General features: G+C 60.7%; 171 protein-coding genes and 1 tRNA gene (2 of these 172 only partly in view). 104 read left to right on the forward strand and 68 right to left on the reverse strand.

Annotated elements, in window-relative coordinates; genetic code table 11:
- Window positions 1-1,981 carry the end of a putative Ig domain-containing protein gene (locus VJ464_11685; GenBank protein ID HKQ05786.1) on the forward strand. 2,648 nt of this gene lie to the left of the window's left edge, so the window shows 1,981 of its 4,629 coding nt (coding positions 2,649-4,629); its start codon lies beyond the left edge, outside the window; its stop codon occupies window positions 1,979-1,981.
- A gap of 158 nt (window positions 1,982-2,139) precedes the next feature.
- On the opposite strand, the gene dacB is transcribed toward VJ464_11685, so the two are convergent.
- Window positions 2,140-3,897: a D-alanyl-D-alanine carboxypeptidase/D-alanyl-D-alanine-endopeptidase gene (gene dacB / locus VJ464_11690; GenBank protein HKQ05787.1), complete on the reverse strand. Its 1,758-nt coding sequence runs from the start codon at window positions 3,895-3,897 to the stop codon at window positions 2,140-2,142.
- Window positions 3,898-3,964: 67 nt separating this feature from the next.
- The gene (locus tag VJ464_11695) at window positions 3,965-5,764 is read right to left on the reverse strand and encodes an ABC transporter ATP-binding protein (protein HKQ05788.1); all 1,800 of its coding nucleotides are present in this window, start codon (window positions 5,762-5,764) and stop codon (window positions 3,965-3,967) included.
- 179 nt (window positions 5,765-5,943) lie between these two features.
- On the opposite strand from VJ464_11695, the gene VJ464_11700 reads away from it, so the two are divergent.
- Window positions 5,944-8,964, forward strand: coding sequence for a pitrilysin family protein (locus VJ464_11700; protein ID HKQ05789.1), 3,021 nt, complete (start codon window positions 5,944-5,946; stop codon window positions 8,962-8,964).
- Between the two features lie 112 nt (window positions 8,965-9,076).
- On the forward strand, window positions 9,077-10,180 hold the full coding sequence (locus VJ464_11705; protein HKQ05790.1) for a serine hydrolase domain-containing protein: 1,104 nt from the start codon (window positions 9,077-9,079) through the stop codon (window positions 10,178-10,180).
- A gap of 87 nt (window positions 10,181-10,267) precedes the next feature.
- On the opposite strand, the gene VJ464_11710 is transcribed toward VJ464_11705, so the two are convergent.
- The 3 genes from VJ464_11710 to VJ464_11720 form a co-directional block, all read right to left on the reverse strand.
- Window positions 10,268-13,249, reverse strand: a complete 2,982-nt coding sequence (locus VJ464_11710) for an AMIN domain-containing protein (protein HKQ05791.1) — start codon at window positions 13,247-13,249, stop codon at window positions 10,268-10,270.
- Between the two features lie 492 nt (window positions 13,250-13,741).
- Complete coding sequence (locus VJ464_11715; GenBank protein HKQ05792.1) at window positions 13,742-16,237, reverse strand: OmpA family protein; 2,496 nt, start codon at window positions 16,235-16,237, stop codon at window positions 13,742-13,744.
- Window positions 16,238-16,652: 415 nt separating this feature from the next.
- Window positions 16,653-17,933, reverse strand: a complete 1,281-nt coding sequence (locus VJ464_11720) for a Glu/Leu/Phe/Val dehydrogenase (protein ID HKQ05793.1) — start codon at window positions 17,931-17,933, stop codon at window positions 16,653-16,655.
- A 359-nt stretch (window positions 17,934-18,292) separates the two neighbouring features.
- Here VJ464_11720 and VJ464_11725 point away from each other — a divergent pair, with 359 nt between their 5' ends.
- The 3 genes from VJ464_11725 to VJ464_11735 all read left to right on the forward strand — a co-directional run bounded on the left by VJ464_11725 (window position 18,293) and on the right by VJ464_11735 (window position 21,264).
- Window positions 18,293-18,835 carry a hypothetical protein gene (locus VJ464_11725; GenBank protein HKQ05794.1) on the forward strand — a complete coding sequence of 181 codons (543 nt, stop codon included), beginning with the start codon at window positions 18,293-18,295 and terminating at the stop codon, window positions 18,833-18,835.
- A 262-nt stretch (window positions 18,836-19,097) separates the two neighbouring features.
- Window positions 19,098-19,541 (forward strand): hypothetical protein, encoded by a 444-nt coding sequence (locus tag VJ464_11730; GenBank protein ID HKQ05795.1) that lies wholly within the window; start codon window positions 19,098-19,100, stop codon window positions 19,539-19,541.
- A 259-nt stretch (window positions 19,542-19,800) separates the two neighbouring features.
- The gene (locus VJ464_11735; GenBank protein HKQ05796.1) at window positions 19,801-21,264 is read left to right on the forward strand and encodes a cation:dicarboxylase symporter family transporter; all 1,464 of its coding nucleotides are present in this window, start codon (window positions 19,801-19,803) and stop codon (window positions 21,262-21,264) included.
- A 104-nt stretch (window positions 21,265-21,368) separates the two neighbouring features.
- Here the strand turns inward: VJ464_11735 and VJ464_11740 are convergent, their stop codons facing one another.
- A complete protein-coding gene (locus VJ464_11740; protein HKQ05797.1) occupies window positions 21,369-21,725 on the reverse strand; it encodes a hypothetical protein in 357 nt (118 codons plus the stop codon).
- A 275-nt stretch (window positions 21,726-22,000) separates the two neighbouring features.
- On the opposite strand from VJ464_11740, the gene VJ464_11745 reads away from it, so the two are divergent.
- Together VJ464_11745 and VJ464_11750 are read left to right on the forward strand one after the other, a co-directional pair.
- Window positions 22,001-22,816 (forward strand): molybdopterin-binding protein, encoded by an 816-nt coding sequence (locus tag VJ464_11745; protein ID HKQ05798.1) that lies wholly within the window; start codon window positions 22,001-22,003, stop codon window positions 22,814-22,816.
- Between the two features lie 39 nt (window positions 22,817-22,855).
- Entirely contained in the window at window positions 22,856-23,107 is a 252-nt protein-coding gene (locus VJ464_11750; GenBank protein HKQ05799.1) for a hypothetical protein, read from the forward strand.
- 1 nt (window position 23,108) lies between these two features.
- Here the strand turns inward: VJ464_11750 and VJ464_11755 are convergent, their stop codons facing one another.
- The 3 genes from VJ464_11755 to VJ464_11765 are packed head-to-tail and all read right to left on the reverse strand — an operon-like array spanning window position 23,109 to window position 25,051.
- On the reverse strand, window positions 23,109-24,194 hold the full coding sequence (locus VJ464_11755; protein ID HKQ05800.1) for a DUF3810 family protein: 1,086 nt from the start codon (window positions 24,192-24,194) through the stop codon (window positions 23,109-23,111).
- Window positions 24,195-24,214: 20 nt separating this feature from the next.
- Window positions 24,215-24,823 (reverse strand): TlpA disulfide reductase family protein, encoded by a 609-nt coding sequence (locus VJ464_11760; GenBank protein HKQ05801.1) that lies wholly within the window; start codon window positions 24,821-24,823, stop codon window positions 24,215-24,217.
- A gap of 48 nt (window positions 24,824-24,871) precedes the next feature.
- Window positions 24,872-25,051, reverse strand: coding sequence for a DNA gyrase inhibitor YacG (locus VJ464_11765; protein ID HKQ05802.1), 180 nt, complete (start codon window positions 25,049-25,051; stop codon window positions 24,872-24,874).
- Window positions 25,052-25,185: 134 nt separating this feature from the next.
- Between VJ464_11765 and VJ464_11770 the strand changes: the two genes are divergently transcribed.
- From VJ464_11770 to VJ464_11780, 3 genes are all read left to right on the forward strand, one after another.
- Window positions 25,186-26,604, forward strand: a complete 1,419-nt coding sequence (locus VJ464_11770) for a DEAD/DEAH box helicase family protein (protein ID HKQ05803.1) — start codon at window positions 25,186-25,188, stop codon at window positions 26,602-26,604.
- Between the two features lie 3 nt (window positions 26,605-26,607).
- Window positions 26,608-27,804 carry a DUF790 family protein gene (locus tag VJ464_11775; protein ID HKQ05804.1) on the forward strand — a complete coding sequence of 399 codons (1,197 nt, stop codon included), beginning with the start codon at window positions 26,608-26,610 and terminating at the stop codon, window positions 27,802-27,804.
- 192 nt (window positions 27,805-27,996) lie between these two features.
- Window positions 27,997-29,034 carry a hypothetical protein gene (locus VJ464_11780; protein HKQ05805.1) on the forward strand — a complete coding sequence of 346 codons (1,038 nt, stop codon included), beginning with the start codon at window positions 27,997-27,999 and terminating at the stop codon, window positions 29,032-29,034.
- Between the two features lie 75 nt (window positions 29,035-29,109).
- Here VJ464_11780 and VJ464_11785 read toward each other — a convergent pair whose 3' ends face one another.
- The 3 genes from VJ464_11785 to VJ464_11795 all read right to left on the reverse strand — a co-directional run bounded on the left by VJ464_11785 (window position 29,110) and on the right by VJ464_11795 (window position 34,937).
- The gene (locus tag VJ464_11785) at window positions 29,110-31,755 is read right to left on the reverse strand and encodes a prolyl oligopeptidase family serine peptidase (GenBank protein ID HKQ05806.1); all 2,646 of its coding nucleotides are present in this window, start codon (window positions 31,753-31,755) and stop codon (window positions 29,110-29,112) included.
- Window positions 31,756-31,806: 51 nt separating this feature from the next.
- Complete coding sequence (locus VJ464_11790) at window positions 31,807-33,456, reverse strand: peptide MFS transporter (protein ID HKQ05807.1); 1,650 nt, start codon at window positions 33,454-33,456, stop codon at window positions 31,807-31,809.
- A 104-nt stretch (window positions 33,457-33,560) separates the two neighbouring features.
- Entirely contained in the window at window positions 33,561-34,937 is a 1,377-nt protein-coding gene (locus tag VJ464_11795; GenBank protein HKQ05808.1) for a peptide MFS transporter, read from the reverse strand.
- A 389-nt stretch (window positions 34,938-35,326) separates the two neighbouring features.
- Here VJ464_11795 and VJ464_11800 point away from each other — a divergent pair, with 389 nt between their 5' ends.
- Complete coding sequence (locus VJ464_11800) at window positions 35,327-36,190, forward strand: GNAT family N-acetyltransferase (GenBank protein ID HKQ05809.1); 864 nt, start codon at window positions 35,327-35,329, stop codon at window positions 36,188-36,190.
- A 12-nt stretch (window positions 36,191-36,202) separates the two neighbouring features.
- Here the strand turns inward: VJ464_11800 and VJ464_11805 are convergent, their stop codons facing one another.
- Window positions 36,203-36,775 carry a tyrosine-protein phosphatase gene (locus tag VJ464_11805; protein HKQ05810.1) on the reverse strand — a complete coding sequence of 191 codons (573 nt, stop codon included), beginning with the start codon at window positions 36,773-36,775 and terminating at the stop codon, window positions 36,203-36,205.
- 28 nt (window positions 36,776-36,803) lie between these two features.
- Complete coding sequence (locus tag VJ464_11810; protein HKQ05811.1) at window positions 36,804-37,394, reverse strand: tyrosine-protein phosphatase; 591 nt, start codon at window positions 37,392-37,394, stop codon at window positions 36,804-36,806.
- Between the two features lie 61 nt (window positions 37,395-37,455).
- Between VJ464_11810 and VJ464_11815 the strand changes: the two genes are divergently transcribed.
- The 6 genes from VJ464_11815 to VJ464_11840 all read left to right on the forward strand — a co-directional run bounded on the left by VJ464_11815 (window position 37,456) and on the right by VJ464_11840 (window position 45,631).
- Window positions 37,456-37,671: a hypothetical protein gene (locus tag VJ464_11815; protein HKQ05812.1), complete on the forward strand. Its 216-nt coding sequence runs from the start codon at window positions 37,456-37,458 to the stop codon at window positions 37,669-37,671.
- A 38-nt stretch (window positions 37,672-37,709) separates the two neighbouring features.
- Complete coding sequence (locus VJ464_11820; protein ID HKQ05813.1) at window positions 37,710-37,958, forward strand: hypothetical protein; 249 nt, start codon at window positions 37,710-37,712, stop codon at window positions 37,956-37,958.
- A gap of 156 nt (window positions 37,959-38,114) precedes the next feature.
- Window positions 38,115-39,173: a YncE family protein gene (locus VJ464_11825; GenBank protein ID HKQ05814.1), complete on the forward strand. Its 1,059-nt coding sequence runs from the start codon at window positions 38,115-38,117 to the stop codon at window positions 39,171-39,173.
- A gap of 139 nt (window positions 39,174-39,312) precedes the next feature.
- The gene (locus VJ464_11830) at window positions 39,313-40,830 is read left to right on the forward strand and encodes a TolC family protein (GenBank protein HKQ05815.1); all 1,518 of its coding nucleotides are present in this window, start codon (window positions 39,313-39,315) and stop codon (window positions 40,828-40,830) included.
- On the forward strand, window positions 40,830-42,452 hold the full coding sequence (locus VJ464_11835) for an efflux RND transporter periplasmic adaptor subunit (GenBank protein HKQ05816.1): 1,623 nt from the start codon (window positions 40,830-40,832) through the stop codon (window positions 42,450-42,452). Before VJ464_11830 ends, VJ464_11835 begins: the two co-directional genes overlap by 1 nt.
- Window positions 42,449-45,631: an efflux RND transporter permease subunit gene (locus tag VJ464_11840; protein HKQ05817.1), complete on the forward strand. Its 3,183-nt coding sequence runs from the start codon at window positions 42,449-42,451 to the stop codon at window positions 45,629-45,631. Before VJ464_11835 ends, VJ464_11840 begins: the two co-directional genes overlap by 4 nt.
- Window positions 45,632-45,756: 125 nt before the next feature.
- On the opposite strand, the gene VJ464_11845 is transcribed toward VJ464_11840, so the two are convergent.
- Complete coding sequence (locus tag VJ464_11845) at window positions 45,757-47,886, reverse strand: family 20 glycosylhydrolase (GenBank protein HKQ05818.1); 2,130 nt, start codon at window positions 47,884-47,886, stop codon at window positions 45,757-45,759.
- 181 nt (window positions 47,887-48,067) lie between these two features.
- Between VJ464_11845 and VJ464_11850 the strand changes: the two genes are divergently transcribed.
- A complete protein-coding gene (locus tag VJ464_11850; GenBank protein ID HKQ05819.1) occupies window positions 48,068-49,462 on the forward strand; it encodes a tetratricopeptide repeat protein in 1,395 nt (464 codons plus the stop codon).
- A 25-nt stretch (window positions 49,463-49,487) separates the two neighbouring features.
- Here the strand turns inward: VJ464_11850 and VJ464_11855 are convergent, their stop codons facing one another.
- Window positions 49,488-50,585, reverse strand: coding sequence for a transposase (locus VJ464_11855; GenBank protein ID HKQ05820.1), 1,098 nt, complete (start codon window positions 50,583-50,585; stop codon window positions 49,488-49,490).
- A 134-nt stretch (window positions 50,586-50,719) separates the two neighbouring features.
- On the opposite strand from VJ464_11855, the gene VJ464_11860 reads away from it, so the two are divergent.
- Together VJ464_11860 and VJ464_11865 are read left to right on the forward strand one after the other, a co-directional pair.
- On the forward strand, window positions 50,720-52,444 hold the full coding sequence (locus VJ464_11860) for a CRTAC1 family protein (GenBank protein HKQ05821.1): 1,725 nt from the start codon (window positions 50,720-50,722) through the stop codon (window positions 52,442-52,444).
- A gap of 36 nt (window positions 52,445-52,480) precedes the next feature.
- Window positions 52,481-54,694 carry a VWA domain-containing protein gene (locus tag VJ464_11865; protein HKQ05822.1) on the forward strand — a complete coding sequence of 738 codons (2,214 nt, stop codon included), beginning with the start codon at window positions 52,481-52,483 and terminating at the stop codon, window positions 54,692-54,694.
- A gap of 20 nt (window positions 54,695-54,714) precedes the next feature.
- On the opposite strand, the gene VJ464_11870 is transcribed toward VJ464_11865, so the two are convergent.
- The 3 genes from VJ464_11870 to VJ464_11880 form a co-directional block, all read right to left on the reverse strand.
- Window positions 54,715-56,439 (reverse strand): tetratricopeptide repeat protein, encoded by a 1,725-nt coding sequence (locus VJ464_11870; protein HKQ05823.1) that lies wholly within the window; start codon window positions 56,437-56,439, stop codon window positions 54,715-54,717.
- 97 nt (window positions 56,440-56,536) lie between these two features.
- Window positions 56,537-58,786: a tetratricopeptide repeat protein gene (locus tag VJ464_11875; GenBank protein HKQ05824.1), complete on the reverse strand. Its 2,250-nt coding sequence runs from the start codon at window positions 58,784-58,786 to the stop codon at window positions 56,537-56,539.
- Between the two features lie 123 nt (window positions 58,787-58,909).
- Window positions 58,910-62,419 carry a carboxypeptidase regulatory-like domain-containing protein gene (locus tag VJ464_11880; protein ID HKQ05825.1) on the reverse strand — a complete coding sequence of 1,170 codons (3,510 nt, stop codon included), beginning with the start codon at window positions 62,417-62,419 and terminating at the stop codon, window positions 58,910-58,912.
- 703 nt (window positions 62,420-63,122) lie between these two features.
- Between VJ464_11880 and VJ464_11885 the strand changes: the two genes are divergently transcribed.
- Window positions 63,123-64,541 carry a hypothetical protein gene (locus VJ464_11885; GenBank protein ID HKQ05826.1) on the forward strand — a complete coding sequence of 473 codons (1,419 nt, stop codon included), beginning with the start codon at window positions 63,123-63,125 and terminating at the stop codon, window positions 64,539-64,541.
- 13 nt (window positions 64,542-64,554) lie between these two features.
- Here VJ464_11885 and VJ464_11890 read toward each other — a convergent pair whose 3' ends face one another.
- A complete protein-coding gene (locus VJ464_11890) occupies window positions 64,555-66,387 on the reverse strand; it encodes a sodium:solute symporter family protein (protein HKQ05827.1) in 1,833 nt (610 codons plus the stop codon).
- Between the two features lie 184 nt (window positions 66,388-66,571).
- Here VJ464_11890 and dut point away from each other — a divergent pair, with 184 nt between their 5' ends.
- A complete protein-coding gene (dut, locus tag VJ464_11895; protein HKQ05828.1) occupies window positions 66,572-67,009 on the forward strand; it encodes a dUTP diphosphatase in 438 nt (145 codons plus the stop codon).
- 29 nt (window positions 67,010-67,038) lie between these two features.
- Here dut and VJ464_11900 read toward each other — a convergent pair whose 3' ends face one another.
- Window positions 67,039-68,169, reverse strand: coding sequence for a Vms1/Ankzf1 family peptidyl-tRNA hydrolase (locus VJ464_11900; protein ID HKQ05829.1), 1,131 nt, complete (start codon window positions 68,167-68,169; stop codon window positions 67,039-67,041).
- Between the two features lie 206 nt (window positions 68,170-68,375).
- Here VJ464_11900 and ettA point away from each other — a divergent pair, with 206 nt between their 5' ends.
- A complete protein-coding gene (ettA, locus tag VJ464_11905) occupies window positions 68,376-70,064 on the forward strand; it encodes an energy-dependent translational throttle protein EttA (GenBank protein HKQ05830.1) in 1,689 nt (562 codons plus the stop codon).
- A gap of 70 nt (window positions 70,065-70,134) precedes the next feature.
- Entirely contained in the window at window positions 70,135-72,096 is a 1,962-nt protein-coding gene (locus VJ464_11910) for a DUF885 domain-containing protein (protein ID HKQ05831.1), read from the forward strand.
- Between the two features lie 17 nt (window positions 72,097-72,113).
- Here VJ464_11910 and VJ464_11915 read toward each other — a convergent pair whose 3' ends face one another.
- The 10 genes from VJ464_11915 to VJ464_11960 all read right to left on the reverse strand — a co-directional run bounded on the left by VJ464_11915 (window position 72,114) and on the right by VJ464_11960 (window position 83,328).
- A complete protein-coding gene (locus tag VJ464_11915; protein ID HKQ05832.1) occupies window positions 72,114-72,911 on the reverse strand; it encodes an N-acetylmuramoyl-L-alanine amidase in 798 nt (265 codons plus the stop codon).
- A 1-nt stretch (window position 72,912) separates the two neighbouring features.
- Entirely contained in the window at window positions 72,913-74,325 is a 1,413-nt protein-coding gene (locus VJ464_11920; GenBank protein ID HKQ05833.1) for a hypothetical protein, read from the reverse strand.
- 221 nt (window positions 74,326-74,546) lie between these two features.
- A complete protein-coding gene (locus tag VJ464_11925; protein ID HKQ05834.1) occupies window positions 74,547-75,182 on the reverse strand; it encodes a protein-methionine-sulfoxide reductase heme-binding subunit MsrQ in 636 nt (211 codons plus the stop codon).
- A 7-nt stretch (window positions 75,183-75,189) separates the two neighbouring features.
- Window positions 75,190-76,167: a protein-methionine-sulfoxide reductase catalytic subunit MsrP gene (gene msrP, locus VJ464_11930; GenBank protein HKQ05835.1), complete on the reverse strand. Its 978-nt coding sequence runs from the start codon at window positions 76,165-76,167 to the stop codon at window positions 75,190-75,192.
- Between the two features lie 66 nt (window positions 76,168-76,233).
- Entirely contained in the window at window positions 76,234-77,085 is an 852-nt protein-coding gene (locus tag VJ464_11935) for a DUF1223 domain-containing protein (protein ID HKQ05836.1), read from the reverse strand.
- A 162-nt stretch (window positions 77,086-77,247) separates the two neighbouring features.
- Complete coding sequence (locus VJ464_11940) at window positions 77,248-77,967, reverse strand: M15 family metallopeptidase (protein HKQ05837.1); 720 nt, start codon at window positions 77,965-77,967, stop codon at window positions 77,248-77,250.
- A gap of 47 nt (window positions 77,968-78,014) precedes the next feature.
- Entirely contained in the window at window positions 78,015-78,467 is a 453-nt protein-coding gene (gene trxC, locus VJ464_11945) for a thioredoxin TrxC (protein HKQ05838.1), read from the reverse strand.
- Window positions 78,468-78,526: 59 nt separating this feature from the next.
- Window positions 78,527-79,087 carry a low affinity iron permease family protein gene (locus tag VJ464_11950; protein HKQ05839.1) on the reverse strand — a complete coding sequence of 187 codons (561 nt, stop codon included), beginning with the start codon at window positions 79,085-79,087 and terminating at the stop codon, window positions 78,527-78,529.
- A 206-nt stretch (window positions 79,088-79,293) separates the two neighbouring features.
- Window positions 79,294-82,389: a glycosyl hydrolase gene (locus VJ464_11955; protein ID HKQ05840.1), complete on the reverse strand. Its 3,096-nt coding sequence runs from the start codon at window positions 82,387-82,389 to the stop codon at window positions 79,294-79,296.
- Between the two features lie 132 nt (window positions 82,390-82,521).
- Window positions 82,522-83,328, reverse strand: a complete 807-nt coding sequence (locus VJ464_11960) for a hypothetical protein (GenBank protein ID HKQ05841.1) — start codon at window positions 83,326-83,328, stop codon at window positions 82,522-82,524.
- A gap of 208 nt (window positions 83,329-83,536) precedes the next feature.
- On the opposite strand from VJ464_11960, the gene VJ464_11965 reads away from it, so the two are divergent.
- Window positions 83,537-83,611 (forward strand) — tRNA-Asn (locus VJ464_11965).
- Here the strand turns inward: VJ464_11965 and VJ464_11970 are convergent.
- Window positions 83,597-83,812, reverse strand: a complete 216-nt coding sequence (locus tag VJ464_11970; GenBank protein HKQ05842.1) for a hypothetical protein — start codon at window positions 83,810-83,812, stop codon at window positions 83,597-83,599. The two genes, VJ464_11965 and VJ464_11970, sit on opposite strands and share 15 nt — an antisense overlap.
- Before the next feature lie 382 nt (window positions 83,813-84,194).
- On the opposite strand from VJ464_11970, the gene VJ464_11975 reads away from it, so the two are divergent.
- The 27 genes from VJ464_11975 (at window position 84,195) to VJ464_12105 (ending at window position 117,527) form a co-directional block, all read left to right on the forward strand.
- Window positions 84,195-85,607, forward strand: a complete 1,413-nt coding sequence (locus tag VJ464_11975; protein HKQ05843.1) for a sigma 54-interacting transcriptional regulator — start codon at window positions 84,195-84,197, stop codon at window positions 85,605-85,607.
- 321 nt (window positions 85,608-85,928) lie between these two features.
- Window positions 85,929-86,159 (forward strand): hypothetical protein, encoded by a 231-nt coding sequence (locus VJ464_11980; GenBank protein HKQ05844.1) that lies wholly within the window; start codon window positions 85,929-85,931, stop codon window positions 86,157-86,159.
- Between the two features lie 110 nt (window positions 86,160-86,269).
- On the forward strand, window positions 86,270-86,521 hold the full coding sequence (locus tag VJ464_11985; GenBank protein ID HKQ05845.1) for a hypothetical protein: 252 nt from the start codon (window positions 86,270-86,272) through the stop codon (window positions 86,519-86,521).
- 84 nt (window positions 86,522-86,605) lie between these two features.
- Window positions 86,606-88,966, forward strand: a complete 2,361-nt coding sequence (locus VJ464_11990) for a phage tail sheath subtilisin-like domain-containing protein (protein ID HKQ05846.1) — start codon at window positions 86,606-86,608, stop codon at window positions 88,964-88,966.
- Between the two features lie 35 nt (window positions 88,967-89,001).
- A complete protein-coding gene (locus VJ464_11995; GenBank protein ID HKQ05847.1) occupies window positions 89,002-89,484 on the forward strand; it encodes a phage tail protein in 483 nt (160 codons plus the stop codon).
- A gap of 2 nt (window positions 89,485-89,486) precedes the next feature.
- Entirely contained in the window at window positions 89,487-90,482 is a 996-nt protein-coding gene (locus VJ464_12000; GenBank protein ID HKQ05848.1) for a hypothetical protein, read from the forward strand.
- A gap of 377 nt (window positions 90,483-90,859) precedes the next feature.
- On the forward strand, window positions 90,860-91,690 hold the full coding sequence (locus VJ464_12005; protein ID HKQ05849.1) for a hypothetical protein: 831 nt from the start codon (window positions 90,860-90,862) through the stop codon (window positions 91,688-91,690).
- A gap of 7 nt (window positions 91,691-91,697) precedes the next feature.
- The gene (locus VJ464_12010) at window positions 91,698-93,347 is read left to right on the forward strand and encodes a Pvc16 family protein (protein ID HKQ05850.1); all 1,650 of its coding nucleotides are present in this window, start codon (window positions 91,698-91,700) and stop codon (window positions 93,345-93,347) included.
- Window positions 93,344-95,551: an ATP-binding protein gene (locus VJ464_12015; GenBank protein HKQ05851.1), complete on the forward strand. Its 2,208-nt coding sequence runs from the start codon at window positions 93,344-93,346 to the stop codon at window positions 95,549-95,551. The genes VJ464_12010 and VJ464_12015 overlap by 4 nt, the downstream gene beginning before the upstream one ends.
- Window positions 95,552-95,572: 21 nt before the next feature.
- A complete protein-coding gene (locus VJ464_12020) occupies window positions 95,573-95,842 on the forward strand; it encodes a hypothetical protein (protein HKQ05852.1) in 270 nt (89 codons plus the stop codon).
- A 30-nt stretch (window positions 95,843-95,872) separates the two neighbouring features.
- The gene (locus VJ464_12025) at window positions 95,873-96,583 is read left to right on the forward strand and encodes a hypothetical protein (GenBank protein ID HKQ05853.1); all 711 of its coding nucleotides are present in this window, start codon (window positions 95,873-95,875) and stop codon (window positions 96,581-96,583) included.
- Between the two features lie 2 nt (window positions 96,584-96,585).
- Window positions 96,586-97,371, forward strand: a complete 786-nt coding sequence (locus VJ464_12030) for a hypothetical protein (GenBank protein ID HKQ05854.1) — start codon at window positions 96,586-96,588, stop codon at window positions 97,369-97,371.
- Between the two features lie 11 nt (window positions 97,372-97,382).
- Window positions 97,383-98,513 carry a contractile injection system protein, VgrG/Pvc8 family gene (locus VJ464_12035; protein HKQ05855.1) on the forward strand — a complete coding sequence of 377 codons (1,131 nt, stop codon included), beginning with the start codon at window positions 97,383-97,385 and terminating at the stop codon, window positions 98,511-98,513.
- On the forward strand, window positions 98,510-99,295 hold the full coding sequence (locus tag VJ464_12040) for a phage baseplate assembly protein V (protein ID HKQ05856.1): 786 nt from the start codon (window positions 98,510-98,512) through the stop codon (window positions 99,293-99,295). Before VJ464_12035 ends, VJ464_12040 begins: the two co-directional genes overlap by 4 nt.
- A 2-nt stretch (window positions 99,296-99,297) precedes the next feature.
- The gene (locus VJ464_12045) at window positions 99,298-99,603 is read left to right on the forward strand and encodes a hypothetical protein (protein ID HKQ05857.1); all 306 of its coding nucleotides are present in this window, start codon (window positions 99,298-99,300) and stop codon (window positions 99,601-99,603) included.
- 22 nt (window positions 99,604-99,625) lie between these two features.
- Window positions 99,626-100,006, forward strand: a complete 381-nt coding sequence (locus VJ464_12050; protein HKQ05858.1) for a GPW/gp25 family protein — start codon at window positions 99,626-99,628, stop codon at window positions 100,004-100,006.
- Between the two features lie 23 nt (window positions 100,007-100,029).
- On the forward strand, window positions 100,030-101,640 hold the full coding sequence (locus VJ464_12055; protein ID HKQ05859.1) for a baseplate J/gp47 family protein: 1,611 nt from the start codon (window positions 100,030-100,032) through the stop codon (window positions 101,638-101,640).
- Window positions 101,640-104,606, forward strand: coding sequence for a hypothetical protein (locus VJ464_12060; GenBank protein ID HKQ05860.1), 2,967 nt, complete (start codon window positions 101,640-101,642; stop codon window positions 104,604-104,606). Before VJ464_12055 ends, VJ464_12060 begins: the two co-directional genes overlap by 1 nt.
- A gap of 3 nt (window positions 104,607-104,609) precedes the next feature.
- On the forward strand, window positions 104,610-105,137 hold the full coding sequence (locus VJ464_12065) for a hypothetical protein (GenBank protein HKQ05861.1): 528 nt from the start codon (window positions 104,610-104,612) through the stop codon (window positions 105,135-105,137).
- Between the two features lie 12 nt (window positions 105,138-105,149).
- A complete protein-coding gene (locus tag VJ464_12070; GenBank protein HKQ05862.1) occupies window positions 105,150-106,193 on the forward strand; it encodes a hypothetical protein in 1,044 nt (347 codons plus the stop codon).
- Window positions 106,194-106,203: 10 nt separating this feature from the next.
- Complete coding sequence (locus VJ464_12075; GenBank protein HKQ05863.1) at window positions 106,204-106,437, forward strand: hypothetical protein; 234 nt, start codon at window positions 106,204-106,206, stop codon at window positions 106,435-106,437.
- 82 nt (window positions 106,438-106,519) lie between these two features.
- A complete protein-coding gene (locus VJ464_12080; protein ID HKQ05864.1) occupies window positions 106,520-108,757 on the forward strand; it encodes a hypothetical protein in 2,238 nt (745 codons plus the stop codon).
- A 61-nt stretch (window positions 108,758-108,818) separates the two neighbouring features.
- Complete coding sequence (locus tag VJ464_12085) at window positions 108,819-111,284, forward strand: hypothetical protein (protein ID HKQ05865.1); 2,466 nt, start codon at window positions 108,819-108,821, stop codon at window positions 111,282-111,284.
- A gap of 59 nt (window positions 111,285-111,343) precedes the next feature.
- Window positions 111,344-113,164, forward strand: coding sequence for a DUF4157 domain-containing protein (locus tag VJ464_12090; GenBank protein ID HKQ05866.1), 1,821 nt, complete (start codon window positions 111,344-111,346; stop codon window positions 113,162-113,164).
- 243 nt (window positions 113,165-113,407) lie between these two features.
- On the forward strand, window positions 113,408-114,664 hold the full coding sequence (locus VJ464_12095; GenBank protein ID HKQ05867.1) for a DUF4157 domain-containing protein: 1,257 nt from the start codon (window positions 113,408-113,410) through the stop codon (window positions 114,662-114,664).
- A 28-nt stretch (window positions 114,665-114,692) separates the two neighbouring features.
- On the forward strand, window positions 114,693-115,175 hold the full coding sequence (locus VJ464_12100) for a hypothetical protein (protein HKQ05868.1): 483 nt from the start codon (window positions 114,693-114,695) through the stop codon (window positions 115,173-115,175).
- 18 nt (window positions 115,176-115,193) lie between these two features.
- Window positions 115,194-117,527, forward strand: a complete 2,334-nt coding sequence (locus VJ464_12105; GenBank protein HKQ05869.1) for a peptidoglycan-binding protein — start codon at window positions 115,194-115,196, stop codon at window positions 117,525-117,527.
- 111 nt (window positions 117,528-117,638) lie between these two features.
- On the opposite strand, the gene VJ464_12110 is transcribed toward VJ464_12105, so the two are convergent.
- Window positions 117,639-118,556, reverse strand: a complete 918-nt coding sequence (locus VJ464_12110; protein ID HKQ05870.1) for a diacylglycerol kinase family protein — start codon at window positions 118,554-118,556, stop codon at window positions 117,639-117,641.
- 137 nt (window positions 118,557-118,693) lie between these two features.
- On the opposite strand from VJ464_12110, the gene surE reads away from it, so the two are divergent.
- The gene (gene surE / locus VJ464_12115; protein ID HKQ05871.1) at window positions 118,694-119,425 is read left to right on the forward strand and encodes a 5'/3'-nucleotidase SurE; all 732 of its coding nucleotides are present in this window, start codon (window positions 118,694-118,696) and stop codon (window positions 119,423-119,425) included.
- Window positions 119,426-119,655: 230 nt separating this feature from the next.
- Window positions 119,656-121,854, forward strand: coding sequence for a glycoside hydrolase family 3 C-terminal domain-containing protein (locus VJ464_12120; GenBank protein HKQ05872.1), 2,199 nt, complete (start codon window positions 119,656-119,658; stop codon window positions 121,852-121,854).
- 16 nt (window positions 121,855-121,870) lie between these two features.
- On the opposite strand, the gene VJ464_12125 is transcribed toward VJ464_12120, so the two are convergent.
- Window positions 121,871-124,417, reverse strand: a complete 2,547-nt coding sequence (locus tag VJ464_12125) for an alpha-glucuronidase family glycosyl hydrolase (GenBank protein ID HKQ05873.1) — start codon at window positions 124,415-124,417, stop codon at window positions 121,871-121,873.
- Between the two features lie 131 nt (window positions 124,418-124,548).
- Between VJ464_12125 and VJ464_12130 the strand changes: the two genes are divergently transcribed.
- On the forward strand, window positions 124,549-127,014 hold the full coding sequence (locus tag VJ464_12130) for a glycoside hydrolase family 127 protein (protein HKQ05874.1): 2,466 nt from the start codon (window positions 124,549-124,551) through the stop codon (window positions 127,012-127,014).
- Between the two features lie 54 nt (window positions 127,015-127,068).
- On the opposite strand, the gene VJ464_12135 is transcribed toward VJ464_12130, so the two are convergent.
- Entirely contained in the window at window positions 127,069-128,319 is a 1,251-nt protein-coding gene (locus VJ464_12135; GenBank protein ID HKQ05875.1) for a hypothetical protein, read from the reverse strand.
- Between the two features lie 32 nt (window positions 128,320-128,351).
- Complete coding sequence (locus tag VJ464_12140; protein ID HKQ05876.1) at window positions 128,352-129,125, reverse strand: hypothetical protein; 774 nt, start codon at window positions 129,123-129,125, stop codon at window positions 128,352-128,354.
- 255 nt (window positions 129,126-129,380) lie between these two features.
- Here VJ464_12140 and VJ464_12145 point away from each other — a divergent pair, with 255 nt between their 5' ends.
- The 5 genes from VJ464_12145 to VJ464_12165 all read left to right on the forward strand — a co-directional run bounded on the left by VJ464_12145 (window position 129,381) and on the right by VJ464_12165 (window position 138,165).
- Entirely contained in the window at window positions 129,381-130,385 is a 1,005-nt protein-coding gene (locus VJ464_12145; protein HKQ05877.1) for a sugar phosphate isomerase/epimerase family protein, read from the forward strand.
- Between the two features lie 109 nt (window positions 130,386-130,494).
- The gene (locus VJ464_12150) at window positions 130,495-132,915 is read left to right on the forward strand and encodes a TIM-barrel domain-containing protein (GenBank protein HKQ05878.1); all 2,421 of its coding nucleotides are present in this window, start codon (window positions 130,495-130,497) and stop codon (window positions 132,913-132,915) included.
- Between the two features lie 27 nt (window positions 132,916-132,942).
- The gene (locus tag VJ464_12155; GenBank protein HKQ05879.1) at window positions 132,943-134,940 is read left to right on the forward strand and encodes a glycoside hydrolase family 97 protein; all 1,998 of its coding nucleotides are present in this window, start codon (window positions 132,943-132,945) and stop codon (window positions 134,938-134,940) included.
- Window positions 134,941-134,967: 27 nt separating this feature from the next.
- Complete coding sequence (locus VJ464_12160; protein ID HKQ05880.1) at window positions 134,968-137,073, forward strand: beta-galactosidase; 2,106 nt, start codon at window positions 134,968-134,970, stop codon at window positions 137,071-137,073.
- Between the two features lie 54 nt (window positions 137,074-137,127).
- Entirely contained in the window at window positions 137,128-138,165 is a 1,038-nt protein-coding gene (locus VJ464_12165) for a radical SAM protein (protein ID HKQ05881.1), read from the forward strand.
- 40 nt (window positions 138,166-138,205) lie between these two features.
- On the opposite strand, the gene VJ464_12170 is transcribed toward VJ464_12165, so the two are convergent.
- The 3 genes from VJ464_12170 to VJ464_12180 form a co-directional block, all read right to left on the reverse strand.
- Complete coding sequence (locus VJ464_12170; protein ID HKQ05882.1) at window positions 138,206-138,964, reverse strand: hypothetical protein; 759 nt, start codon at window positions 138,962-138,964, stop codon at window positions 138,206-138,208.
- A gap of 99 nt (window positions 138,965-139,063) precedes the next feature.
- Complete coding sequence (locus VJ464_12175) at window positions 139,064-140,293, reverse strand: di-heme oxidoredictase family protein (protein HKQ05883.1); 1,230 nt, start codon at window positions 140,291-140,293, stop codon at window positions 139,064-139,066.
- A gap of 870 nt (window positions 140,294-141,163) precedes the next feature.
- Window positions 141,164-141,376, reverse strand: a complete 213-nt coding sequence (locus VJ464_12180; protein HKQ05884.1) for a hypothetical protein — start codon at window positions 141,374-141,376, stop codon at window positions 141,164-141,166.
- A gap of 431 nt (window positions 141,377-141,807) precedes the next feature.
- Here VJ464_12180 and VJ464_12185 point away from each other — a divergent pair, with 431 nt between their 5' ends.
- Window positions 141,808-143,226 carry a hypothetical protein gene (locus VJ464_12185; GenBank protein ID HKQ05885.1) on the forward strand — a complete coding sequence of 473 codons (1,419 nt, stop codon included), beginning with the start codon at window positions 141,808-141,810 and terminating at the stop codon, window positions 143,224-143,226.
- Window positions 143,227-143,349: 123 nt separating this feature from the next.
- Here the strand turns inward: VJ464_12185 and VJ464_12190 are convergent, their stop codons facing one another.
- Window positions 143,350-143,718 (reverse strand): DUF4032 domain-containing protein, encoded by a 369-nt coding sequence (locus VJ464_12190; protein HKQ05886.1) that lies wholly within the window; start codon window positions 143,716-143,718, stop codon window positions 143,350-143,352.
- A gap of 180 nt (window positions 143,719-143,898) precedes the next feature.
- Here VJ464_12190 and VJ464_12195 point away from each other — a divergent pair, with 180 nt between their 5' ends.
- Complete coding sequence (locus VJ464_12195) at window positions 143,899-144,816, forward strand: LysR family transcriptional regulator (protein HKQ05887.1); 918 nt, start codon at window positions 143,899-143,901, stop codon at window positions 144,814-144,816.
- Window positions 144,817-145,015: 199 nt separating this feature from the next.
- Here the strand turns inward: VJ464_12195 and VJ464_12200 are convergent, their stop codons facing one another.
- On the reverse strand, window positions 145,016-146,623 hold the full coding sequence (locus VJ464_12200; protein ID HKQ05888.1) for a long-chain-fatty-acid--CoA ligase: 1,608 nt from the start codon (window positions 146,621-146,623) through the stop codon (window positions 145,016-145,018).
- A gap of 138 nt (window positions 146,624-146,761) precedes the next feature.
- Between VJ464_12200 and VJ464_12205 the strand changes: the two genes are divergently transcribed.
- The 19 genes from VJ464_12205 to VJ464_12295 all read left to right on the forward strand — a co-directional run bounded on the left by VJ464_12205 (window position 146,762) and on the right by VJ464_12295 (window position 170,076).
- Window positions 146,762-147,196, forward strand: coding sequence for a thioesterase family protein (locus VJ464_12205; protein HKQ05889.1), 435 nt, complete (start codon window positions 146,762-146,764; stop codon window positions 147,194-147,196).
- A gap of 74 nt (window positions 147,197-147,270) precedes the next feature.
- Window positions 147,271-149,052, forward strand: coding sequence for an acyl-CoA dehydrogenase family protein (locus VJ464_12210; GenBank protein ID HKQ05890.1), 1,782 nt, complete (start codon window positions 147,271-147,273; stop codon window positions 149,050-149,052).
- 19 nt (window positions 149,053-149,071) lie between these two features.
- Window positions 149,072-150,754, forward strand: a complete 1,683-nt coding sequence (locus tag VJ464_12215) for an amidohydrolase (GenBank protein HKQ05891.1) — start codon at window positions 149,072-149,074, stop codon at window positions 150,752-150,754.
- 178 nt (window positions 150,755-150,932) lie between these two features.
- Window positions 150,933-152,210 (forward strand): hypothetical protein, encoded by a 1,278-nt coding sequence (locus tag VJ464_12220; protein HKQ05892.1) that lies wholly within the window; start codon window positions 150,933-150,935, stop codon window positions 152,208-152,210.
- Window positions 152,211-152,346: 136 nt separating this feature from the next.
- Complete coding sequence (locus VJ464_12225) at window positions 152,347-153,282, forward strand: hypothetical protein (GenBank protein ID HKQ05893.1); 936 nt, start codon at window positions 152,347-152,349, stop codon at window positions 153,280-153,282.
- Between the two features lie 324 nt (window positions 153,283-153,606).
- On the forward strand, window positions 153,607-154,803 hold the full coding sequence (locus tag VJ464_12230) for an ABC transporter substrate-binding protein (protein HKQ05894.1): 1,197 nt from the start codon (window positions 153,607-153,609) through the stop codon (window positions 154,801-154,803).
- Between the two features lie 20 nt (window positions 154,804-154,823).
- The gene (locus VJ464_12235; protein ID HKQ05895.1) at window positions 154,824-155,735 is read left to right on the forward strand and encodes a sugar ABC transporter permease; all 912 of its coding nucleotides are present in this window, start codon (window positions 154,824-154,826) and stop codon (window positions 155,733-155,735) included.
- Entirely contained in the window at window positions 155,732-156,568 is an 837-nt protein-coding gene (locus VJ464_12240; protein ID HKQ05896.1) for a carbohydrate ABC transporter permease, read from the forward strand. Before VJ464_12235 ends, VJ464_12240 begins: the two co-directional genes overlap by 4 nt.
- Window positions 156,565-157,638: an ABC transporter ATP-binding protein gene (locus tag VJ464_12245; protein HKQ05897.1), complete on the forward strand. Its 1,074-nt coding sequence runs from the start codon at window positions 156,565-156,567 to the stop codon at window positions 157,636-157,638. Before VJ464_12240 ends, VJ464_12245 begins: the two co-directional genes overlap by 4 nt.
- 380 nt (window positions 157,639-158,018) lie before the next feature.
- Window positions 158,019-159,323 carry a glycosyltransferase family 1 protein gene (locus VJ464_12250; GenBank protein ID HKQ05898.1) on the forward strand — a complete coding sequence of 435 codons (1,305 nt, stop codon included), beginning with the start codon at window positions 158,019-158,021 and terminating at the stop codon, window positions 159,321-159,323.
- Window positions 159,324-159,364: 41 nt separating this feature from the next.
- The gene (gene glf, locus VJ464_12255; GenBank protein HKQ05899.1) at window positions 159,365-160,537 is read left to right on the forward strand and encodes a UDP-galactopyranose mutase; all 1,173 of its coding nucleotides are present in this window, start codon (window positions 159,365-159,367) and stop codon (window positions 160,535-160,537) included.
- A gap of 53 nt (window positions 160,538-160,590) precedes the next feature.
- Window positions 160,591-161,829, forward strand: coding sequence for a family 1 glycosylhydrolase (locus VJ464_12260; GenBank protein HKQ05900.1), 1,239 nt, complete (start codon window positions 160,591-160,593; stop codon window positions 161,827-161,829).
- A gap of 27 nt (window positions 161,830-161,856) precedes the next feature.
- Entirely contained in the window at window positions 161,857-164,118 is a 2,262-nt protein-coding gene (locus tag VJ464_12265; GenBank protein ID HKQ05901.1) for a family 1 glycosylhydrolase, read from the forward strand.
- Window positions 164,054-165,154 carry a Gfo/Idh/MocA family oxidoreductase gene (locus VJ464_12270; GenBank protein ID HKQ05902.1) on the forward strand — a complete coding sequence of 367 codons (1,101 nt, stop codon included), beginning with the start codon at window positions 164,054-164,056 and terminating at the stop codon, window positions 165,152-165,154. The genes VJ464_12265 and VJ464_12270 overlap by 65 nt, the downstream gene beginning before the upstream one ends.
- Window positions 165,155-165,235: 81 nt before the next feature.
- Window positions 165,236-165,820 (forward strand): hypothetical protein, encoded by a 585-nt coding sequence (locus VJ464_12275; protein ID HKQ05903.1) that lies wholly within the window; start codon window positions 165,236-165,238, stop codon window positions 165,818-165,820.
- A 156-nt stretch (window positions 165,821-165,976) separates the two neighbouring features.
- Window positions 165,977-166,585 (forward strand): type II secretion system protein GspG, encoded by a 609-nt coding sequence (locus VJ464_12280; GenBank protein ID HKQ05904.1) that lies wholly within the window; start codon window positions 165,977-165,979, stop codon window positions 166,583-166,585.
- Window positions 166,582-167,094 carry a hypothetical protein gene (locus VJ464_12285; GenBank protein ID HKQ05905.1) on the forward strand — a complete coding sequence of 171 codons (513 nt, stop codon included), beginning with the start codon at window positions 166,582-166,584 and terminating at the stop codon, window positions 167,092-167,094. Before VJ464_12280 ends, VJ464_12285 begins: the two co-directional genes overlap by 4 nt.
- A 78-nt stretch (window positions 167,095-167,172) precedes the next feature.
- Entirely contained in the window at window positions 167,173-169,287 is a 2,115-nt protein-coding gene (locus VJ464_12290; protein ID HKQ05906.1) for a tetratricopeptide repeat protein, read from the forward strand.
- Between the two features lie 156 nt (window positions 169,288-169,443).
- The gene (locus tag VJ464_12295; GenBank protein ID HKQ05907.1) at window positions 169,444-170,076 is read left to right on the forward strand and encodes a CAP domain-containing protein; all 633 of its coding nucleotides are present in this window, start codon (window positions 169,444-169,446) and stop codon (window positions 170,074-170,076) included.
- Here the strand turns inward: VJ464_12295 and VJ464_12300 are convergent.
- Complete coding sequence (locus tag VJ464_12300) at window positions 170,073-175,070, reverse strand: SBBP repeat-containing protein (protein ID HKQ05908.1); 4,998 nt, start codon at window positions 175,068-175,070, stop codon at window positions 170,073-170,075. The genes VJ464_12295 and VJ464_12300 overlap by 4 nt on opposite strands.
- 706 nt (window positions 175,071-175,776) lie before the next feature.
- Here VJ464_12300 and VJ464_12305 point away from each other — a divergent pair.
- Both VJ464_12305 and VJ464_12310 read left to right on the forward strand, forming a co-directional pair.
- Complete coding sequence (locus tag VJ464_12305; GenBank protein ID HKQ05909.1) at window positions 175,777-177,474, forward strand: hypothetical protein; 1,698 nt, start codon at window positions 175,777-175,779, stop codon at window positions 177,472-177,474.
- Window positions 177,475-177,554: 80 nt separating this feature from the next.
- On the forward strand, window positions 177,555-181,139 hold the full coding sequence (locus tag VJ464_12310; GenBank protein HKQ05910.1) for a hypothetical protein: 3,585 nt from the start codon (window positions 177,555-177,557) through the stop codon (window positions 181,137-181,139).
- 73 nt (window positions 181,140-181,212) lie between these two features.
- Here the strand turns inward: VJ464_12310 and mnmE are convergent, their stop codons facing one another.
- The 6 genes from mnmE to rpmH all read right to left on the reverse strand — a co-directional run bounded on the left by mnmE (window position 181,213) and on the right by rpmH (window position 185,840).
- Complete coding sequence (gene mnmE / locus VJ464_12315; protein HKQ05911.1) at window positions 181,213-182,580, reverse strand: tRNA uridine-5-carboxymethylaminomethyl(34) synthesis GTPase MnmE; 1,368 nt, start codon at window positions 182,578-182,580, stop codon at window positions 181,213-181,215.
- 80 nt (window positions 182,581-182,660) lie between these two features.
- On the reverse strand, window positions 182,661-183,113 hold the full coding sequence (locus VJ464_12320; GenBank protein ID HKQ05912.1) for a R3H domain-containing nucleic acid-binding protein: 453 nt from the start codon (window positions 183,111-183,113) through the stop codon (window positions 182,661-182,663).
- Window positions 183,114-183,133: 20 nt separating this feature from the next.
- Window positions 183,134-185,002: a membrane protein insertase YidC gene (yidC, locus tag VJ464_12325; protein HKQ05913.1), complete on the reverse strand. Its 1,869-nt coding sequence runs from the start codon at window positions 185,000-185,002 to the stop codon at window positions 183,134-183,136.
- Between the two features lie 68 nt (window positions 185,003-185,070).
- Window positions 185,071-185,280, reverse strand: coding sequence for a membrane protein insertion efficiency factor YidD (gene yidD, locus VJ464_12330; protein HKQ05914.1), 210 nt, complete (start codon window positions 185,278-185,280; stop codon window positions 185,071-185,073).
- Entirely contained in the window at window positions 185,277-185,615 is a 339-nt protein-coding gene (rnpA, locus tag VJ464_12335; protein HKQ05915.1) for a ribonuclease P protein component, read from the reverse strand. Before rnpA ends, yidD begins: the two co-directional genes overlap by 4 nt.
- A gap of 78 nt (window positions 185,616-185,693) precedes the next feature.
- Window positions 185,694-185,840 (reverse strand): 50S ribosomal protein L34, encoded by a 147-nt coding sequence (gene rpmH / locus VJ464_12340; protein HKQ05916.1) that lies wholly within the window; start codon window positions 185,838-185,840, stop codon window positions 185,694-185,696.
- 213 nt (window positions 185,841-186,053) lie between these two features.
- Between rpmH and VJ464_12345 the strand changes: the two genes are divergently transcribed.
- Window positions 186,054-186,398: an STAS domain-containing protein gene (locus VJ464_12345; protein HKQ05917.1), complete on the forward strand. Its 345-nt coding sequence runs from the start codon at window positions 186,054-186,056 to the stop codon at window positions 186,396-186,398.
- Between the two features lie 113 nt (window positions 186,399-186,511).
- Here the strand turns inward: VJ464_12345 and VJ464_12350 are convergent, their stop codons facing one another.
- A complete protein-coding gene (locus VJ464_12350; protein HKQ05918.1) occupies window positions 186,512-187,612 on the reverse strand; it encodes a tetratricopeptide repeat protein in 1,101 nt (366 codons plus the stop codon).
- A gap of 221 nt (window positions 187,613-187,833) precedes the next feature.
- Entirely contained in the window at window positions 187,834-188,472 is a 639-nt protein-coding gene (locus VJ464_12355; protein ID HKQ05919.1) for a DUF1287 domain-containing protein, read from the reverse strand.
- Between VJ464_12355 and VJ464_12360 the strand changes: the two genes are divergently transcribed.
- Both VJ464_12360 and VJ464_12365 read left to right on the forward strand, forming a co-directional pair.
- Window positions 188,464-188,688 carry a hypothetical protein gene (locus VJ464_12360; protein ID HKQ05920.1) on the forward strand — a complete coding sequence of 75 codons (225 nt, stop codon included), beginning with the start codon at window positions 188,464-188,466 and terminating at the stop codon, window positions 188,686-188,688. The two genes, VJ464_12355 and VJ464_12360, sit on opposite strands and share 9 nt — an antisense overlap.
- Window positions 188,689-188,867: 179 nt before the next feature.
- Window positions 188,868-189,191, forward strand: a complete 324-nt coding sequence (locus tag VJ464_12365; protein HKQ05921.1) for a hypothetical protein — start codon at window positions 188,868-188,870, stop codon at window positions 189,189-189,191.
- 118 nt (window positions 189,192-189,309) lie between these two features.
- Here the strand turns inward: VJ464_12365 and VJ464_12370 are convergent, their stop codons facing one another.
- On the reverse strand, window positions 189,310-189,588 hold the full coding sequence (locus VJ464_12370; protein ID HKQ05922.1) for a hypothetical protein: 279 nt from the start codon (window positions 189,586-189,588) through the stop codon (window positions 189,310-189,312).
- Between the two features lie 419 nt (window positions 189,589-190,007).
- Here VJ464_12370 and VJ464_12375 point away from each other — a divergent pair, with 419 nt between their 5' ends.
- From VJ464_12375 to VJ464_12385, 3 genes are all read left to right on the forward strand, one after another.
- Entirely contained in the window at window positions 190,008-190,721 is a 714-nt protein-coding gene (locus tag VJ464_12375) for an OmpA family protein (protein ID HKQ05923.1), read from the forward strand.
- Between the two features lie 225 nt (window positions 190,722-190,946).
- Window positions 190,947-191,471: an NUDIX hydrolase gene (locus VJ464_12380; protein HKQ05924.1), complete on the forward strand. Its 525-nt coding sequence runs from the start codon at window positions 190,947-190,949 to the stop codon at window positions 191,469-191,471.
- 1 nt (window position 191,472) lies between these two features.
- Window positions 191,473-191,961 (forward strand): tRNA (cytidine(34)-2'-O)-methyltransferase, encoded by a 489-nt coding sequence (locus VJ464_12385; protein ID HKQ05925.1) that lies wholly within the window; start codon window positions 191,473-191,475, stop codon window positions 191,959-191,961.
- Between the two features lie 92 nt (window positions 191,962-192,053).
- On the opposite strand, the gene VJ464_12390 is transcribed toward VJ464_12385, so the two are convergent.
- Window positions 192,054-193,190, reverse strand: coding sequence for a M48 family metallopeptidase (locus tag VJ464_12390; protein HKQ05926.1), 1,137 nt, complete (start codon window positions 193,188-193,190; stop codon window positions 192,054-192,056).
- A 209-nt stretch (window positions 193,191-193,399) separates the two neighbouring features.
- Here VJ464_12390 and VJ464_12395 point away from each other — a divergent pair, with 209 nt between their 5' ends.
- On the forward strand, window positions 193,400-194,281 hold the full coding sequence (locus VJ464_12395) for a DUF2520 domain-containing protein (GenBank protein ID HKQ05927.1): 882 nt from the start codon (window positions 193,400-193,402) through the stop codon (window positions 194,279-194,281).
- Window positions 194,282-194,329: 48 nt separating this feature from the next.
- Here VJ464_12395 and VJ464_12400 read toward each other — a convergent pair whose 3' ends face one another.
- The 4 genes from VJ464_12400 to VJ464_12415 form a co-directional block, all read right to left on the reverse strand.
- Window positions 194,330-195,685 (reverse strand): pentapeptide repeat-containing protein, encoded by a 1,356-nt coding sequence (locus VJ464_12400; protein ID HKQ05928.1) that lies wholly within the window; start codon window positions 195,683-195,685, stop codon window positions 194,330-194,332.
- Window positions 195,686-196,022: 337 nt separating this feature from the next.
- Window positions 196,023-196,763 carry a hypothetical protein gene (locus tag VJ464_12405; protein ID HKQ05929.1) on the reverse strand — a complete coding sequence of 247 codons (741 nt, stop codon included), beginning with the start codon at window positions 196,761-196,763 and terminating at the stop codon, window positions 196,023-196,025.
- A gap of 306 nt (window positions 196,764-197,069) precedes the next feature.
- On the reverse strand, window positions 197,070-197,927 hold the full coding sequence (locus VJ464_12410) for a ParB/RepB/Spo0J family partition protein (GenBank protein ID HKQ05930.1): 858 nt from the start codon (window positions 197,925-197,927) through the stop codon (window positions 197,070-197,072).
- Window positions 197,896-198,678: a ParA family protein gene (locus VJ464_12415; GenBank protein HKQ05931.1), complete on the reverse strand. Its 783-nt coding sequence runs from the start codon at window positions 198,676-198,678 to the stop codon at window positions 197,896-197,898. The genes VJ464_12410 and VJ464_12415 overlap by 32 nt, the downstream gene beginning before the upstream one ends.
- A gap of 363 nt (window positions 198,679-199,041) precedes the next feature.
- Here VJ464_12415 and atpD point away from each other — a divergent pair, with 363 nt between their 5' ends.
- The 7 genes from atpD (at window position 199,042) to VJ464_12450 (ending at window position 207,780) form a co-directional block, all read left to right on the forward strand.
- A complete protein-coding gene (gene atpD, locus VJ464_12420) occupies window positions 199,042-200,532 on the forward strand; it encodes a F0F1 ATP synthase subunit beta (GenBank protein ID HKQ05932.1) in 1,491 nt (496 codons plus the stop codon).
- 94 nt (window positions 200,533-200,626) lie between these two features.
- Entirely contained in the window at window positions 200,627-201,043 is a 417-nt protein-coding gene (gene atpC, locus VJ464_12425) for an ATP synthase F1 subunit epsilon (GenBank protein ID HKQ05933.1), read from the forward strand.
- Window positions 201,044-201,297: 254 nt separating this feature from the next.
- On the forward strand, window positions 201,298-202,671 hold the full coding sequence (gene dnaA, locus VJ464_12430) for a chromosomal replication initiator protein DnaA (GenBank protein ID HKQ05934.1): 1,374 nt from the start codon (window positions 201,298-201,300) through the stop codon (window positions 202,669-202,671).
- A gap of 281 nt (window positions 202,672-202,952) precedes the next feature.
- Window positions 202,953-204,050, forward strand: coding sequence for a DNA polymerase III subunit beta (gene dnaN, locus VJ464_12435; protein HKQ05935.1), 1,098 nt, complete (start codon window positions 202,953-202,955; stop codon window positions 204,048-204,050).
- 47 nt (window positions 204,051-204,097) lie between these two features.
- The gene (locus VJ464_12440; protein HKQ05936.1) at window positions 204,098-204,808 is read left to right on the forward strand and encodes a response regulator transcription factor; all 711 of its coding nucleotides are present in this window, start codon (window positions 204,098-204,100) and stop codon (window positions 204,806-204,808) included.
- A gap of 156 nt (window positions 204,809-204,964) precedes the next feature.
- On the forward strand, window positions 204,965-205,948 hold the full coding sequence (locus VJ464_12445) for an NAD(P)-binding domain-containing protein (protein ID HKQ05937.1): 984 nt from the start codon (window positions 204,965-204,967) through the stop codon (window positions 205,946-205,948).
- A 44-nt stretch (window positions 205,949-205,992) separates the two neighbouring features.
- Window positions 205,993-207,780 (forward strand): PEGA domain-containing protein, encoded by a 1,788-nt coding sequence (locus tag VJ464_12450; protein HKQ05938.1) that lies wholly within the window; start codon window positions 205,993-205,995, stop codon window positions 207,778-207,780.
- A gap of 142 nt (window positions 207,781-207,922) precedes the next feature.
- Here the strand turns inward: VJ464_12450 and VJ464_12455 are convergent, their stop codons facing one another.
- From VJ464_12455 to VJ464_12475, 5 genes are all read right to left on the reverse strand, one after another.
- On the reverse strand, window positions 207,923-209,227 hold the full coding sequence (locus tag VJ464_12455) for an HD domain-containing protein (protein ID HKQ05939.1): 1,305 nt from the start codon (window positions 209,225-209,227) through the stop codon (window positions 207,923-207,925).
- 186 nt (window positions 209,228-209,413) lie between these two features.
- Window positions 209,414-210,961, reverse strand: coding sequence for an amino acid permease (locus tag VJ464_12460; protein ID HKQ05940.1), 1,548 nt, complete (start codon window positions 210,959-210,961; stop codon window positions 209,414-209,416).
- Between the two features lie 117 nt (window positions 210,962-211,078).
- Entirely contained in the window at window positions 211,079-211,975 is an 897-nt protein-coding gene (locus tag VJ464_12465) for an MBL fold metallo-hydrolase (GenBank protein HKQ05941.1), read from the reverse strand.
- Window positions 211,976-212,213: 238 nt separating this feature from the next.
- A complete protein-coding gene (locus tag VJ464_12470) occupies window positions 212,214-212,990 on the reverse strand; it encodes a LytTR family DNA-binding domain-containing protein (GenBank protein ID HKQ05942.1) in 777 nt (258 codons plus the stop codon).
- The gene (locus VJ464_12475) at window positions 212,987-214,510 is read right to left on the reverse strand and encodes a histidine kinase (protein ID HKQ05943.1); all 1,524 of its coding nucleotides are present in this window, start codon (window positions 214,508-214,510) and stop codon (window positions 212,987-212,989) included. The genes VJ464_12470 and VJ464_12475 overlap by 4 nt, the downstream gene beginning before the upstream one ends.
- A 578-nt stretch (window positions 214,511-215,088) precedes the next feature.
- Here VJ464_12475 and VJ464_12480 point away from each other — a divergent pair.
- The 6 genes from VJ464_12480 to ygiD all read left to right on the forward strand — a co-directional run bounded on the left by VJ464_12480 (window position 215,089) and on the right by ygiD (window position 222,159).
- Window positions 215,089-217,209 carry an alpha-galactosidase gene (locus VJ464_12480; GenBank protein ID HKQ05944.1) on the forward strand — a complete coding sequence of 707 codons (2,121 nt, stop codon included), beginning with the start codon at window positions 215,089-215,091 and terminating at the stop codon, window positions 217,207-217,209.
- A gap of 272 nt (window positions 217,210-217,481) precedes the next feature.
- Entirely contained in the window at window positions 217,482-217,859 is a 378-nt protein-coding gene (locus tag VJ464_12485) for an RNA-binding protein (GenBank protein ID HKQ05945.1), read from the forward strand.
- Between the two features lie 193 nt (window positions 217,860-218,052).
- Entirely contained in the window at window positions 218,053-219,273 is a 1,221-nt protein-coding gene (locus tag VJ464_12490; protein HKQ05946.1) for a DEAD/DEAH box helicase, read from the forward strand.
- A 116-nt stretch (window positions 219,274-219,389) separates the two neighbouring features.
- Window positions 219,390-219,611, forward strand: coding sequence for a translation initiation factor IF-1 (infA, locus tag VJ464_12495; GenBank protein ID HKQ05947.1), 222 nt, complete (start codon window positions 219,390-219,392; stop codon window positions 219,609-219,611).
- A gap of 294 nt (window positions 219,612-219,905) precedes the next feature.
- Window positions 219,906-221,345 carry an amino acid permease gene (locus VJ464_12500; GenBank protein ID HKQ05948.1) on the forward strand — a complete coding sequence of 480 codons (1,440 nt, stop codon included), beginning with the start codon at window positions 219,906-219,908 and terminating at the stop codon, window positions 221,343-221,345.
- Between the two features lie 46 nt (window positions 221,346-221,391).
- A complete protein-coding gene (gene ygiD, locus VJ464_12505; GenBank protein HKQ05949.1) occupies window positions 221,392-222,159 on the forward strand; it encodes a 4,5-DOPA dioxygenase extradiol in 768 nt (255 codons plus the stop codon).
- 44 nt (window positions 222,160-222,203) lie between these two features.
- Here the strand turns inward: ygiD and VJ464_12510 are convergent, their stop codons facing one another.
- The 7 genes from VJ464_12510 to VJ464_12540 all read right to left on the reverse strand — a co-directional run.
- Window positions 222,204-222,902 carry a pirin family protein gene (locus tag VJ464_12510; GenBank protein ID HKQ05950.1) on the reverse strand — a complete coding sequence of 233 codons (699 nt, stop codon included), beginning with the start codon at window positions 222,900-222,902 and terminating at the stop codon, window positions 222,204-222,206.
- Window positions 222,903-222,997: 95 nt separating this feature from the next.
- A complete protein-coding gene (locus VJ464_12515; protein ID HKQ05951.1) occupies window positions 222,998-223,513 on the reverse strand; it encodes a DoxX family protein in 516 nt (171 codons plus the stop codon).
- A gap of 21 nt (window positions 223,514-223,534) precedes the next feature.
- Window positions 223,535-224,005, reverse strand: a complete 471-nt coding sequence (locus VJ464_12520) for a MarR family transcriptional regulator (GenBank protein HKQ05952.1) — start codon at window positions 224,003-224,005, stop codon at window positions 223,535-223,537.
- A 209-nt stretch (window positions 224,006-224,214) separates the two neighbouring features.
- Window positions 224,215-226,560: an NACHT domain-containing protein gene (locus tag VJ464_12525; protein ID HKQ05953.1), complete on the reverse strand. Its 2,346-nt coding sequence runs from the start codon at window positions 226,558-226,560 to the stop codon at window positions 224,215-224,217.
- A gap of 28 nt (window positions 226,561-226,588) precedes the next feature.
- The gene (locus VJ464_12530) at window positions 226,589-228,151 is read right to left on the reverse strand and encodes a hypothetical protein (GenBank protein HKQ05954.1); all 1,563 of its coding nucleotides are present in this window, start codon (window positions 228,149-228,151) and stop codon (window positions 226,589-226,591) included.
- Window positions 228,152-228,315: 164 nt separating this feature from the next.
- On the reverse strand, window positions 228,316-229,932 hold the full coding sequence (locus VJ464_12535) for a CHAT domain-containing protein (GenBank protein ID HKQ05955.1): 1,617 nt from the start codon (window positions 229,930-229,932) through the stop codon (window positions 228,316-228,318).
- 23 nt (window positions 229,933-229,955) lie between these two features.
- On the reverse strand, window positions 229,956-230,686 hold the 3' portion of the coding sequence (locus tag VJ464_12540) for a GAF domain-containing protein (protein HKQ05956.1). It continues 457 nt past the right edge of the window; 731 of the gene's 1,188 nt are visible here — the last part of the coding sequence; the start codon falls outside the window, past its right edge — the gene reads right to left on this strand; the stop codon is at window positions 229,956-229,958.

Here is a 230,686-nt window from a genome sequence, read left to right on the forward strand (position 1 = left end):
GCCTTTGACGATCACTGTCGGCCCGCCGCCGCCGCCGCTGACGATCCGCACAGAGACGCTGCCGAACGCCACGCAAGGCTTGAGCTACACGGCGCACCTCGACGCCGCCGGCGGTGTCGCGCCCTACACCTGGACGCTCGACATCGGAACCTTGCCGGACGGCATCACGATGCAAAGCGACGGCACGATCAGCGGACGCGGAACCGCTGTCGGCACCTACGCCTTCACGGTGCGCGTTAAGGACGCGGTCGGCACTTCTAGCACCCACACGCTCTTCATTCTGGTTGTGCCGCCGCCGCCGCCGCTGGTCATTCAGACAGTGCAATTGCCTGAGACCAGCGCCGAACGGCCCTACTCGCAGACGCTGCAAGCGACCGGCGGCACGCCGCCTTACACCTGGAGCATCAGCAGCGGCAGCCTCGGCCAGGGCTTGAACCTGTCGGCCAATGGGGTGATCTCAGGGACACCGGCTTCGCCCGGCACCGTGGTCTTTGTCGTCCGCGTCGCCGATTCGGCGGAGCAGTCGGTGACCCGCACGCTGGCCATCACCATCAAGCCGGCGGATCACGTCGCGCCCTTCGGCAACCTGGAAGTGCCAGACTTCCGCGCCACGCTCAGCACGGTGGCGACCGGTTCGGGCTGGGCGCTGGACAACGTCGGCATTGCCGCCGTCGAAGTGCTGGTGGACGGCGTGAAAGTCGGCGACGCCATCTACGGGCTGAACCGCCCGGACATCGGCGCCGTCTGGAGCAGCTTCCCGAACGCCTCGAAGGCCGGCTACAGCTTCACGCTCGACACCACAAAGTTCAGTAATGGCGATCACACGCTCGCCATGCGCCTGCTCGACGCGGCGGGCAATGCGACGGTCGTCGGCACGCGCCCGATCACCTTGCAAAACAGCGTCTTCATGATCACCACGACCAACCTGCCGCGCGGCAAGAAGGGCGAAGCCTATAGCCAGCAGTTGCAAACGGCCAACGGCCGCGCGCCATACACCTTCACGCTGACCAGCGGGGCGCTGCCGGCGGGGCTGTCGTTGAGCGCCTCGGGCCTGGTTGCCGGCACGCCAACGGTCTTTGGCAGCAACTTCAGCTTTACCGTGCGCGCTACCGACGCCAACAGCGCGGCGGCGGTGGCCAGCTATACCATCACGGTGGTCCCGGACATTGACCCGCTGCGCGTCGTCTCCAGCGGTGACCTGCTACCGGGGCTGACCGGCAAAGATTACGCGACGCAGTTGCTCTTTACCGGCGGACGCCCGCCAGCGACCTGGGGGCTCAGCAACGGCACGCTGCCACCGGGCCTGACGCTCAATGCCGCCACGGGTATTCTGTCGGGCCGCCCGACGACCGTCGGCAATTACATCTTCACGGTGCGGGTGACGGATGCCGACAACACCACGGCGGTGTCGTCGCCCTTAAACCTGGTCATTGCGCTCGGCCCGCTCGGCGTCATCGATACGGGGACGTTGCCTTCAGGCGTCACCGGCGTGAGCTATGCGTATGGGCTGCGCAGCACCGGCGGCACAGGGCCGTACACCTGGACATTGGCGAGCGGCACGTTGCCGTGGGGCTTAACGGTCAACCCGACAACGGGCGTCATCGGTGGCAAGCCGATTGTCGCCGGCAACTACGATTTTGTAATCAGGATAGCCGACTCGACTCTGGCCTCAGCGCTCTCGGACTCGCTGCACATCGTCGTGACGGCGGGGCCGCTCACGGTGGTGACGACGGGCGATTTCCCGACGGCGCAGGTCAACGTTGATTACTCCTTTGTGATGGTCGCCAATGGCGGCTCGCAGCCCTATACCTGGAGCATCATCAGCGGCGCGCTGCCGGCGGGCTTAACGCTCAATCCGGCGACCGGCACTTTCGGCGGCAAGGCGATTGTGGCGGGAACCTTTACGCTCGTCTTCCAGGTGCGCGACCCCTTCGGCACCACTGCCACTTCGACGCCGCTGCGCCTCGTCGTTTCACCGTGAAATCAGGAGGCAGGAGGCAGGAGGCAGGAAGCAGTAGAGAGTCATGAAACAGTGAAGGCAGCGGGCCAGTGAACTTGAATCATTGCCCGCTGCCTTCAGTTTTTGTACTGATGTGTTGGCTGCCTCCTGCCTCCTGCCTCCTGCCTCCTGCCTCCTGTCTACTGGCTCCTGCCGCTGAAGCCTGCGAGCATCACGACAATGGCGTCGACGTCTTCGCGCGGAGCGGGAATGCGCGGCGCTGAAGCGGCGGCCGCTGTGGCCGGAACGGCCGCGCGCTCGGCGTTGTAATAGTTATTGAGCATGATTGAAAACGCCAGATGCTCGCCGGCTGCCGTCGTCACGTACCCGGAGAGCGCATAGACGTAACGCAGCGTCCCGGTCTTGGCCCTGGCGTTGCCCGCCGCCGCTGTTCCCTTCATGCGATTTTGTAAGGTTCCATCCACCCCGGCTATCGGCAGGCCGTTGCGATAATCTTCGGCGAAGCGATGACGGCTCATAAAGCTGAGCAGCGCGACCGTGGCATTCGGCGTGATGATGTCACGGCGCGACAGCCCTGAGCCTTCTTCGAGCAGCACGTCACCCTGCTTGACGCCCGCCGCCGTCAGGAAGTTCTGCAACGCTTCGGCGCCCATCTCTTCGGTGGTGCGCCGGGGAACGGACGACGCGGTGACGGGGAGACGCGGCGACGCGGCGACAGGGACGGAGCTTTGCGCCTCTTCTCGCCTTGTCCCATTCTCCGCCCCGCTCCCTCGCCCTTGTCCTGTCCCCGCCTCGCCGTGTCCCCGCGTCTCCGCGTCGCGCAACGCGCCGACCTGCAAGAGCAGCAACTGTGCGTAGAGGTTCTGTGAGGGCTTCAAGGTGGCGCGCACGATCTCTCTGAGCGGCGGCGATTCGACGAAGCCGAGCTCGATCCATTTCGCCCAATCAACCGGCGTGACTTCGCGGTACTTCCAATCAATCGTCCGCGTCCGGCCCGCCACCGTGATGCCGCGCCGCAAGAGCGCCTCTTTAAGCTGCGCGACAAACAGCCCCGCCGGATTATGGACCGCCACCGAGCCTCTGTAATCTTTGCCACCAATTGGCAGCCGCCCCGAAACATAGACGATGTTCTCGCCGACCGGGCGGTAAACCATGATGCGGCCTTCCGAGTCTTTCGCCGCGGTCTCTGTGCGGTTGATGATCGTCAGCCAGCTCGACGGCGGGCCGGTCGTTATGCGGCATGGCTGGCCGGGGCGCTCGCCGGGCTTAACGAAGAGATCAAGCGCGTTGTCGTTGATGTTGAGCGCCGACGCTTCAGCGCCATAGTATTCCTGTAGATCGTCCCACTCCCAGCCGGAGCCAATCGCCGGGCTGTGGAAGTAGCTTTCATCACCGATCAGGTCGCCTTCGACGCGCCGCACGCCGGCGACGGCCAGCCGGTCAACCAGCGGCTCAAGCGGCTTGAAGTAATCGCCGCCGTTGAGGCTCGCGGCCATGGTCGGATCGCCGCGCCCATAAACGATCAGGTCGCCCTTGAGCGTCCCCGACGCATCGGGCCGCGCCGTCGAATAAAGCGACGTGCGAATGCGATAATCCGCGCCCAGGCGGTCGAGCGCCAGCGCCGTCGTGTAGAGCTTGGCGTTCGATGCCGGGTTGAAGTACTTCTGCGGGTTGTGCTCGAACAAGGTCTTGCCGGTATCGAGCGAAACGATCTTGACGCCCCAGGCGGCGGGCGCAAATCGCGGCTGCGCCAGATGCGCGCCCAGGCGCGCAACCAGCGCGTCGAGCGTATCGGTCTGCGGCTGTGGTGTGGCGGCTTGCGAAGTCTGCGGCGCGGCGCTCTGTGCGATGGCCGCCGCCGCAAAGCCTGGAAACAGCGCCAGCCACAGAGCCAGCGCCCGCGCCAGCCGGCGCTTGAGCATTGTGTCTTTAATCATAGTCGTCAGATTCATCCCGAGCATCGATCTACGAGACCATACAGCGCGCGCCGCGGAAAACGCAATGTCAGCCGGGCAGCACTTCGACCGGGGCTTCGTCTTTGAATTGAATCTCGTATAACTGCGCGTAGAGGCCGCCGCGCGCCATCAGTTCGTCATGCTTGCCGCGCTCGACGACGCGCCCGCCGTCTATGACAAAGATGACGTCGGCCCGCCGGATGGTCGCCAGGCGGTGGGCGATGACGATGCAGGTCTTGTTCTCCATCAGCCGGTTGAGCGCCTCAAAGACCAACTCTTCCGATGCCGCGTCGAGTCCCGAAGTCGGCTCATCCAAAATCAAGATCGGCGAATGGCGAATGATGGCTCGCGCAATGGCCAGCCGCTGCCGCTGTCCGCCGGATAGGGTCACGCCGCGCTCACCGACCATCGTGTTATAGCCTTCGGGCAGCCGGTTGATGAACTCGTCGGCGTTCGCCAGATGGGCGGCGCGCACGATCTCCTCACGTTTCGCCTGCGGTTTGCCGTAAGCGATGTTCTGCCAGATCGGCGCGCGGAAAAGTAAGTTCTCCTGCAAAACGAAACTGATCTGCTGGCGCAGCGATTTCAGTTTATAGCCGCGCACGTCGCGCCCATCAATGCGCACCTGCCCGGCCAGCGGGTCATAAAAGCGCGCCACCAGGCTGACCACCGTGCTCTTGCCCGCTCCCGTCGGCCCGACCAGCGCCGCGACTTGCCCCGGCTCGATCTGCAAGCTCAGGTCGCGCAGGATCAACTGCTCCTCCGAATAGCCGAAGAAAACGTGGTTGAATTCAATCCGTCCTTTGAACGGCGGCGCGCGGCGCGCCCCGGCCAGGTTTTTCACGTCGCGCTCGGTTTCCAAAACTTCTTTGATGCGCTCGAAGCCGACGGCGGTCTTCGACAAGGTGTCAGTCATCTTCGACAGGTCGCGCATCGGCTTGTACATCTTGCCGAGGTAGAGGAAGAAGACGAGCAGCGAGCCGGCGGACATCTCGCCCGCAAGCACCAACCGCGCGCCGTACCACAGCACCAGGCAGGTGCCTGCGGCGGTGATGACTTCGACGATGGGCGTCAGCCGGGCTTTCATCGCGCGGGCGCGCAGTGCCGTTTCGACGCTTTCCAGGCTCTCCTGCTCGAAGCGTTTGACCTCGAAATCTTCGCGGGCAAAGGCTTGAATGACGCGGATCGAGGCGAGCGATTCCTGCACCACCGAGACCACCTCGCCTTCTTTCTTGCGCACCTCGCGCGCCGCCCGTTTGATGCGGCGCGTGAAGCTGTAGACGACCAGGAAGAGCAAAGGGGCGACCGACAGCGCGATCAGCGTGAAATGCCAGTTGACATAAAACATCACGCCGAGCATGCCGACCAGCGTCAGCACGTTGACGATCATGCCGAGCAACGCCGAGGAGATGAAATCCTGCACCGCGCCGATGTCGCTGGTGACGCGGCTGATTAAATCACCCGTCTTCTTCTGATCGTGATAGGCGAGCGACAATCGCTGGATGTGGTGGTAGAGCGTGGTGCGCAAATCATGCATCACCCACTGGCCGACGCTGGTCGTCAGGTATTTCTCGGCATACGAGCTGACCGCGCCGACCAGCGCGATGGTGATGACCGCGGCGATGGCAAAATGCAGAACGGCGGTCTTGTCTGTGCCGAGCCACGAGACGACGTAGCCCTGCATCCAGTGCGGCAGCGCTTTGTTGCCGATGACGTTATCGAGGACGACTTTCAGCGGCCAGGGCTCCAGCAGGTCTGTGAGCGTTTCGCCGAGAACAGCGATGAAAGCAAGCACAAGCGCCGGCCAGTGCGGGCGCAGCAATTGGGTGATGCGAACCTTTTTCTCCATCCAACCTCGCGGTCAGCAGATGAAGCGTCCTTATCAGATTCAAGCACACACGCCATGGCTTCGGCAATCAAGCAAGCTGAATGGCGCGCGGCGTCAAAGGCTCGGCGGCACATCTGCGTTGACGTTGCGCGAATCGCGCCCCTATCATTTTCAGTAGCCATCAAAGAAGGAGTAACCCGGTGCGTCGTTTGAAATCATTTCTCGTCTGTGTGTCCAGCATCACGTTAATTCTGACTTCGCTCGCCGGCCTCGCCGCCGCGCAGAGCGGGCGGACGCGGCCCCGCGTGCCGACGACGCCGGGCACCAGCACGACGCCGGCTGAGCCTGTAAAGATTCCCGCTGCCGCGGTCGTCGTCAAACAGGAGCAAGTCGGCAGCGCTTCACGCTTCGTTCTACAAAACGGCGTCACCGTCATCATTAAGGAATTGCACTCGACCCCGCTTGTGGCTCTGGAAGCCAGTTTCGCGGCGGGCGCGGGTCAGGAGCCGGAGGCTGAAACCGGCATTGCGCGCCTTCTGCAACGCTGCGTGCTGAAGGGCACGACGCTGCGGCCCAAAGCCCTTGAAGAATTGCGCGCCGTCGGCGGCATCCTCGACACCAGCCTGTCTTATGCGACTGCGGATTATTCCGTCACTGCCCCGGCCAGCAAAATGGCCGAGGCGCTCAGCATTCAAAGCGACTTGCTGATCAATCCGGCGCTCGACGGCGATGCCATGCGGCGCGAGATTCCGCTGGTCATCGCCGAAGAGAAGTGGCGCGCAGGCTTGCTGCTCGACGACGGACGATCAAGCGCCGTTTCGACTTTCAGTAATCAACCTTACTCTTTAATCAGTGACGATGCGTCGGCCACGGCGCTGGCCCGCTTGATCAATCTGGCCTACGCCGGCACGCCCGCCGGTCTTGATCGCGCCGCAAACGTCGAAGCCTTGCGCGCGCTCACCCGCGACCAGCTGCTTGAGTTTTACCGGACGCATTACCGCCCCGAACGATTGACGCTCACGGTGGTCGGCGACGTCATCACCTTCAACGCGCTGATCGAGATTCAAAAACTCTACGGGCTGTTTGCGCCGCCTTCGGCGCAGCCGGCCAAAGCAGCGACCCCGACAACGCAAACAAAGAATTTGTCGCCGAACCCGAACAGTCGTCTGGCACCGCAGCCCCTCGCGCCTGACACTCGGGCCACGATTGCGGACGAACCGGGGAAGCTGCGTTATAGAGAAGAGCGCGGCGACATTAATCAAACCATCGTCACGGTCGGCTTTCGCGTGCCGGGCGCGAGCGCCCCTGAGCGCGCGGCGCTCGAACTGTTGGCGGCGATGCTCGGCCAGGGCCGCGCCGCGCGACTGCGGCGCTCGCTGCTCGATAGCCAGATGCTGGTGACGCGGGTGGTGGCCAATTATTTGCCGGTCGCAGACGACGGCTTGCTCGCCATTCAAATGCAAGTGGCGAGCGACGCCAAAGGCGCAACGCTGCTCGACCGCGCCGAGGCGCTGCTGCTGCAAGAGCTCGATCAGGCGCGGCGCGAAGTTCCCGGCGAAGGCGAGATGGCGCGCGCCCGCGCCGTCGCCGAAAAGCAACTGCTGAATCGTAGCGAAAGCTACAGCTCGCGCGCCGCCCTGTTTGCCGAGCTTGAAGCGGCAAAGCTCAGCCTGCGCGACGCCAATGATTACCGGGCGCGGCTGCGCGCCGTGCGCGCCGAAGAGGTGCAGCGTCTGGCGGCCCGCTACCTGACGGCGGCCAACATGGCGCTGCATGAGTATGAGCCGATATCGGCTGCGCCGCGCACCTTTGACGCGACGAGCTTTGCGACAACCGTGGCGACGTGGGTTTCGGGCCTGGCGCAAGCGGCTGAAGCGATCAAACCGCGCGCCGCCGACGCCGCCTCTGGGCTCGCTGTCATCACGCAAGGTGCGGAAGCCACCGCCGAACAGCAGGCGATGTCGGAGTCGCTATTGCCGGTCGCAGTCAAAGACTACTCGACGCTCAACGGCCCGCGCGCCTTCGTGCGCGAAGATCATTCGTTGCCGCTGGTCACCATCGCCCTGTTGTTTCAAGGCGGGCGCGTGATTGAAGACGAAGCGACCAGTGGCACGACCGAGCTGATGCTGCGCGGCATGCTGATGGGCACGCCGCGACGGTTGGCCCCACAGCTCGCCAACGAGTGGGACCAGTTGGGAGCCGAGATCGAGGTCGTCAACCAGCCGGACTTTTTCGGCTACCTGTTGAGCGTGCCGTCGCGCAATGCCGACCGCGCTTTAAAGCTGCTGCGCGACGTGATCGAAGAACCGGCCTTCAGAGACAAAGACATTCAACCGGCGCGGCTCCTACAGATGGGCGCGCAACGCAGCCTTCGCGACACTGCCGAGGCGCAGGCGCGCGAGCTGTTGCGGCAGGCGATGTGGGCCGGCCACGCTTACGGGCTGCCGTCGCACGGGCTCGAGGCGGTTGTAGCCAAAGCTACAAGCGAAGAATTGCGCGCCCTGCACGAGCGCGCCGTCAAGCGACAACTGCCGCAGGCGTTCATCATCGGCGACACCAATGGCTCGGCGCTGGTCGCCTCGCAACTGGCCGAAGGCTTCCGCCGGCGCGAGATCGAGAAAGCCTTGCAGGTCAAGGTGCCGCAGCCGCAGCCGGCAGAGCGCGCGGAATCACGCCGGCGCGAACAGGCGAGCACGGCCACAGGCTTCAGCGGCCCGAAAGCCGATAGCAAAGACTTGCCGGCCATCGAGTTGTTGAAGGCCGCGATGAATGGCGAAGGCGGGCGATTGCTTCAGGAGTTGCGTGACCGGCAAGGACTGGCGCTCGCCGCGGCGTTTGATTATGACGCCCAGTTTGTCGCCGGCAGTCTCTACGCGCAACTGGTGAGCGATGCCGCAAGCGAAGCCAAAGCGCGCGCCGCGTTGCTTGCCGAGCTGACACGGCTGGCGCGCGAAGGGTTGACTACGGAAGAAGCGATCAGCGCCCGCCTTGTCGCCGAAACGATCAGCCTTGCGCGCTTGCAGCAACCGTCGGCGCGGGCGCTGGAATATGCGCGGGCCGCCGTCTATTTGCGGCAGCCTGCCGACGTTGACGCGCTAGCGGGCCAGCTCGAAAAGGTAACGAGTGATGACGCACGGCACGCGGCTTCGGCTTATCTCAAGCCGCCGGCGGCTTTCGGTATCCTGCATGGCATGGCCGCGCCCGCCGCGAAACAGCCATAAGTTTTTGCACCTGGAAACCCCCACCCTGCGTGATATATGATGGCCGCTCTCGCGGTGCCGTCGCGTGCCCGTACATCCATAAACCGACTCACTCACAATCAGGAGGCTTCTGATGATCCGACCATTCGCCCTGCGTGTCGTGCTATGCATCCTGCTTCTGGCCTGCGTTCCGGCGGCGGCACAGACGCTGCCCGCGGATAAGCTCGAAAAGATCGACAAAGAGATCACCGCCGTCATGTCGCAGCAGAGCATCCCCGGTCTATCGCTCGCCGTGGTCACCGATCACAAGCTGCGCGGCTCGCAGGGCTATGGGCTGGCCGACATTGAAAACTATGTGCCGGCGAAAACCGGAACGGTTTACCGCCTCGGCTCGATCTCGAAGACGATCACCGCCATCGCCGTCATGCAACTGGCCGAGCAGGGCAAATTAAATCTCGACGCGCCGATTCAGACTTACTGCCCGGCCTTCCCGCAGAAGCAGTGGCCGGTCACGGCGCGGCTATTGTTGGGGCATCTGGCCGGCGTGCGGCATTACAAGAGCGACGCCGAATTTGCCAGCACGCGCCACTTCAACAGCGTCGCCGAAGGATTGGAGATGTTCAAAGATGAGCCGCTGCTGTTCGAGCCGGGCACCAAGTACGCCTACACGACGCACGGCTACACGGTGCTGGGCTGCGCCGTTGAAGGCGCTTCCGGCATGAAGTTCGCTGATTATGTGCGCGCTAAAATTTTCACGCCCGCCGGCATGAATCGCATGCGGGTTGATGAAGTGGCCGAGATCATCCCGAACCGCGCTCAGGGTTATGTCAAAGCGGCGGACGGCACTTTGCGCAACTCCGGGCTTGCCGACACGAGTTATAAGATACCCGGCGGCGGTTTCTGCTCGACCGTAGAAGACCTGGCGCGATTCGCCATTGCGGTGCAGACAGGGGTGCTGGTGAAGCCGGAAACGCTGGCACAGATGTGGACGAGGCAAAAGACCCGCAACGGCAATGAGACCACTTACGGGCTGGGCTGGCAGATCGGCGCGCATAATGGCTTGAAGGACGTGTCGCACGGCGGCGCGCAGCAGCGCGTCAGCACCTACCTCTACATGATTCCCGAAAAGGGCCTCGCCGTCGTCGTGATGGCCAACATGGAAGATGTCGGCGGCAGCCTCAACAAACTCTCCCGCCAGATCGCCGACATCCTGCTAGCGCCGCAAGCGCAGCAGTAAAGCCCAACCTGCCAATCTCTCAATCGAAAAAATTGGGGCGGCCCGCGGGCCGCCCCTTCCAGGAGGCTTGCAGTGATGGTTGCCGGTTTACTCGCTGGCGGCAGTCGCGGCGATGGCCCGCTCGCCAATGGTGATGACGATGACAGAGCCATTGCGGCTGATGCGATAGCCGACCTGCGATTTCATGTCGAGGACGATGCGCACGGTGCCGGCTTGCGGCTCGCCAACGCGGATGCGCTCGACCAGGCCCGCCGCCGGCTTCGTCATCAAGCTGCCGCCGGCCCATCGCACGCCCGTAAGGTCAATCACAATGCGCGCCGGGTTGGCCAGCGTGAAGTCCTGATATTGCGCCGCGCCATCGGTGCTGATGGTGATGCGCAGGCCGCCATCAACAACCTGTGCGTTGACGGCGCGCACGACAGTGGCTCGGTTCAACGCGGCGTCCGTAGGTGAAGGCGCGCTGGCAGGCGGCCTGACTTGAGCGGGCGCTTGCGCCTGCACGTAAGTCTGCGCGGGCGGCGCGCTGGCGGGCTCGGCCTCCTCTTCATCATCGGCGCCGGCCAGCGGTTCGGGTCTGCCGCGCCGTCGCGGGGTGCGCCGCTGCGGTGTTGAGGGGGCCGGCTGCTCGCCGGTGATGACGCGTGGCGACGAACCGTTGGCGCACTTCTTCACCGCGTTTATGTCTTCAATGGTCGCGCCTTCGGGAAGAACCCAGAATTCAACGCGACCGTTCAGCTTAGGATCGCGGTTCGGGAAGGGACAGGTGTCGCCGAAGTTGCGTACCGTGATGCGCGCCGCGTCAATGCCCTTCTCGGTCACCAGGTAATCGCGGGCGTTGTTGGCGCGCGTCAGCGAGATGCCGACGCGCTCTGCCGCATCGCGGTGGCCGTCAATGACGACGCTGCTGCGCGGGTCTTGCTGCAACTGGATGGCGACTTCGTCGAGACACGCCTTGTGCTCGTTGTTGATGCGCGCCGAGTTGAAGAGGAAGAAGATCGGCCCGCAGGGGACGAGCGGTCTGGGCCGTTCGCGCGGCGGCGGCACTTCGCGCGTCGTGATCGTCAGCGAGCAACTGCCGCCCGGACACCGCTCGCCGCAGCGTGTGCGGTCGGGCACCAGGCGCACGGTGACGGTCAGCGGGCCGATGACGCCCGTAGTATTGAGCGTCACTTCGCGGCCCGTGGTCGCGGACAGCCTGCCGCCGGTCGTCGTCCAGTTGTAGCTGAAGTTACTGTCGCCCGTCCCCGTAGCCCGCAGCGTAATGCGGTCGCCTTCGGTGACGTTAGTGTTTGAAGCGATGATGTTGCAGGTGATGTTCGGGCAGGGCGCTTCGGTGATCTCAAAAGCCACAGAGCAATTCGACTGGGCGGTGCGGTCGGGGCAGTCGGGATGCTCGACGCCGCGGGCGGTCGCAATCACCGTCGCCATCGCCGTGTAGCTGCCGCAATCGAGCCCGCCGGTCGGGACTTCGACCACAGGCCCGGTGCCGTTGACTGATACGGAGTTGCCGCGACCGTCGTGAATCTCCCAGCGGTAATCGTAAGCGATCTGCGAATCGGGATAGCCGGGCGTTGACGGCTTGACCGTCAGCGTCAGCCGGTCGCCGCGCGTCACCGTGCGTCCAGAGGTATCGATCACACAGACCGGCACCGGCGGCGGCGGACAGCCTTTGCGCGTGCCGACCGAGAAGAAGCCGACAAAGCCGTTCTGGCTGCCGCGATTGAAGCGCACCTGCTTCTGCTTGCATTCGACCTTCTTCGTCGGCGGCGGGGGCGGCGGGCAGCCGCAATCGCCGCACGTCGCATGCACGCCGCTATCTTTATGATGGCAATCGTCGGGCGGCGGCTCTACCACCACCTCCGCGCATTCGAGCGCGTCGAACAGGCGATTGCTGTCGACGCCGTTCAGTTGCCGCCGATACGCGCCGCCGAAAGCAATCGTGCCATCGCGCAGGAAGAAGCGCGCGCCAATGTTCAAATCTAACGGGTCGCTCTGTTGCAGGCTCGGCGTGCCGCTGCCGACATAGACCGTGCCGGCCAGCTCGCCGACCAGCTCGATGTACTTGTTGATGGCCAGCGCGCCGCCGACGTTGAGTTGCAGCTTGTCGCGCAAGTCTAAGACTTTGACGCCGCGCTGATGAATGTCATTGGTGTGAATGTAGCCGACGTTTTCATAGAAGCGCAGGCGGTGGTTGAGAAACTCCTGGCCGAGGATGAGCATCGGGCCGTATTCAAATTCGCCGCTGGTGCGGCCGCGCGCCCGCGCGTCGTCGCTACGCGAGATCGGAAACTTCACATAACCGCCGAGCGCCAGGCTGAACCAGTGGCGGTTCGGATCGATCAGGTTGAACTTGCTGCCGGCGTACACGTCGCCCGTGCCATTGGTTGATTCGCGTGGCCCCAGCACCGGGCGGCCTAAGGAATCAAAGCCGAGAAAGTCAACGACGCCGAACATCGGCAGGTCATTGAAATAATTCGGCTGGCTGGCGACAAAGGCGGGGCCGAGGCCGACGGCAGGCGGGCCACCCGGGCCCGCAGGCGAGGGTAAGCCGCTCGGAGTCGCCGTGCCTGACGGAAGACCGAAGCGCCCGAGCGCCGGCAGTATGCCGCCTACGAGCGAGCCGGTGCCGGGGAAGAAGGCCGCGCCGCCGTTGCGACCGCCGACCGCCGGGCCGAGCAAGTCGAACGGGCTGCCGAACTGGCGCACGGCATTGTATTGATAGCCGCTCAGCAGAAAGGGCTGGCGCGAAGTTGTTTGCTGCCAGGTCACCCAGTCTACCCACAGCTCCCATCGATCTGTGAGACCGACAGTGATGTTGAACGGCACTTGATTGATGTCTATAGCGCCGGGGCCGCGGTCGAAATTATTCCAGAAGAGCGCGAAGTTGAATTCGCCTTTGTAGAGCGTGCGCGTCGAAAAGGTATTGAAGAGACCAGTGCCGCCAAGCACGGTCGAGGTGCGCTGGCGCTCGGCGATGTTGCCGAACTGGTTAGTGCTTTGTGACCAGGCGACGCTAGCCATCAAGAGCAGCGCGAGGGCAAGGGCGCTGATTTTCAATACGATTCTCATAGGTGGTCTCCTGCAAGCTGTTGCCGCCCGCATTCATCGTCACGCCCCGCAAGCTCTCTGCTGCGGGCAGACACGGGCAACCGTGTGAGGGCCGCTGTCGTGCGGCGGTCTTCACGAATCGTGCATATTCGGAGCGAGCTTCGAGTCGTGCGAGCGAACGCCTGAGCCTGAAATGAATGCCTCACTTCGGCAGCCGCCGTTTGTGCGGCTTTGCAGCCTGAGCGCGTGGCTACAGGACGCCTTTATCGGTGAGCGGCAATGGTCAATGGCGGCGGTGGCGCGACGGTTATGGCAATGCGCCACACATCGCCTCGCTGAATATACCGGAAAAAAACGGCGAGTCAATTACCCGCACGGGGAAGGCCGCTTCCCATGAGAGCGATATTCTGAACGCCGGCAGATTTCCAGCCGGCGCTCCCGGGCACATAAAAAGCGAAACGGGGCGATCCGAAGACCGCCCCGTTGTCGGGCTGAGTGCGTGAAGCATTCAGGTTAGTTGTTGGTGGTCGGCGCTTCCGGTTGCGCCATCATCTCGATGGGCTCGCCGGGACGACGCGGACGGCGACGACGCGGCGTGCGCCGGGTCGGTCGCTTCTTGTCGTCTGAGACCGCCGGCGTCTCGTCGGTGATGACGCGCGGCGAGGCGCCCGCACCACACTTCTTCAAAGCATCAACCTGCGCCGCACTGCTGCCTTCAGGAATGATCCAGAACTCAACCCTGCGGTTGAGGTTCGGGTCACCCGATTCGTGCGGACAGGTATCGCCGAAGTTGCGCACGGTGATGCGTGCCGTGTCAACACCCTTCTCGTTGACCAGATAGTCGCGGGCGTTGTTGGCGCGCGTGAGCGAGATGCCGACGCGCTCTGACGTGTCGCGGTGACCGTCAATCAACAGCGCGGCGCGCGGGTCTTGCTGTAAGCGCAGGGCGATCTCGTCAAGACACGCCTTGTGCTCGTTGTTGATGCGAGCCGAGTTGAACGGGAAGAAGATCGGCCCGCACGGCGAGATCGGCGGAATGATCTTATTGACGCCGCCGGTCACGGTCACGGTCGTCGAGCAACTGCCACCCGGACACGGCTGGTCGCAGCGCGTGCGCGAGGTGCCGACGTTGACCGACACGGTGATGGAGACGCTATTGGGCGTTCCTCCAGAACCCGCCATCGGGATATTGAGGCCGGTCGTGTCGAGCGTGACTTCGCTACCGGTCGTTGACGACAGCGTGCCGCCGCCGCTCACCGACCAGGTGAAGGTCGCGCCCTCAGCGCCCGTGGCGTTGGCGCGCAGCGTGATGCGGTCGCCTTCGTTAACGCTTGTCGGGGACGCCGTGATGTCGCAGGTGACTGTCGGACACGGCGGCTCGGTGATCTCGAAGCCGACCGTGCAGGTGGTCTGTCCGGTGGTGACACAATTGCTCGGGCAGTCAACCGCCGGAACGGTCGCCGTCACCGTCGTCGTCGCCGTGTAGCGACCGCACGGAATCCCGGTCGTCGCCACGTCAACCGACGCGCCCGTGCCGCTGACGGTCACAGGGCGGCCCGTCGCGTCTTTGACTTCCCAGCGATACTCGTAGGTCACCTTGTCGTTGGTGTAGCCCGGCGTCGTCGGCGTCGTCGTCAAGGTCAGCCGCTCGCCGCGATTCACCGTCGTCGCCGAAGGCGCCAGCACGCAGGTCGGCGCCGGCGGCGGCGGGCAAGGACGGCGTGAGCCGATGTTGAAGTAGGCGACAAAGCCGTTTTCGCCTTCCGAACCGAACGTCCGATCCACGGTGCTGAAGAGCGGGTTGATGATGAAGAACGGCGGCTGCACGAAGATCGTCTTCGACTGGAAGACCGGGATCGTCCGCTCGTCTTCGTTGTTCAGCAAACGGCGATAGCCGCCGCCGAACGAAATCCGCCCATCCTTGAAGAAGAAGCGCAGGCCGATGTTCATCTCCCACGGGTTGTTCTCGATCAGCCGCGGCGTGCTGCTGCCGACAAACATGGTATGCAGGAGTTCGCCGACCAGCTCGACGTGTGAGCCCAGCCCGATGCCCGTGCCGACGTTGAACAACAACTTGTCGGGCAGGTCGAGGTACTTCACATCGTGGTCGCGCGGGTCTGTGGTGTGAATGTAGCCGATGTTTTCGTAGAGCCGGAAGCGCTTGGCGCCCGACTCCTGACCGAAGGCCAGGAACGGCCCGAATTCGTATTCGCCGCTCGTGCGGCCACGCGCCCGCGCGCTGTCGCTGCTGGAGATGGGAATCTTCAGGTAGCCGCCCAGCGCCATGCTGAACCAGTGCTTGTTGGCATCGATCAAGCTGACTTTGGTGCCGGCGAAAATATCACCGCTGCCGTTTGACGACTCACGCGGCCCGAAGACCGGGCGCCCGAGCGAATCAAAACCCTGGAAGTCGACTTCGCCGAAGAATGGGAACTCAGGGCTGTAGCTCGGGTAGATGGTCGAAAACAGCGGGCCGAGGCCGCGCACCGCTTTGTTATTGGCGCCGCCCGGCGAGAAGACGCTCTGCGGGAAGTCAATCGGCGTACCGAAGCGCCCAAGCGCCGGAAGGATTCCGCCAACCAGCGAGCCGGTGCCGGGGAAGAAGGCCGCCGGGCCTTCCTTGCCGCCGACCGGCGGGCCGAATATGGTAAACGGATCGCCGAAGAAGTGCGCCGCGTTGTACTGGTAGCCGCTCAACAGGAACGGCTGGCGCGACGTGGTGTTCTGCCAGGTCACCCAATCGACCCAGACTTCCCAGCGGTTGGTTAAGCCAATCGTGAAGTTGAAAGGCACCTGATTGACGTCGATATCGCCGGGATCGCGATCAAAGTTATTCCAGAAAAGAGCGAAGTTGAACTCGCCTTTGCACAGCGTGCGTGTCGAAAAGGTGTTGAACAACCCCGTGCCGCCGAGCACTGTAGGCGCTTTCTGCCGCTCGGCCAGATTGCCGTCATGATGATCCTGGGCCAGCGTCAGCGACGCCAGCGCGAGAAAAAGAACTGTGATCATGACAAGCATGCTAATCTGTCTAGCCGCTTTCATTGTTTGCCTCCTGAAGTATTCATCCACGGAATGCGGTTCGAAATTTGGATCGCCTCCAAAACTACGGGAGATGATGTTGCCCCCCTAATTGAAGCCTCGGGGATTAGGATGAAGATACGAAATGTGAGCGTCCATTTGCGGCCTTTCCTGCGAGGCCGTCAAACTCGTGAGCGTACAATTTAGCAAATACCAGCTTGGGTACTTATCTATTGCACCTATATCTATACTCGCAAACTGCCTGCCGGTCAACACAAAATTATGTTTTTCCTGGCCGTCTTGCGGGCTACAAGCCGCTGCGGGTTGGGTGTCGGGTGTCGGGTGTTAGGGCTGGAGAAATCAGCATTGCAACCCCCGACACCTGACACCCGGCACCCAATACCCATCAGGCGTAAATGCCGCGCAGCCGGGTGTCGTAGGCGACCCGGTCAATGGCCAGCATATAAGCCGCCAGCCGTGTATTCACTTGATACTTTTCGGCGATCCGCACGACGTCGTTGAAGCTCGCCACCATAATTTCGAGCAAGCGGTCATTGACCGTCTGCTCGTTCCAGAAGTAGCCCATGCGATCCTGCACCCACTCGAAATAGCTCACCGTGACGCCGCCGGCGTTGGCCAAAATATCGGGGATGACGAAGATGTTCTGGGCGGCGACGATCTCATCGGCGGCGGCCGTCGTCGGGCCGTTGGCGCCTTCGGCCAGGATGCGGCATTTGATGCGGTCGGCGTTCTGCGCCGTGATGACGTTTTCGGTCGCCGCCGGCATCAAAATCTCGCACTCGCGTTCGAGCAGCTCGGCGTTGCCGAGGTGTTCGGCCTCGCGGTAATCCTCGACCGTCTTGTTCTCCTTGAGATATTTGAGGACGCCCGGCACGTCGAGCCCCTGCGGGTTGTAGAGCGCCCCGGTGATGTCGCCAATGCCGATGACTTTATAGCCTTCCTGGTGCATCAGCAGCGCCGCGGTGCCGCCGACGTTGCCCGCTCCCTGAATGATGACCCGCGTATCGGCATAGGCGAGGCTGAATTTCTTGCAGGCTTCGTTACAGACGAAGAGCAAGCCGCGACCCGTCGCCTCGCGCCGCCCGCGCGAGCCCCCCAGCTCGACCGGTTTGCCGGTGACCACCGCCGTCACCGTGTGCCGCACGTGCATGGAATAGGTGTCCATGATCCATGCCATGGTCTGTTCGTTGGTGTTCATGTCGGGCGCCGGCACGTCGCGCTCCGGCCCGATGAAGTCCATGAGGTCCGAGGCGTAGCGGCGCGTCATGCGCTCAAGCTCGCCGGGGCTCATCTCGCGCGGGTCGCAGATGATGCCGCCTTTGGCGCCGCCGAAGGGGATGTTGACGACCGCGCACTTCCAGGTCATCCATGCCGCCAGCGCCCGCACTTCGTCAAGCGACACGTCGGGCGAGTAGCGGATGCCGCCTTTGGCCGGGCCGCGCGCGAAGTTGTGCTGCACGCGGTAGCCGGTGAAGACCTGATAGTTGCCATCGTCCATCAGCACCGGAATGTGCAGGGTGATCTCGCGCGACGGCCAGCGCAGGATCGTGTAGATGTTGGGATCGAGGTCGAGGCGATGGGCGGCTTCGTCAAAGCGCTCCATCATGGATTCGAAGGGATTATCTTCTTTGAACTCTCTGGCGTCGTCTACGAAAGGGCTTGGCATCGACATCCTCCGGTGTGGCGTTTCAATTTGGCGTGCAGACGGAATGCACTTGGCTGCCGACTCAACAAGGCGAACCATTCACTGATAGGCGATTATAGCCAACCGCGGCGGCGGTGGCAACGAAGCGGGGTCTATTCACAGGGTCTATTCATTCTCGGAAATCAAATGAGAGCCCTAACGGCGGCTTAATAAGTTACAAGCTAGCAGCGATTCCGCTTTGGGCCGTTTCGCCGAAAATGAATAGACCTTAAGCTTTTCATCTGTCTATTTACTTTTATTACATCTCAGTAGTACTCTTTTACGCCTCAACAGTATCTCTTACTGTAATCGACTCAGAAAACAACTTCATTGGAGGAAATATGAGAATCAAATCCTTTGCGAGAATCCGACCCTTCGTCGCGGCCACAATCGTGTGCGCTGCGCTACTGGCCTTGTCCGCTATCCCGCTCCGCAGCAACCCCGTTGTACCGACTGCCGAGGCGGGATGCCGCCGGTTGGTTTATAACGGCTCGCCGGGCAACCGCGCGATCTGGTGGCTGCCGGCGTACAACATGGTCGAGATCACGGTTCAGAACAACTCGTCCGGGCAGATCGTCTTCAACTCGTCGGGCACATGCGGCGCCGACGGCTCGTACTTTCTGAGCCTGTCAGGCGGTTCCGTTGGGGGCGTCGGCCTCAGCGGCCAGGACCCGTACGCCTACTTCACCTCGTCGCCGGGCGCGAGCGTCAGCGTCGGCATCATGTACCTGTACTCGTTCTACAACTTCGACTACACGTGCAGTTGCTTCGTGTACAACAGCCAGGATAAGAGCCCGGAGTGCCTGACATTCACGGTCCCCAATGTCTCGAGCGGTGACCCGATCCTAATCGAAGACTACTCCGAGGACTTTTGCGGCTACTGACGCTGCCGGGCCGCGGTAGCCGCGGCGGCCTGATTCCTCCCCATCCTTTTCCCTTTTGGTGCTCAGGGCGTTCCGCCTTAGAATTTGGTGTAGCAACCTCATTCTATAAGGGAACGCCTCTTCCTTTCAGAGAATGAATAGACCCTGAGCAACGAAACGGTGGGCGGTTGCGCAAAGCGCCGCCACGCCATACAATTTTCATTTACATTGCGGTTCGGGACGGGCCGGGTGTTCGACAGAGATTAGTGAGGAGGATCTTTCCATGAAATTCAGCAAGCCTATCAACCGCGAGGTTGACATTGACGGCCAGAACTTCATCGTCTCTTTCGACGACAACGGCATCGAGTTCCGCTTGAAAGGCAAACGCAAGACGGCGCGCGTCGCCTGGCCGCAGGTCTTAGACAGCGCCCGCGGCGAAGACGGCTCTGACGCCCGCTCAGTGCTCGGACTCGGCGCATCAAGCTCTGCTTCACACTCCCAGCAAAAGCCGGCGCAGACCGCCCAGAACGAAGACGCGCTCGCCAGCACCCTCAATCCGCCGACGCCACAATCACAACCCGACGGCAGCGCCCAGGCCCCCCCTTCGACGGCGGCCTCTTCGTCAGGCTCGTCCTCTCCAGACTCGTCGTCGAGTGGCGACACGGACGAGGGCAACGGCGAGCAAGGCCGCGCCGTCACTGCCAACAACATCGGACAAGAGTCATAGTCTGCGACACGGCGACGCGGAGAGGGAAGAAAACGACGCGGCGACGCGGCGACACGGCGAGGGAACGACATCACTCCCTATCGCCGGGTTTCTCTTCCCCGCGTCGCCGCGTCGCCGTGTCACCGTGTCGCCATTCCGCGTCGCTCTTCCCTCGCTCCTGACGTTGTGATATAAGCCTTGCGCTGTTGGGGGAGTCGCCGCAAACCCATTCAATCACCATCAGCCGCGCGACGCGGACAACTGGCGGAGCTATGACTGCATGAAACTGCCGAAAATTTCGCTCACCTGGAAGATCTTCATTGGCCTGATCCTCGGCATCGCCCTCGGCTATTTCAGCAAAGAGTGGGGCGCTGCCGTGCGACCGCTGTCGCTGCTGTTCTTAAACCTGATCAAATCGATCATCGCGCCGCTGATCTTCTCGACGCTGGTGATCGGCATCGCCGGCACCGGCGACATCAAACAGGTCGGGCGCATCGGCGTCAAATCGCTGCTCTATTTTGAGATCGTCACGACCTTCGCGCTCTTCATCGGCCTGGGCGCTGTCAACCTGACGCGCCCCGGCGAAGGCGTCTCGCTGGCCGGCGTCCACCGCGAGGAGAATAAAGCGGTGCTGGCCGAGCGCGCTCGCAGCTTTGCCCAGGAAGCCAGCGACGCGGCGCAGCGCGCCGGTATCGCCGCCGCCTCGGCACAAGCCAATCCGCAAGCCGCCACGCAAGCGGCGGCCGAAGCGGCGACCGCCGCCCAGCGCGCCGGCGACGCGGCGCAGGCCGCCGCCAGCGGCTTGACTGCGCCCGACCCGCCCGCCAAGCCGCAGAGCTTCGGCGACATCATCTCGCACCTCGCGCCGGCTTCGATCATTCGAGCAATGGCCGACGGTGACGTGCTGCAAATCGTTATCTTCTCGGTGCTGTTCGCGCTGGCGGTGACCAGCATCGGCGAAAAGGCCCAGGCGGTCGTCCACTGGTGCGAATCGCTCGCTGACATCATGTTTCGCTTTACCGAATACGTCATGAAGTTCGCGCCCATCGGCGTCGGCGCGGCCATGGCCAACACCGTCAGTCACAGCGGCATCGAGGTGCTGAAGAATCTCGGTATGCTGGTTGGCACGCTCTATGGCGCACTGGTTGTCTTCCTGCTGCTGGTGCTGCTGCCTGTAGGCTTGATCTTCAAGGTGCCGCTCAGAGACTTCTTCCGCGCCGTCCGCGAGCCGGCGACGATTGCCTTCGCGACCACCTCATCGGAATCGGCCTTGCCGCGCGCGATGGAGAACATGCAGCGGCTCGGCGTGCCGCGCCGCATCGTCGGATTCGTGCTGCCGACCGGTTACAGCTTCAACCTCGACGGCACGACCCTCTACCTGTCGCTGGCTTCGATCTTTGTGGCGCAGGCGGCAGGCGTGCATTTGAGCTGGTGGCAACAGCTCACGATGCTATTGACCCTGATGCTGACTTCGAAAGGCGTGGCCGGGGTGCCGCGCGCGTCGCTGGTCATCCTGCTCGGCACCTTGAACTCGTTCAACCTGCCGGCCGAAGGCGTTATCATCATCCTCGGCGTGGATGAATTGATGGACATGGCGCGCACCGCGGTCAACGTCGTTGGCAACTGCATGGCAACCGTGGTGATTGCGCGTTGGGAAGGCGCGTTCCGCAATCAGGAATGGAAAGCTGAAGAGCGCGAGCTTGAGGCCGTCACCGGCCAGCAGGCTCTGGTTTCGGAGGCTTGATCCGCAGAGACGTTTTCAAAGCATATCAGGCTACAAACACCGCAAGCGCACAAAGGCCGCCACCAGTCCGCCTCTGTGCGCTTCGTGTTTGATCGCCCGTCGGACTACCGGGTTTCGCGCGTGCGGCGGCGGGTCTCGTGCATCCCATTGCCATAGTTGCGCCCGCTCCAGGTGACGCCGGGCATCACCCGTCCCGTGACGCCAACGTAAGTGTCTTTGCTCGGCACCCCATACTTCTCAGTCGCCACCCAAAGCGTGCCTGTGCCATCGTCGATCTCGTAGACGCCCTGCCCGAGTGCCCCATACGAACGCACGACCTTTCCGGCGACGGTCACTTCTTTGTTGTAGTAGCGACCGGGATCGTTTTGAATATCGCCGATGCGTATACGCTCGGGACAGCCGGTCAGTGCCAGCGACAGCAGCGCAATGGAGACGCCCAGCAGCATGCTCGTTTTTCTCATTTGCGTTGTCCTCCGAACCGATGCGAAATGGATTTTGGTAGGGCGAACTGGACGCGAGCCGCACGAACCATAACAGCCGAACGTCCGGCCCTACCATCGGTTTGACTCCCCAAGCGCCGGAAAAGATGCCTGCGAATTGGGTGATAGGCGTCAGGGGTTGGGTGTTGGGGCTTGGACCAACGTTTAAGACGCTGCCACATCTGCGCTCTGCCGCCCGACACCCAGCCCCTGACACTTATCACCTATCCCCCCATCACCCATTGTATAATCGCCGCGTGCTCAACGTCGAAATCGTCGTCATCGGCAACGAATTGCTGCTTGGCATGGTGCAGGACACGAACTCGAATTACCTGTGCCGCATGCTGCGCGGCATGGGCGGGCGCGTGCGCCACGTGGCCATCGTGCGCGACGAAGCGGACGCCATCGCCGACGAAATCCGCGCCGCGCTCGCAAGACGCGCCGACCTGCTCTTCACCTGCGGCGGCCTCGGCCCGACCGACGACGATTTGACGCTTGCGGCCATCGCCCAGGCGCTCGGTCGCCAGGTCGAGATCAACCCCGAGGCGCGCGCCTTTGTCGAGCGGCGTTACGCAGAGCTTGCGGCGCAAGGGGAGGTCAGCAGCGCGGCGATGACCGAGGCGCGGCTGAAGATGGCACGGCTGCCCGCGGGCGCGCGCATCATTAACAATCCCCTCGGCGCGGCGCCGGCGGTCGTCGTCATGGCGGGCGCGGCGCGCACAGTCGCGCTGCCGGGCGTGCCTGCCGAGCTGAAGGCCATCGTCGAAGGCCCGCTGCAACCTTTGCTCAAAGAACTGTTCGGACGCGGCAGCTACCGCGAGCGCGAAGTTCTGGTCGAATGCGGCGACGAATCGCGGCTCGCGCCGGCCTTGCGCGAGGTGGTCGCCGCGCACCCAGAGGTTTATATCAAATCGCGCGCCTCGCACTTCGGGCGCGAAGTCATCTTCCGCATCACGCTCTCGGCCTCTGCCGAAAGCGGCGAAGCTGCCGACCGCATGATCGTCGCCGCCAGCGAAGACCTGTCCCGCGCCTTCGCCGAGGCCGGCATCCGACAGACTGACCGCCAGCCTTAGCCGCTGTTCGGCGCACGGGCGCAAGCGTAACATGGAGCGATGCAGCGGATTGCGATTCAGGTTGAATGTTATGCCGGCAGCCGCGCCGACGAACGCCCGCGCCGCGTGCTGATCGAAGGCCGCCCGCACACCGTGGCGCGCTTGCTGTCATCGTCCATCGAGCAATCGCTTGCCGACACCGCGCCGACGCGCCGCTTTCGCGTCATCACCGAAGACGGTCAGCAGCTCGACCTCATCTGCACCGCCGACGGCGACTGGTTTCTGGAGCGTCAGCGGCGAATCCATTCTTGATTCATTGCCGCCGTGCCGGCACCCATCCCGGCTCGAAGCGCGTGCCCAGCACCAGGCGCACCATCATGCCGTAACTCGCCACGCCGGCTTCGACGCCGCTCGCTTTCAAGAATTGATCGTAAACTTTCCACTGTACCTGGCTGATGGTGGCGTTGCGGTGGCGCGCTTCGCGTTCGGCGATGGCTTTCAAGTCGGCAACGACTTCGGGAGCGAGCGGTGCGGCTTCGCCTTTCGAGTCGTCGGGCAAATAGAGGTAGAGCGCCAGCCACCCGGCATATCGAATCGCGCTTGAGTCTGAATGTAGACAAGCCAACAAGCCGACGAAACTGGCTTCCGACTCGTCGGCAAAGCCTGCCAGGTGGCCCCACTCGTGCGCCAACAGAAACGGCTTCTCAAACGGCAGCACGGAAGATTCCAGCACGACTTCGAGGCCGAAGGGATTGACGAAGCCTTCGATGCCCGCCGCCGCCAGATAGAAATTCATCAGCGTGCGCTTCGGGCGGCCCGCGGCGATGCCGCGCCGGTTGCCAAGCTCGCCGACCGTCTGGTTGAACGCCGCAAGCAAAGGCTCGCGCCATGCGCCCTCGTCCGGCCAGTCTGATCGGCGCGCGCCGGCTTCGGCGTTGAGCTGCTCGATGACCTGGCGGCGCAGCTCTGTGAGCGCCTGCGGCGAAACCCGCGCGCGGTCGAAGTCGAGCTTTGCCGCAAGCGGCGCGCGCTCGTAGTTGAAGCCCCAGAGGATTTGAAAAGTGATGAAAGCCACAGAGGCGAGCGCCAGGGTGTCGAGGGCCAGCCGTCCCGCGGCGCGTCGCCTGCGGCCGCGGCCGGCCCGCCTTAAGCGCACGATCCACCATGCGGGCAAGCCCAGGATGGCGCTGACCAGCAGCAGATCGACAATCGCAAAGGGCACGAGGTTGGCGACTGGCGTAAGCAGAGGTTGTAAGAAGGAATAAAAGCCGTTGCTATAAAATCGCTCGACGAAGCGCGCCGGCAGCGACACCAGCAACAAGGCGAGCGCAAGGGTGATTAAAATGACCTTGATTGCGACAGCGGGCTTGAGGGCGGCGATAATCCTGGGGCGACGCATGACGGAACTGCCGGGCGCTTTCAAGAGCCGGCCAGGGCGCGGTTGACGGCTTCGTCGAGCTTGCGCGCGTGTGACGAGTCATAGCCGATGAGATGCTCGACCAGACGGCCCCGGCGGTCGAAGACCAGGGTTTGCGGGATGGTGTCGTCTTCTTTGCCCAGGTAATCGGTAAACATGTCGTTGGTCGCCATGCCGATGGTGTAGTTGATGCCGAAGTCGCTGACGAAGCGGCGAATGGCTTCCGGCGTCGAGCGCCCGCGATCATCGATGTGCAGGCCGACGACTTCAAGGCCGCGCCCTTGATTCTCTTTTTGCAGGCGAGTGAGCTGCGGCACCTCCTGGCGGCAGGGCGGGCACCAGGTCGCCCAGAAATCCATTACCACCACCTTGCCTTGATAACCCGACAGCTTGATCGCCGTGCCGTCGAGCGTGCGCACATCGTAATCAGGCGGCGCAGGCGGCGACGATACAGGCGTGCCCGGCAAGACAATGCGCGCATCGGTCTTGACCTCCGGGTGGCCGGAAAACAGCACGTAGCCGAATGTCGCGATCATGATTGCGACGACGCCGGTGGCGATGATACGGCCCGCCGTCCAGAAGCTTCCCTGTGATGTCGCCTGCCCTGCCATTGATTCAACTCCAACCTGAGAAGTCTACAAACCTCAGCCGACGGATGGCTATTCTCTGTCTCGCGGCGCGTCGCCGGCTTTGTCGTCTACGTCTTTCAGCGGCAACTCGACGCGATAGTCTTCCGACGCCCAGTTGCCGAGGTCAATGACGCGGCAACGTTCAGAGCAGAACGGGCGGTCGGGATTACCTTTCCAGGTCGTCGGCTCGCCGCAAATCGGACACTTCATCGCTCACGCCTCCCTTCACCATGTTCATCATACAACGAAACGCGCCGCGGGCGCAGCCTGCGCAGAGTGCAAGAAACATGCTCGCCGGATGATATTCCCGCCCCACGAAGAGTTGTTATAATGCTTTTCTTGCGATGAACTCCGGCGAACTCATCATCCAATTCGACGCGGGCACGATTGTGCTTGAGGGCGCAGACGAGAGCGCGTCGCTACCGGCGGTCTTCAAATGGGACGAGCGCGTGCGGCGATGGCGCGCGCCGGCGCTCTGCTACCGCCAGGTGATCACCGAGATGACGCGCCGCCGCTTGCCGCACCGCGACGAGGCGCGCGATTACCTGGAATTCGATTTTCGCTCACGGCTCGACATCGAGCCGCGCCCTTATCAGCGCGAAGCCCTCGACGCATGGCAGCAGGCCGGGCGGCGCGGCGTGGTGGTGCTGCCGACGGGCGCGGGCAAGACCTTTCTGGCGCAGATGGCGATTGAGCTGACCGGGAGGTCGACGCTGGTCATCGTGCCGACGATTGACTTGATGAACCAGTGGTACAACCTGCTGATGTCGAGCTTTCAGGCAGAGATCGGCTTGATCGGCGGCGGCTACTTTGAGAAAGGCGCGATTGTCGTCACCACCTACGCCTCGGCATTTCGTTTCATGGAGCGCATGGGCAATCAGTTCGGCCTGATCATCTTTGATGAATGCCACCACCTGCCGGGCAGCGTCTACCGCTACGCGGCGGAGCTGGCCATCGCGCCGTTTCGCCTGGGGTTGACGGCGACGCCTGAGCGCGAAGACGGCGCAGACCAGCTTCTCGAAGCGTTGATCGGCCCGATTGTCTTCAAGAAGCAGGCGCAGGATTTGGCGGGCGAGTATCTTGCCGATTACGAGATTCTCCGCATCAACGTGCACCTGACCAGTGACGAGCGCGCGGCTTACGAAGGCGAGCGCGCCGTTTTTCGCCAGTTCTTGCAGGACAAACGCATTGACCTGGGCGGCATGCGCGGCTGGCAGTTATTTATTGCCGCGAGCGCCCGCTCCGAAGAAGGCCGCCGCGCCATGAAGGCTTACCGCGAATCGAAGCGCATTGCGCTCGGCACCGACGCCAAGATGCGTGTGCTTGGCGAGCTGCTTGAGCGCCACCGCGCCGAGCGCGTCTTGATCTTCACCGCTGAAAACGAGATGGTCTATCGCATCTCTGAGCGCTTCTTGATCCCGGCCATCACCCACGAAACGCCGATCAAGGAGCGGCGCGAATGGCTCGCGGCATTCAACGCCGGCGACGTGCTGGCGCTCGCCACCTCGAAGGTCCTGAACGAAGGCGTAGACATTCCCGCCGCCGGCATCGCCATTGTGCTGTCGGGCTCCGGCTCGTCGCGCGAGCACATTCAACGGCTGGGCCGCATCCTGCGCAAGCAGCCCGACAAAGAGGCGATCCTTTACGAAGTCGTCGCCCTCGGCACCACCGAAGAGCATATCAGCCGAAGGCGCGGCGCGGCTGAACAATTCCAGGAGCGCAACCGCCGCGCTTCGTCGCCCGACCGCGGTTTGTACGATTGAGTTATGCTGACCTCTGATCTTGCAATGAGCCGCGTCCGCGGCGGGCGTGTCGAACCTTTCGCGATCAACCCCGCGGATAAGAGTTATCTGGAGATGGCCAGCGACCTGATCGCCATCTTCGCCGAGCATGCGGGCGAGCGCCGCGCCGAGCTTGACCGCGAGCTCGATGAATATGTCGGCAACGGCACGGATTACCGCATCCTGCGCGGCTTGATTAAGCTGCTGCTCGACGCCTGCGAGTTCGAAACCGCGAGCCCTGTACTGCCTTCAGAGATTCGCCGCGCGCTATTTTCCAAGGCGCGGCTGCATCACCCGGTCACGGCGAACGAAGCGTTGCGCACACGGCTGATTCAGGAAACCGCCGCCGAGCTGCGTTGCGCGGTCGAAGCGGTCGAGGCGAATCTCTTCGCCGACCTGTTCGAGAATCAGCGGCTCGTGAGCTTCAACGAGATGCGCGCCCGCGAGCTGCTCGACCTCTATAATCTGGCGCAGGCGCAGGCGCTCTTTTATCGCGCCACCGAGATGCGATTGCGCATCGAGCCGCAGATGGCCGCAGGCTTCCGCCGCATCTTCGACGCCATCAAAGCCTATCGCCTGATTCACACCATCACCGGCAGCCCGTCACGCGGTTACGAGGTGCGGCTCGACGGCCCCGTTTCGCTGTTTCATCAGTCGCAGAAGTACGGCATTCAGATGGCCGTCTTCCTGCCGGCGCTGCTCTTGTGCCAGGGCTGGCGCATGCGTGCGGAGATCGTCTTGAAGCAGGGCAAGCGCGTCACCTTCGAGCTAGACAGCCGCACGACCAATCTGCGCTCGCACTATCTCGACGACATCTCTTACAAGCCGGCGATTGAAGAGAAGCTGTTGGCCGGTTGGGCCAAATCTGAAAGCCAGTGGGCGATCCGTCCGGGCAAAGAGGTGATTGACCTGGGAGCCTGCGCCTTCATTCCCGATTTCATCATCACCCATGAGGATGGCCGCGTCTTCTATCTTGAGCTGCTCGGATTTTGGACGCCGCGCCATCTCGACGAGCGCGTCGCGGAATTCGCGCGCGCCGGCTTTTCGCGTTACCTGCTGGCGGTGTCGGAAGAGTTGCGCGGCAGCCGCGACAAGCCTCTAAGCCTGCCGGCGAACGTCATCACTTACAAGAGCGCGCTCGCGCCCGCAGCCATCCGCGCGGCGCTTGAGGCGCTCGGCTAATCCACCGCCGCGCGCGTGCCTGCCAACCATCCCATAAGGTCTACCGGTGTACGAAACAGTGCCGGTCAGTCAATCCGTGCTTTGGCGTAAATGGACAAATAATTAGCTTTTCCGAGTGGTACGGGGCTTGCAAAAACAAATGACGGGTGAGCTTTGATATCTGGTAGAGATCGAACGGGAGGAGTGGAGGTTATGATGAATTTAGTGAAGCGATTTGTGATGACGCCGATGCTTGGCGCGACATTGTTGCTGGGAGCCAGCACCTTTGCCGCCGCGCAGAATCCTGCTAAGGAGCAGCGCAAGCAGGAGCGCCACGAGCGTCAACAACAGGAGCAGCAGGCGCAGCAACAGCGCCAAGCCGATAAGCAACAGCGCCACGCCGACAACCAGGCGCAGCAGCAGCAACAACAGCAGCAGCGCATGGCTGACCGGCAACAGCGCCAGCAGCAACAGGCCGTTCAAGAACAGCAGGCGCAGCAACAGCGCCAAGCCAATAAGCAACAGCGCCACGCAGAGCAACAACAGCAGGTGCAACAACAGCAGCAACAGCAGCGCACCTGGCAACGTGACCAGCAAACGCGCACGGATCAGCGCACGGATCAGCGCACCTGGCAGCGCGATCAGCAGCGCCAGTCGGACGTTTCGCGGCAGCAGCGCCAGTGGTCGCAGGAACAGCAGCGCCAGCAGCAAGCCCGCTTTGACCAGTACCGTCAGAACTGGCAGCAACGCCAACGCATCGCCGAGCAGCGCGAGCGCTATTACCAGCAACAGCGCCGCATGGCGCAGTGGCGCTTCCAGCAGTCGTATGTGGAACGCCTGCGCCGTGACCAGATCCGCTTAGCGAATTCGCGCCCCTACTACTACTATGGCGGACCGAGCTATCGTTACTATCGCGGCGGCACCTACTACACGACGAACGAGTATGGCGTGAACATGCTCCGCCAGGCAGTCAACAACGGCTATGCCGAAGGCGTGCGTGCCGGTCAGGCCGACCGACAGGACGGCTTCCGCTACAGCCCGCAGGATTCGTTCGCGTACGAAGATGCAATGTTTGGCTTTGACGCCTATAACGTTGATCCGGGCGAGTACCAGTACTACTTCCGCCAGGGCTATCAGCGCGGATATGAGGACGGCTACAACGGTCGTTATCAGTATGGTAGCTACTCGAACGGCGTGTTCAGCATCCTGGGCAACATCTTGCAGAACATCTTCAACGCCGAATCCTACTAACTGGACTCGGCATCCGTCCGCATCAGCGCCCCAGCGTTTGACCTTAAAGGATCAAACGCTGGGGCGCTTTTCTTTTCACTTCTTTCGGGCGGCGGCTCCGGCCTGTTTCGCGGTCGCGGGCCTGATGTCGCCCTGCAACTGCGTGGTGAACAGTTTGAAGATGCGCTTGTACTCGTCGGCCCAGCTCGTCGGCTCGACGAAGCCATGATCTTCGACCGGAAAGACCGCCAGCTCCCAGTTCTCTTTGCGCAGCTCGATCAAACGCTGCACCAGGCGCACGGTGTCCTGGAAATGCACGTTGGTGTCGACCATGCCGTGACAGATCAGCAGCGCCCCTCTCAAGCCCTCGGCAAAGTAGATAGGCGATGACTGTCTGTAGGCTTCGGCGTCCGCCTGCGGCGTGTTCAAAATATTCGCCGTGTAAGGGTGGTTGTAGTGCGCCCAGTCGGTGACGGGCCGCAGCGCCGCGCCCGCCGCAAAAACATCGGGCTGCGTGAACATCGCCATCAGCGTGATGAATCCGCCATAGCTGCCGCCGTAGATGCCGATGCGCCGGCTGTCAACGCCTTGCTCGCTTACCAACCAGCGCGCCGCATCAACATGATCGTCCAGGTCCGCGCCGCCCATGTGACGATAGATTCCCGTGCGCCAGTCGCGCCCATAACCGGCAGAGCCGCGATAGTCGACGTCAAGCACCGTGAAGCCATGCTCCATCAACAGGTGATGGAACATGTATTCGCGATAATAGCTCGACCACCAGCGATGCACGTTCTGCAAGTAGCCTGCGCCATGCACGAAGATAACCGCCGCGCCGCCGCGCTTAAAGGTCGGCGGCTTGTAGAGTCTTGCATACAGCGTCGCGCCGTCGCGCGCCTTGAAGGTGACAATCGGCGGGTCAGCCCAGTTGTATGACCAGAATTCCGGCGCCGGCGAACTGGTGACTTTCATCGCCTTTGCGCCGGCGCGGTTTTCTTGCAGGTAAACCTCAGGCGGCTTGTTGCTGTACGAGTAAACGAGCGCCAGCGTTTTCTCGTCGGGCGAGATGAATGATTGATTGCTGCCGGGCATCGAGGTGAGCTTGACGCGCTCGCCGCCGTCCACGTTCATGGCGTAGAGGTGACGCTCGCCGGGGTGGACTTCGCTGGTCGTTAGGTAGAACTTCGACTTGTCTTCGGAGAGCTGTACGCCTGTGACTTCCCATTTGCCCGAGGTCATCTGCCGGGCGTCGCCGCCATCGTAGGCGACTGTATAAAGGTGCGCGTAGCCGTCGCGCTCGGATTGAAAATAGAGGTGCTGGTTGTCGCCGAGCCAGCCGAGCGTGAAGGCGCCCGGCCCATCAATCCATGCCGCATCATGCTCGCTGGCGATCACGCGGGTGCGGCCCGTCGCCGGATCGAGCGCCAGCACCCAGCGGTCTTTGTTGTCAGCGGCGCGCGCCATCAAAACGGCGCGGTTGCCGTCTTCGGACCAGATCGGCTGTTGCAACTGCACATCGCGGTCGCTGGCTTGCCGTGCTGCGTCGCCCGCCGTTCGCCGCGCCGGCTCGGCCGCCTGCCCCGTCTGAGCGTCGCGCTGAGCAGCTTGCCCTTCTGTAGCCTGCTTTACACTCTGCTCACCCTCGCGGCGCTCGGCCTGCGCCCCCTGTTGCTCGGTGCGCGTTTCGGTGCGCGGCGCGAGCCGCTGCCCGTGGTCCACCCATTTGACTTCGCCGCTTTCGAGATTGAGCACCGCCAGCCGCAGCCGCGATTGCGCGTCGCCGACTTTCGTGCGCGAGGGGATGTCTTCGGTGTAGGCCGACTCCGTGACATAGTTCGGCACGACGGTGTTCTTGGCGCCATCGGCGGCTTCGACAATCGAAGCGATGACGTACTTTTCGTCGGGCGAAAGCTGAAGGCCGGCGACCGATTGGCGCGGCGCGAGATTGAATGGCTTGAGGCGCTCTTCTTTCTTGCGCCGGGCTTCGTCGGCCTCGCGTTTCTCGGCGCGGCGCTTGACGACGTCGAGCAACTCGCGCTCGTCTTTCTTCAAGACCTCCTGGCTTTCGGTGCCGCGTTGCGCCGCTGCCGCCTGCTGCTGGCGGCCACCGCCCTGACCGCCGAACTGGCTCCCGGAGCCGATTTGCGGGCCAGGCGCGCCCTGGCCGGCGGGCCGTATGTCGGTCATCTGTGCGAGCAAGCCGGCGTCGAGCGCCATCACGAAGAGGTTGCCGCCGCGCGCGAAGGTGACGCGCTTGCCATCGCGCGTGAAGTGCGGGCTGGTTTCCGCTTCGGTCGTCGCCGTAAGCTGGCGGCGCTGCCCCGTGCTGTTGTCGTAGAGGAAAAGGTCGCCGCTTTCGGCAAACACGGTCAGCTTTTTGTCGCGCGAGCGCTCGCCGCCCGCTGGCGGCGCGTTTTTGGCCTCTTCCTGGGTGAGCTTGCGCAGCGCCGCGCCATCGCGGTTGACCACGTAGGTATCCAGGTCTTTCTCGCGCGGCTCGCCGTATTGCTTCCACTGAAAGTAGAGCCGCTGGCCATCCGCCGACCAGCGCAGGTTCGCCGGCTCGTAGCCGACCAGCGCCGGCCCGCTCATGATGTTGTCAATCGTCAGGTCAAATTGCTTAGCGCCCGCCGCACCGGCCTGGGCGTTTTGCCGGGCGAAAGCCGGCGTGATCTGACTTACAATCAACAGCGCGCTCACCACGAGCGCAGCCTTCCGATGGCACAGCTTGGCCAGGCTGTTCATAGACGCTCCCTCATTCCACTGAGTTGACTATTAGTTGGTTTGCTAACGAGTTCAACGAACCCGCCCCATTAGCTTCTTGATGTATGGCGTCAGCACCGCCAGCACCGCCGCCGCGCCAATTGTTGTCATCGCAACGATGCCGAATAACCGCACCAGCGCGTCGGCCTTCGTCTCAAAATGACCGGCGACCCAGCCGCCGACCAGATTGCCGATTGAGATAGACAGGAACCATAAGCCCATCATCAACCCCACCAGGCGCGGCGGCGCGATTTTAGTGACCGTGCTCATGCCGACAGGGCTCAGGCTGAGCTCGCCAATCGTGTGCAGCAGGTAAACGAAGATCAGCCACATGGGGCTGACCGGGCCGCTGCCTGTGAGCGAAGACGCATAAGCCAGGACAAGGAAGCCCAAACCGACGAACAGCAACCCATTTGCGAACTTGGCCGGGCTTGATGGATTGCGGTCTTTCAAGCGCAACCATATCCAGGAAAAGACCGGCGCCAGCAAGATCAGAAAAATCGAGTTGACCGATTGCATCCAGCTTGAAGGATACGTGAATCCGAAGATCGTCTTTCGGGTCAATTCGTCGGCGAAGAGATTCAAGCTCGAGCCGGCCTGCTCGAAGGCCATCCAGAAGACTGTCGAAAAGATGAACAGCACCCAGATCACCAACAGCCGCTTGGCCTCATCTATGGCGCGCGCTTTTTCGCCGCTCGCCATGACGCCGTGAAGGTAGCGCGTTTCGATGCTTATCAACACCAGCACGGCGGGGATCACAAACTGCACGTAGACGCCGGTGATGTCATCCGCGTCACTCGACAGAAAACGGCTCAGCGAAATGATGGCCAAAACCAACATGACCAGCGCGCCTGCCCACAACAGCCAGGTCATCCCTTTTAACACTGCCGCCGCGCTGCTCCCCGCGCCAGCCGTCGCACCGCCGCTGTGCACGGCGGCCTCCGTCTGAGGCTCCGCCGTGAGGGCGACTTGCCCCTTGCGGGGCCGGTTGCCGACTTGAGCCAGGCGCTTGCGCGCGGCAAGATATTGAATCAGCCCAAACGTCATGCCGATGCCAGCCATAGCAAATCCCCAGTGCCAGCTCCCTTCGGGATGAAATCCCATTCGCCCAAGGAATCCTTTGAACCAGTCGCTCTGCGCCAGAAAGCCGCAAACAATCGGCGCGAGGAATGCGCCCAGGTTGATGCCCATGTAGAAGATCGAAAACCCGGCATCGCGGCGCGGGTCGTCTTTGCTGTAGAGGCTGCCGACCATCGTGCTGATGTTCGGCTTCAACAGGCCGGTGCCGAAAACGATCAGGATCAGGCCGGCATAAAATGTCGATAGCGACGAAAAGACCATCGAGAAATGGCCGCAGGCGATCAGGATGCCGCCGATCAGCACGGACAATCGCGCGCCGAGCAGATTATCGGCGACCCAGCCGCCGGGCAGCGACATCAGGTAGACCGATGCCGTGTAGGCGCCATAGATGGCTGCCGCCTTGGGTATGGCAAAGCCCAGGCCCCCCTCGGCTACCGGAGTTTTCATGAACAGCAGCAGCAGACCGCGCATGCCATAATAGCTAAAACGCTCCCACATCTCTGTGAAGAAGAGCGTCGAGAGTCCCGCCGGCTGGCCGCCGAGCCCGGATGTATCTAACGCCGAATCGGCGGCCTCGTCGGGCGTGAAGGTGTTAGTTGCCATATTAGATTGTCCTTATGTTGATTGCGATCAAGGCGCGAACGGCGCGCCGTTCGCCCGCGGCATTCCCCTTCTGCCGCTGAATCGTTTGTCCTATCCGCCACGGATCAGACGCCGGGCATCGCCTTCTTGAGCGGGCGCAGCAAGACAAGCAGGACGACGGCCATCACCAGCGCCAACCCGCTCAAGACGATCCAGAAGGTTGAGTGCGGCCACTTCGTCCAGAAGACGGCGATCTGCGTCAGCTTGTTGCCCATCGCCGTCGCAAAGAACCAGCCGCCCATCATAAAGCCGCGCAACCGCGTCGGCGCGACTTTTGACACCAGCGACAAGCCCATCGGCGAGAGCATCAACTCACCAAGCGTCAGCACGCCATAAGCGCCGACCAGCCAGGCGGGCGAGACTTTGTAAGCGTAGATATTGCTGCCGGTCACCGTCGCCTCGCCCGACTTTGCCGCCAGGAAGAAGATGAAGAACGCCAGCGCCGTCATCGCCATGCCGAAGGCCATCTTGGTCGGCGTTGATGGCTCCTTGCCTTTCTTGTCGAGCCAGCGCCAGAAGGTGATCAGCGGCACCGTTAGCAAGATGACCCAGCCGGGGTTGATGGCGTTCGAGATGATGCCGCGCACATTCCAGGCGGTGTTCTCGTCCGCCCAGAAGGTGATCGTCGTGCCATTCTGATGAAAGACCATCCAGAAGACGATAACGACCAGGAAGACGACAACGAGTGCGCCGATACGCTTCCATTCGGGCACCGCATCCATCGCGCTCTGGCGGCTGATGCCCGCGGGCGGCGCGTCGGCGGTGGTCGCCGCCGCGTCGGCCATCTCGCGCGGGCCGGTTAACGCCTTCTTCTTCTCCTCGACGTAATGCTTAAAGCGCCAGAGGATCGCCAGCGACAAGACCATGCCGAGGGCGGCGACGGTGAAGCCCGGGCGGAAGCCGAATTTGGCCTGCACGATGGTGGCCGAGATGGGCGCGAGAAAAGCGCCGATATTGATCCCCATGTAGAAGAGGTTGTAGGCGCGGTCTTTCAGGCGGCTGCCGTCGGGGTAGAGGTTGCCGACCATCGTCGACACGTTCGGCTTGAACAGGCCATTGCCGATGACCAGGAAGGTGAGCGCCGTGTAGAGCACCGGCAGCGAATGGACATAAAGCATCAAGTAGCCGGCCATAAAAAAGACCGCGCCGATCATCACGGCGCGGCGGTAGCCGAGATACTTGTCCGCCAGCCAGCCGCCGAGGAGCGGGCTGGCGTAGACAAACATCTGATAGTTGGCGTACAGCGTTGACGCCTCTGCCGCCGACCAGCCGAAGCCTTCTTTCTCGTCGCGCAGGTAAAGGGTGAACATCGCCACCATGGTGTAGAAGCCGAAGCGCTCCCACATCTCTGTGGCGAACAATACATAAAGCCCGGGCGGATGTTTATCCAGGTCGCCAGTCACCGGGTTGATGACATCCGGCGTGTGCGTGCGTGTCGCCATAGGTCTCGGCTCCTTGACTTGAAGTGGGTCAGCGGGATTGCGCGCCTACCGCCTCCGCTTGATCGTGGTAGATCAATCCCGCAACACCCGGGGCGAGAGAGGCTGATGGGCAATTCGGAAACTTGATTCTAACCGAGCCGCAAACCGAGCGGCAAACGCATTCAGATGGTGACCAGGGACGAGAAAGAGGAAGTCATGAGTCAGGAGTCAGGAGTCAGAATAAAAGCGGCGGCGCGCGAAGTGTACTCACGGCCGCCGACTTCCTTATTCATTCTGACTCCTGACTCCTGACTTCTCTCGGCATCACTTGTCGCTTGTTACGCTCTGCGTTGCCGGCTACACTGGGCGCGAGCGTGGGCCAATCGAATTCAGTGAAGATGGATGAGCCAATGTTTGAGTGGGATTCAGGCGGTAAGCGGTACGTCATTCGCGAAGTCAGGAGCGAAGCCGAGTATCACGCCATCGAAGAGTTGCAGCGCGAGGCATGGCAGTTCAGCGATCTCGACATCATGCCGGCGGCAACCATGATGGCCACAGCGCATGCGGGCGGCTGCGTTCTCGGAGCTTTTGACGGCGACCGGATGATCGGCTTTGCGTATGGCTTCCCGGCGCTCGAAGGCGGCCGCGCCTCGATCCATTCGCATATGCTGGCGGTCAAGCCCGAATGCCGCAACGCCCAGGCGGGCTTTTACCTCAAGCTGGCGCAACGCGACTTCGCGATGGGCCACAACCTCGACGAAATCACCTGGACGTATGACCCGCTACAAAGCCTGAACGCCCACCTGAATTTCGGCAAGCTCGGCGTCATCTCGGAACGGTATCTGGTCAATTTTTATGGCGAAGCGACTTCGAGCCCGCTGCATCAGGGGTTCGGCACAGACCGGCTGTGGGTGCGCTGGCTGCTTGCCAGCCATCACGTCAAGACGCGCATCCGCCGCGACCAGGCGAGCGCCCGCCCCGCTAAGCTTATCGCTGATCTTGAAGAGGCGGCGCGCATGGCGCTCGTCATCAACACGGCGGGGGAGCCGCAGCTAGAAGATTTTGCGGCGCGGCTGGCCGGCGATTCGTGCATGATCGAGATTCCGCACGATATCACGGCGCTGAAAGAACGCCAGCCGCAGGCCGCTACTCGCTGGCGCGAGGCGACCCGCGCGGCGTTTCTTGCGGCCCTTGAAGCCGGGTTTGTGGTTGAAGATTTTTTGCGCGCGGACGGCGAAGGCGATCCGCGCTGGTTCTATCTGCTGGGACGCTAAGGCGGGGCGCGCTTACTGCGTCACCCCGACCTTGACCTGCTTGGCCTGCTCAAGATTCTGGCGGGCGTAATCCGAGATGTAATTCCGCATACCGAATTCCGTCCAGCTCATGCCGTACTGCCGGGCCTCGGCAATGGCGCGCTCGTCCGTCCAGCCCTCTTTCGCGATGCGATAACAGGCAATGATCGTTCCGGTTCGATCAGAGCCGCGTTTGCAGTGAATAAAGACCGGCCAGTTCTGTTGATCGTCTATGAGCGCCATCACCTTCTTGACCTGCGCGTCAGTCGGGCGGCTCAACCCCGGCATCGACACGGCGTAGTAGCGCAGGCCGAGCGCCTTGGCTTCGGCCTCTTCGGCGTGTGAGAGCTCGTCTTCGCCGCGCAGGTTGATGATGGTTTTGACGCCGATCTCAGCGAGCTTCTTCACGCCGCCGGTCGCGGGCTGGCCGCCGCGATAAAGGTGGTCTTGCACCTTGCGGAAGTTCGGCAGCTCTTTGTAACGCACCTCACTCTGAGCGGCGCTGACCGAGACCAGGAGCGCCAGCACAAGCAGACTGGAGCTCAGGCGATTGAATCGTTGCTTCATAACTGATGACCCTCTTCAGAGTGGCTGGTTACTTGTTGGTGCCGGCATCAACGACGATGCTCTTCTGCGACTTCTGCGCGTAATCGTAGACGTAATCCTTGAGCGTGCCGTGACCGAAGCCGCTTTCGAAATCGTACTGCTTCATCTCGGCATAGGCGCGGTCGGCCGTCCACTTGTCGTGGGTGAGACGATAGATCGCCGTCATTGCGCCGGTGCGGTGGCGGCCGCCGTGGCAATGGAAAAAGACCGGCTGGTTGGCGGGATCATTGACCAGCTTCAAGAACAGCTCGGCCTTTTCCGCCGACGGCCATGATTTGTCGCTCATCGGGATGCGGTAGAACTTCATCCCCGCGTCCTCGACCTCTTGCTCTTCGCCGCCTTCGCCATCCTGCTGAAGATCGATGACGGTCTTGACGCCGAGCGCCGCCAGATCGGCGTAATCACGACGACTTGGCTGCGCGCCGCGATAGAGGTGCTTATCCACCTGGCCGAAATTCTTGATGCGAACGTTTGCCGAGCGGCTGTCCGAGCCGGTTTGCGCAACCGCGAGGACGGCCAGAGCAATAACCAGCGCCGGGACCACAGACACGGCGCGAGAGAGTTTTCGATTGACACGCATACGACAGTCTCCTTAGAAAAACCTGACCCAATAGTTCGTGTTTTGTTGGGGTGCGTTAATTATGATGCGCCAAGTGCTGAATCGTTGTAAAGCGTATTCTTACGATTTTCTTGCGCCGCCATCTTGTGATTTTATTGCGCCGGCGGAGGGCTCAACTCTCACCCTGCTCGAAGATGCGCCCCCCTGTATGGTTGTCTCCGCTGTTGACACGTATCAGAACACCGCCGCCCGCTTCGGCGCTTTACAGGGCTGGCGCAGCGCATCTTTATGGCACTGATGTTGCCTGAATAAGAGCAGAGATTGAGGGAGGAATATATGAACCGGAAAGGCGTATTGTCTATTATTCTCGCGGCGGGCCTGATGTTGATGAGCCTCGCGCCGGACGCTCTGGCCGGGTCGCACCGCCATCATCACAAGCGGCATCATCACCATTCGGCGGCAAAAAAGATCGCTTCGATTGGCGCTCCCATAGCCATCGGCATGGCATTCGGGCCAGCCGGCAGCGTCGGCTATCAGGTGGTCAAACACCGCCGAGCCATCAAGCATCACCTGATCCATCATTGAGCGCACAGCCGTGGGAAAAGCGCGCCGGCACGATCAAAGCTGGCGGCGGCTTGTTGACAACCGCGGGGCGAAGCTTTAGAAACATCCATGCTATTGGTTGAATCCATCTCCCCGGATGATAGCTCTAAAAGCACCTCGTGGAAGGAGCCCGATGTAATGCGCGCCTCAAGAATCAAATTGCTCCCTTTGCTGACCGCCGTCTTCTTACTCACTGCCTATATTGCCACGCAAGCCCAGCCGTTGACTGACAAGAAACCGCCGGCGGGCTATCACCTGCTGAAGCGCATAGAGGTCGGCGGCGAGGGCGGATGGGATTACCTGACGGTGGATAGCGACGCGCGCCGCCTTTATGTCTCGCACGCCACGCGCGTCGTCGTGATTGATCTGGACAAGGGCTCGGTCGTCGGCGAGATTCCCAACACCAATGGCGTCCACGGCATCGCCATTGTGCCGGAGGTCGGCCACGGCTTTACGAGCAATGGCCGCGACAACAACGTGACGATCTTTGACCTGAAGACGCTGAGCGTCACCGGACAGGTTAAGACCGGCAAGAATCCCGACGCCATTATTTATGACCCGGCGTCGCGGCGCGTCTTCACTTTCAACGGCGCGAGCGCCGACACGACCGCCATTGATGCGGCCACCGGCACGGTCGCCGGCACCATCGCGCTTGGCGGCAAGCCGGAGTTCGCCGCCGCCGATGGTCACGGCATGGTCTACGTCAACATCGAAGACAAGAGCGAAGTCGTGGCGTTTGATTCAAAGAGTCTGAGCGTCAAGGCGCGCTGGCCGCTTGCGCCCGGCGAAGAGCCGAGCGGCATGGCGATGGACCGCCACACGCGCCGTCTCTTCGTTGTCTGCTCCAACAAAAAGATGATCGTGATGAATGCCGACAACGGGCGCGTCGTCGCCGACCTCGCAATCGGCCAGGGCGTGGACGGCGCCGCATTCGACCCGGACACGAAGCTTGCCTTCAGCTCGAACGGCGAAGGCACGCTGACCGTCGTGCATGAAGACGCCGCCGACAAGTACACGGTCGTCGAAACCGTGCCGACGCAGAGAGGCGCGCGCACAATCGCCCTCGACCCCAAGACGCACAACGTCTACGTGGCGACGGCGCAATTCGGCCCGCCGCCCGCCGCCACGCCGGAACGCCCGCGCCCGCGGCCTTCTATCGTTCCCGGCTCGTTTGTCGTTCTGGTCTACGGCAAGTGAAGCGGCAGAGGTAAGGCGTGGCAGTCAACGAAGTGCGCGCACAGCAATGCCGATGTTATGATTCAGGTGTGGATGAGCTTTCCCCATTCGTTTAAGCTGCCGGCTGATCCTTAGTCGCGCGGCTTGAACGGCGACAGAGATGATCACACTGAAGAATCGCACCGCCCGCATCATCCGACAGGCTCTCCGTTCGCGCATCCGGCTCGGCCTTGCCGCCGCGCTGCTCTCTGTTATATGGATCACCAACACGCACGGGCAGCAGCAGCCGACGCCGCAGCAGAACCCGAATCCACCGGCAACAAAGCCTTCGCAAAATCAGAACCCGCCGACCCCCGCGCCCAACCCCGCGCCGCCAACCACACCTGCGCAACCTCCCGCACCCGCCGTGCCCTTTGCGCAACCGGCGACGCAAGCGCCCACGCAGCCGGGCACTCCGATTGCGCTCGGTGATGCCGTGCAGCAGGCCATCAATCAGGCTTCGACTTTTCAGCAGGCGCGCGTCGAAGAGTTGATCGCCGCCGAAGACGTGCGCCAAGCGCGGCTGGCTTTCCTGCCGCGCCTGACCAGCTCGCTATCGTTCACCTACAACTCGCCGTCGCACGGCCCGATGCCGGCGGATGCTTTCAGCTTCATCAGCGCCAATGCCGTGCGCGAGTACGAGCCGCTGGTCGGCGTCACCGGCGACATAGACCTGTCGGGCCGCCTGCGCGCCTCGCTACGCCGCAGCGCCGCGCTGCTTGAAGCCGCGCACGCCGGCACCGAAGTCGCTCGCCGCGCGCTCGTCCAGGCGGTCAACGAAGCCTATTACGGGCTGGCGCTGGCCGCCGCCCGCCGGCGCTCGGCAGAACTGAGCCTGAAGGCCGCCGAAGAGTTCGAGCAGATCACCAACCTGCTCTTTCAAGGCGGTGAAGTCGCCGAGGTCGATTACGCGCGGGCGCGCTTGCAGACCGCATCCCGCCGTGACGAGATGGAGCAGGCGCGCGCCGCCGAGTTGATCGCCGCGGACACCTTGCGCGTCTTTGTCGGTTACGATTTCACTCGCCCGATTGCGGCGACCGACCTGACCATCGCGCCGCCCGACACCAATGAGCTGAACGGCTTTGCTGTGGCGGATATTACAAAGCGACCGGAGCTTCAACAGTTCGACGCGCAGCGCCGCGCCGCCGAGCAGGAAGTCTCTGCCGCCCGCGCCGAGCGCCGCCCGCAACTCTCTTATAGCCTCAACGGCGGCTTCGACACCGACTCGTTGAAGCCGACGCCGCTCAAGCAGCACACCGGCGTCCTCGCAACCATTAGCGTGACGATCCCCCTATTCGATTGGGGCATCAGTCGCAGCCGCGAGCGTCAGGCGCAATTGCGCGCCCAGTCCCTCGACGCGCAACGCGCGCTGGCCTTGCGCACCTTCAACCAGCAGTTTTACTCGGCGCGCGAGCAGGCGCTGTCGGCGGCGCGGCGCGTGCAGATTTTGCAGAGCGCCGTCACCGTCGCCGAGCGCAACGTGCAGACTTCCATCGCCCGCTACCGCGCCGGCGAAGCGCCGATCCTTGAAGTCACCGACGCGCAGACGACGCTCGCCGCCCAGCGCGCCGCCTTGTTCCAGGCGCTCTTCGATTATCAGATCGCGCGGACGCGATTGGCGCAAGCCGCAGGACAGTGATGGGACGCGAAGAAGATAAACTTTTAAAGCTCGACAGGCCGCCCGGCGAAGAACCCCGCACGGCGCGAAGCCGGCTCTGGGTGCGGGTTTCAAGTGTGAGCAGCCGCACCTGGCTGATCGTCACGGCTTCGCTCATTGCCTTCGTGATTCTGGTCTACTGGCTGTGGCCGGCGAAGAAAACCGCTGCCGAAGAAGAGGCCGCGGACATCACCGTCAGCGTGCGCGTCGCCCAGGCCGAGCGCGGCACGATTGCCTCGGAGATTACGGCGCTCGGCACCATCTTCCCGCGCGAACAGGCGACCGTCAGCCCGAAAATCAGCGCCCAGATTAAGTCTATGCCGCTGGTCAGAAACCGCCACGTCAAGGCCGGCGAGGTGATCGCTACGCTCGAAGCCCGCGACGTGCAGGCGCAGCGCGCCGAGGCGGCAGCGGCGCTCGACGAAGCGCAGGCCAACCTGCGATTGCTGAGCGGCGGCACGATTCCCGAAGCCACCTCGCAGGACGAGAAAGCGGTGCGCGACGCGCGCGCCAACGTCAACAATGCGCGGGCGACTTACGAGCGGCGGCTCCAGCTTTTCGAGCGCGGCGGCATCTCGAAAAAAGACCTCGAAGCTTCGCAACTGGCGCTGACGACCGCCGAGAATGATTTGCGCGCCGCCGAAGCCGCCGCCCGTCTGCACCAGACGGCCAGCAATCCGAACAACCGCGCCGCCGCCGCCTCGCGAGTCAAACAGGCGCAGGATCGTCTGGTGGCGCTCGACACGCAACTGAGCTACGCGGTGATTCGCGCGCCGTTCGCCGGCGTCATCACCGAGCAGTTCCAGTATCAGGGCGAGTACGCCGCCGCCGGGGCGAAGTTGTTCACCGTCGCTGATGACAGCGAGGTGATTATTAAAGCGCCGGTCTCTGACACGGTCGCGGTCCATCTCAAGGCCGGCGACCCGGCGACCGTGCTGCCGCAGGAGTTGCCGGATGAAAAGATCGAGGCGTCGGTTTCGCTCATCAGCCCGGCCACCGATCCGCAAAGTCGCACGGTCGAGGTCTGGATCAATCTCAAGAACCCCGGCGGGCGGATGAACGTCAACAGCGCCGCGAAAGTAATCGTCACTACAGAGACCGTGACCGACGCCGTCATCGTCCCGGCAGCCGCCGTCACTTTGAAAGCGACCAACGCCGACGAAGGCACGGTGATGGTCGTCGCGGAAGACCCGGCTTCGCATGAAAAGGTCGCCCACGAAACCAAAGTCTCCATCGGCATCCGCACCTCCGAGCAGATGGAGATTACCTCGGGGCTGCAAGGCGGCGAGGCCGTGATTATCGAAGGCAACTACGCGCTGCCCGACGGCACGAAGGTCGAGATCAATAGCGGCGAAGAGGAAGAGGGCGGCGACAAGGACGAAGGCGGCAAGGGCGAAGGCGGCAGCGACAAGCCTGGCCCCGGCGGCGGCATGCCACAGCAGACCAAGCCCGCGGGCGATAACGCCCCGCCGAATCCCGGCGGCGCAAACCCGAATCCGGGCGGCGCAAAGCCGAAAACGCCTGATGTAACGCCGACCACAAAAGGCGAGCCGCCAGCAAAGCCGCCGACAAAGCCGCCGGCGCAACCGGGGGGCAAGCCTTGAGCTGGGCGCGGGTCATCTCGAATCAATCGCGCGCGGTCGTCGTCTTCGTGGCGCTGCTTTGCGCCGCCGGGGTCTACGCCGCTTTTCGATTGCCCATCGCCATCTTTCCGCAAACCGACTTCCCGCGCATCGTCATCGTCGTCGACAACGGCGTGGTGCCGGCGGCGCAGATGCTGGTTTCGGTGACGCGGCCCATCGAAGAAGCGATGAACGGCATCCCCGGCATCCAGCGCATTCGCTCGACGACGCAGCGCGGGGCCGCCGACATCAACCTCTTCTTCGACTGGAACGTTGACATCATTCAATCCCTGCAACTCGTCCAGACGCGGCTGTCGCAGCTCACCTCTAGCCTGCCGCCGACGGCCGCCATTCGCCGAGTTGACCGCTTGACCTTCGCGGTCTTTCCCGTGGCCGGCTACAGCATCACTTCGGATGAGCGCGACCCGCAATCGTTGCGCGAGCTGGCGGCTTACACGATTCGCCCGCGACTGGCGCGGCTGCCGGGCATTGCCCAGGTGGCGGTCGCCGGCGGCCAGACGCGCGAGTACCACATCGCGGTTGACCCTGAGCGATTGCATGCGCGCGGCGTGTCGTTGCAGCAAGTCGTAGACGCGGTGCGCAATGCCAACGTCATCGATTCGCCAGGCTTGCTCGAAGAAAACCACCAGCTTGAGCTGACGCTGGTAAGCGGCCAGGCGCGCAAGCCGGCTGAGCTGGGCGCTATCGTCGTCACCGTTATCAACAATGCGCCGGTAACGGTCGCCGATGTCGCCACGGTGGGCGAAGGCGTCGCGCCCAACTACACCATCGTTACTGCCGACGGTCACCCGGCAGTGCTGCTCAACATCACGCGGCAGCCGAACGCCAACACGGTTGCCGTCGTTGATGCGGCGCAGGCCGAGCTGAACAGCATGCGCGCCTTGCTTCCCAAGGATGTGAAGGTCGCGCCGTTTTACGATCAATCGTTGCTGGTGCGCGAGTCGATCAAGTCTGTGCGCGATTCGATCCTCATCGGCTTGCTGCTGTCGGTGGCGATTCTTTACGGCTTCCTGCGCAACTGGGGGACGACGCTCGTCGCGATCTTAGTCATTCCGGTGACGGTGCTGGCGACGTTTCTGGCGATGTGGCTGGCGGGGTTGAGTTTTGATCTGATGACGCTGGGCGGCGTAGCGGCGGCCATCGGTCTGGTGATTGATGATGCCATTGTCGTCGTCGAAAACATCTTCACGCATCTGGCGCGCGGCGGCGCGCGGCGCGCGGCGATGCAGGCGGCGGTTTCTGAAATCACCATCCCGATCATCGGCTCGACCGTGACGCCGGTCGTCGTCTTTTTGCCGCTGGCGCTGCTGACCGGCGTGACCGGCGTCTTCTTTCGCTCGCTGGCGCTGACTATGGCGGTGGCCTTGTTGACTTCGCTGGTGCTGGCCTTGACGTTTACGCCTGTGCTTGCCGAGCTGTTCGTCAAAGTGCCGCCGCGCGAGCCGCTGCCAGAGACCCAGTCAGAGCCGCCCCCGCCGCCACACGACGATGCCGAGATGAGCGAGCGCCAACGCGAGATGCGCGCCAACGAGCGCGAAGAAGAAGCCCAGCACGGGCGCTTCCTGCGCGCCATCGTCACGCGCTACGAATGGCTATTGGGCAGCGCGCTCGACAATCGCCCGCTGGTGCTGTTGCTCTGCCTCGGCGTGCTGGTCGTTTCGTACATGGTTTATCGCGGCCTCGGGTCAGAGTTCCTGCCGGAGTTCGACGAAGGCGCGTTCGTGCTTGATTACTTCACGCCGCCGGGCACGTCGCTCGCGGAGACTGACCGCATTCTCAAGCACGTCGAAAAGATGTTGCAGGAGAACGAAGACGTCGAGAGCTATTCGCGGCGAACCGGGCTACAGCTCGGATTGTCGATCACCGAGCCGAACACCGGCGACTTTCTCGTCAAGCTCAAGCGCAAGCGCAAGCACAAGACTGAAGATGTAAAAGACGATCTGCGCAAAGAGATTGCAAGCACCGAGCCGAGCATGAGCCGCGTCGAACTGCCCGGCATTCTCGGCGACCTGATCGGCGATCTGACCGGCTCGCCGCAACCCATCGAGATCATGCTGTTCAGCGAAGACACCGCGGCGCTGCGACAAAAGGCGAAAGAGATTGCCGAGATGCTTGAGAAGATGGGCAAGTCGGAGATGCCCGGCATCGTCGACATTGATGACGGTATCACGGTGACCGTTAGCGGCCCGGCCATCATCTTTCGCGTTGACCCGCAGCGCGCCGCGCAGCTCGGCGTAACGGCGACGGACATCGCCAACACCGTGACGACGGCGATGACCGGCGACCCCAGCTCGGCGATCCTGCAACAGGGCCGCTTGATCACCGTGCGCGTCCTCTTGCCGCCCGAGGCGAAAGCCTCGCTCGACACATTGAAGGGGTTGCAGATTCGCTCGCCGGCAAAGGGCACGCTCTTTCGCCTCGATCAAGTCGCCGATGTCGAATATGACCCCGGGCAGGCAGAGATTGCGCGCGACGGCTTGCGCACGACAGTCGCGGTGACAGCGCGGCTCGAAGGGCTTGACCTCGGCAGCGCCATCAAGGCCATCAAGGCGCGGCTCGCCCGCGAAGTGAAGCTGCCGCCGGGCATGACGGTTGAATACGGCGGATTGTATCGCGAGCAGCAATCGAGCTTCCGCGAGCTGATGCTGGCGCTCGGGCTGGCGGTGGCGCTGGTCTTCGTCACGCTGCTCATCGAGTTCCGCTCGTTCTCGCACCCGCTGGCCATCCTCACCGGCGCGGTGCTGGCCTTGAGCGGCGTGCTGGTGGCGCTCTTCGTGACGCGGACGACGCTCAATGTCGTGTCGCTGATGGGCATGATCATGGTGATCGGCATCGTCGCCAAAAACGGCATCCTGATGCTGGACGCCGTCGAAGATCATCTGGCGGCGGGCGACACGCTCAGAGAAGCGTTGCTGCGGTCGGGGCGGCGGCGCTTTCGCCCTGTGCTGATGACTTCGCTTGCGGCGATGTTCGGCATGCTGCCGCTGGCGCTGGCGCTCGGCTCGGGCGCAGAGATGTTACAGCCGCTGGCGATTGCGGTGATCGGCGGCTTGATGATCGCGCTGCTGCTGTCGCTGATCGTGACGCCGACGGTTTACGCGATGCTCTATCGCCGCCGCATCATGCCGGCAGGGCTGTAACAAAGTCACTAGCGGAGTGACGTAGATACCGTCTTGAAAATCAAGACGGTATCTACGTCATGGCGCAATCGCAGCAGCAAGCTCATCATACTCAATGCGGCAAAGCGATGATTGGCTGACGACTGCTAACGGCTCTTTGGCGCGGTCACGGTCAGCACGCGGTCCTTCCACTGCGATGGCGGAAGGCTCTTCAGCGTGGCCATCTCTGCCGCCAGCATGATCAGCCTTCTCACCGGCTCGATGATGGCGAATTCGACTTCGGCCTTCGGCTTGGCGGCCTGTTCGAGCATGGCCATCTTCGCCTCGCGCCAGCCCTCTGGAGGCGTGATGTCCGAGGCGAGATAAGCCAACGCTTCCAGGCCGGCGCTGCCGATGTCTGCCAGATCGCGCGGCAGTTGTTCGGCTTCGCGCAGCACCGGCGACTTATCGATCATCGCGTCGAGCGCCGTGCGCGCGTCGCGCCACTCGCTGAACATCATCTGAAGGCGCTCGCGGTTGCGGCTGAAGCGCGGCACGTCGCGGAGCAGATCATCCACCAGCATCGCCAGCTCGCGGCCCGCGCGGCTGTCAGCACGAGCCGCATCAATCAAGCGCGTCAGCGGCGAAAGCATCGTCGCCCCACGTCCCTGATTGCGGTGGTATTCTTTGACCGGCTCGACCGTTAACACCAGCGTGCGCAGCGGGCCGATCTCACGGCCACCGGCCAGGCGGCGCAGCATCATCGGCAAGTTCCGTTCGTGCGTCAGCCCCAGTTCTTCAAGCTCGATGCTGACCGCGTCGAGCCGCCGGTACATATCGTCTACGTCTGTGACTTCGCGCGGCGACCACAAACGTTCGGCGATGGCGGCGGTGCGCGGCCAGATGCGCGAATCAATGGTATCAGGGCTGACCCACTCGCCCCACATCGTCGCTTCGCCGCCGAGGATGTGCGTCAGCTCTTTCTCGCTGAGTGTGGTGTCAGCGGCGACCGGGTCATTCTTGTAGTGCTGCCACGCAGGGTACATCAGGTCTATGTAATAGCCTGCCGATAGAATGCCGTCATAGCCTTTGCGCGCCGCCTCGGCCAGCGACTTCGGCCCGCGCCATGATTGGATGACGATGTCTTGCGGCAGGTCGGGGTGAAGAATCTCCTCCCAACCGATCATCTTCTTGCCGAGCTTCTCAAGTATCCGCGACAACCGCTGGTTGAAATAGGCTTGCAGCGCGTGGTTGTCCTTGATGTTCTTGGCCTTCATGAAGGCTTGAATCTGCGGGTTGGCGGTCCACTGGCGGCCATTGTTTTCGTCGCCGCCGATGTGGATGTAATCATCAGCAAACAGCCCGGCCATCTCTGTGAAGAAGCCTTCGAGGAATTTATAAACCTCTTCGCGCGTCGGGTCGAACGTCGGATCAAAGATGCCCGCCTTGCGCTCAATCGTATATGGCCCCGGCGCGCTCGCAAACTCAGGGTAAGCGACCAGCCAGCTCGTCGCATGGCCCGGCATATCGAATTCCGGCATCACGCGGATGCCGCGGTCGCGCGCGTAAGCGATCACGTCGCGAATCTGCTCCTGGGTGTAATAGAGCCCGTCCGAGCCCATCTGATGCAGGCGCGGGTAACGCTTCGACTCGACGCGGAAGCCCTGGTCTTCCGAGAGGTGCCAGTGCAGGACGTTGAGCTTAACGGCAGCCATGCCGTCGAGGTTGCGCTTGATGACTTCGACCGGCTCGAAGTGGCGGCCCGAATCAATCAGTAATCCGCGCCACGGGAAGCGCGGGCGGTCTTGAATGTTGACCGCCGGAATGTAATATCCGCCACGGTCGCCTTCGAGCAGTTGCAGGAAGGTTTCGAGGCCGCGCAGCGCGCCCACCGCCGTCGCCGCTTTCAAGAGCGCCTGCTTGTCCGACACCTCAAGCGTGTAGGATTCGTCCTCGTTGACCGAAGGCACCGGCAGCCCTGGCCCGCGACACTCGATGCGCAGCGTCGCCACCTGCGGGTCGCTCGCCAGGGCGCGCGACAGCGTCATGCCGGTGCGCCCTTCAAGCCGGCGCATGGCGCGCTGCGTTCCGGCTTCGAGCCGGGCGTCGGCGTGGCCAGCGATGGCGACCGCGAACGACGCATCGATCTTCAGCCGCCCGCCCTGAAACTGCATGGCGGCGGGCACCGGCATCAGGCGATGTTGCCGTCGCATGGGCTGACTGGAGTCCTGGGGCTGCGCGCTCGCCTGCAACACGCACAGCAGAATGAGGCCGATAGTGAACTTGGCGTTTTTCATTCCTACCCTCAATCGGTTTTGAATTCTTGCAGCTTGTTGGGCCACCATTATAGCAAACCTTTCGTCAATCTCTTAACGCGGCGACGCGTTCGGCGAGCCGGCGCGGCGCGGCAAAATTGGAAAAGCACAGCGGTCTTTGATAGACTTTCCGCGACACTCAATCGCCGGACTCAGGAACAGCATGAAGCAGGTGACTTATCGAGGGCGCGGCCTGTTGGCTTTCGCGCTGCTGATCGCGGCGCTGCTCTCCCTGCGTGTGACCGCGGCACCGGCCCAGCGCGCCACGGAAGCCGCCCAGCTCAAGCAAGCCATAAGCAATTTGAAAGCGCATGATCTCGGCAAGGCCGAGGCGGTGCTGCAAGCCATCTTGAAGCGGCGGCCCGCTCAGCCCGATGCGCTCAACTTTATGGGCGTCATACGCGCCGAGCAAAAGCGATTCGCCGAAGCCGAAGCCTTCTTTCAACGCGCCATCCAGAGCGCGCCACGCCTTGTAAGCGCGCACCTGAACCTCGCTTACCTCTACAAACAGACGGGCCAGCCGGCGCGCGCTTTGGCGATCTTTGAAAACGCCGCGAAGGTTTTTCCCGCCCACCCTGACATCCTCTTTAACCTGGCGCTGCTCTACGCTGACCGCGGCGACTTTCCGACAGCCATCAAGACATTGACCGCGATCCCGACGACCGCTCGCCCGGCGGATTACTGGGAAGTGCTGGCGCGCTTGCAGGTCACCGCCGGCGATTTTGCGAAAGCCGAAGAGAGTCTGCGCCAGGTGCTACTGCAAAAGCCCGACTCGATCACCGCGCTGCGTCAGCTTGCCGGGGTGCGGCTCAAGCTGGGCGATACGCCGCACGCCTGGGAAGCCATCGCGCAAGCCCTCAGACTAGCGCCGAACTCTACCGACCTGCTTTATGAGTTCGCCCAGTTGAGCCTGCAAAATCAGCTCGCCGGCGAAGCGGTCATCGCCATGCGCAAAGCGCTGCTCCTGGAAGCCGACCGGCCCGAATACCTGTTTCTGTTAGGCGAAGCGCTGCTCAACACAGAAGACTATCACCCGGCGCTGACGCCCTTCGAGCGCTATGCGCAACTGCGACCCGCCGACCCGCGCGGCCATCTTTATCTCGGCTGGACTTACTATCTCGAAAAAGATTTCGACAAAGCGCGCCTGCATCTCGACCAGTGTTTGAAGCTCAATCCCGAAGAGACGGATGCCTACTATCATCTCGGCGTCATCGCCTATGAAGTCGGCGAGCTGGGCCGCGCTCAAGAGCTGTTCGCGCAAGTCATCCGTCGGCAATCGGCGCACGCCCGCGCCCACCTCGGACTCGGCATGGTTTATGCGGCGCAAGGCCAGTACGAGCGGGCGCGCGACGCGCTCGAAGCCTCGGCCCGCGGCGACGGCGACGAGCCGAAAGTTCATTATCAGCTCAGCCAGGTTTATGCGCGGCTCGGCGACCTGGGGCGCGCCCGCCAGGAGCAACAGCTTTACACGGAGGCCCAGAAGCGCGCCAAAGACAAGCTCCGCTCAAGCCGGCAGCAGCCCTTTACCGCCGCGCCGCGCCCCGACACCCGGCAATAAGGTCAAGGTAGTCAGCTGCCGCTTCCTAAAGGGAGGCGGCTTGTGCCTGCGGATGCGACACCATGCGCTTGTTGACAGTAGCGCGAGAACGGATGTTTAACGCGGCGTTGTAATCAGCATTGGAACTATGCGAACAGGACTTACAGGCAAACTCAGACTGCGATTTGCGATTCGCTTTCTCACAGTGACCGCAGCGCGAGCATGTACGACTTGTGTTGCGCGGGTCTACCGCAATCACGCTGACACCTTCGCGCCTTGCTTTGTAGGTCACAAAAGCTCTGAGTTGAGAGAAAGTCCAGTTGGAATGCTTGGCCCTGTCTTTGTGCCTAACCGTTGTCCGTTGGCGAATGTGCGTCAATTCCTCCACCACTATCGCCCGCTTTGTGTCTTTGGCTTTAGAGACAAGTTCCTTGCTGATTCTATGATTCACGTCACGTTGATAGCGGCTCTGTTTGCCGCTCAACTGTTTAAGTCTGCGCTTGGCCGAGCGAGTGCCGACGCTTTGAAGTATGTTGCGGCGGCTCTGATACCAGTGGCGATTCTTCTCTATAGATTCGCCACTGTAGGTCTGCCCATCCGAGTCAGTAGCAATGTTGACGATGCCGAAATCAACACCGATAGCGTCATCAATTTCTTGCGGCGTCGGCTCTGGAATCTCACAGACAGCAAGCAGAAAGAAATTGCCCTTGCGATGCACAAGGTCAGACTCGCCTTGTCTGGATTCAAGCATTTTTTTCTGACGCTCACCACACAGGTAAGGGATTGGCTGGCGACCGCCAACCGTCCAGATGTTGACGAATCGCTTGTCAGTACGCCACGTCAGAATGCGATCATCGTAAGCAATCGCGCCATATGGCTTGAATCGCCTTTGCGTCTGTTTGTCCAGCTTGTAGGCGTCTGCAACCTTAGCGATACATCTGACTACAATCTGAGCCGAAAGGCCGAATTGCTCTCTCACTTTCGAGTAATAGGCTTTATGGATTGCATACTGCCCAAATGTCTGAGAGTCCCACGCAAGTTCACTGATAGCGTTACAAGCGGCGTTCGCTTGCTCAAGCGTTTGCTTGAGCAGTTTAGCTTGTTCTCTACTCGGATTCAGCTTTACTTGCGCTATCAATTTCACAACCGAAGTATGGCAGACGTTCAAGTATTGAAGCAAGTGGAGATATATGGCGGATGGTTTGGGCGCTGCGGACTATTACTCCTCCCGGCACTAAAGTACAGGGTTTCCGCTCTCACTGACGAAAGGCACTACGGATGAAACTTACGTTGTGGCTCATCTTGATATCCGCCTTGCTCACCCTGCTGCCGCGCCCGCTGGCGCTCGCGAGCGCCAGCGCCAATGGCAATGTCAAGTTCGTGGACGTGACTGAAGCCGCGGGCATACGCTTCCGTCATGTCTCGGCTCCCGAAAAGAAATACATCGTCGAATCGATGAGCGGGGGCGTCGCCTTGTTCGACTTTGACAACGATGGCTGGCTTGATGTTTACCTGACCAACTCGCTGACGGTCGAAACCGCGACGGACCCGAAAAGCTCGCGCAGCGCGCTCTATCGCAACAATGGCAATGGCACGTTCACAGACGTGACTGACAAAGCCGGGCTGGCTTACCCGGGCTGGGCGATGGGCGTGGTGGCCGCCGACTACGATGGCGACGGCTGGACTGATCTCTACGTCACCTGCCTGGGGCCGAACCACCTCTACCGCAACAAAGGCGATGGCACGTTCGAAGAGGTGACGAAGAAAGCCGGCGTAGACGACCCGCGCTGGTCCGCGGGCGCGGCCTTTGGCGATTACGACAATGATGGCAACCTCGACCTCTTTGTTGCGAACTATGTGGACTTCCGGCTGAATGGCTTGCCGGAATTCGGCAAGGGCAAGTTCTGCCAGTATCGCGGCCTCCCCGTGCAATGCGGGCCGCGCGGCCTGCCGGGCGCAGGCGACTCGCTCTTTCACAACAACGGCGACGGCACCTTCACCGATGTGTCCAAGAAAGCCGGCGTCGATGACCCCGATGGGCGCTACGGCATGACGCCGCTGTGGAGCGACCTGGACGGCGATGGCTGGCTCGACCTTTATCTGACCAACGACTCCGGCCCGAATTTTCTCTATAAGAACAACCACGATGGGACATTCGCGGAGATCGGCCTGCTGTCGGGCTCGGGCGTCGGCGAAGACGGTAACGAGCAAGGCTCGATGGGGCTGGCCATCGGCGACTATGACCACGATGGCTTGCCGGATATTTTCGTCACCAACTTCGCAGACGAATACAACACGCTCTATCGTCAGGAAAAGGGCGGCTTCTTCAAAGATGTGTCGTTCGCCTCGAAGCTCGCGCAGATCAGCATTCCTTTAGTCGGCTGGGCGACGGACTTCGTAGATTATGACAACGACGGCTGGATCGATCTGCTGGTGGTGAACGGCCACGTCTATCCGCAGGTCGATAGCATCAACGGCGCGGCGACCTATGCACAGCGCGTCCTGCTCTTTCACAACGAGCACGATGGGACGTTTGCGGAAGTGGCGGCCACGTCCGGCGATGCGCTGATGGCCCGGCGCGTCGGTCGCGGCGCCGCGTTTGGTGATATCGATAACGATGGCGACATCGATGTGGTCATCAACAACCTGGACGGCACGCCGGTCGTTCTCAGAAACGAGGGCGGCAACGCCAATAACTGGATCACCATCAAGACCGTCGGCACGCGGCGCAACCGCGACGCGCTCGGCGCGCGAATCAAAGTCGTCGCCGAGGACCTGACTCAGACGATGGAAGCGCGCAGCGGCGGCAGCTACATTTCGCAAAGCGACAGCCGCATTCACTTCGGGCTCGGCAAGAAAGCGCGCGTTGACCTGATCGAGATTCGCTGGCCGGACGGCAAGCTTGAGACGATCAAGGATGCGCCCATCAATCAATTCGTCGTGATTGAAGAAGGCAAGGGGATTATTAAGAAGACACCGCCGGCCCGCTCGCCCGTCAAATGAAGGTTGGCGCGCGCCTGAAAGGCAAAGGAGACTGCAATGAAGAAGACCATGACCGCCGTCATCTTGCTCGCCCTGTTCACTGCGTTCGCGGTGCCCCGGCAGTCGCCGGCGCAAACGCCCGCGCAATCCGAGTCGGTCAAGCTGCGCGCCACCGAAGTCTTCGTTGACGCCGTGGTCTTCGATAAGCGCAACCACCTGATTAACGACCTGACGCGCGATGATTTTGAAGTCTTCGAAGATGGCGCGCAGCAGGAGATTACTTCGTTCCGCGTCTTTCACGGCGGCGCTACGAAACCGACGACGCCGCCGGCCCGCAGCGAGCAAACCGCCAGCCCGCAGCCTATCGGCAGCGAAGAAACGCCGGCCCCCGCGCGCGAGCCCGGCAACCTGCTGATCGTCTTGCTCGATTATTCGACCACGCAGTTCGAGCATCAGAAGCTGGTGCGCGAGGCGTCGCTCAAGTATGTCGAGCAGAAGTTGCAGCCCAATGACTTGATGGCGGTCTTTTCGCTGGGCGCGTCGCTGCGCCCGCTGACCGATTTCACCAACGACAAAGCGAAGCTGATGGCGGCGCTACAAAAGACCGACCCGACCGGCTCAGGGCTGGCCGCCGACCGCGCCACTCTGAGCGCGACGATTGCCACAGGCCAGTCCGATCAAGTGCAGAGCGCTGCCAGCAGCGTCCCCTCGGCAACGCCTTCAGGGCCGGGCGCGGCCGCCCAGGGCGCGGCACTCGGAAACCAGCTGGCGGGCATGCAAGCCGCGCTGATGGCTCAACAGATCGCCGAGATGGATTACATCATGCGCTCGGCGATGGATCAGCGACAGAGCCGTAACGTGCTGACGGCGATCCGCGCCATTGCGATGGGCGTCAAGGGCATCAAAGGGCGCAAGACGCTGCTGCTCTTTTCCGAAGGCTTTGTTGTCGGGCCGACGATTGAGCAAGAGATGCAAACGACGGTGAGCCTGGCGAACCGCTCGCAGGTAGCGATCTACTGCATAGACGCGAAGGGATTGGAGACCAAAGAGCTGTCGGGGAGCCTGGTTCAGCATGACGAGCTGACCAGCACGGTCTCGGTCAGCTCGGAAGAGAAGAAGCGCGCCATCGGCGGCGAGACCGTCTTTGACCGCGCCCGCAAAGTCGGCCCTGATTTGCAAGAGAGTCCGCTGCGCCATGTGGCTAACGAGACCGGCGGTTTCTTCATCCGCAACACCAATGACCTCAGCACAGGTCTTGATCGCATCGATCAAGAGATGCGCACCTATTACTTGATCTCCTATCGCCCCAAGAATGAAAAGCTCGATGGCCAGTTCCGGCAGATTCGCGTCGGCCTCAAAAAGGCGGGGATGACCGTCAGAGCGCGCACAGGCTACTACGCGCTGCCGCCGGAATACGAGCTGCTGACGCCTGACGAGTACCAGGTCGTGCAGCAGGTTCGCAGCACCGAAGCGGCGGCCAGAATACCGACCTTCTTGCGGGTCGCGGGATTTCAAGCCGACGCCGGCCAGTATCGCATCCCGGTGATTCTTGAAATTCCGACCGCGGCCATGCGCTTTGAAAAGAAGAACGACAAGGCATCGGCCCGTCTGCAAATCATCGGCATCGTCCGCGACAGCGAAGGCCGCTTCGCCACGCGCTTCGGCGGCATGGTGCAGATCGCGCTGACTGAAGCGCAATATAACGTCTTGAAGCCCGGCACCATGAGCTTCGTCAATTATGTGCGACTGCCCGCCGGGGCAAAGTACACTTTCGAAGTGCTGGTCAAAGACCCCATGTCGGGCAAAGTCTCCGAGAGTCAGCAACCGCTTCAGCTCCGCGCCGTCGAGCCGACGCTGGCCTTAAGCACGATCCTGCTGTCTAAAGAAGTCGATCAATCGCCGCAAACGACCGACGAGTTTCTGACCATGCAAGGGGTGAAGATATTGCCCTCGGCGCGCTGCCAGTTTCGCAATGGCGACAACCTGATTTTTTACTTCGAGGTTTATAACCCGAAGCCCGACGGCGCGGGGCAAAAGACCGATGTCGCTATCGAGCTGTCGCTGCTGAAAGATGGCAAGCCGCTGAATGCGCGACTGCCGCGCTATCAAGCGACCGACTATGCCGCCGCGCCGGTGCCGCACCTGACCTTCGCGCGTTTCTTGCACCTGGCCGGCCTCGCCTCGGGCAATTACACCCTGGTCATCGATGTAAAGGACAGCCTGGGAAATAAGACGGCGCGCGGGCAGGCCGACTTCGAGATCGTGAACTGAGGATAATCGCGATGGCAAGATTATGGCGGCAGCTCGCTGAGCAGCTTGCGGGCGTCGGTGTTGCCGGGGTCAAAGCTCAGCGCCTGCTCTAGCGTTCGCGCCGCTTCCCTGCGATTGCCTGTGGCGACATAAGTCCGCGCAAGCTGAAGATAGATCGCAGAATTATACGGCTCTAACTGAATCGCCTCGCGGAGCAATCGAACCGCTCCCGCATCCCCTTCGTCAATCAACACCTGCGCCAGTCGCCGCCTTAAGGTAGCCGACTTTGAGCCCGCGGCGATGGCCCGCTCAAAAGCCTGTTTGGCCCGCGCCCAATTACTCGGCGAGATGACGAGCAGCACCTGACCGTAGGTAGCTTGCACCTCCGCGTCATTGGGAAACTCGCGCGCCGCGCGCTCGAGCAAGGGGAAACCGCGCTCGCCGTAGCCGCGATAATTGGGCGCGAGCTGCGCGAACGCCAGCGCCAGTGTGCGCAAGTCCGAGCTGCTCGCGTTGGGCGGTCGCGTCGCCCAGATCAAGTTCGTCTGCGGGTCAATATCAGGCGTGGCCGACAGGCTCTCGGCATCCGCGGATGATCGAGGGATTCGATGATTCGTCAACGCCAGATGCGCGATGTTGGTCACAGCGACCTTCGGCATGTGGCAGCCGACACAGTTGCCCGCGGGCGAGCTCTCGGCGCGGTGCGTTTGCACAAAACGCTGGCTAACCGGCGCGTGACATTGCATGCACTTCTTATTGAAATAGGCCGCCGCCTCAACGCCGGACAGAGAGGTGTGCGGATCATGGCAGGTGATACAGTTCAACTGGCTGCCGTCCGCTTGCCGGCAGCGGCTCATGCGTATCTGCTCGGGCTGGCCGAGCGCCTCAAAGCCGCCGACCTTCAACGCCGGCGGCACCAGAAAGATAGAAACCACATCATCGAGCGGCGTGCCGGGGCGAAAATCAAGCAAGCTCTTTCCGGGCCGTTGAACGCGCGCATCACCACTCAGGTGGCACTGGTAACAGACATCCTCGCGCAAACGCGAGCTGAGCTTTCTGGGATTGACGATTGAGCGATCCACCGACCCGTCGAGCGGCTTGGCGGCGCGGCGGTCGGCAACGTGCAGCGCGCCCGGCCCGTGACAGCGCTCGCAGCCGATAGACAGTATGCGAAAGGCCGGCTGCCGATATTGATTGCCGGTGTCGGATAGCGGTTGCGCCAGCCCGCTATGACACGATACGCACAGGCCACCCGCCGGGCGCGTGAAGTCGCGAAAGAGTCCCGACTCATGGCCCGGCGACAGGTCCCACTTCCGCGTGCTGGTGTAAAAAGAGATCGGCGAAATAAAGAGCTGGTCGCCGCGCTCGATCAAATAACTCTGCCCGTGATTGCCTGAGCCGACGCTGTAGGCGACTTCATGAGTTTCCGTAAAAACCGGCTTGTGACTGGCGTCAAGCTGCGCCTCGCGGTGGAAGACTTTTCCGTTCTCGACAAAGACCGAGTAGGCGCGACCGTCCGCTTCGTTATGTAGCGTGGCCGGCTTCGAGAAAGCGCCGTCGCCGGCTCGCGGCCTGGACATTGAGCGGCCCATGCCGGTCTTCTTAAACGATTCGTATTTGCTCAGGTGACATTGCCGGCAGGCTTCGTCGCCTACGTATTCAACTCCCGGCCTGGTGTTCAGGTAATCAACGGTCGGTGGCGTATCGGCGCCTGACGTGAAGCCGCTGGTAACAATGATCGCAAAGAGAAAAACAACGGCGGCCATGAATACTGAGCGCCGCCGCGCGCCGGTTGAAACGGGGCTTTCATTCGCAACTCGCTGGCAGATGATTCGCCTGTCGCCGAACATCGTCATTACGCGACTAAGGAGCAGTGCCGCGCTCTTTGCTCTTCAGTTGACTGTAGCGCGACATCGCCTGCTGCGCGGCCTCCTGTCGGCCAGCGCGCCGGTAAGCTTGAGAGAGCTGATAGTAGATGTAAGATTTGTTCGCGTCTAACTGCACGGCTTTTTCTAAAAGCGTGATGGCGGCTTCGGCCTGGCCTTGCTGCAAGCGTATCTTGCCAAGCTCGTAATAAGGTTCCATGTAGGCGGGGTCGAGCCGCATGGTTTCTTCAAATTCCTTCGCGCCCTGTTCAACCTGTTGCATGGCGACGAGTGAAAATCCCAGGTGATAATGCGCCTTCGCGTGGCCCGAGTTGTGGGCGATCTCGCGACGGAAGGCTTCGGCCGCTTCGGCAAATTTGGCGCGTCGCAACAGCGCCAGGCCGCTGTAATAATACGCTTCGGGCAAAGCCGGGTTGATCTCTAGCGCCTTCGAGAACTCTGTGGCAGCGCCCGCATAATCCTCCTGCATGGCTTGCAACTGCCCCATCGCCAGATGGACTTCGGCAGACTGCGGGTACTTGTCCAGCAAGCGGCGCAGCAGCGCTTCGCCTCGCGGTCGGTCGCCCGTGTGAGCGACCGACAAACCCAGAGCAAACATGATTTGCGGGTCGTCAATGCCGCGGTCGGCAAGCGGCGCGAGCTGCTGAACGGCGTGCTTATACTCTTCGTTGAAAAAATAGCTAAGCCCCAACAGCGCACGCGCCGGCACGCGGTCGGGCTGCTGCTTCAAGGCGCGCTCAAGCGGCGCGACCGCCTGACGAAATTGCTCGGCCTTGAAGTACGCCAGCCCGGCGTTGTAATCAACGTCGGTGATCTCTGCGTCCCAGTGCGCCGCCTGTTCAAAATATCTGGCGGCGCGCTTGAAATCCGCCTGCGACGCCGACCCATACGCCAGCCGGTTATAGGCGTTGCCGGCGATGCGCGCATAGACCTTCTCGACCTTTTGCAGACGAGCGCGCTCTTGTTCGTTCAGCGTCTGGCGGTCAATGACCACCGCTCCTTCTTTCAAGCCGGCCTCGCCGGGGTTGATCTCGTCCGCGCCCGCCGCTTCGCCTTTCAAATACGATTGCATTCTTTCGGCTTCGTTCTTTGACGACCTGGCTTTGTACTGAGCGGCGAGCGCCGCCTGAGCGGCGGCCTCTTGCATCTTTCCCTGCCGGCGAAACGCCTGCGCCAGTAAGTAATGCGCGTTGGCGATCTGATACTGATTGCGGCTCGGGTCCGGGGTGAGTTGAATGGCGCGCTCAAGCAGCGGGACGGCCTTCGCTTCCTGGCCCAAAAGCGCATAGGCTTGCCCGAGAAACAACGGCGCGTCAGGTTTCCGCGGATCGAGCCGTTGGGCGATTTCCAGACTGCGCGCCGCCTCTTCTAATCGGCGGTCGCTCAGGTAGACCAGGCCGAGCAGGTAATTCGACAGATAATCGGTCGGGTCGCGGCGCAGCTCGGCTTGAAACTCCGCCGCCGCTTCCGTCAACTTGTCGCGGCCTTCTCCCGACAGGTAGCTGAGGCCGAGGTAGTAATGGGCTCGCGGATAATTAGGGTTCAAGGCGACGGCGCGTTTGAACTCCTCGACTGCCGCATTCAGGAAATTGGTCTGGCGATAGGAGAAGCCGAAGAAGACATGGAGCTGCGGCGATTCGCCGAGATTCGTCAGGATGCGCTGAAACGTCTTTCGGGCGTTTTCGAGTTGCCCCTTTCTGAGATAGGCAAGCGCCAGGGTGCTGGCGACGCTGTTATCTTGCGGGGCCTGCCGCGCCGCTTCGTCCAGCTCGAAGATCGCCGCATCAATACGCCCCATGCCGAAGTAGAGCTTGCCAAGCAGGTGGCGCGCGGTGGCGTGATAAGGCTTTTGCGCCAGCAGCGTCTTTACCGTATCGATGCCTTTTTCAAACTCGCGTTTTTTCAGATAGACGATGCCGAGGCCGAGCAAAGCGTTGTCGGAATCGGTCTTGGCCTCGGTGGCGGCGGCGTAGGCGGTCTCTGCCTGATTCAGATCGCCGAGACTGTCATAGATCGCTCCCAACTGCTCAAGCGTCAGCCCGAGCGCCTGGCGCAAGGCGCTGTTTGCGCGAATCACCTCGCCTTGCTGCTGGAGCCGTTCGGCGAGCTTCAACTGCTCGGTGATCTCGTCGCCGGCGCTCTTTTGCCCGTAAGCTATCGCCGCTCCGAGGAAGACCCAGAGCAGCAAGCAAGTGATAAAGCGATGGTCGGCTCGCGTTGAACGCATAGACGCTTTCCAATGAAACCGAATTAAAAGGATCGTGCCGTTGGGGAGCGATTATATCACAAGAAAAAGGGCGCACCAGTCAGGCCGGTGCGCCCCTTGAGTAGCAGCGTTCAACCCCCGCGGTTAGAAGTTGAACTTGATGCCGAACTGGATTTCACGCGGGTCGCGCGCGCGCCCGGCCTGGCCGAACGTCTGGTTGATGTTGCAATCCGACGTGAACTTTCCTGTCGCCACACCATTGTTCCTGATCTGGCACCCGACGCCGTTGCCTCCGGGAAGCAGCTCGATACCGCTAACCTCCTGTCCGGAGCGGTTCGTCCCTGAGCCGGTCGAATACCCGGTGTCGATATTCAAGAACTGTGTGTGGTTCAACGCGTTGAAGAACTCCGCCCTGAACTGGACAGACATGCCCTCTCTCGGCAACTTGAAGTTGCGGTAGAAAGCGAGGTCAACGTTGTTGATTCCAGGCGCTCGGACCGAACCTTTCGGCGAGAAGCCGAGGCGTCCCAGACTCGTGGGCAGCGCATAGGCGCGCGGATTGATCCAGTTCTCCGCCGTGTGCGCCCCTTCGGGATCAGCCACCAGGTCAGGCCGGTTGGCAATGCCAATCGAAGGGCCGCCCGAGATCGTTAGGGGGACGCCGGTGGCATACTGGTAAATGCCTGTTGCTTCCCAGCCTCCCAGAGCGGTTCTTACCAGAGCATGCCGGCCACTGAAGGTTGGCAGCTTGTAGATCGCGTTCATGCTCAGGATATGCGTGCGGTCGAATGACCCGAGGCCGCGGTCATACCCGAGGTTCTGCGGATCGGTGATTCTCGTGTTGGTGCCGCCGCCGCAGCAGTTGATGTCGGAAAGCGCCAACAGCTTCGACCAGCTATACGACATCTGGTAGGAGAAGCCTTTCGAGAATCGCTTCACGAACTGCACCTGCAAGGCGTTGTAGCTCGAATCGCCGGCGAAGGTCTGGTAGAACAGACTCGCGTTGCCTTTCAGCGGGAACAGCAGTCGCAGCTCGTTTTCGTTGGTGTTCGCATCACCATCTAAAGCGCGCCGCGCAAATTCCGCACGCTTGTCGGTCGGGACGAAATTCAGGTCCCAGTTGATCGGCAGATGGTGGCCATGATTACCGACATAGCCAACCTGGATCGTCGTATCACGCCACAGCTCCCGCTCAATCGAGAAGTTCCACTGGTAGCTGCCTTGCGTCTTCGACTTGATGTCGGCGGCGGCGCTCGGCGTCCCCAGTGTGCCACCCGGCGGCGTCCCCGGAATGGTGTCCAGAGGCCGCCCGGCGCCCCAGTCGATGTGGGCCACGAACGGCGGGTTGTTAATCATCGCGCCGACCGGGTTACTTAAATCGGAGCGCCCAAAGAAGCTGCCGGCGCCAATGCGAATCGCCATCTTGCCTTTGCCCGTCGGGTCCCAGGCAATGCCGATGCGCGGGCTGAAGTTATTGTGATTCTGTCTGAGCGCTCGCCCGACGTCGATGCCCTTCAGGTTCGCCTCGCCGCCCGGTATGCCTTTATCCGGCAGGCTGAGCTCCTCCGGGAAGATCATGCCGTTGAGCGGACTGGCGCCCTTAGCAGGGTCGTAAAGCGAGAGCACGAAATTGCCTAACAGGTTATCGTCCTGGACGGTTTGCGGCAGGCGTGAGAAGCGCAGGCCGTAGGTAAGCGTCAGGCCGGGGCGCGCTCTCCAGGTGTCGGAGAAGTAGGCTTCGTAATCGCGCCAACGAATTAACGATGTCGGCACGAACGACTGCTCATCGGCGCCACCCCAGTAGGTGCCTTTCAGCAGCAGGTCGGCCAGGCCATTGCCGGTAACCTGTCCGCCGTTGCCCGGCGCGTTGGGATCGCCCCAGCCGCCGCCTAGGCCGGCGCCGCCGGGAACTGCCGTTGGCCCCCAGAACTGCGGCGTGTCGGCGCTTGAGCAACAAATCTCATCCTTCTTGTTGGTGCTGTACAGAGCGCCGACTTTGAAGGTGTGCCCGCCCATGGTCTTAGAAAAGTCATCCTTCCAGATCCACAGGTCCTGGCCATTGTTCCAGGGGGCAATGTTCCAAAGGTTGGCGCCAATCCCTGGCAGCGGCGAGCCCCAGAACGTCGTATGGGCGCGCGCATCGGGGCCCGGAAAGACTTCGGGAATCTTCGAATTGATCTCGTCGTTGATGTCCTGGCCCAGCCCCGGCACGATGAAGATGCGGTTGTTGGCGTAGGAGAACTGGAACTGATTGACCATGCTCGAACCGAAGGTCGAGGTCAAACGGGTCGAGATGTTCTTCGACGGCTGATCCCAGTCCGAGTCAACGGTCGGGAAGCCTGTGTCGCCCCACAGTCCGCCTTCCGCGCCAAAGTTCGGCGCCGGGTTTTTCCAGCTGTCCTGGGTGTAGCGGAACATCAAGCTGTGTTTGGCGGTGATCGTCCAGTCGGCCCTTCCCTGAATCTGCCAGGTCGGGATCTTGGTCACAGGGGCGGCAACCCAATTGTCGATCAGGTTGCTATTGGTCGGCTCCGGCCACAGTTTCATCAGCGCCAGCCCCGCCGGGCTCAAGCGATTTGCCGGAATCTTGTTGCCCGGAAACGGCAGGCCGGTAAAAGGGTCTGTGGGCAACGGCAAGGCCCCGGAATGCGGGCCGCTGAAATCGCCCTGGCGTTCCAAGAGCGTCGGCACTGTCGATTTGCGCGGCACGCCGCGCGCTTCACGCCGCCACTCCTGCGACCAGAAGAAGAAGAGCTTATCCTTCTTGACCGGGCCGCCGATGGTGTAGCCGAAGTTTTTGTAATCCAACGACTGTTTCGGCGCGCCGGCGCGATTGAGGAAGAAGTTGGTGGCGTTGAGCGCATCGTTGCGCAGGAAGAAGTAGCCGCCGCCATGAAAAGAGTTGGTGCCGCCCTTGGTGACCAGATTGATCTGCGCGCCGCCGGCGGCCGACATCTCCGGCCCATAGGCGTTGGTCTGCACCTTGAACTCTTCGATTGAATCGATAGATGGGTAGACCAGGATGGTGCGCCCCGAGCCGTGGTCTACGTTATCAACGCCATCAACCAGCCAGGCGTTGGCGTTGGCCGGGCTGCCGCTCATGGAGATGTCAACGCCGGCCAGCAACCCCGTGTTGCCCGTGCGCGTGCTGTCGCTCACGGAAGCGCCAGGCACGAGCAAGGTCAACTGCACGAAGCTGCGGCCATTCAGCGGCAGCTCTTTCACCTGCTGCGAGCTGATCAGGCTGGAGACTTCGCCGGTCGTCAACTCGACCTTGTTGGCGCCGCCGGTGACTTCCACCGTCTCGGCGACTTGACCGACTTCGAGCGTGGTCGAGAGGATTTTCTCTTCGCGGACGTGCAGGTCAACGGCGCGATGCTCGGACTTCTTAAAGCCGCTGGCTTCGATGGTAACCGTATAACTGCCGACGGGCAGCAGGTTGACGCTGAAGTTTCCCTTGTCATTAGTGACGATGGTTCTCGTCAGGCCGACGCTTTCATTGGTGATGGTGACTTGAGCGCCGGCGACGGCCTCGCCCTTTGGATCAGTTACAGATCCACTGATACTTCCTGTATCCTGTTGAGCCTTGACGGACGAGGCACAGCAAAGAAACAGGAAGAGCATCAGTATACTTATCGGTAACCTTCTATCCATGATGCCTCCTTTCCCTTCATGTCTCAGCGAAACGTTTGAAGCCGTGCGGCGATAGGACTCGGCAAACCGGCAATGGGTAGAGCGGACCGAAGCCAGGCGCGGTTTGTCACACCAGCCGTTTGCAAGCTCCAAGCAACTCGCTATCCGATCACTGCCAGAGCAACCCCGTGCGTAGTGGACGCACTGCCAGAACACTGTGTTGTAAGCGAAAAGGTAAAGGGCGCGGCGCGCCCTCGCACATCCTTCGTACTCTCTAAACCCGTGAAGTGAGGATCCCCAAATATAAATGCTGAAAAATGATGCTGCGAGAATATGCCAGCCGGCGGTAAAGGTCAATACCTGACGGCGAATTATTGCCGGGACAACCCACCACCTGCCCGCCTGGCGAGACTGCCGAGAAGCTCAATACACTATTGTCACGTCCTGCTCGTGAGCGTAGAATGTGCCCGGATAATTCTCGGACTTAAGTAAGAATGAATCGGACTTAAGTAAAAATGAGACCATCTTGACCAGACGTAGGCTACGCCGAATCGAGATTAGAATCAATAGCCTTACAGTAAATTAACAGGTTAAATTAACGTTTTAACTTCTCCTAAAGATTGATTCGAGAAGGTTGCCATCAAAGGTTGCCGAGGTCTTGCCCTTCAGGTTCGAGCTAAAAAGCGAGCGGTCAAAAAGCCGGTCGCTGCCAAGGAGTCGGCGTATGAAAGCTCAGATCGTTGAGTCTGCTTCGCCCGGCGTCGCGCCCGACGAGGTGCGCCAGGCGCTCGACCGCCTGCTCTGGAGCAAGTATTTCGTCAACGCTCATAAGAAGCAGAAATTCTTGCGCCTGATCTGCGATTACTATCTTGAAGGCCGCGCCGAGAAGTTGAACGAGCATCTGCTGGGGTATGACGTCTTTGGCCGTGACAGCAGCTATAACCCGGCGAGCGACCCCATCGTGCGGGTCTTTGCGCACGAGATACGCAAGAAGCTCGAAGCCTATTATGCGCGCGAGGGCGCCACTGATCCGGTGCGGCTGGAAATCCCCGCCGGCAGTTATCAGCCGGTCTTCACGCGGCAACCGCCTGCAATAGTGAGCGAGCCGGCTGAAGCCCTGGCCGAAATGCCCGCTCTGATCGACGCGCCGCCCGCCGCACGGCGCTGGCCTTATGGAAAGATCGTCGCGGCGTTGGTTGGGCTGGGGCTGTTAGCCGCGGTGATGACCCTCGGGCTAGAGAACCGTCAACTGCGGCGCGAGGTGGCCCGCGGCGAAGCCGCCAAGGACCCGGCGACCTATGGCAGCTTCTGGGCTGGGTTTCTCGCCGACAAGAACCCGCCGCTGGTTATCCTCAGCAACCCGCCGGTCCTGCGTTTCATCAACGCCAGCGACCCGGAATCGATTATCAAGGGCTCGATTCCGCTGGCCGATGAAACCGTTGCCGCTCTGAAAGACAAGTTCGTCACTAACCCGGAGGTCGCCATTAAAGAATCGCATGGGCCGACCGACGATAGCGACGAAGCGGCCAAGAGCAAAATCGTCGTCGAGCGCAATGAAACGCCGCGCCTGGTGCTCGGCACCAACGTCTACACAGGTATGGGCGAGGCCATCGGCCTGCATTACCTGACCGACTTCTTCCGCAAGGCGAGCCGCAACATCCAGCTCAAACAGAGCCGCACCTTAAGCGCTGACGACCTCAAGAAGCACAACGTCATCATGCTCGGCGGCGTCTGGGTGAACACATGGTCGAGCAAGCTGACGCGCAACGAAGACTTCCTCTTCACCAGCCGAGGCACCATCGAGAACCGCCGCCAGCAGGCCGCCGAAGCGCATGAATACATCCCGCAGTTCGACCGGCGCACAGGCAATCTGACCATCGATTACGCGCTGATCACCGTGAAGCCGAACATTTCTGAGGGCAACGATGTGATGATGCTGGCAGGGGTTTACAGCCAGGGCACCGAAGCCGCCGCCGAGTTTGTGACCAATAAAGATTATCTCGACCAGATGAATCAGCGCCTGCAACAATCGGGCAGCGTGCCGCGCTACTTCCAGGCGCTGCTCAAAGTCAGCGTCGAAAACGGCATCCCGACAACCATCTCGATTCTGGCGCTGCACGAGCTGCGCGTCGCCGACCTTTAATCCGAACCGGCCTTTAATCCGAAGACGAGGCGGTGACCTCGCCTTCCGGCCACGGCTCTCCGGCGGTTGCCGGCAGCGGCTTCCAGTTGACGCGCGACAGATTGCGCGAGATCAAGGCGGCGGCGATGACCGCGGCCAGCAAGTAGAGCGAGCCGCTCAACCACTGCTTAAAGATAATCGCGCCGATGCCGAATAGCGCGGCGTAGATCAGGATGCAGCCGAGTATCCAGTTGGCGAACTGCACGCCGAGGCCGCCCATCTCGTGCGGCGCGGTTTCGCCCGCGAGCCGCGCGATGTGCCGCCAGCCGGGGCCTTCGGGCCGCACCTGGCGGTAGAAGTCCACCAGAGTCTCCTGCGGTTCGGGGCGCGTCATCACTGTCGCCAGCACCCAGACCGCCGTGGTGACGCCTACGGTTGTCAGCATAATGTAGGCGAATTGCAGCGGGTTGCCGCTATCCCATTTGATGATTTCTTGCAGGAGCAGCGAGACAATGGCCGCCGTCAGCATCGCCGCGATTTCTGACCATGCATTCATTCGCCACCAGAACCAGCGCAACAGTAGTACAGGCCCCGTGCCCGCGCCAATCACCAGCAGCAGCTTCCAGGCATCGCCGATGGATTCCAGCTTGAGCGTCACCAGCAATGACACGATCATCAATAAGACGGTGACGACTTGCGAGATGATCACGTAATGCCGCTCGCCCTTATCGCGCACCCAGAAGCGGCGGTAAAAATCGTTGACCACGTAAGACGCGCCCCAGTTCAGTTGGGTGCCGATGGTTGACATATAGGCCGCCGCAAAGGCCGCCAGCATAAAGCCGCGCAGGTAAACCGGGAACACGTTCGGGTCCATCAGCGTGCGAATGTAGCCGGATTCTTTATCGACCAGCTCAGGGTACAAGACCAGCGAGGCGAGCGCCGTCAATATCCACGGCCAGGGCCTGAGCGCATAATGCGCGATGTTGAACCACAGCGTCGCCAGCACGCCGTGCCGTTCATCTTTCGCGGAAAAGATGCGCTGGGCGATGTAGCCGCCACCGCCCGGCTCGGCCCCCGGATACCAGCTCGCCCACCAGTTGACCGCCAGATAAACGAAGAAGGTCAGCGCCGGCATCCACGCCGAGTGCAGATCGGGGAAGAAGTCGAGGCGCGAGCCTGCATGGTTGCTGGCCGCATCCAGCGCCATGATCTTTGCTTTGAGCGCATCGATGCCGCCGACGGCGCGCACGGCTAAGACGGCCAGGACGATGACCATGCCCATCTTGAGAACGAACTGAAAAAGGTCGGTCACCAGCACGCCCCACAGCCCGGAGATCGTCGTGTAGAAGGCCGTGAACAACAGCATGCCGATGACGATCAGGATCGCCGTCGACTTATTGACGCTGAGCGTCACCATCAAAATCTTGACCATCGCCAGGTTGACCCAGCCCATGATGATGCAGTTGATGGGCAGGCCAAGGTAAAGGGCGCGAAAACCGCGCAGGAAAGAAGCCGGCTTGCCCGAGTAACGCAACTCGGCGAACTCGACATCGGTCATCACGCCGGCGCGCCGCCAGAGCCGCGCGTAGAGGAAGACCGTCAGCATGCCGCTCATGACGAAATTCCACCACAGCCAGTTGCCGGCGATGCCGTTGGCGGCAACGAAGCCTGTGACGGCAAGCGGCGTGTCGGCGGCAAAGGTCGTCGCTACCATCGAGGTGCCCGCCAGCCACCACGGCACGTCACGGCCCGACAGAAAGAATTCCGTCGTCGAGCCGCGCGCCCGCCGCGCGTAGTAGATGCCGATGCCGAGGTTGAACAGAAAATACGCCGCGATGACCAGCCAATCCAGTAGATTCAAGTTCACGCCGTCACCTCACGTTCTCGATAGTGAAAATCTATGCCCGTTATACTCAAGACCCGATCAATCATGCCAATGAAGGCAAAGTAGATGGATTGAGGAAAAGAGTCAATGGACTTACGGTAAACTAACAGGTTAAATTAACCGCTACCGCGCCGAACGGAAGGGAATCCGAGAGCCGGAAGGCAGAATGATTGAGCTAAAGGTCAAACTGTTAGACGATGGCTTGCCGGCGCCGCGCTACCAGCACGCAGGCGATGCCGGGCTTGATCTGCCGAGCCGGATTGACTACCTGCTGGAGCCCGGCGAGCGGGCGCGCATCCCGACCGGCGTGGCCGTCGCGATCCCGCGGGGTTACGCGGGCTTCGTCATGGTGCGCAGCGGGTTGGCGGCGCGTCACGGCATCAGTTGCGTCAATGCGCCGGGCCTGATCGATGCGGGCTATCGCGGCGAGATCATCGTGATTCTGCTCAACACCGACCGGCGCGAGCCGTTCGCCATCCATCGCGGCGACCGCATCGCCCAACTGGTATTGCAAAAAGTGGTCGAGGCCACCGTCGTAGCGGTTGACGAGTTGGACGCGACAGGGCGCGGCGATGGCGGTTTCGGCAGCACCGGCCAGTCCTGAGCCCGGCGGTTCAACTGGCGGCGGCCTTTTCAAAAGCGGTAGCGAAGAATAGCGCCGACGCCGCCGACTTCGGCAAGCAGGCTCGCGTCTTCGATGAACGTCACAGAGGCCGCCGACGCCTGCGCGCGTTTCACTAACTCGTCGGCGACCAGGCGCGGTTGGCTCACGTCAATGCCCGCCTCCGCGTCGGCGGTGCTGTAAGCCGCCAGCACTTTTTTCACCTGCGCTTCGTCGTACTTGATCGCTTCGGGCGCGGCGCTGATCAGCAGGTCGTCCGCCTGCCCGTTTGAGAGCGCGGTCAAGGTGTTGGGCACGCCGACCACCGCCAGCCCGTTGCCTCTGTACTCGTCAATCAGCCGGCTGACCTTCTCGGCGTCGCTCTGACTGTCGTGCTCGCGCAGAGACTCCATCGAGGTCGCGAAGATTTCATGCTCCGGCGCGTTGATGTCGAGGCTCACCACGTCAATCACCTTGTCGGTAAGCGGTGCCGGCATCTGCTCGCGCAGCAGCGGGATGATCACTTCGTCTCCGGCAAGGATGATGTGCTCGGCGCGGTCGTCGCCGACTACGCGTTCGAGCACCTCAATGACTTCTTTGGCATGGTGCAGGTGGTAATTGGCCAGGTGGCGCTGATAGCGCATCTGCGACCAGCCGCCGACCTTCGTGCGGTTGGTCTTGCGGTTCTTGACCTCTTCGCTATTCAGTTTGGCGCCGCGCCCGAAGACGAAGATTCTCGCCGAGTTGGTGTTCGCCACCAGCACCGCGTACCTGGGGTATTGATCGAGCAGGCGGGCCAGCGGGTAGAGGTGCGGCTGGTCGAAGACAAACAGGCGGTTATTTTCGATGGGCGCGTCGAGCTGGACCGTCTCGAAGAAATCGCCCGCGCCGGCGCAGGCGAAGACGGCGATGCCGTTGGCCGACGGGCGAATCTCTGTATCGAGATAGCTGTTGATCCGCTCGACATCTTTGTCGAAACTCTCGCGCTCGGGGCTGCCGGCGGCAAAAGTCTTGGCGCGCTCGCGCAGCTCGTTACGCACGAAGGTGTGATAATTGTCGTGCCCGTGTTCATCAGGCTGTGCATTCAAGTAGAGACTAATGACCGGAAAGCCGGTCGGCTCGAATATCGACAACAACTCGATCAGCTCGGCGACGGATTGCATGTCATCCCTCTTTCAGGCGGAATGATTCGGTACAACGACACCCACAAGGCGCAATCGTTGCAACCGTGATGCCAGCCGGCCCGTCGCGGCGCGTTGCTTAATCCGCAGCCGCTGCATTACAGTAGATCATTGACGCCCATATCACGAACCATCGCCGCGGCGGTGGCTATCTAAAACATTCTTGATCGAAGGATACAAATCGTTTCATGTCGCAGACTCCGCAGAAGAACCAGGTGATCTATTCGATGGTCGGCGTCGGCAAGTTCTATGACAAAAAGCCGGTCATCAAAGACATCTACCTCTCTTATTTTTACGGCGCTAAGATCGGCGTCCTGGGTCTGAACGGCTCGGGCAAAAGCACCTTGCTGCGCATCATCGCGGGCCGCGATAAAGAGTATGTCGGCGAAACCATCCTGTCGCCGGGCTACTCGGTCGGCTATCTCGAACAGGAGCCGCAGCTCGACAATACCAAGACCGTGCGCGAGATTGTCGAAGAAGGCGCACAGGAGACGGTTGATCTGCTCAAGCAGTTCGACGAGATCAACGCGCGCTTCGGCGAGCCGCTGGACGATACGGAGATGAACGCGCTGCTTGAGCGTCAGGGCGAGGTGCAAGAGAAGCTCGACGCTCAGGGGGCGTGGGACCTGGACGCGCGGCTTGAGATGGCGATGGACGCGCTGCGCTGCCCGCCGGGCGATACCTCGGTAAGCGTACTATCGGGCGGCGAGCGCCGCCGCGTCGCGCTGTGCCGTCTGTTGCTCAAGCAGCCGGACATCCTGTTGCTCGACGAGCCGACCAATCACCTCGACGCCGAATCGGTCGGCTGGCTCGAACAGCATTTGCAGAAGTACCCCGGCACGGTGATCGCAGTTACACACGACCGCTACTTTCTCGACAACGTCGCCGGCTGGATTCTTGAGCTAGACCAGGGGCGCGGCATCCCGTGGGAGGGCAATTACTCGTCGTGGCTCGAGCAAAAGCAGGAGCGTTTGCGCCGCGAAGAAAGGAGCGAGAGCCAGCGGCAGAAGACGCTCGAACGCGAGCTGGAGTGGATTCGCATGGCGCCGCGCGCCCGCCACGCCAAATCAAAAGCGCGCATCAATGCTTACGAGTCCCTGCTTTCGCAAGAGAGCGAGGCGCGCAGCCGCGAGCTGGAGATTTACATCCCGCCCGGCCCGCGTCTTGGCAATGTGGTCATCGAGGCCAATCAGGTGACCAAGGCTTATGGCGATAACATCCTCGTTGACGATATGACGTTCGCGTTACCGCCGGGCGGCATCGTCGGCGTCATCGGCCCGAACGGCGCCGGCAAGACGACGCTCTTTCGCATGATTACCGGCCAGGAGCAGGCCGACAGCGGCGCGATCCGCCTCGGCGAAACCGTGCGGCTCGGCTACGTTGACCAGAGCCGCGATACGCTGGCAGCGAACAAGAGCATCTGGGAAGAGATTTCCGATGGCCAAGACCTGATCGAGCTGGGCAAGCGGCAGGTGAACTCGCGGGCTTACGTGGCGCGCTTCAATTTTTCGGGCACCGATCAACAGAAGAAGGTCGGCATGCTGTCGGGCGGCGAGCGCAACCGCGTGCATCTGGCGAAGATGTTAAAGTCGGGCGCCAACGTCTTGCTGCTCGACGAGCCGACGAACGATCTCGACGTCAACACCATGCGCGCTCTCGAAGAAGCGCTCGAAAATTTCGCCGGCTGCGCCGTGGTCATCAGCCACGACCGCTGGTTTCTGGATCGCATCGCAACGCACATCCTGGCCTTTGAAGGCGACAGCCGCGTCATCTTCTTCGACGGCAACTATACGGAGTACGAAGCCGACCGGCGGGCGCGGCTCGGCGCTGCCGCCGACCAGCCGCACCGCATCAAGTACCGGCACCTGACACGGTGAGGTAGCGCAAGGCGGTTAGCTTGCGCAATGACTCGCGTAAGCGGTTAGCTTGCGCTACAGCGAAGGAAACATGAGAAAACTGCTTGTGCTTGGATTAATCGCAATGACCGCCTGCACCACAGCCAACAACGCCAACCGCTCGGGCAACACGAGCGGCGACGAAGCGTTCAAGAAAACGCTCAACGCTTACGTCGTCGAATTCCTGCGGCGCAACCCGACCGTGAACACTTACCTGGGCGGCGCCGGGCTCGACCCGTCGCTTGCGGAAGCGGACGGCAAGCTGCGCGATTACTCTGCCGCCGCGCTCACGGACGAAGACCGCTGGCTCGCCGACGCCCAGAAAGCCATCGAAGGCACGGACGCCAACACGCTTTCCGCCAACGCGCGCATTGACCGCGACGTGGCGCTGGCGCAGATTCGCTTTCAGCTCCATCAGCATCAAGCGCGGCGTTATCAGGAGCGCGCCCTCGACACCTTTGTCGGCGAGCCGTTCCGCGCCCTCGACTGGCAACTGCAAGGCATGGCGCAGACCGGCGACAAGACTTATGGCACGGCGGACGAATGGGGGTTGGTGGTCAAGCGCGTGGCGGTGATCCCGCAATTCCTGGCGACGGCGCAGGAGCAGTTGATGGCCGGCGTCAAATCAGGCAACACGCCGGACAGGCGCATGCTGCAACGCGACGGCCTCAACACGTCGGCGGCCAACGCCAAGTATTTCGGCGAAACCTTGCCGAAGATGGCCGAAGAACGTCTGAGCGGGCCGCAGCGCGATCAATTGCTCGGCCAACTGCGCGACGCCGCGAAACAGGCTTCGGAAGCCTATTTGAAGATGCATGACTTTGTCGCCTCGGCCTTCTTCGACGACGCCGCGGCGGGCAAGGTCAAGGCGCAATTTGCCGCCGACCACTTCGCGATGGGCGAAGAGGAGTACAACTGGGCGCTCAAGAACAATTTCAAGCTCGACAAGACGGCGGCGCAGCTTTACGACGAAGCCATGCCCATCGTCCAGCAGACGCAGCAGCAGATGATCGATCTGGCGCGCCAGATCGGCACCCAGCGCAACTGGACGCTGCCCGCTGATGGGCCGCAGGCCGTGCGCTTCGTCTTCGATCAGCTCTCGAAAGACTACCCGAAGTCGGATGCGGAGATGGTGGAGTGGTATCGGCAGGCGGCTTTCCGGCTTGTAGATTATGCGCGCAAGACCGGGATCTTTGACGTGCCGGCGGATTACAAGCTCGAAGTCGTCGAGACGCCGCCGCCTTTGCAGGCTTCGATTGACGGCGCGGCCTACTACCCTGCGCCGCCGTTTAAGAACAGCGGGGTCGGGCGCTTCTACGTCACGCCGACGCACAACGATGAAGCGGCGTTGAAAGATAACAATCGCGCGGCGCTCGCCGACCTGTCGGCGCACGAAGGCTTCCCCGGCCACGACTGGTACTACAAAGTGCTGACGCAGTACCGCGAGCAAATCTCGCCGGTGCGCTGGTTGACGCCGGGCGCGGTCGAAGACTCGTCAGCGATGTGGGAAGACTCGATGCCGAGCGAAGGCTGGGGCTTGTACGCCGAAGCCTTGATGGCCGAAGCGCAGCCGGGCGCGCCGGACGGTTTCTACACGCCGGAAGAGCGGCTCTACCAGTTGAAGGGTAAGCTCTACCGCGACCTGCGCGTGCGCGTCGACACAGGCATTCACACGGGCCGCCTGACTTATGACGACGCGGTGAAGCTGTTTTCGGAAGTCGTGGATTTCCTGCCCGGCGCCTGTGACGCGGCGGCGATGCAGAGCAAAGAGGCGAAAGGCGCCAGTTGCCGTGGAGCCGAAGCCGCCATCTTCCGCTATTCAAAGTGGCCGACGCAGGCGATCACCTATCGGCTGGGCAAAGATCAAATCTACGCGCTGCGCGAAGAAGCATCTCGGCAGCTTGGCGACAAGTTCTCGCCGAAGACGTTTCATCTGGCCTACATCAAGCAGGGGACGATCCCGGCGAATTATTTCCGCGAGCAGTTGTTGAGCGAGTTGCAACAGGCGAAGTGAGGCCGGCCACCGCGCCATTACGCGGCGTCGAGTGCGGCCCACGTCTTCGGCCCCACAATGCCGTCCGGGGTAAGCCCGCGACCGCGCTGGAACTCGCGCACCGCCGCCTCTGTCTTAGGTCCGAAACTCCCATTCGCAGGGGTCACGCTGAGTTTGGTTTGGATATGCTCAACCAACTCACTCTGGGCGCCGCGGCGTAGGGTCGGACGTCCCGGGGGGTGGCCGGGATTGGCCGGCGGCTCGGCAGAGGGGATCAGCACGGGCGCAGGCGCCACGCCGTTGAGGATCGCCGCCACCGACGAACGAAACGGCCCCATGTCGAAGCTGGGGTCGTTCTTGCGGCCTGCCGGGAGGGCATACTCTTTGTGCCCGGCACAGAACTCCGACCCCCGCCCGATGTGCTTCAGGATGGCGGCGACGCCGCGCTGGTAAGCGTCGAGCTGCACCGCTGGCCAGGGGTCGTCCGGCAGGCCGGTATTCTCCGCCTCGATGCCGATGAAGTTGGAGTTGCCGTTGGGCAGCCCTCTCCAGATGCCCCTGCCGGCATGGTTGCAGCGCCCGGCGGCGATCACATAGAACGTGCCATCGCGACCGAGGCCGAGTTGGGCGAGCGGCCCGTGAAGGTCGGACCGCCCATTAATCAAGGTGTTCAAGCTCGGCATGTTGCCACTCTTCGGCCCCGCCGTGTGGTGACAAATCACGCCGAAGATGGTGCCGACATCGCCGCGCCCGCGATTTTCCCAGCCGAAACTGGTGGAGACTTTCAGGCCGGCCTGCTTCAGCGCGTCCGGTAGCCAGATCAATGAGAATGGCATGTTAAGCTACGCCTCCTTCTGCCGCAGGTAATTCCTCGTCCGGCGTTGGGTTTTCAGTAGTATCAACTTCGCACCCATCCTCGCCGCTCTCGTTGTCAACAGGGCTTGCGCCATCCACGCCCGATGGCGGGGCGGGAGCAGGCGCGGGCACGGGCACCGGCGCCGGCGCGGGCGCTGATGCCGCCAGAGGTGCCGCCGCCACCGGCTGCCGTGGAAGCTGGCGGTCTTCTGAAGCCTCCTCAGGACTCTTTTCATGCGGCTTGACCGTGGAGCGGATCACCATGATCTTGTTCAGGGTGTCGAACCAGAAGGGGGCGCCGAGCGACGCCGCGAAGGCGGTCATCAACCACCCGAGGATCGGGGCGAAGTAGTTGTTCCAGGGTCCCCCCAAGGTATCTTTCGGGCGCTCGGCGCCGCGCAGGGGCGCTCCCCAGCCCGCCGCCCAGCCGATAGGCAGGCCCAACGAATCGAGGTCACTCTTTGCTCTGGTATAGTCGTCCATGGCCCTATCAGCAGCCGAATTTGTATTGGCCGCCGAATTCGTATTGGCCGCCGAATTCGTATTAGCTGCCGAATTCCTATTGCCGGTCGAGTTCGTATTGCCAGCCGAATTTGTATTGCCAGCCGAATTCGTATTGGCAGCCGCACTTGTATTGGCAGCCGCACTTGTATTGGCAGCCTCCTTCTCCTTGAGGGACGTTTCGACTCTCGCGACAATCTCGGCGCGGGCCGTGTCGTTGCGGTAGAGGTAGTTGGCGATGGTGATGGTGTTGATATTCAACCCGACGGCCACCAGCAAGCCGATAACGAAGATGATCCACTGCGTCCTGCGCTTGTACCAGCCTGAGACGCGGTCCATGGCGCTGTCATACCATGCTTCTATGTTCGCCTGAACCTGGTTGATGTCCCCCTGCGCCGAGTCAATCGCCGTCAGCAACACCCGCTGCACCTCCAGATTCCCTAGATTCCCGACGTTCGCCCGCAGGCGGTCAAGCGAGATCACAGGCGCGGCGGCGCTGCTATTAGTGGCGTCCGTGGCCGGCCCGCGCGCGGCGATGTCCATCAGCGCCAGAGCGAAATTTTTCGAGGGAATGTAGGAGGGCAGGTTCTTGCCTCTGGTTAGAATCCCTGGGCGTTTGACCTCCTCGTCATCCCCCTTACCCTTGAGCTCCACGGCTTCTGGTTTGTAGGCCCCTGAGAAGATGCCGTTAACGAGCGGGTGTTTGTAGAATTGTTCGACAAGACCTTTACGTTTCGTGTCGTGGAGAAGCTCGCGGATGCCGTATTCGAGATGGACCGCGCGAGTCTTCAGCCATGCCTCGATACCTTCGCGTACCGCCGTACAGATCGAACTGACCAGCAGGTAGACGAAGACGAGTCCGATAGCAACTTCCAGAATCTGGGATCCGAACATCTCACGCCTCCTTCGGGGATGGGTTGGCCAAGATTACTCTAAAGCGCGCTGTGAATGCAACAAAAATATACTGAAAATAATAAAGTGAAGAAATTTATTCAGCGTTGCCCAGTCGGGCGGACGTGGCCCCCGCAACCTGCGGCAGGAAACGGCATGGCCGACGGCGACGGCTAACGGGCCAGCGCCGGCCCGGAACCTTCGGAGGTGTTTGAGGGTGATGGTTAAGCGCCCTGAACGCGACGCGGCTGCGGGCGCACAGGCTTGCGTTCGGTGTAGGCAGGCAGGTACTTGTTGGCGATGCGATAGAGCAACAGCGCGGCGAGCGCGGCGGCAAACAGCAGCGGCTCGCGGGTGTCGGCCTTCACCAGCATGTAGTAATGCAGCGCGCCGCCCGCCGCCGCGATATAGACCAGCCGGTGCAAGCGATTCCAGCGCTTGCCGCCCAGCCGCTTGATCATCTTCTGTGTCGAGGTCACGGCCAGCGGCACGAGCAGCACGAAGCTCGCCATGCCGACCGTGATGAAGGGCCGCTTGCCGACATCTTCGATCACCGCTCGCAAGCTCGCCGAGCGGTCGAGCAGTGTATAAATCAACAGGTGCAGCGCGGCGTAGAAGAAGCCGAACAGCCCCAGCATGCGCCGGAACTTCACCATCCACGGCTGGCCGAGCAGTTTGCGCAACGGCGTCACCGCCAGCGAGATAATCAGAAACAACAGCGCCAGCGTCCCCGTAGTGCGAATGGCAAACTCTGAAGGGTTGGCGCCGAGCCTGTGATAGTAGGCGTCGTGCAGCAACAGCACGAGCGGCACGCTGCCGTTGACGAAGATGACGAAGCGGGCGAAACCTGTGTCTTTCATTACCGGCTCAAAAATACTTGCGCAGATCCATGCCTGAATAGAGACCGGCCACCTGATCCGCGTAGCCATTGAACATCAGCGTGTCGCGCCGCCCGAACTCGCCGATGCGCTGCTCGGTCCGCTGGCTCCAGCGCGGATGGTCTACCTCGGGGTTGACGTTTGAATAGAAGCCATACTCGCGCGGGCTGTCCTGGTTCCAGGTCGTTGGCGGCTCGCCGTCCGTCAGGCGAATCTTAACGATGGACTTGATGCCCTTGAAACCATACTTCCACGGCACCACCAGGCGGAGCGGCGCGCCGTTTTGCGGCGGCAGAGTTTCGCCATAAAGCCCGGTCGCCAGAATCGTCAGCGGGTGCAGTGCTTCGTCGAGGCGCAAGCCTTCGACATAAGGCCAATCCAGCACGCTGCCGCTGCGCACGTTGGGCATCTGGTTCGGATCGGCGAGCGATTGGAAGGCGACGTACTTCGCCTGCGAGGTCGGCTGCACTTCGCTCAACAATCTGGCCAGCGGGAAGCCGACCCACGGGATAATCATCGACCACGCCTCGACGCAGCGGTGGCGGTAGACGCGCTCTTCCGGCGGCGCAATCTTGAGCAGGTCATCAAGGTCGAAGGTCTTCGGCTTATGCGCCAGGCCCGTGACTTCGACTGTCCACGGGCGGGTGACATAGTTCCTGGCGCGCGGCGCGACCAGCCGCTTGTCAGTCGAAAACTCGTAGAAGTTGTTATAGTGCGTGATGTCTTCGTAAGGAGTCTGGGCGTCGTTGATCGTCGGCACGCTTGCGCCCGATGCGGTTTGCACGTCGGCGATCTTTTCGCCCGCGGCGCTCTCCTGGCTCGGGGTCGCAAAGCGGCGATAGAGCCAGCCGGTGCCGAGCGCCGTGGCCGTGAGCGCCGCGCCGCGCAGAAAGAGGCGGCGCGACGTGTAGACCTCTTTGTCGGTAATCTCGCTGGCTTTGATCTCTTCCGGCTTCTTAATCAGCATACGACTTCCTCAACCTGAATCCGTCTCCACACGTCTAAATTATACCGCAGTTGGCGGGGCGCTTCGTCAGCTGCGCGGCTCTTTCACAAGCGGCAGCGCGGCGACGCCGAGCACGCGGCGGCTGTGGCGCTCCTGAATGAAGACGACGATTTTCAGGTGGTCGCGCTGCCACTTGTCATCGAGATGCGCGGTGGTCGTCAAGGCGAACTCGCCGGCCCGCGCATCGAGCGCGCCGACGGCCGCCAGCGTTCGCGCGACTGCCGTATGGCTTAACCGCCGCCCGGAGTTTTCGCCGCGCGCGACGCTAGAGCGCAAGCCGCTCTCGCTGATGGCCAGAACGATTTCCGCACGATCACCTTTTGTAATCTCCGGCACATTCTCGACGCGCACGGTAATCGGCACGTCATGGCTCGCAGCTTTCGCATCGGCGGCGAAGGCTAGAGTGAGGCGCGCTTTCGGGGCGCGCGCCGCGGCTTCGATAGCCTGGCGAGCGCGGCTACTGTTGCTGCCGACGAATTCTTCGCTGCCGTCAACGACCATCTGCGGCGTGTAGATGTCGTCGCGGTCAAAGCGGCTGGCGTACTCGCTCTGCCGCGCCGAGAACTGCGCCGACGAGAACGGGTCGGTCCAGCCCAGGTGGTTCCAGTAATCGACGTGCTCGCTCAAAGCGATGACTTCGGCGCTGTTGATGGGCTGCGTTTGATCGAGGTGAGCGAGCAATTCGTCGGCGGGCGGACAGCTCGAACAGCCTTCGGAGGTGAACAATTCGACGAGAACGATGGGGCGCTCGCCGGCGGCTGCCGGGCCATCAGCGAGCATCTCGAAGCGGTCACCGCGCCCGGCGTTTCGACTCAGCACGACTGCCACAATCAGCACGACCGCGGTGATAACCAGGGCGATGGCGAATTTGATTCTCATGCGCACCTTCGCGAAATCATCAGCCGCCAACGGCATTAAGCCGGGCTTGGCCTCACAGCTTGAATGCCGCCGCGCCGCCAATTTATTCCCCGCATTCGCCGCACTACATTCGCGCATGGCAAATGCTTATGAGCACACGCGGCGGCAGTCAACGCACGGCGTTCACTGTCGTCTGGGCTTCTGCGCCGGGCGCGGCGCTTTGCCGAGTTCCGCGAAGCTCAGGTTGAGAATCGGGTACGAGGCCCAGTCTTTGTAATCGTAATGCCACCACTCCGGCTCGTAGACGGCGAAGCCTTCGCGCTCCATCGCGGCGCGCAACACCTCGCGCCGGGCACGCGCTTCATTGCTGCCGCCGGCGTAGGTGATGTGCGACCGCTCGCTCATCTCGTCGTACCCGGATGGCATCTCGACCGTCTTGCCGGTCTTCAGGTCATACATGGATAGATCGACGGCGCAGCCACGGTTGTGACGCGATCCCTTCGCCGGGTCGGCGACAAATATCTTCTTGTCTTCGGGCGTCGCGTCCCAGAATACCTTGGTCACAGACCACGGGCGGTAGCCGTCGTGAATCACCAGCCCGTAGCCTTGCCGGCGCAGCGCCCGATGGGCGCGAACCAGGGCCTCGGCGGCAGGCCGCTGCAAGAAGGCCCGTGCCTCTGTGTAGACCGGGCGGCCGAGAAAATTATTCGCGGTGGCGTAGCGGATGTCGAGCTTGATGGTCGGGTCGAGCTTGATCAACTCGACCAGTTCGGGCTGGCGAAACGCGCCCTCTTCATGTGGCGGCTGCTCGGCGGGCGGCGACTGTTGCGCAGACGCGGACCATACAAACGCGACACCCCACAGCATGACGAGCGCCGCACACGCTTTCCTGGATAGACGCATTGATGTTTGCCTCCGAATAAAGTGGGCCTGAGAAGCGCGCCGACGGTTTAGATGACCGCCTGCAAATGGCGAAGAATCTCTTGTTTGGGCAGCGCCCCGACCAGGCGGTCAACTTCGCGCCCGTTCTTCAAGATCAGCAAGGTCGGAATGCTGCGAACGCCGAAGCGCGCCGCGGTCTGCGGACTGTCATCTACGTTGAGCTTGGCGACTTTGACGCGTCCGGCCATCTCCGTGGCCAGTTGTTCGATCACCGGCGCAATCGTATGACAGGGGCCGCACCACGCCGCCCACAGATCGAGCAGCACCGGCTGCGGCGACGCTTCGACTTCCTGAGCGAAGTTCGCATCCGTAACCACCACCGGCTGCGCCGCCGCCGTCAGCTTAGTTTTGCAGCGACCACAGACGGGATGCGCGCCGCTTTGCAGCCGTTCGCGCGGCACGCGGTTGGTCACGCCGCACGACGGGCAGCGAATCAACTGGACATCACTGGTCGCGCTCATGGCTTGCTCTCTCCCTTCACAGCCTCTCGCACCGGCTCTAGATTACACCAACTCGGCGCTCAGGCGACGCGGCGCTTGCCGTCCTCGTGGTCTTTGACGGTACGTTTCGCCGTATCGTCGGCCACCTCTCTGGCGGTGTCGCTGGCGACGCGCTTGGCCGTGTCATCGGCGACGCGACCGGCGGTGTCGCCGGCCACCTGGTGCGCGGTCTCGTGCGCCGTCTGCTGGGCGATGTCGGTGGCAATGGCGGCAACCGTGTCCTCAGGACATTCCTCTTTCTTCTTACGGTAATATGCAGCGATCTCTTCGAGCTGCTCGTCGCTCATATCTTCGATGCTGATCATCTCGTTATGCGCCGCTTTGAGCGAAGAGATCAACTCGTCGAGCTTGAGGTGCATGGCCTTAGCGTCGCGGTTCTGGGTGTTCTGAATCAGGAAGACCATCAAGAAGGTGATGATCGTCGTGCCGGTGTTGATGACCAGTTGCCAGGTGTCGGAATAATGAAACATCGGGCCGGTCATGCCCCAGATCACCACAATCATGAAGGCGAGCAGAAAAGCCCAGTAACTGCCGACCGCCCGCGCCGTTTTGTTGGCAAAGGCCGTGAAAAATTCGCGCATATAATCCTCCTGTTCAGCAGCGGGTTGTTTATCTTTCAAACAGACGCGCCGCCGTCTCTGTTCGGCAAACGTGCATTCGCGCCGCCGAAAGCGGGAGATAACTTACAGGAGCAACACGAGTGCCAATGCGCGCAAGCCGGGACGCCAACCGCACCGCTCGTCAAAAGGGCGGCTGTTGCAGCCGCCCTTTTGACCGTCGAGAAGCTCTACTTCTCCTGCTTCTTGTCGTACTCTTCTTTGGTCAGCAGCTTGATCGGGTCGAGCTTCTTTGCCATGAGCTTCGCATTGATGTCCGCCAGTTGCTTGCCGACGAAGGCTTCAAATTCGCTGTTCTTGGCGTCAATCTCGCGCTCAAGCACAGGCAGACGCGCCAGCTGCGATTCACTCGGACGACCGCCGTACTGGCTCACCCAGCCGTAGACGTCGACGATGCGCTCGCGCAGTTGCTCTTCGCCGGTCACCTGCCCTTCTTTCGTCGCTACGAGCGTCTTGTGCAGCGCGTCGAGCCGGTCGGCAAACGCCTGCACGTCACCCCTCGCCGGGTCTTTCTCGTCGAGCTTGCCGGCGCGCTCTTTGGCTTTGTCGCGCAGGTCTGTGACCACCGCGTCGACAAACGCCAGCCGCTCTTGCATCTGGTAGAGCTTCCACAGGGTCTGCTGCTGCAAGGCGCGGTCTGCCGCCGAATGCGGCGAGCGCGGATCAGCGATCACTTTGATCTGTCCCGTGAAGGTGTCTTTGTCTTTGACGAGCTTGATAGTGTAGGTGCCTTCGGGAACCATCGGCCCGGTGAGCGCCGGCCCCGCGAGGTTCGGTGACGGCGGCACCTTCGGCGGCTTCTGGCGCATCGCCCAGGTGACGCGGTTGATGCCGCGCCGCTTGCCCGCGGGCAAAGTAGTCATTAGCTTGCCCGCGGCGTCATAGACTTCGAGCTTCATATCGCCGATGACGTGGCGCTCTTTCAGGTAATAAGTGATCGTCGCATTCTCGCTCGGATTCTGGCCGATGAACTCGGCGTCGCCGGGAAACTCCTGCACGCCCGAAGGCAGCGGAATCACCGACGGGCGCGACTCTAAGAGGGTCGCCTCCGCATCCATCATCTGCGGCGTGATCTGACGCAGCGGCGTGATGTCGTCAATAATCACGATGCCGCGCCCGTGCGTCGCTAGAATCAAGTCGTGATCGCGCGGGTGAATCTGGATGTCGCGGACGGCGACCGGCGGCAGGTTGCCTGTAAACTGCGCCCACTGCCCGCCGCCGTCTATGGAAACGAACAGACCGAACTCGGTTCCCAGAAAGAGCAGGTCGCGGTTGACGCGGTCTTCGCGGACAACGTGCGCGTAGCCGCTTAAGGCGTCGGTCGCCAGCCCGCGCCAGGTCTTGCCAAAGTCTGTGGTCTTGAATACATAAACTTTCATGTCGCCGGTCTGGTGGCCATCGAAGGTGACGTAAGCCGTCCCCCGCTCAAAACGGCTCGCCTCGACGCCCGAGCACCACGTCGCTTTCGGCAGGCCCTGAATGTTCGACACAACATTCGACCACGACTTGCCGCCGTCGGTCGTCAGTTGCAGGTTGCCATCGTCTGTGCCGGCCCAGATGATCTTCTGGTCGAGCGGCGATTCGGCGATGGTGAAGATCGTGCAGTGATTTTCCGCCGACGAGTTGTCGAGTGACAGCCCGCCCGATTCGTCCTGCTTCTGTTTCTCCGGGTCGTTGGTTGTCAGGTCGGGCGAGATGCGCTCCCACGACTCGCCGCGATTCAGGGTGCGGAAGAGGAACTGCGCGCCGACATACATGACCTTCGGGTTGGTCGGGCTCAAGGCAATCGGCGCGTTCCAGTTGAAGCGGTATTTCGGCTCGCCCTCTTTGGCGTACGGCTTGATCGATTTCACCTCGCCGGTCTTCAGGTGAACGCGCAGCAACTGGCCGCCTTGAAACTCGCTGTAGACGATCTGGCTGTCTACAGGGTCGGGGTAGGCGTGAAAGCCGTCGCCGAAGCCGACGTTGCGCCAGTTCTTATTCTGTATGCCGCCGGCGCTCGACGACGGCCCCATCCACGAGCCGTTATCCTGCAAGCCGCCATAGACGTTATAAGGCCGCTCCATGTCGAAGCCGACGTGATAGAACTGCCCCACCGGCAGGTTGCCGAGAAAGCGGAAGTTGCGCGCCTTGTCCTGCGAGACGTAGACGCCGCCGTCTGTGCCGACGATGACTTGATAGGGGTCGAGCGGGTTGACCCATACGGCATGAAAGTCGCCGTGCGCCCGCCCGCCGCGCTGCGCGAACGACTGGCCGCCGTCGGTGCTTACGGCAAAGGCGAAGTCGGGCTTGTAGATCGTCTTGTAATCCTTCGGATCAACGACCATGGTGGCGAAATAAAACGGGCGGCCCGTGACCGAGGCCGAGCCGGTCACCTTCGTCCAGGTTTCGCCGAGATCGTCCGAACGATAAAAGCCGCTCTTCTTCGCTTCGACCATCGCATAGAGGGTGTTCGGGCGCGACGGCGCGACGGCAATGGCGATACGCCCGAGGTCGCCTTCGGGCAGGTCTTTGGTGAGCTTCTTCCAGGTTTTGCCCGCGTCTGTAGATTTATAGAGGCCGCTGCCGGGGCCGCCCGAGGTGAAGAAGTAAGGCTTGCGGCGGAACTGCCACATCGAGGCGTAGACGATGTTCGGCTCCTGCGGATCGATGGCGATGTCGGCGCAGCCTGTGTTGCCGTCTACGAATAAAACTTTCTTCCACGACTTGCCGCCGTCGGTCGTCTTGAAGACGCCGCGCTCATCATTGCTATCCCACAGATGACCGGTCGCCGCGACGTAGACCGTATCAGCGTTCTTCGGGTCGATGACGATGCGGGCGATGCGCTCGGAGTTCTCCAGCCCGACGCGCTTCCAGGTATCGCCGCCGTCAGTCGTCTTGTAAAGCCCTGTGCCGACCGACGTGCTGTTGCGCGTCCAGGTCTCGCCGGTGCCAACCCAGACAGTGTCTGTGTGCGCCTGATCGATGGTGATTGCGCCGATTGATTGGGTGTATTTGTCGAAGACCGGCTTGAACGAGGTGCCGCCGTTGATAGACTTCCAGACGCCGCCGCCCGCCGCGCCGACCCAGAGAATGCGCGGGTCGCTCTGGACCGCGTCTATGGCGGCAATGCGCCCGCTGGTCGTGGCCGGGCCGATGTGGCGGGCTTCGATGGCGCCAAAGGTCGCGGTGTCAATTTTCACATGGCCGTCCTGCGCCGGGGTGACCGTGAGCAGCGAGAGGAGCAGCGGCAAGACCAGCCGCAATTGCCGAGCAAGTGCGTGCATAGGGGTTTCCTTTCCTTTGGGTGATGCGGGCCAGCTCGTGGGCACCGGGTTGCGCGCGGCGTCCAACGATTGAACGGTCTGCGCGCAACCCGGTTCGCCGCCAATTACATGCTGTCGATCAGAGGCCGGCGCTTAGAAGCGGGCCGGAGGTTTGTCTTTGGGCTTCTCGTCCGTCTTGGGCTTCTCGTCCGTCTTGGGCTTCTCGACCGCCTTGCCGGGCATCTTGAAGATGGCGTCGTCAATCGGCGGATCGATATCTATCTTATCGATGGCGATCTGCACTTGCGTCTGGCCGCCGATCTTCTGCTCGATGGAGAAAGGGAACAACACGCCGCCCACTGGCTTGTAGTTGCCGGGGTAGATGTCGACTTCCTGCTCGCCGCCCGGCGACCGGCGCTTGGCGGTGATCTTCAGCTCAAGCGATTTCGCCGCGTCAATATAGATGTAGCGCACGTCGCCGGTCTTGAGCGTCAGCTTGAGCTTATAGGCCGGGGTGCCTTCGACGTCCTCTTTGCCGAGCAGCTCGACGGTGTGACCTTTCTCTTTGTAATCGATGAGCGCGCCGTCAATGTCAGCCTGCTCCTGCGCCTCTTTCAGGTCATCGCCGGCCATCTTGTCAGGGTCGCTGACGCCCTGGAAGGGGTTGATCTGCCAGCCGGTGTCGCCGTCATACGCCTGGGTGACCGACTGGCCCTGGAAGGTCGCGTCCATGCGAAAGGCATTAGGCCGTTTTTGCTGAATGGTCAGCGGCAGCTCAATGCCGGGGCCGGCGACGGTGAGCTTGCCGGTCAGCTTGAGGCTCTTGATGGCTTTGATCTTTTGCAGGCCGCCGCGCGCCTCGATGTTCTTCTTGATGATGTCGTCGGCGGTCTGCGCCGCGGCGGCGACGCCGAGCAACAGGGTGAAGGCGAAAAGCAGGATGAGGTGTCTGCGCATCATGGGGTCTCCTTCCTCGGGTTAACAATTTTCATGACGTTGAGCTGCGCCTGGATTACGCCAATCGCGGAGGATTAGTTTCGCTGCCGCGCTTAACCATACACGCCGCGCCGCCGCGAAAGCAATCGCTCCGAGCGCCCGCGGTTGACACCGCCGCGCGCCGTCTGCTAGTTTTTTTCTTCGCCTGGACCAGGTAAATACTGACAAGTATTCCTGAGTAGCTCAATGGCAGAGCATCCGGCTGTTAACCGGAGGGTTGTAGGTTCGAGTCCTACCTCAGGAGCCAGTTATCAAAAAGGCCGTCGGACATGCTTCCGGCGGCCTTTTGGTCTTTATGGGTTGCGCTGGCAATCTCAAAAGGCGCGCGGACGGCATTCGCGTCATCGGGGTTATTGGGCTCACGCTCTAAAACTAAATGATGATCTTCTTTTAGTAGACATAATTCCGACATAGCGTTTTTAAAGGCGCAATCTGTAGGAATTTTCATCACCCTGACTTGAATGTGTGCTAAGATAGCCGGCGGCACGGCCCGAACGCATAAAACCGGTCATCCAATCGACTACGGTTAGAGATTCATTCGCCGATGCCAGAGCGCCTGGCTGCGTGAAAGTCGCAATCAGGTCTCATCTCAGGGCTTGGCTTCCCACAGGTCAGGGAGTTTTTAACCTGCCGAAGTCGGCTGTATCCGCCTTTTGATCGTCAGCTGCAAGCCGCCCTTCGGGGGGTGGTTGCTGGCGGCTATGCCTATACGATTACGGTGTGCCGATAGATGAGCTGCCAACGCAACAATCTATAGCGCCAACCCTCACATAGAAGACGGTTACCTGAGCCGCAGTCCATCAACGGTCTGGAAAAGAGGAGCACAGTTTATGGAAAAAGCCAGACACTTACTGCTTGATTTCCATCCGACAGAAAACCTGGCTTGCTTACTACGAGGGATTCTCGAATCACACGCTCCTGCCGGCAGCGAGTTTCAACAAGTCTCCATCGCCAGCCACGAACCCGGCTTCAATGATGGCGATTTCCACGCCATGGTCGGGCGCTATAATCCGGACGTTATCTTTGTGGTTTTCTCCCAGAGCACCCTCAAGCCGGCCCGCACCCTGATTCGGGCTCTGAGGCGACAATCTATACAGGCGCTGATCATTATTGTCACCGAAGTCGATAAGCCAGAAGTGATGGTTGATTTGCTCCAGCTGGGGGCCTCCGATTTCATCACCCTGCCGCTAAAGGCAATTGATGTTCTGCCGCGCATCTGGCGATTGCTGGAGCAGAGATGTCAGGAGCACACGCTCACCGTGACGCTGAAGAAAAGACAGGGGTTGAAACAATTGGTCGGCGAGAGCCCGGCATTCGTCACCGAGCTGAAGAAGATTTCCCTGATCGCCAAGTGCGATGCCACCATCCTGATCGCAGGTGAAACGGGCACCGGCAAGGAGCTTTGCGCCCGGTCGATTCATTATCTCAGCGCGCGGGCAAGTCAACCATTCACCCCGGTCAATTGTGGCGCTATCCCCGTGGAATTGATGGAAAATGAATTGTTCGGACACGAGCGCGGGGCGTTCACCGGGGCGGCGACGGCACAGCCCGGGCTCATCCATGAGTCCGACAGCGGCACCCTGTTCCTGGATGAAATTGATTGTCTGCCGCTGCTCGCCCAGGTCAAGGTCTTACGCTTCCTTCAGGAGAAGGAGTACCGCCCGCTCGGCTCTACACGAGTCCGCCAGGCCGATGTCCGAGTGATCGCGGCGACCAATGCCGACCTCAAAGAAGCAGTCAAGGCGGGCCGACTGCGCGAAGACCTCTACTACCGCTTGAATATCATCCCGATTGTGCTGCCGGCGCTCAGAGAGCGCCGCCCGGACATCCCGCTTCTGGCCCGCCATTTCTTAGCCAAGTACGCCGCCGAGTTCGACAAGCCAGTCAGCGATTTCTCACCCGACGCGATGGAAAACTTGATGCTTTACGAGTGGCCGGGCAATGTGCGCGAGCTGGAACACGTCGTCGAGCGGGCAACCCTGCTTGCTGAGCGGGCGACCATCCGCAGCCCCGACCTGCTGCTGCCGGGCAAGAAAAGCGGCCCGCGCCCAGGCTCGTTCCAGGAAGACAAAGCAAGGATGATCGCCCAGTTCGAGCGCACCTACATTGAAGAATTGCTCAAGACCTATCAAGGCAATATCACCCGAGCGGCGCAGGCGGCACAGAAGAATCGCCGCGCCTTTTGGCAACTGATCCGCAAACACCGCATAGACCCGCAAAGCTACCGACCCGGCGCGTCTTAATGGGTGGACTGCGAGCGGCGACAAGGACAAAAATGTCTTAGCCGCTTTCTCCTTCTAGCCAAAGTCCTTTCCCGCTTCGCCTTGCGACGCCAGGATAAAAGCAGCCTGCTTGAGCATTGCCGGCGCAAGCAAACTCAAAGACTTGAGCGAATGGCGCAGCACTTGCAACCAGGAATTGGCGGCAGCAAATCGGCACGCGGTAATCGGGACTATTGTACGGCCTCACTCGGCGAGAGGCTTTAACGATCAAACCCAAAAGGCAACTGAAGCTCGATGTGCATAACCCAAAAGTCAGAGGTTGCGCTTGAAATCTTGGCCTACATGAGCGAGCACACCGACGCGCAAGACACCCTGGAAGGAATTGTCGAGTGGTGGCTGCTGGAGCAACAGATCCGCTGGCAGGTGCAGGCAGTTAAAGAAGCGCTGGCTGAGCTGGTCGAGCGCGGGCTGATCGTTGAGCGCCAATCAAAAGATCGGCGAACGCACTACCGAATTAATCGCCGTAAGATGCGGGCCATCCAGTCGCTGCTAGAGCACCGGCCGGGGCCTTGACGCGCGGCACGCCACGCCGTCGCCGGCTGGCCGGGTCGGGCAACTGAGTGATGGCGCGGCGCGTTGGCCGCGCTTTCCCGTAGCGGGTCTTGAAAAGGAGGCGTCCACGAATGGCTTTTAAGATTGCAAACCGAGCCAAGCAACAGCTCATTTTAGAGCTCAACAGCGGCAAAGCCGTCTACCTGGGGCCGGGTCAGGAATCTGCCCCGGTTGACGACCACGAGACGAACGGCAACGCGCAGTTCGAGAAATTACGGAGTCGCGGTCTCATCGAAACGCTGGCGGTCGAAGCACAGGGCGAGCCCGCACGAGCCACCCCAGAGAATTTTGCCCCGGCACCTCGCAGAAGGCCGAGGTCATAGAAAACCCAGGGCCCGCTTCCGCATCAGCCCGGCTGGGCGACGGCTAAGAATCATCACCTCTTAACACTATAAGGAGAAGAAGCGATGGCGCGATTGCATCCAGGCGTTTATATCGAAGAGGTTTCCAGCGGCGTGCGCCCCATCGAGGGCGTCAGCACCTCGACGGCGGCCTTCATCGGCAAGGCCGAAATGGGAACCTTGAATAAGGCCGTACTGGTCACCAGCTTTCAAGAATTTCAGACCCGGTACGGCGCGTTTCTCAACGATAGCTCGCTGGCTCACGCCGTCTTTCAGTTTTTCAACAATGGCGGCACCAGTTGCTACCTTGTGCGAATCGCCGGCAGCGGCGTCGCCACCGCCGACATCAGCATCAAAGACCGCAAGTCCCCGACCCCTGCAAAAACTTTGACCATCAAAGCCGCCAACGAAGGGGCGTGGGGAAACAAGCTCGACATCGTCATCACCGATGGCAGCGCCGATCCCGGCAACGAATTTGCCCTCGGCGTCTTCAAAGACCGCAGCGATTTGCTGCCGCCGCTGCCGCCGCTGCCTTTGGAGTCCTTCGATAATCTCAGCATGGACGATTCGGCCAGCAACTTCGTCGAGAAGGTGCTCGCCGAAAAATCCAAGTACATCAGCGCCGTGGCCACCGCCGCGAATAAAGCGACCGCCACGGCAGGCACCAGTCGCAGCGGCCAATTGCCAATCGGCAATGCGGCCGCCGCGCTCAAGCTCGGCGTCCCTAATGGCGGAACCGAAACGGCGGGGGTAGGGGCCACTTCAGGTACGAGTCAAAGCGCGGCGGCGCCAGCCCCGAACCCGGACGCCGACCAGCGCAAGCTCAGGATCAACCTGGACGGCGATGGCGCCAAAGACATCACCATTCCGCTCAGGGCCACTGACGGGACGGCGGTGACCAACGAGGCGGCGGTCGCGGCGGAAATCCAGAAGGCGGTGCGCGCGCTGACGCCCAGCGACCCGGCGAAGGCGGCGGCGTACACGGGCTTCACCTGCACCTTTAACGCCGCGGGCAGTCCGAATGCCTTCCTGCTGACATCGGGCACGACTGGCGCGACCTCGACGGTAGTGGTGACCAATGTTCCCCCGCCCGTCTATGTCACGACCGAAAACCGATTCGTCATCGAGGTCGACGGAGACGGCCCGCACCTGGTGACCCTGTCGGGCACCCTCGATACGGGGGCGAATATCGCTCTGCGGATTGCCGCCGCGGTTAACGCGATTACGCCAAACCGCGCCGCCAACAAGTTGGCCTTCCAGAATCTCGCTTGCACGTATGAAAAGGGCACGGATCATCCGAACAATCCCAGCCTGCTGCTGACCAGCGGCACGCCTGCCGGGGCGACGCGCCCGCGGTCTTCTGTCCGGGTGACCGACGCGACGAGCGATAATGCGGCGAGAAAGCTGAAGCTGGGCCAGGCCAACGGCGGCTTAGAGACCAAGGGGTCGGCGATCCTGCGGCCTGCGAACTCGAAAGACCCGACCGAGTATCACCTGGGCGACGCCGTAGTCGAGCCGACGAGCAACGTCGAGTCCGTCACCTTCGGCAGCGACGGCAACCTGCCGGAGACGGCACAGTACCTGGCTGGCTTGTTGACCCTGGACCCCGTCCACGATGTCAGTATCGTTTGCACGCCGGGCAATGGCCTCCGAGACGTCGTTTCGGCAGGCGTCAGCTACTGCGCGAAACGTGGAGATTGTTTCTTCATCGGCGATACGCCGATGGAGACCGACACGATGGAAGAAGGGCAAGGCTATATCAACTCTCTGCCGACGAAGAATTCCTACGGGGCGGTCTACTTTCCCTGGTTGCAGATGCCCGACCCAACCGGCAGCTCGTCCCTGCCGGTACTGGTGCCGCCTTCGGGATTTATGGCCGGGATGTACGCGCGCATCGATGCCAAGCGCGGCGTCTGGAAAGCTCCCGCCGGCTCGGAAGCGAATGTCGCAGGGGCCGTCGGGCTTGCCGCAGACATCAGCGACACGCAGCAGGACTTCTTGAACCCCATCGGCATGAACGTCATCCGCACCTTCCCAGGGTCGGGCATTGTCGTCTGGGGGGCGAGGACGTTGGGAACCCGGAGCGACCCCGAGTGGCGTTATATCCCTGTGCGCCGCACGGCGATCTTTCTCGAACAGAGCATCTACAACGGCATTCAATGGGCCGTCTTTGAGCCGAACGATGATGACCTGTGGGCCAACCTGCGCCTCAACATCGGCTCGTTTATGCTCGTGCAATTTCGCGCCGGGGCCTTTCAGGGCAAGTCGCCCAGCGAAGCCTTCTTCGTCAAGTGCGACAACACGACGACCACGCAAGCCGATATCGACCTCGGCATCGTCAACATTCTGGTCGGCTTCGCGCCGCTGAAGCCCGCCGAATTCGTCGTCCTCAAGTTCAGTCAAAAGACCGCGCAGTCACAGGGCTAAGCGCCTGATCTCAAGAATCAAAGGAGTGAACGCACATGGCAACTTTCACACGAAGTCATGACCCTTACCGCGGCTTTCGGTTCCAGGTTCAATGGGATGGTCGCACCGTGGCGGGCCTGAGCAAATGTAGCGCGCTGAAGAAATCTACCGAGATGGTCGAGTGGCGCGAAGCCGGAGACCCCAGCACCTCGCGCAAGCTGCCCGGAAAAACCAAGTTTGACGCGATCACTCTCACGGCCGGAATCACCCAGGATCATACCTTCGAGGAGTGGGCCAACAAGGTGAACAACTTTAGCGGTAAGCCGGAATTGTCGCTCAAGGATTTCCGCAAAGACATCATCATCAACGTCTTGAACGAGGATGGCCAGAAGGTGCTGGCCTATAAAGTCTTCAATTGCTGGGTCTCTGAGTATCAAGCCATGCCCGACCTGGACGCCTCTGCCAACGCCGTGATGATCCAGACACTGAAACTGGAAAACGAAGGGTGGGAGCGTGACACCAACGTCAAGGAGACCTGATTATGGCGCTTGCCTTCGCGACGGATGGCGCGGCGGTCGAGGCAGGTGTTTCGGATGACGAGCGACTCGGAGACGGCCCCGCACCGATTGGCACGCCCCGCAACCTGACGGCGGAAGAGCACCCTGAAGATGGCATCTTCATTTTGCCCGGCGGCTACGTAGACGCGGACAACGTCGCCCATCACCGGGTGGAAGTCGTCCCGGTGACGGGAAAAGAAGAAGAGTTCCTGGCAACCGTTCAGGCGACGGCCGGTGTCGCCAGTGTCGTCACCGGATTGCTGTCGAGGTTCATCAAGCGAATCGGCTCGCTCGGACAAGTGAGCGCCGCCGCCGTCAGAGATTTGCTGGTCGGCGACAGGGATTACTTGATCCTCAAGCTGCGCGAGATGACCTTTGGCAAGCAAGTCGAAGCGGTGCTGAGCTGTCCGCGCGCGGATTGCGGTAAGCCTATGGATTTGATCCTCTCTCTTGATGACCTGCCAATCGAGCGCCGACCGGTGACGACGCGGCGCTTCCAGATGGCGCTCGCCGACGGGCCGCGGGGCGAGCGCCTGGTCGAGTTCCGCTTGCCGACAGGGGCAGACCAGGAAGCGCTCGCCGCCGAGTACCACGCCGATGAATCGCAAGCCACCTATAAGCTGCTGGCGCGCTGCATCGAGCGAATCGATGACGCCGAGCCGGTGGACGAAGCGATGGTCTTAAGTCTTGGCGAGCCGGCGCTGACAAGCATCGAGGCGGAGATCGAGCGCCTTGCGCCACCGTCTTCAATGGCAATGGAGCTGGTCTGCCCGGAGTGCCAATCGCCTTTCAATACCGCGCTCGATTTCACGGCCTTCTTTCTGACCGAGATGCGCGCCAACCTGCGCCAACTGGAGCGCGACGTCCATTTTCTAGCCTGGCATTACCACTGGTCTGAGCAAGACATCCTGGCAATGACGCGCATAAAAAGGCGGCGTTACGTGAGGCGGCTGCAAGAGGAGATCGACCGCTTCAATTGAGCATTGCGGGCCTGGCGCAAACTGCCGGCCCGCGGCAACCGCGGGAAAGGGGTGGCGGTAATTTCATGCGAGGATATCTCTCAAACATCCTGCGATCCGGCGCAAGAAGCTTTAGCCATACAAATCGTGGCGGCTTAGCCGCGCCAGTTTCCGCTTTCCAGCCGCCAGTGCCGCCCGGCCCGCTGCCATCACCGGCGAACGCTGACCGGACGCCTGGGCCGCCCACTCACAACCGGGCGCTGCTGCAAGCGGCCAATCCACCCGCCGCGCTTTCGACGCCGCTGCCTGAGGTTGTCGAAGAAAGTGCGATAGAAATAAAACTGCCGTCAGGTCGCAGCCCTCGGAAGCCGACGCCATCTGATGATGAAGCCAGTCAATTGACACCGCCACCCGCGCTTGACTCATTGCCTGTCGAAGACCGGGGCAGCAATCCTTCACACGAGCACAGGCAGGTTGATCAGAGCGTCACGGCGCTGACTCCGAAAGTGGCGGGGACCAGGCCGACCGATCAGGGCCGACCGCTTGCAGATTCGGCTACCCTCACGAAAGAAGAAGAGAGTGAAATTCACCGCGGCCCGGCGGCGACTTTCGCAAAGGCGGGTGACGGCCCCGCCTTCCACTTCTCAGATCGACCAAAGGCGGCGCTTCCCGAAGGCGCTTTTTCAGATTTGCAATCGCCCGCCACCGTCGAGCCTGAGCGCCGCTTCGACAAAATGGAAACCGCGCCCCGACCGCCGCGAACCGCGCGGGTGCTTGAGCCGCAACTTCCCATGCGGCTTTCAGGCGAACCGCCCCGACAGGAAGGAGCGATCCAGCGCCCGGCCATAGCCTCTGGCTCTCGCCCGGCGACTGAGCCAGAACCGGCGAACCAGGCCGCGCCGATCTCTTCAACGCTTCCAATGAGCAGCGCCGCGCGCCTGATCGAGCGGCCCGCCGCGGTCGTCAAAACTGAGCCCCACACACAGGCGATGGTTGCGGCTCAAAGCGACGAGCCGGCCTTCCGCGGCCTGGCAGAGGGCCAGGCGATGGCGGTTCGCGGCAATCGCCCGGCGAAGCTGACGATCAACCGGCTGGAGGTCCAGCTTATCAACCAGACACCGCCTGCGCCTGTGCGGCAACCGCCGCGGGCGCGGTCACAGCCCGGCGCGCCAGATTCGCGCGCCGCTTTGGAACGCCATCACCTCGGACGTTTTTATCTGGGGTTTTAGAACCGTTATGAGTTATCTGGCCATCGGCGCAGTAACCAAAGCAATTGCCGAGTTACTCGAAAAAAAGATGAATAAGCCGCCGCTGCTCGGGGTTGGCGCGGTGTTTAAGGTCACGACGGTGCCGCCTGACGATACGCGTGTCGATCAGGAAAACGGCATCAACCTCTTCTTGTATCGCCTGACCGAAAGCCCTTTTGCCAAGAACAGCGATTGGCCGGGTGATCGCGCCAACCCGGTCGCCATCAAGCGTCCGCCCATTGCTTTAAACCTGCACTACTTGCTGACGGCCTACGCCAAGAAGTCCGCCGGCGCAGCGCGCGACGATATCGCCGCGCATCAACTGCTGGGCAACGCCCTTGCCATCTTGCACCAGTACCCTGTGCTCAACGACATTCACGATGCCGATTTCGATGCCGACCTCGATTCGCAATTCCCGCCCGAGCTGCGCAATTCGTTTGACAAGCTCAGGATCAACCTCTCGCCGATCTCTATGGAGGAGTTCTCGAAGATCTGGACGGGGCTGAGCAAAGCGTATCGCCTCTCGGTCGCCTATGAAGTTTCGCTGGTGCAGATCGCCCCGCTAGTGCTGCCGCCGAATCCTGCGCCCCCCTTGCAGCAGGCGAGCCTCCAGTTGGGAACTATCGAAGCGCCGCTGATTACGGCCCTCGAACCCGCCGACGGGGCAGCCGGGGCGCGCGTGGTGATCCAGGGAAAAGGGCTCAAAGCTCGCGGCGGGCCCACCCTGGTTACGGTCGGCGGCATTCAGTTAAGCGAGGCGGATTTGCTCAAGCTCAGCGCCAATGCGATTGAGCTGAATATTCCCGCCGCGCCGCTGCTGGGGCCCCGGCTTCGCGTCGTCGTCAAAGCCGGCGGCCTGGAAAGCCCGCCGGCTTTTTATGAAGTGCGGCCCTGGATCGATGCGATTCAGCCGCTGAGAGGCGCGACCGGCGTGCCGCTCACCATTCCGTTCGACGCCCCGGCGGGCGCGACTATCGGCGTCGAAATCGCCGGGCAAGCGGCGACGACGACCCTCGATCCGGCCAACGGACTGGTTCGCGCCATCGTGCCCGGCGCGATCACCACGAACGGTCTCAAACCCGTCGTCCTCATCATCAATGGCGGCAGCCCGCAGCGCAGCAATGCGCGATTCTACGAGGTGCTGCCGGTCATTCAATCCGTCAACCTGACGACGGTCGTCACGCCGGCCAAGACGACGATCACCGTCAACGGCGCGCGATTGAGTGGCAGCGAAGTGAGCGTAAGATATGGCAAGCTGCTGCTCAGCGTCGGCAATGACCCCGGTGACGCGGTGAGCAATGCGCAAGTCGTCGTCAACGTGGCGCGGCTGCTGCCGGCGAATCAGCGGGTCTCGGTTCTGGTTGATGGCCGCGAGTCCAACGTCATCCCCCCACAACTGGAAAGCCTCGACCCGCCCGCAGCGTTTGCCGGCGACACGGTGGCGCTGAGCGGCGAAGGCTTGAGCGGCCAGAATGTCGTCGTCCATTTCGGCGCAACCGACGTCACCATCACCGGCCAACCCTTTATGAATCGCTTCAGCCTGGAGGTGCCCGCAACCCTGGCGGCGGGCACCGTGCCAGTCACGGTGACCGTCGATGGAAACACTACGAATGCGGTCTCGTTCGAGGTGCTCGGGTGAAAAGCAAGCCCGTCAAACTTTTCGAGAATAGCTGGGAGCATCTGCTCGCAGAGCTTCAGCGCCTCGACCTGCTGATTCAGCGCGAGGTGCTGAAGTCGAGGCAGAGCGCCACAAAAACTCAGGAGGAGATGTTCAAGGGAATGTTTATCTCCGACGGCGAGATAGACCAGTTGCTCGACGCGAGTCTGACGGCGGCGGCGCAAAGTCCGCGGGCTGCGGCGGCGCAGAAAGCCGCCGTCGCTTTGCAGAAACAGACCGCCCAAAGCCGACAGGCGAGCCTGGAACAGGGCATCTTTTTAACCCTCCCGCATCTGGCCTACCTGTTCGGCCTGACGCCTTTTGAAGAGCAGATCATTTTGCTTTGTCTCGCCCCGGAACTCGACCTGAAGTACGAAAAACTTTACGCCTACTTGCAAGACGATGTGACGCGCAAGAAGCCCGGCGTCGCGCTGGCGATGAGGCTCTTGTGCGGCACGCCCGAAGAGATGATTCAGGCGCGGGCATGCTTTTCCGAGCAGGCGAGTCTCATCAAGTCGCAGATTCTCCGCTATCTTGACGGCGGCGACAATCCGCTGCCGGCGCGGGTGATGAAGCTCGACGAAGCGGTTACGAATTTTCTCCTCGGCATTGCTAATCTCAGTAAAGCGATCAGCGCCTGCTGCCGGTTTTCGACGGCGAGCATAGACGTGCAGAGCTTGCGCTGGCCCGAAGGCTTCACGGCGCGTTTGCTCGGCGTCATCGGCGACCATCTCAAGAGCGCGCAGCGCGCGACGCGCAAACTGATCCTGCATTTTTATGGGCCTGATGGCACCGGCAAGAAGTCGCTCGCGACCGCCGCCTGCCGCGAGATGAACCTGCCCCTGCTGATCGTCGATATGCGCGAAGTGCTGCTGCGCGCCCAGCCGTTTGAAGAGACCTTGCGGTTGATCTGCCGCGAGGCCATCTTGCAGCCGGCGGCCCTCTACCTTGAGCACTTCGATCTGCTGCTCGGCGACGATGACAAGAGCCTCGCTCATCGTCAGGTCATCGCCCGCGCGATTGAAGAATTCTCCTGGCTGACGTTCATCGCCACGCAACAGGCATGGGAGCCGGACGGGCTTTTCAAAGCGCACCTCTTCCTGAAGGTCGAGCTGCCGACGCCGGGCATGCTGGCGCGCGCGGAGCTTTGGAAATCGCTGACGGCTGAGCGCGCCGACATCGCCCCGGAGGTCAATTGCGAAGAACTGGCGACGAAGTTTCGGCTGACCCCCGGACAGATTCAGAATGCGCTGATCGCGGCGCGCAACTCGGCACACTGGCGTGAAGGCGAAGGCGCGACCGTGACGATGGAGGATCTCTACAGCGGCTGTCGCTTTCAATCGAATCAGAAGCTCGGCACGCTGGCGCGCAAGCTGTCGCCGAAGAATGGCTGGGCCGACATCACCTTGAGCGACCATGCGCTGGCGCAGCTGCATGAGATATGCGCGCAGGTTAAACACCGGCAGACCGTTTATGGCAAGTGGGGCTTTGGCCGCAAGCGCGCATTCGGCAAGGGGCTGTGCGTGCTCTTCTACGGCCAGAGCGGCACCGGCAAGACGCTCGCCGTCGAGGTCATCGCCAACGAGTTACAGCTCGAAGCCTTCAGGATCGATCTGTCGTCGGTGGTGAGCAAATACATCGGCGAGACCGAAAAGAATCTCAGCCGCGTCTTTCAGGAAGCCGAGACCAGCAACGCCATTCTGTTTTTCGACGAGGCCGACGCGCTGTTCGGCAAACGCTCGGAAGTCAAAGACGCGCACGACCGCTACGCCAATATCGAGATCAGCTACTTGCTCCAGCGCATGGAAGAGTTCGAGGGGCTGGTGATTCTCGCCAGCAACCTGCGCAAGAACATTGACGACGCCTTCTTCAGGCGCATGCACTTCGCCGTCGAGTTTCCGTTCCCCGACGCCGGCCATCGCTACCGCATCTGGCGGCAGCATTTCCCCGAGCAAGCGCCGATTGCTGAAGACATCGATTTCGATTTCCTGGCCAACCGCATTCATATCGCCGGCGGCAATATCAAGAATATCACCGTCAACGCCGCCTTTCTGGCCGCGGCAAACTCCGGCGTCATTCACATGAAGGACTTGATTCAGGCCACCCTGCGCGAATACCAGAAGATGGGCAAGCTCTGCACGGATGCAGACTTCGCGCCTTACCACGCCTTGCTCAGGGGCTCTTAGGCGCGACCTGTGAGGCTCGACATGGACGAACGCGGTTTAGAGTTCAATGAAGTTCGCCTGGCCATCGTCAACGGCGAAAGGCACGCCGAGCGCGCCGCGCCGATTGCGCAATTGACCTTCGCCTACGTGCAGGAATTGCTTGAGAGAGAGCTTCAGCAGCTCGACGCCGATGCGGTCATCGAGCATCTGGCGCTGCCGCCGATACCGGTTTCGTTCGACTTGATGGACGACGAAGCCATCGCCCGGGCGAGCGCCGAGAGCATCTTTCGCGCCGTGATGGCGGCGCTGTAAACCCGACCGAAAGGAGAAGGCGACCGAAGAATGACAAACGGATTCACCAACCAGCCGAAGATTCTGCGCGGCGCGTTCGTCGAGTTCGGCATCAGCGTGCCGCCGCTGATCGTCGTCTTCCAGTTCAACCCGGTGACGATCAGCCGCTCGCGCTCGGCCTACACCTACAGGCCCTACACCGGCGGCGATCAGGACCCCGTGCAGAGCATAGACTTCACGCAGATCGTCAAGGACCCGGGCATCCTGATGCAATTCCGCAGTAAGAATACCCGGATCGTCGTCAGCCCCGAGACGCTCAACTTCGACATCCGGCTCGACGCCACCGACAAGCTGAACGCCGGCGACACCATCACCGAGCAGTTCGGGGTGGCGCCGCAGCTTTCGACGCTTGAGCTGATGATGGTCCCCAAGAGCCAGAGCGTGATGGGCGCGGCGTTGTCGGCGCTGATCGGCGGCGCCAGCAAGGCGTTCACGCTGGTCGATCAGGCGAACAACCCGCCGGTCATCCTGTTCATCTGGGGGCGCAAGAAAGTCATGCCGGTCAACATCACCAGCATGTCGATCCGCGAGGAAGAGTTCAGCAGCGACCTCAACCCGACGCGCGTCACCGTCAGCGTCAATCTCGAAGTCATCGAAGGGCCGAACGTCGCCTACATCTACACCAAGGGGCTCAAGGAAGTCATGTCGCTGCTGAATCTGGCCAACATTGGCGACATCGCCAATACGATTATCCCGATGTAATTATGTTTACCAAAAGCTCGCGCTACCGCAATCTCCCAGAAGTGACGCCGGTCACCGCCGAAGGCGAGCGCCGACGCGGCAAAGACTTGCGCCTGATCCCGACGACCCGCGGGCGGTTTCTGCACACCGTGCGCGACCACGACCGCCTGGATTTGCTGGCGTTCAAATACTACAACGACGCGACGAAATGGTGGCAGATTGCCGACGCCAACCCGCAGCCGCCCTTCCCGACGGCGTTGCTCGACAGCCGGCCATTCGTCAGCGAGCGCTTTGTCTTATCGAGCGCCGACTTCGCCGCGCGCTTTGACGCGCTGCTGACGACGCTCGGCGCCGTCGGCCAGGTCGAGCGCCTCCGGCTCAACTTCTTTGACGAGGTGAGGCCGCGCCAGCCGGACTTTCTCGAAGCGACCGTCGTGGTGATCTCTGCCGCATCGCCGACGACGCACCAGCGGGTGGTCAACCGGATAAACGGCGGCGGCTTTCATTTCTTGCGCTCGTTTGCCTGGGACGATCAAGGCCGCGCCAACGAGGCCTTCACCTTTGAAGACCCATTGGCCAAAGCAAGCTGGCAGCAACTGGTCAAGAAACTGGCCGACACGCCGGGCATCATCGCGGTTCAGTCCGTCGTCGTCGAGGCTACTTTAGAAGTCGTTTACAACAGCGCCGTCTTATCGAGGCAGACCTTGCTTGCCTTGATTGACAAATCAGGCTTCGGACGCGAGCCGGAGTCGTCCATGCTTTCCCGCGTCGGGACGCAGATCATCATCCCTCCTAACCAGACGGTTTAGGAGAAGCTTGGGTGAAGGGTGTAGACGTGCCAGAGATCACCGCAACCATCTCTATCGAAGACGAAGCGGCGACGGACCTCTTCCCGTCGCTGATTGAGCTGGAAGTCGAGGAAGACCACCGCCTGGCCGGCATGTTCAAGATCAAGCTGGCGACGACGAAAGCCGATGACGGGCTCTGGATTTTCCTGGACGACGAGCGGGTGAAGCCCTGGAAAAAAGTGACCATCTCGGCCACGGTCGCCGATGGCGAAGTCGAGTTAATCACCGGCTACATCACGCTGATCAAGCCGCACATCGACCTGAACGAGAGCCAGAGCGTGCTGGAAATCTATGGCACGGACGCTACCTGCTTGATGAGTGTCGAAGAAAAGATCAAGGACTGGCCGAATAAGAGCGACAGCGATATCGCCCAGGAGATATTCGCCGGTTACAACCTGACGGCGACCGTCGATGCGACGGAGGTCATTCACGACGAAGCCGTCTCGACGATCATCCAGCGCGAAACCGACGCCCAGTTTCTCAAACGGCTGGCGCGCCGCAACGGCTTCGAGTGTTTTGTGAAAGGCGACACAGGCTTCTTCCGCAAGCCGGTGCTGACGGAGCCGGCGCAGCCGGTTCTGGCGATCCAATTCGGCGCCGAGACCAATCTGCTCGCCTTTGATGCCAGGCTGAACGCGCTGCGCCCGGCCGCCACAGAGATGCATCAGATCGATACCATCGGCAAGCAGGTCGAAGATGCGGTCGTCGAAAGCAGCGACCAGCGCCTGCTCGGTCGTGACGGAACGCTTTCGCTCGCCACGCCGAACGGCGCGGCGGCGCGCCTGTTCGTCAAGCACGCGGTCGCCACCGGCCAGCCGGAGATGGAGAAACTCTGCCGCGCCCTGTTTGACGAAGCCGAGTGGTTCATCGAAGCAAGCGGCAAGATTGACAGCGCGATTTACGGAGCCATCTTGCAGGCGAAAAAGCTCGTGCCCATCAAAGGCGTCGGCGAAAGCTTCAGCGGCATTTATTACGTCACGAAGGTCAAGCACGTTTTTACGCTCGACGGTTACGTCCAGGAATTCACGGCGCGGCGCAACGCCATGGCACCTTCAGGGCCTGCCGATTTTGCCGGCGGCGGGCTGCTCGGAGGCTTGCTATGACCGACGACCTGCTGGCGCGTCTGATCGAAAAGGTGGAGAGCCGCTATTACGGCAAGTACCGCGCTTTTGTGGTCGATAACGCCGACCCGGAGAATCGCGGACGCCTACGCCTGCGCGTCCCCAGTATCCTCGGCAACGAGGTCGTCAGCGGCTGGGCCTTGCCCTGCGCGCCTTATGGCGGGGCGGCGGAACAGGGCTTCTTCTTCATCCCGGAGGTTGACGCAGGCGTCTGGGTGGAGTTTGAGGCGGGCAATCTCGACTTTCCCATCTGGGTCGGGACATTTTGGAGCAAGCCCGGCGGGTCGAGCGAAGTGCCGTCGCCGGCCAAGGACCAATCGCCGCCGACCAGCAAGATCATCAAGACCTTGAATCACACGATTGAGCTGGCCGACGAAAGCGGCAGCGAGGCGATCAAAATCACCGACGCCGCCAACTCCAACACCGTCGTCATCGACAAGGACGGCATGAAGCTCGAAGACGCCAACAGCAACAAGGTGACGCTCGACGACAGCGGCATCAAGATCGAAGACAAGAATGGCAACCTCATCACGATGGACAGCTCCAGCGTGACGATCAAAAGCAGCCAAATAAAAATCGGCGATGGCGCGACCGAGCCGCTGGTGCTGGGCAATCAGTTAGTCACCGCGCTCAACAACTGGGTCACCAACGTCTTTGCGCTGCACATGCACACGGGGAATCTGGGCGCGCCGACGACACCGCCGGTGCCGGGCGCGCCGCTGATGCTGACCCCGGCGCTGTCACAGACCAACATGGTGAAATGATTATGGCGCTTGAAATTGGCGACGCGACGGCAGCGTCGGGAATGACCAAAGCCATTTACGACCAGCTTAACACGCTGCTGTCGCCGCCGCTGCAAGGCCTGAAGCCTGAGGACCTGCAAAAGGTTCAGGACGGCTGGAAGCAGTTGGCGTTCGCCATTGCCGGCGGCGTCGTCAGCCACATTAAAGCCAACATGGAGATTTTCGGCATTCAATCCTCGGGCACGGCTTCGGTCACGGTTGGCGGCAATCCCGGCAGCGGCACGGTCACCGCCAGTCAAACCGGGGCGACGACCGGCCACGTCAAATGAGGACGAAAGGGCGCGAACGAAGATGGACGCAACCGGCTTTGCCTTCCCATTCCGCATCAACGACCTCGGCCAGGTCGATACCCTGACGGGCAACGACAACCTGCGCGCCAGGGTCTTGCAAGTGCTGCTGACGTCGCCGGGCGAGCGGGTGAGCTTGCCGGAGTTCGGCTGCGGCTTGCGTGATCTGGTCTTCGACCCGAACAACGAGATTCTCGCGGCGACGACCGAATTCACCGTGACCAAGGCTTTGCAGCGATGGCTGGGCGACGAAATCATCGTGCAGCGCGTTGACGTCCTGACGCACGAAGCCGACCCCCGCGTTCCCGAAGCCGAGCTGCAAATCGAAGTCGTCTACGTCCGCCGCGACCGCCTCGAACCGGGCAAGGTGAAGATTGCTTTCTGAAGCTAGGATCAGGAGATCAACCGATGGCGACCATCAATCTCAGAGAAAACCGGCAAGTCATTGATTACCTGGCGCGCGACTACAACAGCTTTCGCCAGGCGCTGATCGATCTGATCCCGGCGAAGCTGCCGGAATGGACAGACCGCTCGGAAGCCGACTTCGGCATCGTCTTGATCGAGTTGTTCGCCTACATGGCCGACATCCTGAGCTATTACCAGGACCGCGTCGCCAACGAAGCCTTTCTCAACACCGCGCAGGAGCGCCGCAGCGTCATCAATCATCTGCGGCTCATCGGCTACGAAATGGCCGCCGCCGCGCCCGCCGCCGCGCGCCTGAGCGTGATCGTCGCCAACAGCGTCAATCAGACAGTCGAAATCCGCCGCGGCGATCAATTCGCGACCAGCAGCAGCAAGGATAGAAAGAGCCTGACCTTCGAATACACCGACGATAAGCCGCTGGTCATTGATCTTTCACAGCTTGTGCCGAACTCGGCGAAAAAACCGGACGGCACGCCGCTGAAGAACTTCAAAGAGGCGACCGCCGTCATCCCCGTGCGCGAAGGCCGCTCGATTGTCAACGAAGTGATCGGGATTTCCGACGGCTCCCCCAACCAGCAATACCGGCTAGCGCAACCGCGGGTGCTGCGCGATTCGATAGAGATCGTCGTCGACACCGCGCCGCCGACGCCGCCCTGGAAGCTGCGCCGGCACTTGATCTTCAGCGGGCGCGCCTTCACGCCCGAACAGCTCGCCGCCCTTGAGCAGCAAGGCCGGATCGGCGCGACGCTCGCCTTCAGCCGCAACGCCGACCCGGATTACACCACCGAGACCGACGAGAACGAAGTCACCCGGATCATCTTCGGGGACGGCCAGTACGGGCAGATTCCGCCGCCGAACGCCCGCCTCATCGCCAACTACCGCGTCGGCGGCGGCGCTATCGGCAACGTCGGCGCCGGGCAGATCACGGTGATTGCTCGTGCCCCGCAATTACAACTGCTCGGCGCCAAGGTGAACAACCCGCTGCCCGCCAGCGGCGGCGACGAGCGCGAATCGATTGACCAGGCGGTCAAGTTTGCCCCGACGGCCTTCACTTCCATGCAGCGCGCCGTCACCGCCAATGATTACGTCGCCCAGGCCAAGCTCTTCCCCGGAGTCTCGAAGGCGCGCGCCGAAGCCGGCAACTGGAACATGGTCAACCTCTACATCGCGCCGACCGGCAAGGGCGAAGAGCCTTCCGACATTTTGCAGCGCGACCTGCTGGCCTACTTCGAAGATAAGCGAATGGTGACCAGTTTGATTCGCATCCTCAGCCCGACCTACGTGCACATCGAGATTGCCGTCGACGTCGTGGCGGTGCCTTATTTCCGCAACGAAGTGGTCAGAGCCGATGCCGAGAAGGCCATTCGCGATCTGCTCGACTTTGAAAAAGTCGATTTCAAACAGACGTTGTACCTGAGCAAGATTTACGAGGCGCTGGAGAATCTCGACGGCGTCGACCACGTCTTCGTCCGCCGCTTCGAGCCTTCGGACGCGGCGCTGGCGCCGACTCACGATGGCTTGATCGAGCTGCGCGAGAACCAGATCGCCGTCCTCGGGCTGGGCGATCTGCAAATCGATGTGCAGGGAGGCGTGTAGTGCAGGTCAGTGACTTCAAAGCCGAACCCAACCCGCGCGGCGGTCAGATAGACCTCTCGTGGACGACGCCTGCCGAAGCCGGCTTCAAGGGCGTGAAGGTGCTGCGGCGCGAATTCACCCTGCCCCTGCTCACCGACATCAACACAGACAAACAGATTCTCGACGATTCGACGACCCCGCGCGGGCAAGTCGGTCGCTTCTCTGACCGCCACCTCAAAGGCGAGACCGTCTATTACTACGCCATCGTCGCTTATGACAATCTGGCGAACCTCTCGCCGCCGGTCTTCGCTTCGGCCATGGCGACCACCGCCTACCAGACGGCGGCTGAGTTATACGACGACCTGCCGGAGCTTTATCGGCGCTACGACACGCTGCTGCCGCCCGCCACCGCTGCCCTCGATGCCGCAGACAAAGACAAGGGGCAGTTGCGCCGGCTGATCGAGATGTTCGGCTTGCAGTTCGATCTGCTGCGCAGCTTCGCGGGTGGCATGCGAGATGCCTCAAGCGTCGAGCGCATCGACGGCGAGCTGCTGCCGCTGCTGGCGAAATGGATCGGCTGGCAGAGCGATTACACGTTGCCGCTCGACAAACAGCGCAACGAGATCAAGTACGCGCCTTACTTTTATAAGACCACGGGCATCGCCGCCAATCTGCGCGCCACGCTCAACCGGCTGACGACCTGGGACGCGCAGGTCAAAGAGTTCGTTCACAACGTCTTTCTTTCTAACGCCGCCGAGCAACTGACGATTTACGAGCGCGAGCGCCGCGGCAATCGGTGGCAGCCGGCGAAACTGGTGTCGCTCGACGTGGCCTACGAGGGCAGGCCAGCCGTGTCGCGCGCCCGCGATGGGCGATCATGGCTTTTTTACCATGCGCGCCAGGCCGTTCCCCTCGCCCATGAGCCCGGAAAACCGGCGCCCACTGAAGACCGCTGGCACCTCTGGTACAAAATCAAGGATCAGGAAGAATGGCTGCCGTCACGGCGGCTGACTTTCGGCGGCGGCGTGAACAAGTATCCGGCGGCGGTCGAAATCACCCCCGGTCACTTCCGTGTGTTCTGGGGCAGCGATGAAAAAGCCGGGTCGAGCGCCTTCCAGCAGTTGCGCCTGCAAGCCTTCGCCGCCGGTCGTCCGGCGCACCCGCCGCGCTTGCATGGGAGCAAGACCGGGCCATTCGCTTTTGCTGATGGCGACCAGCTGATCATCACCATCGACGATGGCGTGACGAGCATTACGAGAACCGTCACGTTTCATCAAGAGCATTTTCAAAACCTCGCCGCCGCCGCCGCCGCCGAAGTCGCGGCGCGGCTCGACGGAGAATTGCCGGGCGTCGCGGTGACGGTCGCCGATGACGGCACGATCACGATCACTGCCGCCGCCGCCGGCAGCGCCTCGACCTTAGCGGTCGGCGCTTCAAGCGTCGCAACGGCGCTGGGATTGTCGGGGACGGCGGCCGGCAGCGACGCGGCCAGCGCGGCGCTCACGGGCACCGCCCAGGAGCCTTTCGCGCTCAAGGATGGCGACAGCCTGGTCATCACGGTTGATGGCGGCGCGACCCAGCTCATCACTTTCAGCCAGGGGGGGGCGGCCAGCTTCAATCTCAGCGCCGCGGAAGTTGCGGCGGCCATCAACGACATTCTGCCGGGCGTCGCCAGCGCCGTCAGTCAGCGGGTCAGGCTGACTTCGCCCACCGCCGGCGAAGCCGCTTCGGTCGCCGTGCAGGTGCTCTCGCCGGCGATCAGAGAGGCCGGTCTGTCGGCCTTCGATGTCGTCAGGTCAACTGCCGCGCCGGCGCTCGGCTTCGGCACGCCGCTGCCGCCTGAGCTTCCACAAGCCGACGATACGGAGCCGGCGGCTTTCAAAGACAACGCCGGTAACCTCTGGCTGTTTTGGAGCTCGCGGCGCAACGGCGATTGGAAGATCTGGTACAACCGATTTGACGGCACAAGCTGGGGGGCTTCCAGACAACTGACGGCCGGGAGCCTGGCCGACCGTGAGCCGGTCGTCGTCTTCGATCCTGCCGACCAGGACCCGGCGAAGGGCAAGATTTGGGTCTTCTGGAGCCGTAAGAAAAGCAACGGGCTTTGGAACATTTTTTACCGCACGACGGCGAACGTCAACTTCAACACGCTCGCAGAGGCCGACTGGCTTGAGCAAGAGCTGACGCCCGTGCTCGCTGACCACGATAAGAAGGAGCCAGCGCCGCTCTTTCTCGGCACCGACGACATCGAATTGTTCTTCAGCTCGAATCAGGCTGACGGCTGGCAGGTCTGGTCGAACCGGCTGACGCCCAACCCGGCGGCTAACGACACGCGGATCACCACCGGCCAGTTTACGCAAAGGGCGCCGGCGGCGCTGCTGACGAAAAACAACGACCCGCTGCTCTTGTATCGCAGCAACGAAAGCCGGACCTATGTCAGCCCGCTCTACCCCGCTGCCAAGACGATTGACGCGCGCTACGCCGGCTCGACGACCGTGGATACGCGCAACGCCGCGAAGATCGGCCTGCGCGACGCGATTGAGGACGTGCAGCGCTACACCTACGACACGCGGAAGCTCGACGACGCCTGGTACGCCCGCGACACGGTCGGCGTTTACCTGATCCCCGACACCGTCGATCAGCAGCTCATCATTCGCAAGCAGAATATGATCGCCAGCGTCTTGAGAAACTTCCTGCCGATTCAGTTGCGCGTGGTGCTCATCATTCGCCAGGTCTTCCCCGAATCCGTTTACACCTATTCACAACCGGAGGCCAAGCCGCAGGGCCTCATCAGCGAGCAGATGGTCGACACGATCCTGGGCGAGGTTCTGGGAAACATCGACGACGCGTTTCGTGATCGCGTCAACTTCCGCTGGGTGCGCACCTGGGATGCGCAACATCCCAACCCCGGCTTGCCGGATTTGGGTGTGCTGCCGCCGGACTTCCCGTTCCGGCTCTTTTTGCGAGGTGTCGAAGAAGGAGAATAGTTTATGGCTGAGCTGACCATCAAAGGAATCTACCGCGATACACTCATAGACGCCGGGGGGCGCTTGCTATCGGATTCGGGCTGGCGCTCGAACCTGATCGTGGTGCGCTGTCGCATGCTGATTGCCGGGTTCATGATGAACGAGAACAAGACGTTCGGCATTCAGCAGATGCAAGTCGGTAAAGGCAGCGCGGTATGGGACACGACGCCGCCGGTCGCCCCGCTGCCGATCACCGAAACCCTGGTTGACGGCAGCCCGTTCACACTCACCCTGGGGCCATCGCTGGTCTTGCAGTATCTCGACGAGAAGGACAACGTGCTCCCCAAAGGCCCGAGCACGCGCATCCAGATTGTCGCCACGCTCGGCCCCGGTCAGCCGCCCCCCGTGAGCGGCACGACTTACCCGCTGCGCGAATTCGGCCTGTTCGGCAAGCTGAACGACCAGCTTGCAATGATCGATTACATCCGCCACCCGGTGATCCAAAAAGACACTTCGGTGACCCTCGAACGCCGTGTGCGATTGATCTTTTGAGAGGCGAAGGCTATGGGCAATTATTCAAAAGACCCGCAAACCGTCTTACAAGAGGCGCTGATAAAGGGCTACAGCCGCGTGCTCTTTCAGCAGGGCAGCCCGGTGCTCGACCGCGAATTGAACCTGGCGAGCGACCTGGCAAGCCCGCAACGGCTGGCCGAGCATTACCTCGGCAATGGCGCGCCCGCCGACAGCGCCAACGCCTTTCGCGTCAGCAACCTTGACGTGGCCAACAATAACTTCACCATCGAAGCCGGGCGCTGCTTGGTCGGCGGCGGCGAAGTCAGGCTCACCGCCAACACCACCTTCAAAGCGCAACCGCACCCGCCCAATCCCGCCGTCCTGCCGGCGGGCGCGAGCAACGTCTACCTGCGAGTTTTCCGCAGCGAAGTCACTGGCGCGCAAGACAGCGACTTGCTCAACGGCGGCGACGTCAAAGCCGAGACCGCCATTCGCGAGAAGCTCGACTGGCAGGTGCTGGTCAGCGCCGCCGCCATCACGACATCTGACCATTTCCTCCTGGCGGTCATCGATACGGGCGCCAACAAAGTCACCGACCAGCGGTTGACCGGGCTGACCGTGGCTGCGATCCGCAATGAAATCAACCTGGCGCGTGGCAGTGCCGCCAGCCTCGACGCCCGGCTCGCCGCCAGTCTCGCAAGCGATGGCACGCTGAAAGCCGGCGCCGCCGGTAATCAACAGCTCGCCGACAAGGCCGTCACCCAGCAGAAAGTCGCTGACAATTCGATAGCGATTACGCAACTCAAGAAGTCGGCGATTTCCGCCCCCATCTTTTCCGTCGGCCCGCTGGCCGAGACCGACTTCATTTTAACCAACAGCATCCTCGGCAAACAGCATGGGCACCTCCTGCTCAGCGCCCTGGTGGTCGGCACTTCGCAGGGGCCGAATGCGACGGCGAGCATTTCCTATAGCGCCTTCTACCAACAGGTGAACGTCGCCAACATCGTCTCCTCGCGGCGCGGCATCACGATCAAGAATAAATCGAATCTGACCGTGAGCGTGGCGGTGCAGTTCTTCGAGCTGCTCGCCAGTTGAGGATCACATCATGCGAATGCTCATTCACTTCGACAAGCAAGGCCAGATCATTTCCGTGGCGCAGGTCGAGAGTTTAGACGAAGGCTTGGAACACCCCTTCGTCCTGGATGCGAAGGGCGAAGGCGTGCTGGAGCTGGGGGCGGATAATCCCCTCGCCGACCTGCCCGGTCACGACATCTTTGATGGCTATGTCGTTGACATCAAGCGGAAGAAACTGGTCAAGAAGCCGCAGCGCGACGCTTGATGAGAGGGAATGAAACCCACTCATTCAAGCGCGCTTGAGGGAGAGCGTTATGGGCAATTACTCAAGAGATCCTAAAGTTCGGTTGGCTGATTCGAGGGCCAAACACTACGTCAGCGTTCGCCAGCAACAAGGGGTGCCCATCGTCGATGCGGACGTCAACGAGACGGAGGATTTGCGGCGGCTGGAATTTGAAGACTTGAACCGCGTCGTGACCGGCGACGGCGTGCCGCTCGGCAACGATGGCTTTCGCATCCTGGCCATCGAGGGCGGCGGCGTCGGTACCATCGTGCTGCGCTCGAAGAAGACTGCCGTCGGCCAATCGTCAGTGAAGATCAACCTCGCAAGCTCATCGGCGGCGGCGGCATTGGGGTTTACTGCCAGCAACGCGCTGGCGACCCGGTTCGGCTCGTCGCCGGCGCAGCTGACCGGCAACAAAGCGCAGCCTTTCCAACTGGCCAATGGCCAGACGCTGGTCGTCGAGGCAGATGGTCAACCGTCGCAGACTGTGACCTTCACCGCGGCGGGCTTCGCCAACATGGCGGCGGCAACCGCCGCCGAAGTCGTCGCCGCCATCAATGCCGCCATCAGCAACGTCGCCGCCTCGCCCGGCACCGGCAATGATTTCATCATCAGGGGCGGGGATGGCACGGCGGAGAATGCGGGCCGGATTCTCGTCGGCGGCCAGATGGTGCTCAACAACGCCGACCTCAAATATAGTGAACAGCCGCTGTTTAAAAACACCGAGCTGGCCTCGCGCTGGGGGGTCGGCGTGGTGCCGGCATTAGCCACGCCGTCGGCTACCGAGCCCTACACTGTGTTTCTCGACGTCTGGCATCGCGAGGTGGATAGCAATGAAGACCGCGAGCTGATAGACAATCGCATCGGCGTCGAGACCGCCATCCGCGTGCGTCGCGAATGGGCCGTGCGGGTCGCCAAGACCGTAGACTTTCCCGGCCTCGTCGCGAACAGACCAGCGGGGCACGCTTTCTACGCGCTCGCCGTGCTGAGTCGCGTGACCAACGTCGCCAGCCTGGAGGCGCAGCGGATCAGCGACGAGCGCGACATCGACCTGGCGCTGCGCCGAGAAGTGATCTTCCGGGCGCTGGACGGCGCGGTTCTCGTCAACTCGGCGCAGCTTCTGACCCGCTTCATCGAGACCCGCGACAGCGTCCGCGACTTCATTCAGTTCCTGACGATCAAATTCGTGCAGCCCGGCCTGTCCTACCTGGCGGGCGAGGTCATCGGCATTCAATCGCTCAGCGCCATTGCGACGCTTGCCGATTACGGCACCGCCCTCATGAATACCAAGTCGCTCGACAGCAAAGGGGCGCTGGCGCTTTTCGGGCAGTTGCTGGAAGCCGAGAACCGCTTCGTCAGCGTTTGGGAAACGGCGGTTCTGCCGCTGGTGAAGGCTGGCGGCCAGGTCTATTCGTCGGCTTACAAAGACGTCATCGCCAGAATAAAGACTTTCCTGGTCGGGCCGGCGCCAATCGGCTTTATCTCGTTGACCAGCGCCTTGCAGCAAAAGAACCTGTTTGAAGCCGTCCGCACGCAGGGCCAAATCAACGCGTCATTCAGCAGCGAAATCAATCGGCCCATCGGCACGCTGCTGCTGACTTATCTCGGCTCGGCGACGCCGACAATTCTCAAGAATCAACCCTTTGACTTACGCTATAAAGTCACCGGCAGCGTGTCGCCGAGGGATGATCTTGATGTCGAAGTCTTCACCGTCCCGACCTGGCAAAGCACCGTCAAGAACTCGGATGGAACGATCCCCTTCACCGCGCAATTCGGGCCGGGCAATGATAGCCGCGAGCTGATCGTCACGCTCCTGCCGCCCAATCTGGATAACGCCGCCTCGCAAATCAATTTGCGCGTCAGCGCCAGGCACAACAATAGCGGGCTGACGCACTCGTCGACGCCAAAAGCTCTGGCGGTCGGCAGTCCGCCGCCGCTTTCCGAGCAGGATTTTGCGATCAACGTGGCGACGGCGAACGTCAACCTGGTCGGCAATGCCTTCCAGGTGCCGATCAGCCTCGCCTCTGCCGACATCAAGTTCCGGGTCTTCAACAACACGAATGCCCCGGTGCCGGTGACGCTGGATTTCAACCCCAAGAACTCGCCGCCCTGGAACATCGTCAAGGATATTTTCCCTCTCGACGGCAGTATCGGGGCGCTCGGTCATCGCGATTGTCTTTTCCAGTTCGGGCCGCCGAACACGGTGGGGCAATCGTTGACCTTCACGTTTCTCGCCAAGCATGCGACAACCAGCCAGTTGTTAGGCCAGGTACAAATCACGCTGGTCACCGTCAGCGGATGACGCGCCGACAGCAAGCCATCTCATAGACGTAGAGATGCCCATCTCGAAAAGGAGAATCACCATGTCCACCGCAAACCAAGGGTCACGAACCTTCGTCGGTCGCGCTCGTCTGCTCGCCTCCGCAGTCGCTCTGCTCCTGGTCATTTTCATGCTCGGCGAGCCGGCGCGCGCCCAGAGCAAAGTGTGCGTCAGGACGGTCCTCAACAACCTGGCGCTCAACGGCATCGTCGCCAACTCGACGGCTGGCGGCGGCGGCTGTGCGCCGGGGCCGGTCTGGCCAAATATTGCGCCAGTCGAATACCAGCCGGGCGGCGGCTCGCCAAACGCCTACCTTTATACGGCTTATAACCCCGGCACGCATCACCTGTTTATCGGCGTTGATCTCAAGGGCGACACCGATCTCTCCGATCAAGATATTTTATTCGTGATTTTTGACGCCAACAATAACAAGGTCTTCGACGCGGGTGATTTCTTCATCAAGGTGACGGTGTGGAATAAGCCGCCCATTGCCACCGGCAACACCGGCGGAGAGCCGGGCGCGGCCTGCAACCGACCGACCGTCCAGGACCCTGTGTTGCCGGTCGAAGTCGGGCAATTCATGATGGGCAGCGGCTGGCAAATCGTCGGCGACTCTGCCGTCGCCGCCGCGGTGAAGACCAAGATGGCCTATGATTACGAGACCGCGGTTGATGCCGAACATGACATCTGGAATGTCGAAATAGATATGCCGGTCGGGCAGGTGATTAACGGAACCACTTATTTCAATCTGCAAACGGCGGCGCCTTTCTTCGGCATCGGCTCATACGTCTTTATGGACACGGGCCACCACGATGGCGTGGCGAACCCGCAGACCGGCACCGTCTTGAAGTGGCCGTCCAGCATGGTCGACCGCACCATCACTCAGCAAAACCTCTTCGGCATTCCGGCGACGACCGCCGATCAGTTGGGCGAAGCCAGCCTCACACAGACCTGCTTTGATGTGAACTGGTCGGCGGCCAACCCCTGGGTGATCAATGGGGCAGTCGCCGCTGAGCACGACAGTCGCATCAACCGGAACGGCGATAATATATTTCGCGTCACGCTCTATTATGCCGGCCCCGCCGGCGCCGTCGGCACTCTGCCGAACCCTGGCACCGTGCGGCTTGCATTGACGCCCTATCGCGCTTCGGGAGCTGGCACGGCCTGGTCGAAGACGCAAGCAGTTAACCTCTCGGACTACAATAAGACATATACCTTCGAGTTCCACTTTGATTTTAGTAGTCCCGATCCCAGCTTCGGCAGCGCCGCCAATGTCAACTTCGTCTGCGCTTCGACGACGCTCGAAGGCTTCGCACATGACGACGACAAGACGAACGATCTCTTGTACGTTAACCATAACAACTTCACGACCTCGGACTATGCCAGTGACTTCTTCGTTTTTGGCGACGCCGTGCCGAACCTGAAACCCGGCGAGAGCACCACCGTGCTGTTGCGCCTGGAGTCTGCCAATGATCCGGCTGGCGACACCAAACCGACTGCCGCCAATCGCACGTCGCCGACCGTCATCGCCATGCTCGGCAGCGCCGCGGCGCGCAGGATTGCGCTTGGCCTGTTCGCCTTCACCCTGATCGGGCTGACGCTATTGCCCAAACTGCGGGCGAAGCCGAGGCTGAAGCGATTCGCCGGCGCGCTCACCCTGCTGTTGATATTGCCGGTCGCTTTTAGCGTCGCCTGTAACGCATGTAAGAGGAAACCGCCGCCGCCGCCGCCAATCGGCACCAGCCGGTGGCAGATCAAGAACGCCGACGATCTCGGCATTAAACCTGTAGAAGGCGAGCCCGGCCTGTATGAAATGCCTATCCGTTACGGCGAGGCCAAGCGCGTCCAGCTAGATTTTCAGGGCGTGCAACTGCCTTACACAACCGAGCAGCACAGCTTCAATCCGGTAGGGCCGAGCGGCGCAAACAACATCCTGCCGGTGGCGGTCAAGCCGGGCCAGGTCGTCTCGGTGCTGGCATTCGGCGCGGTTGATCTGGACGGGCCTGACGGGCCGCTTGCGCCCACTTCGGCCACCGGCATGATCGTGCCCGCAACCGCGACCCCGGCACAGTCGCCTTATGTGCTGCGCGCGGGATATTACTCGCCCAACGAATACGCCGGCGCGTTGATCGGCTCGTTTGATAACTTTGAAACGAGCTTCGTGGTTGGCCGCGCGGCGTCAATCCGGGTGCCCGACAATGCCAGCACGTTGAGCCTGTCGGTGAATGGCCGGCGCGGCGAGTTCGCCAGGATGAGCGGCGCCTTGGACATTTACACGATCTTCACGACGGCGCCTAGCAACCCGACGCACACGGCCATTCAGGGCGACGCGACGTTTCACATCCCACCGCACTATGAGCTTTGGGATGTGCTGACGTCGCTGAACGTCTACACCTATTACGTGACGACCGACACCGATGGCAATGGCCGCGTGCGCAGCCAGACGAGAAATATCTGGGGTTCTGCGCACATGACGATCTTTGATTCGCATGTCGGCGGAACGCGCTAATCGCGGGTCAAAGGTTTGGCGAGCGGAGAAATCGTGCCCAGACATGGAAGGCGGAGGATATGGAGCATCAAGCAGCCGCCGCGACTAAAACCACGGACGCCTCGCAAGCCGAGCCGGCGGTGGCGCCGCCGGCTGCGGCTTGCGAGGCCGAGCACCCGCTCCTGCACCTGCACGGGCGGTTCGGCAACCGCGCGACGGGTCGCTTGCTGCAAGCCAAGCTCAAGCTGCAAGCCAAGCTCAAGGTGAGCCAGCCCGGCGACGCCTTCGAGCAAGAGGCCGACCATGTCGCCGATCACGTCATGCGTATGCCTGAGCCTGGCATCCAGCGCGCCTGCGCCGCCTGCGCATCAGGAGATGCGGCCTGCCCGACGTGCGATGACGAGAGGCCGGGGCTTGTGCAACGCCAGGCCGATGCGGTCGCGGAGATGGGAGCAACGGGCGGCGTCAATGAGCCGGTTGATGGGCCGCGGCTTGGCGCTGGGCAAGCGCTCGATGCGGCGACACGCGGCTTCTTCGAGCCGCGCTTCGGCTACGACTTCAGCCATGTGCGGGTGCACACGGATGCGGCGGCCAATGCCTCGGCCAGCGGCGTCAATGCGCTGGCCTACACCCTGGGGCGCGACGTGGTGTTCGGGGCCGGGCAGTACGCGCCGGAGACCGCGGCGGGGCGCAGGCTGCTCGCCCATGAGTTGACCCATGTGGTGCAGCAGAGCCGTCCAGGCCACGAGCCACAAGGGCAGATGCAGCCTCGCTTCACCCATGTTCCGGAATCGTTGATGCAACGCCAGCCTAATGTCCCGAGGCGCGTCGAGGCAACGATTGAGGTGCGCTGGATAGATGAAGATGTGGAGTTCTATCACCGGATGATCCATGCCATTGCCGCAAGCCCGAACTATCGCGGCGTACGCGAGGACAGCCTCTGGCAACCCTTCCACGATCCAATTTTCAGCCTTTACCGCCGCCTCGGCTTACAAAGGCCAGCCCTGAAAAAGAACCAGTCGGTGAAGCTACGGGCATCGGCCTGGTTCGACCCCACCGTTTTTCATGGCCAGGTCACGAACGCCGAGGTGTCGACTGAACAGGAGGCGCAACTGCGGGCAACGACGATCACCGGCGTCCTGACCCCGCAAGACAACTTTTCAGGGCGAAGTACCACGAGAGTAGGAGTGGCCGAGGTGGTTGACCTGTCCTTCACGGCAAGCCCGGCGGTGACCGCGGCTTCGCTTGGCGGCCTCAAGTGGTTTCGAGCCTCGGGCAATGGAACACTAACCGGCGGCGATGACGGGCGGGGCACATTCACGGCTGATGCGGCTCCGGGCAGCGTAGGGCTTGAATTGCGGGTAGTCACCGGCCTGTCGGCTGGAACGGTTGTGGCGACCAATAACTTGAAGGTTGTCGCGCCGGACGATGCCCTCATGCAGAAAGACTCCAGAGCCGTTAAGCATACCCATAACACCTGGTCTGTGGGATTCTGCGGGGAATCCTTCCTGCGACCTAAGGACGTTTCCTTTAGCCGCATCGAGTTTCGGGAAGGCTCGACAAACGCCACCGCAAGCGGCTATCTGGCTAGCGCGAATAACAAGGTTCACCCCGAGGGTGGCTGGGACGGCGTCGGCAGGGGCAACAGCACCACAGGATGCAAATTAGTTTCAATCGATAGTGTGTATTCAGGCGACCGCAATCCTCCCTATTCGGTAGGCGACTTCCTTTGGGTGATTCCCTGGCAGTATCGTGTTGGCACCGGCGCGGCTGTCACTTTTACTCATGCGAGCCAGCATCACGCAGCCGATGCCGCCGGAACCGCCACGATTGAGAAAAAGGGCGCCGGGCCGTTCTCGAAAACCCCCGGCGAGGGAACCGTCGACTATGATTGTTATTAGATATATCAAATCGGACGGAGCATTTGATCGCCAGCGGCAAGAATGTCATGAAAGCGAGGGACGCTTATTGCAGCGGACGAAAGAGAAATAACGTACAGGAAAAAGTAGCGGAATCAATTGGGCATCCGAGCGAGAAAAACCATGTGCTAGAATAGTGTCAGTCACATATCGCCGCGCATAGTTTTTTGAGAGTCCTGCAAACGCCTGGCGACCGACCAGAAGTTGTCGGGGGAGTTTCTGATTATGGAACGTCAACAAGTGACCACTTCTACTCAGCGCGATCATCACAGCGAAATGCATCAGCCGGCCAAGCCCGCCGTGCCTGTTCCAGCTTCCGTCCATCCGCTCTCGCACTTGCACCAGCAATTTGGCAACCGGACGGTCGCTCGCCTGTTGCAAGCCAAGCTCAAGGTGAGCCAGCCCGGCGATGCCTTTGAGCAAGAGGCCGATCAGGTCGCCGATCACGTCATGCGTATGCCCGACCCTGTGGCTGGGTCGCGCACGCCGCTCGCTTCGACGGCGCAGGCGACGGGCATACAGCGAATGTGCGAAGCGTGTGAAGATCAACGGCACGAGTCGCCCGACGAGCAGAAAGCGACAGGGATGGTGCAGGCCAAAGCCGAAGCCGGCGCCAGCCCTCAGGGTGAGGCCGGGGTGGAGGCTGCGATGAGCGGCCTGGGCGGCGGTGCGCCGCTGTCGCCGACGGTGCGGCAGTTCTTCGAGCCGCGCTTCGGCCATGACTTCAGCCAGGTGCGAGTGCACACGGACGCAGAGGCGTCGGCGTCGGCGCGGTCTGTGAATGCGCTGGCCTACACGGTGGGGCGTGACGTGGTGTTCGGGGCCGGGCAGTACGCGCCGGAGACCGCCGCGGGGCAGCATCTGTTGGCGCACGAACTGGCCCATGTCGTGCAGCAGGGGCGCACCGAGCCACAGATTCAGCGCCTGACCATCACCCAACATGCCCTCACAAAGGGGACTTGCGATGAACGCAATATCGAATGGATTTTCAGCCTGGACAAGCCGGCTCCGGACGACGGTTACATCGTGCAAAAGGTCGAGAGAAACGAGATGGAGAATAGGTGCCCTACTGTGAACTATGGTCCACCAGGCCCGCTGCCTACGTTCTGGGAGGCCTGGTTCGTTAAGAAAGGCGACAAGCTCGATTGGCTAGCCAGTACGATGGCGTTTACGGATAGTAGTGTACACGCAGCGCGGCCTAACACGAATGGCTCGTATATCGTCGTCGGCACAGTCAAGTTCTTCACCAAGTCAACTACAGGTGACCTGGGTCGTGACAACATAGCTCCTGCCGACCCGAAGAGTGCCTGGGGGCCGGGTAAGGTGCCGATCTCTGGGGCGCTTCCTTCGACGCCTACCGAGCCGTCCTGGTGGAGCAGCGCTCCCGTAGAAGGGCCCAAGGAACGCGGGGTCTGGTCTTCTTGGAACTGCTGTGATGCCGATAGCAAGAAACATTACTACGAGCTCAAATCCAAGCCGTGATCGTCTACAAGGAGTGAGAGCAGATATCATGGCCGATCCTGCAACCGTCCAAAAATTACTGAGCGCACTGCGCGGACTCGCGCCGTGGGGCAGCACTTCGGATTTCTCCGAAGCGGACTGGCAACGCTACATGGACGCGGCGCGATTGGTGCAGCAGTCAGCCCCCGCAGACGTTGAACAGGCGCTGGCGCACCTTCTGGATGAGACGAATGGTTTCACCGGCGTCAACAACGAGAGACGACTGTTCCTGCTCACGCGGGTGGTGTTCGACCTGCCTGATCGCATGCCCGCCGACCAGCGACGGGTGTTCAAGGGCTGGGTCAACTGGCCCGCGCCGGATGCCGAGGGCAACGTCAATCTTTCCTGGCCGCTAGATTGGCAGGACGAGCGACCTGTCCTCCTCGCCCCCTACGAGGGATCAGAAGGCCCGCGTTACGGCGCTATCGAGGAGTACCGTTATCTGCTTAACCATTTCCCCTTTCGCACGCTGCGGACGGCGAATGGACTTTAGCCAAACAAGGTAGGCCATATGCGGCGCCAAGAGAGAACCAGGAGCAACCACCCCGCTCATCAAAGCGCCACCGCGCACGGCGCAAGACCGGCCCCGGCAACCGCTGCGCCATCCTCTCCGCTTCTGCGACTGCAACACCGCATCGGCAACCGCGCAACGGGCCGCTTGCTGCAAGCCAGGCTCAAGGTGAGCCAGCCCGGCGATGCTTTCGAGCAAGAGGCCGATGAGGTCGCCGATCACGTCTTGCGCATGCCCGATCTGATGTCGTCCGGCGCTTCTGAGGGCTCATCGCCATTCATTCAAAGCCACTCTGCGCCAGCCATCAATGGCCGCGCCGCCACGCCCGCCGCACAGGTTCACTCGGCTGCGGGTAACCGCGCTCAAGCGTCAGCCGGGAACGCCGCCACGCCCGCCGCGCCGATGCTGATGCGACAGCCCGCCGCGCCGGCCCAGGCCCCTCCTTGCAGCCAGGACCAGATCACTGACATCGGCGACATCGGCAAGGAGGTGGTTTTTCTGGTTCTGGAGCCGGCGCTGACCAAGCTTGATACCTACATCAGCTCGGACCCCAATCAAAAGCCGGACAAAGAAACTCGACAGGTGGCGCTGATGCTCTTCCGTAACTTCGACGCCTATGGCCCGGCCGGGCGAAAGATCGCGCCGCAAGTCCGCAGCACGTTAAGCATCGTCAAGAGCAAGTCCCAGAACTGGCTGAACCTGTTTGACCTGGCCTGTCCACCTTTACAAACTTATGGGCAGTGCCCGCAGGCCACCGCCTACATCACAGACCAGAGCAAACTGACGTTCTGTCCCTCGTTCTTCAAGTCGACGCAGCCCTGGCGGTTCCATACGTTTATTCACGAGATGGCTCACGCGTCGGGCACCAATATCATCGACCGCGGCTACACCCATCAGCGCATCTATTCGCGGTTGACCACCGCGGAAGCCTTGTTGAATGCGGAATCCTATTCGCGCTTCGCGATGGAGCTTCATGACGAAGATGTCCCGGCTGAAGAACGGCAGTTCCAGCGCTTTAACTTCCCCGACGACAAGTACCCCGGGTGCAGCGGCGCGCAAAGCGGGATCATCAGCGAGGCGCTCGCCTGGGCCGAGATATGGAACTACTCCGCCTTTAACGCCTTCTCCGACGCCGACGCGCTTCTCGGGTTCGCCGACATCCTGGCCGGCTTCGGCGTCGCCCAGGCGACACCGCCGCCTGCTCATCTCAACAACGCGCTGGTTGTCGAGTATCAAAACGCGTACAAGGCAGCCCGCAATTTCTTCCAGCAAGACCTGACGTTTAAATGCGACGACCGGGACAGCGATGCTTGTGAGAAAGCCGGCCTCTTGATTAAAGACGGCGTGAGCTTCAAGGTATGCTCTAAATGGCTCAAGCCCGGACAGCAAGCGGGCTGGGCCAACTCGATTCTGCAATCCGTTTATAAGGGCCTGCTGGGCTTTCCGAAATGGGTGGCCGCGTCGAGCATCGCCTATCAGATTCACCAGCGCGGCGCGGCGCTCCCGAAGCAGGCGAGTGTGCCCGCCCCGGCCCCGACGCAGGCGGCGGTCGGGCCGTCGCCGCAATCATCTGTGAGCGGCGGCGGCAGCGCCGGTAACGGCACGACGCCCGCCGCGACCGCGGCCACGACAAAGAAGCGAGATGAAGTCGCGGTGGGCCGCAAGGGGTGTCCCGTTCCTGAGCTTCAGGAAAAACTCAACATCGCCAACAAGTCGTCCATTCCGGTGAGCGGGGTTTTCGACAACAAAACGCGACAGGAAGTCATCAACTTTCAAAACGCCAACGCCCTGCTGACGACGCCGGGGGTTAAGAAAGGCGTCGCGGACGCCAAGACCTGGGAGACGCTGCACACGAACGTGCCGGGCAACCACGGGGTGCCGACCGGCGAGACCTTTACGGCAATGGGCTGGAGCAGTGGCAACGACGCCACCATGCTGAAGTGGAAACAGCAGCTTCAACCGACGACCACAGACTTCTCAGGCTGTGTGGTGGAAGAGGAAGACCCCGTCGGCTATCCGCGCGCCAATACCTGCTGCAAGCCGGGCGAGCTCGACTGCATGAAGAAAATCACTGGCGGCAGGTGGACGGTCGGCAAGAATAACGAGTTTAGCATCGATACAGTCGGCCTCATCACTTTCCAGGTGGATAAATATCGCATGCGCAATCGTGTCCCTTGTAACTATGCAATCCCCCAAAGAATGGTGCTGGTCAGGCCGGAAGGCAACGTCGAGTATATACAGAACCTGCTGATTTATTACATCAGCTCGACCGAGGTGTTTTGCATGAAGACGAGTCCCATCGACATGAAATTCGATAAAAAGAAATATCCATAAGGTATGATAGACGGAAAGGCCAAAAGCTGGCTACGTGGATAGTAAGGTAGTTATCAAAGGCTGACGGAAACCTTCTCCGTCAGCCTTTTCGCTTTAGCCATTCATGGCCGGTTATTGCGGCACCAGGAAGGTGAGCGCGTCGGGCTCGACCGTCACCTCGATGGTTGCCGGCGGCGTATGTGCGGCCATTGCCGGGTCATCTTTATCGAGCCAGATTTTGTCGTCGATGTGAACCTCCGAGCCCTGCCAGATCACCCGCAGATGTTTGCCGCGCCGCACCGTCAGGCGCGGGCAAGCCTCTGGCGTGTGGCGGCGCTGGCGCAGGTAATCGAGCAGGGCGGCGCGCTCATGCTCGGCGACGAAAACAAAATCGAGGTGGCCATCGCCGGGGTCGGCTTCGGGCGCCAGTCGCAGGTTAGGGCCGACCGACTTGATATTCATCGCCTCGATCCATACGTACTGGCCCGTGAAGCTCTGCCCATCAATAGTCACCGCGACGTTACAGGGCGGGTACTCGGCAGCCAGCGCTTCGAGCGCCGTGATGTCGCTGCGCAGTTTCTGATCCGGGTCATCAAAATCGATATTGTACTCGTCGTCAATCTCGTCGAGGATCGACATCAAGCCGCTGAACAGCCCCAGCCCGACGCCTTCGATAAAGCGGCTCTCGCCTTTCGGGCCGCGCGCCAGGCCGACATCAAATCCTCGCTGCTGCGCCGCCGCCCAGCCAGCGATCAACGGCTGCGGTGACCCTTCGATGCCGAGCGACCTGGCGATATTGTTGGCCGTCCCGCAAGGCAGCACCGTCAGCGGAATGTTGCGCCCGAGCAGTTCCATCGCTGCCTTGCGCACCGTGCCGTCGCCGCCCGCAACCACCACCAGATCGGCGGGCTTTTTCAATGCCGACTTATAATCCTTCTTGGAGGATTGGTATAAAACATCGTGCCCGGCGCGCTCAAGCAACGCCGTCAGCTCACTGGCCGAGAATGATTCATCGCCGGCTGTTGGGTTGTGAATCAGTGTGACGCGCATTCGCCGTAACCGCCTTTATCACAAGTCGCTTCAGCCGCTAATGAGCAAGCCTGTGGCCAGAGCCGGGAAGGAACAGAAAATGCTTTTTCTATCAGCAGGGCTGGCAAGTGAGTAAGCGCCATTTACCAAGAGGAAGCATGAGAATACTGATTTCAAACGACGATGGAATTTATAGCCCGGGGCTGCTGGCGCTGGCCGAAGTCGCTTCGCGCTATGGCGATGTATGCGTCGTCGCGCCCGACGTCGAGCAGTCTTCGATGAGCCACGCCATCACCTCTTCGCGCCCGCTGTCGTACCGCCGCGCGTCCTTAAAAGAGTTCGAGGCTTATCGCGTCAACGGCACGCCTGCCGATTGCGTGGCGCTGGGCGCGTACAACTGGGAGAAGGCGGACGTGGTGTTGTCAGGCATCAACCTGGGGCCGAACCTCGGAAGCGCGATCTGGCATTCGGGCACGCTGGCGGCGGCCAAGCAAGCGGCGTTGTTGGGGCTGCGCGGCATCGCGTTCAGCACGCCGGTCAACGACGACCTGCCGGACTTCCCAAAGCTTGCGCCCTATGTTGCCCGCGTGCTTGAAATCCTGCTCGCCGAGCCGAGCTTCAAGCTGGTCAACGTCAACATCCCCGCGCAACCGAAGGGCCTGCGCTGGACGCGGCAATCCTGCCGCCAGTACGATGGCCGCGTCGTCCCCGGCACCGACCCGCTGGGACGAACGCACTTCTGGTTTACGGTCAAGCCGATTCACGAGACCGAAGAAGGCACAGACCGCCGCGCCATCGAAGAGGGATACGTTTCGATTACGCCGCTGCGCCTCGACCTGACCAACGAGAAACAGCTCGAAGAGGCGCAGGCACGCATTCCGCTGACGTGAAGGCTGCGGCAGCCACCTTTTCAAAGCGCTTTCCGCAAATTTCGCAGCGGGCATTTTCCTTTGCGCCGCTTCAGTGATAAAAAGAGGGGTCTGCCGCTGCACACTCGACCGTAGCAGGAAAGCGAACCGATGCGAATCCATCGCAGCTATGTCCCCCGCACGACCGGCGCTCAACGGGTCGGCGCGGCGCTGCTCTACGGCCTCGCCGGTTTTGTGAATGAGCCTACAAAATGATGAAAGCTATTGCCTGCCTGATTCTCTCGACGGTCTTCAGCCTGTCGCTTGCGGCGCAGACCAGGCCAGTTTTGCCGAAGTACAAAAACCCGCGCCTGCCGACGGATGAGCGGGTCAACGACCTGATCTCGCGGATGACGCTGGAAGAGAAAGTCTCGCAGATGATTGATCGAGCGCCGGCCATCCCGCGCCTCGACATCCCGGCTTACAACTGGTGGAACGAGAGCCTGCACGGCGTGGCGCGCGCCGGCATAGCGACCGTGTTCCCGCAAGCCATCGGACTGGCGGCGACCTGGGACACAGACCTGATGCGCCGCGTTGCCGACGTCATCTCGACTGAAGCGCGCGCCAAGCATCACGAAGCCGTGAGACATGGCGATACGGGGCGCTACAAGGGGCTGACCATGTGGAGCCCGAACATCAACATCTTTCGCGACCCGCGCTGGGGCCGCGGCCAGGAGACCTACGGCGAAGACCCTTTCCTGACCGCGCGCATGGGCGTGCAATTCGTCCGCGGGCTGCAAGGCGACGACCCGAAATACTTCAAGATCATCTCGACGCCAAAGCATTTTGCCGTGCACAGCGGCCCGGAGCTGGACCGCCATCGCTTCGATGCCATTACCGATCAGCGCGACCTTTATGAAACCTACCTGCCGGCCTTTGAAGCGACGATCAGAGAGGCCGGCGCCGATTCGGTGATGTGCGCTTACAACCGTTTTATGGGCGAAGCCTGCTGCGCCAGCGACACGCTGGAGAGAAAAATTCTGCGTGACGATTGGCGCTTCAATGGCTATGTCGTCAGCGACTGCGGCGCGGTCTCGGATATCTACAACGGTCACAAGCTCGTCAAGACCGTAGGCGAAGCGTCGGCCCTGGCCGTCAAGCGCGGCACGGACCTGTCGTGCGGTCAGGAATATACCTCACTGGTTGACGCCGTGAAGCGCGGGCTAATCAGCGAAGCCGAGATAGATGTGTCGCTCAAGCGCCTCTTCACGGCGCGCTTCAAGCTCGGCATGTTCGACCCGCCAGAAATGGTGCCCTACACGCGGATTCCCATCTCGGAGAATGATTCGCCGGCGCATCGCGAGCTGGCGACGGAAGCGGCGCGACGATCTATCGTCCTGCTCAAGAATGCGGGCGGATTGCTGCCGCTTAAGCGTGACTTGAAAAGGATTGCCGTCATCGGCCCGACGGCGGACGATGCCGGCGTATTGTTGGGCAACTACAACGGCACGCCTTCGCGCTCTGTGACCTTGCTGGCAGGGATCAAAACGAAAGTCTCGCCGCGGACCGAAGTGGTTTACGCGCAAGGCTGCAAGCTGGTCGAAGCCGGGCCGAGCGACAACGCGCTACGGCTTGCGGCAGATGCCGACGTAGTGATTTTTGTAGGCGGCATTACACCGCGCGTCGAAGGCGAAGAGATGAAAGTTGAAGTGGAAGGCTTTCGCGGCGGCGACCGCACAGACATTCGCTTGCCGAAGGTGCAAGAGGAATTGCTCAAGGCTCTGCACGCCACCGGCAAGCCGGTGATTCTCGTTTTAACCGGCGGCTCGGCCCTCGCGGTCAACTGGGCGAACGATAATCTGCCGGCAGTGATTGAGACGTGGTATCCCGGCGAAGAAGGCGGCACGGCGCTGGCCGACGTTTTGTTCGGCGACGCGAGCCCCGCGGGCCGCCTGCCGGTAACGTTTTATAAATCGGTCGAGCAGTTGCCGCCGTTCGACGATTACCACATGGCGGGCCGCACCTATCGCTACTTCACGGGCGAGCCGCTCTACCCGTTTGGTTATGGTTTAAGCTACACGCGCTTTGCTTATGACCGGCTGGCGGTGCCCCGACGGGCGCGGGCCGGCGCTAACGTCATCATCAAGGTTCGCGTGACGAACGCCGGCAAGATGGACGGCGACGAAGTGGTTCAGCTCTACGTCAAAGACGTGCAGGCGTCTGTGCCTGTGCCGCGCCGCGCGTTGCAAGGCTTCAAGCGCATTCACTTGCGCCAGGGTCAGTCACAAGTGGTTTCGTTCACGCTGACGCCGCGCCAGTTTTCGCTGATCGATAGTCAGTTCAAGCGCGTCGTCGAGCCCGGAGAGTTTGAGATTGCTGTCGGCGGCGCGCAACCCGACAGCGTGCCGCCTTCGACGCAGGTCGTTACGGCCAGGGTGACACTGACCGGCGCGGCCTTTGCGGTCAAGTAATCATTAGCAGCAGCGCTCATCGCTTTTCAGCCGGATTGATCTCGACATAATCGATGGCGGCCTGCTCGCTGCCGTCAGCCGTGGCTTCGATGCGGATCAGGTCGCCGGGGCGCAGGGCCAGGCCGTGAACCCTGTGGCGTGTCGAAGCGTGCGCGTCCGGTTTCGTCGTCGGCAATTGCTCGTCGGCAAGCCATTCGTCAACTCGTTGCCCGTTGACCAACAGCTTGAACGCAGAGCGGCCATCGCTCTCGTCGAAATACTGCACGTCGAGATCAAACCAGCCGGCGCGGCCATCGTAGCGAAAGCTCGCCGTCCCGTGCCGCTCACTGCTCGTACACGCAATCGCTTTGCTGCCTGATGCCGCTTCCCACGGAATGATGTCAATGACTTGATAGCCGTCTAGCTGCATCGCTTCGGCTTCGATGCGATTCGGATAATGGCCCACCCGGCCTTTCGCGTCAACTAGGCCCGACTTGCGCAAGAAGTAATTGCAGACCGCATCGCGCCAGACTCGCGCATGGCCGGCTTGATACTCAAGCCGCGCCAGCACCTCTGCATAACGTGACTCGTCAATGCGCCCTTTGAGCGCCCGCCAGCGGTTGACGAAGCCTGCGGCCATCTCAGCGCCTTCGTAATGCGAATCATAGATGTGCTGGATCACTGTTTTGCCCGAATGCAAGACGTGGGCGTAGGGAACGTGATGCATGAACAACAGCAACTCGTCGGGACAGGTCGCAAGCTGTTCGTATATCTCCGCGACAGGTTCGCGGTACTGCCCTGTGTAGCCGGTGCCGGTAGCCTGTGTGCGATCCATGCCGACGCCTTTATCGTCGGCGCGGTGCCACTGGCCCCAGCCGTTATTTTCCGACGAGTCGGGAGCCGGCCCATAATGAATGTTGATGATATCGGTCAAGGTGCCTGCGCCGAGCGGCCCTGTGTATTTCTCGTAAGCCGGCCACGAGTCCAGTTCGAGCGCGACAATCGTTCGCACCACCTGCGGGTCGTCGCCGAACGTCTGCCGCGTCCACTCTTCGGCAATCTGCTGACTGCTCAGATCAGGGTTCCAGGCCAGCCGCCCGAAGCCGTAGAGGTTGGCCATCGCCAGGTGATGACCGAGCCATGTGCGGCTTGCGCCGACGTTCGCGACCGCGACCATGCCGCCGATGGGGCGCTTGAATGTGCGGCCCGCAACCAGTTGCTTGACCGGCGTGCCCGCCGACTTTGCCTGCATGTCAAAGTCGAGCACCGCTTTCCACATCGGCACCAGAAAGCAGAGGTGGCGCTGCTGGCCTGTGTACTCCTGAGTGATTTGCAGCTCGATCACTTGATTGGTCTTTTCAAGCCCGCCGAACAAGGGCGACGCTGGCTCGCGCACCTGAAAGTCAATCGGCCCATGTTTGATCTGCAATACGGCGTTATCGTCAAATTGGCCGTCGAGCGGGTGCAGGTTGTTGTAAGCGGCGGCGGCGCGGTCATTCTTCAAGTTGCGCCAGTCCATGTGATGGTCATAAACAAACCCGCGATAAAAGATGACGCCGCCGTGTGGGCCGAGGGCGCGAGCAATGACGTTCGCCGCGTCGGCGTGCGTGCGCCCATAAGCCGACGGGCCGAGGCGGCCTTCGGAGTCGGCTTTCAACACGAAGCCGCCGAAGTCAGGAATCGCGGCGTAGATTTCATCGGCTTTCGTCTTCCACCAGCGGGCGACGCGCGCATCGAGCGGATCAAAGGTGTCGAGGCCGCCGATCTTCTGCGGGCTGCTGAAATCAACCGAGACGAAGAGCTTGACGCCCCACGGGCGAAAGACTTCGGCGACGCGGGCGAGTTGCGGCAGGAATTCTGTGGTGATGACGCGCGGGTTGGCGTTGACGTTGTTGATTGAACAGGCGTTCACGCCGACCGAGGCCATCAGCCGCGCGTAATCGCGCACGCGGCCGAGATCGCTGACGACGTTGTTGTTAGCAAAGAAGATGGATGGGCCGGCATAGCCGCGCTCAATCGTGCCGTCGAGATTGTCCCAGTGATTCAACATGCGAACCCCCGCGTAAGGGTTCTCCTGCACATCGAGCGCATCAACCGCTTCGCCGAGCGCCATGCGGCGCAAGAGCCCGAACGCGCCGTACAGCACGCCGCGGTCATTCGCGCCGGTGACGAGCAAATACGCATGGCCGCCGCGCTTCACGGTCTTTAGCCAAAAGCCGTCGGCGGTCAACGCCAGGCTCGGGCCGAGCGAGGGAAACATTTTACGCAACGAATCGATAGTGCCGAGCAAGATCGCGTCTTCATCAGGCAAGCGCGAAACGACGCGCAAGCTCCGGTCAAGCATCCCGCGCACGCCGCGCCACAGCTCTTCACGAGCGGCTTTGATCACCGGCGACTCATCAAGCGCCACCACTACGGCAGGCAAGCGGTCATACGTTTGCCTGATCGCTCGCTCGTCTACCGCGGCATAGCGCAGCCACGCGTCATAGCCGGCGGCGCGCGGCGGCGGCGATGCCGGCGCGATGGCGTTTAACAACAGAATGGCGACGGCGGCTACCCACATCGGGCGATGATGGTTCTTCATTAGACATGCTCTTAATGGAATTCGTCTCAGCATAACATAAGCGCGGCGGCGCTCTGAATCAGCGGCGGCTTGAATGACGAATCGGCAATCTGTCAGAATGTCGGCCCAGATCACCGCAAGCGAGATTGACCATGAAACTCAAGCCAATGTGTGCTGTCCTTCTGCTGACACTCTCAATTGCCGGCGTCGCCGCCCAGGCGAATTCGTCGCAAACTACCCGCGCGCCGCGGCGCGCTACGGCTCGGCCTCTGCGCGATTATCCGGTTAAGCCTGTGCCGTTCACCGCCGTGCATTTCAATGACCAGTTCTGGGCGCCGCGCATTGAGATTAACCGCCGGGTCAGCATCCCATTCGCTTTTCAAAAGTGCGAAGAGACCGGGCGCATCGCCAACCTTGAGCGCGCCGCTGCCGCTATCCGCAACCAGCCGAACCGTGACAAGAAACTGCCGGCCTACCCCTTTGACGACACCGATATTTATAAAGTCATCGAAGGCGCGGCCTACACCTTGAGCGTGCAGCGCGACGCGCGGCTCGAAGCCTACATTGACGGATTGATCGTCAAGATCGCGGCGGCGCAAGAGCCGGACGGTTACCTCTATCCGGCGCGCACGATCAATCCCGAAAAGCCGCATGCGTGGGCCGGCGCGCATCGTTTCGAGTTAGAGCGCCTGGACAGCCACGAGCTTTACGAGATCGGCCACCTCACGGAAGCCGCCGTCGCTTATTATCAAGCGACCGGCAAGCGCGCCTTGCTCGACGTGGCGCTCAAGTGTGCCGACCTGCTCGACCGCACTTTCGGACCCGGCAAGCAGAGCATCTGGCCCGGCCACCAGATCACCGAGATGGCGCTGGCGCGGCTCTACCGCGAGAGCGGCGATGAGCGTTACCTGCGGCTTGCCAAGTTCCTGCTCGACGCGCGCGGCCCGGATGGCAGCAAAGGCGGGGGCCGCACCTACAATCAGTCGCACGCCAAAGTCACCGATCAGGCCGAAGCCGTCGGCCATGCGGTGCGCGCCACTTATATGTATTCGGGGATGGCCGACGTAGCGGCGCTAACGGGTGATGATTCTTACATTCGCGCCATTGACCGCATCTGGAGCAACGTCGTCAATCAGAAGCTCTACATCACCGGCGGCCTCGGGGCCATCGGCAATATCGAAGGCTTCGGCAAGAATTACGAGCTGCCCAACATGACGGCGTACAACGAAACCTGCGCCGCCATCGGCAACGACTTCTGGAACTATCGCCTCTTCTTGCTGCACCAGGACGCGCGCTACATTGACGTGATGGAGCGGACGCTTTACAACGGCTTGCTTTCGGGCGTCTCGCTCGACGGCAAATCGTTCTTCTATCCCAACCCGCTCGAATCCAATGGCCAGCACCAGCGCAGCCCGTGGTTCGGCGTCGCCTGCTGCCCCGGCAACATGACGCGCTTTCTCGCATCGGTGCCGGGCTACGTTTACGCCGAGCAGGGCGACACGCTCTACGTCAATCTCTATGTCGCAAGCACGGCAGCCATCAAGCTCGACAATGGCCGCGCGGTTCACATGACGCAAGCGACGAGCTACCCGTGGGCCGGCGACGTTCGCATGACTGTGACGCCCGACCGCGCCAGCCGCTTCAGCGTCAACGTCCGCATTCCCGGCTGGGCGCGCAACGAAGCCGTGCCCGGCGACCTCTACCGCTTCAGTGATAACCTCAATGAGCCGGTCACGCTCAAGGTCAATGGCCAGCCGGTGGCGCTCGCCGTCGACAAAGGCTATGTCCGGCTGAGCCGCGTGTGGAAGCGCGGCGATGTGATTGAGCTTACATTGCCGATGCCCGTGCGCCGCGTCGTCGCCAACGATCAGGTCGAAGCCGACCGCAACCGCGTCGCCTTGCAGCGCGGCCCGCTGGTCTATTGCGCCGAGTGGCCCGACAGTCCCGACCATCACGTGCGCAACCTGCTGCTCGATGACAACGCACGGCTCACGGCAGAGTTCCGCCCCGACCTGCTCACGGGCGTGACGGTCATCAAAGGCACGGCGACAGCCCTGGCCTATAACGAGGCGGGACAGGTGGCGAGCAAAGAGCAAGCCTTCATGGCGATTCCTTATTACGCGTGGGCCAATCGCGGCCCCGGCGAGATGCTGGTCTGGATTCCCAATCGCGCGGCGAGCGCCCGGCCACGGCCTCTACCGACTATCGCTTCGATGAGCAAAGTGCGGACATCGGGCGGGCGCAATCCGCGCGCCATCAACGATCAGGAAGAGCCGCGCGCTTCTAACGATCCGTCGCCTTTCCACTGGTGGCCCAACAAAGGCACCAGCGAATGGGTCGAGTACGCTTTTGAGAAAGCGGCGACGGTTTCAGAAACCGCCGTCTACTGGTTTGACGACACAGGTGAAGGCGAATGCCGCGTGCCGGCGGCGTGGCGCGTCCTCTACAAAGACGGCGACCAGTGGAAGCCGGTCGAGAGCCGCGAGCCTTACGGAGTCGCCCGCGACCGTTATAACCGTGTGAGCTTCAAGCCGGTGACGACCACCGCTTTGCGCCTGGAAGTCACCCTGCAACCGTCGTGGTCGGCGGGCATTCACGAGTGGAAAGTAAACGAGTGAGGCCGCGGCCCTGTCATAGAGCCGCGGCCTCAGCGGGCGGGTGATTCGCCAAGCTCACCGGCTGACCAGGAAGACGTCCCAGGCCCAGCCTCCGACTTGCGCGCCGCGGGCATCGTAGACTTTGGCGCGGTAGCGGAACTGGTTGCCGTACTCGTCCGTCCTCCGCGATTCTTTATAGTTCAGCGCGATGGCGTAGACGCCAAGTTCCGCCAGCGCGTGCAACTCATTCGGCTCAGAGATGCCGTTGTGATTGGTGTCTTGCCATAGACGCAGTGATGAGAAGATAGCATCCCGGCTATCGATGCGACCATCGCTATTGCCGCCGTTCTCCAGCTTGTCATATTCGGCAAGCGCCATGAAGCCGTTGCCGTCCGCCGATGGCGGCTGCGGCGTGAAGTTGCCGAACAGCTCCCGGCCATCATCAATGACGCCATTGCCGTTGCGGTCTAAAGCGAGCCACGCATCGTCGGAGTCGGCGGCAGTCCAGGGATACCACTGCTTCCGGCCATCGCCGTTGAAGTTGAACAGGACGCCCTGCTGCGCGTCTGTCAGATCAAAGCCATTGCCCTGAACGTCGATGAGAATGGGCGAAGTAACCTCGCACTTACATGTTTGATAGTTGAATTGTCTACCTTCGGGACATTGATAGACCTCCTGACATCCGCCGCTGCCGGGGTCCGAATAGAAGCAAAATAATCCTATGGTCTTGATGGTCAGATCATCGCAATAGGTTGGAGCCTGAAGCAGCGCCTCCGGTGTGCATCGGATCATGACCGAAGCGTTACAAGGCTGGCAACCATAGCAATCATTCATGCCGAAGCTGTGACCGATCTCATGAATCATGATGGTCTTCCGTATGTAAGGAGTGTCTTCGAGAGGAGAAGTGCCGCCAACATAGGTTACAGCTCCCCTTGAAAAAGTACCATTCGGCTGTGGGGTTGTTGTCCAATGAGTTAAGATAGTCTTCTGCACTTCATATAAGTAATCGCCGGAAGTCTCGGAAAAGACTACCCCTGAACAATTATGATTTATCCCCGAATACCCGTTCCAAATCGTGAATGCCTGCCGGTAAAGGTTTTTTTCTGCATCGGTGAATAGTACATCGGGTGTGTTCGGGTCTACGGTGAAATAGTAATGTACCCTGGCCCCAGACGGCCAACAATAACTTGCCGGGAAAGACGGATTAAAGACGGGTATACTGGGACAACTAGTTTGCGTTTCGGCTTCGGGAAGGAAAACCGGCAGGACCAGCAGGCTCACGAAGACTGACAATACAATTGTGCCGAAAAGGGAGAGGCGATGCATAATTTTTCTCCTGGGAGCAAGTTGGCTGCGGCTTACTTGACGCTCGACCTTACAAGATCGAGAAAGGCGGTCTCTTCATTGCCATCGAAGAAGGCACATTGGGGGAATCTGTCAATGGACATGACTCGACCGTCTCTCAAATCGTATGCCGTGATAATAAGGTAATCTTTGCCTTCGGGACTATACTTAAGAAACAGCACGTAGCGATGCCCGGTTTCTGGCATGCCACGATTCGCATCCCAGACTAGAATTGACCGGCCACTAGGTAGAACCACCTTTGCGCCGAAGCGTTCAGCGATGATTTGGCTGCCGGTGAGGTTAGCTGAACCTTTCATCACCTCTGTGATGTTGATGGTATATTCTGAATAAGCGGTGGATTTCTTTTCTGTCACATAGCCTTTTGCGTCGGCGATTATCCCGACCACAACCAAATCGCTTTGCTCCATAGGCAATCCCCGCGGTTCAAATGGCTCACGTGAAACACCTGCTATTTCGGTAATATCTCTGGGCATATCTTCAAACGATGTACTTCCTCCTGGGTATCGCCTGCCTCTGGCTTTTCTGAGTTGGCGCACAGCCAAGTCTTGAGGCTCAGGGGCAGCATACTCCGCCTGCGGCAGTGCGGCCTGACTACGCTTTACCTTTTCAATATCGCCTTTCAGGCGCTCCTGCTCTAATTTCTGACGTGACTGCGAGGCGGCTTGCTCCTGTCTGTTGGCGAGTAAAACCAATACGACCATAACCGTGATGATAACCAGAGTGAGCAAGCGCGGCGATTTACTAGTATGCATAAATTCCTTTCTCAACTACTCTCGGCATTGCAAGTAATCTTGTGGCGTAATGAATATACTAATATGAATTTCAAGTCAAGCCATGATTTCTTGCCAGACATTTCCACTCGTCGCCTATTTTAGCGGGCAGGATTCGCGCCTCGCATTTGCCAAGCGCCCGGCTCTCTTGTATGTTTTTTAGCGATTCTCGGCGCAGTTCATCGGGGGATGCCGGGCAAGTCGTCAGAATCCGCGCAACGAAAGGTAAATCACAGATAACGGGTGCCTCCCATGGCTTCGATCTTCTCTCGTCGTCAATTCATCTTCGGCATCGGCGCGTCCGTGGCCTTTGCATCCCGACGCCCGACCGTCGCGGCGCGCTCGCTTGCGGCGCGCCACACGTCAAAGAAGCATGTGGTCGCGGCTGATCCCTTCACGCTCGCCGTCATCACCGACGAGATCAGTCAGGACTTCGGCCACGCGCTTGAAGTCGCGGCGAAAGAGTTCGGCCTCGGCTTTGTCGAGCTGCGCGAGCTATGGGGCAAAAACCTGTTTGCGCTCGACGCCAAACAGGTGGCCGAAGCCCGCGCCCTGCTGAAGCGTTTCAACCTGCGCGTCTCGTCCATCGCCTCGCCCATCTTCAAGGTGGACTGGCCGGGCGCGCCGCTCTCGCCCTTCAGCCCGAAGCGCGATCAGTTCGGCGCCCGCTACACCTTCGAGCAACAAGACGAGCTATTAGAGCGCGGCTTCGAGCTGGCGCGCACGCTTGAAACCGGCAACCTGCGCATCTTCGATTTCTGGCGGCTCGACGACCAGAAGCCTTACCGCGCGGCTATCGATAAAAAGCTCGCCGAAGCCGCGGCGAAGGCGGGCCAGCACGGCTTCACTCTGCTGCTTGAAAACGAGCATGCCTGCAACACCGCGACGGGAGCCGAAGCGGCGCGCACGCTTAAGGCGGTGCCGTCGCCGCACCTGAAGTTGAACTGGGACCCCGGCAACGCGGCGGCGCGCGGCGAGTCGCCCTTCCCCGACGGCTACGCGCTGCTGCCCAAGGCGCGCATCGGCTACATGCACTGCAAGGACCTCATCCGCAAGCCGTCGGGCGGCACCGAGTGGGCAGCCATGGGCAAAGGCGTCATCGATTACGTCGGCCAGTTTCGCGCCTTGAAGCGCGACGGCTATCGCGGCTTCTTGAGTCTGGAAACCCACTGGCGCGGCGGCGGCACGCCTGAAGAATCGTCGCGCCAGAGCATGGCCGGCATGAAAGACCTGCTGCGCCGCGCCGCGAGCGCTTAATGTCGCTGTGCGCCATGATCGCTCAACGAATATCTGCCGCCCGCGCTCGCCGCGCTTCTCATCCACTTCTGCCCAATGTGAGCGAGCCATTTTCAGGAAAGGAAAAGCGATGAGGAATCAGGATTGGCAATTGTGCTTTAAAGCGGCGCGCAAGCCGCTCGGCAAAAGCTGGCTGTGGCTTTTCATCTTCCTCAGTCCGCTCTTTGCCGCCCGCACGACTTCGGCGCAAGTGCTCGGCGATCCCATAGACATCAGCCATGACTTTCAGAAGATGGAGCAGGTCTACTTCGTCGGCAGCCGCGTCGTCAGCTTTGATCCGGCGACCGGGAGCGGCACGCTGCAATGGGACAGATACCTGCGCGGCACGACGCTGTCATTCAACAAGGTGGATGTCACTTTGAACAAAGGCCGCGCGACGGAGTTTCCCGGCACCGAGTACGACGAAAACCCGCAACTGCCATTCTCGCTCACTTTCGTCAGCCCGCGCACGATTCGCCTGCGCCTCTCGACTCACGCGCCGGCAATCACCGATGCGCCGTCGCTGATGCTCGCCGGCACACCCGCGCGTGATCGCTCGTGGCGGGTGGCGCAAGACGAACGTAGCGTTACCTACACCAGCGCCTACGGTCGCGTGGTGATCGTCAAGAGCCCCTGGCACGTCGAGTTCTATGACAACGCCGGCCGGCTGCTGACGCGCACGCAGAACATCAACGACCCGCACACCTACACCACCCCGATTCCTTTTTCGTTCATCCGCCGCGCCAGCGACCTGAGCCGCAGCGTCGCCGCGACCTTTCAGCTATCGCCTGACGAAAAGATCTTCGGCTGCGGCGAATCGTTCACGCGCCTGAACAAGCGCGGCCAGAAGGTCGTCGCCTACACGCGCGATGCGATGGGCGTGCAGAACGAGCTGATGTACAAGCCGATCCCCTTCTTCATGAGCAGCAACGGATATGGCATGTTCGTTCACACCTCGACGCCTGTGACCTTTGATTTCGGCAAGAGCTATGACGCGCACAACGTCATCTATGACGGCGACGAGAACCTCGACCTCTTCATCTTTCTCGGCAGCCCGAAAGAGGTCCTCTCGGAATACACTCAGATTACGGGCCGCAGCCCGGTGCCGCCGCTCTGGTCATTCGGCCTGTGGATGAGTCGCATTACTTACAAAGCCGAAGACGAGGTGCGCGAAGTGGCGGCCAAGCTCCGCCAGTATCGCATCCCGACTGACGTGCTGCACCTTGACACCGGCTGGTTCGAGACCGACTGGCGCAGCAACTATCGCTTTTCGACTTCGCGCTTCCGCGACCCAGGCCGTATGATCAGCGACCTCAAACAGCAAGGCTTTCACATCAGTCTCTGGCAATACACCTACTTCACGCCGAAGAACGAGATTTATAAAGAAGCGGTAGATCACGGCTACGTCGTGCGCAACCAGGGCGGCGGGTTGCCGTTTGAAGACGCGGTGCTCGATTTCAGCAATCCGCAGACGGTGAAGTGGTATCAAGGGCTGCTCGCCAACCTGCTGAAGATGGGCGTCGGCGCGATCAAAGCCGACTTCGGCGAAGGCGCGCCGGCCAACGGCCTTTATGCGTCGGGCCGCACGGGCTTTTACGAGCACAACCTCTACCCGCTGCGCTATAACCAGGCGGTGGCCGAAATTACTAAACAGGTGACGGGCGACACGATCATCTGGGGGCGCAGCGCCTGGGCCGGCAGCCAGCGTTATCCGCTGCACTGGGGCGGCGACGCCGAAAACACCGACTCGGCGATGGCCGCCGAACTGCGCGGCGGGCTGTCGTTCGGGCTGTCAGGCTTTACCTACTGGAGCCACGACGCCGGCGGTTTTGTTGACCCGTCGCCGCGCGACCTCTATGGCCGCTGGCTGGCGATGGGCGCGCTGACCTCGCACACACGCACGCACGGCGCGCCGCCGAAAGAGCCGTGGGGTTATGACGAAGCGTTCGTTGATCAGTTCCGCCGCACGATTGAATTGAAGTACACGCTGATGCCTTACATCTACGCGCAGGCGGTGGACTCGTCGGCGCACGGCTACCCGATGTTGCGGACGCTGTTCTTCGAATACCCCGACGACCCGACCGCATGGCTGATTGAAGATCAATATATGCTCGGCTCTGATCTGCTGGTCGCGCCATTGATCGAAGCGGGCAACAGCCGCCGCGTCTACCTGCCGCCGGGCGCGTGGATCGATTACCAGAGCGGCAATGTCTATACGGGCGGCGGCTGGCATCAACTGACCGCCGGGGCGATTCCGATCATCCTGCTGGTTAAAAATCACGCGGTCATCCCGCACGCCGCCATCGCGCAGAACACCGCGGCGATAGACTGGAAGAACATTGAGCTGCGGGTCTTCAGCACGGACACGTCGCAAGCGACGGGACAGTTTGCGATGCCGCAGGGCAGCCTGCAAACGCTCAAGCTCGACGGCTCGGCGCAGGGCTTCGCGTTGAAAGACGATCCGCTCAAAGGCCGCGTGACCTGGCAGATCAAACGCTTTGCGACGAAGTAAGGAGATGTAGAGTTGAAGAGACAGACGATGCTTTTGCTTTTGTCCGTATTCGCTCTCGTGTGTGGCAAGGCGTCGGCGCAGGCCGACAGCTTGCCGCTGAAGCTGCTGTCGCCCGACGGGCAGGTTGAAGTTACGGTGGCGCTCAACAGCGAAGGCGCGCCGGTCTACTCTGTGGCCTATCGCACCCAGCCGGTGATCGTCCCGTCAACGCTCGGCCTGGAATTCAAGCAGGGCGGCTTGCTGTCAAAGAATCTGCGCCTCACCGCCACGCGGCGCGACGCGCACGACGAAACGTATTCGCTCGTCGTCGGCAAGGCGCGGCAGGCGCGCGACCATTACAACGAGCTGGTCATCTCGCTCGAAGAAGCGCGGTCGCCGCAGCGTAAGCTGGACCTCATTTTTCGGGCTTATGACGATGGCGCGGCGTTCCGCTACCGGCTGCCCGCGCAAGCGGCGTTGACTGATTTCGAGATCGCCGCCGAGCGCAGCCAGTTCCGCTTCCCGACCGACCTGACCTGCTGGGCTTTGCAGCGCGACAGTTTCTCGACCAGCTACGAAGGCGAGTACGACCGCTTGACGCTGAACCGCATCAGCGCGGGCGCCATCATCGGCCTGCCGCTGGTCGTGCAGATGCGCGACGAAGCGACGACCGTCGCCCTCTCGGAAGCCGACCTCGACGATTACGCCGGCCTGTACTTCACAGGCTTGAACAATGGCTATGGCGTCCAGAGCCGCCTGTCGCCGCGCAAAGACGACACAGGCATCGCTGTGCGCGGCCACGCGAAAGGCGACGGCTTCCGCACGCCCTGGCGCGTCGTGATGGTCGCGAGCCAGCCGGGCAAGCTGATCGAGTCGTCGCTGATCCTAAATCTCAACCCGCCGAACGCGATAGGCGATGCGTCGTGGGTGAGGCCCGGCAAGGCGGCGTGGGACTGGTGGTCCGGCCCCGTCGCTCAAGGCGTCAAGCAGGTGGGAATGAACAACGAGACGATGAAGTATTACATTGATTTTGCCTCGGAGTTCGGCCTCGAATACATGCTCATTGACGCCGGCTGGTACACGCCGGTCGCCTGGGGGCCGAACGCCGACTTGAAGGCCGACATTACGAAAACTGTGCCGGCCATCAACCTGCCGGAGCTGGTCGAGTACGCGCGCTCGCGCGGGGTCGGCGTCTGGGTCTGGTTGAACTGGGTGCCGGCGAACAACCAGATGGACACGGCGTTCCCTTACTATGAAAAGCTCGGCATCAAGGGCGTGAAAGTAGATTTCATGGACCGCGACGATCAAGAGATGGTCGCCTTTTATCACCGCATCTTGAAGACGGCGGCGGCGCATCATTTGATGGTGGACCTGCACGGCGCGTACAAGCCGACGGGGCTCGCGCGCACCTACCCGAACTACATCACACAGGAAGGCGTGATGGGCGCGGAGTACAACAAGTGGTCGGCGCGCGTCACGGCGACGCACAACCTGACGCTGCCATTCACGCGCATGCTGCTGGGGCCAATGGATTACACGCCGGGCGGCTTTCGCAACGCGACGCGCCAGGAGTTCAAGATTCAAAACACCGGCCCGCAGGTGATGACGACGCGCGGCCAGCAGTTGGCGATGTACGTGGTCTATGACAGCCCGTTCGCCTGCGTTTCCGATAGCCCGGACGCTTATCGCAATCAACCCGGCTCCGTCTTCCTCAAAGTCGTGCCGACGAGCTGGGACGAAACGCGCGTGCTGGCCGGCGAGATCGGCCAGTACATCGTCATCGCCCGCCGCCGCGATCAAGTCTGGTACGTCGGCGCGATGACCAACGAGCAGGCGCGTGAGGTTCAGGTGCCGCTCGGCTTCCTCGGCAGCGGCACCTATCACCTCGCAGGCTTCGTGGATGGCGTTAAGCCGACAAACGTTCGCCGGCTCACCGAGACCGTCACCGGCGGCAGGCTGCTCACGACCGGCAGGCGCAATGGCGCGGACCATCTCAGTATCAAACTCGCGTCAGGCGGCGGCGGCGTGCTTCGGTTCGAGCCGTAATTTGATTTACAAACGGATTAATCAACGATGAAGAGCTTCCGCTTCGCGACGCCGCTCAGGCTAATCTTGATCGCTGCTTCGATGGTCCCGCTGCTGACGTTGCCGCTGCGGGCGATGGAGTCAGCGGCGCGTTTCTTTCCGGCGAAAGACATGATGCCGGTGGGGGTTTATTACTACCCCGAGCATTGGCCGCGCGAGCAGTGGGAGCGCGACTTCGCCAAGATGGAAACGATGGGATTCGAGTTCGTCCACATGGGCGAATTCGCCTGGGCGATGATGGAGCCGGAAGAGGGCCGCTTTGATTTCACCTGGCTCGACCGCGCCATAGAAATAGCCGCTCGCCATCATCTGCGCGTCATCCTCTGCACGCCGACGCCATGCCCGCCGGCCTGGATGGGCGAGAAGTACCCGCAAACTTTTCTGGTCGGCCAAGACGGGCGACCGCGCGAGCACGGCTCGCGCGGCAACAACGCGCTCGCAGATCCGACCTATCTGCGACTGAGCGAGCGCATCATCACAGAGATGGCGCGACGCTACGGCCATCACCCGGCGGTCTGGGGCTGGCAGCTCGACAACGAGCCGATGGCGCAGCCCGATTACAGCCCGTCGGCGCAAGCCGCCTTCCGCGACTGGCTGAAGGCGCGCTATCAAACGGTCGAGGTGTTGAACCGTGAATGGGGCGCGGCGTTTTGGAGTCTGCAATACAATCGCTTTGAGCAGGTGCGCATCCCCAACCCGACTTATCTTTATGGCGTCAGCCCGCATGCGATGCTCGATTTTCACCGCTTCACCGCCGATCAGACCGGGCGCTTTTTAAATCAACAAGCCGCCTGGCTGCGCAAGCACATCACGGCGGCGCAGTGGATCACGACCAACTACATCGTCAACATCGGCAGCGCTGACCCGCGGCGCTCGGCCGATCTGGACTTCGTTTCGTTCACGCTTTATCCGGTCAGCGGCGGCCATAATCTCGGGGCGGAAGGCTTTCGCCTCGGCTGGCAGGACGGCATGGCATTTGGTGGTTCTTACTACCGTCCCGTCAAAGGCGTGACAGGGGTGATGGAGTTGCAGCCTGGCCAGGTCAACTGGGCGCGCATCAATCCGCAGCCCGAGCCCGGCGTTGTGCGCATGTGGCTCTGGCATGCGTTCGCGAGCGGCTGCTCGTTCGCCTGCACCTATCGCTTCCGCCAGCCGCTCTACGGCAGCGAGCAATATCACTATGGCATCATCGGCCCGGACGGTGTGACGCCATCAGCCGGCGGCCTGGAGTACAGTCAGGTCACGCGCGAGATGCGCGACCTGCGCGGCAAGTTCGATCCGCAAGCAAAACCGCCCGCCGATTATTTGGCTCGGCGGACCGCCATCCTCTGGAATCACGAAAACCTCTGGAACATCGATCAGCAGAAGCAGACGGCGCTGTGGGACACCTGGGGCCATGCGTTTCGTTACATGGAAATCGCCAAGTCATTCGGCGCGCCGCTTGAGTTCATCAGCGAGGCCGCCGATTTTGCGAGCTACCCGGTGCTGATCGCGCCGGCTTATCAACTGATTGATGAAGCGCTGGTGCGCAAGTGGACGCGCTACGTCGAGCAGGGCGGGCATCTCGTCTTGACCTGTCGCACAGGGCAGAAGAAACGCAATGGCCAGTTGTGGGAAGCGCGCTGGGCCGAGCCGATCTACGGGCTCGCCGGCGCTGAGATTCCCTTCTTCGATCTACTGCTCGATGATGGCAAAGGCGAAGTCGAGATGAGCGGTGCGACTTATCCGTGGAATACATGGGCTGACGTCTTGAAGCCTCTGGCGGGAACCGAGACGCTGGCGAAGTATGCGAACCAGTTTTACGCCGGCCAATCGGCGGTGACTTATCGGCGGCTCGGCAAAGGCAGCGTGACTTACATCGGCGTGCATACGAATGATGGCCGGCTCGAAAAAGCCGTGCTCAGCGAAGTCTTCAAGCGCGCCGGCATCGCAACAGCGAATTACCCGGAAGGCGTTTATGTCGATTGGCGCGATGGCTTCTGGGTGGCGGTGAATTATTCGTCGCGCCCGGCACCGCTGCCGCTGCCGCGCGGCGCTGAAATTCTGATGGGCAGTAATCCCTTGAAACCGGCTGACGTGCTGATCTGGCGGTGAGCCATTCAGCCATGCAGAATTGAAGTGGCGGCGCGCAGCCGGTAGACTTGAGATATGCACGAGCCGTCTTATGTCCGTCTGCTAGAGAGTGGCGAGCTACAGCAGCGCGTCGCGGCGCTGATGGAGATGCTGCGCGTCTGCCGCATCTGCCCGCGCGATTGCGATGTCAACCGCCTGGATAATGAAGTCGCTGCCTGTTACTCCGGTTTGTTGCCAATCGTTTCAACTTACACGCCGCACTTCGGCGAAGAGCCGGCGCTGGTCGGCACACACGGCGCCGGCAATGTCTTTCTCGGACTCTGCAACCTGCGCTGCGTCTACTGCCAGAATCATCAGATCAGCCAGACCTTCAAGGCGCAGCGCGCCAACGAAGTCACCTTCGAGCGGCTGGCCGACATCTTCCTTGAGCTGCAATCACGCGGCTGCCACAACATCAACTGGGTATCGCCGACGCACTTCGCCTCACAGCTGGCAAAGTCGCTGCTGATTGCCGCTGAGCGCGGCCTGCGGCTGCCTGTGGTCTACAATACAAATGCCTACGATGCGGTCGAAGCGCTCCGCCTGCTCGATGGCGTCGTTGACGTTTACCTGCCGGACTTGAAATACAGCGACGACGAGGCGGGCCGCGAATACTCGAAGGTCACCGAGTACGTCAGGCATTCGCGCGCCGCGATCAAAGAGATGTTTCGTCAGGTTGGCGATACCCTTGAGTATGGCGCAGACGGCTTGCTCAAGCGCGGTTTGATTATCCGTCTGCTGGTGCTGCCTAACGACATCGCCGGCATCCAGGAATCGCTGCGCTGGATACGCGAAGAGTTGTCGCCGCGCGTCACCATCAGCCTGATGGCGCAATACTTCCCGACCAACAAAGTGGCGCTCGACCGTTACCCGCTGATCTCGCGCAAGATTCGTTTCAACGAATGGCTGACGGCCATTGAGCAGATGGAAGCCTTAGGGATGGACGAGGGCTGGATGCAGGATTTCGAGTCGGCGTCGGAATACTACCGCCCGGACTTCGGCGACGCAAAGACGCCCTTTAAAGACATCGCAGACTTTCAGGCAGATGCCAACGACAACCACACTGCCGATTAGTCCCGCCGCGGATTTTTCATCGCCATTGCCTGCGACGCGATTAGCGATTCATGCCCACCGCTGCATGCGCCATGCGTGCGGCGACTTCGCTGCGAAAGCGGCGCGAGTCGTACCACAGATAACTGCTGCCGCTGTAATACAGGAAACCCGCCGCGTCGGCCAGCGTCATCTGAATTACATCACCGCGCAATGGCGGCTTCGGGCCTTTGATAGCGGCAAACGCGGCGCGGCCTGGCTGGGCGCGGAAAGAATTGCCGGCGGCGTTTTTGAGTAGAATGGTTTGCCGCGCTTCCGGGTCGCGCCAGCCCTGCGGCCCATAGCCGTGAATAATTGCGAGCAGCAAGGTATCGCCCGCGGTGATGACGAGCCGCGCCGGCGGCTCTTCGCGCTTCACGGCCATAACCGGGGGCGGCAAGGTCGCCGATAACGGGTCGCGAATTCTCCAGGGCGCGACGTCGCTGTTCAACTCTTCAAGCTGGTCTTTGACCGGCTCAACGACGACGGCAATGTCTTGCGCCTGATCGCCGTTGAAGTCGCCAATGGCGAAGCGGGGCGCGCCATCCTCCTTCACCCGCACCGCACCCTTGTAGACGCGCGCGATGGCGGCGCGCACCTCTGCCGACGTCGGGGCCGGCAAGCTGGCCGGTGTTGGCGCGGGCGGCGGGGCCGGCGGCAGCGGCGTGATGGCCGGTGTTTCGGGCGTGGGCGGCGTTTCCGTCTGCGGCGGCTTTGCGCAAGCCGCTAACAGCACGACCAGCGCCACACACAGATACAGGCGCAGGTAAAGCGATCTCTTCATGGCTCGCAGGCTCCTCCCTGGTTGCTCCTCACCTGATGGACCGTTGAGGGTGGCAGTGCGCCCGGCGAGATTACTTTCACCGGGCGCACCGATTGAGGATCACAACGATAGAACGAAGGCGATGACCGCCTGTTTATTCGCCGTGCTCAGGTTGATGTAGTTGTTGATGATGGGATTGGCCTGGCCGAAGTGGGCAAGGATCGCATCATTAACCGTCAAGGCGCTGCCGTCGTGCATCAGGCGGATGCGCGCCCGGACGCCCCACAGCGCGGCGGTGCGCATTTGAGTCCTCGTCCCCTGGCCGCCGTTCTGTACGATGCCATCACCCGTGCCGACATCGTGCAGGGCGAAGTCGCTGAACGGGTGAATGATCTTGTTGCCGAGCGCTGCCGGAACGATAAACGCGCCCTGGTTGATGGAGGTGCCGGCGGCCAGTGTCGTGAACTGGCGGGTGTGGCAGATGTTGCAGCCGATTTGATTAAACAGCGAATCGCCCGTCTGCACCTGCGCGGTGATGGCGCCGCGGCCCGGCGCTCGCAGCGACCGCATGAAGTTGGTGAAGGCTTGAATGTCGGCGCCGAACGGCGCGCCCGCCACCGCCGGGTCTTCAGGGTCGGCGACGCCATCGAAGGCAGCCACTGAGGTGCCGTTCGAGGTGTTCTCGGTTGGCTGCAAGGGGCTGGTGATGCCCATCTCGTTGAGGTAGGCGTCGGCGGAGAAGGAGATAAGGCTGGCGTGCTGATCCTTCCAGCCGAAGCGCCCGGTGCGCGTCGCGTTATTAGCTTCATTGACCGGCACAGAGATCAGCGTGCCGCGCTGCCCCGCCGGTTGGGCGTTGACGTTGGCGATCAGCACGTTGCTGTCGACACATTCGACGAAGCCGTCGCCGAGCGTGCTCAGTGACATGCGGAACGTGCGCACCGGGTCGTTGCTCGACACGCGCTCTTGAATGACCGAAGCAATCGCGCGGTCGTTGATCAACGAGCCGCCCGGCGCGTCAACGAAGTTGCCGAAAGCGTCGTTGTGGCCGGCGCGAAACTCACTGATCTGGCTGGCCGCGCCGGTGTCGGGCGACTGGTGACATTCGGTGCAAGACTGCGCGTTGTAGACTGGTCCGAGGCCATCGGCGATCTCCTCGCGCTCCTCGAAGGTCGCCTTGTCGGCGGCAAAGTTAGCATCGAAGCCATTACTCAAGTCGTTGGTTCGCGCATCCATGTCGGTGGTTGGCGCTTCGGTGGCCGCCTGGCCTTCGACCGACCGGCTGAACATCAATGGGGAAACGACAGCGGCCAAAAACAGCAATAACACAACTACCTTCAGGTGTTTCATCGGAAAATCCTCCTTTAGCGACTCGAAGGCACACGGCTCCGAGCCGGTCTATGAGCAGACATCCTTGTACACATTGCTTTGCTGTTCCCTGGAAACCCGGAACCCGAAAGGCTCGCTCGCCCCGGCGCGCATTCGGCCAAGGCTATCGCCGGTTAAGAATGCAACTACCCGGGGAAAATCAAGCAAGAGATGTGAGAATCGCTTCGGCGGTACAACTTATCCCTGAGCCATTTTAGCCCTTTTTCTGGGCTTTTTTTGAGGTTTAGGGATAGCGGCCAGTGTCTTTGAATCCCCTTACCGCATACAACACCGTTGAAGCCAGCGCGACTGTAAATCAACTCGCATTGAAAGTCAAGGATTATGTGAATCAGCTTACCGAGAAGACGGATGAGCAGCACAAAACCGGGCCGGCCGGTTGACGTCCGGCGCCGCAAATTCCTTCAGCGCGGCGGCGACTGGCCGAGGCAGATGGCCTGGATTCGCCGTCTCAAGTCCTTTTTCCGCGGGTCCGCGGCGAATTTCAATAATTAACAGTAAAATTTCTTTATCCGCGTACGCGCGCGAGTTAATTCATCCACAAAAGAATCCGGCTAGAGGCCGGGCAAAAGCGAAGAAAAAGTGCCCACAGGCGGGCCGGGCTGTGCTAGAATGACCCTATGAAATGCCCAAAATGCTTTAACCCCCTCCGACGGGTGGCCTCCACCGAAGATGCCGTGTGGTTCACCTGCCCGTTGGGCCATCGATTTCATTCCGAGACCGGTAGCGGCATCAGCGATGCTGAGGGTCACCGCTACGCCGTATCGGGAGAGTAGGGCAGATGCCCCTGATCCAGGGTCAGGGGCATCTGTAGGGATTCTCGCGCCGCCTTGGTTAATCTGAGGTCAGGCCGCCGGGACTGCCCTTCTTGCTGCCTACGTGCGTGCTGCGCTTGCCGCCGCCTTTGACCCCACCGGCCTGCTGGCCGCCCATGCCACCGCCTGCTTTTCCGCCTTTACCGCTACGCTCGCCAGCTTCACCCGCACCGGTGATCATATCTTGCCGGCTGTCCCTGTTATTCTGATCCGGTCTTCCCTGTTTCGGCATCTGTCTGTCCTCCTGATTCACTGACCCGAACCGCCCACCGGTCGTGCCAGAGTGATTAAAGGCAACTGTTATTCCGACAGCCAGCCGAACCGGTGTGAGGTTATAGAATCTTTAGCCCATGGGCGTCGCCATACAATACAAAGCCTGCCCTCATACGCCCCATGCCAAGCATTGCCCGGCCTCAAGTCGTGAGATTTTGCGGAGGTTTAGCGATTATAGGCTTGCACGGATTGATTTTACTGCTACAATATTTACACGTAGACGGCAAAGGGGATTCGCAAGAAAATGTCGTTTCAGTGTATGCATCATAGTCGGGAATAGCGTTGATGAGGAAGTGAATCAGGTTGTGCGGCTCTTGGGTAAGGATGAGTGTATTCGCGCAACGGCCCGTTTCAGGTGTGTGCTACTGACCCTGTCGGAGGTTGATAGAAATGGAGAGGCGAGCGGCCCAGGATACGACAGTCGATCTGGTCGATAGTGGCCAGTTTTTAACTGCCGAGGAGATGTTTTCCGAGCGACGGACAGATGAGCCTAAAGAGATGGTGGTGCGCGCCGAGGTCGCGCTTTATTTTGCCCGGCTCGAAGAAGCAGCCGGACTGCTTGAACAGGTGGGACCGCGCATTGCCGACATCAACGTCGCCGGACGCTTTGCGCTCACCAAAGGCCGTGTCGCTCTCTGGCAAGGCAACCTCGCGGAAGCCGAGATGCAGTTGCAGACCGCCTACCACTTTTATGCTTTTCATAATGACCTGTTCGGGCTCAGCCACGCGCTGCTGAATCTGGCACGATTGGCGCGTGAGCGCGGCAGGCTCGACGATGCCACTGAGCGGCTGAGCGCCGCAAGCAATAATCTTACAGGGCGGACCAGCCGCCGTACCGAATACTTGCGCGGCCTGATCGTTTCCGAGCAGGCGGCGGTGGCCGCTGACAGCGGCGAGATCGAGCAGGCGAAAGAGCTCTACGCCGAAGCCTGCCGACTGCTCAAAGCCACTGAAAAAGGGCGCTTTTATGGGCGCTCGCTGGTTGGCTTGGCCGATCTGCGCTGCGCGCTCGGCGATTTTTTGGAATCGCTGGAGATTTACAAAGAAGCCAATACAACCTTTGAGCGCCACGACATTCGCCGCGAGCTGGCCGAGTCGCAATTGAAGCTGGCAACGGCGCTGACCCGTTTAAAACGCTACGAGCGCGCTGAAAAGCTCGCACAGGAGAGTCAAGCCCTGCAACGTGGCGATGCCGAAATTGAGAGCGCCGCCCTCAGTGTGCTCGCCATCATTGCCCTGCAACAGGGAGAGATCGAAAAAGCGATGGGCTACGCCCTGCCGCCTGTCGAGATGGCCGACCGCACGAACCGTGTCCAGTCACGCAGCCGCGTCCGCATTGCGCTCGGACAGGTGCAACTGGCCGAACGCGACTTCAAGCAGGCGGTAGACACTTTGTGCGAAGCTGCCAATCTGGCGCGCAACTCGAACGGCTCGTCGGCCAACCGCCGCCTTGAGCTTGAAGCGGTCATCTATCTCGCCGAAGCCTACCACCACACAGACACCCGCGCCGGACGCGCCGAGTTGATGCGCGCCAGCGAGCTGCTGAATGATCTCGAAGACGCCTGGCTCGGCGACGAATACAATCGCGTTTCGACCAAGTACGAAGAGCAGATTGTCTTTACAGATGACAACCGGCTGGTGTTTGACGGCAACCAGTTGCCGCGCTGGCAGGAGGCCAAGCGCACGCTTGAAGGCTTCCTGCTGCGCAACGCCCTGCGGCAGACGAACAACAGCCTGACACGCGCTGCCCGCAAGCTCGGCGTCTCGAAGGTTCACGTCCATAACCTCAAAAAGAAACACAATCTCTGAGATTGCGTTACCTGTAAAATAAAAACGGCCGGGACAAGAACGCTCAACTTTTTGAAGCATCCTTGTCCCGGTCGTTTGTATGGCCCCAGTTGTTTTACGACTGATGGGCCAGCGCAGGTGCGGTCAGCGCGCCAGCGACCGTGTGCCATGCAGCGCGCGCTCGAAGGCCGCCACAGAGGTTTCGCCGACGGCCTGCTGGCCGAAGATCAGGTGAAACAAGGCGCGCAGGGGGCCTGTCTTCGGGCGCGGCTCCCAAAGATTCTCTGACCAGACGTTTTCAAAGTAATCCACCGCCGCAACGCGCAGACCAACGTTGCGACCGAGCCGCTCGCTCATATACCACTTGTGATCGAGAATGCGCGGCCAGAAGAAATTCGCCTCGCTTGGAGCTAACTCCAGGCCAGTGAGCAGTTTAAGCGCCCGCTGCTCGCGCCCCCCCGGAGCCTCCAGGGTCTTTTCAATCACATGATCCAGTTTGTATTGTATTGGCATCTCTCATATCCTCCTTTGGCCCCAAGGGCCGCCGCCGAAGCTGCAATCGCCCCTGGCGGGCTGTTCAAAAACCAACACAAGAAAATTATAAGATACCCGGTGCAATGCGTCTAATTCATTGTTATAATCCAAGTCATTAATGTTCTTGATGGTTAAAACGAAGTTAAAAAGGGAGTTGCTATGGAGCTGACACAGATTGAGACCTTCCGCGTCGTCGCCGAGACGCTGAACTTCACGCGCGCCGCCGAGCGCCTCCACCTGACGCAGTCTGCCGTCAGCCACCAGATCAAAGCGCTCGAAGAAGAGCTTGGCGAGCCGCTTTTCATCCGCGCCAAGCGCGGCGTCAAGCTGTCGCAGGCCGGCAAGATTGCCCTCGAATATGCCGGGCGCATCTCGGAAGAAGCCAACGCCTTGCGCGAGCGTTTCGGCGGGCGCGCTGGCACACCGAGTGGGCGTGTGCGCGCCGCCGCCGCAACCCAGGCTTTCGTTCACCTGTTCGCGCCGCTGTTCGAGTCTTTCATGCGCGAGCATCGGGGCATCGAAGTCTCGTTCCGCACGACCGTGACCACCGAACAGACAATCAACGACATCCTCAATGGCGTCGCCGACGTGGGCTTCGCGTCGCTGCCGGTCTACTCGCCGAACTTGCAGGTGACCGAGTTATTCGAAGACGAGCTGATCGTCGTCGTCGGGCGCGGTCATCGCCTGGCCGCCAACCGCACAGTGACAATTGAGGAGATCGGCAGCGAGCGCATGATTCTGTTCGAGCGTGGCGCCTCGATCCGCCACGCCACCGACGATTTCTTCAAGCGTGTCGGCATCCAGCCCAAGCTGGCGCTCGAATCAAACGACACATACTTCATCAAGCTGATGGTCGAGCACGGCATGGGGATTTCGCTGCTGCCGGCGTGGGCGATCCTCGACGAAGTATCGCAAGGGAAGCTCTCGCGGCTGCGCATCGACGGCCATCACCTGCGGCGCTCTGTGGCGATGGTGTCGCTGGGCCGCTTCCAGCCGTCGCCGATGCGCGCTTTTCACGCCTACATCCTGCGCCACCAGGAGAAGCTGCAAGAGATGGCGCGCGGCGGCATGAATTGAGCCGCGCGGCCTGAGGTTAAGACTTTTCCACAGGTTTAGCGGTTATTCACAGCTTTTTCCACAGCGTTTTGCACAAACTTAGGATAGGTCCTGAGGCCCTGAGTCAATTTTTTCAACAGCTTAAGGGTTGGCCCTGAGTTTTCCACAGGCGCTTGTGGAAGTAGCGCAAGACGGTTAGCTTGCGCCACATTCAGCTAGTTCAGCCGACGCGCTTGCTCTTGTCTTGCCAGAAACGCTCGCGCAGCAGGTTTTTTTGAATCTTACCGGTCGCCGTGCGCGGCAGAGCCGCGATGAACTCAATGCGCTTCGGGCATTTGAAATGCGCCAGATTCTCGCGGCAAAAGGCGACCAGGTCGGCTTCGCTCGCCGTGGCCCCGGACTTCAGCACGACAATCGCAAACGGCACTTCACCCCAGCGTTCATCAGGCGCGGCGACGACTGCCGCTTCCAACACCGAGGGGTGCTTGTAGAGAAAGCCTTCGACTTCGATGGACGAAATGTTCTCGCCGCCGGAAATGATCAGGTCTTTTTTGCGGTCTACGACTTCGATAAAGCCGTGGCTATCGATCAAGGCCATGTCGCCCGTGTGAAACCAGCCGTCACGGATCACCGCGTCGGTGGCTTCCGTCTGCCGCCAGTAGCCCTTCATCACGACGTTGGCGCGGGCGATGACTTCGCCGACCTCATTGCTGTCGGGCGCGACATCGCGGCCCGCGTCATCAATGACGCGCACGTCAACGCCAATCATCGGGTAGCCGGTCTTTGCCTGCACGCGCAGCTTGTGATCTTCGGGCCAGTCGTCCATCGCCGGCGTCACCTTCGAGACCGTCAGGAAGGGCGCGGTTTCGGTCAGCCCGTAAATCTGAATGACGCGCCAGCCGAAACGTTCCTGCGCCCCTTGAATCGTCGCCAGCGGCGGCGCCGATCCGGCAGTGCCGATGCGGACGCCTTGCGGCAATTGGCTTCGCTCGTCTTCGCTCAGCGCGTGTTGTAGCGCCATGTTGATCATCGTCGGCGGCATGCAGGCGAAGGTCACCTGCTCGCGGCGGACGAGGTCGAAGAAGGCCGCCGGCTCGAACTTCTTGATGATGACGTGTGTCCCGCCCATGCCTGTGACCGCATAAGGCAAGCCCCAGCCGTTGCAATGAAACTGCGCCAGCGTGTGCAGGTAGACATCGCGCTCGTGGACGCCGAACTCGCAGATCGAGTTGATAGCATTGATGTAGAGATTGCGGTGCGTCAGCATCACGCCCTTCGGGCGGCCCGTCGTGCCCGAGGTGTAGAGCAAGGCCGAGGGCTCGTTCTCGTCAATCTCGATGGCGGGCGGCGGCTCGCTCGTTGCCTCCTTAATCAAGGACTCATAATCGAGCCACTGGCCGCTCACCGCATCGCTCAATGCCTCATCGTCGCGCGCCAGGATGTAATGCTCAATCGTTTCAAGGCGGTCGCGAATGGGATCGAGCAGGTGCGTCAGCCCTTCTTCGACGACGACGACGCGAGCGCCGCCGTGATTAAGGATGTACTCGAAATCGTCGGGCACGAGGCGAAAGTTCAGCGGCATGAGGATGGCGCCGACGAGCGGCGCGCCGAAGAAGGCTTCGAGCATGCGGTGGCAGTTCTGTGAGAGCACAGCGACGCGCTCGCCTTTCGTGACGCCGAGCGCCCGCATGGCGTTCGCCCAGCGGCGGACGCGCGCGCCGAACTGCGCGTAAGTCAGACGCAGCTCGCCGCAAATCACGGCCTCTTTCGCAGCGTGAGCGACCAGCGCCCGCTTGAGAAAGTCATACTCATTAAGCGGCACAATCACGATCAGACCTCCTGAAAACGGCTTGCTTTTGATGAATGCGGCAGAGCATAGCACAACCGGCAAAGATTGTCTTTTGTCATTCGGCCTAGATCATTCGCAGATTGAATCGCGCGCCGCTTTCGGTCATACTCTGGCTCCGTGAAAAACGACTTCCGCTTCCATCACCCGCTGCGTGTGCGCTTCGCCGATACGGACATGCAGGGCATCGTCTTCAACGGCAACTACCTGACCTATTACGACGTCGCCTGGACCGAGTACTTCCGCGCCCTCGGCCTGACCTGGCGAGACATGATTGGGCTCGGCGCAGACACCGTGCTGGCGCGCACCACGATGGAATTCAAAGCGCCGGCGCGCTTCGACCAGATACTCGAAATCCACACACGCGTCTCGAAGGTCGGCAATACCAGCCTCACCTTTGAATTTGAAATTTACGCGCAGGGTGACGAGCGCCTGATTGGCACCGCCTCGTCACTTTACGTCTGCATCGATCCGCAGACGCTCAAGCCTGTGCGCGTGCCCGACGCGCTGCGCTCGCGCATCAGCGAGTTCGAGGGCAAAGCGTTCGCGGCGTAGTCAGTCCTGCGAGCTACGGGTAGACCCGCGGACTGGCGGAGTGTTATCTTCTAGCCTCCAGCACGGAGGCCGACATGACACGCAAAGCCGAAGCAATTATCGCCATTAAGGGCGGCGAATTCCTGACCACTGACCTCACGCCCGGAGACATCTTCACGCCCGAAGAGATCAGCGACGAGCAGCGCATGTTTGCGCGCACCGCCGAAGAGTTCTTGCGCAAAGAAGTCATCCCGCGCGAAGACGAAATCTACGCCAAGAACTACGCCACCCACCGCGAGCTGATGCGCAAGGCGGGCGATCTCGGACTGCTCGCCATAGACATTCCCGAAGCTTACGGCGGGCTCGGCCTTCACAAAGTCAGCTCGGCCATCGTCGGTGAACAGTTCGCGCTGCAATCGTCGTTTGCCGGCACGCAGTCCTCGCACGTCAACATCGGCACGCTGCCCATCGTCTTCTTCGGCACCGAAGCGCAGAGGCAGAAGTACCTGCCTAAGCTCGCGACCGGCGAGATGATCGGCGCGTATGCGCTGACCGAGCCGCATTCCGGCTCCGACGCGCTCGCCGCCAAGACCAAAGCGGTGCTTTCCGAAGATGGTCAGCATTACATTCTCAACGGCCAGAAGATGTGGATCACCAACGGCGGCTTCGCCGATCTCTTCACGGTCTTTGCCAAAGTGGATGGCGAAAGGTTCACCGCCTTCCTGGTCGAACGCGGGCCGGGCCTGGTGAGCGGCCACGAAGAAAAGAAGCTCGGCATTGACGGCTCTTCGACGACGGCGTTGATGCTCGAAGATTGCCGGGTGCCAGTCGAAAATGTGCTCGGCGAAATCGGGCGCGGTCACAAGATCGCTTTCAACGTGCTGAACATCGGGCGCTTGAAGCTCGGCGCGCGCGCCGTCGGCACGATGAAGCTGGCGCTCGGCCAGTCGGTCCGGTACGCCAAAGAGCGCCACCAGTTCGGCCAGGCCATCGCCAACTTCGGCTTGATCAAACAGAAGCTCGCCGAGATGGCCATGCGGGTTTACGTCGGCGAATCGATCCTCTATCGCACGCTTGGCATGATTGACGAGGCGCTGGAACGCGCCGACAAAGACGACACACGGCAAGTCCTCAGCGTGCTTGAGCAGTACGCCATCGAATGCTCGATCATCAAAGTCTGGGAGAGCGAAGCGCTCGGCTTTGTCGTTGACGAGCAGGTGCAAGTTTATGGCGGCTACGGCTACTCGAAAGATTACCCGGCGGAGCGCGCCTATCGTGACGCGCGCATCGCCCGCATCTACGAAGGCACCAACGAGATCAACCGCATCGTCATCGCGACACAGTTGTTGCGCCGCGCCAAAGCCGGCGAGCTTTCGCTGCTCGACGCCGCCCGATGCGTGCTGGCGGGCGCCGACCAAACGCGCGACACGATGGCGCTATCGGTCGCTAACGTTGCCTTCTCGGATGAAGTCGCGATGGTCAGCCGCGCCAAAGCGATGACGCTGGCGGCGCTTGGCAGCGTCGCTCAAGCTTATGGCGACCACGCCCGCGATCAGCAGGAAGCGCTCGGCTTGATCAGCGACATGGTAATGGACGTGTATGCGATGGAGAGCGCTCTGCTGCGCACGCAGAAGCTGATGCTTGGGCGAGGCGCGCAGGCCGCCGCGGTGCAGAGCGACATCACGCGCGTCTACATCCGCGAAGCGATGACGCGCATCGAGCGCGCCGCGCGCTTCGTGCTTACGGAAACGGCGGATGAAGGCAAAGACAGCGCGTCATTGATCGAAGGCTTGATTCACCGCGCGCCCATCAAGATGATCGCGGCGCGCCGCCGCATCGCCGACGCCGCCATCGCCGCCGGCAAGTACAATTTATAAAATCCCAATCGAGGATGCTATGAGAACTATCGCTCTCCTGCTCGTCATTCTATCGCTCTGTCTGCCGACGGCGTATTCGCAGGCCGATGGCGCGGACATTGTTTTCAGAAACGGCAATGTCTACACCGCCAACGACAGCGCGCCGCGCGCCGAAGCCATCGCCGTCAAAGGTGATCGCATTGTCTTTGTCGGCTCGAACGAAGGCGCGAAACGTTTCATCGGCTCGCGGACGCGGGTGATCGATCTCAAGGGGCGCACGGTGTTGCCCGGCCTAACCGATGCACACTGCCACCTGAGCGGCGTCGGCCAGCGCGAGATGTCATTCAACCTCGAAGGCGTGATGAGCCTCGACGAATTGCTCACGCGGCTGAAAGAGCGCGTAGCTCAAGCGAAGCCGGGCGAGTGGGTCACGGGGCGCGGTTGGATCGAAACTTTTTGGAAGCCGCCGGTCTTCCCCACGCGGCAGGACCTCGACCGCGTCGCGCCGAACAACCCTGTCTACCTGACGCGCGCCGATGGCCATGCGTCGGTCGCCAACAGCGCCGCTCTGAAGATTGCCGGCATCAACGCTTCGACGCCGAACCCGGACGGCGGCGAAATCCTGAAAGACAAAGCGAGCGGCGAACTACACGGCATGTTGATTGACCACGCGCAAGGGTTGGTCGCCCGCCACATCCCTGCGACGACCGCCGCGCAGGCGGAACAGGCGCTTATCGTCGGCGCGCGGCGCGAAACGGAACTCGGCTGGTGCCAGATTCAGGACGCCGGCGGCAGCTATGCGGACGTCACCTTGATGCGCAAACTTTATAAAGAAGGTCGAGTGAAGCTGCGCATCTATAAAGCCGTCTATGGCCCTGGCCCCGAGGGCAGCAGGCTGATCGCCGATGGCATAAGCACAGGTGAATTCGATCAGCGCTTCACGCTGCGCACGATCAAGGTGGTGATGGACGGGGCGCTCGGCTCGCGCGGCGCGTGGCTGCTTGAGAAGTACGAGGACAGCGATTCGTCGGGGTTCGCAACCGTCAACGAAGACGATCTGCTACGGATGCTCATCGAGGCGTTGCGCAAAGGCATTCAAGTTGAAACCCACGCCATCGGCGACCGCGCCAACCGCGAGATTCTCAACCTCTACGAAAAAGCGATGAGCGCCGTGCCGCCCGCCGAGCGCAAAATCAGTGAGCCGCGCTGGCGTGTTGAGCATGCGCAGATCGTCAACCCCGTAGACATTCCGCGCTTTGCCCGCCTCGGCATCATCCCTTCGATGCAGCCGTCGCACGCCATCGGCGATCTGCACTTCGCGCCGCGCCGCATCGGCATCAAGCGGTTGGAAGGCGCTTATGCGTGGCAGAGCTTTTTAAAGAACGGCTCGATTATCGCCGGCGGCACGGACGCTCCGGTCGAGCGCGGCGAGCCGATGATTGAATTCTATGCGGCAGTGGCGCGCAAAGATCAGAAAGGCTTCAGCGGCGAAGGCTGGCACCCGGAGCAAGCGGTGTCGCGCGAGCAAGCGCTGAAGATGTTCACGCTCTGGCCGGCATATGCGGCGTTTGAAGAGAGCCAGAAAGGCTCGATTGAAGTCGGCAAGCTCGCCGACCTGACGATACTCTCCGCCGACATCATGAAGATTGCCGAGCCCGAAATCTTGAAGACGCGCTGCGTGATGACGGTCATCGGCGGCGAGATCGTCTTTCAAAAAGAATGATGAATGCGGAATGATGAATGCGGAATGAAGGCATGGGATTATCTATAGACAATCCGGCTTCCTTTTCCTCTTCCATTCATCATGCGTCATTCATCGTTCATCATTTCCTTATTTCCTTGCGCGAAGGCTTGCGCGTTGCGTAGCATATCCGTAGGCGCTTGTTCTTTGGCGAGGTGCAATGGCAAGACGAAAAGGCTGCCTGACCGGCTTGTTCTTTTTCGCAATTGTGATTGTCGCGGCGCTGCTGCTCGCGCCGCTTGTGCCGCTCGGCTGGCTCAAGCCGCGCGTCGAATCGCGACTATCGGCGACTCTCGGACGTCAAGTCACTATTGATTCGCTGCGCGTCAGTTTCATCGGCGGCCCTTATCTGATCATCCGCGGCATGACGGCCAAGGAAGATTCCGACTTCGGCGATGGCGATTTTCTCAAAGCCAATGAAGTGCGCGCCGATTTCTCGCTCACCGATTATGCGCTCCACCGCCAAATCATCATCCAGAAGCTGACTATCCGTTCGCCCGAATTCACCTTCATCAAAAACCCGAACGGCGCGTGGAGCTGGACGACGCTCGGCAACTCGGCCAGTGTGGCGGCGACAGCGCGGCAAGCCTTGCCGCTTGAGCCGCTGCTGTTGCTGTTTGCCGACGCCGGCAGGCCACAGCTTCAACACCTCGCCGTTGATGCGGCGAGTGTGCGGATGATTGACAAGACCGGCGCGCAGCCGCCCGAAACGCTTTACAAGAACGTCGCGCTCACAGCCGACATCAACCCGGATAAAGACGACCCGGCGAGCCGCCATGCGACCGGCACGCTGCGCATCGCCTCGGACGAAGCCGACGGCGCAGATACCTTGAAGGCCGAGCTGCCGTTTGCGCTGACGACGACGCCCGCCGCCGACTCCGGCACGACCATCAAAGGCAGCTTCGGGCCCGGGCCGCTCGAAACCAAGAATTTCAGCGCCGTGCTGTTCAAAGTAGACGGCGAGTTTCTTTCCGGCCACGCGGCCAACACCAGCGGCACCGGCCACATCTCGGCCAGCGCCATCTCGATCCCGGCTTTCAATGTCAGCGAACAGGTCGCTCAGGCGGCGCGCGTCAATCAGGTCGGCGATATGAAGGCCGGCACTGAGATCAGCGTGCTGGAGACCGATTTCAACTTTGCCGGTGATGTCGTCAACACGACCAACCTGCAACTGGCGGCGCTCGACGGTCTGGGCGATGCGACTGCCGCCACCGGCTGGTTCAAGACGAAACCCGAATTGACTCTGAACTACGCGGCGACGATTACGCTCTCGAAAGAGGCGACAGCACAGTTAACGACCTCGGCGAATCCGCTGGTCGGCGCGGCGGTCGCGGTGTTGGCCGACCGCAGCGGCCTGGCGGTTCCGCTGAACATCACCGGCGACGTGCGTCACCCGCAGGTTCAGGTAGACATTCTAAGGGCGCTTGGAATGCGATAACGAAGATATGAAGTCAGGAGTCAGGAGTCAGAGTTCAGAATGAAGAGGGAAGCGCGACAAGTGGACTCATTGCCGCCGACTTCCTCTTCCATTCTGTCTTCTGAATTCTGACTCCTGACTCCTGTACGGAGGATCAATGTCACACAAGCTTATACGATGGTTCGCGGCGCTGACTGGCCTGACGCTCGTGCTTGCGGCGTTCGGTTGCAGCACGACGACGACCAACAGCAATGCGACGCTTAGCGTCAATACGAATGCCAACAGCAATGCCGCAACCTCGGCCAACGAGAATGCCGGCGCGGCGAGCGGCACGGCGGCGGGCGGCACTTTTTCGACGCGCGAGCCGGATCGCTATGGCATGAAAATCAATATCAACCTCGAAGGCAACGTCAACAATCGCCAGGGCGGCACGGCAGCCGAGATTGATTTCGCGCGCCTGGATGCCAACCGCCGCTGGACGCTGCGCGTACCGGCCATCAATCAGGAAATCACCTATCTCGAAAAGCCGGGCCTGAAGTATCTGGTCATCCCATCGCGCAAGCAGTACGTCGAGCTGACGGACGAAGGCATCGGCTTCCCATTGCGCGACTTGCTGACGCCATCGGCGATGATGGAGCGCTTGCAATCGAAGCCGCACGAGAATCTCGGCACCGAGACGGTCAACGGGCGGACGGCGATGAAGTATCGCTTCACCGGCGCGGCCAACACCGGCACCTCTGCGGGCACGGCGCAGGCCGACAGCTTCATCTACGTGGATCAAGAGACCAACCTGCCGCTGCGCATCGATCTGACGGCAACGACCTCAAGCGGCGCCGTCGGGCGCGGCCTGCTTGAAACCCGCGACATTCAATTGAATCCCGACCCGGCGCAGTTTGAAGTGCCGACGGGTTTTCAGAAAGTCACCGGCCAGCAGCTCAAAGAACAGGTGCAGGGCTTTATCAGCTTCGTTCGTCTCCTCGCTCCTTATCTCGGCCAGCAGCTCGCCTCGCCACAAGCGCCACCGCCGCCGCCGCCGGCAGCGGCAACCAATGCCAATCGCGCCGCAACTAATGCCAACGCAAACCGGCCATAGCAACTGCCGGCGCGGGCAAACCATCTGCGCAATGCGAGTGAAGAAACGTATGAGTCATCTTCACTCGCATTGCGCGATGCGATCCTGCGCCTGTTGACGGCAGATCAACGCTAGAGCGGGTTTCAATCGGGAGTAGCGCAAGCTGTTAGCTTGCGCTACATCGCCCGGCTTTCGTTTGGCGAAGGTTTGTCGTGACGCCATCGTTGGCTTATAGTTGCGCCTATGCTAAAGCGGATTCGTCTTGCCCTCCTGTCGCTGACGTTGTGTGCCCTCGCGTTTGCCGCCTGTCGTCCGGCGAATAACGATTCATCTAAGACTAAAAGCTTGAGCCTGGCGCTGGCCTCGGGCGTCGAAGGCGATGCGCTCAAGCAGGCGGCGCGCGAGTACGAAGCCCAGACCGGCACGCGTGTCACCATCGCCGAGTTTCCTTATGACGACCTGTTTGCCAAAGAGCTGGTTGATCTCAACGCGCAGACCGGCGCTTATGATGTCGTGATGCTCGACGATCCCTGGTTCCCGCGCTTCGCCGCGCCGGAATGGCTCGCGCCGCTCGCGCCGCTTTATCAGAAACGCAACCAGGCCGGGCCGGACGCCGATTTCGTGGCGACCTCGATGGCGCTTTGTAAGCACCCTTACGAAACCGGGCAGCTCTACGCGCTGCCCTACGTCGGCAACTCGCAGTTGTTCTTTTACCGCAAAGACCTGTTCGAGAAATACAGTCTCAAAGAGCCGCAGACATGGGACGAAGTGCTGGCCGCTGCGAAAGTGATTGACGAACGCGAGCGAACGGGCGCGCCCGACGGCTCGCGCGTTCATGGCTACGTGATGCGCGCGGCGCGCGGCAATTCGGTGGTGGCCGACTTTCTGCCGATCTTCTGGGCCTTCGGCGCTGAGATGTTTGACGACGGCGGTCGCCCCACAGTCAACAGCCCGCAGGGCATCAATGCCTTGAAGTTCATGCTTGAGCTGGGCAAGGCCGCGCCGCCCGGTTATGCGAGCTTCAACGCGACAGAAGTCTCGGCGCACTTGCTGCAAGGCACGGCGGCGATGTCGATCAACTGGCCGGCGTGGATCAGCGCCTTCAGCGACCCGGCGAAATCGAAAGTCGTAGGCCGCATGGCATTTACGACGCTGCCGGGCGCGCAGGGCACGGGCCGCGCCGAGATCGGCAACTGGCTGGTGGCAATACCGCGTGGCTCGCGCAATCAAGAGGCGGCTTTCGACTTCATCGCCTGGGCGACCGCCGCCGAGCAGATGAAGAAGTCGGCCTTGATCGGCAACCCGCCGACGCGCCGCTCCGTGTTTAATGATACAGAACTCGTCGCCAAGTTCCCTTCGTACCCGGCGCAACTGAAATCGCTTGAAAGCTCGAAGCCGCGCCCGCGCACGCCGATGTGGAACGAGATCGAAAACACCTTCGGCATCTACCTGTCACGCGCCAACAGCGGCGAGCTGTCGGCGGAAGAGGCGATGGATCAGGCCAACGCCGAGATCGGCAAGATCGTCGAGCGCGGGCGCTGAAGGCGCAAAGAGATCAGGCGATGCGCCCACCTTTCTCATCTTCACAACCGAAAGCGCGAAGGCGCAGGCTGCCACGCGAGTCGCCGCTTGCCTTTCTGCTCGCCGCGCCGACCGTCGCCGTCTTGCTGGCGCTTTCGGTCTACCCGTTGATTTACGCGATCAAGGTCGCCTTTCAAAGCGGCAGCGGCGCAGAGGCGCGCTGGACGCTTCAGCATTTCACGCGGCTTTTTTCAGACGGCTTTTTCCTGGCGGCGCTTGGGCACACGCTCTTGTATGCGGCGGCGGCGCTGACCTGCGAGTTTCTGCTGGGGCTTGGACTGGCGCTGCTGGTAGATCGCCCGCTGCGTGGGCGCGGCTTGTTTCGCGCCTTGCTGCTGGTGCCGATGATGCTGCCGCCGGTCGTCGTCGGCGTCGTCTGGCGACTGATGCTCAACCCCGACTTCGGCGCCATTAACGGCACGCTGCGCAGTGTAGGATTGACCACAGAGGCGCTGACGTGGACGGCATCACCACGACTTGCGATGCTGTCGGTCGTCGCCGTTGATGTGTGGCAGTGGACGCCATTCGTCTTTCTCGTCCTGCTTGCCGGCTTGCAAGCCATCCCGCAAGAGCCCTACGAAGCGGCGCGCATTGATGGCTCAAGCGCATGGCAGACGTTCCGCTTCATCACGTTGCCGCTACTGCGGCCGGCGATGCTGATCGCGCTGCTGCTGCGGACGATGGACCTGCTGCGGGTCTTCGACCAGATCTTTATCCTGACCGAAGGCGGGCCGGGGTTTGCGACCGAGACCGTCAGCCTATACATCTACCGCGCCGCGTTCCGCTTCTTCGATTTCGGCTATGCGGCGGCGATGTCGTTTGTCTTACTGATTATCACCAATTTGATCAGCGCCGGTTATATCCGCCTGCTGCAACGACGGGAGGCCATGTGAGCAAGCCACGTCTGACGCGGGTGATGATCTATGCATCATTGATTGGTGCCGTCGCCGTGGCCTTGGCACCGGTCTACTGGATGCTGACGATTTCGCTGAAGTCGGAAGTCGATCAGTTCGCCTCGCCGCCGCGCTGGCTCTCGTTCAGCCCGACGCTGGCGCATTACGCCGACGCTTTCGTGTCGCGCTCGTTCGGCCAGTACCTGGCGACCAGCGCCACGGTCGCCGTGCTATCCACCCTCGCTTCTGTAACTTTGGGCACACTTGCCGCCTATGCCCTGGCGCGCTTTCGCTGGCCGGCAAAGCTCGACCGGCGCTTGTCGCTGTGGATTCTGTCAACGCGAATGTTTCCGCCCATCGTCAGTGCCGTGCCGCTCTTCCTGATGATGCGCGATCTGCGATTGCTCAACACGACGGCGGCGCTGGTCATCGTCTACACGGCATTCAATCTGCCCTTCGTCGTCTGGATGATGCGCGGCTTCTTTCAAGAATTGCCGCGCGAGATGGAAGAAGCGGCGATGATTGATGGCGACTCGCGGCTCGGCGCGCTGTTTCGCATCATCCTGCCGTTGGTGGTGCCGGGGCTGGCGGCGACGGCGGTCTTCTGCCTGATTATGTCGTGGAACGAATTCCTGCTGGCGCTGGTGCTGACGCAGACCGACGCCGCCATGACGCTGCCGGTCGGCATCGCCGGGCGCGTCACACAGTATGAGATCAAGTGGGGCGTGATGAGCGCCGCGGGCGTCGTCGCCATGCTGCCGATACTGATCTTCGCGATGTCCGTGCAACGCTACCTGGTGCGCGGCCTGTCGCTTGGCGCGGTGAAGGGATGAAAGTAAAGTTCGACAACGTGACCAAGACATTCGGCAACCGCGCGGTGGTTGATCGCCTGTCGCTTGAGATTGCCGAAGGCGAATTCGTCGTGCTGCTCGGCCCGTCGGGGTGCGGCAAGACGACGACGTTGCGCATGCTGGCCGGGCTCGAAGACCCCACCTCAGGCGACATCCTGATCGGCGACGAGCGAGTCAATGAAGTGCCGGCTCGTCACCGCGACGTGGCGATGGTCTTTCAGAGCTACGCGCTCTACCCGCACATGACGGTCGCGGAAAACATCGGCTACCCGCTGCGCGTCCGCAAAGTCGCTAAAGACGAGATCGGTCGGCGCGTCCGCCACGTCGCCGAGATGCTGGAAATTGATGGCTACCTCGGCAATCGCCCGCGTCAGCTATCGGGCGGCGAGCGGCAGCGCGTGGCGCTGGCCCGCGCCATCATCCGCGAGCCGCGCGTCTACTTGATGGACGAGCCGTTGTCGAATCTCGACGCGCGGCTGCGCGTGCAGATGCGCGGCGAGTTGAAACGCTTGCAGCACGAGCTTGGCACGACGACCGTCTACGTCACCCACGACCAGGCGGAAGCGATGACCCTGGCGCACCGCGTCGCGGTGATGCGCGGCGGCTTGCTGCAACAGTTCGACACGCCGATGAATATCTACACCCAGCCGGCCAATCGCTTCGTCGCCGAATTCGTCGGCACGCCGGGGATGAACTTCATCGAAGGCCAGATTGATCAAAGCAGCAGAACATTGAATGGGCGCGGCGTCAGCTTGTCGCTTGATGACCGCTTGCTCGCACAGTCCGGCGGGCGGGCTCGCGCCGTCCTCGGCCTTCGGCCCGAGCATGTCCGCGTGCAGATGACCGCGGGCGAGGGCTGGCAGCCGGCGGTGATTTATGTCACTGAGCTGATGGGTAATGAAACACTCTGCTTCTTGCGCCTCGGCGACGAGAAGCTGATCGCCCGCGCCGCGGCTGACTTTCGCGCCGAGATCGAGACGCCCATCTGGGTGCGGCTTGATTTGGACAAAGCCGGCCTCTTCGACGCAGACTCCGGCGCGGCCCTGCGCTGAGGCGTCGCCCAAATACTCTATCTTTCCATTCATGAAGATTCTCTGCTGCCGCCATACTGAAGTTATCTGCGACCGCCCGCCCGGCTTATCTAATTGGCCGTCAAGGTTCATTCCTGGCAACCGGCTTGGTTCGATGTCGAACAAAGCATGAATGACTCAGTCGTTGGCAGGCTCTGCGCACTCGGCCCAGCCATTCGCCGCTAAGTCTAACGTTTAAACAGCGGATGGGCGTGGCACAGCCTTTGCCCTATTGCTCAATGATCTCCCGCCAGCCTGAATGCACAGGTGCGGTGCCGGGCGCGCAAGCTTCGCTGTCCGGCGTAAGGGTTTTCACTGACTTGTTCCGCAAGCGTTCACGACGAACTGGTAAAGGATAATGCATGAAGAAAGGCGAGAAGTGTCTGCAAATTCCAGCGCGCGGTTTGAAAGAGCCGCACCGCGCTTATGCCGAGATGCCGGTCAAGCGATTCGAGTTCTTCAAAGATCAGGCGCACGCCGAAGCTGACGTGATCTGTCTGTCGCACCTGCGCTGGGACTTTGTTTACCAGAGACCGCAACACCTTTTAAGCCGTTGCGCGCGGGAGCGACGCGTCTTTTTCTTCGAGGAGCCAATCTATATCAAAGGCCAGATGGCGCAGTTCGACCTGGCGGCGCGCGGCGATAATCTCTTTGTCATTCAGCCGCTGCTGCCGATGGGGCTCAGCGAAGATGAAGCCGAGCGCGCCCAGCAGGCGATCATCAACGAGCTGATCGCGGAGAAAGAGATCAAGGATTACTTGCTCTGGTACTACACGCCGATGGCGCTCGGGTTCACTCGCCACCTCAAGCCGTTAGCGACCGTCTATGACTGCATGGACGAGCTATCGGCTTTCCGCGGGGCGCCACGCACAATGGCCGAGCGCGAGGCCGAGCTGCTCAAGCGCGCCGACGTGGTCTTTACCGGCGGGCAGAGCCTCTACGAAGCCAAGCGCCACCAGCACCACAACATTCACCCGTTTCCCAGCAGCATCGACGCGGCGCACTTCGCGCAGGCGCGGTTCATCAATCAACAGCCGCCGGATCAGGCCGCCATCCCGCGCCCACGACTCGGCTTCTTTGGGGTCATAGACGAGCGCATGGATATCGAGTTGCTCGACCGCGTCGCCACCCTGCGGCCCGACTGGCAGTTCGTGATGATCGGCCCGGTCGTCAAGGTAGACCCGGCGGATTTGCCGCGCCGCCCGAACCTTCATTACCTCGGCAGCAAAGAGTATAAAGAGCTGCCCGCCTACATCGCCGGCTGGGACGTGGCGCTGATGCCGTTTGCCATGAACGAATCAACCCGCTTCATCAGCCCGACGAAGACGCCCGAATACCTCGCCGCCGGCAAGCCTGTGGTTTCGACGCCGGTGCGCGACGTCGTCCGCGTCTACGGCGAGATGGGACTGGTGCGGATCGCCGAGCGGCCCGAAGCCTTTGTCGAGGCCATCGAGGCCGCCTTGCGCGAAGACATCGGCAACGCCGACCTCTTGATGCGCGTTGACGAGCTACTGGCGCGCACGTCCTGGGATTGGACATGGACGCGCATGGCAGAGCTGATCAAATCGGCCATCGCCGCAGGCCGGCGGCCCGAATCGATCAGACAAGTCGCGGCGGGCGCGTCCATAAGCGAGTCGGAATCCGAGGCGCATCTGGCCGCCGATTGATTCTTCATCCGGTTGCGGAAACCGAGCAAGTAAGGGAGCGTATGTTCGACTATCTCATCGTCGGGGCCGGGTTCGCCGGCAGTGTCATTGCCGAGCGGCTGGCCTCGGCGTCAGGCAAGCGAGTCATCCTCATCGATAAGCGCCCGCACATCGGCGGCAACGCTTACGACCATTACAACGACGATGGCATCCTGGTGCATAAGTACGGCCCGCACATCTTTCACACCAACTCGCGCGAGGTCTTCGAGTACCTGTCGCGCTTCACTGAGTGGCGGCAATACGAGCACCGTGTGCTCGCCAGCGTTGACGGCCAGCTCGTGCCCATCCCCATCAACCTTGACACCATCAACAAGCTCTACGGCATGAAGCTGACCGCCCGCGAAGTCGAACAGTTCTTCGCCTCGGTGGCCGAGCCGCGCCAGCCGATTCGCACCTCGGAAGACGTGATCGTCAGCCAGGTCGGCCGCGAGCTGTACGAAAAGTTCTTCCGCAACTACACGCGCAAGCAGTGGGACTTCGACCCGTCGGAGCTCGACGCTTCGGTGACGGCGCGTGTGCCGACGCGCACCAACCGCGATGACCGCTACTTCACAGACCGCTATCAGGCGATGCCGCTGCACGGCTACACGCGGATGTTCGAGAAGATGCTCGACCACCCGAATATCAAGGTGCTGCTCAACACCGACTATCGCGAGGCGCTGCAATTCATCCCGCACAAAGAGGTCATCTTCACCGGCCCGGTCGATGAGTATTTCGATTACCGCCATGGCAAGCTGCCGTATCGCTCGCTGCACTTTAAACACCAGACAGTCAACGCCGAGCGCTATCAGCCGGCGCCGGTCGTCAACTATCCGAACGAACACCTCTACACGCGGATTACTGAATTCAAATACCTGACCGGCCAGGAGCACCCGAAGACCAGCATCGTTTACGAATTCCCGCGCGCCGAAGGCGACCCTTACTACCCCGTGCCGCGTCCCGAGAACGCCGAGCTGTACAAGAAGTATCAAGCGCTGGCCGGTGCCACCAAGGGCGTGCATTTCGTAGGCCGCCTGGCGACCTACAAGTACTACAACATGGATCAGGTGGTGGCGCAGGCGTTGACCCTTTACGGCAAGCTGAGCGGCCTGCGGCGCAGCGCCTCGGCACAAAGAGGCGTCGAGGCGGTTCGGTCAAACGGCAACGCGCCGAGCCACGCGCCGAGCCTGCGCTGACGGCGGCGGGATACAAACGGCTCGGCCTTGAGCCGCCGAGATGAGAGTGCGATTTGTCCCATCTGATATTTGCTACCGGGATCGAATGCAGTTACCCGACGATTGCGCTGCCCGACGGCACGATCAAGCGCATAGACGAAATGGAGAAGGCGGATCATTACCGCCGCTGGCGCGAAGACTTCGAATGCGTCAAACAGCTCGGCCTTGAATACTTGCGCTACGGCCCGCCTTACTATCGCGCGCACCTCGGTCGCGGGCGCTACGACTGGGAGTTCACCGACCTGACTTTCAATGCCTTGCGCGACATGGGGATTACGCCCATCGTCGACCTCTGTCACTTCGGCGTGCCCGACTGGCTCGGCGGTTTTCAGAACCCCGAATTCCCCGAAGCCTTCGCCGAATACGCCGGCGCGTTTGCGGCGCGCTTCCCCTACCTCAAGCTCTACACGCCGATCAATGAGATCTTCATCGCGGCGCGTTTTTCGGCAGAGCTGGGGTGGTGGAACGAGCGGCTGGCGAGCGACCGCGCTTTTGTGACGGCGCTCAAACACCTGGTGCGCGCCAACCTGCTGGCCATGGCGGCGATCCTGCAAGTCCAGCCGGCGGCGCTCTTCATTCAGAGCGAGTCGTCAGAGTACTTTCATGCCGCCGAGCCCGCGGCGTACGACCGCGCCGACTTCTACAATCAAAAACGCTTCCTCTCGCTCGACCTCTGTTATGGGCGTGACGTGCGCGGCGTCATGTACGAGTACTTGATGGATCACGGCATGTCGCGGCAAGAGTACCACTGGTTCATGCGGCGCGGGCGGGCCGTCAAGCCGCACTGCGTGATGGGTAATGATTACTACGACACCAACGAGCACCTGGTGCCGGCGGGCGACCGCCCGTTCACGGCGTCCGGAGAAATCTTTGGCTACTACGTCATCACCAAGCAGTACTTCGACCGCTACCACCTGCCCGTCATGCACACCGAGACGAACTTCAAAGACGAGCAACTGGCGCCCGGCTGGTTGTGGAAGCAGTGGGCCAACATGATGCGCCTGAGGCAGGACGGCGTGCCGATCATCGGCTTCACCTGGTACAGCCTGACCGACCAGGTGGATTGGGACACGCTGTTGCGCGAAGACAATGGGCGCGTCAACCCGCTCGGCCTCTTCGACCTCGACCGCAAGATTCGCCCCGTCGGCGAAGCCTACCGCCGGCTCGTCAAAGAGTGGCACAACCTCAGCCCGGTCGAAGGCCAGATCCTCGACCTCAGCACGTCCATTTCGCCTGATGGCGGACAAGATTAGTGAAGGCAGAAGGCAAAGGTGACGGGTATGGATCAGCAATCAGTAACCGCCCCGCCGCTTGAGCTGTGGGCGGGCATCGAATGCACGGTGAACCGTGTCGGCGATGCTTACTTCGACCAGTTGGAGCGCAGCGGACACGCCGCGCGCATTGACGACCTGGATTTGATTGCGGCGCTCGGCGTGCGCGCCGTGCGTTATCCCGTGCTGTGGGAGCGCATCGCACCCGACGGCCTGGCGCGCGCCGACTGGTCATGGCCTGATGCGCGGCTCGGGCGGCTGCGCGAACTCGGCATCAAGCCCATCGTCGGCCTGCTGCATCACGGCAGTGGGCCGCGGCACACCAGCCTGATCGATTCAGCCTTTGTAACCGAATTCACACGCTATGCGCGGGCGGTGGCCGAGCGGTTCGAGTGGGTTGAGGACTACACGCCGGTCAACGAGCCGCTGACGACGGCGCGCTTCAGTGGCCTCTATGGCCATTGGTATCCGCATGGTCGCGATGCGCTGACGTTTGCTCGGGCGTTACTGGCCGAGTGCCGTGCGACGGCGCTCGCCATGCGGGCGATCCGTCGGGTCAACCCGGCAGCGCGGCTTGTGCAGACGGAAGACCTCGGCAAGACCTTCAGCACGCCACGGCTCGCCTATCAAGCGGAATTTGAGAACGAGCGGCGCTGGCTGACCTTCGATCTATTGAGCGGTCTCGTCGGGCGGGCGCACCCGATGTGGAGCTACCTGCGACACATCGGCGTGGGCGAAGACGATTTGCTCTGGTTCGTGGACAACCCGTGCGCGGCAAACGTGATGGGGATCAACCACTACCTGACCAGCGAGCGTTTTCTTGACGAGCGCCTCGAACGGTACCCCGACTCCTTGCATGGCGGCAACGGGCGGCATCGCTATGCCGACGTGGAGGCGGTGCGGGTCTGTCGCCGGGGCAGTGGCGGGCCGCTGGCGTTGCTGCGTGAAGCCTGGCAGCGTTACCAAACCCCCATCGCTATCACCGAAGTCCATCTCGGCTGCACCCGCGAAGAACAGTTGCGGTGGCTCAACGAAGTCTGGGGCGCGGCACAACGGCTGTGGGATGAGGGCGTCGAGGTGCGCGCCGTGACCGCCTGGGCGCTGCTCGGCAGTTTCGACTGGAACTGTTTGCTGACGCGACAGGGCGATCATTACGAGCCGGGAGCCTTCGACCTGCGCGCCCCGCAACCACGCGCGACGGCGATTGCGCACATGCTGAGGAGCCTGGCAGCCGGGCGCGCGCCTGATCACCCGGCGCTCGATTCCATCGGCTGGTGGCGGCGAAGAGAACGCTTCCTCTATCCCCCGGTCATTCCCGCGCAAGCGGTGCGCGCGCCGAATCCGATTGTGACGCGGGTTACAAAGCCGGCTCGCCCCATATTGATCACCGGCGCCACAGGTACGCTGGGCCGCGCCTTTGCCCGCGTGTGTGCGGCGCGAGGTTTAGCGCATCGCCTGTTGACGCGGCAAGAGATGGACATCGCCAACCCACGCTCAGTGCGAGCGGCGCTGTCAAGAATCAAGCCGTGGGCGGTGATCAACGCAGCGGGCTACGTGCGCGTCGACGAGGCCGAACAAGACGCCGCGCGGTGCGGACGGGAGAACCGGCAAGGGCCGGCCACACTCGCCGCCCACTGCGCCGCGCACGCCATAAACCTGGTCACCTTTTCATCCGACCTGGTCTTTGATGGCGAGCGGACGACGCCTTACGTCGAGAGCGACCGCGTTGCGCCGCTGAGCGCCTATGGCGAGAGCAAGGCGCAGGCCGAAGCACACGTTTTGCAACGTTGGCCTGGGGCGCTGGTGATTCGCACGAGCGCGTTTTTCGGGCCGTGGGATGACTACAACTTTGTAACGCTTGCCTTGCGCGCGCTGGCCGAAGGCCGCGAGTTTATCGCCGCTGATGATTTAGTTGTATCGCCAACCTATGTGCCCGATCTGGTGAACAGCAGCCTCGACTTGTTGATTGATGGCGAGCGCGGCATCTGGCATCTGGCGAACGCCGGGGCAGTGACCTGGGCCGAACTGGCACGACGCGCGGCGATGTTCGCAGGGTTGAGCAGCGAGCAGATAAAGGCGCGCCCGGTGGCGGCGCTCGGCCTGATCGCGCCTCGTCCCCGGTATGCGGTTCTCGGGAGCGAGCGCGGCACGCTAATGCCGTCGCTCGAAGATGCGCTGTCGCGTTACTGGCGCGAGGTGAGCTTGAATCGCCCGCTGCCCGCGCCGGTTTTGCAAATGGCGATGGCCAGCGCTCAAGCCAGCGCGACGTAGACAAAGCCGACATGTCGATGCAGAATCCGGTGCAGCATTTCTCGCACGGAGGGCGCATGGTATGAGCAGGCTGAAGGTCGGCATCATCGGCGCGGGATATATCGGCAGCTTGCATGCGGCGGTGCTGGCGCGTGACGAGCGCGTCCATATCGTCGCTATCCATGATGCGGTCGGCGAGCGCGCAGAGTCCTTGGCCGGCTCAATAGGCGCGACCGCGGCCGCCAGCGCCGAGCAGTTGATCGAGACGAGCGACGCCGTTTACATCGCGACCCCGAATACACAGCACACAGAGCTTGCGCTTGCCAGTCTTCGCGCCGGCAAGCATGTCTTCTGCGAAAAGCCGCTGGCGACGAGCCTCGACGACGCCCGGCGGATTCTCGAAGCCGCATCACAACAACCGGGGGTCTTTCAGGTCGGCTTCAATCGCCGCTTTGCGCCGGTCTATCAAAGGCTCAAAGAACGGCTCGCCGAAACGCCGCCGCATTCGGCGCACGTCAAGATGAATCGCGGCGAGCTGCTCAACCCCGCGTGGGTCGGCGACCCGCGCCTGACGGGCGGCTTCCTTTACGAGACGACGATTCACCTGCTCGACCTGCTACGCTTCCTGTTCGGCGAGATCGTCGCGCTCGATGTCGCCGCGTCGAGCCACGAATACGCCGAGATGGATGACTTCTCGTGCCTGCTGCGCTTCAATAGTGGAATGCACGCGACGCTTGCTTCGTCAGCGGACGCCGGCTGGATGTTTCCTTACGAGCGCCTCGAAGTCTTCTGCCACCACACGACCATCGTGACTCGCGAAGTCGAAAGCCTGACGGCGAGCAGCGCCGTTGATGACCGGCAGCAGACAGAAACGATGGGGCGGTTGTCGAAGGAAGAAAAATGGGGCTACAGTCAGGAAGACCGCGCCTTCGTGGATGCGATCATCAATAACCGCCCCGCCGCTGTTACCGTGGGCGATGGCTTCAAAGCGGTCGAGCTGGTTGATGCCTGCTACCGCGCGGCGCGCGGCGGCGGGCGCGTCATTTTCAACGCCTAGCCCTTGCGCAGTGGTGTAACATGAATCCTGTGGATGAGCGTCCGAGCCATTCATAGAACTTTTCCCCTCCGAGGAGGGACTATGGTCACAGCAAATCCCCCGCATCCGTCGGCCCGCAGCCAGTGGGCGGTCTCCTACACGCAGAGCGACGTTGATACGATCCGCGAGCAGATCGAACAGAACGAAGCCACCAAGCGGCGCTGGTTGTGGCTGGTGCTGATGGTCGCGCTTGCGGCGCTCGCCGGCGTTGTCATCCTCCTGACGTCGAGCTATGCGCTCTACACCCGGAGCGAATCTGACAAGCGCCGCCTGAGCGACGAAAACGGCGCGCTGAAGAGTGGCGGCGAGCAGTGCCAGCAACAGCTCAAGACGGCGACCGCCGCCCAGGAGCACGAAGCCCAGACACGCACAGAGGCGCAGACCCGACTAGGAACTTTGCTGCCCGCCGTTCTGCGCGGCTCGGCTTCAGAGAATGACACCGCCGCCTTCGCGCACATGGTCGCGAGCCTGCCTTACAGCCGCGTCGAAGTCGAGCAGAAGCCGCCCGATAAACTCTTCCGTAACTGGCGCTACAAAGCCGGTGCGGATATGGAAGTCTACACGCTGGTCGGCGGCTTCGTTGACGGCAAATGGGTTATCCATTCGAACCTCGTGGCGCGCAAGTAAGCCCTCGTTTGCTTTGGCAATCACGCCCCTGGCCCGCTACGCCGGCAATGGCGCGGCAGGCGATTCTATTGCAAAGCGAAAGAGCCGTTTGTTACTATCCTAGCTAGCTGTTTCCGCAACGACAGCTCCCGTGATCAGGCCGGAGGAAGCTACTCAATGACAGCCGCGCCCCGCGTAATCTTAGCGATAATCACTCTACTGGCATTGTTGACGGTGGTCGTGCTGGCGCGCGAGTTAGGGGCGCGCGAGGCGCGCGAGAAGGTCGCCGCCGCGCTCGGCATGGATAAGCCCGACCGCGTTCATATTAAATCGATCACGCCCGGCTCCGGCAACCAGGCGATTGTCGAGGCGCAGTTCGATGCCGCCTTTCGCTTCACCACCGACCCGCAAGGCAACTGGCAAGCGGCGGAGGTCAGAACCGGCGACCGCAACTGGGAATCCATCGAGCTGATTCAGACCGCCGTCCGCAAAGAAAAAGCCCTGCGCACGACGGCTGATCTGCGCTCAATCGTCACGGCGCTCGAAGCCTTCCGGCGCGAGCGCGGTTATTACGTCGTCGCCGACAATAACGCCGCCTTGATCGATAATCTCGCGCCGCGTTATCTGGGCGCTGTCCTCAGGCTCGACGCCTGGTCGCACGAGTTTCAATACAAAGGCAGCGAGAGCGCGTACCGGCTGACGAGCCTCGGCGCTGACGGCAAGGCCGGTAGCGGCGACGAGATCGTTTTTGAAAACGGCCAGTTGGTCAAAGGAGCGAGCCAGTGACCACCCGCACCGATGCGAGCGGACAGGCGACGCTTGAGGCACGCGTTGCCGAAGCGCAGCGCCGCGCCGGCATGGTCGTTATGGCGATCATCGTCACCATCGTGATGTATGTCGCTATCGCGCTATATATCGCCGGCTCGCGGCAATCGCCGGGGCTCACGGAACAGACACGCATCGGCTTTTACGCGGCGGCGGCCTTTCTAGCACTTGGCTCGATCTTCTTCCGCCGCACCCAGATGGGTCGCACGCGCCTCGAAGTGGTCGCCGGACTGCGCGGCATCAGTGGGTTATTGAAGCACTTTTTCCGCGTCACCATCGTCAGCATCGCGATGGCCGACCTGATCGGCTTGCTGGCGCTGATGGCGGGCTTTTTCGGCGGCGATCAGAATGACCTGGCGCGCTTCGGCGTCGTGGCGATTGCCGTCGCGCTCTACAACTACCCGCGCCTGCGGTCGTGGCAGCGGGCGGCAGAGTATTTCGCCGAGACCGTGCCCGGCAGCAACGAGTGAGCATCAATCGTTTCGTAGAGTAACCCGCGCAAGCCGACGGCTGGCGCCGCATTCATGATAGAGAAAGGAAGTTTAACTTTGACGAAGAACAAGATGGTGAGAAGCGCCGCGCTGGCGCTGGCGATTGTGGTCGCGCCCGTCGCGCCAATGAGCGCCAGCCTGAAAGCCGCCCCCAGAGCCGGTTTCGCGGCGCAGGATAGCAAAGACACGCAGGCCGACAAGCGCGCCCAGGCGGCAAAGAAATATCTCGAAGCCAAGCGTCTCGAAGACACCGGCAACCTGCCGGCGGCGGTCGCGGCATACAAAGAAGCGGTGGCGCTCGACCCGGCGTCAGTTGATTTGCGCACCACGCTCGGCGCGCTTTATCTCAAGAACCGCAACACGATTGACGCCGAGGCGCAGGCGCGCGAGGCGCTAAAGATTGCGCCTGACAACGCCCAGGTTCACAAGCTGCTGGCTCGCGTCTTCGTCGCGCAGACTTTCGTCGGCACCACGGTCGCCAAGGACAAAGCGCGCGCCGCCATCGCCGAGCTGGAGCAGGTCGTTAAGCTCGATCCCACGGCCAAGGTCGAAGTCGGCGACCGCGAGATGCCGGCCATGACGGTCATCGGCGAGCTTTACTGGACGCTCGAAGAGCAGGACAAAGCGCTCGACGCGTTCAAGAAAGTCTCCGAGGGCAATGCCACCGCCGACGAGGCGCACTTCCAGCTGGCGTCGCTCTACTTCCAGAAGCGCAAGTACCGCGACGCCGCGCAGATTGCCCGCAAGGCTTACGAGATCAATCCGAAGTCGCCGCAGTACGCCAGCCTGCTGGCGAAATCGCTGCTCTACATAGGCCGCACCCAGGAAGCGCTCGACATCTATAAAAAGGCCATCGGCATCAAGGACGCTTCAGCGAAAACCCCGAAGGACAGCAAAGACCAGGACGACGATGGTGACGTGATGCACGGCGGCACGGCGCTGTCGCCGCTGATCTTTGATTACGCCGAGGCGCTGGTCTATGCGGGCCGTTACGACGACGCGGCCAAGACGCTCGACCCGCTGCTGAAGCTGTTGCGCAAGGAATCGCCGGCTTACCTGCAAGCGGTTCGCATCAAGACCGACGCGCTCAAGCGCGCCGGCAAGCGCGACGAGGCGGTGCAGGTTCTCGAAGAGGCGCTCAAGGGACAGGACGTGTCGGACAGCTTGCCGCTGGTCTATTCGCTCGCCGAAACCTACGAAGGCAACCTGCAATTCGACAAGGCCATCTCGATTTATGAAGAAGCCTTGAACTCGATTGTTAACCCCGATGGCACGGTCAGCAGCAACGAGCAGAGCAAGAACGCGGCGCGCGTCATCCTGCAACGCATCGGCCTGGCCTATCGCCTGTCGGGCAAGCGCGACAAGGCGATGGAGACCTTCGAGAAGATGAAGAAGGTGCTGGGCACGGACTCGGCAGTCGCCGATCAGCTCATCATTGACACGCTGATCAACGAGGGCAAATTCAAAGAGGCGCTTGAGGCGGCAAACGCCGCCGTGACGCGCTTCCCTGACGAGCGCGGCTTGAAGTTTCAGCGCGCCCAGGCCGCCGGGCGGCTGGGCGACATGCAGACTGCCGACGCAACGCTGCGCGGCCTGCTCAAGCAGTCGTCGGAAGACATTGACGTTTACCTCTACTGGTCGAGCGTGCAGTTGGAAGCCAATCAGTTGAAAGAGGCCGAAGACAGCGCCCGCAAGGCCATCGATCTTGATCCTAAAGATGTCGGGCCGCTGATCACTCTGTCGAGCATTCAGGAGCGCCAGAAGAAGCTCAAGGAGTCAGAAGCGACGCTGCGCCGGGCGCTCGACATTGACCCCGACAACGCGACGGTGCTGAATAACCTCGGCTACTTTCTCGCCGACCGCAACGAGCGGCTGGCTGAAGCCGAGGCGCTGATCCGCCGCGCCGTGAACATCGAGCCGACCAACGGGTCTTTTCTGGATTCGCTCGGCTGGCTGCTCTATCGTCAGAATAAGCTGCCGGAAGCGCAGAAGTATCTTGAGCTGGCGGTGATCTATCAGTCGCGCTCGGCGACGATTCACGATCACCTGGGCGACCTTTACAAAAAGACCGGTCAGACCGACAAGGCGCGCGCCAAGTGGGAAGACGCCCTCAAGCTCGCGACCGAGCCGGACGAGATCAAGCGCATCAAAGAGAAGTTGGGTAAGAAGTAGCTCTCGATTAAGTCAGCGTCCGAATTTAGAAAGCGGAATGCCGAACGATGAGTGAGGCGGGGTGTAGCAACTCCGAATCACTCATCATTCGACATTTAATTCCTCTGGGTCTGACTGCTGACTGGTGATTCTAGATTTTCAATTCTTCAGGTGAATATGTATCGCAGGTTCGGCCTCTCTCTACTGGCAATCGTGCTGACGCTTATGGCCACGGCCTACGCGCAGCAGGACAATGGCAAGCAATCGCGTCAGGCACCGTCGCGGGTCGATAGTTTGCGAATCGAGCGCCGCCCCGCGTTGGGGCCGCCCACCCCAGGCAATGCAGAAGACGAGCACAACGTCTACACGGACGATGATGTGCTCAGCCCCGAGCCGCGTGATCCGCGGCTCGGCGAAGTCGAATCGCTCGAAATGCAATGCTTCAACGAAGTGAATCGCCTGCGCGTCGCCCACCGCCTGAGCCCGCTGGCCTTTAACGAAGGCTTGCAGCGCGTCGCCCGCGATTACAGCCGCCGCATGGCCGAAGAGAAGTTCTTTTCGCACGACGACCCCGACGGCCACACGGTGCGCGAGCGCGTGTCTGACGCGCGCATCCACTGGCGCGTGCTGGGCGAGAACCTCGCTTACTCGAACGGCTACATCAACCCTGTCGCCGTCAGCGTGACGGGCTGGATGGACAGCCCCGGCCATCGCCGCAACCTGCTCGACCAGATGTGGCGGCAGACCGCCATCGGCGTGTGGATCAGCGCCAACGGCACGGTCTACTTCACAGAGATTTTCATGCTCTAATGCTTGCCGGTGGTGTTCGGGAAAGCGATGTCGCCCGGCTCGCCCCACTGGCTGAAGATGTAGGCCGTGTAGTTCATCGAGGACTTCGGCACGATCCACACCCCTTGTGATTCCCTCCAGATGCCAGGGTCAGCTTTGCCGTCGCCATCAAAATCACCGACCACCGGCGTGTCGCCAAGCGAGGGATAGCCCGCCGGCACAAACAACGGCTGCCCCGCCGCGAAGCTATAATTTCGACTCGACAGCAGAATCGAATACGTCGCGCTCTGGCCGCCCGACGGCGGCACCAGATAACCGAAGTCGGCGACGCCATCGCCGTCGAAGTCGGCGCAGACCGGCTGCAAGCCGGCGCCGCCCCAGTTGTAGAAGATCAGGCTACTGGTGCTGTAATTCCGCGACGACTTCAGAATGGCCCACAGCCCTTCATGGTAGTAGCCGATGTCGGCCTTGCCATCGTGATCGAAGTCGGCGGCCACCGGCACATCACCCAACTGTCCCCACTGCGCGAAGATGTAGGTCGTGTAGTTGGTTGATGACTTCGGAATGATCCAGATGCCTTGCGAGGCGCGCCAGATGCCGGGGTCAGCAAGGCCATCGCCGTCGAAGTCAGCCACCATCGGAATGTCGCCAAGCGAGGGATAGCCCGCCGGCACAAACAACGGCTGCCCCGCCGCGAAGCTATAATTTCGACTCGACAGCAGAATCGAATACGTCGCGCTCTGGCCGCCCGACGGCGGCACCAGGTAAGCAATATCGGCCAGGCCATCGCCATCAAAGTCCGCACAGATGGGCTGCAAGCCGCTGCCGCCCCAGCTAAAGAATCGCGAACTGCCCGGGCTGAAGGATTGCCCTGACTTTAAGAAGCCCCACAGGCCGTTGCGATAATAACCCATATCGGTCTTCGCATCGCCGTCGAAATCCATCTTGATATAGCTCAGCCCGACCGCCGGGAGGCCCGCTTGAGTGACACTGAAGACTTGATCGCCGACCGAGATGCTGCCGGTGCGCGCGTTGGTATCGGGATTCGCGGCGACCGAATAGCTGACCGTTCCATTCTGAGTGCCCGCGCCGCTCGTGATGGTGATCCAACTGCTGTTGCTTTGCGCTACCCAGCTACAGCCGCCCGGCGACGTGACCGTGATCGAGCCGTTGCCAGGGCTCGGCCCGAAAAGCTGCGAAGTCGGCGTCAGCGATTGCCCGCAATCGGTTCCTCCCTGGCTGACGGTGAAGGTCACTCCGGCAATCGTCATCGTGCCGCTGCGCGATACGCCGTTGTTGGCGGCGACCGAATAGCTCACCGAGCCGTCGCAACAACCGTCGCTTGCGGTGATCGTGATCCAGTCGGCGTTGCTCTGCGCTTGCCAGGTGCAATTGCTGCCGCGGGTGACGTGGACGGAGGCGCTGCCGCCGCTTGCCGGGAAGGTCTGGCCGGGCGGCGATAGAGTCGTCTGTGGGTTGGACACCGCCAGCGTCTTGGTGGCCGCATTGTTGGCGACTGGCGAATCAAAAGAGGCCGAGTCCACCGTAGCCGTGCTGCTGATGGTCAGCGTGTTGTCATTCGAGCAACTGACCGTCGCGCCAAAGACGAAGCGTATCGTCTCGCCGACCGCAAGGATGTTGCGTGTGCCGATGATGCCCGTGCCGCCGATGTTGCACTGTGCCGTGCTGTCTGAGGTGCAACTTTCAAAGCTCAAGGACGGGGACAGCTCGACGTGGGCGACGACCGCATACGCCGGGTCGGGGCCGTTGTTGGTCACCGTGACCCTGAACTGAATCGGCGCACCGGCCGTGTAGGGCGGCGAGCCGAACGGCTGCATAGTCAGGTCGAGGCTGAGGTCGGAAGACAGGGTCGGCTCGGCGACCAGGCGGGTGATGAAGGCATCCGAAGCCCCCGACAATGACGGTTGGAACACACCGGCGGTCGTCGGGAAATTGCTGTTTTTGGTCGTGCCCACGAGATGTGCGCGGTTTGATGCGTCAACCGCGACGCCGTAACCCACGTCGTAATAGCCGCCGATCTGTGTCGAGTAGACGAGGCCGGTCGCGCCCGGGTTGAACTTGCTGATGAAGACCTTGCTGTAGGTATAGTCGGCAGAGGCCCCGTACGTACCACGCGTCGTTGGAAAATTCGGCGAGTGCGAGTAACCGGTGACGTAGGCGTTGCCGTCCGCATCCACCGCGATGGCATTGCCGGTCTCGGCATTAACCCCTCCCAGGTATGTCGAGTAAATCAGCCCCGTCCCCGCGGCGTTTAGCTCTGTGACGAAGGCGTCGAGGGTGGCGCCGCCGCAAGCGGCGTAGATCGTTTGCGTGTCGAGCGGATCAATGGCTAGCCTGGTGACCCCCACCCCCGCCAGTCCCGACCCGCACACGTTCCAGGTCGCCCCGGCGTCCGTCGTCTTAAAGACTCCCTGATTCGTGCCCGCGTAGATGACCGATGAATTGTCCGGCGCGAGGGCCAGCGCACCGACGCTGAGGCTCGCCAGGCCGTTATTCTTCGTTTGCCATGTGCTGCCGCCGTCCGTGCTCTTGTACACCCCGCCGGAAGAGCTGACGTAAACGATGGCGGCGTTCACCGGGTCGACCGCTATGGCGCTGGGTGAAGTATACAGACCCGTCAAGTACCAGTTGCCGCCGCCGTTCGTGCTCTTGTACAGCGCATGATTCTCGCCCGCGTAGACGACCGCGCCATTCCCAGGGGCGACGCGCACGGGCCCGCCCTGGCCGGCCTTCACTTTGGTCCAGCTGCCGCCGCCGTTCGTTGACTTGGAAACGCCGTAACCATTGGAGGCGTAAATCGTTTGCGGGTTCGACGGGTCAAGCTCCAGAGCATTGATTGCCGTGTCATCCAGGCCGCTGTTGATCGCCGTCCAGGTAACGCCCGCGTTTGTCGTCTTGTACACACCGTAACCGTAGGCGCCGGCATACACGGTCGAGGGGGTGACCGGGTCAATGGCCAGATGAAAGAAGTTCGTCAACGGCGCGCCGACGAGCAGGGTCCAGTGCGCGCCGCTATCCGTGCTTTTGAATAGCCCGTCCCCGCCGGCGGCGTACAGGACGGACGGGTCTAAGGGGTTGATGACCACAGCGGAGGGCGAGTTATGCCCCAGTCCGTCGCTGCGGTTCGCCCAACTGCCCGCGCCCTGCGCCAGCCGGGCCACCCCGCCATTGGCGACGCCCACGACGCCTGCCGTCGTCGGAAAGTTCGCCGAGTTGGTCTGGCCGGTCAGGTAGACTTCGCCGGCAGGACCGAGCGCCAGGCCGTTGGCGGTGTCGTCCCAGTTGCCGCCGACGTAGGTCGAATAGACCAGCGCCGATCCCGCCATGTTCAGCCGCGCTACGAACGCGTCGCCAAATTGTGCATACTGTTCCGCGGGCCCGGCGTAAGTCGTCTGATAAGCTCCCGGCGTCGTCGGAAAGTCGGTCGAGGCCGTGCTGCCGGTGACGACCGCTTCGCCCGCAGATGCGACTTTAACGGCCTTCGCCTGGTCGTCATGCGTGCCGCCGAGATAGGTCGAATAGACCAGCGCCGTCCCCGTGCTGTTGACCTCAGTGACGAAGCCGTCCTGGGTGCCGGCGGTCGGCGGGCTCGTCTTCAACGCGCCGGGCGTCGTCGGGAAGTCCGCCGAATAGGCGCCGCCGGCCACATAGGCATTGCCCGCCGCGTCAACGTCAATGCCATTGGCCTGATCCCCTGCATAGCTGTTGATGCTGCCCGAGCCGCCCAGATAAGTTGAATAGCTCAGGACAGCGCCGTTGCTACTGAGCTTGCTGACGAAGGCGTTGCTGCTGAAGTAATACGTCCCGTGCCAGGTCGTCTGAAAAGCGCCGGGCGTCGTCGGGAAATTGGCCGAGGTGGTCCAGCCGGTGACGTAGACGCTTCCCCCTGAGTCAAGGGCAATGCCCGTCGCTTTGTCGTCACTACTCCCGCCCAGGTAGGTCGAGTAGACGAGCGCCGAGCCATCGGCATTAAGCTTGGTCACAAAGACGTCCGCGGCGCTGGCGTAGGTGCTGTTGTAGCCATTAATGCTCACAGGGAAATTGAAGGAGTAGGTGTAGCCGGTCACGTAAGCATTGCCTTCCGCGTCAAGGGCGATGCCGCGGCCCTCTTCGTTGTTCGAGCCGCCGAGAAAAGTCGAATAGCTCAGCACCGGATCGATCACCAGGGGAAGGGTCTTGTCATAGCGGCCTACCTGAAAGCCGACCTGCCGCCGACCTTTCAGCACATAGCGGCCCGCGACCGCTTGCCGTGTGCCGCCGACTTCTTGGTACACGAACGGCTTATGCAACCGCAGGTCGCTGCTCGCGGCGCGCAGAATCAAGTCGCCGTCGCGGCTCAGGCTGATCTTACGGACCCCCGCGAAATTCATTTTGATCGCGCCGGGGTCGCCGCCGGGATTCACCTGGAAGTCGTATTCCAACTGCCGCTGATTGCCGTAGTAGACGAGATTCACTTGCGGATAAAGCTGGCGGTACTCGACGCGCGCATAGGTCGGAATGTTCGACCGCCAACGGTCGGCCGCCTGGCCATCGAAGTAATTTGTCTTTCCGGGCAATTGATCGCTGCCGACAATTTCGACCGCCGGGTCGGCGCCTGCCAGACGCATCTTTATCGCGTTCGCCTTCGCCAGCGGCGGGCGTTCGTTGGCAGCACGCTTTGACCTCTGGCTTGAGACCGGCAGCATCACCACGGCACCGTCGGAAGTGAGAAAGACCGTAGAGCCGCCCGCGCGCGAGATAAACCGGACTGCCGAATCGGCCTGCCCCTCATTCGCTTCGAAGCTCAATGGCAATTTGCCATAAGCGGCGCTCACCGCTCGCCGCGACTCTTCGGTGAGGGCGCGATCAGATAAATTCGCGGCATTCTCAGGGGCGGCGCTCGCGACGGACGTGCGGCTCCAGAGGCCGGTATTGCCGAGGTAGGCAGGCAACAGCCAGAGCAATACAATCGTGACGATAAGCAATCGCCTATGATGGCGTGGAAGCTTTATCAAGTCTCACTCCCCTTACTTCATAAAAATGGCTCGCCCAGACCACTCTCATCTTGAGAGACGGCTGATTCGTTAATCATCCGTATTGACTGGCGATAATAATGACGATTCGGAGCCTCAGAAAATCGGAGCCAGGCAGAGGCTACGCAGAAATGTTAGGGGAGATGAAATCGCGAGTCAATCACTAATAATTGGCACGGCGAATAATGTCGAATGTGGCCGCCGATAGAATCAGTTAACTTGCCGATGCAAAAAGTGATTGCGCCTAAAATAGAGATTACGGCCTGGGTTAAGGCCATATGGGCTTTTCTGAGGTACCAATGAGGTACAAGGACCTGCTAAGCATTACGGCTCATATCCTTAGTCATAAAACATAGCCAATGCCGTCGCCAGGGGCCAAATCGTAGCTCTTCTCACCTCAATGCTTGCAATTGGACAAGTCACATTGTATAGTCGCAGCCGCTCGCGAGGCCCAGAGGTGCATACCGGGTTCGCGTGTGACGAGTTATCAGGCATTAAGGCATTACATGACGAACAAGGCCGGTTGATTAATGGTTTATCCAGAAGCGACCGGCACGGGTGTAAAGGTGTTGCCAGTCATCCCGCGAATGACTGACTGCGAAAGCCCATTCGGTTATTTTCCCTGGGCTCAATCGTAGGATCATTGCGTAAGAATCAACCATCTTCGAACAATACGGAGGAACATATTATGGGCGCTTCTCAGTCTTTTCTTTCTTCACGTGAATACGGTTACGACTATGTCGTGGCCGTCACCCAGGACAGCATCAACGCGACAGCTTTAGCCTTTCTTAGAACAAAGCAGCCAGTCGTGAATGTCTGTTATATCTACGACGACAACGGAGACCCGGAGCAGATTGACTATGAAGCGTTCAAGAAAAAAGCGAATGGGGCCGACCCGTTTAGTGTTCCGGAATCAGGGCCGTCACGCGATACGGCCTTAAAGAATCTGGATGATGCCGGCTTTATGTTCGGCTTCCGGGCGGCCATGGGATTGCCGGAAGGATTCGATGCCAGTAAGTTACCCGACATTGTGACTCTGGCCGCTCCTGGAGTTGATACGGAGCATGTCATCTACCGACTGCTGTGCAAGAACTTTCTGCTCGTCGAACTCATTCAAATTCCTCACAAGAAGCCGATTTTCAAGACCTTCGCGCAGCCGAAAGGGCCGGGGGGCAAGCCGTGGATCTTTACTTTTAAGGTGCGGATCATAAAGGAAACTGTTAAAGATAATAAAGCCTTTATAAATGCGCCGGCATTTGGCAACCTGCCTGCCGCTATTCAGACACAGCTCAAGAATAATCCCGAGGACTTCACCATCCAGCACCTTCTGTTCGACTTTAACAACGCGGGCCGGGAGTCGGAACCAACCATTGATGGGCCCACAGGCCATGCGCTAGAGGCGTTGAGCGCAGATTTTGGGAAAACGTATTTTAACGAGATGAAAAAGGCGGGATCACAGATCCTTGCGGTAACGCCAGCGAGCGGAGGTTCATTCCCGAATTTGCAGACAGAGTTCAGCGTGAACCCTTCGTCAACGGACCCCAAACTGGCCACTCTCAACTACCTCTGCGCGACCGACCACCAGCTTCCTCCGGCAAAACCATTTGCCTGGAATTGGGTTGAGCCCAGTGAAGCAGATAGCTTTGATGGCGTGTGTGTCATCAACAGGAATCTCCTTGCTCATTATCTCAAATCCCAGCTCGATGGTTATGTGAACAGTAACTGCCTTCTTCCTTACGGCGAGAACGTAATTTCCCAAGGTCTTGAGGAGTGGGCAGGTTTTCTCGTTAAGGATAGAACAACATTCGACAGTTGGGATCAGCTAAACAAAGGTAGATTAAAGAAGCAAACCTTTACTCCTTCGGCGCCTACGGAGGGGCCAATATTGCTACAATGGCAGTTTTCTGCCACGGGGCAAGATGGTGCTGGATGGCATGATGCTCTCGGCCAGATAAAGGTCGACACGTCATTCGATATGAAAGTAACTTGCGCGGGCAAAACCATTACAATTGAGCAGCATACCTTCTTGCATTACTATTTATATTTAGAGTCTCTACACGAAGACACGAATCTGGTAGACATAAAGATCACTGACACATTCACTCTGGCTGCTGCGGGCGACAGGCTCACGGCCACTTCATCATCCAATAAAGTAGATAACTCTCAAGAGCCACAATATTGGAAAAGCGCGAAACAGGTGCAAGGGCAGATGAACGCAATCAAAGCTAATGTGATGAATATAATAGCCTCTCGCTTTTCCAACATTCAGGTTCCGCTTCTTAACGGCATCATATTCCCCGGCGGTAAGGGATTTTTATTCAAAGATGTCGTGTTTTCCGACCACCAGGACCTGGTGGCGCACATCACCTACGCAGACCCCAGTTAAATATATTGCCTCGGACTTTGAGAACGCGTTTTACCCTGAAGGCCGCAGAAGAACAACTGACGATAAGGAGAACAACGAACATGGGCAAGTATGTAATCAAACACTCCACAGAACTGATGCAGAACTACTTGCAGGCGACAATCATGGCGCCCGAAAAAGAATTTAAGGCTCTTCAGAAGAGTGACGGAGGCGCTCTGTTGTTCTCTATCGGCGATGTCGTCGAGGGCGGTTCGTTTAATGTCACCGTCGAGACGGCCGGCGAGCGCCACGGTTGGAAAGCCGTGAATCTGAGCAAGGACTTTCCGGGCTCGCCCTGCCAGCACTTCGCGGTCGCCCAGCGCGCCGACGGCTCTATTAATATGGCTATGGTGCTGCGGGAAACCAATAGCGGCCAGTCGAACGATCATCTATATATCAGCGTTCTCAGCCTGTCGAAGACAGGTAACATCAATCCGCCCCAATGGACGGCCTTCCCATACGATGACACTAAGCATTCACTATCGAGATTAGAGATCGCAGGCATATTTCTCAGCGAGGCGACCGACGGAGAGTACATCGTTGCGGACGTTGTGCGTGACCCAAACAGCCCAACCAAGGAGATCGTGCGCTACTACATTGATAGGGCAAAGCAAGACGGCCAGGCATGGCATAAGCATGACGTGCCGATTGACATCGAGTCCGGAAAATACACGAGCGTTCTTGGGAGAAAAGACGGGGCTACTGTGGACGGCATTTATACGAGCGGACAAATTGACGGTAGCCCGCAGATCATCTACACGCCGCTGTACAATGACATAAGACCGGACCGTCATCCCGACACTGATTCTCTGATGCTGACACCCGAAGGAAACCTGGTGGCCGACGCCATCGCCGTATGCGCTAATTCAGACAACACGACGGATCTCTATGCGACCGCCAATGGAGTGCTCTACCGCTTTGCGAGCACGAATCAGAGAAATAAAGCGACCGCAGAAGTCGCCGCCCAGTACCACCTGTTTCAGGGCGTCAAAGACCTGTTCGCATTTCCTTACGGCGATAGCGTAATGGTCTGGGGACGGAACTCAGACAACGCTATTTTCTATACGACATGCCCCAGCAGCAAATTGAACACGCCGGATGCCTGGAGCGTTCCGGTGCCAATCCTGATCGGCGTAGAACAGGTCTCGCCTTTTGTGAACCGGGCCAATAGCGCCAATACAATATTCGCGCACACGGGCGAGAGCGAGTTGAAGATTGGGGTGAAGTCGCCGGGAACCGGCAGGTGGACCTGGCGCAACGTCACATTGCCGCCCGCCGACACAAAAGCGCCTGCTCAAAAATTCAATTCCTATACGACGCGGATTCAGGTGACCGACGCGGATCATCAGCCTGCCAACGGCGTCACAATCGCCATTTCAGCGACCAGCGTCACCAGCGTGTATATCAATCACCTTTATTACATCGTAGGGCCTGATGCAATTCATGTGAAGACGGATGTGGCAGGCAGCCTCACGATAGTCGAGGCCGTCGAGCGGTTGACCGGCACGCAGTTTGTCGTCTCGGTCGCAGACGACGCGGCTGGGAAAACCTCGATCAATCCGATGGACAAAGCCTTCAAGAAGGCAACCGACCTGCAATCGAAAGACAAGCTAAAGGCCGCCAAAATCGTGAGCTATGTCAAGGGGCCGAACGGCCCGGTTAAGGCCACACCGCGTAACCTCGTACGCGACGGTGTTGATGACGCAACACTGGAGCAGGTGGCGAAACTGAACGTGCACCTCGCATCGGTGTATGCCGACCCGAAGAAGGGGCCGGCCCCGAATGCAACTCTTGGTGCGGCGCAGAATGTTTTTGGGGACAGCTTTCCAGTTCCCGCGAACGCGCCACAGGTGGATGCGGGCGACCTGTTTCAATTTCTCGAAGCCAAGTCAGCGGAAGTTAAATTTCGCGTTGCTGCCAGTGAAGCAGGGGGACTTGCGAGTCCCCAGGAATCGTTCTGGGAGATGCTTGTGAGGTGGTTCGAGGACGCATGGGAATTCGTCGTGAAGATCGGCGAAGCAATCTACCGGTGCGTGCTAAATGTCATTGAGGACGTAGTGTCCGCCGTGCGATGGGCATTCGATAAGATCGTGGCTGCCGTAGAAGACCTGATCGAATTTGTGCGGTACTTGTTCGAGTGGGACGATTTCAAGCGAACCAAGGATGTCTTGAGGAACGTGACCAAGTTATTCCTGGATCATCAGGCCGATCAGATCCCGGTGGTAAAGAAAGAGTTCGATGACGCGGTCGAGTCGGCCATAAAGGCAATCAACAAGTGGGCGGGCATCAAAGAGTTCCCAGGGCTGGGGACGGCAGGCAGCGGCCGTATGAGCAGTCAGAATAAGGCGGATGGCCCGGATGCGCCGGGCAGCCTGTTGAGCCACCACTTTCAGGGCAATGTCACTAGTGCTTCGCAGGACACAACGCCCTCCGTGCCTGACCCGGCGTCAAGCGTGATGGATGTGCTCGAAAACGCTCTGCTAAACGAAGAAAAGAGGCTTGGGGAGGCCTTTGATCAACTGAAAGCGCTCATGCAGAACGCCCATAACATGAGCGTTATAGACATCCTCAAGGCCCTGACGGGGATTCTGGTTGACGCCGTTTTAAGAAGCGCACAAGTCGTGATTGACGCACTGCTCGATCTGTTTTCTGTCGTCGCAAAGAAGGCGATGGATATATTCGACCGTCCCATACATATTCCTGTGATCTCGGACATTTTGAACGCAATCGGGATTCCCGATTTTTCGATGCTCGACATACTTTGCTGGATCGCGGCGGTCCCTGTGACCATCGGCTACAAACTCGCAGCGGCGCTCGCCGGAGAGGGAGATAAGGCTCCGTTTCCTGACAATGATGAAACGAAGCGCTTGATCGGGGCGACAGATTTTCAGTCGCTGGTTGCGGCGTTTAATGGCGCTGCGCATTCTTTGCAGAGTGCGGACACAGCTCAAGCGGAGATGACAGCCGCTGGGCCAATTCCGATGTCGAAAGAAACTGCCGAGGCCGTATTCATATCGCTTCACACCGTAGCCGGCGCATGTGGGTTGGTATCGGCCGTTCTTGATTTCTCCGAGTCCCAGATTCCGAATGCTGCCGTGCCGACGACGTTGACAGTTGCTTGTGTGGCTTCGGCCATCGTGGGAGGAGGATCGCGTGCGGCGGCGAATACTCTCGTACCGCAGTACCCGATTGAAAGTAGTTTTTTTGGTACTAAAGGGCTTGGTTTCTCTCAGTCTTATTTATTCCTTATAAACAAGGCCCTATGGTCCATGCCTGGCCAGTTGATTTTAGGAAACTTATCGAAATGGAAGACAGGTCAAGATTGGAAGGCTGCCCTGCCGAAGGACCCGCGGGCCATGGGAGCTTGCTTTGATGCGGCTATAGTTCTGCCGGCACTGGTCTGTACATGCTGGCATTTTCATGAGCTATCGCAGAAACCCGAGGGAAAAGCGCGCGCCATCGCCTTTTTAGATGAAACCAGTTTTATGGCGACATACATCGCTCGCGTTATGTATACGGCGGTAGTCACAGGGCTGCTTGATGCTGATAAAGAGGTGGAGTTTGCCGCTGCCGTGGTTATAGGTGTGGCTCAGGTTGCCCACGGAGGATTGCAAATTACCGAGGCAGCCCTCCAGGGAATTGCTTGATTCGGAGACACAGACTTAAGGTCAGTGAAAGGGCCTGATGCAGCTCGCCTTTCTGATAGCCGATTATTGTCGGTTACTTTCCGATGCAAAAGGTCGAGAAGATCTGTCCGAGGATGTCTTCGGTGAGGGTTTCGCCGGTGATTTCGCCGAGACTTTGCAGCGCGCCGTGCAGCTTCAGCAGGATGACTTCTTCAAGCTCGCCTTGAATCATCAGGTCGCGCGCTTCACCAATGTCGGCGATGGCTCGCGTCAGGGCGGCATGTTGGCGCGCATCAGTGATCATCAGGTCGTCGCGCTCGCTGCCCTGCTCCCCACCAAGGCGAGCGAATAGGCGGGCCGTCAGCTCATCGAAGCCGCTGCCGGTCAGCGCTGAAATCCTTACCACATCGCCCGCCGCTTCCAGTCCTTCATCCAGCCGCTTCGGCAGATCGCATTTATTAACCGCGATGAGGCGGCGCGACAACGCGACGCTGTCGAGCAGCTCGGCGTCGTCGCCGGTCAGCGGTTGCGACGCATCAAGCACCAGCAAAGTTATATCGGCGTCGGCAATCGCCGTGCGGCTGCGCGTGATGCCGAGGCTTTCGACCAGGTCACTGGTCTCGCGTATCCCCGCCGTATCAATCAAACGCACCGGCACGCCACCGATTGACGTGCTTTCGTAGAGCGCGTCACGCGTGGTTCCCGGCAGCTCTGTGACGATGGCGCGCTCGGTGCCGACGAGCCGGTTAAAGACTGACGATTTGCCGACATTCGGGCGACCGACGATGGCCAGGTCGAAGCCTTGCTTGACGAAGCGCCCGAAGGCGAAGCTGGCGGCCATCGCTTTCAAGCCTTCATTGATGCGCTCAAGCCGCTCGCGCAAGGCCGACGAGGCGGCGGGCGAGATGTCGTCTTCGACGAATTCGACCATTGATTCGAGATGCACGATCACCTCGATCAACGCGTCTTTGATGGGCGCGAGCCGCCGTGATAGCGCGCCTTCGAGCTGGCGCGTCGCGACGCGCGCCTGATACGCGGTCTGCGCGTTGATGCAATCGCGCACCGCCTGCGCCTGCGCCAGATCCATGCGACGGTTGAAGAAGGCGCGCATGGTGAATTCGCCCGGCTCAGCGATGCGCGCGCCTAAGGCGGTGAGCAGATCAAGCACGCGGCGCAGGATGACCGGGCTGCCATGACAGCTCAGCTCGACGACCGCTTCACCGGTGTAGGAGTGCGGCGCTTTGAAATAAGTCAGCAGCGCTTCGTCAATCGGCTCACCGGTCGCGGGGTCAATGACGCGCCCGAAGCGCACACGTCCCGCGTCGTCCAGCGGCGTTGACGTTTCTGTGCGGAAGATTACAGAGGCGATTTCGAGGGCGCGCGCGCCGCTCAGGCGGATGACGCCGATGCCGCCGCGACCCGGCGGCGTCGAGATGGCGGCGATGGTGTCATTGCGGAACATACGGGGTCGGGTGCCGGGGGTCGGGTGTTGGGGGTCGGGTGAGACCGGGCCACCAGCACCTGACGCCCAACACCTGACACCTACTTCACGGGATAGATGGTCACTTTGCGGTTGTCGCCGGTGCCCTGGCTTTCGCTGCGCACGCTCTGGTCTGTGGACAACGCCAGGTGAACGATGCGCCGCTCGCCCGGGCTCATGGGATCGAAGGTGAATGGCTGGCGCGTCGCGCGCACGCGCTCGGCGGCTTTCTCGGCCATCAATTGCAGCTCTTTTTCGCGCTGCGCACGGTAACTGCCCGAGTCGAAGATGAGGTGATGCTCTTCGCCGGTGACGTGTGCCAGCATGCGGTTGCCGAGGTGTTCAAGCGCCTCAAGCAATTCGGCATTGTGGCCGAGCAGCACGGCGCGGTCGCCGCCGCGCACCTGAACGCGCACGGCCTCGCCGAGTGGCTCGACGCTCGCCCGCAAGTCCAGGTCGCTTTGTTCGAGCACGCGATTGATGAAGTCTACGACGCTATTAATATCCCCTTGCATCCTTCACACCCTCGATAGTTTTATGACAGGTCGCCGCTGGGCAGCGCGGCGCGATCCTTGCCGGCTTTCGGCTTGCCACCTTTTTGCTTGTTCGCTTTTTGCGCGCTGCTTGAGACGACGGCTGCGGCCTCGGCTGGCGGCCCGCTGGCCTGCTTATTGATCAATAGCTGGATGCCGACGCCGACCAGGTTGCTCACCATCCAGTAAAGCACCAGGCCGCTCGGCGCCGACAGGAAGAAGAAGTAAGTCAGCATGACCGGCATCAGCCAGGTCATCATCACGCGCTGCATCTTCATGGCCGGGTCGGCGCTCGCCGGCTGCGGCGTGAACTTCGTCGAAGCGATCATCGAGATGCACATGACGATGGGCAGAATCTTGAACGGATCGGGCTTCGATAGATCATGAATCCAGCCGAGCCACGGCGTCAGGCGCACGTCGAGCGACATGCCGAGATACATATAGACCGCCCAGAAGATCGGCAGTTGCAAAAGCAGCGGCAGACAGCCGCCCAGCGGATTCGCCTCCTTCATAATCGAGAGCTGTTCCTGCTGCAACTGCTGTAACTCGCGCTCGTACTTCTTCGGGTTCTCCTTGAGCTTCTTCATGCGATCCTGAAGCTCTTTCAAGCGCGGCTGGTGTTTGGCCGCCTGCTTCATCTTCTTCGAGCTCGACGCGCGCAGCGGCCACATCGCCAGGTTGATCAGGATGGTGACGACAACAATCGCCCAGCCATAGTTGTGGAAGATGCCGGCAAAGAAGTTCAAGGCCCAGGCCAGCGGATAGATCAGCGGGCGAACGATGACGCCGAAGAAGCCATAATCGATCACGTTGCCGAGGCTGGCGCTGTGCAGCTCGCGGCCGACTTCGGCGAGCAGCTCGCGGTCTTTCGGCCCGACGAAGATATGGACATCGGTGGCGGCAGGCACGGCGACCGACGGGTAATCATGCGCCGCCTGGTTCGGGTCCGGCTTGACTTGCACGTTTGCTGGGGTGACGCCGACGGCCGGCTGATCGGGCACCGCCAGCATCGCAAAGTAATGATCAACGACGCCCGCCCACTGATAGGTATGAGCAGCGGCGGTAGCAGGGTTGACCTTCGCGCCGGCCATCTGCTCGCGGCTGCCGTCTGTTGTGTACATGACGATTTGCGGCGGCGTGCTGTAACTGCCGCCGGCTTTATCGCTCTGATCGCCGAAGCCCGATCCGACGACAAGCTGCGCCGGCGATTCGCTGCCGGTGACGCTCGCCCTGGCGTCAAAGACCATGCGGTTGCCGTAGAAGGTGAACTCTTTCGTCGAAGTGACTCCGCCCTTTGCCGCGGTGAAAATAATCTTGCCCTGCTCGCCGGAATTGATGGTGATCTCGTTGCCGCTGATGGCGACGCCTTCGACTTTGGTCTGATAGTTTGTCGCGTTAAGCTGCGCGGCTAGCTCAGGCTGCGCCGGCAATTTCAAGGCAAGCGGCGCATCCAAGCCCTCTGGCAACGGCTGCGGGATCAGTTGCAGGTCGCCGCGGTCGGCCCCAAGCAACGGTCTATCTTTATCATTGTCGCGATAATGATGCATCACCCACGAAGTCGCTACCGCGCCATGATTGGTCAAGGTGACTTTCCAATAAGGCGTGTTGACGATGAGGTCGCGCGGCACCTCTTCGATGACAGGTGCCGGTGCCGGTGCCGGTGCCTGCGGCTTGGTTTTGGCGGTAACCGGGGCGGGCGCCGGTGTCGAAACCGCCGGCGGATTGGTCGGCAAGGGTTGTGGTGAAGTCGCTAGCGGCTCTTCAACGGGTTGCGGCGGCGGCGGCGGAAAGAAGCGATTCATCACCCATGAGTAGCCCATGAGCACGGTCACAGAAAGAACCAGTGCCAACAACAGACGTTTACGTTCCATCAATTCACATCGGGCGCTGCCGGCCCGTCCTTACAATTTTATGACCGCTTGCAGCAAGGCAAGCCGCCTTATTTCACCGGGTCGTAGCCGCCGGGATGAAACGGATGGCACCGCAGCAGCCGGCGCACGCCCATGTAAGCGCCGCGCAGCGCGCCGTAGCGGCGAACCGCTTCGAGAGTGTACGCAGAGCAAGTGGGCGTGAACCTGCAAGCCGGCGGGAGCATCGGCGAGATGACCATTTGATAGCCGCGAATTAAAGCGATTAAGACTACTTTCACTGCTGTCCCGCCCTCGCCAGAAAGGCGATAAAGTCGCCTTCCAGATCGCCATAAGCCGCCTCGACCAATGGCCGCTTGACGTTAATGACTATATCAACTCCCGCAGGGACAAGCCATTTGTTTTTTCTGAACGCCTCGCGCAGCAGTCGCCGGGCGCGATTGCGCTCAACCGCGTTGCCGATCTTGCGCGTCGTCGTAATCCCGAGGCGCGGACGCTCGCTCTGGCTCGGCAGAACGAACGCCGTGAAGTAGCGGCCATGAAGCTTGCGGCCTTGCTCGTAGACGCGGCGGAACTCGTCGCGTTTCAGGATGCGGTCTGACTTGGAAAACTTCATCGGTAGTTGTCAGGTGTCTGTTGCCCGTTGCGGATGGGTCTGGCAACCGGCAACGGACACCTGATAACTGGCAACGGCTTAGTAGTGCGCCGGCGTTAAACGCTTGCGCCCTTTGGCGCGGCGGCGTTTGAGGACGAGCTGGCCGCCCTTCGTGCTCATGCGGACGCGGAAGCCGTGCGTCTTGGCGCGGCGGCGATTGTTCGGTTGAAAAGTTCTCTTCGGCATTGCCTACACCTCTCGATAAACGTCTCTACAGAAAAGGGTAAGCCTATCGGACTGAGCGGCTTGTTGTCAAGCTTGCCGCCGCGCTCAATCAGACAAGCTCTGCCGTTTGAGGAATTATCGGCAGCCGCAAGCGCGCGGGCGCACAACTAACTTTGACGATGCGGATTTGCTATGATAAGTTGAGCAACCTGGACACATGCTTAGGAGGCAGCTATGGATATCAAAGAGCGAGTAGTTGATGGGGTGAGCGTACTTGATCTATCGGGCAAGATCGTGCTCGGCGAAGGCGATGGACAGATTCGCGAGCGCATCAAAGACCTGCTGGCTGACGGTCAACGCAAGATTCTGCTGAATCTCGGCGACGTCAGCTACATTGATTCGGCGGGGCTGGGCGCGCTCATCAGCAGCTACACCACGACGAAGCGCGAGGGCGGGCAGTTGAAGCTCGTCAGCCTGACCAAGCGCATTCAAGATTTGCTGGCGATCACCAAGCTCATCACCGTCTTCGATACCTATGACGCGGAAACCGAGGCGATTGATTCGTTCTCGTCAAAGTAAGCCCGCATCCTAGACGCGAGCAGAGGGAAAAGCTGTAGAGGAGAGACACAGCACTTGCGATTCGCTCACGCTCTCCTCTGCCTCTGCTTTCGCCCTTCTCTTCCGTCCCCGCTTCAGGGCCGTTGCGAGGCCAGTGCGCGCACGCGCTCGACGCTGGTTTTAATGGCCGGATCACCCGTCGCCGCAAACGCCTTCTCGTAAATCCGCAATGCCTGCTGATACTGCTTGTCGCTCTCGTAGACATACCCCAGCTCTGACAGCGCCGCGACGGAATCGGGCAACAACTGAATGGTGATCTCCAGGGCTTCCATCGCCTTGCGCAGCTGGCCGCTGCGCGATAGCGCAATGCCATAAAAGAGCCACGCCTGCCCGTTGTCGGTGTTGGCCCTGGCGATCCTTTCCAGCGGCGCGACCGCCTTGTCAAATTGTCGCAGGCTGAAATAGGCGCGGCCCAGAACCCCCGCCGTCTTTTCATCGTCACGCAGGGCGCGCAACTTTTCGCCGACTTCCGCCGCCTCTTGCCATAAAGCATTGGCGTTGGTCTTGCGCGCTTTGCGAATCAGGCTCTCCGCTAACAAGTCGGCAGCCGCGATCTCTTCGGGGTTGGCTTTGAGGGCTTCGCGCAAGGCGGCGATGGCGCGGTCGTCGTCTTCGCGCTTGAAGTAGATCGCGCCGAGATAGTAATAGCTCACACCGGCGTCTTTTGTCTTTTCCGAGGTACCGCCCTTGCTGCTCGCCGCCGCGAACGCTGCCTCCGCTTCATCAAAGCGAGCCAGCTCATAGTAAGCTCGCCCGAGCGCCATGCGCGCGGCGGCATCCACCTCGCGCTTGGCGTTGGTGTTCAGCTCGACGTAACGCTTGAGCGGTTCGATGGCCTTTTCGTAACGCCCCGCCAGGTAGTGCGAGATGCCTATGGTGTACCACGCGCCGGCGATCTCGGCGCTTGCCGGCGCCTGCACATCGAGAAGGTCGAGGGCGCGCGTCATCGGCGTTTCGACGCGGTCGTAATGCTTCAGCTTATACTCGCAGAGGCCGATGTAATACCACGCCCCTGCGGCGTCTGGGCGGTCGGTGATCAGGTCTTGAAACTCGGCGAGCGCCGCCGCATAGTCGCCTTTGTTATAAAGCGCGACGCCGCGCTCCCAATCCGAAGCCTCGGCGGTAGCAATCATCAGCGCCACCAATAATAGTGCCGCGCACACCTTGTTAAGCATCGCTCGCATCGTCAAAACATTATGGCATGAGCCGTAATCTCTGTCGAACAGCGGCCCTCGGCAATGGGTGATTTCAGGCGTAGCTTCTTGACAGTCGGCAAGCAAACCGGTTAGGCTGACGATGTTCGAAACATCTCATACCTTGGGCCGGGCTCCCCCACTTGCCACGCAGGACGGCCATTTTGTTTTCCCTCAATCATTCCGTTGAGAAATTGCGCGCTTCAGAAATAGCGGTAGTGGCCAATCTGTCGCCAGGCGAAAAGGACGTCTTCGAGCCGCGCCCCCGCGCCGATGTTATGGACGACATAGTAGCGCTCGCCGTCGCGCGCCCGCCGGTTGACGACGATGCCGATATGCGTTTGCCCGCCGCCCAGGTCCCAGGCCACGACATCACCCGGCTCGTAATCCTTTGCGCGCTCGGTGATCGGCAGCGACTTGCCCCGCCGCTTGAAGTAGGTCATTAGGTTCGGCACGCGGCGGTGATCAATGTTCGTGTCGGGCGCTTTCAACCCCCAGCGATTCGGATAGGCCGCAAAGTTGCGCGCCATGTCTTCGTGAACTTCCTTCTGCAAATCCACGCCGCCTTTGCGAAAGGCGCGAACGATGACGTCGGCGCAGACGCCGCGCTCGATGGGTAGATCACCGCCCGGATAGGCGAGCTTCATGTAAGCTGGATCATAGACGGTCGTCTGTGTGGTCTGCTCAAGCGCGCTTTCGATGATGGGCCGCAGCGCCGGTCTGACTTCGACGCTTAAGGACTGCGCGTAGTCGGCCCGCATGGCTTTCGGCGCGCAAGCCGCCGCGATCATTACGCTCACGGCGAGCAAGAAGGCTGGGAGAGTGCGAAACAGTTGCGTCATCGTTCACCGTTGATTGTGAAATTCGCCCGGGATCACCCCTTTCAACTCGGCGGCTTAAAGATGCACGCCGGCGGCGGCGCGTTGTTCCGCTTGCCGCGCGGCGAAGATTTTTCCAGACTGCCGGCGGCACGCAGCGCTCTTAACCATATCGCCAGCGCGACGGTTTGGCCACGCTTCGGCGCGGCAGACCGTTTTGGTATGGCGGAATTCGCATAACCAATGTGTCCTCCGTTCAATGACGGCGGTGTGCTTCGATGACTTCGCGGTCGGCAAAGCGCACCGCCTTTTTTCATGGCCGCATAAATTTTTCACAACAATTTCTCAAACCTTCGGGCGGCGCTCGCTGTCTTATCCAGTATCAGCGGACTGCTTCGGGGAAACCGAAGGGAGAACGTATGAAGAAGATTGTCAGTCTTATGTCAGCAGCGTTGCTCATTGCCGGGCTCGGCGTCACGGCGCTTGCGGGCCCGCCTTATATTAACCGGCGCGAGCGTCAAGAACAGCAGCGCATTCGCCAGGGTATGCGCAGCGGCGAGCTGACGCGCCGCGAGGCGGCGCACCTCGAAGCCGAGCAAGGAAGAATCCGCGGCTATGAATGGTATGCCAGGTCAGACGGTCACGTCAGCCGCGTCGAGCGTCGCCACCTCGACCGCATGCTCGATCACGCCAGCCGTGACATCTATCGTCAGAAGCACGATGGTCAGGACCGCCTTCCATAATTATCACGGGTATGCTCGGCGTTGACTTGGCGCCCTCAGGTTGCGCCCGGTCAGCGTTGCGCATAGACTTCACGGCGCGGCTGATGAATCCTTGTTCAGCCGCGCTTCACCAACAACTCTATTTCAATCCATTCAGGAGGATCGCATGAGGAAGATCGTTAGTGTGATATTGATCACCGTTTTCGCGCTTGGCTTGAGCATTGCCGCCTCGGCGCAGAACACGCCGCGCGTTGACCAGCGCGAGCATCGTCAGCAACGGCGCATCCGTCATGGCGTGCGCAGCGGTGAACTGACTAAGAGAGAAGCTCACCGTCTCCGCCGGCAGCAGCGCGTGACCCGCGCCGAAGAACGTGCCGCCAAAGCTGACGGCAAAGTGACGAGGCGCGAGCGCCGGCACTTGAACCGCCGCGAGAATCGCACCAGCCGTCGCATCTACAGACAGAAACACGATCAGCAGAAGCGTAATCCTTAAGTCCGCATCTCACTCCATCGCGAAGGCTTGCCGCGCGCCGTTGATAGCAACGCGCAGCAAGCCTTCATCATTTGTGCGCCGTGGAAATTCTTACACGCCGCGGCGGTAATCTTTACTTGTGGCGCGCGCGGGCAGGCACGTTAGCGGCTTTATTTGCTCGATTTTGCGCGCCGCATAGATCGGCACGCTCGTTGCAGAAGCAACCGTGGGGCAGAGATACGGGTGATGGAATATCATTTCCGGTCTCTATTTGCGGTTGCCGGGGTGAGGACGGCAACCACAATTGGCGATGCGGAGTCAGCTCCGCATCGCCAATTATCTTTGAGCTAGTGAGAGATTTAACGATGAAGATGAAAGTCGCAGGCTTATTTACTTTGAGCATTTTATTAACCCTCGGTTCGGTCGGCTGCGCGACCAAGAAATATGCTCGCAACCGCATCAACGAACGCATGACGCCGCTCGAACAGCGCGCCGGCTCCCTTGAAGAAACGTCACGTCGCAACACCCAGGACATCGGTCAACTCGGCACCGACGTTAACGACGTTCGCGGTCGCGCCGACCGGGCGCAGTCGCAAGCCGACACGGCGCTGTCGCGGGCTAACGAAGCCAACACGCGCGCCAATTCTGCTGACCAGTCGGTAAGCGATCTGCGCAACAACGTTGACAAGTACAGCGTGCAAAATACCGCGTCGGTCAATTTCAAGTTCGACAGCTACCAGCTCACCCCCGATGCCAGAGCCGCGCTCGATCAACTGGCGGCGCAGATCAAAGACCGCCAGAACTTTGTCCTCGAAATCGAAGGCTTCGCCGATGCGACCGGCAGCGATCAATACAACAACCAGTTGACGCAGAAGCGCGCCAACGCCGTACAGCGTTACCTTGCCGAACAGCACAACATTCCTTTGTTCCGCATGCGCATTCTCGGCTTTGGCGAAGTTCGCCCGGTGGCCGACAATACCACGCGGGCTGGCCGTGCCCAGAATCGCCGCGTCGAGATTCGCCTGCTGACGCGCAGCATCAGTGGCGAAGGCACACGGTCGGCGGCGTCGCACGAATAGGTTTTCATCTACGTCGAGTCGAACGATTGAACCATAGCTAGAACCAACTGCCCTCGATCATCAACACTGCCTCCGAAGAAGGCGGGCCGCGCGGCCCGCCTATTTATTTCTTTCCGCGTTGCCATTCGTCCGGCCCCACTTGACGCCCACCACAAGAACCTTTAAGAAGAATTCTGTCTTGATGGACGCTTGTCAGGCATCGAGCAAAACTTATTCGAGGTGATCGTGACCACAGCCAACAAGAAAAGCCGCAAGGCGGCATCCGACAAATCAGATGCCAAACAGGCCGCTTCGAAGAAACCATATTGCTATGAATACCCGCGCCCCGCGGTGACCGTGGACGTGATTCTGTTTTGCCGCGCCGGTGAACGCCTTGAGGTGATGTTGATCAAACGGGCGCGTGAGCCGTTCAAAGGCGACTGGGCCTTTCCCGGCGGTTTTGTTGATCAAAACGAAGCGCTGGAACAGGCCGCGGCGCGCGAGTTGAAAGAAGAGACCGGATTGGAAGGCGTTCGCCTTGAACAACTCGGCGCTTTCGGCGACCCGGGCCGCGACCCGCGCAGCCACACCATCAGCATCGTCTTCATCGGCCTGCTCGATAGCCGTGTCCAGGCCACCGGAGCCGATGACGCCGACGAGGCGCGCTGGCATTCAGCCTCGCGTCCGCCGCGCCTCGCTTTTGACCACAAGGCCATTCTGCGTCAGGCGCTCAAGCGCATTTCCGATGCTGACCGTCAGGGTAAAAAGTAAGGTGAGCTACACTCCCAACACCGGCGACATTCACAGCTCAAGGTTGCACGTGGCGTTGATCGAGCCCGAGATTCCGCCGAATACCGGCAACATCGCGCGGCTATGCGCCGCCACCTACACGCCGCTGCACCTGGTCGGCAAGCTCGGCTTTCGCACCGACGAAAAAGCCGTGCGCCGTGCCGGGCTCGATTACTGGAGCGAGGTCGAGATTCGCTATCACATGGATGTCGAGGCGCTCTATGCTTCCCTGCCCCAATGCCGGTTCCTTTACCTTTCAACCAAAGGCGAGCGCCGCTATACAGACTTCCAGTTCGCGCCGAATGATTGTCTGGTCTTTGGCCGCGAGACGCGCGGGCTGCCCGAAGATTTGCTGCGCGCCAACTGGGAGCGCTGCCTGACCATCCCGATGCCCAACCGTCAGGTGCGCTCGCTCAACCTCGCCACCTCGGTCGGCATCGTACTGTACGAAGCCCTCCGGCAGATCGCCTGACCGCCGCGTTGATCGCCACAAAACAAATCGGGCTGACCGTGTTATTCAAGTCACGGTCAGCCCGCAGATTACGGAGGAGTGATGAGATACGTTTAAGGTTTCTTTTCGGCGTCAGGCGGCTTGCCGTCGCTGTCACGGCGCTTCAACACAGGCCGGTCTTTCGGCGTCTCGGTGGTGGTTGGCGAATCAGGCGACGTCTGGTCATCGGTGCCATCCTTGCGCCGCTTGAGCGTAGGCCGCTTCGGGCCGGTGTCGCGGTTGCCCGAGCCGTCGAGGACGCGCGCATTGGTCACCGCCAGCAAGCGCGATTTCGCCCGCAGGAAATCCGACGAGGTGATCATATATTCGTCGCGGTCTGGGAAGCGCACCAGCAGGTCATGAACTTTCGTAATGCGGTCGGGCGTCGGCGGATGTGTGCCGAAGAGTTTCGACAGGGTTCCCGGCTTGCCCTTCTCTTTCTTCTCCAGCTTCTCGAAGAAGGTCAAAAAATTGTTAGGATCATAGCCCGACGCCCACAGATATTCGGCTCCCAGTTTATCGGCTTCGGCCTCGGCGCCGCGCGTAAACTTCAAGAACGCCAGCGGCACGCCTATCTGATAGGCCTCGTAGGCCAGATAGCCGAGACCGCCGGTCACGAAGATCAAGGGGATGAAGGCGATGTTCGCCAGCGTACCCTTCGACGCCTGCTCGACGCCATGGCGCGCCGCGACGTGCGCAATCTCGTGCGCCATCACGCCGGCGAGCTCCGATTCGCTATCGGCGGCAAGGATCGCTCCCTTGTTGACGTAGAGGAAGCCGCCGGGCAAAGCGAAGGCGTTGACGTCATCGGAATCGAGAACCTTGATCGTGAAGGGTATCTTGGCGTCTGAATGAAGCGCGATGTTTTGGCCGACGCGGTTGACGTACTCGGTGATGATGGGATCGTCAATGAACTTGCCTTGCTGATCGACCTGCGCCGCCATGCGACGTCCGAGGGCAACTTCCTTATCAAGCGAATAGAAATTGATCTGCCGCTTGTTGATGTTGCGCTTGCCGATCAAACGCGGGTCTTCATCCTCATCGAGCTTACCTTTGTTCGCTGCCGCCGCCGGCTGTTGCACAGTCGGCTTGTCATCGGCTTTCTTTGTGTCTTTCGGATCTTTCTTATCGTCGGCAAACAGCGCCGACGGCAAGCCGATCAACGCCGTCAGCAGCAAGACGGTGACGCGCTTCAAGAGATTTATTTTCATTTGGAAGGACTCCTACCGGAAAGAACTTCTCATCTCTGGCACGGGCCAGTTTCCTGACACCAAGAGTCTAACATAATGCCTTGGCGTAGGGAAAGCGCGGCAAGGATGACTAGAGACCGCCGAGAGCATGAGACCGCCGAGAGCATTTGCCGCTGCCTCGCACCCACCTTTATGATCGATGCGACGGCACGAATCGAGCTTATCAAAGCATGAAAAAGCCATTGAAACTATCGCTCATCGGCGCGGGTCGCGTGGGACAGACGCTCGGTCATCTGGGATATCAGGCCGAGTACACCATCGCTGACGTTGTCTGTCGCTCGCGGCGAAGCGCAATAACCGCTGCCCGCCTCATCGGCGCGGGCAGGCCGCAAGCGGCATCGGGCGCACATCTGCAAGCAGCAGACATCGTGTTTATCGCCACGCCGGACGACCGCATCGGCGAAGCGATGGAGTTGATAGCCGAGAACGCCGGGCGTATCGAGCGCGCCGCCGTCTTGCACACCAGCGGGGCGCTTTCGAGCACAGATATTGCCGCATTGCGCCCACTGAATTTTGCGGTCGGCTCGTGCCATCCGCTGCAAACCTTTGAAAGTCCGCGGCAGGCGATCAAGGTGATGCGGCAGAGCCACTTTTGCGTTGAAGGCGATCCGCGGGCAGTGCGCGCGGCGCGCACGTTTGTACGACGAATCGGCGCTCAAGCGTTTGAGATTCCGACAGCGATGAAACCGCTTTACCATGCCGCCGCGGTCATGGCCAGCGGCGGCGTCACCGCCTTGTTAAGCGCCAGCCTTGACGCCTTGCGGCATTGCGGCCTGGATGAAGCGACGGCTCGCCGTGTGCTGTTGCCTTTGAGCGAAGCGACATTAGCCAATGTGCGCGCGGTCGGCCCGCGGCGTGCGCTCACCGGACCGGTGCGGCGCGGCGATGCCGGCACAGTACAGCGGAACCTCACGGCGCTCGCCGCCATCGATTCGCAATGGCTTGCCCTTTATCGTCTGCTCGCGGCGCAGAGCTTAAACCTGATCGAACCGCAAATGGATCGCGCCATCCTCGCTACCCTGCAACGCTTGCTGAAAGATAACGGCCATTGATCACCGAGAAGGATCGGTAGTAAGGAATTCTGGCTTTCGTATGCCAGCCTACGGACTGCTGATGGGGGTCCGGTTGCGGCGCAGGTCATCCGTGACGAAGTGACCGCGTATCAAGTCGATGCCGAGGGTCGCGCCATGCGGCGGGCGTAAGGTGAGCGTCGGATTTGACGTCGCTTCGAGCCATATCCGCCGGTGGCCCGTCAACACCAGCACCGCTTTATCGCTCGTCCAGAAGCTCGTGCGTTGCAGCAATTCGACGCGCGACGCCAGCAGTTGCAGCGGATAATCAAATTCAGAAGAGGTCGCTTGCGCAGATTGTGCAGCCGGAGTAAAGGGCGACGATAACGCGTCCTCACTCTCTCGATCATTGCGGTCTGCGACTGCCGCCGCCAGCTTCTCGAATAATTCAATCGAGCCTTTGCCGATGATGTCGGCGAACGCGGACAGGTAAGCGGCCAGGCTCATCTCATTTTCGGATTCGAGATAAAGCGCCGACGAGCTGAGTCCTTGATGAATGCCTTTGAGTCGCACATCGGCCTGGGCCGGATGGGTGATTTGGAACTCGCAGAGGTGCGCGAGAATCACCGCCCACGCCTCATCGCCGATGCGCCCTTCGATCAAGACTTGCGCCATCGGCTTGCCGATAATACCAAGAAACGCCTCTTCTAGCAGTGCGCGGTCTTCGTTGTGATCGTCAATGCCGAGGTCTACCCAATCGGCCCAGGCATCATCGAGCTTGACGCCGGCAAATTGAATGTCGCGCAGCTTCGCGCCCGTAAGATTACAGCCGCGCAAGATCGCTCCAGAAAGATTCGCGCCACGCAGATTGGCGCGCGTCATGGTGCTGGCCGAAAGGTTGGCGCCGGTCAGATTGGCGCCCTGCAAACAACAGCCGTCGAGCCGAACGCCTGATAGATCGGTGTAAGACAGGTCAACACCTTCGAGCATGGCGCCAGATAAATTCGCTCCCGCCATCTGCGCCATGCGAACGTAGGCAGTTGAAAGATTGGCGCCCGTCAGATCGGTTTCGTTAAGGAAGGTGCCGACAAGGTACGCGCCGACCAGTTCGGCACATTGCAGGTTCGCGCCGGTCAGGTCTGCGCCACTGAGATCAGCCCGGCTCAGGTCCGCGCCGATGAGCGACGCGCCAATGAGGCTGGCTTCAACGAGGTTAGCACCGACCAGGTTGACTTCGTTGAGCCCGGCGCCGCTCAGAAAGCAGCCCGTCAACCGCGCATCGCGCAAGTCGGCGCGTGACATATCGGCCATGCGCAGGTTGGCTTCGACAAAGTCCGCGCGCGGCAAAACCAGAGCCGAAAGATCTGCGCGCACCAGATTCATGCCGCGCAGGCTTTCGCCGCAAGCAACGCGGTCTAGGATTTCTCCTCTGGAAAGCTGAGGCATGACGGTACTCGGCCAAGGCTCGCGGGGTATAGGGGCAGACGGAGAGCGAGGGATCTAGCGCCTAGAGGCCAAGCAAATCAAATCGGCTGAATGTGGGCGGCGCACGAACCCCTCTGGCTGATCCACGGACCAATGTTAGCCGCAGATCGCAAGCGAGTAAATACTAATCTGGTCACGAAACGTGGAATGCAGCGCAGGTAAGCAGCATTACAGCAAATGGCCGATAAAGGCGCGAAATCGCTGCCCTACTGAGTCATTAAGCGCAACGCGATTGGCCGAAAGCGGGACGATCTGCGGACTGAGTCGTCACTTCTCAGTCCGCAGATCGTGATCGGTACTACTTCTTCTTCGCTGACCACTTGCCGGTCATCTGCCCGGCAAAGTCGAAATCGCCGTTGATCTGGCCTTCCTTCACCGCTCCGGACATGGTGATGGAGCCCTGCGGCGTATCCAGGCTGAAGCTCAACTTATTGCCATCCCATTTGCCGTTGCTCAGGGTGGCGGTGCCCTGGTCGGACGTGGATGTGCCGGTGACCTTGTCGCCTTCAAGCTTAAGCTTAAGGGTGAAAGGAATCGTCATTCCGCCTGCATCCGCTGCCGCTTCCCAATCGCCCGAGACCGGGTCGCCAGTCGCCGCCTTTGGTGCGCCTGCTGGCGCAGCCGGGGTTGAGACTGCCGCAGGAGTTGAGCCTCCCGCTTTTTTCAGATCCAATGTGCCGCTTGCGCCACCGAGTTCCCATTTGCCAACGATTTTTTCGCCAGCGAGGGTGGCAGTAACCGTCCCCTCATTCCCACCGGCATCAAACTTTAACGTCAACTTGCCATCGGCGTAGCTGCCATCGGTGATGTTGGCCGGGCCTTGTGGCGTTTCAATCGTGCCCGTGAGCTTGCCACCATTATTTTTTAGATTGACCGTCAGCGGTATTTCGCCGAACGCTTCGCTCTTGGCGATGCCCTCGTACTTGCCTGAAATGTCGGCAGCCTTATCGTCCGCCGGGTTGTTAAATGATGCGGCGAGTGCGGTTGATGAAATCAACAGCGCCATCAAAAGCAATGCAAAAGTTTTTCGTAACTGCATGTCTCCGTCTCCTGGTTTGTAGTTTCGATTTTGAAATCAAGCCAATCTATAAATAGAAAATGACCAACCTTCAGAGCCATCTATTTATAACCCAAAACCGACGCGCATCAAAGCAATTTCAGTTATCTCTGCTGATACCGATACGCCGGCGAGCCCCTCTGCGGTTCAAGGAAACAGCTCGGTCTGTCTACAAAATGCGGAGATCAAGGAAACACTACGCGGCTGACAGCCTCTTGCGCTGTTGAATTAGCCAGGCCAAGCTACACGACAAGGGAAGATTTTGTAACTTAAACTACATTTTATAATTTATTGTCTTTGGATCAACAAGTCAAATAATCTCGATAGGTCCTCGCTCGATGAAAACTTTATTTCGATGACACCTCCTTCTTTAAGAAACTTTATCCGCGCCGGGGCGCCCATAGCTTTGCTCAGTTTTTGCTCGGCGGCCGCGATATTCGGGTCTCTTGGTTTTGTATCCAGAGGACGATCCGCGGCGTCGCCGGTCTTCATACCCTGAACATCCTTCACAAGCCTTTCTGTTTCACGGACGTTCAATGTCTTTTCAATGATTTCTATAGCAAGTCGAAGCTGCTCTTCAGCTGAATCGAGTGATAGTAACGCTCGCGCATGGCCCATCGAGAGTTTTTCTTCTTCAACTAATTGTTGAACATCCAAAGGCAATTTCAGCAGACGCAAGGCATTAGCAATTGTTGAGCGATCCTTGCCAACCCTTTTAGCTACCTCTTCCTGTGAAAGTGAGAGACCATCAACTAAACGCTTGTAAGCCGCTGCTTCTTCTATCGGGTTTAGGTCTTCTCTCTGTATATTTTCGATCAACGATATCTCTAAGAGGCTTTCGTCCGTCACTTCCCTGATCAGGCAAGGAATTTTCTGTAAACCGGCAATCTGGGCGGCTCTCCAACGTCGCTCGCCTGCGATGATTTGGAAGCGCTCGCCATCCCTGCGCGCTACAATCGGTTGGATGATGCCATTCTCTTTTATGGATTGAGCCAGCTCATTCAGCCTTTCCTCATTGAACATTTTGCGGGGCTGTGTATCGGTTGGATAAAGTAGATCTATATCCGCCTCAATCAGATCCGACTCTACGGTTTGCATCTGTGTGAAGAGCGCACTAAGCCCCCTGCCCAGAGCCTTTCTTGACATTATTGATAACCTCCTTTGCCAATCTGAGGTAGCTCTCTGCTCCCTTTGACTTGATGTCATACAGGACAATTGGCTTTCCATGGCTTGGAGCTTCTGCAAGTCTAACATTTCGTGGAATTATCGTGCTGAAGACTTGAGAACCCAAGAAATCTCTCAGGTCTGAAACGACCTGATTCGATAGATTCGTGCGTTCGTCAAACATCGTCAATAGGAATCCCTCAATCGTAAGACTTGGATTAAGTGTCCTTCTGATCTTCACCAGTGTATCCCATAATTCGGATACCCCCTCCAAGGCAAAGTATTCGCATTGGATCGGAATTAAGACTGAGTTTGCTGCGGCTAACGCGTTTAGTGTTAACAGGCCCAGGCTCGGCGGACAATCTATGAGGATATAATCGTATGAGTTCAGAAGCGACTCCAAGAGACGCCTCAGTCTAAATTCTCTTTGTTCTAAATCGACAAGTTCTATTTCAGCGGCAACGAGGATTTTCTCGGAAGGAACTATTTTTAGGTTAGGCAGTTCAGTTTGTAGGGCAATCGCCTCAATCGGTTCGTTCAAGACCAAACAGTGATAGAAACTCCTGCGAAATTTCCCCCTCTGTCCTAGCCCGCTTGTGCTATTGCCCTGTGGATCGGCATCGATGACCAGAACTCTCATATCAGCAACGGCGAGGCTGGCGGCGAGATTTATGGTTGTCGTGGTTTTACCCACTCCGCCTTTTTGGTTCGCTATTGCTATTATTCTTGCCATCAGAAGCTAAAATAACATAAAACTTCAAATCGGCAACTAAAAACCACCTTTATTCCCCGCCTCAACGACGCCTGGCAGCAATGGGTTTCACTAACGGACCCTTTTCTTAAAGAAACCAGTCATCGCAGATCAGCCATTAATCGTTTCACGTGAAACATCCTTTCGATCAGTCTAGCTAATGAGCAATAAGCGATAGATATGTTTCACGTGAAACGATAAAAGTTTCGCGGATAAATAAATAAATCGCTGGCAAAAGAGCCGCCAAACGTGGTATTTTTATCAACTTTAGGGGCTTGCTGAATTCTTGTCTATAGCCCGCACGAACGTCATAATGCGGATAGCTGAAAGCAAAAGGAGCGTGGAATGGCAAACGAGGGAAGAGTTGTCCAGGTCATCGGACCAGTCGTAGACGTCGAGTTTGAAGAATCTACACTTCCACCAATCTATCAGGCGCTCAACATCGTGAGCGACGGATTTGAGGTTCCGGAAGCAATCAATATCGTCGTTGAGGTTCAGCAACACTTGGGCGAAGGCCGCTGTCGCTGCGTAGCAATGGAGCCGACAGAAGGCCTAATCCGCGGAATGAAAGTTATCGACAAGGGAAGCCCGATAACCGTTCCGGTCGGCCCAGCGACCCTAGGAAGGGTGTTGAATGTGATTGGCCAGCCTGTAGACAAACTCGGTCCGGTTACGGCTAAAGAAGAATACCCAATCCACCGCCATGCCCCGACCTTTCAAGATCAAGCGACTGAGCTGGAGATGTTTGTTACTGGAATCAAGGTGATTGACCTGCTGGAGCCATTTCTTAGGGGCGGCAAAATCGGCCTCTTCGGCGGCGCCGGCGTCGGCAAAACCGTATTGATTATGGAACTCATCAATAATGTCGCCATGAAGCATGGTGGCTTTTCGGTATTTGGCGGCGTTGGCGAAAGGACTAGAGAAGGGAACGACTTGATCCGCGAAATGGTCGAATCCAAAGTGATTAACTATGGCCAGTCCTTTTATGATCATCTTGAGGAGACTGGCGGTTTTGATCTTGAGCATGTAGACAAGAAGGCTGTCTCAGAGTCCAAGGCGGCACTCGTATATGGCCAGATGACAGAACCACCCGGGGCACGTCTTCGTGTTGCCCTAACCGCATTGACGGTTGCAGAGTATTTTCGTGACGAAGCCGAAACCGATGTTCTTCTCTTTATTGACAACATTTTTAGGTTTACGCAGGCTGGATCAGAAGTTTCCGCACTACTTGGCCGAATGCCCTCGGCTGTAGGCTATCAGCCGACACTCGCAACCGAAATGGGCGAATTACAAGAACGAATCACCTCGACGAAGCGCGGCTCCATCACATCAGTCCAAGCGATTTATGTTCCGGCTGATGACTACACCGATCCAGCTCCCGCGACAACCTTTGCCCACCTCGATGCGGTATCGGCGCTATCGCGACAGATTGCCGAGCTAGGAATCTATCCCGCAGTTGATCCTCTGGCATCAACCTCGAGAATTCTCGACCCGCGTATCGTCGGCCAGGATCACTACGACGTTGCTCAGGCAGTGAAGCGGATTCTTCAGCGTTACAAGGACTTACAGGATATTATTGCGATCCTCGGCATTGATGAATTGTCAGAAGAGGACAAGCTAACCGTAGCGCGAGCCCGGAAAATCCAAAGATTCTTGTCGCAGCCTTTCCATGTTGCTGAGCAATTCACAGGACTAAAAGGCAAGTTTGTTCCATTGGAAGAAACGGTGCGCGGCTTCAAAGAACTGATATCCGGCAAATATGACGATCTGCCGGAGCAAGCATTCTTTCTTGTCGGCGGGATCGAGGAAGTCGTCGAGAAGGCGAAGAATATGTAATTTATCTAACATTACACTAATAAGGGTTAAAATGTTAGATCAAGCGGAAAGGGGTTGGTGGCCAGAGCAGGCCACCAACTAGAGGCGGAAAAATATGCCAGATACCCTTCACCTGGAAGTGGCCATTCCGGAACGCAAAGTCTTTGAGGCGAACATAGACCGTGTAGAAGTCCCCGGTTTAGATGGTGAACTTGGCATCCTGCCGGGCCATGCCGCCCTGATCTCGCAGCTCAAGCCAGCCGGGCTTCTCACTTATCATAGAGGCGATGAAAAAGGCGAAATTGCCATTAGCGATGGTTTTGTCGAAATCAGCGAGAACCGCGTAATCATTCTTGCCGACCGGGCTGCCCGACCGGAAGAAATAAATCTTACCGAAGCACTTAGACTAAAAGATTTGGCCGAACGTGAGCTGCAAAAAGCCCTCTCCGACCCGGATATGGATGTCAGCCGAGCGACCGTAGAACTTGAGCGGGCGTCAATCGCTCTCCAACTCGCTGAAAAATCACGCTGATCAAATAAACCTTTTAGTTTCAATAATTAACTACCTCTAGTGATGGACATCCGGCGTTTATTATAATATTCTGATTGGTCCGTTTTCCTACCAGGATTCGATTGAAAAGCAGGCCTACCTGTGATACTGTTTTCGAGTTTTGAAGGGGCGCTCCTTCATCGGAAAGAGCCAGAGAATGACCAGGGCATGCCTAGGGCCTAGGTAAAAAGCAAAGGTCCTGGCAAAGTCCACCTCCAAATAGATTGTGTTCAACTATGCAAGCCGACTTACTATCGTCAATTCTTTCCGCTATCTCGAAGCGGGTCAATCATCAGAGCTTTAATACCTGGTTCAAGCCAATCTCTAATGCAACGCGCGACGATTCGACAATTTATCTAAAAGTGCCGAATGAAATTTTTCGAGATTGGATCACTAATAATTATTTTGACGTGATCGAAGAATCGCTACAGGAATTGAATCTTGAGGATTACACGCTCGATTTTCTCGTCGAAGAACAGAAAACTCTAAATGGCAATGGCGATGGGACGACTTCGGCCATGCGGATTGCGCAGCAACCCGCTAAGGAGATTTCCAGTTTCGGCATCGCCAAGGTCATTGACCTTGAGCCCATTGAATTACCGCTTAATCCAAAGTACACCTTTGAAACCTTTGTCGTGGGCTCCTGCAATCAATTCGCCCATGCCGCCTCACTGGCTGTCGTTGATATGCCATCAAAAACTTACAATCCGCTTTATATTTATGGTGGCGTTGGGCTGGGCAAGACACATTTAATGCACGCCATCGGGCATTCGATCAAAGTCAGAAATAGTAATCTGCGTTTGACTTATATCTCGTCCGAAAAATTCATGAACGAATTGATCAACGCCATTCGTTATGACAAAACCATCACTTTTCGGGAGAAATATCGCAATATTGACGTCCTGCTAATGGACGACATTCAATTTCTGGCGGGCAAAGAGCGGACTCAGGAAGAGTTTTTTCACACCTTCAACGCGCTTTACGACGCCCAAAAACAGATCGTGATTTCGAGCGATTGCCCGCCGCGCGAGATTCCCACGCTCGAAGAGCGACTGCACTCCAGATTTGAATGGGGGCTGATCGCCGACATTCAACCGCCCGACCTGGAGACCAAGGTTGCCATCCTCAAGCGCAAGGCAGAGTTGGAAAAGATTGACTTGCCGGATAATGTTGCGCTGTTTATCGCCAGCAAAATTAAATCGAATATTCGTGAGCTTGAAGGATCACTGGTCAGACTCGTCGCCTACGCCTCGCTTAAGGGCCTGCCAATTGGCATTGAGCTGGCGCAGGATGTCTTAAAGAACATCATTGAAGAAGACTCGGACGGTATTACGATTGAATTGATTCAAAAGAAGGTCGCCAGTCATTATGGATTAAAGGTCAGCGACCTGAAATCGAAAAACAACTCCCGCAACATTGCCGGCCCGCGGCAGGTGGCGATGTACTTATGCAAGACTTTAACCAAGTCGAGCCTGCCGGAGATTGGCCGCGAGTTCGGCGGCAAGCACCATACGACCGTCCTGCACAGCATTAACAAAATTGCAGAGCTTTATGAGAGGGACACGGTTTTCCACAAGCTTATCAACAGCTTTATTGCTGAATTGAAATAACTTAGATACTTTTTCCACATGAGCAGGTTGTGGAGCCCTTGTGGAACCTGTTGAAAACTGTTGAAGTTACGAAAAGGGTCCACAGGGCATCGGGTTTTTGCACAGGTTTTGCACAGCGTTTTGCACAGCCATTTTTCGCTCTTTGCCATTAATTTTCAAGCATTTGCACTAGGGGTTCCACTTTTCCACAGGCCCTACTACTACTACTAGATCATGACATGATTTGAAAAACTAGAAATACTAGTAAAAGGCCAGAATCGAGGTGAATAATGCGTTTCAGTTTGAGTAAAGCATCGCTGCTGAGAGAATTGAATCTTTTACAAGGCGTCGTAGAGAAGAAGAACACTATTCCGATCCTTTCAAATGTCCTTATAGAGACGCTGGGCGAATCGCTGGTTTCGCTGATCGCTACAGACCTGGATGTGTCGCTGCAAACCGAGTGCGCGGCGGATGTCAGCCATCCCGGAGCCATTGTCTTGCAGGCGAGGAAACTCTTCGACATCGTTCGCAACTTGCCCGAGGCGGAGATCCATTTCTCTAAAGAGGATAACGACTGGGTGCGGATCAGTTGCGGAGCCGCCGAGTTTCGTATCGTCGGTCAAGCCAAAGAGCATTTCCCGTCCACACCGGGGCTGAAAGAAGGCGGCCAGATGATTCCGGCCAATGCGCTGCACGATTTGATCAGCCGAACGATTTACGCCATTACGCAGGAAGAGTCGCGCTATGCCCTCAACGGCGCCTTGTTGTTGCTGGCCGACGGTAAGTTACAGATGGTTGCGACCGATGGCCACCGCCTGGCGCTGGCCGCCTTTACCCTGGAAGGCACGACCGACGAACAGGTGCGCGTGATCATTCCTAAGAAAGCGCTTGGCGAATTGCTCAAGCTGACCGCAGGCGCCGAGGGCGCTCTCGTTTTCGCCAAGGATGAAAATCATCTTTACTTCAAGCTGGATCAGCGGCTGCTGACTTCGCGCATGCTGGCGGGCCAGTTCCCGAATTACGATCTGGTACTGCCCAAGAACAACGATAAGCTCATCCCACTGAACACCGAACGTTTTGCGCAGGCGATTCGTCGCGCCGCCTTGATGGCCGACGAGCGCAGCCACGGCATCAAGCTTGAGCTGAGCAGCGGCAAGATCAACCTGACCGCGCAGAGCGCTGACGTGGGCGAAGCGAAAGACGTCCTGCCGGTGGATTACAACGGCGAGACCGTCAGCATCGGCTTCAATGCGCAATACATCTCGGACTTTCTCGGCGTCGTCGGCACCGAGCAGATCACCCTGGAAATCAAGGATGAGCAGAGTCCGGCCTTGCTCAAACCGTCAGGTGACGGGCAATATGATTATCGTTATGTGGTCATGCCCATGCGGCTGATCTAAATTCTCAGCGATTTCGGGGTTGTGGCGCGCCGAAGGGTTCCCAGCCTATGCCGAACCTTCACGAGAAGCGGGTTCTCATCGTTGACGACAATAAGTCGATTCGCACGACGGTCGTAGACTACCTGCGCAGCAAAGGGTATGAGGTCATTGAAGCCGCCGATGGCATTCAGGGCCTCGACAAAGGGCTGTCAACGGCGCCGAGTCTGATTATCCTTGACGTTGTTATGCCCGGCATAGACGGCTTCAAGCTATGCCAGTTGTTTCGCGAGAAGGGCGTGACCGTGCCCATCATCATGCTGACCGAGAAGGCGACGATTGAAGATAAAGTCACCGGCTTCTCGTTCGGTGCCGATGATTATCTGGCGAAGCCCTTCAGTCCACTCGAACTTGAATTACGCATTCAGGCATTGTTGCGCCGTACCACCGGCGAGGCGCCGCCGCCGCCCGAAGCGAAGGTGCTCAAGCATGGTGAGCTTGAGATCGATCTGGAGCGCCACACCGTTAAAGAGGGCGACCGGGAGATCGGCCTGACGCCGATTGAGTTCAACATCCTCAAGCTGCTGGCCTCAAATCCCGGCTATGTCTACTCGCGCAACGACCTGCTCAGCGTCATCTGGGATACGGCATACGAAGGCTACAAGCGCAACATCGATCCGCACGTCAACCGGCTGAGGACGAAGCTCGAATTAAACCCGAAGCAGCCGAAGTACATTCTCACTGTTTGGGGCATCGGCTATAAGTTCAACGAGAGCCTTTAGCCGGAGCCGATATGGCCGGGTTCGGGCACCGACGACGAGTGCCGAAGCTGACTCGTTCCAGCCGCCTCACATTCAGCGCTCTCTGGATAGTTGCCAAGTTGATGCTCCCTGCCTGATACGCTATCCTTTTAGGAGATCGAAACTGGCGAGCAGTATATGCATGATCTGATTATTGTTGGCAGCGGCCCGGCAGGCTTATCGGCAGCCCTGGCCGCCAGAGGTTATCAACTTGATTGCCTGGTCCTTGAGCGCGGCGTGATCGGCGAAACGGTTTATCACTTTCCGATTGCCAGACCGTTGTTTTCGACCTCGAACGAAGTTGAGCTTGAAGCCGGCGCATTGCCACGAGATCGCAAGCCGACGCGCGAGGAGGTGCTGGCGCATTACACGCACCTGGTGATCCGCGAGCAACTCAACCTTCACACCGGCGAAGCGGTCGAAGCGATTCAGCGCATCGGCGAGGGCTTTGTCGTGCATACAGCGGCTGATGGCTATCACAGCCGCGCCGTGCTGGTCGCTACGGGCGGCTTTGGCCGCCAGCGCAAGCTGAACATCCCCGGCGAATGCCCGGAGCGCGTCTCCTACCAGTTTTCAGAAGCGCACCCGTTTGCGCTCAAGCGTGTGCTGGTCGTCGGTGGCGGGAACTCAGCCGCCGAAGCCGCCTTGTTTCTCGTAGACGCCGGCGCCCATGTGACATTGGCCATTCGCCGTCCCGCGCTCGACGCGCCTTCGCTCATGAGCGCCGCCAAGATCAAGCCCTGGGTGCGCGAGCCGCTTGAGCGCGCGCAGGCCGAAAGTCGTCTCGACATTCTCACCTCATCCGAAGTGGTCGAGATATTGCCTGATTCGGCCTTGTTGCAAATCCTCGACGGCGAAGCGCCGCGGCTGGTCCAGGTGCCGTGCGATCACCTGTTCGCCTTGATCGGCGCTGATCCGGATGTGCGCCTCCTCGAAGAAGCCGGGGCGGCCATTGCTGCCGACGGTCGGCCAGTCTATTCAGAGGATTTCGAAACGACGATTCCCGGTCTCTTCGTCGCGGGCCACCTGACCAGAGAGTTGCACATGAAAAAGGCCATCGAAGTCGGGAGCTTAGTCGTGAAGTACATTACGAATCGTCTTCTTGAGCCGGCTGCGGTTTGAGCCGGCGAAAGGCGTGGCCGTCGAGCCGCCAGTAGCGAAACACGATGTTGTCTAGCGAAGAACAATCAGCCAAGCGCGAAGTTGTCGAGACCGGTGCGAAAGCGGTCGCCGTCGGGGAAGGCCCTGTGGCTGGCACCCTGACGTCCGCGACGGCAACAGGCGCGGCGAGCCCTGTGCGAAGCAGGCGCGGCAGGACATGGCAACTTGGCTCGCGCTGGTGGATGCTGGCAGCGGGCTCGGCGCTGTTGCTGACGATGCTCACAATAGCCGCCGTTTATCTGCTGACCAGAAAACCTTCGACCATCGATCAGTTGATTATTTTAACCGTGCCTTCGGGCGCTAACGTCAAGCTCGATTCTAAAGATTACGGTCACACACCGGTCAAGCTGGAGCAACTGGTCGCCGGCACTTACACGCTGACGATTGAGAAAGAAAACTTCGAGCCGGTGACGGATCAGATTACGATCAACGATACGCAGACGCTGGAGTATAAGCTGAAAGTCTTGCCTTCGCCCGACGCCGTTGGCTCGTCCGAAGAAGTCATCAGAAGATTTCAAGATCGGGCGAACGAAGCACTGGCGCGCAATCAATACCTCATTCCTTATCTAGACAGCGCCTTTTATTTCGCGCAACAGATTGAACGGCTAGATGGGTCTAATGCGTTTGCTGCCGAGCTCTTTGAGCGCGTGCGCCGAACTGAGCTGCAAAACGCGCGTGAAGCCACCAACAGCAGCGACTTTGGCAAAGCCCGCGAGATCTATGATGCGTTGAGCGAGAAATATCCCGATAACGAAGAAGTGCGCGCTGCCGTCGCCAAGTTCGAGAATCAAATCTCGCAGCACCGCGGCGAAGTCGGTGATCTGGTAAAGAAAGCGACAGACGCTTTACAGGCCGGCAGCCTGGTCGAGCCGGAGCGCGCCAGTGCTTACTATTATGCGAGACGGGCGCTGGCCATTGACCGGCAGAACGCGCAGGCGCGCGCCGTTTTCACTCAGATCAAAACGACACTGACGGCGCGGGCCGAAGACGCCGACCGTCGCGGCGATGCGGATGCGGCGATCAAACAGTTCAAACGTCTCACGCAGCTCTTCCCGGATGACAAGGCTTTGCGTCAGCAGGCCCGCGACATGGAGGCCCAACACGCGGCGGAGATTGCCAGGCAGAACGACGCCGGCGCGCGCCGTGTGCAAGGACTCGACGCCTATGGTCGCGGCGAGTTTACCGCGGCGATTGCCGACCTTGAATTCGCAGTGGCCCACAACCGTGCGACCCCTGACGTTATCTTTGCGCTGGCCTACTCGTACATGAAGGGTGGCCATCTCGATCAAGCGGCCTCTTATTTCGGAAAGATTCAACCGTCGGGCGATGATCAGTACCGCTCAGCCATCGCCGCGCTCGGTGACATCGCGCGCGAGCGCGGCGATTATGCCGGGGCGCTCGAAAAATACAAGCAGGCGAAACAACTCGGCGGCAGCGCGCTTTATTCAATTGCCAAGCTTGACGACCGCATCGAGCAGATTGAAAAGCGCGAGCGCGCCAAGGCCGCCGAGCCTGTGCCCATCACGATACGCGCCAAACACATGCATGGCGGACTGATGGGCGGCTCGTGCAGCGGCACGCTGATGATCGGCACGACCGGCGTGCGCTACGAAGGCGGCGAGCACACGTTCTCGGCGAACCTGCTGTCGGCCGGCGTGCGCATCGCCAAGGATGAAATGGTGGTCAAGTTCCAGGACAAGAACGAAAAGTTCAAAGTGCCGCGCGCCGACGCCGAACGCTTCAATGAGGCCCTCTCGCGCTTCCAGCAATTCTACTCGCCGGCCAATAAATAAACGCTCAACGGCGAAAAACTACCTGAGCAGGGAATTGAATTAGAATTTTTTTATAGTATAGTCGCAGGTGTCACTGCTTCGAGGTGACGAACGAGCGAAATCGAACGAGGCGCTCAAGCTTCCGTATAATAAAAATAACCGATCACGCCCCGTTCCCTTCGCTTGCATGTTCATCGGCGAGTTGCGCCATTGCCTCGCTGACCTCGATGGGGAAACAGACGCGGTCAATGCGATAGCCGCGCATGCCGCGCACGACTTCCGACACTTCGCTGATCTCGCGAATCTCAGGGCGCGGCCAGCCCGATTCAATGTAAATCAAACTCTTAGGATCAACGCCCACCGGCGAATAATAGCCGTAATAGGGCACGTCCCCGGCGCGATCCAGCACCAAATAGTAAGCCGGATCGAAGCCCGCGCCGCGCACGACGGTTTCCGCGCACTCCCAGAAGCGTCTGGCTTCGTCACCGACAAATTCCAGATCAATCGTCTTGAAGAGCTTGCGGTCGATGAAGCGCGCCGCGAGGTCGGCGAGAATCGCATCCCGGTCGCGCGTCCACTGCTTCAGATGAAAGGTCAGGTCGGTGTCATCCATCTGCAAGTATTCGCGCGTCGTCACCGGCTCGCCGAGCAGCATCTTCTCAAAGGCCGAGCCGCGCATGCGAAACTGCAATTGGTCCTGCTCGATCAACTCTCTGGCGCGCGTCAGCGTCGAGACCAACACGGCTTCAGCGGATCGCAGGGTGCGGTGAAAATAGACTTGCCGGAACATGTAATAGCGCGCCTGCAAATACTCTTCGACGGCGTACAGCCCTTTCGCTTCGACGTAGACGCGATCCGACGCGTCGTCAATCTTGAGCGCGTGCAGCACCCATTCCAGATCATAGATGCCATACTTCGCGCCCGTCATCAGGCTATCACGCAGCAGATAATCCATGCGGTCACAATCGAGCTGTGACGACACCAACTGGGTAACGTAGGCCGGCGAGTAGTTGTGCTTGTAGAGCGCCGCGAGCTGTTCGGGAAGCTGCGCTTGATAAGCGCGAAGCAGGCGATTGACTTCGGTGCTGTCGTCCTGAACGATGCGGCAGGTCCAGTCTTCGTGATGAAAGCCGAAGACCTTTTCCATGACGTGCGAGAAGGGGCCGTGGCCGAGGTCGTGCAGCAGAGCGCCGGCGCGACCAACGATGCGCGCTTCTTCGCTGATCGAATGATGCGCGCCGAGCAGGTTCAGGGCGCGCGTCATTAAATGCATCACGCCAATCGAGTGTGTGAAGCGGCTATGCTCGGCACCCTGATAGGTGAACAGCGCGATGCCGAGCTGCTTGATGCGGCGCAGGCGTTGAAACTCGGCTGAATCGATCAGCGCGACGATCAAGCGGTCGTCTTCGAGCGATTCGTCGAGCGCGATGATATTGTGAAGGGGATCGCGATAATTCCGCTGCGGCAACGCGCACCTCTGTCGGGCTATGATGGTCGCTCCACGCGGATACTATCATAGCTCATGCGCGAGGCGCAGGGAACGCTTGCCGGAAGGCGTGCTGACTTTCCTTGCGCGAATCACCGAAGCCGTGAGCAATCCCGCTGAACCCACACGGCCACCAGTGCTCGCGCAAGGAAAGTCGGCACGCTTCGCTCAATCGGCCTCGGCGCGCGCTACCGGACTTGCGGCGGGAACCGTTTCAGCTTCGATCTGAGCCGGGCGCTCATTCAAGAGACTGTGGTGGCGGCCATAGGCGAAGTAGATTACAAAACCGACCAGCAGCCAGACGCCGAGCCGCAGCCAGTTCTCCGCCGGCAGCGAGAACATCAACAGCAAACAGGTGGCGATGCCGAGTATGGGCACCGCCGGCACCCAGGGGGCGCGGAACGGGCGCTCGGCTTCGGGGTGTGTGCGGCGCATGATCAGCACGGCGGCGCAGACGATCACGAACGCCGACAGCGTGCCGATGCTCACCAGGTCGGCCAGGATGCGCAGCGGCAAGAAAGCCGTCGCCGTGCCGACAAACATGCCGGTGACGATGGTGGACTTCCACGGCGTGCGGAATTTCTCATGCACAGCGCCAAAGAACTTTCGCGGCAGCAAGCCGTCGCGCGCCATCGCCAACAGGATGCGCGCCTGGCTCGAAATCGATACCAGCACGACCGACGTGATGCCGGCGAGCGCCCCGAAGGAAATCAAAAACTGCGCCCAGGTCAGCCCCTTCTGCTTGAAGGCATTCGACACCGGCGCGTTGGTGTCGAGTTGGTCATAACGAATCATGCCGGTCAGCACCGCCGTCACGGCAATGTAAAGAATCGTACAAATCAGCAGCGAGGCGATGATGCTCAGCGGCACATCGCGGCGCGGGTTGCGCGCCTCTTCCGAGTTGGTCGAAACGGAGTCAAAGCCGATGTAAGCGAAGAAGATGATCGCCGCCGCGGCGAGCATGCCGAGCGGCTGGCCGCCGGCGTCCGAGCCGCCTAGCACGGGTTTGCCGAAGAAGCTAATGCCGGCAAAACCGAAGGGCGCGAACGGGTGCCAGTTCTTCGGGTCAACATAAAACACGCCGACGCCGATGACCAGCAGCACGACCGCGACTTTCAAGACGACCATCGCCGTGTTGAACCGCGCGCTCTCTTTCATGCCGAGGACGAGGATCGTTGTGACCAGGACGGCGATAAGGATGGCGGGCAGGTCCAGCACTGTCCCCGTGGCGACGAGCCTGCCCAGAGCGGGATCGTAATCCATCGGCGCGCGGCTGATTGCATCCGGCAGCTTGAGGCCAAAGATACTGATCAAATCCTGGAAGTATTTCGACGCGCCGACGGCGACAGTCGAGGCGCTGACCGCATACTCCAGCACCAGGTCCCAACCGATGATCCACGCGAACAGTTCGCCGAGCGTCGCAAACGCATAGGTGTAGGCCGAGCCGGCGACCGGCACCATCGAAGCGAACTCGGCATAACAGAGCGCCGCAAAGACACAGGCGATGCCGGCGACGACAAACGACAGCATCAGCGCCGGCCCGGCTTTGCTGTTGGCGGCGACGCCCGTAAGCACGAAGATGCCCGTGCCGATGGTCGCGCCGACGCCGAGACTCGTCAGTTGCAGCGGGCCAAGCACGCGCCGCAGGCGGCCTTCGCCCACCATCTCTTTGAGGAGCAGGTCGAGCGGTTTTCTTCTGAACAGGTTATTTGCCATCGGTACACCTCCACGTTGAGTGATATGTTCGCGTCGTCGAGGTGCTCGCCGATGTGGCGCAAGCTGTTAGCTTGCGCGAGTCACTGCGCAAGCTAACAGCTTGCGCCACCACCTGCGTCAACGCGGCGATTTGTTCGAGAGGCTCTTGTGGATCGTCTCGATCCACGCGGGCGTCTTGATGAAGCCCTGGCCCCAGCTATTCCATTTTTCCGGCAACCCTTCAGCCTTGATCTGATCGAGCGACTTGCCGGCCTTGATGCGCTCGCGCACGCTGCCGATGGTTTCGACCAGCATCTGGTGAAACTTCTTCAAGTCCTCGACATTTGCCAGCGGCCCGTGGCCGGGGATGATCCGGGCGTCCGCGAGAATCTTGCCGAGCACCGCGGCGACGTTATGCTCATAGCCTTCGACATCGCCGCCGCTCGCCAGGTCAACGAACGGGAACATGCCGTTGAAGAACTGGTCGCCCATGTGGACGACGTTGGCCTTCGTGAAGTAGATCACGCTGTCGCCGTCTGTGTGACCGTGCGGCACATGCATGGCGCGAATCTCTTCGCCGTTGAAGAAGACCGATAGCGAGCTGTCGAAGGTGATGACCGGCAGCGCTTCGGGCGGCGACGACGGCGGCGCGTTGCCGGTTGCCGGCTTCCACTCGCCTGACAAGCGCTTGCGCACGTTGTCGTGGGCGACGATGGTGCCTTCGGTGCTGAAGGCTTTGTTGCCGCCGGTGTGGTCGCCGTGATAATGCGTGTTCAAAATGTAGCGCAGCTTACCTTCGCCGAGCTTCCTGAGCGCGGCACGAATCTTGTCGGCGAGCGGCGCGAACTGGTCGTCAACGATCAAGATGCCGTCGGCGCCGACCGAGACGCCGATGTTGCCGCCTGCGCCTTCGAGCATGTAAATGTTGCCTGCGACCTGAGTGGATTTGATTTCGACTTTCGACAGGTCGTTCTGGGCCTGCGCGACCGCCAGGCAGACGACGAACGAAAGCACGAAAAGCAGATAATGCTTCATAAACGGGCCTCCTGTTGTAAGCGAGATGTTTTCGAGCCGGGTGCTGCGCAGACACTATACCGCAGCCGCCCGCGCATCACGAACGCCATCGCGCTTACCGAACAGGGCGCAAACCACTCACGGATTAACGCTAACGGTGCGACCACTGTAAGCGGGATGGCGGCAGGCGACAATGATTATGGTACGAAGGCTTTGATTGGTGGCACGAACGGTTAGTGAAGGGAACGAACGGCGCGGCCTAAAGCGCGTTGCCGAGCAATTCGCCGAGCCGCTTGCGGCAACTGCGGCTCAACATCAACTCGGTGCCGTCGCGCAGGATGACGCGATAGTCGTTGTGGAACCAGGGCTGGAGCTCGCGCACGCGGTCGAGATTGACAATCGTCGAGCGGTGAATGCGCATGAAGCGTTTGGGGTCGAGCTGCGCTTCGATCTGGCTGATGGCTTCGCGCACCAGATGGGACTCACGGCCTACGTGCAAGCGCACGTACTTGCCTTCGGCTTCGATCCAATCGATCTCTTCGGTCTTGAGAAAGAAGGCCCGCCCGCCGGCTTTAATGACCATGCGCTCAAGGTGGCTCTGTTGGGCGCGCAGCGCTTCGAGCAAGGCGAGCGTACGCTCGGTCACGTCGCTGCGGTCGCTGGTCAAGCGCGACTTCGCCCGCTGCAAGGCGTTGTCGAAGCGGCGGCGGTCGAACGGCTTGAGCAGGTAATCGAGCGCGTGGACTTCGAAGGCGCGCACCGCGTACTGGTCATAAGCCGTCACGAATATAATCAGCGGCGCTTCGTTCGCGGCAATCCGCTCTAGCACGGCGAAGCCATCCGCTTCGGGCATCTGCACGTCGAGAAAGACGAGCGCCGGCTGTTGCTCGCGAATGGCGGCAACCGCTTCGCTGCCGTTGGCACATTCGCCGATCACTTCGACATCCGCGTGGCGCGCCAGCATGCGGCGAATGCGCCGCCGTGCCAGCGGCTCGTCATCAACGATCAAGGTGCGAATCATTTTCGTCAGGCTCATCTGATGGCCACTCTCCTTGAGGCATCGACCGCTTCGGCTTTCTCAAAAGGAATTTCAAGCGTGACCTGCAAGCCGCCGCCGGTTGCATCGGCCATCTCGAAGCGCTGCGCCGTGCCGTAGAGCTGTTCGAGCCGGGCGCGCGTGTTACTGAGCCCGACGCCGCCGCGCAGCTTGCCCGCCGAGTCCTGCGCCGCTGTCAGCCCCGGCCCGTTGTCTTTCACCTGCAAGACGAGCGCGCCGTTCAGGCGCGAGGCGCAGACCTGGATGCGGCCCGGCCCGGCCTGCGTGACAATGCCGTGGCGGATGGCGTTCTCGACGATGGGTTGCAGAATCAGGTTCGGCACCAGCGCGTCGAGCGCCTCGGTCGCCACCTCGAAGCTCACCTTGAGGCGGTCTTGAAAACGCACCTGCTCGATCCCCAGATAGCAGCGCAGGAACTCCAGCTCTTCTTGCAAGCGCACCTGTTGAGCGCCGGAGTTTTGTAAGGTCATTCGCAAAAAATCGCCCAACCGCGCCAGCATCTCGTCCGCCGCGTCAATGTCTTCGTCGAGCAATGCGGAGATCGAGTTCAAGGTGTTGAAGAGAAAATGCGGCTGCAACTGCATCTTCAACGCCTGCAACTGCGCCTGCGCCAGCTCGGCCTTGAGCCGCGAGGCGCGCAGCTCTTCGCGTTGATAGCGGCGATAGTAATCGATGACAAAGCTGATGAGCATGAAGGTGCCGTAGCTCATATAACCGGTCGGCAGGTTGAAGAGAATGTCCGACTGATAGAGCTCGCGAACCGATGAATACTGACGATAGACCGCAACGTGCAGCGCCCAGCCAACGATCAGGTAGATGGCGCGGTGAAAGAAGGCCAGCGTCAAGCAGGCCATCACATGAATGATCGAATTGCGCAGCCAGCCGTCGCGCCCGATCCGAAACCAGCGCGCCAGTCGAAAGATCAGCGGCGCGAGCAGCGCCCACAAAAACCAGTAAGGCAGCTCCCACACCAGCATGCCGCCGAGCGTCGGCTGATGGTTGAAGATGGCGACGTAATGGCCGGCGAAGAAATAGTAGTTGAGCGTGAAGGACAGTCCGACGAGCGTCCACGCGACGAGGACTAGAACCCACAGCACCCAACCGCGCTTGAGCATGCATAGACTCCTTGTGACTTTCGGACGTGGCTCTATGATAGCGCGAAACGACGACGACGGGCAGCCGTTTCTTGCGCGGCGGCCGTGTGTGGTTGGCTGAAGAAGGGCTTGAAGTGAAGACCGCTTCAAGCCCTTCATTGCAAGTGGCTGTCTCAGCCGATTGAATGGCTCGAATGCAACAGTAAACAGGCCGATGGCCATGCCGAAGCGCAGCAAATCTTTGTGCCGCGCGTTGCCTGCTTGATGGTCTTTGAAGGCGGCGGCGAGATAGCCTGCCGGGTTTTCCATGAACTGCCGCGCGGCTTCGCGCGCTTCGCCGGCGAGCCGCTGGATCAACGAGGATTGTTTGGGAAACAGGTCGAGAAACAACGCGTCATCTTGCATACTCCCTCCGCGAGCCGGACGACCGGGCACGGGTCGGATCGCTCGGACTCGACTCTGCGAAGAGGGGTTGACCCTCTAGTCATTCTGTTCTCAGATAGGTTGAAGAATTCGGACACGGGGCGCGCCATCACGCCGCCGCTCAAGCGGCGCAACGGTCGCGCATTTGATATGCGTCAAGAGAATGATTGCACTCAGTCTGCTTGCAGCAAAACTGCGCCGTCGGCGCGTTAAGGCTAAGGGAGTTCCCTGCGAATCAACCGGCGCTTTTGCGAAATCGAAAAGAAATTGAAACCGGCAGCAGGTCGCCCGCGTCTAAATCAACGTGGTTTCAACGTGAGCGCGTGTCTTGACGGCACACCTCAGTCAACGATAGAGAAGAACAATGCCGTATCCAAAGCCCTCCGAATGCGCGTCGAAGATCATGAACGAATCGCCTGTGAGGTTGGCAGAGCCAGGCAGGATCGTTAGAAATAGCATTCTTGAACATGGCTCCTCATCTGCCGGTGAAGCTTTCTAAGTTTCTACGCTTCGTGACGTGATCTCGCGCTAATTCCAAATCGCTCTTTCAGGAAGGCCTAATGACAGATCATAGTGAATACACGAATCAATCCATTCAAATGAAAAGGCAGGCTCAACCGCGCAAGCCGGCGCGTCGCGGGTGGGTTCGGGCGCTTGTCCTGGGACTCGCCTGGGCGCTGGCGCTGGCCGTGCAATCGTCGGCGCAGGAATTGAGCAATGACTCGCTCAGGTTGCGTCTAGGCATCTCGCCCGAAGGCATTCCGATCATCAAGGAAGCGGTGTGGCTGGATAGCGGGCAGGTGGCGTTCCGCGATATGGGAACGCCGAATGGCCTCGACGACTGGGCGCCGGCGGCGCTGCTGCCGCCGGCATCGGCGGTGCCGACAGGCTGGGAGTTGACCGAAGGCGAAAGCATGACGACGGCTGAAGCGACGCGCGAGCTGGCCAACAAGATGAGTCTCACATGGATCGTTGAGCTGCCGAAACACGCAGATCTCTTCCGCCTGCACATGCGGTTGACGAATGGCGGCAAGAAAGCGCGAGCGGTCGAATGGTTCCCGGGGTGGGCAGCAAGCTGGAATGTCGGCGGCCAGGCGCAATGGGCGCGCTGGTGGGAGTCGCTGAAGTTCGACCGTACCGAGCAGGCTCTGAGCAACAGCCGCACGATTCGTCTGGGCAGCCGCCTGCACAGCTCGGACGATGCCGGCGACGGGGTCAATCCTTACTGGGTGGTTGGCGGCGAAATGAACCGCATCTATTTCGGCCTGCAATGGAGTGGCGGCTGGAGCGCGACGTTGCGCGGGCTCGATAATGGCTTCACCTACTCGGTGGGGCTGCCGCCGGCAGAAACGCAACTGGTGTTGAACCGGCGCGAGACCATTGAAGGCCCGGCGCTGCTGGTGATGCCAGTCGCCGACGCCGACGAGGCGGAGAGTCGCGGAATGTGGATGCGGCAGCGCTACAACCTGGGGCGGACGCTCTATGGCGGCCCGCGCGCCTCCTTTCCGCTGATTTATAACAGTTGGTACGCCATCCGCCAGATGCTCAACGCCGATTTCCTGAGCCGTCAGGTCGCCACCATGACGCCGTACGCCTTCGACGCGTTCGTTCTCGACGCCGGGTGGTTTATGGAGGGCCGCTGGAAGCCCGACCCGGATAAGTTCCCTGGCGGTGAGATGAGCGATACCCTGGCGGCGCTCAAGGCCAACGGCATCAAGCCGGGGCTGTGGTCAACGCCGCAATACGTCAGCGACAGCAATAACGCGTTTGCTTTGACGCTGGAAGACCCGCCGCTGGAAAACCGCTTCCTGAGCGGCTATCTGCTTGACCTGTCGCAAGACGGCTTCAGCGACTACCTGGAAAACCATGTCGAGGGGCTGCGCAGCAAGTATTCGGTTGACTATTGGAAATACGACCAGCCGTTCTTCACCGAGGTGTCGCGCTCAGGCGAGATGAAGAACGTCGTCGGGTTTCAGAGTGCTTTGCAAAACGTGCGGCTGACCAACCCTGACCTGATGATCGAGAACTGCTTGAATGGCGGGCGCATGATCAACGACTTCACGCTGCTGGCGACGCAGACGAGCTGGCTCAGCGACTATGGCAAGAGCGGCTTTCCCGATCCGCAGGTGAATATTCGTAGCGCGCTGAATGCGCTGGAGAGCGTCTTTCCGTGGGCGGCTTTGCGCTTCACCATCCGCATGGACACGCTCGACCCGGATGATGATGAGATGGCGCGGCTCTGTTGCCGCAGCGCGATGATCGGCACCTGGGGACTGTCGACCGACCTGTCGCAGGTCGGCGAGCGCCAGCAGAATGTCATCCTCCAGGAGGTTGCGAACTATCGGTGGTTAAGTCCACTGAAATTCTCTTGCGTCTACGACCTGCGGCTGCCGAGCGACGAGGCGGAAGTGGCAGGCGTCACTTTCTATAGCAGCAAACGCTATCGCGCCGGCGTCCTGCTCTACCGCTGGGAGCGTGAGGGCGCCTTTGACGAGCACGTTACGCTGGCGCGGCTAAAGCCAGAGCTGACCTATCACGTGGTTGACGTAGACACGGGCGCGGAGTTCACTGCCAGCGGCAGCGACTTGATACGCAACGGCGTCAACGTCTCGTTTGGCAGCCAGCGGCTGTCGGCTATGCTGTTCATCGAGACGGTCACGCCAACCGCGACGGCAAAGTAAGTGGTTAAATTGCCGGATCGACAGGCCGCGGGCGCGCGTCGGCGGTCTGTCGATTGGCGAAAAAGCGCGCCCGCCGAGCCCTGGAATTGTTTCGTAGACTTTCGCCGGGCGATCTGGTAAGATATCCGTGTTCGTTTAGGCAGACCGAGCGCTGCTAGTTGACTTAAGGTTTCAGGAGTTTCCCGCTACTGCTTGGAGAGAGTTTGATTCAGTTTCTCATTCCTTTCCCACAAAGCCTCGGAAGTTCCTCTTAACTATTTTCAGGAGACACCATGAAGAGAATCTACGTTGGTAACCTGTCGTATCAAACGACGGAAGCCGATCTCACTGATCTGTTTGAGCAAGTGGGTCAGGTCGAATCGGTAAACATCATTACGGACCGCGACACGGGACGTTCCAAGGGCTTTGCGTTTGTCGAGATGAACGACGAGGATGCGGAGAAAGCCATTGCGCAATTCAACGGCACCGAAGTCATGGGACGGTCGGTGACGGTCAATGAAGCGCGGCCTCGCGAAGAGCGTGGCGGCGGGCGCGGCGGCTTCGGCGGCAACCGCGGTGGCGGCGGCGGACGTGGCGGCTTCGGCGGCGGCGGCGGACGTGGCAGCGGCGGCGGCGGCGGCGGACGTGGCGGCTACGGAAACCGTTACTAAGTCGGCCACGAGTGCTGACCAGTTTAGGCAAGGGATGAGCGAGCCGAGCTCGTTCATCCCAGCCCAAAGAGCGATGCAAGCAGTCGAAGGAATCAAGGCTCCCATCTCATCTCAACTCTGCAACACCCCTGCAATCACCAGTGCTGCGGCGACGCCGGCAACCCGCCGCCACGCCGCAACGAAAGAAAGGTTCATGAATTTAGATAATTTTCACAAGCTTGGCCTGCGCGCACAGCTTGTCAGTGTAATTGAACGGCTCGGCCTCCAAGTGCCGACAGAAATCCAGGCGAAAGCCATCCCGCCGCTGCTGGCGGGGCAAAACATTTTGGCGACGGCCGAGACCGGCTCAGGCAAGACGGCGGCATTTCTGCTGCCGATCATCGAGCGGCTCGAACGGGCGGGCGCGGCCCGCGCTCTGGTGCTGGCGCCAACCCGCGAGCTGGCTTTGCAGATCGAAGCCAATGCCCGCGACTTCAGCCGCGCCGCGCGCCTGCGCACCGTTTCAGTCGTCGGCGGCGAAAACATCGCGCGGCAGATCAAGGCGCTGCGCACTGGTGTGGATATCATCATCGCCACGCCCGGGCGCTTGAACGACCTGCTCGAACGCAACGCCGTGCAGTTGGGCGCCATCGAAGCGCTGGTGCTTGACGAAGCCGACCGCATGCTCGACATGGGATTCTTGCCGCAGGTGCGGCGCATCGTCCGGCACGTTCCCGCGAAGCGGCAGACCATGCTGTTTACGGCAACCATGTCGCGCGCCGTCGAGCTTTTAAGTCGCGAGTTGCTGAACGATTGTGTGCGTGTCGCGGCGTCGCCAACGACGACGACGACGGCAACGCTGACGCAGACGGCTTTCCCTGTGCTCGCGCATGCGAAGACGCCGCTGCTGTTGGCTCTGCTCAAGCAGAAGACCGACGGCGCCATCCTCGTCTTCACGCAGACGCGCCGCGGCGCCGACCGCCTGGCGCACATCCTGACCGCCAACAAGCACGAAGTCGAAACGCTGCATTCAGATCGCAGCCAGTCGCAGCGCAACCGCGCCTTGCAGAGCTTTCGCTCAGGCAATGTGCGCGTCTTGGTGGCGACTGACGTAGCGGCGCGCGGCATTGACATTGACGACATCGCTTACGTCATCAATTATGAAGTGCCGGCGACGGCTGAAGACTACATTCACCGTGTCGGGCGCACGGCGCGCGCCGGCCGCCAGGGTGCGGCGCTGACGCTGGTCAGCCCCGAAGAAGAATCGATGCTGGAGTCCATCGAGCGCTCGACGGGCGTGAAGCTCGAACGTCAGCGCGTGCATGGTTTCACCGATGGGCGCTCGGACGAGCAGATTCGTCTGGCGAGCGAGATCGCCCGCTTGCGGTCGGTTTCGCGCCGCTCGTTTGCCGGGGGCCGCGCCGCCCGCCGATAATATGGCCGTTTACTAAGCGTCAGGCGGACACGCGGCAACGCGGTTCGCCCGGCGCCAGAGCGATTTCAAGTATGACCGGACGGCTCCCGCAAGAGCCAAGCCGAGAAAGGAAATACATGCCGAGAGAAGATATGATCGCCGTTGACGGCACCGTCGTCGAATGCAAAGGCAACGCGACGTTCAAAGTGAAAGTGGCGCAAGGCCACGAAGTGCTGGCGCACCTGGCCGGCAAGATGCGCAAGCATTACATCAAGGTGCTGGCCGGCGACCGCGTGACCGTCGAGCTGTCGCCTTATGACCTGACCAAGGGCCGCATCACCTACCGCCATCGCAGCTAATCGCCGGCGGCGTGATCGCCAGGTCAGAGCGCCTCAGTCTGACTGATGGACTGGCGCTCGCTCTCCGCAGGCGGAACATGGTGAAACACACTCGCATTGTTCCGCCCACGGCAACCCTTGCTACAGCAGACCGCCGGTGACGGGTTCCGGCCTTTGCCCTGACGCCCTCCTCTTCCAATTAGACCTATCGCGGCCTCATCTTTTCAATAGCTCATTGCCGGACTTCCGCTCTACTGATAACCCTGTATAATCTCCCGCGGTAGGACCAAGGGCTGAAGAGAGGGCATGTCTTGTATGGCAGAAACGAAACCATCATTGCTCCGCGCCTTGACGCTGACAGACGCCATTGCGCTAGTCGTCGGCACGGTCATCGGCACGGGGGTATTTTTGAAGACCGCGGTGATGACGCAGCAATTGGGCAGCCCTGGGCTAGTGCTGCTGGCGTGGCTTGCGGCGGGACTGCTCTCGCTCGCCGGCGCGTTAGCTTATGCCGAGCTTGGCGCGATGTACCCGCACGCCGGCGGTGAATATGTCTACCTCGGCAAAGCCTTCGGCGATGCGCCGGCCTTTCTCTACGGCTGGATGCAATTTGCTGTCGCGGGAGCAGGCGGGATTGCCGGCCTCAGCACTGGATTCGCTATTTTCCTTTCGGCCTTGATCCCGCTGGGCGGCGCGTGGGCTGAACGGACGTTTCATCTGTTCGGGCAGGAAGTCCACTGGCAGTTCGGCCTGTCGCAGGTGGTCGCAGTCGCCGCGATTGTGCTGTTGTCGGCGATCAACTGCATCGGCGTGGCGGTCGGCGGGCGGGTGCAGGCCGTGCTAACAGCGGCCAAGTTGTTGGGCATTGCAGTCATCGTTGTCGGCGTCTTCTTTTTCTCGCGCAACGCAGGCTGGTCGCATCTGGCAACGTCGGGCGGCACCTCAGCCGTGGGCGGCGTGTCAGCCTTTGGCGCGGCGATGATGGCGGCGCTCTGGGCTTACAACGGCTGGTATCTGTTGCCGGTCGTCGCCGGCGAGGTGCAGCGCCCGCAACGCAATGTGCCGCGCGGCCTGATTTTCGGTATGCTCGCCGTTATGGCGACTTACTTGCTGGCGAACCTGGCCTATTTTTACGCGCTGCCGGTCGCTGAAATCGTCACTGCAAATTCGACGGCGCACCCGGATGCGCTGCCGGTCGCGGCGAAAGCGGCGCAAACCTTCTTCGGCTCCACCGGCGCGGCTTTCATCTCGATAGCCTTTGTCGTCTCCACCCTCGGGGCTCTGAATGGATGCATTATGGGGCAGGCACGCATTCCCTTTGCGATGGCGCGGGACGGGTTGTTTTTCCAGCGGGTCGGCGAAGTGAGCGCCAGGCGGCGCGCGCCGATCTGGGCGATCAGCGCGCAATCGGCGTGGGGCTGTGTGCTGGCGCTCTCAGGCACCTTCGATCAAATCACGACCTACACGATCTTCGCGCTGTGGCTCTTCTTCGGCGTGACGGTGAGCGCGGTCTTTGTGCTGCGCCGGAAGATGCCCGATGTAGAACGCCCGTACAAAACCCTCGGCTACCCGCTCGTGCCGCTGCTTTTCATGCTGGTCGCGGCGTGGCTGGTCATCAACACGATTGTTACAAGCCCTGTCGAATCGGTGATCGGCCTTGTGCTGATTGCGCTTGGTCTGCCGGTCTACTTCTACTTCAAGCGGAAGCAGGCGCGCACGGTGACCGCAGAGATCGCGGCAGCGGCTCAACCATAGCAATGCGGCAAAACGCTATTAGCGGGGTAAGAATATGACAGAGCCTATGCCTACCATCTTCTTCGGGCACGGCAACCCGATGAACGCGCTACAAACAAATGCCTGGACCGAAAGCTGGGCGGCTATCGGTGAGCGTATTCCCAGGCCGCAAGCGATTCTTTGTGTTTCGGCGCATTGGTACTTGCCCGCAACGCTGGTGACAGCGATGGAGCGACCGCGCACGATTCACGACTTCGGCGGCTTTCCCCAGGAGTTGTACGAGGTAAGTTATCCAGCGCCCGGCGACCCGAAGCTTGCGCGCCGCGTGCGAGAATTGCTCGCCCCGCTGCCTGTGGGCTTAGACGACCGGTGGGGATTGGATCACGGCACCTGGTCTGTGCTCTATCACGTCTTCTCTGAAGCTGATATCCCTGTGGTGCAACTGAGCATCGACGAAACGCAACCCGCCGCTTTCCACTACGAAGCCGGAAAGCGGCTGGCTACGCTGCGCGACGAAGGGATACTCGTCATCGGCAGCGGCAACCTCGTGCATAACCTGCATACCTATGCCTGGGGTCGTCATAAGGTCGAGCCTTTCGACTGGGCCGTCAGATTCGAAACCCAGGCGCGGGAGTGGTTGCTCGCTGGCGACGACGCTCCGCTGATCAACTACGAGGGGTTGGGCCGCGACGCGCAGCTTGCGGCGCCGACGCCCGACCACTATCTGCCGCTGCTCTATGTGATCGCCCTGCGAAGAGCAGGCGAGAAGATCATTTTCCCTGTGGAAGGATTCGACGGAGGTTCGATCTCCATGCTCAGCGTTCAAATCGGATGACCCTTCAATGGCAATCGGACACCACGCCAAAACCATACCGTGAACTAGGCCAGATCAAAGAGCAGGATTTCCGCGTCTTCACTCGCCCGGATGTTCAGAGCCGTCTCTTCGCTGATGGCCGCCCCATCGCCCGCCCGCAAAGTCGTGCGGTTCACGCTGACCGCGCCCTTGACCACCTGTATCCACGCGTGGCGGTCTCCGTCGAGCTGATAGGAAATATCGTCACCGGACGCCAACAACGCGTCATAGACCTTCACGTTCTGGTGGATGGTCACCGAGCCATCATCGCCTCCACGCGAAGCGATCAGCCGCAGGCGACCGCGCCGCTCGCCTTCAGAGAAAGCCCGCTGCTCGTAACCCGGCTTTAAGCCTTCACGCTCCGGCACGACCCAGATCTGAAGGAAATGGACGGGCTCGGTCTCGGAGCCATTGAACTCACTGTGACTGACGCCTGTGCCGGCGCTCATGCGTTGAAGCTCGCCGGGACGGATCACGCCGCTGCCGCCGGACGAGTCACGATGTTCGAGCGCCCCCTCGACGACGTAGGAGAGAATCTCCATGTCGTTGTGCGAGTGCGTGCCGAACCCTTGAGCCGGCGCGACGAAGTCTTCGTTGATGACCCGCAGGCCGCGGAAGCCCATATAACGCGGGTCATAGTAACGGTTGAAAGAAAACGTGTGATGGCTGTCAAGCCAGCCCGTCTGCGTCTTACCACGTTCTCCCGATGGTCTTACTTTAATCATGGTACCCCCGGTGATTGCTTTCCTGGGAAAGCGTTAAAACGAGCGAGCTGGATGTATAGCCCAGGCCATACGCCGCGCTCTTTTCCCCTGGCCGATCATGCGGCTTTTCTGACTTCGTGACTTGCCGGGCCAAAATCTGGCAGGCGCTTGCCATGCCGCAAGACTTGATCCAGGCTCCACGTCCCTCCGCCGGCCACAGCCATATAAAGAAACGCGAAGCAGTAAACCACGGCCAGCTCTCCGCCGTTCCTTACCGGCCAGAAGCCTTGCGGCGCATGAGCCATAAAATAAGCGACCGCCATCAAGCCGGAAAGAATGAACCCCACCGGTCGCGTGAAAAGACCCAGAAGGATCAGCAGGCCGCCGAAAAACTCCAGCACTCCGGCTATGCCTACCATTGAAATCAGCGAGGGCGTAGCTGCCGGCTGGGCTGCGAGAAACCCGAAGAGTTTCTGCGCCCCGTGCTGCATGAAGAGAAACGCAATGATGACGCGCAGGACGCTGAGCAGGCGCGGCGCCCACTTGAAAGTGAATGAGTTCAGTTTAGACATAAGGTTCCTCCAAATGGCTGTCGTGTCCAGCCAGGTAAATGTTTTCACATCCGTCGTCATAACGACTATTTGAGAAAAAAATTAATCGGCGCTCTTGCGGGCTTGCTCTAACAGATTGCTCAAGCTAGCCAGCTCTTTTTCTCCCATGTGCTTCAGGAGTCGGCGATGGTGTTCCTGTATGGGTTTATCAAGCTCAGCAAGCGTGCGCAGTCCCCCTTCAGTGATGCGAGTAATGATGACCCGGCGATCCTTCGACTCCCGCTCCCGTGAGATCAATCCTCGGGTTTCGAGGCGGTCTAACAGCCGCGTAATATCCGAGTCTTTCGTCACCATGCGTTCACTGATCTGGCTGCAAGACAGGCCTTCTGTCCCGGCGCCTCGCAAAATCCTTAGCGCATTGTACTGAGTGGGGGTGAGGTCCGCCGACTTGAGCGTTTCACTGAAGGCAGACGACAGCCATTCTGCCGTGCGAATGATGTTCAGATGAACTTCTTCTTCCTTGCAGGCGAACGGCTTGGTTTGTTTCAGCTCTTTCCGCAGTTTGCCAGCCACCTCAGGAATATACTCGTTATAACGAATATTGTCAACAGGGGTTTTACGAAAACGGTTCTGAATGCCCTGCCGCTTGCGGCGGGGATGGATGAAGCAGCTTGGCAGGACTCGAATGTCCCCGGTAATCAGAGACGCTTCTTACTGACAGGTGGGGTTAGGCTGTCACCCATTGTGCCCCCACTCTCCCTGACCGATCAGGGCCGGCTTGGTTATGAGGCAGTCCCCCACAACAGCTCTCTGATACGTCGCGCCCGTTCCCTCTGACCTATAGACTCTAAATGCTGGTCGCCCCCCATGCGCCACTTATAGAGCAAGCGGGCTTCTTCCTTGTGGCCGGCCTGCACCGTATGGGAGATGATCCTTTCCATCAGATCAAGAGCGATCACATTGGTCAGGTATTGGTCGGCTGAGTCTTCAGGGCCGACGGCTGCGCTACGCATCCGGATCGCCCCGCCTGTTTGTACGTTGCCGATGGTTGACCAACTCCCCGGCAGCATTGTCTCGTGCAACTGTCGCTCGAAGTGTTTGATCGCGCCCCCGTGAAGAGGCTCCGCGTCGAACGTGAGCGACTGGCCAAAATAATTAGACAGCGTCGGATGTGTAAAGTACATCACTACCTGGTCAGGTTCGGCGTAGGCGTTTAAGAGTTGCCGGTCATGCAAAGCATTCATCGAGGCTTGTAACTCTTCCAGGTGAACCCTTCCTAGCTCTTTGTCCTCGGACTCGGCAAGGATCTGCTGGAATTCCTTCGTAGAGAGCGGCAAGCCCAGGGTGGCAACACGCTGAAGGGCTGCCACCTCCTGCCTGGGCAGGCGCTCTTCGTAACGGGCGAACAGTTGTATGAATCGGCAGTTGTACTCGTCTACCTCTCTGCTCCCGGTCTGCATTATGGTTTCGACGGGAGGCAGGCGGTCAGCCGCCGCGATATCGCCATCATAAAAATCGCCCAGCAGTCGGCCAAGGTGGTAGATCGTCATCGCATGGAAGCCAAAGCGGGCAGCCAGCGCGACCAGTTGCGTTTCGTCACCCTGAACTCCGCAGTGGCGCAGCAAGTCAGCGGCGGCTTCGGGCGGAATGCCCCCGACCTGTATAGATGAGTAAGCCCTGCCGGGCCTCCGCAACTCAGCCGGTTCAAGGCGGGTGGTGATCAGGGCAAGGATCGGCATCTCTCCTTTGGCGATCTCTTCGAGAAGTTGTAAGATGTGGGGCGCTCGTATCTGCCCTTCGTCGGTCGCCTCGCCGCCCGGGTGTTGAAGGACGTCGAGCCCATCTAGCACCAGCAGCACGCGCCGCAGATATCTCTCCTGCACCGCTTGACGGAGGTAAGCCAAACATTGGTCGCCGGTCGCGGGGTCCAGGAGGTCTGGGTTGAGGTATTCGGCGAAGGACCGTAAGAAGGTTTCGTAAAACGGCTTCGCATGAAAGTCCCAGACGAAGATGGCATCGGCTGAAGGCAGGCTCGGCCCCGACACATGCGAGTCCTTCTTATCACCAAACGTGCGGCACTCCTTTAGGAACTGGCAGGCAAGGGTCGTCTTCCCGACGCCCCCGAGTCCGACGAGTCCGACGACGTGCGGCGAGCCGTCTTGCCATAAGGATCGCAGTATGTCCATTTCGGGGCGCGGTTGATAGCCGCTCACTTCGGGCAACAGGTCCCAGTTCCGCCTCAAAGGCCACGTGGCGCAGACAGGCGAGAGGGCTTGCGAGCGCTTCGGCGACCACCATATGATGACACGCGGGGCACGGCTCCACCGCGCGATGTCATCCGAGTAGTTGAAGGCGACTAACCGCTTCACCTGCTCCTGGTCGTCCGCGGCAATCACCCACACGGATTCTGACCAGAGCGGTTGGAGGTGAAGGGCCTCGAACGATTCGATGTCCGCGCAGACCAAGTCTGGCGGCATGCTGGACCACAGATCGTCAAGATGGCTGGCACCGTCAACGATTTGCACGAACGACAGCCAGGGTGCCCCCGCGCCATAGAGCCGCACGGTCAGCGAACAGGACACCGGCTTGGCGGCGACGATGAGCGCTCGCGGGCGCGCGGGGGCAGCATAATCACTGACGCGCGTCCGCAACTGGTCAAAGCCCATCTGCCCTTCGAGGTCTTCGAATGGGTGACTGATTGGCTGAGCCTGGCCCCTGCCAAAAAATCGCTTATTGGCGAGCCCGCGGCAGGCTCTCAATAGCCGCGGGTATTCGCGCTGGCTCAACTCTGACAGGACCTCATTCGGCAGCACGCTCGGGTCGCAATCGCTGACCAAGTGCCACAACGCCCTCATGGCCGCATCGTCTTCCGGCGGCGAGCAAACGACCTGCAAGTCCGCGCGAACCTCGCGCGACACCTGCATCTGTTCGACCGTTCGGTTTAGGCTTCCGTCCTCGGAGAGGTCGAGGACATAGCCCTGCACGCGATAGGCATGGTGCTGCGACAGGAGGGGAAGCAGGAAAGCTTCTCGAAACACGTCGGCGTCTCTGCCGGCATAGATGCGGCGGGCATGACAGGGCCGAAAGGTTTCGGCCTCTTGCGGTTCGGCTTCTTGCTCAGTTTCCATAAGTCATCTCCCATAGTTCAAGTTTACTCTACCAGTGAGCTTTTTCATCCAAGAGTTTCATCAGCTCAAGGCAGCTGTTCACGTCGCCGATTTCATAGGTGAGGAGAGGCTCGCCGCGCTCGATGCGCTTGGCGCGCTCGGCGATGAGTCGCTGGTAGACGATGTCGCATAAGTCGGCCGCGTCGGTTACGGTGGGAAAATACCGAGAGTTGAGGGCGTCCGCCTTCCACTCGCTGCTGACCAGTGCTTTGAAAATCCCTTTATACTCCTGGTGTCCCTTATCTACCCACGGAATGCCGGATTGAAAGGGTTCGTCGATTTGCAGCTTCCCGGTCGCCAGCAGGAACCCGCCCCGGTCGTCGCGGACCGAGATGTCGCCATTCTCAAAGTTGAAGATCAGACGGGCCTCGACCCCCGAGGGGCTATACTCGACGTCCACACTGATGGATTTATGCGCAGGGCTGAAGCCTTTGCCGGTGCGGCAGTACAGGTCAATCTCAGCCGGCGGCTTCCCCGGCCTGGACGTGTCGTAGATCTCTATCTTGGCTTCAAAGGCGACGAAGGTTTCCGTCTGCTCATTCAGCGGCTGGTAATAGCCGGGGTTATATTGATACGGGTATCCCACCGGCGTCACGAAGGAGCCGGCGAGGGGCGCGTCTTTATAGCGCCCCCAGTAGAATTCATCCCCGAAGCGGACTTTGAGCGTGTCAGGCGTAAGCCCGAGCAAAGCACGCACCGCTTGCAGCAGGTGCGGGACCATATCCCCGAACGCCCCGCCAGCCCCGTTATAAAAGCCACAACGGCCCAGCGGCAGGGGAGCCGGCTCAAGCAACTCTACGCGGATGCGTTTGATGCGTGACGGGTCCAGCCAGTAGTCAAATAGGTGGTAGTCGCGAATGCGATCCAGGGCACGGGTGATCAGCTTGGCATTGTAATGATCGTTGGTGGCGATCTGCGCCGGCGGCGTGACCGACTTAGCCACGTCACGCAACCTGCCCGTGCCCGGATAGACGAGTGACCCCGGCTCTTCGCCCGGGCCTAGCCCGCTCGCCGGCTTTTCCAGCACAATGCGGTCGGCGAGCCGGCTCCATTGCTTGATGATCGCCGGGTAAGCGTCCGGCGGAGTCGCGACGAAGACGGCGATCTTCCAATCACTATCTTTCAGGGTGCGGGCGATCTCCGTAGCGGCAACCGGGTCGGAACAGTAGCGCACGTGGCCGGCCCGTGACTTTTCTGTGAACCAGGAAATCTCCTGACTCAGTTGACCTTCCAACCCCTCTCGTTCGCGGTTGGCGTCACCGGTGTTCAGTTGCGTGGTGACGAATTCTTCGACCTCCCAAGGGAGCGGCGTGTTGCCGATGTTCGACCTGAGGTTAACCTTCTCGGCACGCAGCTCAATCAGCCTCTGGCCGATGCGTAAGCGTAATTCTTGATCGAGCGGCAGCCCGGCGTTTCTCCAGGGCACATCGACCAGAAGTACGCTCACGTCCGGGTGAGCCGCCTCCATCGCTTTCGCATCAACAAGGAACTTTCGCCATGCTAGGTCTCCCAGCGCGCCCACCAGGACTAACAGGACATTCATCACTCGCATACGCAGCGCCTCCGATCCCTAGTGTAGATGACCGAGCGGCCCAGGCTGTGGGCGGCTCGGTTCATGAGCGGAATCCTCAAGCTCGGCCTCGACGGCAACGATACGGGTTATTGATCGCAACGGTTCGGCCAAGTCTTTTTCTATGTCGTTATTTCTTCAGACCTTCACCCCGCAGGCGGGTAGTCCGGCATTCGCCTTTTGCGGGCCGACGGGGAAGGCAGCGGGTAATAATCCTCTACGGGCACTTGAGAAACCAGCACCGGCGAAGCCCAGATGGCCGACCGGTCGTTGTAGTTGGCCCACATCTCCTGGCGTGCCTTTAGCAGCGCCCACTCGACCGGCGTCCGCTGGTTTAACATCTGGCGGTAGAACGCCAGGGCGAGTTCAGGTGCCTTATCATCTTCCAGCCCCCACCGGGACCCCAGCACGTGCGGCACGCCCGCACGCAGCAGGGTGTCGAGAATGGCGTAGCTCTTGCGGTAGCCGCCACTCATCGGCGGTGCCGGCAGGGCTTCGCAGGCATTCAGATAAACCAGGCGCGGCGGCTTGCCATTCAGACACTCCTTCAAGTCTCCCGCATAAAGGACAGAGAGCGGGCCCGGCCGCGAGCGTAACACCAGACCGCTGAGCTCGGGCGCGCGCGCGTAGTTGATGCCATGCCCGGCGAAGTGAACGATGTCCCATCGGGTGTCACTCTCGAATTCCTTCTTGACGTTGCCGAAGGTGGCGTCAGGACCCGCTAGCGTACGCACCTTGCCGATCAAATGGCCGCGCAGGCCGTTGAAGTAATTGTCCAGTTCGGTGACCTCCTCGTCGACCGATGGGATCTTGTCGAGCTTGACCTGATCCTGATTCGGCAGCGTCAAGACGCCTGAAGTGTTCGCGCCGATCAGCAGCACGTTTAACGGCGTCTGGCCCCACAGGCTCTGGATTGAAAGGCCGGCCTCTTTACACCGATAGCCTGCCACGCGCCGCACCAACGCGTGTTCGAGGGCCAGATAGCCGACCCCACTCTGGCCCACCGGCGGGCCGACTATAAGCTCTATGGGCAACTGGATCAGCTCAATCTCACTCCCGAAGACAACGCACAGATCAGGGTGCGTGGCCGCGACCTGCGTCCACCAGTCGTAAAGGACTCGGGAAATCCCGAGGACCTCCTCGGTTAACTCGCTGCCCAGCCTGTGCATCTCCTGGTTGTCCTGCGGCCGCCAGCCGCGTTTGATGGCGTCGTTGATCCGCTGCGACTCGCGGATAAAGTAATCGAGTCGCTTGCCGGTGTTCCCTCGCAATCCGGTCCGGCCGAACTCCAGCGCGCTCCCCGAGGACCGCAAGCTCGCCGACAGGGCTTTCTCTTCGAGGTTGACCAACACTTCAAAGATGGCGGTTGCTCCCGCCCCGGTCGGCCTGAAGTTCCTGGCGAATCGGTGCTGAATCTGCTTCAGGAGGTCCTCCAGCTGTGTGAGAAAATTGTGCCCCTTGTCGACAAAGGCGAGACAGCCCAGCCGCGCCGCCTCGTTGACGAGTTCAGCCTTACGGCTGTCCAGTACGGCGATGGGCGTCGTGAGGAGTTCCTCTTCGCGAATGTATTTCAGTACCTCCACCCCCCGGCTCGCATGCATGTTGAGGTTGATCAGCGCCACTTGGGGCGGGGCGCTGGAGAGCAGTTGACGTGCGTGATCCGGCGTTTGAGAAAGGGTCACCTGATACCCTCGGCTTCTTAAGACTTCCTGCACCTCTCTGGCAAGGTTCACATCACTCTCAAGAAATAAGATCTGGTTCATCCACCATTCCCTTAAGCGCGGCTTTAGACTTCGTCACACGGCAGGCTCACGGTGATCTCGTGCCTGCCGGCGTCGGTTTGTTCCTGAAAGCGCCCCTTGTCGATTCGGATCAGGCCCTCGATCAACTCGTCTTCTCTGAATAAAAAGATAGAAGCCTTCGGGTCGGTCTCGTCAGCACGCGGCACCGGAAATGAATAAACGATCCGCGCGGCCAAGCCCTCATAGCCGCTCGCAGTCACCTCGATGCGCAACTTCTCTCTAGCCGGCAGGTGGGCGATGGCGTGTTGCGCGATGTCGCGCAGCGCCGCCCTCAGGCGGCGGCGGTTGATGAAGACGCGGACTTCCTGGCCCCGCAAATCCACCTTGCCTTCCCAGTTGGGGATATCGGCGAGGCTCTCCTCGATCAGCGCCTTAGCTTCGACCAGCGCCCGGTTAGAGGCGGCATTCACGTCGAAATCAAACAGGAACTCGCGCGTCGCGGCGTCAGCCTCCTTCAAAATCGCTTTCATCTTGGACAGGAAGCGGCTCCTGATGTCCTCGGCGTAGTCGGGGCCCCATTGTTTCGCGGCGTCGCGCTCAAGCTCCCCCAGCCAAATGCCGAGCAGCGTGATGGGGTTGTGGATCTCGAAGGCCATGCCCCTGGAGAGCGTTTCCCAGACGGCCATCTTTTCTTCCACCAGGTGCAGGCTGAGGTTTTCTATAACCAGCCCGGCCTGACTGGCGCACAACTGCAAACGGTCGGCCTCCCGGCTGT

The sequence above is a fragment of the Blastocatellia bacterium genome, from assembly GCA_035275065.1.
Taxonomy (GTDB): Bacteria; Acidobacteriota; Blastocatellia; order UBA7656; family UBA7656; genus DATENM01.

Bases quoted from the DNA above. Each gene is read 5' to 3' on its own strand.
- dacB (HKQ05787.1), bottom strand. From the start codon at position 3,897: ATGATTAAAGACACAATGCTCAAGCGCCGGCTGGCGCGGGCGCTGGCT.
- VJ464_11695 (HKQ05788.1), bottom strand. From the start codon at position 5,764: ATGGAGAAAAAGGTTCGCATCACCCAATTGCTGCGCCCGCACTGGCCG.
- VJ464_11705 (HKQ05790.1), top strand. From the start codon at position 9,077: ATGATCCGACCATTCGCCCTGCGTGTCGTGCTATGCATCCTGCTTCTG.
- VJ464_11710 (HKQ05791.1), bottom strand. From the start codon at position 13,249: ATGAGAATCGTATTGAAAATCAGCGCCCTTGCCCTCGCGCTGCTCTTG.
- VJ464_11715 (HKQ05792.1), bottom strand. From the start codon at position 16,237: ATGATCACAGTTCTTTTTCTCGCGCTGGCGTCGCTGACGCTGGCCCAG.
- VJ464_11720 (HKQ05793.1), bottom strand. From the start codon at position 17,933: ATGCCAAGCCCTTTCGTAGACGACGCCAGAGAGTTCAAAGAAGATAAT.
- VJ464_11725 (HKQ05794.1), top strand. From the start codon at position 18,293: ATGAGAATCAAATCCTTTGCGAGAATCCGACCCTTCGTCGCGGCCACA.
- VJ464_11730 (HKQ05795.1), top strand. From the start codon at position 19,098: ATGAAATTCAGCAAGCCTATCAACCGCGAGGTTGACATTGACGGCCAG.
- VJ464_11735 (HKQ05796.1), top strand. From the start codon at position 19,801: ATGAAACTGCCGAAAATTTCGCTCACCTGGAAGATCTTCATTGGCCTG.
- VJ464_11740 (HKQ05797.1), bottom strand. From the start codon at position 21,725: ATGAGAAAAACGAGCATGCTGCTGGGCGTCTCCATTGCGCTGCTGTCG.
- VJ464_11750 (HKQ05799.1), top strand. From the start codon at position 22,856: ATGCAGCGGATTGCGATTCAGGTTGAATGTTATGCCGGCAGCCGCGCC.
- VJ464_11755 (HKQ05800.1), bottom strand. From the start codon at position 24,194: ATGCGTCGCCCCAGGATTATCGCCGCCCTCAAGCCCGCTGTCGCAATC.
- VJ464_11760 (HKQ05801.1), bottom strand. From the start codon at position 24,823: ATGGCAGGGCAGGCGACATCACAGGGAAGCTTCTGGACGGCGGGCCGT.
- VJ464_11765 (HKQ05802.1), bottom strand. From the start codon at position 25,051: ATGAAGTGTCCGATTTGCGGCGAGCCGACGACCTGGAAAGGTAATCCC.
- VJ464_11770 (HKQ05803.1), top strand. From the start codon at position 25,186: ATGAACTCCGGCGAACTCATCATCCAATTCGACGCGGGCACGATTGTG.
- VJ464_11775 (HKQ05804.1), top strand. From the start codon at position 26,608: ATGCTGACCTCTGATCTTGCAATGAGCCGCGTCCGCGGCGGGCGTGTC.
- VJ464_11780 (HKQ05805.1), top strand. From the start codon at position 27,997: ATGATGAATTTAGTGAAGCGATTTGTGATGACGCCGATGCTTGGCGCG.
- VJ464_11785 (HKQ05806.1), bottom strand. From the start codon at position 31,755: ATGAACAGCCTGGCCAAGCTGTGCCATCGGAAGGCTGCGCTCGTGGTG.
- VJ464_11790 (HKQ05807.1), bottom strand. From the start codon at position 33,456: ATGGCAACTAACACCTTCACGCCCGACGAGGCCGCCGATTCGGCGTTA.
- VJ464_11795 (HKQ05808.1), bottom strand. From the start codon at position 34,937: ATGGCGACACGCACGCACACGCCGGATGTCATCAACCCGGTGACTGGC.
- VJ464_11800 (HKQ05809.1), top strand. From the start codon at position 35,327: ATGTTTGAGTGGGATTCAGGCGGTAAGCGGTACGTCATTCGCGAAGTC.
- VJ464_11805 (HKQ05810.1), bottom strand. From the start codon at position 36,775: ATGAAGCAACGATTCAATCGCCTGAGCTCCAGTCTGCTTGTGCTGGCG.
- VJ464_11810 (HKQ05811.1), bottom strand. From the start codon at position 37,394: ATGCGTGTCAATCGAAAACTCTCTCGCGCCGTGTCTGTGGTCCCGGCG.
- VJ464_11815 (HKQ05812.1), top strand. From the start codon at position 37,456: ATGATGCGCCAAGTGCTGAATCGTTGTAAAGCGTATTCTTACGATTTT.
- VJ464_11820 (HKQ05813.1), top strand. From the start codon at position 37,710: ATGAACCGGAAAGGCGTATTGTCTATTATTCTCGCGGCGGGCCTGATG.
- VJ464_11825 (HKQ05814.1), top strand. From the start codon at position 38,115: ATGCGCGCCTCAAGAATCAAATTGCTCCCTTTGCTGACCGCCGTCTTC.
- VJ464_11830 (HKQ05815.1), top strand. From the start codon at position 39,313: ATGATCACACTGAAGAATCGCACCGCCCGCATCATCCGACAGGCTCTC.
- VJ464_11835 (HKQ05816.1), top strand. From the start codon at position 40,830: ATGGGACGCGAAGAAGATAAACTTTTAAAGCTCGACAGGCCGCCCGGC.
- VJ464_11845 (HKQ05818.1), bottom strand. From the start codon at position 47,886: ATGAAAAACGCCAAGTTCACTATCGGCCTCATTCTGCTGTGCGTGTTG.
- VJ464_11850 (HKQ05819.1), top strand. From the start codon at position 48,068: ATGAAGCAGGTGACTTATCGAGGGCGCGGCCTGTTGGCTTTCGCGCTG.
- VJ464_11860 (HKQ05821.1), top strand. From the start codon at position 50,720: ATGAAACTTACGTTGTGGCTCATCTTGATATCCGCCTTGCTCACCCTG.
- VJ464_11865 (HKQ05822.1), top strand. From the start codon at position 52,481: ATGAAGAAGACCATGACCGCCGTCATCTTGCTCGCCCTGTTCACTGCG.
- VJ464_11870 (HKQ05823.1), bottom strand. From the start codon at position 56,439: ATGGCCGCCGTTGTTTTTCTCTTTGCGATCATTGTTACCAGCGGCTTC.
- VJ464_11875 (HKQ05824.1), bottom strand. From the start codon at position 58,786: ATGCGTTCAACGCGAGCCGACCATCGCTTTATCACTTGCTTGCTGCTC.
- VJ464_11880 (HKQ05825.1), bottom strand. From the start codon at position 62,419: ATGGATAGAAGGTTACCGATAAGTATACTGATGCTCTTCCTGTTTCTT.
- VJ464_11885 (HKQ05826.1), top strand. From the start codon at position 63,123: ATGAAAGCTCAGATCGTTGAGTCTGCTTCGCCCGGCGTCGCGCCCGAC.
- dut (HKQ05828.1), top strand. From the start codon at position 66,572: ATGATTGAGCTAAAGGTCAAACTGTTAGACGATGGCTTGCCGGCGCCG.
- VJ464_11900 (HKQ05829.1), bottom strand. From the start codon at position 68,169: ATGCAATCCGTCGCCGAGCTGATCGAGTTGTTGTCGATATTCGAGCCG.
- ettA (HKQ05830.1), top strand. From the start codon at position 68,376: ATGTCGCAGACTCCGCAGAAGAACCAGGTGATCTATTCGATGGTCGGC.
- VJ464_11910 (HKQ05831.1), top strand. From the start codon at position 70,135: ATGAGAAAACTGCTTGTGCTTGGATTAATCGCAATGACCGCCTGCACC.
- VJ464_11915 (HKQ05832.1), bottom strand. From the start codon at position 72,911: ATGCCATTCTCATTGATCTGGCTACCGGACGCGCTGAAGCAGGCCGGC.
- VJ464_11920 (HKQ05833.1), bottom strand. From the start codon at position 74,325: ATGTTCGGATCCCAGATTCTGGAAGTTGCTATCGGACTCGTCTTCGTC.
- VJ464_11925 (HKQ05834.1), bottom strand. From the start codon at position 75,182: ATGAAAGACACAGGTTTCGCCCGCTTCGTCATCTTCGTCAACGGCAGC.
- msrP (HKQ05835.1), bottom strand. From the start codon at position 76,167: ATGCTGATTAAGAAGCCGGAAGAGATCAAAGCCAGCGAGATTACCGAC.
- VJ464_11935 (HKQ05836.1), bottom strand. From the start codon at position 77,085: ATGAGAATCAAATTCGCCATCGCCCTGGTTATCACCGCGGTCGTGCTG.
- VJ464_11940 (HKQ05837.1), bottom strand. From the start codon at position 77,967: ATGCGTCTATCCAGGAAAGCGTGTGCGGCGCTCGTCATGCTGTGGGGT.
- trxC (HKQ05838.1), bottom strand. From the start codon at position 78,467: ATGAGCGCGACCAGTGATGTCCAGTTGATTCGCTGCCCGTCGTGCGGC.
- VJ464_11950 (HKQ05839.1), bottom strand. From the start codon at position 79,087: ATGCGCGAATTTTTCACGGCCTTTGCCAACAAAACGGCGCGGGCGGTC.
- VJ464_11955 (HKQ05840.1), bottom strand. From the start codon at position 82,389: ATGCACGCACTTGCTCGGCAATTGCGGCTGGTCTTGCCGCTGCTCCTC.
- VJ464_11960 (HKQ05841.1), bottom strand. From the start codon at position 83,328: ATGATGCGCAGACACCTCATCCTGCTTTTCGCCTTCACCCTGTTGCTC.
- VJ464_11970 (HKQ05842.1), bottom strand. From the start codon at position 83,812: ATGAAAATTCCTACAGATTGCGCCTTTAAAAACGCTATGTCGGAATTA.
- VJ464_11975 (HKQ05843.1), top strand. From the start codon at position 84,195: ATGGAAAAAGCCAGACACTTACTGCTTGATTTCCATCCGACAGAAAAC.
- VJ464_11980 (HKQ05844.1), top strand. From the start codon at position 85,929: ATGAGCGAGCACACCGACGCGCAAGACACCCTGGAAGGAATTGTCGAG.
- VJ464_11985 (HKQ05845.1), top strand. From the start codon at position 86,270: ATGGCTTTTAAGATTGCAAACCGAGCCAAGCAACAGCTCATTTTAGAG.
- VJ464_11990 (HKQ05846.1), top strand. From the start codon at position 86,606: ATGGCGCGATTGCATCCAGGCGTTTATATCGAAGAGGTTTCCAGCGGC.
- VJ464_11995 (HKQ05847.1), top strand. From the start codon at position 89,002: ATGGCAACTTTCACACGAAGTCATGACCCTTACCGCGGCTTTCGGTTC.
- VJ464_12000 (HKQ05848.1), top strand. From the start codon at position 89,487: ATGGCGCTTGCCTTCGCGACGGATGGCGCGGCGGTCGAGGCAGGTGTT.
- VJ464_12010 (HKQ05850.1), top strand. From the start codon at position 91,698: ATGAGTTATCTGGCCATCGGCGCAGTAACCAAAGCAATTGCCGAGTTA.
- VJ464_12020 (HKQ05852.1), top strand. From the start codon at position 95,573: ATGGACGAACGCGGTTTAGAGTTCAATGAAGTTCGCCTGGCCATCGTC.
- VJ464_12025 (HKQ05853.1), top strand. From the start codon at position 95,873: ATGACAAACGGATTCACCAACCAGCCGAAGATTCTGCGCGGCGCGTTC.
- VJ464_12030 (HKQ05854.1), top strand. From the start codon at position 96,586: ATGTTTACCAAAAGCTCGCGCTACCGCAATCTCCCAGAAGTGACGCCG.
- VJ464_12040 (HKQ05856.1), top strand. From the start codon at position 98,510: ATGACCGACGACCTGCTGGCGCGTCTGATCGAAAAGGTGGAGAGCCGC.
- VJ464_12045 (HKQ05857.1), top strand. From the start codon at position 99,298: ATGGCGCTTGAAATTGGCGACGCGACGGCAGCGTCGGGAATGACCAAA.
- VJ464_12050 (HKQ05858.1), top strand. From the start codon at position 99,626: ATGGACGCAACCGGCTTTGCCTTCCCATTCCGCATCAACGACCTCGGC.
- VJ464_12055 (HKQ05859.1), top strand. From the start codon at position 100,030: ATGGCGACCATCAATCTCAGAGAAAACCGGCAAGTCATTGATTACCTG.
- VJ464_12065 (HKQ05861.1), top strand. From the start codon at position 104,610: ATGGCTGAGCTGACCATCAAAGGAATCTACCGCGATACACTCATAGAC.
- VJ464_12070 (HKQ05862.1), top strand. From the start codon at position 105,150: ATGGGCAATTATTCAAAAGACCCGCAAACCGTCTTACAAGAGGCGCTG.
- VJ464_12075 (HKQ05863.1), top strand. From the start codon at position 106,204: ATGCGAATGCTCATTCACTTCGACAAGCAAGGCCAGATCATTTCCGTG.
- VJ464_12085 (HKQ05865.1), top strand. From the start codon at position 108,819: ATGTCCACCGCAAACCAAGGGTCACGAACCTTCGTCGGTCGCGCTCGT.
- VJ464_12090 (HKQ05866.1), top strand. From the start codon at position 111,344: ATGGAGCATCAAGCAGCCGCCGCGACTAAAACCACGGACGCCTCGCAA.
- VJ464_12095 (HKQ05867.1), top strand. From the start codon at position 113,408: ATGGAACGTCAACAAGTGACCACTTCTACTCAGCGCGATCATCACAGC.
- VJ464_12100 (HKQ05868.1), top strand. From the start codon at position 114,693: ATGGCCGATCCTGCAACCGTCCAAAAATTACTGAGCGCACTGCGCGGA.
- VJ464_12105 (HKQ05869.1), top strand. From the start codon at position 115,194: ATGCGGCGCCAAGAGAGAACCAGGAGCAACCACCCCGCTCATCAAAGC.
- VJ464_12110 (HKQ05870.1), bottom strand. From the start codon at position 118,556: ATGCGCGTCACACTGATTCACAACCCAACAGCCGGCGATGAATCATTC.
- surE (HKQ05871.1), top strand. From the start codon at position 118,694: ATGAGAATACTGATTTCAAACGACGATGGAATTTATAGCCCGGGGCTG.
- VJ464_12120 (HKQ05872.1), top strand. From the start codon at position 119,656: ATGATGAAAGCTATTGCCTGCCTGATTCTCTCGACGGTCTTCAGCCTG.
- VJ464_12125 (HKQ05873.1), bottom strand. From the start codon at position 124,417: ATGAAGAACCATCATCGCCCGATGTGGGTAGCCGCCGTCGCCATTCTG.
- VJ464_12130 (HKQ05874.1), top strand. From the start codon at position 124,549: ATGAAACTCAAGCCAATGTGTGCTGTCCTTCTGCTGACACTCTCAATT.
- VJ464_12135 (HKQ05875.1), bottom strand. From the start codon at position 128,319: ATGCATCGCCTCTCCCTTTTCGGCACAATTGTATTGTCAGTCTTCGTG.
- VJ464_12145 (HKQ05877.1), top strand. From the start codon at position 129,381: ATGGCTTCGATCTTCTCTCGTCGTCAATTCATCTTCGGCATCGGCGCG.
- VJ464_12150 (HKQ05878.1), top strand. From the start codon at position 130,495: ATGAGGAATCAGGATTGGCAATTGTGCTTTAAAGCGGCGCGCAAGCCG.
- VJ464_12155 (HKQ05879.1), top strand. From the start codon at position 132,943: ATGCTTTTGCTTTTGTCCGTATTCGCTCTCGTGTGTGGCAAGGCGTCG.
- VJ464_12160 (HKQ05880.1), top strand. From the start codon at position 134,968: ATGAAGAGCTTCCGCTTCGCGACGCCGCTCAGGCTAATCTTGATCGCT.
- VJ464_12165 (HKQ05881.1), top strand. From the start codon at position 137,128: ATGCACGAGCCGTCTTATGTCCGTCTGCTAGAGAGTGGCGAGCTACAG.
- VJ464_12170 (HKQ05882.1), bottom strand. From the start codon at position 138,964: ATGAAGAGATCGCTTTACCTGCGCCTGTATCTGTGTGTGGCGCTGGTC.
- VJ464_12175 (HKQ05883.1), bottom strand. From the start codon at position 140,293: ATGAAACACCTGAAGGTAGTTGTGTTATTGCTGTTTTTGGCCGCTGTC.
- VJ464_12180 (HKQ05884.1), bottom strand. From the start codon at position 141,376: ATGCCGAAACAGGGAAGACCGGATCAGAATAACAGGGACAGCCGGCAA.
- VJ464_12185 (HKQ05885.1), top strand. From the start codon at position 141,808: ATGGAGAGGCGAGCGGCCCAGGATACGACAGTCGATCTGGTCGATAGT.
- VJ464_12190 (HKQ05886.1), bottom strand. From the start codon at position 143,718: ATGCCAATACAATACAAACTGGATCATGTGATTGAAAAGACCCTGGAG.
- VJ464_12195 (HKQ05887.1), top strand. From the start codon at position 143,899: ATGGAGCTGACACAGATTGAGACCTTCCGCGTCGTCGCCGAGACGCTG.
- VJ464_12210 (HKQ05890.1), top strand. From the start codon at position 147,271: ATGACACGCAAAGCCGAAGCAATTATCGCCATTAAGGGCGGCGAATTC.
- VJ464_12215 (HKQ05891.1), top strand. From the start codon at position 149,072: ATGAGAACTATCGCTCTCCTGCTCGTCATTCTATCGCTCTGTCTGCCG.
- VJ464_12220 (HKQ05892.1), top strand. From the start codon at position 150,933: ATGGCAAGACGAAAAGGCTGCCTGACCGGCTTGTTCTTTTTCGCAATT.
- VJ464_12225 (HKQ05893.1), top strand. From the start codon at position 152,347: ATGTCACACAAGCTTATACGATGGTTCGCGGCGCTGACTGGCCTGACG.
- VJ464_12235 (HKQ05895.1), top strand. From the start codon at position 154,824: ATGCGCCCACCTTTCTCATCTTCACAACCGAAAGCGCGAAGGCGCAGG.
- VJ464_12245 (HKQ05897.1), top strand. From the start codon at position 156,565: ATGAAAGTAAAGTTCGACAACGTGACCAAGACATTCGGCAACCGCGCG.
- VJ464_12250 (HKQ05898.1), top strand. From the start codon at position 158,019: ATGAAGAAAGGCGAGAAGTGTCTGCAAATTCCAGCGCGCGGTTTGAAA.
- glf (HKQ05899.1), top strand. From the start codon at position 159,365: ATGTTCGACTATCTCATCGTCGGGGCCGGGTTCGCCGGCAGTGTCATT.
- VJ464_12265 (HKQ05901.1), top strand. From the start codon at position 161,857: ATGGATCAGCAATCAGTAACCGCCCCGCCGCTTGAGCTGTGGGCGGGC.
- VJ464_12275 (HKQ05903.1), top strand. From the start codon at position 165,236: ATGGTCACAGCAAATCCCCCGCATCCGTCGGCCCGCAGCCAGTGGGCG.
- VJ464_12280 (HKQ05904.1), top strand. From the start codon at position 165,977: ATGACAGCCGCGCCCCGCGTAATCTTAGCGATAATCACTCTACTGGCA.
- VJ464_12295 (HKQ05907.1), top strand. From the start codon at position 169,444: ATGTATCGCAGGTTCGGCCTCTCTCTACTGGCAATCGTGCTGACGCTT.
- VJ464_12305 (HKQ05909.1), top strand. From the start codon at position 175,777: ATGGGCGCTTCTCAGTCTTTTCTTTCTTCACGTGAATACGGTTACGAC.
- VJ464_12310 (HKQ05910.1), top strand. From the start codon at position 177,555: ATGGGCAAGTATGTAATCAAACACTCCACAGAACTGATGCAGAACTAC.
- mnmE (HKQ05911.1), bottom strand. From the start codon at position 182,580: ATGTTCCGCAATGACACCATCGCCGCCATCTCGACGCCGCCGGGTCGC.
- VJ464_12320 (HKQ05912.1), bottom strand. From the start codon at position 183,113: ATGCAAGGGGATATTAATAGCGTCGTAGACTTCATCAATCGCGTGCTC.
- yidC (HKQ05913.1), bottom strand. From the start codon at position 185,002: ATGGAACGTAAACGTCTGTTGTTGGCACTGGTTCTTTCTGTGACCGTG.
- rnpA (HKQ05915.1), bottom strand. From the start codon at position 185,615: ATGAAGTTTTCCAAGTCAGACCGCATCCTGAAACGCGACGAGTTCCGC.
- rpmH (HKQ05916.1), bottom strand. From the start codon at position 185,840: ATGCCGAAGAGAACTTTTCAACCGAACAATCGCCGCCGCGCCAAGACG.
- VJ464_12345 (HKQ05917.1), top strand. From the start codon at position 186,054: ATGGATATCAAAGAGCGAGTAGTTGATGGGGTGAGCGTACTTGATCTA.
- VJ464_12350 (HKQ05918.1), bottom strand. From the start codon at position 187,612: ATGCTTAACAAGGTGTGCGCGGCACTATTATTGGTGGCGCTGATGATT.
- VJ464_12355 (HKQ05919.1), bottom strand. From the start codon at position 188,472: ATGACGCAACTGTTTCGCACTCTCCCAGCCTTCTTGCTCGCCGTGAGC.
- VJ464_12365 (HKQ05921.1), top strand. From the start codon at position 188,868: ATGAAGAAGATTGTCAGTCTTATGTCAGCAGCGTTGCTCATTGCCGGG.
- VJ464_12375 (HKQ05923.1), top strand. From the start codon at position 190,008: ATGAAGATGAAAGTCGCAGGCTTATTTACTTTGAGCATTTTATTAACC.
- VJ464_12390 (HKQ05926.1), bottom strand. From the start codon at position 193,190: ATGAAAATAAATCTCTTGAAGCGCGTCACCGTCTTGCTGCTGACGGCG.
- VJ464_12395 (HKQ05927.1), top strand. From the start codon at position 193,400: ATGAAAAAGCCATTGAAACTATCGCTCATCGGCGCGGGTCGCGTGGGA.
- VJ464_12400 (HKQ05928.1), bottom strand. From the start codon at position 195,685: ATGCCTCAGCTTTCCAGAGGAGAAATCCTAGACCGCGTTGCTTGCGGC.
- VJ464_12405 (HKQ05929.1), bottom strand. From the start codon at position 196,763: ATGCAGTTACGAAAAACTTTTGCATTGCTTTTGATGGCGCTGTTGATT.
- VJ464_12410 (HKQ05930.1), bottom strand. From the start codon at position 197,927: ATGTCAAGAAAGGCTCTGGGCAGGGGGCTTAGTGCGCTCTTCACACAG.
- VJ464_12415 (HKQ05931.1), bottom strand. From the start codon at position 198,678: ATGGCAAGAATAATAGCAATAGCGAACCAAAAAGGCGGAGTGGGTAAA.
- atpD (HKQ05932.1), top strand. From the start codon at position 199,042: ATGGCAAACGAGGGAAGAGTTGTCCAGGTCATCGGACCAGTCGTAGAC.
- atpC (HKQ05933.1), top strand. From the start codon at position 200,627: ATGCCAGATACCCTTCACCTGGAAGTGGCCATTCCGGAACGCAAAGTC.
- dnaA (HKQ05934.1), top strand. From the start codon at position 201,298: ATGCAAGCCGACTTACTATCGTCAATTCTTTCCGCTATCTCGAAGCGG.
- VJ464_12440 (HKQ05936.1), top strand. From the start codon at position 204,098: ATGCCGAACCTTCACGAGAAGCGGGTTCTCATCGTTGACGACAATAAG.
- VJ464_12445 (HKQ05937.1), top strand. From the start codon at position 204,965: ATGCATGATCTGATTATTGTTGGCAGCGGCCCGGCAGGCTTATCGGCA.
- VJ464_12450 (HKQ05938.1), top strand. From the start codon at position 205,993: ATGTTGTCTAGCGAAGAACAATCAGCCAAGCGCGAAGTTGTCGAGACC.
- VJ464_12460 (HKQ05940.1), bottom strand. From the start codon at position 210,961: ATGGCAAATAACCTGTTCAGAAGAAAACCGCTCGACCTGCTCCTCAAA.
- VJ464_12465 (HKQ05941.1), bottom strand. From the start codon at position 211,975: ATGAAGCATTATCTGCTTTTCGTGCTTTCGTTCGTCGTCTGCCTGGCG.
- VJ464_12470 (HKQ05942.1), bottom strand. From the start codon at position 212,990: ATGAGCCTGACGAAAATGATTCGCACCTTGATCGTTGATGACGAGCCG.
- VJ464_12475 (HKQ05943.1), bottom strand. From the start codon at position 214,510: ATGCAAGATGACGCGTTGTTTCTCGACCTGTTTCCCAAACAATCCTCG.
- VJ464_12480 (HKQ05944.1), top strand. From the start codon at position 215,089: ATGACAGATCATAGTGAATACACGAATCAATCCATTCAAATGAAAAGG.
- VJ464_12485 (HKQ05945.1), top strand. From the start codon at position 217,482: ATGAAGAGAATCTACGTTGGTAACCTGTCGTATCAAACGACGGAAGCC.
- VJ464_12490 (HKQ05946.1), top strand. From the start codon at position 218,053: ATGAATTTAGATAATTTTCACAAGCTTGGCCTGCGCGCACAGCTTGTC.
- infA (HKQ05947.1), top strand. From the start codon at position 219,390: ATGCCGAGAGAAGATATGATCGCCGTTGACGGCACCGTCGTCGAATGC.
- VJ464_12500 (HKQ05948.1), top strand. From the start codon at position 219,906: ATGGCAGAAACGAAACCATCATTGCTCCGCGCCTTGACGCTGACAGAC.
- ygiD (HKQ05949.1), top strand. From the start codon at position 221,392: ATGCCTACCATCTTCTTCGGGCACGGCAACCCGATGAACGCGCTACAA.
- VJ464_12510 (HKQ05950.1), bottom strand. From the start codon at position 222,902: ATGATTAAAGTAAGACCATCGGGAGAACGTGGTAAGACGCAGACGGGC.
- VJ464_12515 (HKQ05951.1), bottom strand. From the start codon at position 223,513: ATGACGACGGATGTGAAAACATTTACCTGGCTGGACACGACAGCCATT.
- VJ464_12525 (HKQ05953.1), bottom strand. From the start codon at position 226,560: ATGGAAACTGAGCAAGAAGCCGAACCGCAAGAGGCCGAAACCTTTCGG.
- VJ464_12530 (HKQ05954.1), bottom strand. From the start codon at position 228,151: ATGCGAGTGATGAATGTCCTGTTAGTCCTGGTGGGCGCGCTGGGAGAC.
- VJ464_12535 (HKQ05955.1), bottom strand. From the start codon at position 229,932: ATGAACCAGATCTTATTTCTTGAGAGTGATGTGAACCTTGCCAGAGAG.